At 60.4% G+C, this 230,686-nt stretch carries 192 protein-coding genes, 1 tRNA gene, 1 other RNA gene and 4 pseudogenes (1 of these 198 only partly in view); 89 read left to right on the top strand and 109 right to left on the bottom strand.

The window, feature by feature from the left end; genetic code table 11:
- Positions 1–181: 181 nt before the first annotated feature.
- The 4 genes from recR to dnaX all read right to left on the bottom strand — a co-directional run bounded on the left by recR (position 182) and on the right by dnaX (position 4,466).
- Positions 182–784: a recombination mediator RecR gene (recR, locus tag ACSSVH_RS07620; RefSeq protein WP_492634301.1), complete on the bottom strand. Its 603-nt coding sequence runs from the start codon at positions 782–784 to the stop codon at positions 182–184.
- Positions 785–842: 58 nt separating this feature from the next.
- The gene (curA, locus tag ACSSVH_RS07615; protein WP_172313183.1) at positions 843–1,868 is read right to left on the bottom strand and encodes an NADPH-dependent curcumin/dihydrocurcumin reductase; all 1,026 of its coding nucleotides are present in this window, start codon (positions 1,866–1,868) and stop codon (positions 843–845) included.
- 141 nt (positions 1,869–2,009) lie between these two features.
- Positions 2,010–2,348: a YbaB/EbfC family nucleoid-associated protein gene (locus tag ACSSVH_RS07610; protein WP_003193199.1), complete on the bottom strand. Its 339-nt coding sequence runs from the start codon at positions 2,346–2,348 to the stop codon at positions 2,010–2,012.
- A gap of 66 nt (positions 2,349–2,414) precedes the next feature.
- Positions 2,415–4,466, bottom strand: a complete 2,052-nt coding sequence (gene dnaX / locus ACSSVH_RS07605; RefSeq protein ID WP_492634300.1) for a DNA polymerase III subunit gamma/tau — start codon at positions 4,464–4,466, stop codon at positions 2,415–2,417.
- A 134-nt stretch (positions 4,467–4,600) separates the two neighbouring features.
- On the opposite strand from dnaX, the gene ACSSVH_RS07600 reads away from it, so the two are divergent.
- Positions 4,601–5,368 (top strand): substrate-binding periplasmic protein, encoded by a 768-nt coding sequence (locus ACSSVH_RS07600; RefSeq protein WP_169954216.1) that lies wholly within the window; start codon positions 4,601–4,603, stop codon positions 5,366–5,368.
- Here the strand turns inward: ACSSVH_RS07600 and ACSSVH_RS07595 are convergent.
- From ACSSVH_RS07595 to ACSSVH_RS07585, 3 genes and pseudogenes are all read right to left on the bottom strand, one after another.
- Positions 5,347–7,038, bottom strand: a complete 1,692-nt coding sequence (locus ACSSVH_RS07595) for a putative bifunctional diguanylate cyclase/phosphodiesterase (RefSeq protein WP_170043323.1) — start codon at positions 7,036–7,038, stop codon at positions 5,347–5,349. The genes ACSSVH_RS07600 and ACSSVH_RS07595 overlap by 22 nt on opposite strands.
- Before the next feature lie 18 nt (positions 7,039–7,056).
- Positions 7,057–8,124, bottom strand: coding sequence for a methyl-accepting chemotaxis protein (locus ACSSVH_RS07590; protein ID WP_432755740.1), 1,068 nt, complete (start codon positions 8,122–8,124; stop codon positions 7,057–7,059).
- 216 nt (positions 8,125–8,340) lie between these two features.
- Positions 8,341–8,622 (bottom strand): annotated as a pseudogene (locus ACSSVH_RS07585) (PAS domain-containing protein); the annotation flags it as partial.
- Positions 8,623–9,080: 458 nt separating this feature from the next.
- Between ACSSVH_RS07585 and ACSSVH_RS07580 the strand changes: the two are divergent.
- Both ACSSVH_RS07580 and ACSSVH_RS07575 read left to right on the top strand, forming a co-directional pair.
- Positions 9,081–9,395, top strand: a complete 315-nt coding sequence (locus ACSSVH_RS07580; RefSeq protein ID WP_032863355.1) for a helix-turn-helix domain-containing protein — start codon at positions 9,081–9,083, stop codon at positions 9,393–9,395.
- Between the two features lie 33 nt (positions 9,396–9,428).
- Positions 9,429–9,713 (top strand): hypothetical protein, encoded by a 285-nt coding sequence (locus ACSSVH_RS07575; RefSeq protein ID WP_492634299.1) that lies wholly within the window; start codon positions 9,429–9,431, stop codon positions 9,711–9,713.
- A 156-nt stretch (positions 9,714–9,869) separates the two neighbouring features.
- Here ACSSVH_RS07575 and ffs read toward each other — a convergent pair.
- From ffs to ACSSVH_RS07545, 6 genes are all read right to left on the bottom strand, one after another.
- Positions 9,870–9,966: signal recognition particle sRNA small type (gene ffs, locus ACSSVH_RS07570), an RNA gene on the bottom strand.
- Positions 9,967–10,174: 208 nt separating this feature from the next.
- Entirely contained in the window at positions 10,175–11,341 is a 1,167-nt protein-coding gene (locus ACSSVH_RS07565; RefSeq protein ID WP_172313186.1) for a zinc-binding metallopeptidase family protein, read from the bottom strand.
- Positions 11,342–11,427: 86 nt separating this feature from the next.
- The gene (gene ligA, locus ACSSVH_RS07560) at positions 11,428–13,785 is read right to left on the bottom strand and encodes an NAD-dependent DNA ligase LigA (RefSeq protein ID WP_492634298.1); all 2,358 of its coding nucleotides are present in this window, start codon (positions 13,783–13,785) and stop codon (positions 11,428–11,430) included.
- 88 nt (positions 13,786–13,873) lie between these two features.
- On the bottom strand, positions 13,874–14,737 hold the full coding sequence (gene zipA / locus ACSSVH_RS07555; RefSeq protein WP_170057736.1) for a cell division protein ZipA: 864 nt from the start codon (positions 14,735–14,737) through the stop codon (positions 13,874–13,876).
- A 253-nt stretch (positions 14,738–14,990) separates the two neighbouring features.
- Positions 14,991–18,479, bottom strand: a complete 3,489-nt coding sequence (gene smc / locus ACSSVH_RS07550) for a chromosome segregation protein SMC (protein ID WP_169954222.1) — start codon at positions 18,477–18,479, stop codon at positions 14,991–14,993.
- A 2-nt stretch (positions 18,480–18,481) separates the two neighbouring features.
- The gene (locus ACSSVH_RS07545; protein ID WP_169954223.1) at positions 18,482–19,141 is read right to left on the bottom strand and encodes a GntR family transcriptional regulator; all 660 of its coding nucleotides are present in this window, start codon (positions 19,139–19,141) and stop codon (positions 18,482–18,484) included.
- Between the two features lie 267 nt (positions 19,142–19,408).
- Between ACSSVH_RS07545 and xdhA the strand changes: the two genes are divergently transcribed.
- From xdhA to guaD, 4 genes are all read left to right on the top strand, one after another.
- Positions 19,409–20,857 (top strand): xanthine dehydrogenase small subunit, encoded by a 1,449-nt coding sequence (xdhA, locus tag ACSSVH_RS07540; RefSeq protein ID WP_492634297.1) that lies wholly within the window; start codon positions 19,409–19,411, stop codon positions 20,855–20,857.
- Positions 20,850–23,249 (top strand): xanthine dehydrogenase molybdopterin binding subunit, encoded by a 2,400-nt coding sequence (gene xdhB / locus ACSSVH_RS07535; protein ID WP_492634296.1) that lies wholly within the window; start codon positions 20,850–20,852, stop codon positions 23,247–23,249. The genes xdhA and xdhB overlap by 8 nt, the downstream gene beginning before the upstream one ends.
- Positions 23,250–23,364: 115 nt before the next feature.
- The gene (xdhC, locus tag ACSSVH_RS07530; protein WP_169954226.1) at positions 23,365–24,207 is read left to right on the top strand and encodes a xanthine dehydrogenase accessory protein XdhC; all 843 of its coding nucleotides are present in this window, start codon (positions 23,365–23,367) and stop codon (positions 24,205–24,207) included.
- A gap of 7 nt (positions 24,208–24,214) precedes the next feature.
- Positions 24,215–25,519, top strand: coding sequence for a guanine deaminase (gene guaD / locus ACSSVH_RS07525; RefSeq protein WP_169954227.1), 1,305 nt, complete (start codon positions 24,215–24,217; stop codon positions 25,517–25,519).
- Between the two features lie 122 nt (positions 25,520–25,641).
- Here the strand turns inward: guaD and ACSSVH_RS07520 are convergent, their stop codons facing one another.
- The gene (locus ACSSVH_RS07520) at positions 25,642–26,406 is read right to left on the bottom strand and encodes a GntR family transcriptional regulator (RefSeq protein WP_057439513.1); all 765 of its coding nucleotides are present in this window, start codon (positions 26,404–26,406) and stop codon (positions 25,642–25,644) included.
- A 220-nt stretch (positions 26,407–26,626) separates the two neighbouring features.
- Here ACSSVH_RS07520 and ACSSVH_RS07515 point away from each other — a divergent pair, with 220 nt between their 5' ends.
- Positions 26,627–27,817, top strand: a complete 1,191-nt coding sequence (locus tag ACSSVH_RS07515; protein WP_169954228.1) for a benzoate/H(+) symporter BenE family transporter — start codon at positions 26,627–26,629, stop codon at positions 27,815–27,817.
- Between the two features lie 53 nt (positions 27,818–27,870).
- On the opposite strand, the gene ACSSVH_RS07510 is transcribed toward ACSSVH_RS07515, so the two are convergent.
- Positions 27,871–28,215, bottom strand: a complete 345-nt coding sequence (locus tag ACSSVH_RS07510) for a YggL family protein (protein ID WP_492634295.1) — start codon at positions 28,213–28,215, stop codon at positions 27,871–27,873.
- Between the two features lie 237 nt (positions 28,216–28,452).
- Here ACSSVH_RS07510 and dacB point away from each other — a divergent pair, with 237 nt between their 5' ends.
- Positions 28,453–29,913 carry a D-alanyl-D-alanine carboxypeptidase/D-alanyl-D-alanine endopeptidase gene (gene dacB / locus ACSSVH_RS07505; protein WP_029298225.1) on the top strand — a complete coding sequence of 487 codons (1,461 nt, stop codon included), beginning with the start codon at positions 28,453–28,455 and terminating at the stop codon, positions 29,911–29,913.
- Positions 29,914–30,046: 133 nt separating this feature from the next.
- Here dacB and ACSSVH_RS07500 read toward each other — a convergent pair whose 3' ends face one another.
- Both ACSSVH_RS07500 and rlmKL read right to left on the bottom strand, forming a co-directional pair.
- Positions 30,047–32,446 carry a sensor domain-containing diguanylate cyclase gene (locus ACSSVH_RS07500; protein WP_169954230.1) on the bottom strand — a complete coding sequence of 800 codons (2,400 nt, stop codon included), beginning with the start codon at positions 32,444–32,446 and terminating at the stop codon, positions 30,047–30,049.
- A gap of 135 nt (positions 32,447–32,581) precedes the next feature.
- Positions 32,582–34,852, bottom strand: coding sequence for a bifunctional 23S rRNA (guanine(2069)-N(7))-methyltransferase RlmK/23S rRNA (guanine(2445)-N(2))-methyltransferase RlmL (gene rlmKL / locus ACSSVH_RS07495; RefSeq protein ID WP_492634294.1), 2,271 nt, complete (start codon positions 34,850–34,852; stop codon positions 32,582–32,584).
- 533 nt (positions 34,853–35,385) lie between these two features.
- Here rlmKL and rmf point away from each other — a divergent pair.
- On the top strand, positions 35,386–35,601 hold the full coding sequence (gene rmf / locus ACSSVH_RS07490; RefSeq protein WP_002553055.1) for a ribosome modulation factor: 216 nt from the start codon (positions 35,386–35,388) through the stop codon (positions 35,599–35,601).
- A 133-nt stretch (positions 35,602–35,734) separates the two neighbouring features.
- Here the strand turns inward: rmf and ACSSVH_RS07485 are convergent, their stop codons facing one another.
- The 4 genes from ACSSVH_RS07485 to ACSSVH_RS07470 all read right to left on the bottom strand — a co-directional run bounded on the left by ACSSVH_RS07485 (position 35,735) and on the right by ACSSVH_RS07470 (position 38,757).
- Positions 35,735–36,760: a quinone-dependent dihydroorotate dehydrogenase gene (locus tag ACSSVH_RS07485; protein WP_169954231.1), complete on the bottom strand. Its 1,026-nt coding sequence runs from the start codon at positions 36,758–36,760 to the stop codon at positions 35,735–35,737.
- A gap of 90 nt (positions 36,761–36,850) precedes the next feature.
- Complete coding sequence (locus tag ACSSVH_RS07480; RefSeq protein ID WP_432755209.1) at positions 36,851–37,315, bottom strand: transglycosylase SLT domain-containing protein; 465 nt, start codon at positions 37,313–37,315, stop codon at positions 36,851–36,853.
- The gene (locus ACSSVH_RS07475) at positions 37,312–37,695 is read right to left on the bottom strand and encodes a winged helix-turn-helix domain-containing protein (protein WP_492634701.1); all 384 of its coding nucleotides are present in this window, start codon (positions 37,693–37,695) and stop codon (positions 37,312–37,314) included. The genes ACSSVH_RS07480 and ACSSVH_RS07475 overlap by 4 nt, the downstream gene beginning before the upstream one ends.
- A 201-nt stretch (positions 37,696–37,896) precedes the next feature.
- Positions 37,897–38,757 (bottom strand): secretin N-terminal domain-containing protein, encoded by an 861-nt coding sequence (locus tag ACSSVH_RS07470; RefSeq protein WP_492634293.1) that lies wholly within the window; start codon positions 38,755–38,757, stop codon positions 37,897–37,899.
- 246 nt (positions 38,758–39,003) lie between these two features.
- Here ACSSVH_RS07470 and ACSSVH_RS07465 point away from each other — a divergent pair, with 246 nt between their 5' ends.
- The 8 genes from ACSSVH_RS07465 to cobA all read left to right on the top strand — a co-directional run bounded on the left by ACSSVH_RS07465 (position 39,004) and on the right by cobA (position 50,538).
- Positions 39,004–40,230 (top strand): CmpA/NrtA family ABC transporter substrate-binding protein, encoded by a 1,227-nt coding sequence (locus ACSSVH_RS07465; RefSeq protein ID WP_492634292.1) that lies wholly within the window; start codon positions 39,004–39,006, stop codon positions 40,228–40,230.
- A 13-nt stretch (positions 40,231–40,243) separates the two neighbouring features.
- Positions 40,244–40,819, top strand: coding sequence for an ANTAR domain-containing response regulator (locus ACSSVH_RS07460; protein ID WP_038442299.1), 576 nt, complete (start codon positions 40,244–40,246; stop codon positions 40,817–40,819).
- Between the two features lie 247 nt (positions 40,820–41,066).
- A complete protein-coding gene (locus tag ACSSVH_RS07455; RefSeq protein WP_432755206.1) occupies positions 41,067–42,278 on the top strand; it encodes a nitrate/nitrite transporter in 1,212 nt (403 codons plus the stop codon).
- Positions 42,278–43,945, top strand: coding sequence for a bifunctional protein-serine/threonine kinase/phosphatase (locus ACSSVH_RS07450; RefSeq protein ID WP_492634700.1), 1,668 nt, complete (start codon positions 42,278–42,280; stop codon positions 43,943–43,945). Before ACSSVH_RS07455 ends, ACSSVH_RS07450 begins: the two co-directional genes overlap by 1 nt.
- A gap of 368 nt (positions 43,946–44,313) precedes the next feature.
- Positions 44,314–46,767, top strand: coding sequence for a nitrite reductase large subunit NirB (nirB, locus tag ACSSVH_RS07445; RefSeq protein WP_492634291.1), 2,454 nt, complete (start codon positions 44,314–44,316; stop codon positions 46,765–46,767).
- The gene (gene nirD, locus ACSSVH_RS07440; protein WP_169954238.1) at positions 46,764–47,081 is read left to right on the top strand and encodes a nitrite reductase small subunit NirD; all 318 of its coding nucleotides are present in this window, start codon (positions 46,764–46,766) and stop codon (positions 47,079–47,081) included. Before nirB ends, nirD begins: the two co-directional genes overlap by 4 nt.
- Entirely contained in the window at positions 47,081–49,789 is a 2,709-nt protein-coding gene (locus tag ACSSVH_RS07435) for a nitrate reductase (RefSeq protein WP_170057731.1), read from the top strand. The genes nirD and ACSSVH_RS07435 overlap by 1 nt, the downstream gene beginning before the upstream one ends.
- 11 nt (positions 49,790–49,800) lie before the next feature.
- Positions 49,801–50,538 (top strand): uroporphyrinogen-III C-methyltransferase, encoded by a 738-nt coding sequence (cobA, locus tag ACSSVH_RS07430; RefSeq protein ID WP_170057730.1) that lies wholly within the window; start codon positions 49,801–49,803, stop codon positions 50,536–50,538.
- Positions 50,539–50,598: 60 nt separating this feature from the next.
- Here cobA and ACSSVH_RS07425 read toward each other — a convergent pair whose 3' ends face one another.
- The 8 genes from ACSSVH_RS07425 to ppsA all read right to left on the bottom strand — a co-directional run bounded on the left by ACSSVH_RS07425 (position 50,599) and on the right by ppsA (position 58,728).
- Complete coding sequence (locus ACSSVH_RS07425) at positions 50,599–51,579, bottom strand: OmpA family protein (RefSeq protein WP_169954241.1); 981 nt, start codon at positions 51,577–51,579, stop codon at positions 50,599–50,601.
- Between the two features lie 107 nt (positions 51,580–51,686).
- Positions 51,687–52,277, bottom strand: a complete 591-nt coding sequence (gene sigX / locus ACSSVH_RS07420; RefSeq protein WP_038442311.1) for an RNA polymerase sigma factor SigX — start codon at positions 52,275–52,277, stop codon at positions 51,687–51,689.
- 87 nt (positions 52,278–52,364) lie between these two features.
- The gene (locus tag ACSSVH_RS07415) at positions 52,365–53,189 is read right to left on the bottom strand and encodes a mechanosensitive ion channel family protein (protein ID WP_169954242.1); all 825 of its coding nucleotides are present in this window, start codon (positions 53,187–53,189) and stop codon (positions 52,365–52,367) included.
- A gap of 2 nt (positions 53,190–53,191) precedes the next feature.
- Positions 53,192–53,437, bottom strand: a complete 246-nt coding sequence (locus tag ACSSVH_RS07410; protein WP_038442312.1) for a hypothetical protein — start codon at positions 53,435–53,437, stop codon at positions 53,192–53,194.
- 85 nt (positions 53,438–53,522) lie between these two features.
- Positions 53,523–54,518 (bottom strand): zinc transporter ZntB, encoded by a 996-nt coding sequence (locus ACSSVH_RS07405; protein WP_169954243.1) that lies wholly within the window; start codon positions 54,516–54,518, stop codon positions 53,523–53,525.
- Positions 54,519–54,542: 24 nt separating this feature from the next.
- Positions 54,543–55,034, bottom strand: coding sequence for a ribonuclease E activity regulator RraA (gene rraA / locus ACSSVH_RS07400; protein ID WP_170057727.1), 492 nt, complete (start codon positions 55,032–55,034; stop codon positions 54,543–54,545).
- 229 nt (positions 55,035–55,263) lie between these two features.
- Complete coding sequence (locus ACSSVH_RS07395; RefSeq protein WP_492634290.1) at positions 55,264–56,253, bottom strand: alpha/beta fold hydrolase; 990 nt, start codon at positions 56,251–56,253, stop codon at positions 55,264–55,266.
- A gap of 99 nt (positions 56,254–56,352) precedes the next feature.
- Complete coding sequence (gene ppsA, locus ACSSVH_RS07390) at positions 56,353–58,728, bottom strand: phosphoenolpyruvate synthase (RefSeq protein ID WP_029298284.1); 2,376 nt, start codon at positions 58,726–58,728, stop codon at positions 56,353–56,355.
- 178 nt (positions 58,729–58,906) lie between these two features.
- On the opposite strand from ppsA, the gene ppsR reads away from it, so the two are divergent.
- Positions 58,907–59,725, top strand: a complete 819-nt coding sequence (ppsR, locus tag ACSSVH_RS07385; RefSeq protein ID WP_076961191.1) for a posphoenolpyruvate synthetase regulatory kinase/phosphorylase PpsR — start codon at positions 58,907–58,909, stop codon at positions 59,723–59,725.
- Positions 59,726–59,830: 105 nt separating this feature from the next.
- Here the strand turns inward: ppsR and ACSSVH_RS07380 are convergent, their stop codons facing one another.
- The gene (locus ACSSVH_RS07380) at positions 59,831–61,255 is read right to left on the bottom strand and encodes an aminotransferase-like domain-containing protein (RefSeq protein WP_170043304.1); all 1,425 of its coding nucleotides are present in this window, start codon (positions 61,253–61,255) and stop codon (positions 59,831–59,833) included.
- A 160-nt stretch (positions 61,256–61,415) separates the two neighbouring features.
- Between ACSSVH_RS07380 and ACSSVH_RS07375 the strand changes: the two genes are divergently transcribed.
- Genes ACSSVH_RS07375 through ACSSVH_RS07355 form a run of 5 tightly spaced genes read left to right on the top strand, consistent with a single transcriptional unit; the run spans position 61,416 to position 66,882 of the window.
- A complete protein-coding gene (locus ACSSVH_RS07375; RefSeq protein ID WP_169954285.1) occupies positions 61,416–62,309 on the top strand; it encodes a DMT family transporter in 894 nt (297 codons plus the stop codon).
- 26 nt (positions 62,310–62,335) lie between these two features.
- Complete coding sequence (moeB, locus tag ACSSVH_RS07370) at positions 62,336–64,195, top strand: molybdopterin-synthase adenylyltransferase MoeB (RefSeq protein WP_492634289.1); 1,860 nt, start codon at positions 62,336–62,338, stop codon at positions 64,193–64,195.
- 25 nt (positions 64,196–64,220) lie between these two features.
- Positions 64,221–65,135, top strand: a complete 915-nt coding sequence (locus ACSSVH_RS07365) for a PLP-dependent cysteine synthase family protein (protein WP_170043302.1) — start codon at positions 64,221–64,223, stop codon at positions 65,133–65,135.
- A gap of 23 nt (positions 65,136–65,158) precedes the next feature.
- Positions 65,159–66,151, top strand: a complete 993-nt coding sequence (locus ACSSVH_RS07360; protein WP_169954249.1) for a serine O-acetyltransferase — start codon at positions 65,159–65,161, stop codon at positions 66,149–66,151.
- A 2-nt stretch (positions 66,152–66,153) separates the two neighbouring features.
- The gene (locus ACSSVH_RS07355; protein ID WP_170043301.1) at positions 66,154–66,882 is read left to right on the top strand and encodes an alanyl-tRNA editing protein; all 729 of its coding nucleotides are present in this window, start codon (positions 66,154–66,156) and stop codon (positions 66,880–66,882) included.
- A 54-nt stretch (positions 66,883–66,936) separates the two neighbouring features.
- Here ACSSVH_RS07355 and ACSSVH_RS07350 read toward each other — a convergent pair whose 3' ends face one another.
- The 7 genes from ACSSVH_RS07350 to ACSSVH_RS07320 form a co-directional block, all read right to left on the bottom strand.
- Complete coding sequence (locus tag ACSSVH_RS07350; RefSeq protein ID WP_492634288.1) at positions 66,937–67,872, bottom strand: hypothetical protein; 936 nt, start codon at positions 67,870–67,872, stop codon at positions 66,937–66,939.
- 166 nt (positions 67,873–68,038) lie between these two features.
- Positions 68,039–69,523: a 2-methylcitrate dehydratase gene (gene prpD / locus ACSSVH_RS07345; RefSeq protein ID WP_492634287.1), complete on the bottom strand. Its 1,485-nt coding sequence runs from the start codon at positions 69,521–69,523 to the stop codon at positions 68,039–68,041.
- Positions 69,524–69,755: 232 nt separating this feature from the next.
- Entirely contained in the window at positions 69,756–70,946 is a 1,191-nt protein-coding gene (prpF, locus tag ACSSVH_RS07340; RefSeq protein ID WP_169954253.1) for a 2-methylaconitate cis-trans isomerase PrpF, read from the bottom strand.
- 11 nt (positions 70,947–70,957) lie between these two features.
- The gene (gene acnD, locus ACSSVH_RS07335; RefSeq protein WP_169954300.1) at positions 70,958–73,552 is read right to left on the bottom strand and encodes a Fe/S-dependent 2-methylisocitrate dehydratase AcnD; all 2,595 of its coding nucleotides are present in this window, start codon (positions 73,550–73,552) and stop codon (positions 70,958–70,960) included.
- 202 nt (positions 73,553–73,754) lie between these two features.
- Positions 73,755–74,882 carry a bifunctional 2-methylcitrate synthase/citrate synthase gene (gene prpC, locus ACSSVH_RS07330; RefSeq protein ID WP_169954255.1) on the bottom strand — a complete coding sequence of 376 codons (1,128 nt, stop codon included), beginning with the start codon at positions 74,880–74,882 and terminating at the stop codon, positions 73,755–73,757.
- Between the two features lie 41 nt (positions 74,883–74,923).
- Positions 74,924–75,817 carry a methylisocitrate lyase gene (gene prpB / locus ACSSVH_RS07325; protein WP_169954256.1) on the bottom strand — a complete coding sequence of 298 codons (894 nt, stop codon included), beginning with the start codon at positions 75,815–75,817 and terminating at the stop codon, positions 74,924–74,926.
- Entirely contained in the window at positions 75,814–76,524 is a 711-nt protein-coding gene (locus tag ACSSVH_RS07320; RefSeq protein WP_169954257.1) for a GntR family transcriptional regulator, read from the bottom strand. Before ACSSVH_RS07320 ends, prpB begins: the two co-directional genes overlap by 4 nt.
- A 272-nt stretch (positions 76,525–76,796) precedes the next feature.
- Here ACSSVH_RS07320 and rloA point away from each other — a divergent pair, with 272 nt between their 5' ends.
- The 4 genes from rloA to pabB all read left to right on the top strand — a co-directional run bounded on the left by rloA (position 76,797) and on the right by pabB (position 81,314).
- The gene (gene rloA, locus ACSSVH_RS07315; RefSeq protein ID WP_038442340.1) at positions 76,797–77,333 is read left to right on the top strand and encodes a retropepsin-like aspartic peptidase RloA; all 537 of its coding nucleotides are present in this window, start codon (positions 76,797–76,799) and stop codon (positions 77,331–77,333) included.
- Positions 77,334–77,338: 5 nt separating this feature from the next.
- The gene (gene rloB / locus ACSSVH_RS07310) at positions 77,339–78,871 is read left to right on the top strand and encodes an osmotic stress tolerance membrane protein RloB (protein ID WP_169954258.1); all 1,533 of its coding nucleotides are present in this window, start codon (positions 77,339–77,341) and stop codon (positions 78,869–78,871) included.
- On the top strand, positions 78,871–79,857 hold the full coding sequence (locus ACSSVH_RS07305) for an alpha-L-glutamate ligase-like protein (protein WP_170057719.1): 987 nt from the start codon (positions 78,871–78,873) through the stop codon (positions 79,855–79,857). The genes rloB and ACSSVH_RS07305 overlap by 1 nt, the downstream gene beginning before the upstream one ends.
- Positions 79,858–79,970: 113 nt before the next feature.
- Positions 79,971–81,314 (top strand): aminodeoxychorismate synthase component I, encoded by a 1,344-nt coding sequence (gene pabB, locus ACSSVH_RS07300; protein WP_169954260.1) that lies wholly within the window; start codon positions 79,971–79,973, stop codon positions 81,312–81,314.
- 260 nt (positions 81,315–81,574) lie between these two features.
- On the opposite strand, the gene thrH is transcribed toward pabB, so the two are convergent.
- The gene (gene thrH / locus ACSSVH_RS07295; protein WP_492634286.1) at positions 81,575–82,192 is read right to left on the bottom strand and encodes a bifunctional phosphoserine phosphatase/homoserine phosphotransferase ThrH; all 618 of its coding nucleotides are present in this window, start codon (positions 82,190–82,192) and stop codon (positions 81,575–81,577) included.
- Positions 82,193–82,346: 154 nt separating this feature from the next.
- On the opposite strand from thrH, the gene ACSSVH_RS07290 reads away from it, so the two are divergent.
- The 3 genes from ACSSVH_RS07290 to ACSSVH_RS07280 all read left to right on the top strand — a co-directional run bounded on the left by ACSSVH_RS07290 (position 82,347) and on the right by ACSSVH_RS07280 (position 85,851).
- Positions 82,347–83,081, top strand: coding sequence for a phosphoadenylyl-sulfate reductase (locus ACSSVH_RS07290; protein ID WP_169954261.1), 735 nt, complete (start codon positions 82,347–82,349; stop codon positions 83,079–83,081).
- 500 nt (positions 83,082–83,581) lie between these two features.
- Complete coding sequence (locus tag ACSSVH_RS07285) at positions 83,582–85,108, top strand: NCS1 family nucleobase:cation symporter-1 (RefSeq protein ID WP_492634285.1); 1,527 nt, start codon at positions 83,582–83,584, stop codon at positions 85,106–85,108.
- A gap of 14 nt (positions 85,109–85,122) precedes the next feature.
- Positions 85,123–85,851 carry an aspartate/glutamate racemase family protein gene (locus ACSSVH_RS07280; protein ID WP_170043295.1) on the top strand — a complete coding sequence of 243 codons (729 nt, stop codon included), beginning with the start codon at positions 85,123–85,125 and terminating at the stop codon, positions 85,849–85,851.
- A 14-nt stretch (positions 85,852–85,865) separates the two neighbouring features.
- On the opposite strand, the gene ACSSVH_RS07275 is transcribed toward ACSSVH_RS07280, so the two are convergent.
- Both ACSSVH_RS07275 and ACSSVH_RS07270 read right to left on the bottom strand, forming a co-directional pair.
- Entirely contained in the window at positions 85,866–86,339 is a 474-nt protein-coding gene (locus ACSSVH_RS07275) for an anti-virulence regulator CigR family protein (protein ID WP_492634699.1), read from the bottom strand.
- 76 nt (positions 86,340–86,415) lie between these two features.
- The gene (locus tag ACSSVH_RS07270; protein WP_492634284.1) at positions 86,416–87,339 is read right to left on the bottom strand and encodes a LysR family transcriptional regulator; all 924 of its coding nucleotides are present in this window, start codon (positions 87,337–87,339) and stop codon (positions 86,416–86,418) included.
- Between the two features lie 125 nt (positions 87,340–87,464).
- On the opposite strand from ACSSVH_RS07270, the gene ACSSVH_RS07265 reads away from it, so the two are divergent.
- Positions 87,465–88,211, top strand: a complete 747-nt coding sequence (locus tag ACSSVH_RS07265) for a 3-oxoacyl-ACP reductase family protein (protein WP_172313243.1) — start codon at positions 87,465–87,467, stop codon at positions 88,209–88,211.
- Positions 88,212–88,272: 61 nt separating this feature from the next.
- Here ACSSVH_RS07265 and ACSSVH_RS07260 read toward each other — a convergent pair whose 3' ends face one another.
- Positions 88,273–88,962: an HAD-IA family hydrolase gene (locus ACSSVH_RS07260; RefSeq protein ID WP_170043292.1), complete on the bottom strand. Its 690-nt coding sequence runs from the start codon at positions 88,960–88,962 to the stop codon at positions 88,273–88,275.
- Positions 88,963–89,077: 115 nt separating this feature from the next.
- Here ACSSVH_RS07260 and ACSSVH_RS07255 point away from each other — a divergent pair, with 115 nt between their 5' ends.
- Both ACSSVH_RS07255 and ACSSVH_RS07250 read left to right on the top strand, forming a co-directional pair.
- Positions 89,078–89,434 (top strand): DUF2784 domain-containing protein, encoded by a 357-nt coding sequence (locus ACSSVH_RS07255; RefSeq protein ID WP_169954268.1) that lies wholly within the window; start codon positions 89,078–89,080, stop codon positions 89,432–89,434.
- Between the two features lie 95 nt (positions 89,435–89,529).
- Positions 89,530–90,189, top strand: a complete 660-nt coding sequence (locus ACSSVH_RS07250; protein ID WP_262386269.1) for a M24 family metallopeptidase — start codon at positions 89,530–89,532, stop codon at positions 90,187–90,189.
- Between the two features lie 5 nt (positions 90,190–90,194).
- Here the strand turns inward: ACSSVH_RS07250 and ACSSVH_RS07245 are convergent, their stop codons facing one another.
- The 3 genes from ACSSVH_RS07245 to ACSSVH_RS07235 all read right to left on the bottom strand — a co-directional run bounded on the left by ACSSVH_RS07245 (position 90,195) and on the right by ACSSVH_RS07235 (position 93,263).
- Entirely contained in the window at positions 90,195–91,205 is a 1,011-nt protein-coding gene (locus tag ACSSVH_RS07245) for an alpha/beta hydrolase family protein (protein WP_492634283.1), read from the bottom strand.
- A 322-nt stretch (positions 91,206–91,527) separates the two neighbouring features.
- Positions 91,528–91,953, bottom strand: a complete 426-nt coding sequence (locus ACSSVH_RS07240) for a response regulator (protein ID WP_492634282.1) — start codon at positions 91,951–91,953, stop codon at positions 91,528–91,530.
- Between the two features lie 80 nt (positions 91,954–92,033).
- Positions 92,034–93,263, bottom strand: a complete 1,230-nt coding sequence (locus tag ACSSVH_RS07235; protein ID WP_432755200.1) for an EAL domain-containing response regulator — start codon at positions 93,261–93,263, stop codon at positions 92,034–92,036.
- Between the two features lie 450 nt (positions 93,264–93,713).
- On the opposite strand from ACSSVH_RS07235, the gene ACSSVH_RS07230 reads away from it, so the two are divergent.
- From ACSSVH_RS07230 to ACSSVH_RS07215, 4 genes are read left to right on the top strand one after another with little or no spacing between them, the layout of a single operon-like run.
- Positions 93,714–94,292, top strand: a complete 579-nt coding sequence (locus ACSSVH_RS07230) for a fimbrial protein (protein ID WP_169954272.1) — start codon at positions 93,714–93,716, stop codon at positions 94,290–94,292.
- 26 nt (positions 94,293–94,318) lie between these two features.
- Positions 94,319–95,038 carry a fimbrial biogenesis chaperone gene (locus ACSSVH_RS07225; protein ID WP_492634281.1) on the top strand — a complete coding sequence of 240 codons (720 nt, stop codon included), beginning with the start codon at positions 94,319–94,321 and terminating at the stop codon, positions 95,036–95,038.
- Positions 95,039–95,052: 14 nt separating this feature from the next.
- Positions 95,053–97,548, top strand: coding sequence for a fimbria/pilus outer membrane usher protein (locus ACSSVH_RS07220; protein WP_492634280.1), 2,496 nt, complete (start codon positions 95,053–95,055; stop codon positions 97,546–97,548).
- A 19-nt stretch (positions 97,549–97,567) separates the two neighbouring features.
- The gene (locus ACSSVH_RS07215; RefSeq protein ID WP_492634279.1) at positions 97,568–98,629 is read left to right on the top strand and encodes a fimbrial protein; all 1,062 of its coding nucleotides are present in this window, start codon (positions 97,568–97,570) and stop codon (positions 98,627–98,629) included.
- Positions 98,630–98,756: 127 nt separating this feature from the next.
- On the opposite strand, the gene ACSSVH_RS07210 is transcribed toward ACSSVH_RS07215, so the two are convergent.
- The 3 genes from ACSSVH_RS07210 to ACSSVH_RS07200 form a co-directional block, all read right to left on the bottom strand.
- Entirely contained in the window at positions 98,757–102,383 is a 3,627-nt protein-coding gene (locus tag ACSSVH_RS07210; RefSeq protein ID WP_492634278.1) for a transporter substrate-binding domain-containing protein, read from the bottom strand.
- Positions 102,384–102,385: 2 nt separating this feature from the next.
- Positions 102,386–103,012: a response regulator transcription factor gene (locus ACSSVH_RS07205; RefSeq protein WP_169954276.1), complete on the bottom strand. Its 627-nt coding sequence runs from the start codon at positions 103,010–103,012 to the stop codon at positions 102,386–102,388.
- A 112-nt stretch (positions 103,013–103,124) separates the two neighbouring features.
- Positions 103,125–104,357 carry an EAL domain-containing response regulator gene (locus tag ACSSVH_RS07200; protein WP_432755198.1) on the bottom strand — a complete coding sequence of 411 codons (1,233 nt, stop codon included), beginning with the start codon at positions 104,355–104,357 and terminating at the stop codon, positions 103,125–103,127.
- Positions 104,358–105,438: 1,081 nt separating this feature from the next.
- Between ACSSVH_RS07200 and ACSSVH_RS07195 the strand changes: the two genes are divergently transcribed.
- Positions 105,439–106,236: a BRO-N domain-containing protein gene (locus tag ACSSVH_RS07195; protein ID WP_492634277.1), complete on the top strand. Its 798-nt coding sequence runs from the start codon at positions 105,439–105,441 to the stop codon at positions 106,234–106,236.
- 393 nt (positions 106,237–106,629) lie between these two features.
- Here the strand turns inward: ACSSVH_RS07195 and ACSSVH_RS07190 are convergent.
- Positions 106,630–106,806: pseudogene (locus ACSSVH_RS07190) on the bottom strand (DNA adenine methylase); the annotation flags it as partial.
- Between the two features lie 111 nt (positions 106,807–106,917).
- Here ACSSVH_RS07190 and ACSSVH_RS07185 point away from each other — a divergent pair.
- Positions 106,918–107,265: a colicin E1 family microcin immunity protein gene (locus ACSSVH_RS07185; RefSeq protein WP_346647402.1), complete on the top strand. Its 348-nt coding sequence runs from the start codon at positions 106,918–106,920 to the stop codon at positions 107,263–107,265.
- 21 nt (positions 107,266–107,286) lie between these two features.
- Here the strand turns inward: ACSSVH_RS07185 and ACSSVH_RS07180 are convergent, their stop codons facing one another.
- Positions 107,287–108,627, bottom strand: a complete 1,341-nt coding sequence (locus tag ACSSVH_RS07180; RefSeq protein WP_492634276.1) for a colicin-like pore-forming protein — start codon at positions 108,625–108,627, stop codon at positions 107,287–107,289.
- A 313-nt stretch (positions 108,628–108,940) separates the two neighbouring features.
- Positions 108,941–109,189 (bottom strand): annotated as a pseudogene (locus ACSSVH_RS07175) (phage portal protein); the annotation flags it as partial.
- On the opposite strand from ACSSVH_RS07175, the pseudogene ACSSVH_RS07170 reads away from it, so the two are divergent.
- The 4 genes and pseudogenes from ACSSVH_RS07170 to ACSSVH_RS07155 form a co-directional block, all read left to right on the top strand.
- Positions 109,185–110,384: pseudogene (locus tag ACSSVH_RS07170) on the top strand (DNA cytosine methyltransferase); the annotation flags it as partial. The pseudogenes ACSSVH_RS07175 and ACSSVH_RS07170 sit on opposite strands and share 5 nt — an antisense overlap.
- Positions 110,381–110,590, top strand: a complete 210-nt coding sequence (locus ACSSVH_RS07165; protein WP_143110419.1) for a hypothetical protein — start codon at positions 110,381–110,383, stop codon at positions 110,588–110,590. The pseudogene ACSSVH_RS07170 and the gene ACSSVH_RS07165, both read left to right, overlap by 4 nt.
- Positions 110,591–110,684: 94 nt before the next feature.
- Complete coding sequence (locus ACSSVH_RS07160; protein WP_492634275.1) at positions 110,685–111,878, top strand: Arm DNA-binding domain-containing protein; 1,194 nt, start codon at positions 110,685–110,687, stop codon at positions 111,876–111,878.
- A 214-nt stretch (positions 111,879–112,092) separates the two neighbouring features.
- Positions 112,093–113,022 carry a hypothetical protein gene (locus ACSSVH_RS07155; RefSeq protein WP_492634274.1) on the top strand — a complete coding sequence of 310 codons (930 nt, stop codon included), beginning with the start codon at positions 112,093–112,095 and terminating at the stop codon, positions 113,020–113,022.
- A gap of 560 nt (positions 113,023–113,582) precedes the next feature.
- On the opposite strand, the gene ACSSVH_RS07150 is transcribed toward ACSSVH_RS07155, so the two are convergent.
- Positions 113,583–113,672 (bottom strand) — tRNA-Ser (locus ACSSVH_RS07150).
- Between the two features lie 333 nt (positions 113,673–114,005).
- Here ACSSVH_RS07150 and ACSSVH_RS07145 point away from each other — a divergent pair.
- The 3 genes from ACSSVH_RS07145 (at position 114,006) to ACSSVH_RS07135 (ending at position 116,685) form a co-directional block, all read left to right on the top strand.
- Positions 114,006–114,695 carry a crotonase/enoyl-CoA hydratase family protein gene (locus ACSSVH_RS07145; protein WP_169956995.1) on the top strand — a complete coding sequence of 230 codons (690 nt, stop codon included), beginning with the start codon at positions 114,006–114,008 and terminating at the stop codon, positions 114,693–114,695.
- Positions 114,696–114,911: 216 nt separating this feature from the next.
- Complete coding sequence (locus ACSSVH_RS07140) at positions 114,912–115,634, top strand: 1-acylglycerol-3-phosphate O-acyltransferase (protein ID WP_169956994.1); 723 nt, start codon at positions 114,912–114,914, stop codon at positions 115,632–115,634.
- A gap of 79 nt (positions 115,635–115,713) precedes the next feature.
- On the top strand, positions 115,714–116,685 hold the full coding sequence (locus ACSSVH_RS07135) for a magnesium and cobalt transport protein CorA (protein ID WP_169956993.1): 972 nt from the start codon (positions 115,714–115,716) through the stop codon (positions 116,683–116,685).
- A 24-nt stretch (positions 116,686–116,709) separates the two neighbouring features.
- Here ACSSVH_RS07135 and ACSSVH_RS07130 read toward each other — a convergent pair whose 3' ends face one another.
- The 3 genes from ACSSVH_RS07130 to ACSSVH_RS07120 form a co-directional block, all read right to left on the bottom strand.
- Entirely contained in the window at positions 116,710–117,432 is a 723-nt protein-coding gene (locus ACSSVH_RS07130) for an amidotransferase (protein WP_169956992.1), read from the bottom strand.
- A 98-nt stretch (positions 117,433–117,530) separates the two neighbouring features.
- Positions 117,531–119,675, bottom strand: coding sequence for a 3-hydroxyacyl-CoA dehydrogenase NAD-binding domain-containing protein (locus tag ACSSVH_RS07125; RefSeq protein WP_492634273.1), 2,145 nt, complete (start codon positions 119,673–119,675; stop codon positions 117,531–117,533).
- 16 nt (positions 119,676–119,691) lie between these two features.
- Positions 119,692–120,897 (bottom strand): acetyl-CoA C-acetyltransferase, encoded by a 1,206-nt coding sequence (locus tag ACSSVH_RS07120; RefSeq protein WP_169956990.1) that lies wholly within the window; start codon positions 120,895–120,897, stop codon positions 119,692–119,694.
- Between the two features lie 686 nt (positions 120,898–121,583).
- Here ACSSVH_RS07120 and ACSSVH_RS07115 point away from each other — a divergent pair.
- On the top strand, positions 121,584–122,396 hold the full coding sequence (locus ACSSVH_RS07115) for a c-type cytochrome (protein WP_492634272.1): 813 nt from the start codon (positions 121,584–121,586) through the stop codon (positions 122,394–122,396).
- On the opposite strand, the gene ACSSVH_RS07110 is transcribed toward ACSSVH_RS07115, so the two are convergent.
- The 5 genes from ACSSVH_RS07110 to ACSSVH_RS07090 form a co-directional block, all read right to left on the bottom strand.
- Complete coding sequence (locus ACSSVH_RS07110; RefSeq protein WP_172313346.1) at positions 122,393–122,932, bottom strand: C40 family peptidase; 540 nt, start codon at positions 122,930–122,932, stop codon at positions 122,393–122,395. The genes ACSSVH_RS07115 and ACSSVH_RS07110 overlap by 4 nt on opposite strands.
- Before the next feature lie 144 nt (positions 122,933–123,076).
- The gene (locus tag ACSSVH_RS07105) at positions 123,077–123,706 is read right to left on the bottom strand and encodes a C40 family peptidase (RefSeq protein WP_057438759.1); all 630 of its coding nucleotides are present in this window, start codon (positions 123,704–123,706) and stop codon (positions 123,077–123,079) included.
- A gap of 213 nt (positions 123,707–123,919) precedes the next feature.
- Positions 123,920–124,624 (bottom strand): DnaA regulatory inactivator Hda, encoded by a 705-nt coding sequence (hda, locus tag ACSSVH_RS07100; RefSeq protein ID WP_029292403.1) that lies wholly within the window; start codon positions 124,622–124,624, stop codon positions 123,920–123,922.
- 215 nt (positions 124,625–124,839) lie between these two features.
- Positions 124,840–125,913, bottom strand: a complete 1,074-nt coding sequence (locus ACSSVH_RS07095) for an AI-2E family transporter (protein WP_169956987.1) — start codon at positions 125,911–125,913, stop codon at positions 124,840–124,842.
- A gap of 43 nt (positions 125,914–125,956) precedes the next feature.
- Complete coding sequence (locus ACSSVH_RS07090; RefSeq protein ID WP_492634271.1) at positions 125,957–127,015, bottom strand: DUF2066 domain-containing protein; 1,059 nt, start codon at positions 127,013–127,015, stop codon at positions 125,957–125,959.
- A 358-nt stretch (positions 127,016–127,373) separates the two neighbouring features.
- On the opposite strand from ACSSVH_RS07090, the gene purM reads away from it, so the two are divergent.
- The 4 genes from purM (at position 127,374) to ACSSVH_RS07070 (ending at position 130,360) form a co-directional block, all read left to right on the top strand.
- On the top strand, positions 127,374–128,432 hold the full coding sequence (gene purM / locus ACSSVH_RS07085) for a phosphoribosylformylglycinamidine cyclo-ligase (protein ID WP_169956985.1): 1,059 nt from the start codon (positions 127,374–127,376) through the stop codon (positions 128,430–128,432).
- Complete coding sequence (purN, locus tag ACSSVH_RS07080) at positions 128,432–129,082, top strand: phosphoribosylglycinamide formyltransferase (RefSeq protein WP_169956984.1); 651 nt, start codon at positions 128,432–128,434, stop codon at positions 129,080–129,082. Before purM ends, purN begins: the two co-directional genes overlap by 1 nt.
- A gap of 8 nt (positions 129,083–129,090) precedes the next feature.
- On the top strand, positions 129,091–129,804 hold the full coding sequence (locus ACSSVH_RS07075) for a DUF3108 domain-containing protein (protein WP_169956983.1): 714 nt from the start codon (positions 129,091–129,093) through the stop codon (positions 129,802–129,804).
- A gap of 367 nt (positions 129,805–130,171) precedes the next feature.
- Entirely contained in the window at positions 130,172–130,360 is a 189-nt protein-coding gene (locus ACSSVH_RS07070; RefSeq protein ID WP_032857031.1) for a hypothetical protein, read from the top strand.
- Positions 130,361–130,453: 93 nt separating this feature from the next.
- Here ACSSVH_RS07070 and ACSSVH_RS07065 read toward each other — a convergent pair whose 3' ends face one another.
- The 6 genes from ACSSVH_RS07065 to ACSSVH_RS07040 all read right to left on the bottom strand — a co-directional run bounded on the left by ACSSVH_RS07065 (position 130,454) and on the right by ACSSVH_RS07040 (position 146,181).
- Positions 130,454–130,999: a DUF2058 domain-containing protein gene (locus ACSSVH_RS07065; RefSeq protein ID WP_076963006.1), complete on the bottom strand. Its 546-nt coding sequence runs from the start codon at positions 130,997–130,999 to the stop codon at positions 130,454–130,456.
- A gap of 25 nt (positions 131,000–131,024) precedes the next feature.
- Complete coding sequence (mazG, locus tag ACSSVH_RS07060; protein WP_492634270.1) at positions 131,025–131,858, bottom strand: nucleoside triphosphate pyrophosphohydrolase; 834 nt, start codon at positions 131,856–131,858, stop codon at positions 131,025–131,027.
- 166 nt (positions 131,859–132,024) lie between these two features.
- A complete protein-coding gene (gene relA, locus ACSSVH_RS07055) occupies positions 132,025–134,268 on the bottom strand; it encodes a GTP diphosphokinase (RefSeq protein ID WP_169956980.1) in 2,244 nt (747 codons plus the stop codon).
- A gap of 120 nt (positions 134,269–134,388) precedes the next feature.
- On the bottom strand, positions 134,389–135,741 hold the full coding sequence (rlmD, locus tag ACSSVH_RS07050; protein ID WP_170057705.1) for a 23S rRNA (uracil(1939)-C(5))-methyltransferase RlmD: 1,353 nt from the start codon (positions 135,739–135,741) through the stop codon (positions 134,389–134,391).
- Positions 135,741–136,643 carry a cysteine synthase CysM gene (cysM, locus tag ACSSVH_RS07045; protein ID WP_169956978.1) on the bottom strand — a complete coding sequence of 301 codons (903 nt, stop codon included), beginning with the start codon at positions 136,641–136,643 and terminating at the stop codon, positions 135,741–135,743. Before cysM ends, rlmD begins: the two co-directional genes overlap by 1 nt.
- 193 nt (positions 136,644–136,836) lie before the next feature.
- Positions 136,837–146,181, bottom strand: coding sequence for a retention module-containing protein (locus tag ACSSVH_RS07040; protein WP_492634269.1), 9,345 nt, complete (start codon positions 146,179–146,181; stop codon positions 136,837–136,839).
- Positions 146,182–146,647: 466 nt separating this feature from the next.
- On the opposite strand from ACSSVH_RS07040, the gene ACSSVH_RS07035 reads away from it, so the two are divergent.
- The 3 genes from ACSSVH_RS07035 to ACSSVH_RS07025 are packed head-to-tail and all read left to right on the top strand — an operon-like array spanning position 146,648 to position 151,554.
- Positions 146,648–148,006: a TolC family outer membrane protein gene (locus ACSSVH_RS07035; protein WP_169955621.1), complete on the top strand. Its 1,359-nt coding sequence runs from the start codon at positions 146,648–146,650 to the stop codon at positions 148,004–148,006.
- A 22-nt stretch (positions 148,007–148,028) separates the two neighbouring features.
- Positions 148,029–150,188: a type I secretion system permease/ATPase gene (locus tag ACSSVH_RS07030; protein WP_492634268.1), complete on the top strand. Its 2,160-nt coding sequence runs from the start codon at positions 148,029–148,031 to the stop codon at positions 150,186–150,188.
- Positions 150,189–150,198: 10 nt separating this feature from the next.
- On the top strand, positions 150,199–151,554 hold the full coding sequence (locus tag ACSSVH_RS07025; RefSeq protein ID WP_169955619.1) for an HlyD family type I secretion periplasmic adaptor subunit: 1,356 nt from the start codon (positions 150,199–150,201) through the stop codon (positions 151,552–151,554).
- A gap of 120 nt (positions 151,555–151,674) precedes the next feature.
- On the opposite strand, the gene ACSSVH_RS07020 is transcribed toward ACSSVH_RS07025, so the two are convergent.
- Positions 151,675–152,271, bottom strand: coding sequence for a tRNA-uridine aminocarboxypropyltransferase (locus ACSSVH_RS07020; RefSeq protein ID WP_492634267.1), 597 nt, complete (start codon positions 152,269–152,271; stop codon positions 151,675–151,677).
- Between the two features lie 2 nt (positions 152,272–152,273).
- Entirely contained in the window at positions 152,274–153,167 is an 894-nt protein-coding gene (locus ACSSVH_RS07015; protein ID WP_169955617.1) for a LysR family transcriptional regulator, read from the bottom strand.
- Between the two features lie 287 nt (positions 153,168–153,454).
- Here ACSSVH_RS07015 and speB point away from each other — a divergent pair, with 287 nt between their 5' ends.
- Both speB and ACSSVH_RS07005 read left to right on the top strand, forming a co-directional pair.
- A complete protein-coding gene (speB, locus tag ACSSVH_RS07010) occupies positions 153,455–154,405 on the top strand; it encodes an agmatinase (protein WP_170043278.1) in 951 nt (316 codons plus the stop codon).
- 53 nt (positions 154,406–154,458) lie between these two features.
- Complete coding sequence (locus tag ACSSVH_RS07005) at positions 154,459–155,841, top strand: sodium:solute symporter family protein (protein WP_170043277.1); 1,383 nt, start codon at positions 154,459–154,461, stop codon at positions 155,839–155,841.
- Between the two features lie 197 nt (positions 155,842–156,038).
- On the opposite strand, the gene ACSSVH_RS07000 is transcribed toward ACSSVH_RS07005, so the two are convergent.
- Both ACSSVH_RS07000 and ptrR read right to left on the bottom strand, forming a co-directional pair.
- The gene (locus ACSSVH_RS07000) at positions 156,039–156,161 is read right to left on the bottom strand and encodes a PA1414 family protein (RefSeq protein ID WP_003210728.1); all 123 of its coding nucleotides are present in this window, start codon (positions 156,159–156,161) and stop codon (positions 156,039–156,041) included.
- Positions 156,162–156,300: 139 nt separating this feature from the next.
- On the bottom strand, positions 156,301–157,194 hold the full coding sequence (gene ptrR, locus ACSSVH_RS06995; protein ID WP_170043276.1) for a putrescine utilization regulator PtrR: 894 nt from the start codon (positions 157,192–157,194) through the stop codon (positions 156,301–156,303).
- Positions 157,195–157,295: 101 nt separating this feature from the next.
- Here ptrR and ACSSVH_RS06990 point away from each other — a divergent pair, with 101 nt between their 5' ends.
- On the top strand, positions 157,296–158,459 hold the full coding sequence (locus ACSSVH_RS06990) for a YbfB/YjiJ family MFS transporter (protein WP_492634266.1): 1,164 nt from the start codon (positions 157,296–157,298) through the stop codon (positions 158,457–158,459).
- On the opposite strand, the gene ACSSVH_RS06985 is transcribed toward ACSSVH_RS06990, so the two are convergent.
- Both ACSSVH_RS06985 and ACSSVH_RS06980 read right to left on the bottom strand, forming a co-directional pair.
- Positions 158,449–158,856: a DUF2177 family protein gene (locus tag ACSSVH_RS06985; RefSeq protein ID WP_172313364.1), complete on the bottom strand. Its 408-nt coding sequence runs from the start codon at positions 158,854–158,856 to the stop codon at positions 158,449–158,451. The genes ACSSVH_RS06990 and ACSSVH_RS06985 overlap by 11 nt on opposite strands.
- 66 nt (positions 158,857–158,922) lie before the next feature.
- Positions 158,923–159,759 carry a CvfB family protein gene (locus ACSSVH_RS06980; RefSeq protein WP_038446825.1) on the bottom strand — a complete coding sequence of 279 codons (837 nt, stop codon included), beginning with the start codon at positions 159,757–159,759 and terminating at the stop codon, positions 158,923–158,925.
- A gap of 334 nt (positions 159,760–160,093) precedes the next feature.
- Here ACSSVH_RS06980 and ACSSVH_RS06975 point away from each other — a divergent pair, with 334 nt between their 5' ends.
- The 3 genes from ACSSVH_RS06975 (at position 160,094) to ACSSVH_RS06965 (ending at position 162,145) form a co-directional block, all read left to right on the top strand.
- Positions 160,094–160,273, top strand: coding sequence for a PFL_1563 family small protein (locus tag ACSSVH_RS06975; protein WP_007946007.1), 180 nt, complete (start codon positions 160,094–160,096; stop codon positions 160,271–160,273).
- Between the two features lie 216 nt (positions 160,274–160,489).
- Positions 160,490–161,212 carry a TorF family putative porin gene (locus ACSSVH_RS06970; protein ID WP_169955611.1) on the top strand — a complete coding sequence of 241 codons (723 nt, stop codon included), beginning with the start codon at positions 160,490–160,492 and terminating at the stop codon, positions 161,210–161,212.
- Positions 161,213–161,278: 66 nt separating this feature from the next.
- Entirely contained in the window at positions 161,279–162,145 is an 867-nt protein-coding gene (locus ACSSVH_RS06965; RefSeq protein WP_492634265.1) for a DUF6279 family lipoprotein, read from the top strand.
- Between the two features lie 15 nt (positions 162,146–162,160).
- Here ACSSVH_RS06965 and ACSSVH_RS06960 read toward each other — a convergent pair whose 3' ends face one another.
- The 3 genes from ACSSVH_RS06960 to ACSSVH_RS06950 all read right to left on the bottom strand — a co-directional run bounded on the left by ACSSVH_RS06960 (position 162,161) and on the right by ACSSVH_RS06950 (position 165,205).
- Positions 162,161–162,970, bottom strand: a complete 810-nt coding sequence (locus tag ACSSVH_RS06960; RefSeq protein ID WP_492634264.1) for a copper resistance protein B — start codon at positions 162,968–162,970, stop codon at positions 162,161–162,163.
- A gap of 10 nt (positions 162,971–162,980) precedes the next feature.
- A complete protein-coding gene (locus ACSSVH_RS06955; RefSeq protein WP_492634263.1) occupies positions 162,981–164,717 on the bottom strand; it encodes a copper resistance system multicopper oxidase in 1,737 nt (578 codons plus the stop codon).
- A gap of 98 nt (positions 164,718–164,815) precedes the next feature.
- Positions 164,816–165,205, bottom strand: a complete 390-nt coding sequence (locus tag ACSSVH_RS06950; RefSeq protein WP_169955607.1) for a transcriptional regulator — start codon at positions 165,203–165,205, stop codon at positions 164,816–164,818.
- 155 nt (positions 165,206–165,360) lie between these two features.
- Between ACSSVH_RS06950 and ACSSVH_RS06945 the strand changes: the two genes are divergently transcribed.
- Positions 165,361–165,636: a hypothetical protein gene (locus tag ACSSVH_RS06945; protein WP_170043270.1), complete on the top strand. Its 276-nt coding sequence runs from the start codon at positions 165,361–165,363 to the stop codon at positions 165,634–165,636.
- Between the two features lie 48 nt (positions 165,637–165,684).
- Here the strand turns inward: ACSSVH_RS06945 and ACSSVH_RS06940 are convergent, their stop codons facing one another.
- The gene (locus tag ACSSVH_RS06940) at positions 165,685–167,031 is read right to left on the bottom strand and encodes a DEAD/DEAH box helicase (protein ID WP_169955605.1); all 1,347 of its coding nucleotides are present in this window, start codon (positions 167,029–167,031) and stop codon (positions 165,685–165,687) included.
- Between the two features lie 193 nt (positions 167,032–167,224).
- Between ACSSVH_RS06940 and ACSSVH_RS06935 the strand changes: the two genes are divergently transcribed.
- On the top strand, positions 167,225–168,523 hold the full coding sequence (locus ACSSVH_RS06935) for a mechanosensitive ion channel family protein (RefSeq protein ID WP_169955604.1): 1,299 nt from the start codon (positions 167,225–167,227) through the stop codon (positions 168,521–168,523).
- Between the two features lie 121 nt (positions 168,524–168,644).
- On the opposite strand, the gene ACSSVH_RS06930 is transcribed toward ACSSVH_RS06935, so the two are convergent.
- The 3 genes from ACSSVH_RS06930 to ACSSVH_RS06920 form a co-directional block, all read right to left on the bottom strand.
- The gene (locus tag ACSSVH_RS06930) at positions 168,645–169,514 is read right to left on the bottom strand and encodes a carboxylate/amino acid/amine transporter (RefSeq protein ID WP_128593759.1); all 870 of its coding nucleotides are present in this window, start codon (positions 169,512–169,514) and stop codon (positions 168,645–168,647) included.
- A gap of 203 nt (positions 169,515–169,717) precedes the next feature.
- Positions 169,718–170,317, bottom strand: coding sequence for an FMN-dependent NADH-azoreductase (locus tag ACSSVH_RS06925; protein WP_169955603.1), 600 nt, complete (start codon positions 170,315–170,317; stop codon positions 169,718–169,720).
- Between the two features lie 145 nt (positions 170,318–170,462).
- A complete protein-coding gene (locus ACSSVH_RS06920; protein ID WP_169955602.1) occupies positions 170,463–170,777 on the bottom strand; it encodes a 3-phosphoglycerate kinase in 315 nt (104 codons plus the stop codon).
- Between the two features lie 49 nt (positions 170,778–170,826).
- On the opposite strand from ACSSVH_RS06920, the gene ACSSVH_RS06915 reads away from it, so the two are divergent.
- From ACSSVH_RS06915 to aqpZ, 5 genes are all read left to right on the top strand, one after another.
- Positions 170,827–171,750 (top strand): PA3225 family LysR-type transcriptional regulator, encoded by a 924-nt coding sequence (locus ACSSVH_RS06915; RefSeq protein ID WP_169955601.1) that lies wholly within the window; start codon positions 170,827–170,829, stop codon positions 171,748–171,750.
- 14 nt (positions 171,751–171,764) lie between these two features.
- A complete protein-coding gene (locus tag ACSSVH_RS06910) occupies positions 171,765–172,568 on the top strand; it encodes an alpha/beta fold hydrolase (protein WP_170043269.1) in 804 nt (267 codons plus the stop codon).
- Between the two features lie 3 nt (positions 172,569–172,571).
- A complete protein-coding gene (locus ACSSVH_RS06905; protein ID WP_492634262.1) occupies positions 172,572–173,132 on the top strand; it encodes a peptidylprolyl isomerase in 561 nt (186 codons plus the stop codon).
- Between the two features lie 80 nt (positions 173,133–173,212).
- Positions 173,213–175,045, top strand: a complete 1,833-nt coding sequence (locus ACSSVH_RS06900; RefSeq protein WP_492634261.1) for an ABC transporter ATP-binding protein — start codon at positions 173,213–173,215, stop codon at positions 175,043–175,045.
- Positions 175,046–175,212: 167 nt separating this feature from the next.
- Entirely contained in the window at positions 175,213–175,914 is a 702-nt protein-coding gene (aqpZ, locus tag ACSSVH_RS06895) for an aquaporin Z (RefSeq protein ID WP_169955597.1), read from the top strand.
- Between the two features lie 146 nt (positions 175,915–176,060).
- On the opposite strand, the gene ACSSVH_RS06890 is transcribed toward aqpZ, so the two are convergent.
- The 7 genes from ACSSVH_RS06890 to aceK form a co-directional block, all read right to left on the bottom strand.
- Entirely contained in the window at positions 176,061–177,185 is a 1,125-nt protein-coding gene (locus tag ACSSVH_RS06890) for a GNAT family N-acetyltransferase (RefSeq protein ID WP_169955596.1), read from the bottom strand.
- A gap of 165 nt (positions 177,186–177,350) precedes the next feature.
- Positions 177,351–178,685, bottom strand: coding sequence for an OprO/OprP family phosphate-selective porin (locus ACSSVH_RS06885; protein WP_169955595.1), 1,335 nt, complete (start codon positions 178,683–178,685; stop codon positions 177,351–177,353).
- Between the two features lie 335 nt (positions 178,686–179,020).
- A complete protein-coding gene (locus ACSSVH_RS06880) occupies positions 179,021–179,254 on the bottom strand; it encodes an anti-sigma factor family protein (protein ID WP_492634260.1) in 234 nt (77 codons plus the stop codon).
- On the bottom strand, positions 179,248–179,862 hold the full coding sequence (locus ACSSVH_RS06875; RefSeq protein ID WP_492634259.1) for an RNA polymerase sigma factor: 615 nt from the start codon (positions 179,860–179,862) through the stop codon (positions 179,248–179,250). Before ACSSVH_RS06875 ends, ACSSVH_RS06880 begins: the two co-directional genes overlap by 7 nt.
- Positions 179,863–179,905: 43 nt before the next feature.
- Positions 179,906–181,027 (bottom strand): beta-ketoacyl-ACP synthase III, encoded by a 1,122-nt coding sequence (locus tag ACSSVH_RS06870; RefSeq protein WP_492634258.1) that lies wholly within the window; start codon positions 181,025–181,027, stop codon positions 179,906–179,908.
- A 226-nt stretch (positions 181,028–181,253) separates the two neighbouring features.
- The gene (gene hrpA, locus ACSSVH_RS06865; protein WP_170057692.1) at positions 181,254–185,165 is read right to left on the bottom strand and encodes an ATP-dependent RNA helicase HrpA; all 3,912 of its coding nucleotides are present in this window, start codon (positions 185,163–185,165) and stop codon (positions 181,254–181,256) included.
- A 188-nt stretch (positions 185,166–185,353) separates the two neighbouring features.
- On the bottom strand, positions 185,354–187,087 hold the full coding sequence (gene aceK, locus ACSSVH_RS06860) for a bifunctional isocitrate dehydrogenase kinase/phosphatase (RefSeq protein ID WP_169955625.1): 1,734 nt from the start codon (positions 187,085–187,087) through the stop codon (positions 185,354–185,356).
- 401 nt (positions 187,088–187,488) lie between these two features.
- Between aceK and ACSSVH_RS06855 the strand changes: the two genes are divergently transcribed.
- Positions 187,489–189,114, top strand: coding sequence for a methyl-accepting chemotaxis protein (locus ACSSVH_RS06855; RefSeq protein ID WP_492634257.1), 1,626 nt, complete (start codon positions 187,489–187,491; stop codon positions 189,112–189,114).
- A gap of 71 nt (positions 189,115–189,185) precedes the next feature.
- Positions 189,186–190,082: an EamA family transporter gene (locus ACSSVH_RS06850; protein WP_170043259.1), complete on the top strand. Its 897-nt coding sequence runs from the start codon at positions 189,186–189,188 to the stop codon at positions 190,080–190,082.
- A gap of 31 nt (positions 190,083–190,113) precedes the next feature.
- On the opposite strand, the gene ACSSVH_RS06845 is transcribed toward ACSSVH_RS06850, so the two are convergent.
- Positions 190,114–190,974, bottom strand: coding sequence for a DMT family transporter (locus tag ACSSVH_RS06845; RefSeq protein ID WP_492634256.1), 861 nt, complete (start codon positions 190,972–190,974; stop codon positions 190,114–190,116).
- A 445-nt stretch (positions 190,975–191,419) separates the two neighbouring features.
- Between ACSSVH_RS06845 and ACSSVH_RS06840 the strand changes: the two genes are divergently transcribed.
- Positions 191,420–191,968 carry a hypothetical protein gene (locus ACSSVH_RS06840; RefSeq protein ID WP_492634255.1) on the top strand — a complete coding sequence of 183 codons (549 nt, stop codon included), beginning with the start codon at positions 191,420–191,422 and terminating at the stop codon, positions 191,966–191,968.
- Between the two features lie 42 nt (positions 191,969–192,010).
- Positions 192,011–192,175: a hypothetical protein gene (locus ACSSVH_RS06835; protein ID WP_172313380.1), complete on the top strand. Its 165-nt coding sequence runs from the start codon at positions 192,011–192,013 to the stop codon at positions 192,173–192,175.
- Positions 192,176–192,220: 45 nt separating this feature from the next.
- Here ACSSVH_RS06835 and ACSSVH_RS06830 read toward each other — a convergent pair whose 3' ends face one another.
- Together ACSSVH_RS06830 and cysK are read right to left on the bottom strand one after the other, a co-directional pair.
- Positions 192,221–193,159: an aspartyl/asparaginyl beta-hydroxylase domain-containing protein gene (locus tag ACSSVH_RS06830; protein ID WP_169955575.1), complete on the bottom strand. Its 939-nt coding sequence runs from the start codon at positions 193,157–193,159 to the stop codon at positions 192,221–192,223.
- A gap of 206 nt (positions 193,160–193,365) precedes the next feature.
- Positions 193,366–194,340, bottom strand: a complete 975-nt coding sequence (cysK, locus tag ACSSVH_RS06825) for a cysteine synthase A (protein WP_169955574.1) — start codon at positions 194,338–194,340, stop codon at positions 193,366–193,368.
- Positions 194,341–194,465: 125 nt separating this feature from the next.
- Between cysK and ACSSVH_RS06820 the strand changes: the two genes are divergently transcribed.
- The 3 genes from ACSSVH_RS06820 to ACSSVH_RS06810 all read left to right on the top strand — a co-directional run bounded on the left by ACSSVH_RS06820 (position 194,466) and on the right by ACSSVH_RS06810 (position 197,695).
- A complete protein-coding gene (locus tag ACSSVH_RS06820; protein WP_432755183.1) occupies positions 194,466–195,542 on the top strand; it encodes a DUF748 domain-containing protein in 1,077 nt (358 codons plus the stop codon).
- Positions 195,543–195,659: 117 nt separating this feature from the next.
- Positions 195,660–196,505, top strand: a complete 846-nt coding sequence (locus tag ACSSVH_RS06815) for an AAA family ATPase (RefSeq protein ID WP_029292347.1) — start codon at positions 195,660–195,662, stop codon at positions 196,503–196,505.
- 11 nt (positions 196,506–196,516) lie between these two features.
- Complete coding sequence (locus ACSSVH_RS06810) at positions 196,517–197,695, top strand: vWA domain-containing protein (protein ID WP_057441266.1); 1,179 nt, start codon at positions 196,517–196,519, stop codon at positions 197,693–197,695.
- 116 nt (positions 197,696–197,811) lie between these two features.
- Here the strand turns inward: ACSSVH_RS06810 and ACSSVH_RS06805 are convergent, their stop codons facing one another.
- The 3 genes from ACSSVH_RS06805 to ACSSVH_RS06795 are packed head-to-tail and all read right to left on the bottom strand — an operon-like array spanning position 197,812 to position 200,167.
- Positions 197,812–198,726 (bottom strand): 5-oxoprolinase subunit C family protein, encoded by a 915-nt coding sequence (locus tag ACSSVH_RS06805; RefSeq protein WP_492634254.1) that lies wholly within the window; start codon positions 198,724–198,726, stop codon positions 197,812–197,814.
- Positions 198,723–199,427 (bottom strand): 5-oxoprolinase subunit B family protein, encoded by a 705-nt coding sequence (locus ACSSVH_RS06800; protein ID WP_492634253.1) that lies wholly within the window; start codon positions 199,425–199,427, stop codon positions 198,723–198,725. Before ACSSVH_RS06800 ends, ACSSVH_RS06805 begins: the two co-directional genes overlap by 4 nt.
- Complete coding sequence (locus ACSSVH_RS06795; protein WP_492634252.1) at positions 199,424–200,167, bottom strand: 5-oxoprolinase subunit PxpA; 744 nt, start codon at positions 200,165–200,167, stop codon at positions 199,424–199,426. The genes ACSSVH_RS06800 and ACSSVH_RS06795 overlap by 4 nt, the downstream gene beginning before the upstream one ends.
- A 178-nt stretch (positions 200,168–200,345) precedes the next feature.
- Between ACSSVH_RS06795 and ACSSVH_RS06790 the strand changes: the two genes are divergently transcribed.
- Entirely contained in the window at positions 200,346–201,284 is a 939-nt protein-coding gene (locus tag ACSSVH_RS06790) for a LysR family transcriptional regulator (RefSeq protein WP_170043252.1), read from the top strand.
- Between the two features lie 124 nt (positions 201,285–201,408).
- Here the strand turns inward: ACSSVH_RS06790 and ACSSVH_RS06785 are convergent, their stop codons facing one another.
- The 3 genes from ACSSVH_RS06785 to ACSSVH_RS06775 are packed head-to-tail and all read right to left on the bottom strand — an operon-like array spanning position 201,409 to position 203,234.
- Complete coding sequence (locus ACSSVH_RS06785; protein WP_016971394.1) at positions 201,409–201,951, bottom strand: DUF2937 family protein; 543 nt, start codon at positions 201,949–201,951, stop codon at positions 201,409–201,411.
- 11 nt (positions 201,952–201,962) lie between these two features.
- Positions 201,963–202,739, bottom strand: a complete 777-nt coding sequence (locus ACSSVH_RS06780) for a class II glutamine amidotransferase (protein WP_029292340.1) — start codon at positions 202,737–202,739, stop codon at positions 201,963–201,965.
- A gap of 30 nt (positions 202,740–202,769) precedes the next feature.
- The gene (locus tag ACSSVH_RS06775; RefSeq protein ID WP_225923868.1) at positions 202,770–203,234 is read right to left on the bottom strand and encodes an MFS transporter; all 465 of its coding nucleotides are present in this window, start codon (positions 203,232–203,234) and stop codon (positions 202,770–202,772) included.
- Positions 203,235–203,324: 90 nt separating this feature from the next.
- Here ACSSVH_RS06775 and ACSSVH_RS06770 point away from each other — a divergent pair, with 90 nt between their 5' ends.
- A complete protein-coding gene (locus ACSSVH_RS06770) occupies positions 203,325–205,379 on the top strand; it encodes a S9 family peptidase (RefSeq protein WP_492634251.1) in 2,055 nt (684 codons plus the stop codon).
- On the opposite strand, the gene ACSSVH_RS06765 is transcribed toward ACSSVH_RS06770, so the two are convergent.
- A complete protein-coding gene (locus ACSSVH_RS06765) occupies positions 205,376–205,660 on the bottom strand; it encodes a hypothetical protein (protein ID WP_169955567.1) in 285 nt (94 codons plus the stop codon). The two genes, ACSSVH_RS06770 and ACSSVH_RS06765, sit on opposite strands and share 4 nt — an antisense overlap.
- An 81-nt stretch (positions 205,661–205,741) precedes the next feature.
- Here ACSSVH_RS06765 and ACSSVH_RS06760 point away from each other — a divergent pair, with 81 nt between their 5' ends.
- Entirely contained in the window at positions 205,742–206,428 is a 687-nt protein-coding gene (locus tag ACSSVH_RS06760; protein ID WP_169955566.1) for a spermidine synthase, read from the top strand.
- A 12-nt stretch (positions 206,429–206,440) separates the two neighbouring features.
- Here ACSSVH_RS06760 and rarD read toward each other — a convergent pair whose 3' ends face one another.
- Positions 206,441–207,325, bottom strand: coding sequence for an EamA family transporter RarD (gene rarD, locus ACSSVH_RS06755; protein ID WP_492634250.1), 885 nt, complete (start codon positions 207,323–207,325; stop codon positions 206,441–206,443).
- 622 nt (positions 207,326–207,947) lie between these two features.
- Between rarD and ACSSVH_RS06750 the strand changes: the two genes are divergently transcribed.
- The 3 genes from ACSSVH_RS06750 to ACSSVH_RS06740 all read left to right on the top strand — a co-directional run bounded on the left by ACSSVH_RS06750 (position 207,948) and on the right by ACSSVH_RS06740 (position 209,337).
- Positions 207,948–208,322, top strand: a complete 375-nt coding sequence (locus ACSSVH_RS06750; protein ID WP_038448187.1) for a YajD family HNH nuclease — start codon at positions 207,948–207,950, stop codon at positions 208,320–208,322.
- 136 nt (positions 208,323–208,458) lie between these two features.
- Positions 208,459–208,926: an RNA methyltransferase gene (locus ACSSVH_RS06745; protein WP_032863501.1), complete on the top strand. Its 468-nt coding sequence runs from the start codon at positions 208,459–208,461 to the stop codon at positions 208,924–208,926.
- Positions 208,927–208,995: 69 nt separating this feature from the next.
- Positions 208,996–209,337: a YgaP family membrane protein gene (locus tag ACSSVH_RS06740; protein ID WP_169955564.1), complete on the top strand. Its 342-nt coding sequence runs from the start codon at positions 208,996–208,998 to the stop codon at positions 209,335–209,337.
- A gap of 138 nt (positions 209,338–209,475) precedes the next feature.
- Here ACSSVH_RS06740 and ACSSVH_RS06735 read toward each other — a convergent pair whose 3' ends face one another.
- Together ACSSVH_RS06735 and ACSSVH_RS06730 are read right to left on the bottom strand one after the other, a co-directional pair.
- On the bottom strand, positions 209,476–210,708 hold the full coding sequence (locus tag ACSSVH_RS06735) for a hypothetical protein (protein ID WP_492634249.1): 1,233 nt from the start codon (positions 210,706–210,708) through the stop codon (positions 209,476–209,478).
- 12 nt (positions 210,709–210,720) lie between these two features.
- Positions 210,721–211,170 carry a YcgN family cysteine cluster protein gene (locus tag ACSSVH_RS06730; RefSeq protein WP_029292333.1) on the bottom strand — a complete coding sequence of 150 codons (450 nt, stop codon included), beginning with the start codon at positions 211,168–211,170 and terminating at the stop codon, positions 210,721–210,723.
- A 153-nt stretch (positions 211,171–211,323) separates the two neighbouring features.
- On the opposite strand from ACSSVH_RS06730, the gene ACSSVH_RS06725 reads away from it, so the two are divergent.
- Positions 211,324–211,917, top strand: a complete 594-nt coding sequence (locus ACSSVH_RS06725) for a nitroreductase family protein (protein ID WP_492634248.1) — start codon at positions 211,324–211,326, stop codon at positions 211,915–211,917.
- Positions 211,918–211,988: 71 nt separating this feature from the next.
- On the opposite strand, the gene ACSSVH_RS06720 is transcribed toward ACSSVH_RS06725, so the two are convergent.
- The 7 genes from ACSSVH_RS06720 to cynR form a co-directional block, all read right to left on the bottom strand.
- Positions 211,989–215,411, bottom strand: a complete 3,423-nt coding sequence (locus ACSSVH_RS06720) for an OspG family effector kinase (RefSeq protein ID WP_492634247.1) — start codon at positions 215,409–215,411, stop codon at positions 211,989–211,991.
- Positions 215,412–215,500: 89 nt separating this feature from the next.
- Positions 215,501–216,433: a D-2-hydroxyacid dehydrogenase gene (locus tag ACSSVH_RS06715; protein WP_169955560.1), complete on the bottom strand. Its 933-nt coding sequence runs from the start codon at positions 216,431–216,433 to the stop codon at positions 215,501–215,503.
- Positions 216,434–216,546: 113 nt separating this feature from the next.
- Positions 216,547–216,840: a YcgL domain-containing protein gene (locus tag ACSSVH_RS06710; RefSeq protein ID WP_169955559.1), complete on the bottom strand. Its 294-nt coding sequence runs from the start codon at positions 216,838–216,840 to the stop codon at positions 216,547–216,549.
- Positions 216,837–217,970: a ribonuclease D gene (gene rnd, locus ACSSVH_RS06705; protein WP_169955558.1), complete on the bottom strand. Its 1,134-nt coding sequence runs from the start codon at positions 217,968–217,970 to the stop codon at positions 216,837–216,839. The genes ACSSVH_RS06710 and rnd overlap by 4 nt, the downstream gene beginning before the upstream one ends.
- 122 nt (positions 217,971–218,092) lie before the next feature.
- Positions 218,093–218,749 carry a class I SAM-dependent methyltransferase gene (locus tag ACSSVH_RS06700; RefSeq protein WP_169955557.1) on the bottom strand — a complete coding sequence of 219 codons (657 nt, stop codon included), beginning with the start codon at positions 218,747–218,749 and terminating at the stop codon, positions 218,093–218,095.
- A gap of 98 nt (positions 218,750–218,847) precedes the next feature.
- Positions 218,848–220,221, bottom strand: coding sequence for a glutamine synthetase family protein (locus tag ACSSVH_RS06695; protein WP_170057681.1), 1,374 nt, complete (start codon positions 220,219–220,221; stop codon positions 218,848–218,850).
- Between the two features lie 285 nt (positions 220,222–220,506).
- Positions 220,507–221,418, bottom strand: coding sequence for a transcriptional regulator CynR (gene cynR / locus ACSSVH_RS06690; protein WP_169955555.1), 912 nt, complete (start codon positions 221,416–221,418; stop codon positions 220,507–220,509).
- Between the two features lie 112 nt (positions 221,419–221,530).
- Between cynR and ACSSVH_RS06685 the strand changes: the two genes are divergently transcribed.
- The 3 genes from ACSSVH_RS06685 to ACSSVH_RS06675 are packed head-to-tail and all read left to right on the top strand — an operon-like array spanning position 221,531 to position 223,568.
- On the top strand, positions 221,531–222,172 hold the full coding sequence (locus tag ACSSVH_RS06685; protein WP_057958801.1) for a carbonic anhydrase: 642 nt from the start codon (positions 221,531–221,533) through the stop codon (positions 222,170–222,172).
- Positions 222,173–222,200: 28 nt separating this feature from the next.
- Positions 222,201–222,671: a cyanase gene (gene cynS, locus ACSSVH_RS06680; protein ID WP_170057680.1), complete on the top strand. Its 471-nt coding sequence runs from the start codon at positions 222,201–222,203 to the stop codon at positions 222,669–222,671.
- A gap of 54 nt (positions 222,672–222,725) precedes the next feature.
- On the top strand, positions 222,726–223,568 hold the full coding sequence (locus tag ACSSVH_RS06675; RefSeq protein WP_169955554.1) for a cache domain-containing protein: 843 nt from the start codon (positions 222,726–222,728) through the stop codon (positions 223,566–223,568).
- 42 nt (positions 223,569–223,610) lie between these two features.
- Here the strand turns inward: ACSSVH_RS06675 and ACSSVH_RS06670 are convergent, their stop codons facing one another.
- Positions 223,611–225,128, bottom strand: a complete 1,518-nt coding sequence (locus ACSSVH_RS06670; RefSeq protein ID WP_492634246.1) for an MDR family MFS transporter — start codon at positions 225,126–225,128, stop codon at positions 223,611–223,613.
- 33 nt (positions 225,129–225,161) lie between these two features.
- Complete coding sequence (pobA, locus tag ACSSVH_RS06665; protein WP_170043244.1) at positions 225,162–226,355, bottom strand: 4-hydroxybenzoate 3-monooxygenase; 1,194 nt, start codon at positions 226,353–226,355, stop codon at positions 225,162–225,164.
- A gap of 179 nt (positions 226,356–226,534) precedes the next feature.
- Between pobA and ACSSVH_RS06660 the strand changes: the two genes are divergently transcribed.
- Positions 226,535–227,410 carry a helix-turn-helix domain-containing protein gene (locus ACSSVH_RS06660; protein WP_170043243.1) on the top strand — a complete coding sequence of 292 codons (876 nt, stop codon included), beginning with the start codon at positions 226,535–226,537 and terminating at the stop codon, positions 227,408–227,410.
- A 59-nt stretch (positions 227,411–227,469) separates the two neighbouring features.
- On the opposite strand, the gene ACSSVH_RS06655 is transcribed toward ACSSVH_RS06660, so the two are convergent.
- Complete coding sequence (locus ACSSVH_RS06655; protein WP_492634245.1) at positions 227,470–227,643, bottom strand: hypothetical protein; 174 nt, start codon at positions 227,641–227,643, stop codon at positions 227,470–227,472.
- Positions 227,644–227,742: 99 nt separating this feature from the next.
- Positions 227,743–228,648 (bottom strand): LysR family transcriptional regulator, encoded by a 906-nt coding sequence (locus tag ACSSVH_RS06650; RefSeq protein WP_172313395.1) that lies wholly within the window; start codon positions 228,646–228,648, stop codon positions 227,743–227,745.
- Positions 228,649–228,761: 113 nt separating this feature from the next.
- Here ACSSVH_RS06650 and ACSSVH_RS06645 point away from each other — a divergent pair, with 113 nt between their 5' ends.
- From ACSSVH_RS06645 to ACSSVH_RS06635, 3 genes are all read left to right on the top strand, one after another.
- Positions 228,762–229,628, top strand: a complete 867-nt coding sequence (locus ACSSVH_RS06645; protein ID WP_169955548.1) for an MBL fold metallo-hydrolase — start codon at positions 228,762–228,764, stop codon at positions 229,626–229,628.
- A 34-nt stretch (positions 229,629–229,662) separates the two neighbouring features.
- Complete coding sequence (locus ACSSVH_RS06640) at positions 229,663–230,277, top strand: NAD(P)-dependent oxidoreductase (protein WP_432755175.1); 615 nt, start codon at positions 229,663–229,665, stop codon at positions 230,275–230,277.
- A gap of 184 nt (positions 230,278–230,461) precedes the next feature.
- Positions 230,462–230,686 carry the 5' portion of a CynX/NimT family MFS transporter gene (locus ACSSVH_RS06635; protein ID WP_492634244.1) on the top strand. It continues 963 nt past the right edge of the window, so the window shows 225 of its 1,188 coding nt (coding positions 1–225); it begins with the start codon at positions 230,462–230,464; its stop codon lies beyond the right edge, outside the window.

Raw genomic sequence — 230,686 nt, 5'->3', positions numbered from 1 at the left:
ATGGAGCGAACTTACCAAGCGCTTGCTTGGTTATCAAGCCGAACGCAAATGTAATGTGCATGCTTGTGTAGGAGCTGGCTTGCCTGCGATGGTATCGCCTCGGTCCCCCTGATACACCGCAGTGCCTGCATCGCAGGCAAGCCAGCTCCTACACAAGCCAGCGTGCTACAGGGAGTTTGGCTTACAGCGCGATAGGTTTACGCCCGGCAAACGAGTGCGCCAGGGTGCCGCCGTCCACCAACTCCAGCTCACCACCCAACGGCACGCCGTGGGCGATGCGCGAGGTGATCAGGCTTTTGTTGGTCAGCAGTTGCGCGATGTAATGCGCCGTGGCTTCCCCTTCCACCGTAGGGTTGGTGGCCAGGATCACTTCGGTAAAGGTGCCCTGCTCTTCGATGCGCGCCACCAATTGCGGGATACCAATGGCTTCAGGCCCCAGGCCGTCAAGCGGCGACAGGTGGCCCTTGAGCACGAAGTAGCGCCCGCGGTAGCCGGTCTGCTCCACCGCATACACGTCCATCGGCCCTTCGACCACGCACAGCAGGGTGTCGTCGCGACGGGGGTCGGCGCATTGCGGGCACAGTTCTTCTTCGGTAAGGGTGCGGCACTGACGGCAATGGCCCACGCCTTCCATGGCCTGGCTCAAGGCCTGGGCCAGCCGCGAGCCACCGCTACGGTCACGCTCCAGCAGTTGCAGCGCCATACGCTGGGCGGTTTTCTGGCCCACGCCCGGCAAGGTGCGCAGGGCGTCGATCAGTTGACGAATCAGAGGGCTGAAGCTCATGGGGCAAAAGTCCGACAAAACAACGAGACGCGGTTTATACCCGCGCCTCGGATAAGCGTCAAATACGCACGACCAACTTGCCGAAATTGCGCCCTTCCAACAGGCCGATAAAGGCCTCGGGCGCCTGCTCAAGGCCCTCGACCACGTCTTCGCGAAACTTGACCTTGCCGTCCCGCACCCACGGCGCCATGGCGCTGATGAATTCCGGGTGGCGGTCGCCATAATCGTCGAACACGATAAAGCCCTGGATGCGCACGCGCTTGGTCAACAGGGTGCGTTGCAACGCTGGCAGCCGGTCAGGGCCGGTGGGGGCCTCATGGGCGTTGTAGCCGGCAATCAGGCCACACAGGGGGATCCGCGCCTTGGGATTGAGCAGGGGCAGTACGGCGTCGAAGACCTTGCCGCCGACGTTCTCGTAATAAATGTCCACCCCTTTGAAACAGGCCTGGGCCAGCTCATCGGCAAAATCTGCGCCTTTGTGATCGATGCAGGCGTCAAAACCCAACTCTTCCACCACGTAGCGGCATTTGTCTGCGCCGCCCGCGATGCCAACCACCCGCAGGCCCTTGAGCTTGGCCACCTGGCCAACCACCGAGCCCACCGCACCGGAGGCCGCCGCCACCACCAGGGTTTCCCCGGCCTGGGGTTGGCCAATATCCATCAGGCCCATGTAGGCCGTCATGCCGGGCATACCCAGCACACCCAGGGCCATGGATGGGCTTGGCAAGCCGTTGGGCACCGGTATCAAATTGCGGCCGTCACTGATGCTATGGCTTTGCCAGCCGGTGGCGCCGACCACCAGGTCACCCACCTCGAACTTGGGGTTGCGCGACTGTTCGATGCGGCTGACAGCGCCACCAGTCATCACCTCGCCGATTTCTACCGGGGCTGCGTAGGACGGCGCGTCACTCATGCGTCCACGCATGTAGGGGTCCAGGGACAGGAACAGGGTCTTGAGCAGGACCTGGCCGTCTGCCAGGTCGGGCAGCGCCACGCGCTCCAGGCGGAAGTTTTCCGGCACGGGCGCACCCTGCGGGCGGGATACCAGGACGATGCGCTGGTTGAGGGTCATGGCTTGGGTCATCAGCGGGGCTCCTTTATATCGGTGATTGAATTCAGCGGTATAGGGTGCAGACAGCTGTTGCAGGGCTGACGTTCGATTGTGCCCGAGACAAACAAAAATGCCAGGCGCGATGCCTGGCATTTTCAGTCTTGCGCTGGCCGGTCAGAACGGCAGCTTCATGCCCGGCGGCAGTTGCATGCCCGCGGTGACGCCGGACATTTTGTCCTGGCTGTTGGCTTCGATCTTGCGCACGGCGTCGTTGACGGCCGCGGCGAACAGGGCTTCGAGCATTTCCAGGTCGTCTTCGCCAACGCCCGGCAATACGCTTGGGTCAATGCTCACGCGCTTGATGTCGTGACGACCGGTCATCACCACGCTGACCATATCGCCACCGGCTTTACCGGTGACTTCGGCGTTGGCCAGTTCTTCCTGCATCTTGGCCATCTTTTCCTGCATCTGCTGCGCCTGCTTCATCAGGCCGGCCATGCCACCTTTCATCATGGGAATCACCTCAAAAGTACGTGGATCAATACGGCGCCGAGCCTCGGGGCACGGCGCCTGCAATTATCAGCCCGCTTCAGCCTGGGCTTCGACAGGTTCAATAGTATCGTGTCGCACCACCGCGCCAAACTGCTCCATCATCTGCTGGATCAGCGGGTCGGCCTGGATCGACTCCTCGGCCTCGCGCTGGCGGTTGAGCCGGCGACGGGTGGCGGCCTGGGCCGGGGTTTCCTGCTCGGGCTTGATCAGCTCGATGGTCACCGTCAGGGTGCGTTCGTGGAACTGGTTCAGGGCATCGTTGAGCCGGCGCTGCTGGGTCGCGTTGAACAGGGCGCTGTGGGCCGGGTCCAGGTGCAACAGCCAGTGATCGCCATCGACAGCGATCAGCGTGCAGTTGGCGGCGATGCTGCCGGTCATGCCGGAAATCGGCAATTTCGGGAACAGCTCCAGCCATTGCAGGGCCAGGCCGGTGGCCGGCATGGCGGCAGGTTCCGCCTCGGGCTCGGGCGCAGGCTCGGCGGTGTGCTCGCTGGCCAGGTCGTCCAGGTAGCTGTAGGCCGAATCCATGTCCGGCTCGATGTAATCTTCGTCCAGGGGCGGTTCGTCATCCAGGTCGATGCCTGGGGTAGCGGCGTCCACTTCGGCAATAGTCGGCTCGGGCACGGGTGCCGAGACCCATTCCGGCGCGTCGGGTACCACGCTGTCGGGGGTTGGCGTCGGCATCGGCGTCAGTTCAGGCTGCTCGCCGGTGGTTTCGAGGACAGGCTCGACGGCAGGAGCCAGCTCGACCACGGCCTCTGCCGGCTCATTCCAGGGCAGATCGACTACCGGCGCGGGCTCGGGCTCGACCATCGGCTGCGGCGCCACTACAGGCGCCACAGGCTCCACCGCGACCATGGCTGGAGCAGCGGCCACAGGTTGCGGCGCGCTTACTGGCGCAACGACCGCCGCGCCAGCCACTGGTTTGGCGGAATCAACTGTGGCCTGGCTGATCCCCACTGGCTTTAGTGGCTGTCTCGGCGCGTCGGCGGTATCCGCGGGGCGAAACGCCAGCATGCGCAGCATGACCATTTCGAAACCGCCGCGCGGGTCTGGTGCCAACGGCAGGTCGCGGCGCCCGATCAGGCCCATCTGGTAGTAGAACTGCACATCTTCGGCCGGCAGCGCCTGGGCCAGTGCCAATACGCGGTCGCGGTCGCCGTGGCCGTTGTCGACCCCCTCAGGCAGGGCCTGGGCGATAGCGACGCGGTGCAGCACATTGAGAATTTCCGAGAGCACGCCATTCCAGTCCGGCCCCTGCTCCGACAGATGGCGCACGGCTTCGAGCAGCGCCTTGGCGTCGCCTTCGATCAGCGCATGCAGCACGTCGAACACTTGGCCGTGATCGAGGGTGCCGAGCATGGCGCGCACGTCGGCGGCCATTACCTTGCCTTCACCGAAGGCAATCGCCTGGTCGGTCAGGCTCATGGCATCGCGCATCGAGCCATCGGCGGCGCGGCCCAGCAGCCACAGCGCATCGTCTTCGAACGGCACGTTCTCCACACCCAATACGTGGGTCAAATGCTCGACCACCCGCTCAGGGGTCATGTTCTTCAGGGAGAACTGCAGGCACCGCGACAAAATCGTTGCAGGAAGTTTCTGCGGATCGGTGGTGGCCAGGATGAACTTAACGTAGGGCGGCGGCTCCTCCAGGGTCTTCAACAGCGCGTTGAAGGAATGGCTGGAGAGCATGTGCACTTCGTCGATCAGGTAGACCTTGAAGCGCCCGCGGCTGGGGGCGTACTGCACGTTGTCCAGCAGTTCGCGGGTGTCCTCGACCTTGGTGCGGCTCGCGGCGTCGATTTCGATCAGGTCGACAAAGCGCCCTTCGTCGATCTCCCGGCACACCGAGCAGGTGCCGCAGGGCGTCGAGGTGATGCCGGTCTCACAGTTCAGGCACTTGGCAATGATCCGCGCAATGGTGGTCTTGCCCACCCCGCGCGTGCCGGTGAACAGGTAGGCGTGGTGCAGCCGTTGGCTGTCCAAGGCATTGATCAGAGCCTTGAGCACATGGGTCTGGCCGACCATTTCGCGGAACGAGCGCGGACGCCATTTACGTGCAAGAACCTGATAACTCATCGAAAACCGTCGCAACTGGGAAGCGGAAGCCGGTAATGCTAGCGGAGCAGGGGGGAAATTGCATCCGGCACGCTCGCCTAATCTGACTAAGCTGGTAGTGGCACGCCCTGCAAAGGGCTGATCCCGGAGAGTTTATGCGCGTAGTCCTGGGCGCTTTATGGATGATCACCACACTGAGCCTGGCGGCGCCCGCCCCGTTGCGCTTCGCCATTTCCGACAGCTGGGCCATGCCCATGGTGCAGATCGAGGGGGCCCAGCCGACCCAGGGCATTTTGTATGACTTGATGCTCAGCCTGGCAACCCAGGTCGGCCACCCGGCGCAGTTCCAGGTACTGGCCCGGGCCCGTATCGCTCCAGCCATGGAGCACGGCGAGATTGATGTGCGCTGCTACGTCGCACAAGCGTGGCTGAATAATCTGTCCGGGGACTACGTATGGAGCATTCCGTTATGGGTGCAGCGCAATGTCCTGGCCAGCGCCCATGTGCCGCCGCTGTCGGTGAATGTGGCGCAGCTGGCGGCACAGAATATCGGCACAGTGCTCAACTACAGCTACCCGACCCTCGAACCGCTGTTTGCCAAGGGCCAGCTCAAGCGCGACGACGCCCGCAGCGAAGAGCAAGTGCTGCAAAAGCTGGTGGCGGGACGCTTCAAGTACGCGGTCACCAACGAATGGACCCTGGAACGCTTCAATCAGCAGCTACCGGCAGGTCGCAAGCTGCACGTGGTGGCCGTGATTGAAGAGCAGAGCCTGGGCTGCTACGTGCGCAACGACCCAGCCCTACCCGTGCAGCGGATTTTGCGCACACTGCTGCGTATGAAAATGTCCGGGGAGATTGACGCAATCATCCTGCTCTATACCGGCGACGCTGGGCGCCTGCCTCAATCCCCGCCAGCGCCATAGTTGAGCAGATCAAACCCCGCCGCCCAGGCCGGCACCTCGGCTGCCGGCATCGGTTGGGCGAAGTAATAGCCCTGCGCCACTTCACAGCCCATGCGCAGCAGCAACTGGCCATGCTCGAGGGTTTCCAGGCCCTCGGCGATCACTTCGCGACCAAATGCCCGGGCCAGGCCGATCACCGCCTGGGTCAGCGCGAGGTCATCCTTGTCATGCAGGATGTCGCGCACAAACGACTTGTCGATCTTGATGGTCTGGGTGGGCAGGCGCTTGAGGTAGCTGAGGGACGAATAGCCCGTGCCGAAATCGTCCAGGGAAAACCGCACTCCCAGCGCCTGGCATGCCGCCAGGTGCTCGGTGACGCGCTGGATATGATCGATGGCTACCGATTCGGCGATCTCCAGGTCGAGCATGTGCGGCGCAACGTCAGGATGCTGGGCCAGCAGCTGTTGCAAGCGCTCGACAAAATCCGCGCGCTGGAAGTGTCGCGCCGCGATATTCACGCTGACCGGCCAGCAGTGCCCGGCATCTTGCCACTGGCGTATCTGCGCCAGCACCTGGTCCATCACCCACTCGCCGACATCGACGATCAGGTCGGTCTGCTCGATCAACGACAGGAAATCCTTGGGCGACACCAGCCCGCGAATCGGGTGCTGCCAGCGCAGCAATGCCTCAAAACCCACGACCTGGCCGTGGCGCAGGTTGATCTTGGGATGGAAGTGCAGGCACAACTCCCCCGCTGCCAGGGCCTGGCGAATCTGCTGCACGGTCTGGTGGGTGGCCTTGACCTCCTGCTCCAGGGACACATCAAACAGCTGGTAGCGGTTACGGCCACTTTGCTTGGCCACGTACATCGCCTGGTCGGCATGGCGCAGCAGGGTGTCGGCATCCTCGTCATCCAACGGGAACAGCGTGACGCCAATGCTGGCAAACACGTTGATCTGCGCGCCGAGGATCGAGTACGGCTCGGAAATGGCCGTGAGGATGCGCCGCAAAGCGCGGTTCAACTCCTCGGCATCGCGCACGTAGCGCAGGATCAGCACAAACTCGTCACCGGCAAGCCTTGCGACCACATCTTCGCCACGGATGATGTCGCGCAGGCGGCTGGCGACCTCCACCAGCAACAGGTCGCCAGAGGCATGGCCGTAGCCGTCGTTGACCGCCTTGAAGCCGTCCAGGTCGAGCATGCACACCGCCAGGGGGATGTGCTCGCTGCGGGAAAACTCCAAGGATTGCACGAGCAGTTCAGACAGATAGGCACGGTTGGGCAGCCCGGTCAGCACATCATGGCCGACCCGCCATTGCAGGGTCTGCAACAACTGGCGCTTTTCGCTGACATCAAAACGAATCGACACGTACTTCTGCACCTTGCCGGTCCGCTCATCGACCAGCGGCACCATGGTGCTGTCGACCCAGTACAGCGAGCCGTCCTTGGCACGGTTACAGATTTCCCCGCGCCAGACCTTACCCTCGGTGATGGTGCGCCACATCCCCTGGAAAAACCCGGCAGGATGCAACCCGGAACTGAGGATCCGGTGGTTGCGCCCCAGCAACTCGTCGCGGCTGTAGCCGGACATGCCGCAGAATTGGTCGTTTACATAGGTGATGCGGCCGGTGAGGTCTGTCTCGGAGAAAATGGCGGCGGCATCCACGGCCCTGCGGTATTTCTCATCCATGAATGAGGCTCTAGGTGGCTAGCGGTTGAACCGCTCGACCAGGGCACGCAACCCGGAAGAGATGCTTTCAAGTTCCCGGCCCCGGGTGACTGCAGCGTTGGCATTGCCCGCTGTCTTTTGTACCGTGGCCGCGACGTTATTGATCTGTTGTGAAACATCCTCTGCGACGTGGGATTGTTCCTGCGAGGCAGCAGCCATTTGCTGACTCATGCCGGTAATGCGCTCTACTGCCTGGCGAATACCTAGCAATGCCTGTTGCGCCTGCAATACCTGCTGCACGCCCTGCTCGGCCTCATGGATACCGGTGCTGGCAATTTCCACTGCTTCATCGGCGCCCGCGCGTAGATTCTGGATGATGCCCTGGATCTGCTCGGTCGACTCCCGGGTCTTGCCCGCCAGCGCCCGCACTTCATCGGCCACCACCGCAAAACCACGGCCCTGTTCACCAGCCCGCGCCGCCTCGATGGCAGCATTCAGGGCCAGCAGGTTGGTCTGGTCGGCAATCGCCTGGATCATGCTCGCCGCCACGCGGATTTCCTGGGTCTGGCCGGCCAGGTGGCCCACCGCCTGGTTGATCTGGGTAACGGTGGCCGCCAGCAGTTGGATCGCGTCGCGTGTGGTTCCGACCACCTGGCTGCCATGCCCGGCCAGGTCGTTGGCGGTACGGGCTTCGCTGGCGGTCTGCTGTACATGTGTCGCCACTTCGGCGATGGAGGCGGCCATTTCGGTCATGGCCGCGGCGGTCATATCGGTTTCGGCGCGCTGTTCCAGCAGCGCCGACTCGGTATTGCCCGACAACACGCTGGAATCGGTAGCCGCCTCGGCCATCTGTGTGGCCAGGTCGCTGAGCCGCGTGAGGGCGGTTTTCAAGCGCGCCTCTTCGCTGATCAGGATCATCTCCAATTGCGCGGCCGGACCTAGCGCATCGCTGTAGGTCATGGCGCTGATCGGGTCGGAAAAGGTGTTGGGAGTGTGCTCGACAATCTGCTTGAGCTGCTGCCCCAGACGCAGGTGCGCCCAGGCGCCCAGACCGAGAAACAGCAGCGCAGTCGTCGCCTGCGCCCAGCCGCTGGGCAGCCATTGCACCGCGCCGCCAGCCGCCACCGCCGCCAGGGCGGGCACGGCCAGGGCATTGCCGAACTGGCCCAGGCGTTGCAGCGGCGAAACCGCCGAACGCCCGGCACGCAAGCGCGCGTAGAGCGCTTCGGCACGCCGCACCTGTTCGCGCGTCGGCTTGACCCGCACCGACTCATAGCCCACCAACCGGCCGTCTTCGAGGATGGGGGTCACATAGGCGCTGACCCAATAAAAGTTGCCATTTTTGCAGCGATTCTTGACCACGCCCATCCAGCTCTGGCCGGCCTTGAGGTAGCGCCACATCAGTTCGAAGACCGCCGGCGGCATATCCGGGTGGCGTACCAGGTTGTGGGTACTGCCGATCAGCTCGGCTTGGGTGAAGCCGCTCATGGCAGCAAACTCGGCGTTGCAGTAGGTAATGTGGCTATTGATGTCCGTCGCGGAAATGAGCCGTTGCTGCTCCCCGAAAGTCTGTTCAACTGTGGTGACCGGCAAATTGACGCGCACTTTAAAGCTCCATGGACAGCATTCGATCTACCGGCCCGGGATCGGGTAGATCCGGCAGGTAGAGGGGTATTTCCAGACGGGTAAACCGTCAATCGGCTGGCTGGCCCCATTCGGCGGCCAAACCAGGTTTTGCCCAGCACCTGAGCTTCGGTTTAGCGAAGATCAACTAGGCTTTAATTCGAGCGTCTGGTGTGAAAGGCGGGGGCTGCGGGGGCGCGCAAGAGCGAGCCTGGCGCTGCGGCCAAGCAACTGTTTTGCAACTACCTTTATGAAAGAGAGGAGAAAGCAATGATTTCCCGTTTCATAAAGGTGCCCTGTGAAACGACACCGCCAAATACTTGTCCTAAACGCCGATTCTACGAATTACATCACATTTTGCAAGAAAAGGTGATGGTGCGTGCCGTTGTCTAATGCCAATATTTATCGTTAAGTTCTTGATTCTAAATGGGAATTGAGCGATGCAAATTTCAAGTTTGGGTCCAGCCATCAGACGTTATCGAAAGGTAGCGGGGCTTACTCAGGCTGAACTAGGTGAGAAAACCGGTTTTGACCCTAAAACCATCAGCCGCTTCGAAACCGGCACCTATACACCCAGCGTTGACGCTCTCTTCTTGTTTGCAGAGGCTCTGGGAGTGAAGCTGAAAGTCTTTTTTGCCGATCTGGGCGATGAGGACGAACAGCGCGCTTATCTGTTCGGTGTCATTCATAAAGCCACCCCGAAGGATCTGGGAAAGCTGATAGCGGCGGTAGACCAGGCCTTGTCCAAGCCTTAGAGCTCGTACGACATAAAAAAGAGCAGGTCGCTGATGCTGCCTGCTCTTTGCTCTTTGCCTACTGACATGATCCGACCGGACAGCGCCTCTCCTGGCAGGCGCTGGGCCACGCCTTTTGCCAATATGCTCGCGCAGCCCAAGCGGACTCGGCATCCTTTCGCGCAATTACTTCAAAATGCAAGGGACTACCATGAGCTACCTCCGCCTGCTGGCGGTGGCTGGCACATAGAACCTGCCTGCAAGATCGGCATCTTCCTGCTGGCGGCGAAGAAGCTTCTGGTGATTGACGTGGTTGTGTTGCTGGCAGGCGTGCGCTAGTTCTTCAACCGCAATAAAGGCCGATAGCCAGACACGAAAACGCCGCGAAAAAAACGCGGCGTACAGACGGCTTCGACCGCTGCGCAATAACGCACGGCAAAGTGATAATTTTTGATCAGAGGGAGAGTTGTTACGAAGGGAGCGTTATGGAGGCAACCCCACCAGCCACACCCCGGCACACAATGTTCCCGCTGTGGCTGCTGCCTTCCGGCTCTGACCAGGTTCACGGGTAATCGTTGCGGGGGGACCGATGGGGTCACCATAACGACGCTGGCCTCTCGGCAAGCCGCGCCATTGTACCGATCTCATCGGAAGTTACAACCGTTGGTGCAGGATTAAAAAGCCAAGGGGCTCAAGTACTTGCCATAGCCCTGAAGAACACCCTCTATGTGGTGTGGGAGCGGGCTTGCCCGCGATGGCGGTGGTCACGTCATCGCGGGCAAGCCCGCTTCCACACTGGATCACTGGGCTTTCAATACCTCATCCGCCCGGCCGCCCTCCTCCTGGATCACCAGGTGGATGAAATGCAGCTTGGCAATCACCGCCGGTGGCAGCACGAAGGGATAGAAATCCGGTTGCCCCATGCTGCGGGACAGTTCGTTGAGCATGCCGGCCAGTTCGATCCAGGCGTTGACGAACGACAGGAACGCCGCCCCGCCAGGGTGTTGCGGATCGTAGAGCGTGGCGAGGGGAAACGGCTGGTAGTCCAGGTCCATCTCCCGCGCGCTCATGCCAAAGCCCAGGGCGGTATCGACCGCGTCCATCATGTGCAGGTAGTGGGCCCAGGTTTCCGCCCAGTCTTCCCAAGGGTGCATGGTGGCGTAGGCGCTGACGCAGGTTTGCTGCCAGCCCGGGCGCGGGCCGTTCTGGTAGTGCTGCTCGAGAGCATCGGCATAGCTGGCACGCTCATCACCAAACACCTGGCGGAACGGCTCCAGCCAGTGGCTGCCGGCGACCAGGCGATCCCAGTAATAGTGACCGACTTCATGCCGGAAATGACCGAGCAAGGTGCGGTACGGTTCACGCATCTGCACGCGAATTTTCTCACGGTGTTCGTCGTCAGCTTCCTTGATATCCAAGGTGATCAAGCCGTTGGCGTGGCCGGTGGTGGGGGCCTTGCCTTGCAGGTCGATACCGACGAAGTCAAAGGCCAGGCCATTGGCTTCATCGACGGACTTGGGGACCACCTGCAACCCCAGGCTGATCAGTTGCGCCACCAGCCGGCGCTTGGCGGTTTCGACTTTGCGCCAGCGCTCGGGGTTTTCTGCAATCGACAGGTCGGGGATGGTGCGATTAAGGCTACACGCCACGCACAGCGGTGCGGTGCTGTAGGCCGGGATCAGCCAGTTGCAGGCAGCAGGCGTGTCGAGGTTGGCGCAGCGGCGCGAGGCGCCCGCGTCAAGATTATCGTCCTGCAGCCAGGTATTGACGACCGGCCCAGGTTGCAGGGACGACAGCCGGCTTTGCTCGGGCAGATAGCCCAGCAGCGCCGAACAGGCCAGGCATTGGCTGTTGCGAAAGAACAGAGATTGCCCGCAACGGCACTGCCACACCTTGCTATTGCGCGAAGTCCCGGCCATGAACGGTGCGGCGATGCGCGAACTGAGCTGTTCGAAGAAGCGGTACATGGCGATCTCTCCAGGGGCGTGCCCAAGACTAGATCATTTACCACGCAAGATCGTTCCCACACTCTGCGTGGGAACGATCGTCATCATCAGATGGAGATGTTGTGGCGGGTCAGAAAGGCGACAAAAGCCTCTTCATCCATGACTTTCAACCCCAGCTCACTGGCCTTGGCCAACTTCGACCCGGCGCCTGGCCCCGCGACCACGCAATAGGTTTTCGCCGACACCGAACCGGCGACCTTGGCGCCCAGGCTTTCGAGTTTTTCCTTGGCCACGTCGCGGCTCATCAACTCCAGCGAGCCGGTCAGTACCCAGGTATGGCCCGCCTCGGGCAAGCCCTCGAGGACTTTCTTCTCGCTCTGCCAGTGCATGCCAAAGTCCTTGAGCTGCTGCTCGATGGCTTGCGCACGCTGGGCATTGTCCGGATTATCAAAAAACTCGCGCACGGCCTTGGCCTGTTTCTCTGGGAGTGCCTGGCGCATATCCAGCCAATCGGCCTGGATAACGCCCTCCAGGGAGCCGAACTTGTCCGCCAGCTTCTGCGCAGCCCCCGGCCCCACGGAAGGCACGTGCAGCTTGTCGAGAAAGCCGCCCAGGGTGGTACTGGCCGCGAACTCGGCGCTCAGTTCGCCCTGGTCCTGCAATTGCAGGCCGCACTCATCCGGCGACAGTAACGCGCCAATCACCTGCTGGTTATGGCTGTCTTCAAAGAAGCTGTGGATCTCGTGCGCCACCTCCAGGCCAACATCCGGCAAGTACGTCAACACTTCGGGCAAGGCTTGCTGCACGCGCTCCAGGGACGCCAGGGAGCGCGCCAGCACCTTGGCGGTTTCCTCGCCGACATCGGGAATGCCCAGGGCGTAGATAAACCGTGCCAGGGTTGGGGTCTTGCTGTTTTCGATGGCAGCGATCAGTTTCTTGCTGGAAACATCAGCGAAGCCTTCCAGGTCGATGATCTGTTCGTACTTGAGCTTGTACAGGTCAGCCGGCGAACCGATGAGCTTTTCATCGACCAGTTGCTCGATGGTCTTGTCGCCCAGGCCGTCGATATCCATGGCCCGTCGCGAGACAAAATGGATAATCGCCTGCTTGAGCTGCGCACCACAGGCCAGCCGCCCGACACAGCGATACACCGCGCCTTCGCTGACGGTTTCCTTGCCCTTGCTACGCTTGACCAACTGCGTGCGTTCCACATGGGAGCCACACACCGGGCAGGTTTGCGGGATCTGTACGGCGCGGGCATTTTCCGGGCGGCGCTCGGCAACCACCGACACGACCTGTGGGATTACGTCCCCGGCACGGCGGATGATCACGGTGTCGCCGATCATCAAGCCCAGGCGCGCCACTTCGTCCATGTTGTGCAACGTCGCATTGGACACAGTGACGCCCGCCACCTTGACTGGCTTCAAGCGTGCTACCGGGGTCACGGCGCCGGTGCGGCCGACCTGGAACTCAACGTCCAGCAATTCGGTGAGTTCTTCCAGCGCCGGAAACTTATGAGCGATGGCCCAGCGCGGCTCGCGGGCGCGAAAGCCCAGTTCACGCTGGTAGGCAATGCTGTTGACCTTGAACACCACCCCGTCGATTTCATAGGGCAGGCTACTACGCCGCTCACCGATATCGCGGTAGTACTCCAGGCAATCCTCAATCCCCTTGGCCAGCTTCAACTCGTGGCTGATGGGCATGCCCCATTTCTGCAACTGCTGCAGGTTGCCGATATGAGTGTCGCTGATATCCGTGGTCACGCCGTAGCAGCAAAACTCCAGGGGGCGACTGGCGGTGATCTTCGAATCGAGTTGGCGCAGGCTGCCGGCGGCGGCGTTGCGCGGGTTGGCGAAGGTCTTGCCGCCGACTTCCAGTTGCGAGGCATTCAAACGCTCGAAACCGGCCTTGGACATGAACACTTCACCACGCACTTCCAGGGTCGCCGGCCAGCCTGTGCCGTGCAGTTTCAACGGGATATTGCGCACGGTGCGCACATTGACGCTGATGTCTTCGCCCGTGGTGCCGTCGCCACGGGTCGCGCCGCGTACCAACTCGCCATTCTGGTACAGCAGGCTGACCGCCAGGCCATCGAGCTTGGGTTCGCAGCTGTATTCCACCGCCGCACCACTGCCAAACAGATCGCCCACCGGCAGGTCGAGGCCCTCGGTGACCCGACGATCAAATTCCAGCATGGTGGTTTCATCAAACGCGTTGCCCAGGCTGAGCATGGGGATCTCATGGCGCACCTGGGTAAACGCCGACAACGCCGCACTACCCACCCGTTGCGTTGGTGAATCACGGGTCACCAGGTCGGGGTGCTCGGACTCCAGGGCCTTGAGCTCATGGAACAACCGGTCGTACTCGGCGTCCGGGATGCTCGGCTCGTCGAGTACGTGATAACGGTAGTTGTGCTGATCCAGTTCAGCGCGCAGTTCGAGGATGCGGGTGTGGGCGGCGGTCATGGGTGTTCTCTCATAAAGCAAAAGAGCAGCCGAAGCTGCTCTATATGTTAGTGCGCTTAATTCTACTGACAACGCTGAAGACCAATCCTCAGCGTTTCTGTGTCAGGGCGCGACGCTCGAACTCGACGATGCGCTGACGGTAGTGTTCGATGGTCTGGGCGGTCAGTACGCTGCGCTGGTCGTCCTTGAGCTCGCCGTTAAGTTCCTGGGACAGCTTGCGGGCGGCGGCCACCATGACGTCGAACGCCTGTTTCGGGTGGCGCGGGCCTGGCAGGCCGAGGAAGAAGCTCACCGCCGGGGTGCTGAACAGGTCGATATCGTCCAAATCGAAGGTGCCCGGCTTGACCGCGTTGGCCATGGAGAACAGCACTTCACCATTGCCCGCCATGCTTTCGTGACGGTGGAAAATATCCATCTCGCCAAAACGCAGGCCGCTTTCCAGGATGTTCTGCAACAGCGCCGGGCCCTTGAAGCCGGCCGCGTCGCGGCAGATCACGCTGATCACCAGCACTTCTTCAGCCGCCGGCTGATCCTTGGAGGACTCACGCGGTGCGCTCTTGGCCGGGGTTTCATCCGGAAAATCACCGTCACGGCTGCTGAAGCTCGGGCCTTCGTCGACGTCGAGGTTCAGGTCGCCCTGATGCGGCTCGGCCACGACAGCACTGCCACGCTTGCCGCGCTTGGACGACGGCTCGCGGGACTCGCGCACCGGCGCGCTCATCGACGGCAGGTCGTGTTCGTCCAGTTGCGGCTCTTTATGGGTATCCAGGACACGGGGAGGCCCCAGCAGCTCGGCGGCGCCATCGTCGTCGGGCAGATTGGACAGGTTTCGGTCCAGGCGGAATTTCAGCTTGCCCTTGCCGCCGCGCATACGGCGCCAGCCATCAAAAAGAATACCGGCTATTACAATAATGCCGATGACGATCAGCCACTCGCGCAGACCGATTTCCATGTAATCCCTTGCCTCTATAAAAAATGCTGAAAAATAAGGGGTTTAGCACCGTGCAAACCGCTTTAAAACGTGGCGCCAACTCTATGTTCTGACTGACGTTTTGCCCACGCATACGAAAAATTGACATTAAACTAGCACGACCAAAGATAACTTTACACAGTTGGCGCAAAATGTGTCGGCTAACGCAGGAATCAGGCTACAAATCATAAGCTTCAAGCCGACACTCTGGCCCCTTGAAGCTAGCAACTTGCCGCTAACTTTCCACCATCGCCATCGCCTCTTCCACATCCACCGCCACCAGTCGCGAACAGCCCGGTTCATGCATGGTCACCCCCATCAATTGATCAGCCATTTCCATGGCGATCTTGTTGTGGGTGATATAGATGAACTGCACCGTCTGGGACATCTCTTTAACCAGGCGGGCATACCGTCCAACGTTAGCGTCATCCAGCGGCGCGTCAACTTCGTCGAGCATGCAGAACGGCGCCGGGTTCAACTTGAAGATGGCAAACACCAGGGCCAATGCGGTCAGGGCCTTCTCGCCGCCGGACAACAAATGGATGGTGCTGTTCTTCTTGCCCGGAGGCCGCGCCATGATCGTTACCCCTGTATCGAGTAGATCTTCGCCCGTCAGTTCCAAGTAAGCGCTGCCACCACCGAAAACTTTTGGGAATAAGGCCTGTAAACCGCTATTAATCTGATCAAAGGTATCTTTGAAGCGGTTTCGGGTCTCTTTGTCGATCTTGCGAATGACGTTTTCCAAAGTGTCGAGGGCTTCCACCAGATCGGCGTCCTGGGCATCCAGGTAACGTTTGCGCTCGGACTGCTGCTGGTATTCGTCGATGGCCGCGAGGTTGATCGCCCCGAGTCGTTGAATACGTGCGCCAATGCGCTCAAGTTCTTCCTCGGCGTCCTTCTCGTTGGCCTGGGCGGTCAGGGTATTGAGTACGCCGTGTAGGTCGTAGCCATCTTCCAGCAACTGGTCTTGCAGGGTTTTGCGGCGCACCGTGAGGGCTTGCCACTCCATGCGCTGCTGTTCGAGCTGGCCGCGGATCAATTGCGATTGCTGCTCGGCCTGGGTCCGGCGCTTTTCTGCGTCGCGCAGTTCGCGGTCGGCGTCTTCCAGGGCGATTTGTGCGGTCTTGAGTTCTTCGTCGACGCTCATGCGTTTATCGAGCAACTCTTCGAGCTTCAAGCGCAGCTCTTCCAGCGGCGCCTCGCCCTCCTCCAGGTTGAGGCTCAGTTGCTCGCGCTTTTCCGTCAGGCGTTCGGACTGCATCTCCAGGCGCTCCAGGGCCTGGCGCGTGGAATCGTGCTGGGCGCGCAAGGAGCCCAGGCGCACGGCCAACTGGTGGGCGTGATCCTTGTGCTGGCGCGCTTCCTGGCGTACCCGGTCGAGGCGCTCGCGCAGGCTGTCACGCTGGGCCAGCAACAGTTCGCGCTGCTCGGTATCGAGGGCCATGCTGTCGAGGGCCTCCTGCAATTGCAGGCGTGCTTCGCCGACTTGTTCGTGTTCGAGGGCGCGCTGTTCGCCCATTTCGGCCACTTCTTCGTCGAGCCGGGTGCGGCGCAGGGTCAGCTGTTCGGCCTTGGCCTTGCTGGCCGAGAGTTGGGCTTTCAATTCGCCCTGCTGGCGCGCTTCGTCCTGCAACAGGCGGCGCAAGTGTTCGCGGCCGGTCTCTTGCTGGCGCTGAGTGGCGCGCAGGGTTTGCAGTTGGGTTTCCAGGGACTCAAGGGTGGCTTCGCGCTCTTCACGCTCGGCACTCAAGTTGACGATTTCCTGGCCACGGGCCAATACGCCACTTTCGGCTTCACTGGCGCGGCGCACCCGCAAAAAGTGCCGGCCTACCCAGTAGCCGTCGCGGCTGATCAGGCTTTCGCCAGAGATCAATTGGCCACGCAGCGCCAGGGCCTGTTCCAGCGAGTCCACCGGTTTGACCTGGCCCAGCCACGGCGCCAGATCAATCTGCGCCTCGACTTTATCCAACAGGCTGCCGGGCACGCGGGTGCCATCGGCTGCCGGGCTGAGCAGACGCAAGTCACCTTGTGTGAAGCCCGCCAGGTCAAAGCCGCCAAAATCGTCCACCAGCACCGCTTGCAGGTCCGCACCGAGCACGGTTTCCACAGCCAATTCCCAACCAGCTTCAACCTTCAAGCCTTCGGCCAGGCGCGGGCGCTCGGCCAGGTGCTGGTCGCGCAGCCATTCGGCGGTGCCGGTGCCTGGGTCCAATGCGGCCTGCTGCAAGGCTTCAAGGGAGGCCAGGCGCCCGTTAAGGCGCTGTAAATCGCCCTGGGCCTGCTGTTGCGCCTGGGTCGCCTGCTGCAGCTCCTGACGCAATTGCTCCAGGCGTTCCACTTGTTGTTCTTCGCTGGCCTCCAGCTCTTCCAGGGTCATTTCGCTTTCGGCCAACTGCTCGCTCAGCGCCATGATCGCCGCGTCTTCCGGAGCGGAGGCGAGCAACGCGCGCTCCTCCAGGGCCCGGCGCTGACGCTCGGCCAGGCGTTCCATACTGGTTTCCAGTTGCTGGATGCGCGACTGCTGCACCTCAGCCTGGCGCCGTGGCTCGGCGGAGCGCAGGTTGAACGCGTCCCACTGCTCCTGCCAGCCGTGCATGGTGGTTTCCGACTCTTCCAGGGCGGCGGCGGCTTCTTCGGCGGCGGCGCTGGTGATTTCCTGCTCGGGGGTGAGCATGTCCAGCTCTTCGCCGAGGGTCAGCAGCAAGGTGCGGTCGTGGCCCAGGTGGGATTCGGTTTCCAGCCGCGCCCGCTCCGCTTCCTTGAGGTCATCCTGCAACTGGCGCAGGCGCTGCTGGCCGTGCTGGATGCTCTGCTCGACCCGCGCAATATCGCCGCCCACCGAATAGAAACGGCCCTGCACCAGATTGAAGCGCTCGGACAGATCATGGTGACCGTCACGCAGGCGCTCGATGCTGGCGTCGGCATTGCGCTGCTCGGCCACCAGGGCTTCGAAGCTGATTTCCTGGGTGCCGATGATCGCTTCGCGCTGGCCCACCTGGTCATTCAAGGCCTGCCAGCGCAGGGCCGAGAGTTGTGCCTTGAGCTGGCGCTCTTCGCCTTTGTATTCCTGGTATTTCTCGGCGGCCTGGGCCTGGCGGTGCAGGCGCTCCAACTGGCGCTCCAGCTCTTCACGCAGGTCGGTCAGGCGCGCCAGGTTTTCGTGGGTGCGGCGGATGCGGTTCTCGGTCTCGCGCCGGCGCTCCTTGTACTTGGAGATGCCGGCCGCTTCCTCGATAAAGTTGCGCAAGTCCTCGGGCTTGGCTTCGATCAGCTTGGAGATCATGCCCTGCTCGATGATCGAGTAGCTGCGCGGGCCCAGGCCGGTGCCGAGGAAGATGTCGGTGATGTCGCGGCGCCGGCACTTGGTGCCATTGAGGAAGTAACTGTTCTGGCTGTCGCGCGTCACTTTGCGGCGGATGGAAATTTCTGCGTAGGCCGCGTATTCGCCCACCAGGGTGCCGTCGGAGTTGTCGAACACCAGTTCGATGCTGGCCTGGCTCACCGGCTTGCGGCTGGTGGAGCCATTGAAGATGACGTCGGTCATCGACTCGCCACGCAGGTTTTTTGCCGAGCTCTCGCCCATCACCCAGCGCACGGCGTCGATAATGTTCGACTTGCCGCAACCATTGGGCCCGACCACTGCCGCCATGTTACTGGGGAAGTTCACCGTAGTCGGGTCGACGAAGGATTTGAACCCCGCCAGTTTGATGCACTTGAGCCGCACGCTTAGGCGTCCGCCAGGGCTGCGATAACCAGGGTGCAACTGCGCTGGCCATAGGCCGACAACACTTGGCGAATCTGCGGCAAGTCACGGGCCAATACGGCAGCGAGCAGTTGCTCGAACAGCACCAGGTACTCGCTCATGGACGCCTTGCGTTGATCCAGGGCCAGGTAATAGGCGCGATTCATCGCCGGCTGCAGGTTCTCGACGGTTTCCTGCAGGTACGGGTTGTTGGCAAAGGGGTATGCGGCGCGCATGACATTGAAGCATTCCTCGACAAAGGCGCGGATGTCCTGGCGTTCGAAATTGCTCACCAGTCGTTGCTGGATCTGCACGAACGGCGCCATGTCGACCTGGGTCTGCCAGCCTTCGGCAACCGCGTTGCCCAGCAGGATGTACAGCTCGCTCATCAGCGTGCACAGGCTCTGCACCTTGTGTGCGGTGAGCTCGGTGACGTGGGCGCCACGGCGCGGCAGGATGGCGATCAGGTGCCGCCGCTCGAGGATCAGCAAGGCTTCGCGCACGGAGCCACGGCTGACATTGAGTGCCAGCGTGACTTTCTGTTCCTGGATCCGCTCCCCAGGCTTGAGATCGCCGCGAATGATGCGTTCGGCGAGGTGGTGAGCGATTTGCTCGGCGAGACTATCCGGCGCCTTGAACGTCATGTTTTCCCTTCAAAATCGTCTATCGGTACAAGGGCGGCAGTGTAGCGCAATCACTGGGCCAGCAACGCCGAATTTGGCATGAAATAAGCAGACGATAAAGCCCAGGCGCCCCTGAAAACGGCGGTTACAGGGATCTGAACCATAATCAAAGGTGTTGCAATCGCATTTTCTTGACCTTCTGGTCAGAAAATCGTTGACCGAAAAGTCAGACATGACTAGATTCGGCGCAAAGCGGTTAACAACAATAATGAGTCTGCGAGGCCTTCCGTGATCCAGTTTTTACTAAACCAGGAGCTCCGTAGCGAGCACGCCCTGGACCCGAACCTGACTGTGCTCAACTACCTGCGTGAGCACCTGGGCAAATCCGGAACCAAGGAAGGCTGCGCCAGCGGCGACTGTGGTGCCTGCACCGTGGTGGTCGGCGAGTTGCATACCGACGAGCAAGGTGCCGAGCAGATTCGCTATCGCAGCCTCAATTCGTGCCTGACGTTTGTCTCGTCCCTGCACGGCAAGCAACTGATCAGCGTCGAAGACCTCAAGCACCAGGGCCAACTGCACAGCGTGCAACAGGCGATGGTCGAGTGCCATGGCTCGCAGTGCGGTTTCTGTACGCCGGGCTTTGTGATGTCACTGTTCGCCCTGCAAAAAAACAGCGACGCCCCGGACAGCGCCAAGGCCCACGAAGCCCTGGCCGGCAACCTGTGCCGCTGCACCGGCTACCGGCCGATCCTGGCCGCCGCCGAACAGGCCTGTTGCAACAAGCCCCAAGACCAGTTCGATAGTCGCCAGGCGCAGACCATCGCCCGCCTCAAGGCCATCGCCCCGACGCAAACCGGTGAACTGAACAGCGGCGACAAACGCTGCCTGGTGCCCCTGACCGTCGCCGACCTGGCCGACCTCTACGACGCCTACCCACAGGCCCGGCTGCTGGCCGGCGGCACCGACCTGGCGCTGGAAGTGACCCAGTTCCACCGCACGCTGCCAGTGATGATCTATGTGGGCAACATCGAGGCCATGAAGCGCATCGAGACCTTTGACGACCGCCTGGAAATCGGCGCCGCCACCGCCCTCTCCGACTGCTACAGCGCGCTGCACCATGAATACCCGGACTTCGGCCACCTGCTGCACCGCTTCGCCTCCCTGCAAATCCGCAACCAGGGCACCCTCGGCGGCAATATCGGCAACGCCTCGCCCATCGGTGATTCGCCGCCGCTGCTGATCGCCCTCGGCGCGCAGATCGTGCTGTGCAAGGGCAGCGTGCGCCGCACCCTGGCCCTGGAAGACTACTTTATCGACTACCGCGTCACTGCCCGCCAGGACAGCGAGTTCATCGAAAAAATCATCGTACCCAAGGGCCACGCGCTATTTCGTGCCTACAAGGTTTCCAAGCGCCTGGACGATGACATCTCGGCGGTGTGCGCGGCGTTCAACCTGAAAATCGACAACGGGGTGATCAGCGATGCCCGCGTGGCCTTCGGCGGCATGGCCGCCACGCCCAAACGCGCGCAACACTGCGAGACGGTGCTGATCGGCGCCACCTGGAACAGTGCCACCGTGGAGAAAGCCTGCGCGGCCCTGGCCGAGGATTTCACCCCGCTGTCGGACTTTCGCGCGAGCAAGGAATACCGCCTGCTCAGCGCCCAGAACCTGCTGCGCAAATACTTCATCGAACTGCAAACGCCGCACATCGAGACTCGGGTGACCGCTTATGTCTAACCATCACGCCGTGGTAAAAACCCAAGCCGAAATGGCCGCGCTGTTTGCCCAGGACCTGACGTCCGGGGTCGGGCGCAGCGTCAAGCATGACAGCGCCGCCAAGCACGTGTCGGGCGAAGCGCAGTACATCGATGACCGCCTGGAATTCCCCAACCAGTTGCACCTGTATGCGCGCATGTCCGACCGCGCCCATGCCCGGATCCTCAGCATCGACACCGCGCCCTGCTACGCCTTCGAGGGGGTGCGCATCGTCATCACCCACGAAGACGTACCGGGCCTCAAAGACATCGGCCCGCTGATGCCCGGCGACCCGTTGCTGGCCATCGACACCGTGCAGTTCGTCGGCCAGGTGGTGCTGGCCGTCGCCGCCCGCGACCTGGAGACCGCACGCAAGGCCGCCATGGCGGCGGTGATCGAATACGAAGACCTGGAGCCGGTGCTGGATGTGGTCGAGGCCTTTCGCAACAAACATTTCGTGCTGGACAGCCACACCCACCAGCGCGGGGATTCGGCGGGCGCCCTGGCGAGCGCGAAACATCGTATCCAGGGGACCCTGCATATCGGCGGCCAGGAACACTTCTACCTGGAGACCCAGATTTCCTCGGTGATGCCCACCGAAGACGGCGGCATGATCGTCTACTGCTCCACCCAGAACCCCACCGAAGTGCAGAAACTGGTGGCCGAAGTGCTGGACGTGTCGATGAACAAAATCGTCGTGGATATGCGCCGCATGGGCGGTGGTTTTGGTGGCAAGGAAACCCAGGCGGCCAGCCCGGCATGCCTGTGTGCAGTGGTCGCGCGCCTGACCGGCCAGCCGACCAAAATGCGCCTGCCACGGGTCGAAGACATGCTGATGACCGGCAAGCGCCACCCGTTCTATATCGAATACGACGTGGGCTTTGACGACAACGGCCGCCTGCACGGGATCAATCTGGACCTGGCGGGTAACTGCGGCTGCTCGCCAGACCTGTCTAACTCGATTGTCGACCGCGCGATGTTCCACTCCGACAACTCCTATTACCTGGGCGACGCCACCGTCAACGGCCATCGCTGCAAGACCAACACCGCCTCCAACACCGCCTACCGTGGCTTCGGCGGCCCGCAAGGCATGGTCGCCATCGAGGAAGTGATGGACGCCATCGCCCGCCACCTGGCGCTGGACCCGCTGGCGGTGCGCAAGGCCAATTACTATGGCAAGACCGAGCGCAACGTCACCCACTACTACCAGACTGTCGAGCACAACATGCTCGAAGAGATGACCGCCGAGCTTGAGGCCAGCAGCCAATACGCCGAGCGCCGCGAAGCGATCCGCCTGTACAACGCCCACAGCCCGATCCTGAAAAAAGGCCTGGCGCTGACCCCGGTCAAGTTCGGTATTTCGTTTACCGCCAGCTTCCTCAACCAGGCCGGCGCCTTGATCCATATCTACACCGACGGCAGCATCCACCTGAACCACGGCGGCACCGAGATGGGCCAGGGCCTGAACATCAAAGTCGCGCAAGTGGTGGCCGAGATTTTCCAGGTGGAAATCGACCGGGTGCAGATCACCGCGACCAACACCGACAAAGTGCCCAACACCTCGCCGACCGCCGCCTCCAGCGGTGCCGACCTCAACGGCAAGGCCGCGCAGAATGCCGCCGAGACCATCAAGCAGCGCCTGGTGGAATTTGCCGCGCGCAAATACGACGTCAGCGAGGCCGATGTTGAGTTCCACAACGGCCATGTGCGGGTGCGTGAGCTGATCCTGACGTTCGAGGAGCTGATCCAGCAGGCGTATTTCGCCCAGGTGTCGCTGTCCAGTACCGGGTTCTACAAGACCCCGAAAATCTTCTACGACCGCAGCCAGGCGCGGGGTCGGCCGTTCTACTACTTCGCCTTCGGTGCGGCCTGCTGCGAAGTGATCGTCGACACCCTGACCGGCGAGTACAAAATGCTGCGCACCGACATCCTCCACGATGTGGGCGCCTCGCTGAACCCGGCCATCGATATCGGCCAGGTGGAAGGCGGTTTTATCCAGGGCATGGGCTGGCTGACCATGGAAGAGCTGGTGTGGAACAACAAGGGCAAATTGATGACCAATGGCCCGGCCAGCTACAAGATCCCGGCGGTAGCAGACATGCCCCTGGATTTGCGGGTCAATCTGGTAGAAAACCGCAAGAACCCGGAAGACACGGTGTTCCACTCCAAGGCCGTGGGTGAGCCGCCATTCATGCTCGGAATTGCCTCGTGGTGCGCGATCAAGGATGCGGTGGCGAGCCTGGGTGACTATCGCCATCAACCCAAGATCGATGCACCGGCGACCCCGGAGCGGGTGTTGTGGGGGTGTGAGCAGATGCGCCAGTTGCAGGCGGCGACGGTGGGTGAGGCAGAGACCGAGATGGCTTCGCTCTAGACCCAGGTGCTGCCATCGCGGGCGAGCCCGCTCCCACATTTGGATTGCATTCCCTTGTGGGAGCGGGCTTGCCCGCGAAGACGGCCGAACTGACAACAGAAATGTTGAGGTAGACATGAACAACTGGATCAGCGCCCTCGCCGACCTGCAACACCAGGGTGAACCCTGCGTGCTGGTGACCATCATCGAAGAACTCGGCTCCACGCCGCGCAACGCCGGTTCCAAGATGGTGATCAGTGCCGCCCGGACCTTCGACACCATCGGCGGCGGCCACCTGGAATACAAAGCGATGCAGATCGCCCGCGAGATGCTCGCCAGCGGTCAGCACAACACCCATCTGGAGCGCTTCAGCCTGGGGGCCAGCCTCGGCCAGTGCTGCGGCGGCGTGACCGTGCTGCTGTTTGAGCCCATGGGCCAGGTGCAGGCGCAGATTGCCGTATTCGGCGCCGGCCATGTCGGCCGCGCGCTGGTGCCACTGCTGGCCAGCCTGCCGTGCCGGGTGCGCTGGATCGACTCGCGGGAACAGGAATTCCCGGAGCATATCCCCCAGGGCGTGCGTAAAATCGTCAGCGAAGAGCCGGTCGATGAAATTGCCGACCTGCCGGCGGGCAGTTACTGCATCGTCATGACCCACAATCACGCGCTGGACCTGGAACTCACCGCCGCCCTGCTCAAGCGCAATGACTTTGCCTACTTCGGCCTGATCGGCTCGCAGACCAAACGCGTCAAGTTTGAACACCGCCTGCGTGAACGCGGCTTCGAGGCCGCGCAGTTACAACGCATGCGCTGCCCCATGGGCCTCACCGAGGTGAAGGGCAAATTGCCGGTGGAAATCGCCATTTCCATCGCCGGCGAGATCATCGCCACCTATAACGCCAACTTCGGCCAGCACACCGCGAGTGCCGAACCCATTGCCAAACTGCTGCCGGCCTCGCGCCGCAGCCAAGCTATCAATTGAGACGACCATGCCTTTGACTCGCAAAGCCTACCGCGCCGCCATCCTGCACAGCCTCGCCGACCCTGCCGTGGTTGGGATCGACGCCTCCTACGAGTATTTCGAAGACGGCCTGCTGGTGATCGACAACGGCCAGATCAGCGCCCTGGGGCATGCCAGCGACTTGCTGCCGACGCTGGCGGCCGATATCGAAATCACCCATTACCAGGACGCGCTGATCACCCCCGGCCTGATCGACACCCATATCCACCTGCCGCAAACCGGCATGGTCGGGGCCTACGGCGAACAACTGCTGGATTGGCTCAACACCTATACCTTCCCTTGCGAAAGCCAGTTCGCCGACAAGGCCCACGCCGAAGAAGTGGCGGATATCTTTATCAAGGAACTGCTGCGCAACGGCACCACCACCGCCCTGGTGTTCGGCAGCGTGCACCCGCAATCGGTCAACTCATTCTTTGAAGCCGCCGAGAAACTCGACCTGCGCATGATCGCCGGCAAGGTGATGATGGACCGCAATGCGCCGGACTACCTGACCGACACCGCCGAGTCCGGCTACCAGGAGAGCAAGGCGCTGATCGAGCGCTGGCACGGCAAGGGCCGTTTGCACTACGCCGTGACCCCGCGCTTCGCGCCTACCAGCACACCGGAACAGTTGACCCTCGCCGGGCAATTGCTGGGGGAATACCCGGACCTGTACATGCAGACGCACATCAGTGAAAACCTGCAGGAAGTGCAATGGGTCAAGGAGTTGTTCCCAGAGCGCAGCGGCTACCTGGACGTGTACGACCACTACAAGCTGCTGGGGGAACGTTCGGTATTCGCCCATGGCGTGCACCTGTGCGACGACGAATGCGCGCGACTGGCGCAAGCGGGTTCAGCAGTGGCGTTCTGCCCGACGTCGAACTTTTTCCTCGGCAGCGGCCTGTTCAACCTGCCGATGGCCGAGAAGCACCAGCTCAATGTGGGCCTGGGCACGGACGTGGGGGGTGGCACCAGTTTCTCGCTGCTGCAGACCCTGAACGAGGCCTACAAGGTCATGCAATTGCAGGGCGCGCGGTTGAGTCCGTTCAAATCGCTGTACCTGGCGACCCTGGGCGGTGCCAAAGCGCTGCGCCTGGAAGACAAGATCGGCACCTTGCAGCCGGGCACCGATGCCGATTTCCTGGTCCTGGACTACAACGCCACGCCACTGCTCAGCTATCGCCTGAAGCAGGCCAAGAACATTGCCGAGACGTTGTTTGTATTGATGACACTGGGGGATGATCGGGCGGTGATGCAGACGTATGCGGCGGGCAATCTGGTACACCAACGCTGACCCAAAGAACACCACAAAACCCTGTAGGAGCTGGCTTGCCAGCGATAGCATCACCGCGGTGAACAGATACACCGCGGTGCCTGCATCGCTGGCAAGCCAGCGCCTACACAGTTTGATCGGGTTTACAGCTTGATCGAGGAGCGGCCCGGCTTCTTGGTCTGCAGCAAATGCGAGAACACCGCATGCAAATCATCCGACGCGCTTTCCTCATCGAGGTTGAGCTTGCTGTCGATGTGATCCATGTGGTGCATCATCAGGTTCACCGCCAACCCCACATCCCTAGCTTCGATAGCATCGATCAACTGGGTGTGCTCGTCGTAGGAACAGTGTGAGCGGTTGCCGCTTTCATACTGGGCGATGATCAGCGAAGTCTGGGACACCAGGCTGCGTTGGAAGCTGATCAGCGGGGCATTTTTTGCCGCCTCGGCCAGCTTGAGGTGGAACTCGCCAGAGAGCCGGATACCCGCGCCACGATCGCCACGGGAGAAGCTGTCGCGCTCGTCATTGACCATCTGCCGCAACTCGGCCAACTCTTCGGTGGAGGCATGCTGCACCGCCAGTTCGGTGATAGCCCGCTCGACCAGGCGCCGGGCGAGGAATACCTGGCGGGCTTCTTCGACACTTGGGCTGGCCACGACCGCACCCCGATTGGGGCGCAACAACACCACGCCTTCATGGGCCAGGCGCGACAAGGCGCGGCGGATGATGGTGCGGCTGACGCCAAAGATCTCGCCCAGTGCTTCTTCACTCAATTTGGTACCGGGCGCCAGGCGTTGTTCGAGGATGGCCTCAAAGATATGCGCGTAGACGATATCGTCCTGGGTTCCACTGCGACCGGCCTTACCGGCTCGCGGCTGTTTCTTGAGGGGCTGCAACTGTTCGTTCATGGGCACTCGGGTCGGGAGAACGGCGGCGAATTGACGTTGACTGTAATAAGGGTATAGCGGGTCGCTGGCAAGTATCGCGTAAAAACAGCGCACATTGTACACAACCCGTTGCGCCAACACACTGTACGGCTGTTTGCGCGGCCGGCTGTATTGCAACAGTCAGTTACGTTTGAGTTTAGGCTTGATTCCACGATTTCCCAGGTACAAGGAACACCGCCCCATGACCGACGCGACCCAGGCGCCCCTGCGCCCACTGGCCGACACTTCGCCCTCGGCCATTGTCGCCGGCTTCATCGCCATGATGACCGGCTACACCAGTTCGCTGGTGCTGATGTTCCAGGCCGGCCAGGCTGCCGGCCTGACCACCGGGCAAATCTCCTCGTGGATCTGGGCGATCTCCATCGGCATGGCGGTTTGCAGCATCGGCCTGTCCCTGCGCTACCGCACGCCCATCACCATTGCCTGGTCGACCCCCGGTGCGGCGCTGCTGATTACCAGCCTGGGCGGGGTCAGCTATGGCGAGGCCATTGGCGCCTACATCACCTGCGCGGTGCTGGTGACGATCTGCGGCCTCACCGGCAGCTTTGAGAAACTGGTGAGGAAGATCCCCGCCTCGCTGGCCGCCGCGCTGCTGGCCGGGATTCTGTTCAAGATCGGCAGCGAGATTTTCGTCGCCGCGCAGCACCGCACCGCCCTGGTACTGGGCATGTTCTTTACCTACCTGATCATCAAGCGCCTGTCGCCCCGGTATGCGGTGCTGGCGGCGCTGCTGATCGGCACCGCCTTGTCCGGGCTGATGGGGCTCCTGGATTTCAGCGGGTTCAGCCTGGAAGTGGCGACGCCGGTGTGGACCACGCCGCACTTCTCCCTGGCGGCGACCATCAGCATCGGTATTCCGCTGTTCGTGGTGGCGATGACTTCGCAGAACATGCCGGGGGTCGCGGTGTTGCGCGCCGATGGCTACGATGTACCGGCCTCGCCACTGATCACCGCCACCGGCCTGGCCTCGCTGGTGCTGGCACCGTTCGGCTCCCACGGCATCAACCTGGCAGCCATCAGTGCGGCCATCTGCACCGGGCCTCACGCCCATGAAGATCGCAACAAGCGCTACACCGCCGCGGTGTGGTGCGGGATTTTCTACGGTATCGCCGGGGTATTTGGCGCAACCTTGGCGGCCTTGTTCGCCGCATTGCCCAAGGAGCTGGTGCTGTCGATCGCGGCATTGGCGTTGTTTGGCTCGATCATCAATGGCCTGAGCATCGCCATGAATGAGCCCAAGGAGCGGGAAGCCGCGCTGATTACCTTTATGGTCACGGCATCGGGGCTGACGCTGTTTTCCATCGGTTCGGCATTCTGGGGGATTGTGGCGGGGGTGTTGACGCTGGTGATTCTGAACTGGCGCAAAGCCTGACTTTAATACCCTGAAACGAAAAAGCGACCCGGGAGGGTCGCTTTTTCATGACATCAGACAGCCGGGTTGATCGGCTTTTCTGGGTGCCAGGCGTCCAGCAGTTCGCTGACTTCAACGCGGGTCAGCTCTGGGCGAGCCTTGAGCCACGCTTCGACAGCTGCACGCTGCTCAGGGGTAACCGAACCACGGGTGGCTTTGCAGACCAGACCGAAGTCGTCGCCGCCCACGTAGTCCAGGCCATTGCCATCCATCGCTTCGGTCAGGAAGGCGTCGAGGAAAGCGTCAACCGCTTTGTCGTCCAAACCTTCTTTGAAATCCAGGTTCAGTTCGAAACCCAGCTCTTGAAATTCATCAACGCACAGTTTTTTGCGCAGACGCCGGGAACGGTTAGTCGCCATTGGAACAATCCTCTTAAGTATTAACGGCCGGCACTCTACCAGTTTAAGGCGCTGATTGCCCGGCAATCCAAGACGGGTGGCACGATAGCGCGAAAAAAAACCGTGATTTGCAGCTATCGTTGAGGCACAAGTAGCTCCACCTTGGGGCATAATGCCGACACTTTCATGACCACTGGGGGATTTTCTTACATAGCCCCCGCTATATTCACCCTCCTATGCAGTAGGGTCTTACTTCTTATGATCAAATCCTTGCGTCCATTGTTACTCGCCAGTTTCCTTTTGCCCCTGGCCCTCTCTGTCACCGCCGCCCCGATCAATACCACCTTGCCACCTAAAGTCCAGGAAGCCCTGCAGAAAGCCAAGCTGCAGAACAATGCACTGTCCCTGGTGATGATTCCGCTCAATGGCCCCGGCACTGCCACGGTGTTCAACGCTGACGTCTCGGTCAACCCGGCGTCGACCATGAAGCTGGTCACCACCTACGCTGCCCTGGAAATGCTCGGCCCCAATCATCAATGGAAAACCGAGTTCTACACCGACGGCACCCTCAGCGGCGGCGTCCTGCGGGGCAACCTGTACCTCAAGGGCGGCGGCGACCCCAAGCTGAACATGGAAAAACTCTGGCTGCTGATGCGCGACCTGCGTGCCAATGGCGTACAGCAAGTCACCGGTGACCTGGTGCTGGACCGTGGCTTCTTTATCCAGCCGCAATTGCCGGAATTCAACGACGACGGCAACGATGCCAACAAACCGTTCCTGGTCAAGCCGGACGCCCTGCTGGTCAACCTCAAGGCCCTGCGTTTCGTGACCCGCAACGATTCAGGACGGGTGTTGGTGTCGGTGGAACCACCGATTGCCAGCATCCAGATCGACAATCAGGTCAAGGCCACCAACGCCAAGCAGTGCACCGGTGACGTGCGCTACAACCCGGTCACAGCCGCCGATGGCAGTGTCACCGTGACCGTCAGCGGCCAGTTGGGCGATGGCTGCAGCTCGCAGACATATCTGTCGCTGCTCGACCATGCCACCTACACCGCTGGTGCCGTGCGCGCGATCTGGAAAGAACTCGGCGGCACGATCCAGGGCCGCGACGTGCTGGCCCCAGTGCCGAAAACCGCCAAGGTCCTGGCCCGGGCGTTCTCCCCGGACCTGGCCGAGATCATCCGCGACATCAATAAATACAGTAACAACACCATGGCCCAGCAACTGTTCCTCAGCCTCGGCGCGCAATACCGCAACGATGCCGATGGCGACGACGCCAAGGCTGCGCAGCGTGTGGTGCGCCAGTGGCTGGCGAAAAAAGGCATCACCGCGCCGCACCTGGTGATGGAAAACGGCTCCGGCCTGTCCCGTGCCGAACGGGTCAGTGCCCGGGAAATGGCAACCATGTTGCAGGCTGCCTGGAGAAGCCCGTACGCGGCAGAGTTCATCAGCTCGATGCCGATTGCCGGCAGTGACGGCACCATGCGCAAGCGCTTGAAGACCACGGCCCTGCGTGGCGAAGCCCACGTCAAGACCGGCACCCTGAACACCGTGCGCGCCATTGCCGGCTTCAGCCGTGATAACAATGGCAATACTTGGGCGGTGGTGGCGATTCTCAACGATCCGAAGCCTTGGGGTGCTTCATCGGTGCTCGACCAAGTGCTGCTGGACCTGTATCGCCAGCCGAAGCTGGCAGCAGCGGCACCAGGTCTATAGATGGGGACTCAATGTGGGAGCGGGCTTGCCCGCGATAGCTGTGGGTCAGTCAGCACATTTGGCACCTGATACACCGCCATCGCGGGCAAGCCCGCTCCCACACAAGCCTGCTCCCACATTCGGTATACGGTACTCAGGCAGGCAAGCGCTGCGCCTCGACCCGATCCCGGCCCGCCTGCTTGGCCGCATACACCGCCGAATCCGCACGCAGCAACAAGCTATCCACCCCCTCATCGACCCGCCAACTGGCCACGCCGAAACTGGCCGTTACCGTGCCGACGCCGTCCATTGGTGTACTGCGCAGCACTTCCCACAACTCAACGGCCAGGCTGTAGGCCTGAACGCCATCGGTGTTCGGACACAACACCATGAACTCCTCACCGCCCAGGCGACAGAACACATCGCTGCGGCGCACACGCAGGCGGATACGCCGGCACAGCTCCTGCAGCACGCCATCCCCCGCCGCGTGCCCATGCTGGTCATTGATACGTTTGAAGTGATCGATATCCAGCATGATCACTGCCAGTGCTCCCGACGTGCGCCGCACCCGGCTCATCTCGGCCTTCAGCCGGTCCTGGAAATAGCGACGATTATGGATACCCGTCAACGAGTCGGTGATGGACAACGCCCGCAACTCTTCCTCTACCCGCTTGAGATCGGAGATATCCGACACATAGCCATGCCATAGCGTACCGCCGCCAGGTAACTCTTCCGGCGTCGCCTCGCCGCGAATCCAACGCAGGCCCCGACCTGGCAGTTGCACCCGGTACTCTTCACGCCAGTGGCTCAATTGCAGCGCTGACAGGCGGATGGAGGCGCGGATGCGCTCGGCGTCCTGAGGATGAATTCGCTCGAAGACTTGCTTGGCATCCTGTTGCAGCAACCCCGGATCGATTTCGTAGATATCGCGAATACCGTCGCTGGCGTAGATAAACCGCCAATTGTCGTTAGGCTCCAGGGTGAACTGGAAGATCCCGCCCGGCACATGGGCGCTGAGTTTTTTCAGCAACCGATCCCTCGCCGCCAGGGCCTCATAGGCGCGTTTCTGTTCGGTGACATCCAGGCAGATCGCCAGGTGCCCGACCCACAAACCATGTTCATCAAGCAAGGCTGTGGCCAGCATATTCACGGTCAACTGGCTGCCGTCCTGGCGCACCAGCGTCCACTCCCGGGCCTCATGCAGGCTGTCGGCGCCCTCCACCAGCATCGCCTGGCCGGGCATGATCCGCTTGCCGAGAGCATGGCTCAGTTGCATGGCACGGGTTTCCAGCTCCACCGCCAGGTGCAGGCTTTCGAGGGTCATGTGGCCCAGCACCTGGTCAGCCGGATAACCCAGCATTTGCTCGGCGCCGGCATTGAAGGTGCTGATCACGCCCCGCAAATCGGTGGCAATGATCGCCACCTGGGTCGCGGCGTTGAGCACACTGCGCAACTGGCCGTGGGCACCGCGCAACTCGTACTCGCGCTGGTGCAATTGCCCGGTGCGTTGCTGCACCAGCCGCACCGCCCGTTGACGCTGGCTGACCAGCACATAGAGCAAGGCACTGAGTAACAGGCTGAGCAAACAGCCCATGGTCAGGATACTGGCGACGGAGGAATGATTGGCCTGGGCGAATACCTGGCTGGGGCGCAGGCTCAGGGCGTAGACATGATCCCCAAGGGTCAGCCGGCGGATCGCTTCCAGGCCACTATCGCCCAGGGCATTGTCCGACGCATACAACACCCGCTGCTGGGTATCGGAAGTATCCACAATCTGCATCACCAGGTTGTCCCGCGCAGGTTTGGGCAGACCGTCGGCGACCAATTGGCGCATGCTGATCACCGCCATGACGAAACCGTAGGGTTCGTTGTAGGGCATTTGCGCGGTGGGCGCTCGAGTGACGGGCGCCACCAGCAACACCCCCATGGCATACGCCGGCTCGACGCCCACCAGCGACATCGGTTGGGACACGGCGATGGTGCCGGAACGGTACGCCCGCTCGACCGTCGATCGGCGCAGTGGCTGCGCCAGTAAGTCAAACCCCAAGGGTGAGCCGAGCAGGCTTTGGGTCTGGCTGTACAACACCGGCACATATTCGTCGCGCTCGCCCGCCGTCACCAAAGTCCCGGCTTCGTTCAGCTCGCGAATGGAGAACGACATGCCACGCTGGAGTGACACTTGCTGTTCAAAAGCCTGGCGCTGATCGCGAAATATCCGTGGCGCCCAGGCGTAGGCACGCGCGCGCAACAGTAGCGGCTGGGCGAACCCATCGAACTCTTCGCGGGAAACATCATGGGAGTTGACGAAAAAACGCCGCAGGCTGCCCAGGCGCTGTTCCTGGTCTTCAAAACGCTCTTCCAGGCGGCTATAGCGTTCGTTGACCAACAACTGAAAACGCTGGCGGACCTCCTGGTGATGCAGGTCGGCCGTGGCCAGCGCCAGTACGCCGGTAAGCGCCACACCCACCAGCAAGACCACCAAAGCCACCAGCCAAGCCGACGCCTGTTCGCTGATAAATCCCAGTATTTTCGGGCGGACGGCTTGCAACGGCATAGGCAAAACTCGCAACACCAGCGTGCAGGGGCGCCACTTTGGCTAAGAGAATAGTTATAGCCATCGAGCCCACTTTTGACCAGCGCAAAAAAGCCGCGAGCCCGGAAAAATCCAGGCTCGCGGCTTCAAGGTCGATCAGCGTGCGGTGATTTTCCAGGCGCGGTGGATTTTCGGGTTACGGGCGAAATCCGGATCGATGGTTTTGTCGCTGATTTCCTCGACGGCATAGCGCTCGCCCAGGTTGTCTTCCAACTGGAACTTGCGGAAGTTGTTGGAGAAATACAGCACCCCGCCCGGCGCCAAGCGGGCCATGGCCAGGTCCAACAACTGCACGTGGTCACGCTGGACGTCAAACACGCCTTCCATGCGCTTGGAGTTGGAGAAGGTTGGCGGATCGATGAAGATCAGGTCGAACTCATCACGACTGGCTTCCAGCCACGCCATCACATCACCCTGCTCCAGGCGGTTCTTGTCGGAGAAGCCATTGAGGGACAGGTTGCGACGTGCCCAGTCCAGGTAGGTTTTCGACAAATCGACGCTGGTGGTGCTGCGCGCACCGCCTTTGGCCGCGTGCACACTGGCAGTGGCGGTGTAGCAATACAGGTTGAGGAAGCGCTTGCCGGCGGCTTCTTTCTGGATGCGCATGCGCATCGGGCGGTGGTCGAGGAACAGACCGGTGTCCAGGTAATCGGTCAGGTTGACCAGCAACTTTACCCCGCCTTCGCTGACTTCCGTGAACTTGCCCTGGGCACTCTGGCGCTCGTACTGCTTGGTGCCGCTCTGGCGCTCGCGGCGCTTGACCACCACACGGCTCTTGTCGATGTTCAGCGCCTGGGGAATTGCGGCCAGGGCATCGAACATGCGCGCCGAGGCTTTTTCCGGGTCGATGGATTTGGGTGCCACGTATTCCTGGACGTGCACCCAGTCGTGGTACAGATCGATAGCCATGGAGTATTCCGGCATATCGGCGTCGTACACACGGTAGCAATCCACACCCTCGCGCTTGGCCCACTTGCCTAGCAACTTGAGGTTCTTTTGCAGGCGGTTGGCAAACATCTGCCCGCCTTCGCTCAAGCGCGCCTGCTCGACCACCGGAGCCGGTGCCGGCGCGGGTTTGATCGGGTTACCGTTCTTGTTGTACTGGCGCTCTTGCGGCTCGGTCGGGGCCTGGTCGTAAGCGGCTTGCTCACGTTCGGCCTGGCGCTGTTCCGGGGTGCGGCGCTCGCCGGTGACGAACTGGTCCGGGTTGACCTTGATCAGCAGCAGCTTGCACGGCAAGGCGCCGTTCCAGAACGAGTACTGCTTGTGGCTGCGGATACCCATGCGCTTGCCCAGGTCTGGCGCGCCGGTGAACACCGCCGCTTCCCAGCCCATGCACGCCTGGCGCAGACGCTCGCCAAGGTTCTGGTAGAGGTACAACAGGCTGGCTTCATCACCCAGGCGCTCGCCGTACGGCGGGTTGCAGATGACCAGGCCTTTCTGGTTCTGGTCCGGGCGCGGTTCGAAGGTGCCGACTTCACCCTGGTAGATCTTGATCCAGTGGCTCAGGCCGGCGCGCTCAATGTTGTTGCGCGCAGGCTGGATCAGACGCGGATCGGCTTCGTAGCCACGGATCCACAGTGGTGGCTTGTTCATGCCGATAGCCGCACGCTCGCTGGCCTCGGTGTGCAGTTTTTTCCACAAGGCCGGCACGTGGCCGAGCCAGGCGGTGAAGCCCCACTGCTCGCGATTGAGGTTGGGGGCCATGTCGGCGGCGATCATCGCGCCTTCGACCAGGAAAGTGCCGACGCCGCACATCGGGTCAGTCAACGCGCCATTTTCAGCGGCAATGCGCGGCCAGCCCGCACGAATCAGAATTGCCGCCGCGAGGTTTTCCTTCAACGGTGCCGCACCCTGCTGCAAGCGGTAACCGCGCTGGTGCAGGCTATGGCCGGACAGGTCAAGGGAGAGGATCGCTTCGCCACGGTCCAGGCGCAGGTGAATGCGCAGATCGGGGTTGATCTTGTCGATGGACGGACGTTCGCCGGTCGGGGTACGCAGCTTGTCGACAATCGCATCCTTGACCTTCAGCGCGCCGAAGTGAGTGTTGTCGATACCCGAGCCATGGCCGCTGAATTCCACCGCGAGGGTGCCATCAGGGACCATATGGTCTTGCCATTCGATATCCAGCACGCCGTGGTACAGGTCTTCGGCATCCTTCATCGGGAAGCGCTTGAGCACCAGCAACACACGGTTGGCCAAGCGCGACCAGAGGCACAAGCGGTAGGCGGTTTCCATGTCGGCCATGCCGCGCACGGCCGAGGTGTGCTCGCGTGCTTCTTCAAGGCCAAGCCCGACGGCTTCCTCGATCAGCAGGCCTTCGAGGCCCTTGGGGCAAGTGAGGAAGAGTTCGTAACGGTCCGACATGGGCATTCCAGGCTTTTCAGCAATAAGTGAACGGGCGACGCATCGCGCGTTCGGTTTTCAATCAAGCGCTTTTCTTGAAGAGCGCTCGCGTGGCACGAATGTGTGCCGTTCCACCCCGGTCTCCTGGCCTATTGGCCTTGATTGCCGGGGCAGAGAGATATTTTGTGCAACAAAAGGAAATATTCTGACCCTTCGTCGAATAATAACCGACTGCAAGCGGCGGGTATTCTCACTAAAGGATTAAACCCATCCTCTATACAGGGCACATCATAGCTGGCTTTGCCCTGTAAATGGGGCGAAAAGCCATCCCAGCTTATGGCTATAGCATCGTTATCGTTACGTGCTTATGACAAAACGATCATTGAATCCATGTGACCTATTGGTTAGAACTCAACACAGGTTAGCGCCGCAACGACGCTGACACAGAGGCTCGCCACGCCGGCAGCGAGCCACACCAACGGCAGAAAAACTCTGCCCGGCCTCGGATGAGGTCGAAGGATATCAAGACAGTCAACAAGTGAGGGAAACACCCTATGAGAAGACTTAAGCGTGATCCGTTGGAAAGAGCATTTTTACGCGGATATCAGTATGGCGTTCATGGCAAATCCCGTGAGCTTTGCCCCTTTACTCTACCGTCGGTACGCCAAGCCTGGATTAACGGCTGGCGCGAAGGACGCGGCGACAATTGGGACGGTATGACCGGCACTGCGGGGATCCACAGACTCAACGAACTTCACGCCGTCGGCTAATCAGGGCACTTAATTCCGACAACCACCTTGAAGAATGTAACGACTTAACCACGCACGCCCCATCCGGGCGGCGGGCTTCGGCCCAGGGGCTCCTTCGAGGAGCCCTTTTTTATGGGCCGGCTCCTACAGGGGCTCAGGATTTGGGGAGCGCCGCGATAGCGTCGACCGATTGGCGAATCAGCGCTGGCCCCTTGTAGATAAACCCGGAATACAACTGCACCAGGCTGGCCCCTGCGGCGATTTTCTCGGCAGCGTGCTTGCCTTCGGTGATCCCGCCCACGGCGATGATCGGCAAACGACCGGCCAGTTCGGCCGCCAGCACCTTGACGATATGGGTGCTCTGGTCACGCACTGGCGCACCGGAAAGGCCACCGGCTTCGTCACCGTAGGCCAAGCCTTCAACGCCGACACGGCTGAGGGTGGTGTTGGTCGCAATCACCGCGTCCATCCCCGAATCCACCAGAGCCTGGGCCACCAGCACGGTTTCTTCGTCGCTCATGTCCGGGGCGATCTTGATTGCCAACGGCACGCGCTTGCCGTGGCGTACCGCCAGGTCTTCCTGGCGCTGGCGGAGGGCTTCGAGCAACTGTTTGAGGGAATCGCCAAATTGCAGGCTGCGCAGGCCCGGGGTGTTGGGCGAACTGACGTTGACTGTCACATAGCTGGCGTGGGCGTAGACCTTGTCCAGGCAAGTCAGGTAGTCATCCACCGCACGCTCCACCGGGGTATCGAAGTTCTTGCCGATATTGATCCCGAGGATGCCCTTGTACTTGGCGGCCTGTACCCGGGACAACAGGTGGTCAACCCCCAGGTTGTTGAAGCCCATGCGGTTGATGATCGCCTCGGCTTCCGGCAGGCGGAAAATGCGCGGCTTGGGATTGCCCGGCTGCGGGCGCGGCGTGACGGTGCCGATCTCGACAAAACCGAACCCCAGCTGCGCGAAGCCATCGATGGCCGCGCCATTCTTGTCCAGGCCAGCCGCCAGGCCCACCGGGTTGGGAAAATCGAGCCCCATCACCGACACCGGCATCTTCGCCGGCGCCTTGCACACCAGGCCATTGAGCCCCAGGCGGCCACCCGCGCCGATCAGGTCCAGGGACAGATCGTGGGAAGTTTCCGGGGAGAGTTTGAACAACAGCTGGCGGGCCAGGGTATACATGGGCGGGCTTGACTCGGATGGCGGCAAAAGGTGGCGGCGATTATAGCCGGGGTGGCGGGTCCGTGCGAGGCATGGCACACCGCCGGTCGATCATCCATTGCGATGGGCCATCAACTCTTCATAGCGGCTCCAGATCTTCTGCGCGTAGCGCAGGCGCAACGCGTCACGCTCGGTCCCCGCCCCAGGCCCGACGTTATAGGCGCCCACGGCAGTCCAGTTGTAGCCAAACTGCTTGATGAAGCCGGCCAGGATCGAGGCCCCCACCTCGACCGACAGACAGGGCTCATCCAACAGGCGCTGCTCGGTAATGCCCTGCTTGAGCAGGCGAGGCAGATGGATGCTGTTGATTTGCATCAGGCCAATATCATAGGTGCCGTTGTTATTGCTGTAGTTCATGGCCTCGGCACGGTAGCCGGACTCCACAGCGGCAATCGCCTGCAACAGTTCCGGCTCGATATCGTATTGACGAGCGGCCTCGGCCCAGCAGTACGCCCGGGCTTCGCCTGCCCCGCCCAGGCAAAGCAACAACAGTCCCAGCCGGCAGGCGCGTTTCATGCCCGCTCGCCATACCATCCACAGGCAGGGCACGCACCTGGCGCTTTGCCCGCCGCCTGCGCCGGGCCAGGTGGCTCGATCACCCGCACCCGGCCATTGAAGCGATAACCACGGCCATACACGGTCGCGATCAGCGCCCGGTCGCCCTCCAACTGCTTGCGCAGCGCGTAGATGCACCGGGTCAGGGACTCTTCGGCGATATCGGTATGGGGCCAGACCTGCTCCAGCAGGTGGTCCTTGCTGACCAGCACGCCGGGCGTGGCCAGCAACAGGCGCAACACGTGACATTCCTTGGGTGGTAGCTGAATGTCGCGACCTTCAGTGGTCAACCTGCCATCCGCCTGCAACCTCCAATGACCAAAGGCGAGGGACGCCGCCATCAAGCCCTCAACTGCAACAACCATTCAAACCTCTGTACCTGTCTGCGGACATTCACGGCGCCCTGATTTTCCATAGCGCACCGTCTGGGAGATAGGGCGACTATAGAAACCCGCAGCCAGTTTCACGTTAGGAAAAAGCCCGCTGCTTCGAAGTTTTCCGGGAGTGTTGCGTAGGAACTTTCGAAGTCTGTACAAACCCCGCTACGGCTCGGCGATCCGCGCAAATGCACGCCGCACACGCTCGTATTGCTCGGCACTCAAGGGCGTCGAAGTGACGGAATGCGCGGGTGTGTCCAGCTCAGCCACCAGTTTTTTGATCAGCCTCAACTGCTGCTCACTGCCTTTGACCAGCAGGCTGTTGGTCTCTGGGTAGGCGATTACCACCGCGCCGGTGCCGGCCTTGCGCCCCAGCGTGGCGAGCTGTTTCTCGAGCAGCGTGGCGACACCCGGCACGGTGATGGTCTGCGAGCCCATGTCATACCGACGGTCCGAGACGTCGGCATTCTGCACCTGGACTACGCCCACTTCAGGCGGGGCCTCGCGTCGCGCCGGGCGCGGGCGATCCATCAACTGGGCCAGGCGCAGGACGTGGTCGACGTAGTTGGCGGGCCCCGACACATAAAACAATCGGGCGCCGGCCTTGCGCAGGGGGTAACGCGCCTCTTCGAGCCCCGCGCGGCGCATGACCTGGCGCAATCGGTCGACGGTCATGTAGCGCAGGGTCACCCCGGAACTCTTGGCCTCGCTGGCGTCGTAGAGATGCAGCACCTGGCCGTCGCTGTACCAGATCAGATCGTGCTGTAACGCCACGCTCTCCAGGACCGCTTGTGCATGGGCAAAATCAAAATGCCCGGTAATGCGCTTGCCCGCCGCCAGTTTGCTGACCACGATGGGCTGGCCCAGGGGCACCGCAAGCCGTCTGAAGAAGCCTTGTAGGCTTTCGTCCCACATCAGATAGGACTCGCCCATGGCCGGCAAGGCATTGAGCATCAACAGACCGCCCAGCAGCCAGCGCTGTAAAAAGCCACGACAGGTCGTTGCAGTAGATCGATCAAGGAGCACGCCGGGTTTCCTGGACGGTGTTGCGTGAAAGAGCGCCATAGTGAAAGCCCACCCGGGTGCAATCTTGATGAAAACCTGATCAACCACCACTCGCCCGGGCGCCGTGGCATGTGCCTTGCTTTGCCCTACCCAGCGCAGCCCGCGCCAACGCCGGAACGGGCTCACAGACAAAGGCGTCGTTACCTGCCGCGGCTTGCATGCCGCCTGGCATGACGACGCCTTTTTTCATACAGAAGGTAGGTTTAAATGAGTGATCAGCTCGGCAACAGCCAGGCCAACAACCCTCTGGCCTGGGTCAACGGCAGCGATGCCCCGGAAAAGAGCAGCCTCGACCTGGGCTTCATGGCCTTGAGCGATTGTGCCTCGCTGGTGGTCGCGGCGACCCAGGGGTTTGCCCAGCCCTACGGCCTGACGCTAAACCTCAAGCGCCAGTCATCCTGGGCCGGCCTGCGGGACAAGCTGGTCAGCGGCGAACTCGACGCCGCCCACAGCCTGTACGGCCTGATCTATGCGGTGCATCTGGGCATCGGCGGCGTTGCGCCGACCGACATGGCGGTGCTGATGGGCCTGAACCAGAATGGCCAGGGCATCAACCTGTCCCAGGGCCTGCAACAACAGGGCGTGACCAGTCCTGAGGCACTGGCGCGCAAGGTGCACCAAAGCCGGACAAAACTGACCTTCGCCCAGACGTTTCCTACCGGCACCCACGCCATGTGGTTGTATTACTGGCTGGCTAGCCAGGGCATTCATCCATTGCGGGATGTGGACAGTGTGGTAGTGCCGCCGCCGCAGATGGTCGCGCACCTGCAAGCCGGGCGGATCGACGGCCTGTGTGTCGGCGAACCCTGGTGCGCCAGCGCGGCGCAACAGCACCAGGGTTTTACCCTCGCCACCAGCCAGGCGATCTGGCCGGACCACCCGGAGAAAGTCCTGGGCTGCACCCAGGCGTTTGTCGAGCAGTACCCCAACACCGCCCGGGTGCTGGTGATGGCGGTCCTGGAAGCCAGCCGCTTTATCGACGACAGCATCGAAAACCGACGTTCCACCGCGCAACTGCTGAGCGCCCGGGAATACCTGGACGCCCCGCTCGACTGCATCGAGCCACGGCTGCTGGGCGCCTATGCCGACGGCCTGGGCAACCACTGGCAGGACGCGCACGCGCTGCGCTTCCATGGCGAGGGCGAGGTCAACCTGCCGTACCTGTCCGATGGCATGTGGTTCATGACCCAGTTCCGCCGCTGGGGCCTTTTGCGGGAAGACCCCGATTACCTCGCCGTGGCCCGCCAGGTGCAACAACTGGATCTCTATCGCCAGGCCGCAAGCGCCGTGGGCGTGGCGGCCATGGACACGCAGATGCGCAGCAGCCAATTGATCGACGGCAAGGTCTGGGACGGCTCGGACCCGGCCGGTTATGCCCGCAGTTTCCGCCTGCATGCCCTGGCCGACGATGTCGTCCGCCAGGCATTGCGCTGACCGGAGGCCACCCATGTTGCGAATCCTGCTGATCAATGACACCCCACGCAAAGTCGGGCGCCTCAAGAGCGCGCTGACCGAGGCCGGTTTTGAGGTAATCGACGAGTCCGGCCTGACCATCGACCTGCCGGCGCGCGTCGAAACGGTGCGCCCGGACGTGATTCTGATCGATACCGAATCACCCGGGCGCGATGTGATGGAGCAAGTGGTGCTGGTCAGCCGCGACCAGCCGCGGCCCATCGTGATGTTTACCGACGAACATGATCCCGGGGTAATGCGCCAGGCGATCAAGTCCGGGGTCAGCGCCTACATCGTCGAAGGCATCCAGGCCCAGCGCCTGCAACCGATCCTTGATGTCGCCATGGCGCGCTTCGAGAGCGACCAGGCCTTGCGCGCACAACTACTGGCCCGCGACCAGCAACTGGCGGAACGCAAGCGCATCGAGCTGGCCAAGGGCTTGCTGATGAAAATGAAGGACTGCAATGAGGAACAGGCCTACACCCTGATGCGCCGCCAGGCCATGAGCCGCCAGCAGAAGTTGATCCAGGTGGCGGAGCAGATTATTGCCATGAGTGAATTGCTAGGCTGAGCCACACAACCGCAATCGCCCAAGGTGGGAACGGGCCTGCCCGCGAGGGCAATGTCACGGTTGGCGCAAGACTTGCTAACTAAACACCACAGGTAGCCAACGGCGGTTGCCCCTCCACGACAAAGACGTCGCACATCCGGTTTGCCCAGGCGAACCCGGTGGCGGCGTTTTTTCGTTTGGATGGGGCGGCCTTCGCTGGCCGTTCCATCACCAGGCCTTCTACAAGATCCCCAATCTGAGGTGCGTGATGAAATCAAGCTTCTGGAAATCCGGGCACACCCCGACCTTGTTTGCCGCGTTCCTGTATTTCGACCTGAGTTTCATGGTCTGGTACCTATTGGGCCCGCTGGCGGTGCAGATCGCCGCCGACCTGCAACTGACCACCCAGCAACGCGGGCTGATGGTCGCCACGCCGATCCTGGCAGGGGCGATCCTGCGCTTCTTGATGGGCATGCTCGCGGACAAGCTGTCGCCCAAGACTGCCGGCCTGATCGGCCAGGTGATCGTGATTGTGGCGCTGTTCTGTGCCTGGAAACTGGGGATCCACAGTTATGAACAGGCGTTGCTGCTAGGGCTGTTCCTCGGCATGGCCGGGGCCTCGTTTGCCGTCGCCCTGCCGCTGGCCTCCCAGTGGTACCCCGCCGAACACCAGGGCAAGGCCATGGGCATCGCCGGGGCCGGCAACTCCGGCACGGTGTTCGCCGCGCTACTGGCACCGCTGATCGCCGCCGCATTTGGCTGGAGCAACGTGTTCGGCTTTGCCCTGATCCCGCTGATCCTGACTTTGATCGTGTTCGCCTGGCTGGCACGCAATGCGCCTGAGCGACCCAAAGCCAAATCCATGGCCGACTATTTCAAGGCCCTGGGCGACCGCGACAGTTGGTGGTTCATGTTCTTCTACAGCGTGACCTTCGGTGGTTTCATCGGCCTGGCCAGCGCCCTGCCCGGCTACTTCAACGACCAATACGGCCTGAGCCCGGTCACCGCCGGTTACTACACCGCCGCCTGCGTGTTCGGCGGCAGCCTGATGCGGCCCCTGGGCGGCGCCCTGGCTGACCGTTTCGGCGGGATCCGCACCCTGCTGGGCATGTACGGCGTGGCGGCCGTGTGCATCGCCGCAGTGGGCTTCAACCTACCGAGTTCCTACGCGGCACTGGCACTTTTCGTGTGCACCATGCTCGGCCTGGGTGCGGGTAACGGTGCGGTATTCCAACTGGTGCCCCAGCGCTTTCGCCGCGAGATTGGCGTGATGACCGGGCTGATCGGCATGGCCGGCGGTATCGGCGGTTTCGCCCTGGCAGCGGGCATGGGCGCGATCAAGCAAAGCACCGGCAGCTACCAGTTGGCACTGTGGCTATTCGCCAGCCTGGGCGTGCTGGCGTGGTTCGGCCTGTATGGCGTGAAGCGCCGCTGGAGGACCACCTGGGGTTCGGCGGCCGTCACCGCCGCGCGGGTCTGATGAGCCTGCAATTGAGCGTGGCCCAGGCCAGCGCCATCGGGCCACGCGCGGAAAACCAGGACGCCCTGCGCCTGGTCACGCCGGCTCCGGAACTGGCCGCCAGCAAAGGCTATCTGTGTGCTATCGCCGATGGCGTCAGCCAATGCGCCGACGGCGGCCTGGCCGCGCGCTCGACCTTGCAGGCCCTGGCCCTGGATTACTACGCCACGCCACAGACCTGGGGCGTGGCCCAGGCCCTGGAGCGGCTGTTGCTGGCACAGAATCGCTGGCTGCAGGCCAATGGCGGCGGCCAGCCGTTGCTGACCACCCTCAGCGCCCTGGTGTTTCGCGGCCAGCGCTTTACCCTGGCCCATGTTGGTGATTGCCGGGTGTATCGCTGGTTTGACGGTGAGTTGCAGCGCATCACTCAAGAGCATGTCTGGGAGCAACCCGGCATGCAGCATGTGCTCAAGCGCGCCCTGGGCCTGGACCAGCATCTGGTGGTGGATTTTCTCGACGGTGAACTGCGCCAGGGCGAATGTTTCCTGCTGCTCAGCGATGGTGTGTGGGCGACCCTCGCCGACCACAGCATCCGCGCGATCCTGCGCGAACAGGCCGACCTGGACGTGGCCGTCAATACGCTGGTCAACGCCGCGCACCTGGCAGGTAGCCAGGACAACGCCAGTGCCCTGCTGGTGCGCATCGACCGGCTCGGCGCCGCGACCCTGGGTGATGCGCTGGTGCAGTTGCAACAGTGGCCATTGCCGCCACTGTTGAAGGCCGGGCAATCCTTCGAAGGCTGGCAGGTGGAATGCCTGCGGGCACACAGTCGCCAGTCGTTGCTGTACCGGGTGCGCGATGCCCAGCAGCAACCCTGGCTGCTCAAGACCCTGCCCCCTGACCACGATGATGACCACGATGCCGCCCAGGCCCTGCTCGCGGAGGAATGGTTTCTGCGCAGGGTGGCCGGGCGGGCATTTCCTGAAGTCCATCCGGGCGGCGGGCGTCAGCATTTGTACTACGTGATGCGTGAATACAGCGGGCAAACCCTGGCGCAGCTGTTCCAGCGGCAAGGCCCGTTGCCACTGGCGCAGTGGCAATCCATTGCCGAACGCTTGCTGCGGGCAGTGGGCATGCTGCATCGCCGGCAAATCCTGCACCGCGACATCAAGCCGGAAAACCTGCTGCTGGGCGATGACGGCGAACTGCGGGTGCTGGATTTTGGCCTGGCCTATTGCCCTGGGTTGTCCGAAGACCGCGCTCACCTGTTGCCGGGCACGCCCAGCTTTATCGCGCCCGAAGCCTTCAGCGGCGAACGTCCGACCCCGCAGCAGGATTTGTACAGCGCCGGTGTGAGCCTGTATTACCTGCTCACCGGGCATTATCCCTACGGTGAGATCGAAGCTTTCCAGCGGCCCCGGTTCAACACGCCGGTCAACGCCAGCCGCTACCGGCCGGACCTGCCCGATTGGTTGCAGCAAAGCCTGGAACGCTCGGTTGCCGCGCAAGCAGATCAGCGTTACGAAACCGCCGAGGAATGGCTGCTGGTATTGGAACAGGCCGACCGCCGCGAACTGAGCCTGCGCCCGCGGCCGCTGCTGGAACGCGAACCGCTGAAGGTCTGGCAAACCCTGGCGTTGGTGTCGCTGCTGATCAATCTGCTGTTGCTGTATCTGTTATCCCTGTAGGAGCCAGCTTGCCGGCGCAAAACCCACAATCACCGTATTCATCCAGGTACCTCGCGTTATCGTTAACGTCCTTCGCCGGCAAGCCGGCTCCTACAGGAGGTCGACGCGCCAGTTGTGGGCATCGCGCCTTTAAATGGTGCGAAACAGCCTTGTGGCAGCCGCCAGAACCTCAGTAAATCCGGCTTTTCACGACTTGGCACAACCGCTGCATTAGCTCCTGCAACACCCCCACATACAGCCCACCCTTCAACGACGAAGGTGGGGCTCTCCCGAGAGAACGGGACCAGGACAAAGGCGTCCTCGCTAGGCAACTAGCGGGGCGCCTTTTTTGTTTGCGCGTGATTTGTCGAGCCACTGCGGAGAACGACATGAAGAAACTCAAACTGGTGATGATCGGCAACGGCATGGCCGGGGTTCGCACCCTTGAAGAACTGCTGAAACTGAGCACCGAGCTGTACGACATCACGGTGTTTGGTGCCGAGCCCCACACCAACTACAACCGCATCCTGCTCTCGCCGGTGCTGGCCGGCGAGCAGACGTTCGAAGAGATCGTGCTCAACGACCTGGACTGGTACCTGCAAAACAACATCAAGCTGCTGCTCAACCGCAAGGTGGTGCAGATCGACCGGGTCAAGCGCAAAGTCATCGCCGAAGACGGCACCGAGGCCGAGTACGATCGCCTGCTGATCGCCACCGGTTCGACCCCGTTTATCCTGCCGATCCCCGGCAACACCTTGGAGGGCGTGATTGGCTACCGCGACATCGCCGATACCCAGGCCATGATCGACACCGCCAAAACCCACAAGCACGCGGTGGTCATCGGCGGCGGCCTGCTGGGCCTGGAAGCCGCCAATGGCCTGATGCTGCGCGGCATGCACGTGACCGTGGTGCATATCGGCGAATGGCTGCTGGAACGCCAGCTGGACAAGACCAGCGGCCAGTTGCTGCAAACCGAACTGGAAAGCCGGGGCCTGGTGTTTCGCCTGTGCGAACAGACCCAGGCCCTGCATGACGCCGGCAATGGCCGCGTGGGCTCGGTGCAGTTCAAAAATGGCGAAGTGATTCCGGCCGACCTGGTGGTGATGGCCGCCGGTATCCGCCCCAACACCGAACTGGCGGAACGGTCTGGCATCCCGTGCAACCGTGGGATCCTGGTCAACGACACGCTGCAAACCTACGACCCGCGCATCTATGCCATCGGCGAGTGCGCCAGCCATCGTGGGATTGCCTACGGCCTGGTGGCACCGCTGTTCGAACAGGCCAAAGTGTGTGCCAACCATCTGGCGCAGTTGGGCTTCGCCACCTACAAAGGCTCGGTGACCTCGACCAAGCTCAAAGTCACCGGCATCGACCTGTTTTCTGCTGGCGACTTCATGGGCGGCGAAGGCACCGAGACCATCACTCTTTCCGACCCCATTGGCGGCGTCTATAAGAAGCTGGTGATCAAGGACGACATACTGGTCGGCGCCTGCCTGTACGGCGATACCGCCGACGGCGGTTGGTATTTCCGGCAGATCCGTGAGAACCATGGCATTGGCGAGATCCGCGATCACCTGATGTTCGGCGAAAACGCCTTGGGCGATGTAGGCCACCAAGGCCAGGACAAAGCCATGAGCATGGCCGACAGCGCCGAAGTCTGCGGCTGTAACGGGGTGTGCAAGGGCACCATCGTCAAGGCGATCCAGGAACAGGGCCTGTTCAGCGTCGATGAGGTAAAAAAACACACCAAGGCCGCCAGTTCCTGCGGCTCCTGCGCCGGGCTGGTGGAGCAGATCCTGATCAATACCGTGGGCGGCGCCGCCGACGTTAAGCCCAAAAGCGAAAAAGCCATCTGCGGTTGCAGCGACCTCAACCACGGGCAAATCCGCCAGGCCATCCGCGACCAGCACCTGCTGACCATCGCCGACACCATGGGCTACCTCAACTGGCGCACGCCCAACGGCTGCGCCACCTGCCGCCCGGCCTTGAACTACTACCTGATCTCCACCTGGCCAGGCGAAGCCAAGGACGACCCGCAATCGCGCCTGATCAACGAACGGGCCCACGCCAATATTCAGAAAGACGGCACCTACTCGGTAGTCCCACGGATGTGGGGCGGTGTGACCAATCCTTCCGAGCTGCGGCGGATTGCCGATGTGGCCGACAAATACAACGTGCCGATGGTCAAGGTCACTGGCGGCCAGCGCATCGACTTGCTGGGCATCAAGAAACAGGACCTGCCCGGGGTCTGGAAAGACCTCGATATGCCGTCCGGGCATGCCTACGGCAAATCCATCCGCACCGTGAAGACCTGTGTCGGCAGCGAGTTCTGCCGTTTCGGTACGCAGAACTCCACGCAACTGGGCATTGAGCTTGAGCATGACCTGTTCAATATGTGGTCGCCCCACAAGGTCAAGCTGGCGGTCTCCGGGTGCCCGCGCAACTGCTCGGAAGCCGGGATCAAGGACGTGGGAATAATCGGCGTCGACTCGGGGTGGGAGATGTATATCGGTGGCAATGGCGGGATCAAGACCGAGGTCGCGGAATTTTTCGTCAAGCTCAAGACCGCCGAGGAAGTGCGTGAGTACAACGGCGCTTTCCTACAGCTGTACCGCGAAGAAGCCTTCTACCTGGAGCGCACCGTGCACTACCTGCAACGGGTCGGCATGGACCACATCAAGAAGGCCGTGCTGGAAGACCCGGCGCGGCGCCAGGCCCTCAATGAGCGCCTGCAATTTTCCCTGTCGTTTGAACAGGACCCGTGGAAAGAGCGCCTGGAGCAGCCATTGCTGAAAAAGGAATTCGACACCATCGCCGTCAAACAGCTGGAGGTAGTGCTATGAACTGGCTGGATATCTGCGCCCTCGAAGAAATCAACGCCCTGGGCTCGCGCATCATCAGCGGCCCGAAAGGGGAAATCGCGATTTTTCGTACCAGTGACGACGAGGTTTTCGCCCTCGACGACCGCTGCCCGCACAAGGGCGGCCCACTGTCCCAGGGGCTGATCTATGGCAAACGCGTGGCCTGCCCGCTGCACAACTGGCAGATCGACCTGGCATCCGGCGAAGCCCAGGCCCCGGATATCGGCTGCGCCCACCATCACCACGCCCGGGTGGAAAACGGCCGGGTGATGCTGGCCCTGCGGGACGCCGGTTGATGAACCGCCAGGTCACCGCATCGACCTGCTGCTACTGCGGGGTCGGCTGCGGCGTGCTGATCGAACATGATGGCACGCAGATCCTCGGGGTCAGCGGCGATCCGGCGCACCCGGCCAACTTCGGCAAACTGTGCAGCAAGGGGTCCACCCTGCACCTGACCGGCGACCGGTCGGCGCGGGCGCTGTACCCGGAACTGCGCCTGGGCAAGGGCCTGGCCCGCAGCCGCACCGACTGGGACACGGCCCTGGAACACGCGGCCAATGTGTTCGCCGATACCATCACCGAGCATGGCCCCGACAGCGTGGCGTTCTATATCTCCGGGCAACTGTTGACCGAGGACTACTACAGTTTCAACAAACTCGCACGGGCCCTGGTGGGCACCAACAATATCGACAGCAATTCCAGGCTGTGCATGTCCTCGGCGGTGGTCGGCTACAAGCGCAGCCTGGGTGCCGATGCGCCACCGTGCAGCTATGAGGATCTGGAGGCCAGCGATTGCGTGATGATCGTCGGCAGTAACATGGCCTACGCCCACCCGGTACTGTTTCGCCGGCTGGAAGAAGCCAAGGCGCGCCGACCGGACATGAAGGTGCTGGTCATCGATCCCCGACGCACCGACACCTGCGACCTGGCGGATATGCACCTGGCGATCCTGCCGGGGACTGATGTGGCGTTGTTCCATGGGATTTTGCATCTGTTGCTGTGGGAAGACTGGATCGACCGCGACTTTATCCAGGCCCATACCGAGGGTTTGGTCGAGCTGAAACGGCTGGTGCATGACTACACGCCGCAGATGGTCACGCAATTGTGCGGGATCAGCGTCGAACAACTGCGCCAGTGTGCTGAGTGGGTCGGCACCTCGCCGAGTTTCCTGTCTTTGTGGTGCATGGGGTTGAACCAGTCCACTGCCGGCAGCGCGAAAAACAGTGCACTGATCAACCTGCACCTGGCCACCGGCACCCTTGGCCGCCCAGGTTGCGGGCCCTTTTCCCTGACCGGCCAACCGAATGCCATGGGTGGCCGGGAAACCGGCAGCCTGTCGAACCTGCTACCGGGCCATCGCGACGCCGGCAACGCCGAGCACCGCGCCCAAGTCGCCGCTTATTGGGGGGTTGAGCAACTGCCATCCAGCACCGGCTTGACCGCCATCGAACTGTTCGAGCAGGTGCAGGCCGGCAAGATCAAGGCATTGTGGATCGCCTGTACCAACCCGGCGCAATCAATGCCGGACCAGAACAGCGTGCGCCTGGCCTTGGCCGCGTGCCCGTTCGTGGTATTGCAAGAGGCCTTTCGCACTACCGAAACCGCGACCTTTGCCGACCTGTTGCTGCCGGCTGCCAGTTGGGGCGAGAAGGACGGCACGGTGACCAATTCCGAGCGGCGCATTTCCCACGTCCGCCAGGCCATCACCCCACCGGGCGAAGCGCGACCGGACTGGGCAATCACCGTGGATTTCGCCCAGCGCCTGGAACGCCGCTTGCGCCCGCAGAAAACCGGCCTGTTCACCTTCGAAAACCCGGCGCAGGTGTTTGATGAATACAAACAGCTGACTCGTGGCCAAGACCTGGACCTGTCAGGCCTCAGCCACGCGCTGCTCGACCGGATCGGCCCGCAGCAATGGCCGTTTCCCGCAGAGGCCCAGGCCGGCACGGCACGCTTGTACACCGACGGTATCTTCCCAACCGCCAATGGGCGGGCGCGGTTTGTCGCCGACCCTTATCGCGCCGCCAAGGAGCAGCGTGATGCGCGCTTTCCCCTGACCCTGATCACCGGCCGCCTGCGTGACCAATGGCACGGCATGAGCCGTACCGGCACGGCGGCGCAACTCTTCGGGCACGTCAGCGAAGCGTTGCTCAGCCTGCATCCGGACGAATTGCGTCGGCATCGTTTCAAGGAAGGCGACCTGGTCAACCTCAAGAGCCGTCGTGGCAATGTGATCGTGGCGGTGAGCAGTGATGACAGCGTGCGCCCCGGCCAGGCGTTCCTGCCGATGCATTGGGGCGATCGCTTCCTCAAGGGCGGCGTCAACGCCCTGACCCAGCCGGCGTTCGATCCACTGTCGAAACAACCGGAACTCAAGCACAGCGGCGTGCGCCTGGAAGCCGTGCAATTGCCCTGGCACTTGTTCGCGCTGATCGAGGGCGATGTGCAGCAACACTTCGAAGCCTTGCGCCCCCTGTGCGAGGGTTTTGCCTATGTCAGCCTGAGCCTGGCCGGGCGCGAACGGCCTGCCCTGCTGGTACGCGCGGCACATAGCGAGGCGCCGGACCTGCAACTGCTCAAGGCCATCGACCAACTGCTGGGCCTTAATGACGGCCCGGTCATGGCCTATGACGACCCGCGGCGCTCTATCGGCAAACGGGTAAAAATCGAGAAAGGCCGGATTACCGCGATCCGTCTGGCCGGCGAAACCCTCGCCCGTCACTGGCTGCAAAGCCTGTGGCTGGAAGGTCGGGCCGACGAGCAATTGCGCCGTTGGCTGCTGGCACCGCTGAGTGCGCCACCTGGTGGTGAAATGACCAGCAACAGAACCCTCTGCAACTGCAAGAACGTCAGTGAAAGCGCGATATGCGCCGGCATCGGCCGTGGTTTGGATCTGGATGGGCTGAAACAAGCGTTGGGCTGCGGTACGCAATGTGGCTCCTGCGTGCCCGAAATCAAACGGCTATTGGCGAGCACCTCGCAGCCAATCGCTATCAGTGTGTGAGGGCAATACCTATGAACGCAAAAGTCTGGCTGGTGGGCGCAGGCCCAGGTGATCCGGAGTTGTTGACCCTCAAGGCGGTACGGGCCCTGCACGAGGCCGATGTGGTACTGATTGATGACTTGGTCAACCCTGCAGTACTTGAGCATTGCCCCGGTACGCGGGTGATAACCGTCGGCAAGCGCGGGGGATGTCGTTCTACGCCCCAGGATTTCATTCACCGCTTGATGCTGCGTTATGCACGCCAGGGCAAATGTGTGGTGCGCCTGAAAGGCGGCGATCCGTGCATTTTTGGGCGCGGCGGCGAAGAGGCGAGTTGGCTGAGGGATCGAGGGGTGAGCGTGGAGTTGGTCAATGGCATCACGGCGGGGCTGGCGGGTGCCACAAACTGCGATATACCGCTGACGTTGCGGGGAATCAGTCGCGGCGTAACGCTTGTCACCGCCCATACCCAGGACGACAGCCGCCTCAATTGGCGGGCATTGGCCGAGGGTGGCACGACACTGGTGGTGTACATGGGTGTGGCGAAGCTTTCAGAGATTGCCCGGCACTTGCTCGAAGGGGGCATGGCCCCTGATATGCCGGTGGCGATGATCGAGAACGCCTCGCTGCCCCAGCAGCGTGAGTGCCGCAGCGCCCTGGCGCACATGCAGGAGGATGCCAAGGCGTTTGCCTTGAAGAGCCCGGCGATCCTGGTGATCGGAGCGGTAGCTGGCAACGTGGTAGAGGTCGCCTTGCAGGCCAGCGCCTGAGGCAAATGGCAGGCGAAAAAAAGCCCGGCCTAAGCCGGGCTTTTTTCTACCACTCAGTAATTACTGAGCTTGAGCTTCAACCGACGCTTCTACACGACGGTTAACAGCACGACCAGCTTCAGTTGCGTTGTCAGCAACTGGGCGGGATTCGCCGTAACCTACCGCGGTGATGCGGTTGGCTTCAACGCCATCATTGGCCAGGACTTTCTTAACAGCGTCAGCACGACGCTGGGACAGCTTCTGGTTGTAGGCGTCTGGACCGACGGAGTCAGTGTGACCAGCAACTTCTACGTTGGTAGCTGGGTACTGCTTCATGAAGTCGGCCAGGTTTTTCACGTCGCCGTAGCTGTTAGGCTTAACAACGGCCTTGTCGAAGTCGAACTTCACGTCCAGCTCAACACGAACAACCTGAGCAACCGGAGCTTCTGGCTCTGGAACTGGCTCTGGAGCTGGTGCTGGGGTAGGAGCTGGAGCAACTGCGCCAGCGTTACCGCCGAAGTTTACGCCCAGGCCGACCAGTGCGGAGTAGTCCCACTTGCCGTTGTCCAGACCGTAGTCAGCTTCAACACCGGCACGAGCGTACAGGTTGTTGGTGAAGTAGTACTTAACGCCGGTACCAACGGTAGCGAAAGTAGTCTGATCGCGACCAGTGTGGCCATCAGCACGTACGTTGCCACGGCTCTGGTGACCGAAACCACCTTCTACGTATGGACGCAGGGAGTCGACGCCAGCTTGACCGAAGTGGTACTGAGCAACGAGGCTGCCGGTATCACCTTTGATCTTCTGGTTGCCAGTACCGTCAGTCGAACGGGTGTGGTTGGTCTTGTCGTAGGACAGGTTCAAGGACAGGTCGTCGGTCAGGAAGTAACCGATGCGAGCGCCAGGATTGAAGCCGTCTTCGATGTGCTTGACGCTATCGTTGTACTGCTTCTTGTAGAACAGCTCGCCTTCAACTGCGCCTTGGCCTTGTGCCAGAACGCCGAAAGAAGTAGCGGCAATAAGAGAACCAATGGCCAAGCCCAAGGTGTTTTTCAGTTTCATCCGTTAAATCCCCATCTGGTGATTGTAAAGCAGTCCCACATACCGGGGGACAACTCGGCGACAAGTCTAACAGAACTTGCCTACACGTAAGAGATATTTGCACCGAACTAAGTTTCAGTACTGTCCGCAAATTTCTCACGCAATTTATCAAGAGCACGTTTGTAACGCATTTTTGTAGCACTCAAACCCATATGCATAATGTCAGCAATTTCCTGAAATTCCAGTTCTGCGACAAATCGTAGCACCAGAATTTCCCGGTCAATTGGATTCACATGCACCAACCAGCGATCAAGCCCGCCCTTCTCCTCGGGTGCCGGCGTCTTTTCTTCAGACGCCTCCTCAAGGGGGTCCAGGCTCAACGCGTCCATCAAGCGACGCTTTCGCCGTTCCTTACGATACTGCGTGATGCACTCGTTGTACGTGATGCTGTAGAGCCAGGTTTTGAACTTCGATTTACCCTCGAAGTTCTTCAGGCCATACAACACCTTGAGCATCACTTCCTGACAGACATCATCCGCATCACGATCGTTCCCTAAATATCTTGAACAAACGTTGAACAGAGTGCGTTGATACCTGCGCATCAATTCTTCGTACGCGCGTGTTACGTGAAACAGCTCCGTGTGCGAGCGCGCGACCAACTCCTCATCAGAGAGCTCACGGGGGTCATAGCGCGTGGACAGCGTTTGGGCTTTATTCAAAACAAGTCGTGCCGACAGTCAGGTCAATGTCCGCCACAGCCTGGATACCCAGGTTTGCGGCGGCGTACATTAGCAGGGTTTACCGGGTTAGCGGCTATTGACCTGCTGTTCCAGCAGAACCCGATTGGACAGCGACACTAGTTCGCCATCATCGGTCAGCACCGTGGTTTTCACCGTACCGATCTCTTCAATCTGCCCTTCGACCTCGCCAACACGCACGTGTTGCCCAACCTGATACAACTCACGCACATAGATTCCCGCAAGAATCTGACCGGCAATTCCCCGGCTTCCCAACCCCATGGCCAGTGCAACGGCCAGACCAACGGTAATCAAAACGATCACAATCACATGGTTGAGTAGGTCAGTCTTGACCTCCAACTGGCTGATCGCCACCGAAATACTGATGATGATTACCAGCCCCTGGGCGATTCGCCCCAGGCCGCTGGCATAGTCCAGGCCCACTCCTTCGGCAGCGCCGCGTACCAGCCCATTGGCCAGTTGCGCCAGCAAAACCCCCACCAGCAACACCAGCGCGCCGCCGAATACCTTCGGCAAATACAGCGCCAGCATGTCGAGCGTAGCTGAAACTCGCTCAAGTCCAAGTGATTGCGCCGCAGAAACCAGAAAAATCAGCAAAACAAACCAATAGACGATCTTGCCGATCAGTGTCGAGATCGGCACTTGCAGCCCTGCACGCCCCAGCAGCTTGGTCAATCCGGTGCCGGCCATCAGGCGATCGAGGCCCAGCTTGGCGAGCAATTTTGAGAGCAGGGTGTCGAGCAGCTTGGCCACGACAAAACCCAGCAGCACCAACACCAGCGCACCAAACAGGTTGGGAATGAAATTCGCCACCTTGGTCCACAACGCAGTCATTGCAGTGACCAGACTCTGCGTCCAGAGATCAAGTTCCATATTCAATCAGCCTTATCAGCAGTGCGAGCAATAGGTTTACGACGAGAAACAGGTGATACGTGGGCCGAACCATTGTTCAGGGCCATCATCAATGCCGGCACCCAGCGGCCGAGCAGACCAAACAGATCGCCCGCACCTACCTGGCGGTTGGCAGTTTTCAGTACGCGGCCCAGGCAAGCGTCGTCGTCACGGTTGGACGGCGAAGCATTAAGCATGTCACGCAGAGACTGTTCAAACGGATCGTGCATAGGGACCTCTCGCAAGTGAGTTAAAAGACGAGGGCAAAATTCGTCGGGTCACATGACCTCTCCCGCCGTTCAGGTCACGTTCAGGTCAAACCCAGCGTAAACGTCGAAACAACCACCACTGCCCAAGGGCCACCGAGACCATCAACAGGCACGCTAGCGCGAAACCATATGGGCTCTCGGAGAACGGAATTCCGCCCACGTTGATCCCCAGCAACCCTGTCAGAAAACTCATCGGCAAAAAGATCCCGGTGATGATCCCGAAGCGGTACATGGTGCGGTTCATGCGCACGCTCAAACGCCGATCCTCGGCCTCCAGCACCAGCCCCACGCGCTCCCGGCTCAGTTCCAGCTCTTCCAGGTAACGGGTCAGGCTGTTATTCAATTCATTCCAATAGTCAGCATCGTCATCGGCAAACCATGGCAGTTTTATGCGTGTCAGTTGCGCGAAAATATCGCGCTGCGGCGCCAAAAAACGCTTGAGCGCGGCGGCACGCCGACGGATCTGCAGGACACTGCCATGCTCCGGGGTATACCGTTCGTCGGTATCGAGTTTTTCTTCTTCGATATCGACAATTTCAGACAGGTCACTGACCAGATCCTGCACTTTATGGGTCAGGTACTGCGCCATGTACAGGATCAGCTCGGAAGCAGTCCTGGGGCCTTTACCATCCGCCAACTGCACCAGCAACTCATCGGTGGCGCGCAATGGCCGCAGACGCAGAGAGATGACCCGGTCAGCCGAAGCAAAGATACGCACCGACACCATGTCTTCCGGCTCGGCTCCTGGGTTGAGGTTGATCCCGCGCAGAAACAGCAGCAATTCGTCGTCCGGCAACGGCAGCAGACGCGGGCGGGTGTTCTCCTCCAGCAGCAGGTCACAGGCAAACTCGCTCAGGCCACTGGATTTGCGCAACCAGGTCTGGGTCTGGGGATGACTGCGATCCCAATGCAGCCACAGGCTTTCCTGAGGCTGCAGTTGCAGCTCGTCAAGCTCAGTCCGGGCAATTGAACGCGCACCGCCTTTACCGTCCAGCACCAGGGCATGCACCAGCCCCCACTGCGCGTTTTCTTCCTCGAACATCCTCACCCCTGTCGGCTGCTGCAGTTATTCAGGCATTTTCAAAGGGCTTGGCGAAACAATCACGCCATTATTATCGGCATAGACATATTCGCCTGGACGCAATGTCACGCCGGCAAAGGTCACGGCCCCGCCCACGTCACCCACACCCTGGCGATGACTCTTTTTAGGGTGGCTGGCCAGGGCCTGCACGCCCAGGTCGGTCTGCGCCAGTACGTCAACGTCACGCACACAACCGTAGATCACCAAGCCCTCCCAACCATTCTTTGCGGCTCGATCAGCGATCATGTCGCCCAGCAAGGCGCAACGCAGCGAACCACCACCGTCGACCACCAGCACTTTGCCAGTGCCGTCCAGCTCGGCCTGTTCCTTGACCCGGGAGTTGTCCTCAAAACACTTGACGGTCACGATCTGCCCACCGAAGGAGTCCCGGCCCCCAAAGTTGGCGAACATCGGCTCCAGCACCTGCACCAGGTCCGGGTAGGCGTCACACAGGTCGGGGGTAACGTAATGGTTCATCGAGAAACTCCTGTCGGTGAAAGAAGGTGTCGAACATCCACAGCCACATCAAGAAAACGCATCGCAACGGGCATTCTTTAAGACCTGCCGCTGCAAGGGCGACAATGATCAGACCCACCAGACTGTAACGCAATAGCCACTGCGCGACTGAATATGACCAAAATAGCTCGGTGCGTCATATCTTAGCCGTAAGCCACTTCAAGCGAAACGCCCTCTTTAGAGCCTTTTCTCAGACAGTCGCAGGCACCTGCGCCTGTGCACCCACCGGAGGTGTCAGGGGATCTTTCAGCCAGCGCTGCACCAGTGGCCATACTTCGGCCTGCGCCGCTTTGCTGACCAGCATCTCGACATGCCCGAAATCACCGCTGAACCCATGCTTGCGCCCCAGGCACAGATACTGGCGATGCTCGCTGCCCACCTGCTCAAACAGCTTGCGGCAGGCCCAGTCCGGATCCTGATGATCGCCAGCGGCGCTCACGGCCAGTAGCGGCACATCGACCTCGGCCAGGCCTTTCCACCAGTCGCGCTCGGCATCGCCGAAACGCCCGAACAAGCCATGCCAGCGCATGCTTTCCAGGGCCAGGCCGATAGGCTCGTCTTCCGGACCACGCTTGAGGCGCGAGCCGGAGAGCTGGGCAAAGCGCTTGAGGATCAAGCGTCCACCCCACTCCACCGGCGGAATCTTCAACGGCCAGTAAGTGCGGCTGACCTGGCAGCCAAACAACGCCACCGACGCCACCGCCGGCGCGCCCAGATAGTGGCCGCCCAAGGCTGCCGCCAGAGTCGTGCCACCCAACGAATGGCCGATCCAGTGCGGGATCTGCGCACTTTGCTCACGCACAAAGGCGGCAATGGCTGGCAAATCGTAACGAGCATAGTCGGCGACACGATTCTTGGCGTAGTCCTGGTTGCGCTGGGAAAGCCCGTGGCCGCGCATTTCCGGGATCCATACATCAAAGCCCTGGCGCGCCAGGTACGCCCCCAGGCCGATACCTTTGGGCGAATACCAGAAGCGCCGGTTGGAAAAGCTGCCATGCACCAGCACCACCGGTATGCCACGGCTTTGCGCGACATCGGCCAGGCCCAGGCGTGTCACCGCCAGCTCTACGGTGCTGTCGGGGCTGTTGCCAGGCTTGAGGCGATAGACATCTTCACTCAGGTCGCCACGACGCTCAGCGCTGATCAAGGCGACGGGAAACAGGTTGCTGCTGCTTTGCATAATGTTCTTGCACAAAAAAGGGCGGCGTCCGGTAGGAGTTCCGCCCTGTACAGAATGAGAAATGCCGGCCAGCCGCACTGGCTGGCCGGCAAATGGCAATTACGCCGAGGCTTGACCTTCAGCCAGGAAGAACCAGGTTTCCAGCACGGAATCGGGGTTCAGCGAGACGCTTTCGATGCCCTGTTCCATCAGCCATTTGGCCAGGTCCGGGTGATCGGAAGGGCCTTGGCCGCAGATGCCGATGTACTTGCCGGCCTTGTTACAGGCCTGGATGGCGTTGGCCAGCAGCTTCTTGACCGCAGGGTTACGCTCGTCAAACAGGTGCGCGATGATCCCGGAGTCACGGTCCAGGCCCAGGGTCAACTGGGTCAGGTCGTTGGAACCGATGGAGAATCCATCGAAGAACTCCAGGAACTCTTCGGCGAGGATGGCGTTGGAAGGCAGCTCGCACATCATGATCACGCGCAGGCCGTTTTCGCCGCGGGTCAGACCGTTCTCGGCCAGCAGGTCAACGACTTGGCTCGCTTCGCCCAGGGTACGCACGAAGGGCACCATGATCTCGACGTTGGTCAGGCCCATCTCGTTGCGCACACGCTTGAGGGCGCGGCACTCGAGCTCGAAGCAGTCACGGAATGCTTCGCTGATGTAACGCGAGGCGCCACGGAAGCCCAGCATCGGGTTTTCTTCTTCCGGCTCGTAGAGCTTGCCGCCGATCAGGTTCGCGTATTCGTTGGACTTGAAGTCGGACAGGCGCACGATGACTTTCTTCGGCCAGAAGGCCGCCGCCAGGGTGCTGATGCCTTCCACCAGCTTCTCGACGTAGAAGCCCACCGGGTCGTTGTAGCCGGCGATGCGCTTGTCGACGCTGTCCTTGATTTCCACCGGCAGGCCGTCGTAGTTCAACAGGGCCTTGGGGTGCACGCCGATCATGCGGTTGATGATGAACTCCAGGCGGGCCAGGCCCACACCGGCGTTCGGCAACTGCGCAAAGTCGAAGGCGCGGTCGGGGTTGCCGACGTTCATCATGATCTTGAACGGCAGGTCCGGCATGGCGTCGATGGAGTTTTGCTTGATATCGAAGCCCAGCTCACCTTCAAAGATGAAGCCGGTATCGCCTTCGGCGCAGGACACGGTGACGCCCTGGCCATCCTTGAGCAGTTGGGTGGCGTTGCCACAACCCACCACTGCCGGGATCCCCAGCTCACGGGCGATGATCGCCGCGTGGCAGGTACGCCCGCCACGGTTGGTGACGATGGCGCTCGCGCGCTTCATCACGGGTTCCCAGTCCGGGTCGGTCATGTCGGAGACCAGCACGTCACCTGGCTGGACCTTGTCCATCTCGGACACGTCCTTGATGATCCGCACCTTGCCCGCACCGATGCGCTGACCGATGGCACGGCCCTCTACCAGCACGGTGCCGGTTTCTTTCAACAGGTAGCGTTCCATGACATTGGCCGAGGTGCGGCTCTTCACGGTTTCCGGACGGGCCTGGACGATGTACAGCTTGCCGTCGTCGCCGTCCTTGGCCCATTCAATGTCCATCGGGCACTTGTAGTGCTTCTCGATGATCATCGCCTGCTTGGCCAATTCGCTGACTTCAGCATCGCTGAGGCAAAAGCGCGCACGCTCGGCCTTGTCGACATCAACGGTTTTCACCGAGCGACCGGCCTTGGCCTCGTCGCCGTAGATCATCTTGATGGCCTTGCTGCCCAGGTTGCGGCGCAGGATCGCCGGGCGACCGGCCTCAAGGGTGTGCTTGTGCACGTAGAACTCGTCCGGGTTGACCGCGCCTTGTACGACGGTTTCGCCCAGGCCGTAGGCGCCGGTGATGAACACCACGTCACGGAAGCCCGATTCGGTATCCAGGGTGAACATCACGCCGGCAGTACCGGTTTCCGAACGCACCATGCGCTGTACGCCGGCAGACAACGCTACCAACTTGTGGTCGAAACCCTGGTGTACACGGTAGGAAATGGCGCGGTCGTTAAACAGCGAGGCAAATACTTCCTTGGCTGCACGGATAACGTTTTCCACGCCACGGATATTCAGGAAGGTTTCCTGTTGGCCGGCGAACGAGGCGTCCGGCAAGTCTTCGGCGGTGGCCGAGGAACGCACGGCGACGGCCATGTCCGGGTTGCCGGCCGACAAGGTGGCGAAGGCTGTGCGGATTTCGGCGTTGAGCTTCTCGGGGAACTCGGCTTCCATGATCCACTGGCGGATCTGTGCGCCGGTCTTGGCCAGGGCATTGACGTCATCGACGTCCAGCGCGTCCAGGGCAGCGTGGATCTGGTCGTTGAGGCCGCTCAGTTCGAGGAAATCGCGGTATGCCTGGGCCGTGGTGGCGAAACCACCGGGCACCGAGACACCAGCGCCCGCAAGATTACTGATCATCTCGCCGAGGGATGCGTTCTTGCCCCCCACATGCTCTACATCATGGACGCCGAGCTTATCGAGGGAAACTACGTACTCTACCAAGGTGATCTCTCCACTAACTGTGTTGGAAAAGCTCAGGGCGCCGGCGGCTCAGTAGGAGCATTTACCGGCGTTTGTGGCCTGGACCTGGAAAATAAGTGAGAATGCGGCCCACTGTGGGACGGCAAAATCGCGCCTATCATATCCAAGATTCGTCATCAGCTTAAGGCCCAAGGCTCAAATGAAACGATCTGCTTTCTTTATCTCCGATGGCACCGGCATTACCGCCGAAACCCTGGGTCAGAGCCTGCTGGCGCAGTTCGAAAGCATTACCTTTGCCAAATTTACCCGGCCTTATATCGATAACGTGGATAAAGCGCGGGCCATGGTACAACAAATCAATCTGGCCGCCGAAAAAGACGGTGTGCGCCCGATCATTTTCGACACCATCGTCAATCAGGACATCCGTGAGATCCTCGCGACCTCCAATGGTTTCATGATCGACATCTTCTCGACCTTCCTAGCGCCCCTGGAACAGGAGTTGAGCGAACACTCCTCGTACTCCGTAGGCAAGTCCCATTCCATTGGCCACAACTCCAACTATATGGAGCGGATCGAGGCGGTCAACTTCGCCCTGGACAACGACGACGGCGCCCGCACCCATTACTACGACAAGGCCGACCTGATCCTGGTCGGCGTGTCGCGCTGCGGCAAGACCCCGACCTGCCTGTATATGGCCATGCAATTCGGTATCCGCGCGGCCAACTACCCGCTGACCGAGGACGACATGGAGCGCCTGCAACTGCCGGCGGTGCTGCGCACCCATCAGCACAAGCTGTTCGGCCTGACCATCGACCCGGACCGCCTGACAGCGATCCGTAATGAACGCAAGCCCAACAGCCGCTATTCGAGCTATGCCCAGTGCGAGTTCGAGGTGCGGGAAGTGGAAAATCTATTCCGTCGGGAGAACATTGCGCACATCAATTCCACGCATTTTTCGGTGGAAGAGATTTCGGCGAAGATCCTTGTGGAAAAGGGCGTCGAGCGGCGCTTCAAGTAATTTGCATTGCTTGAGCCAGCTCCCATATTTGATCGGGTTCACACGTCAAATGCGGGAGCTGCGGTGGGACAATTCGACTTGCCTGCGATCAACGATAACCCAGCCTCACAGATGAAACCGGTCCCCACCCTGCCCCAGCGCCGTGGCCAGCGCATCAAACCCTGCCCTTAGCAACTGATCATCCCCAGACGTATTGCAGATACTCGCCCGAATAAACTGCGGCACGGCCGTCTGCCCCACGGCGAAGGCCTCGGCCGTGGCGATCAGGTAATTGTTCTGCTTGAGCTCAGCCTCTATTTCCGACGCACGCCATGGCTCCGGGACTTCAATCCAGAAGTGCGGGCTATTGGGGTGCGTCCGGTATTCCAGGCCGCTCAGCAGGTCCTCGACCAACGCCTTGCGCCGGCTGATTTCGTGGATCTGCTGACGCAACAGATGCGCTGCCGTGCCGTTTTCAATCCACTGCGTGGCCAGTTCCAGGGTCACAGGGGTGGCCATCCAACAGGTTGAGCGCAGCGCTGCGGAAATACGGCTGACCAACGCCGGCGGCGCATGCACATACCCCACGCGCAAGCCCGCCGATACCGCCTTGCTCAGGCTGCTGATCAGAATCGTGCGCTCCGGGGCAAAATGACTCAGGGGCGGCGGGCGGTCCTCCACCAACACACCATGGGCCTCGTCCTCCAGGATCAGCAGGTTGTGCTCACGGCAGACCCTGGCCAGCGCCTCGCGACGGGCAACCGACAAGACTGCCGTCGTCGGATTCTGGATAGTCGGCGTGCAGTACAGGGCAGAAACCCGGTGATTACGACACACCTCCTCCAGGGCCGTCGGCAGCACACCCTCCTCGTCCATTTCCAGGCCGATCAGGCGGATGCCAAGCATCCGTGCGGCAGTGATCAGACCGGGATAGGTCAACTGCTCGGTGACGACTGTATCGCCCGCGCGCACCAACGCCATCAACGCGCACAACAAACCATGCTGGCCGCCGTTGACACAGATGACCTGCTCGGGAATCGGATGAAAATCACGCTGCACCAACCATTGCGCGCCCGCCGCGCGGTAGCGGGGCAAGCCGGCGTCCGGGGTGTAGGCACTGATGTCCTGCAGGAACTTGGCATTGGTGGCCAGGGTTTCAAAGCTCTGGGCCAGGAACGTGGTCTCCTGCCCCGGGATGTGCATATTGCGGCTCATATCGAAGTACTGGCGCGGTTCCTCGCTGACGTTGCGAAAGCCTTCGTCGCGCTGGCGCTCCATCCCACGCTTGCGCACGAATGTGCCGTCGCCCACCCGCGCCACCACTAGGCCCAGGCGTTCCAGTTCGCCGTAGGCGCGGCTGATCGTGCCGATGGTCACCCCCAGGTTGTCGGAAAGCACCCGATGAGGCGGCAGTTTGCGCCCTGGTTCGATCAAGCCCTCGAGGATGCCCCGCTCCATCACATCAGACAGGCGTTTGTACTTCACGCCCTGCCCACTGGACAGTCCCTCTCGCATAATTGACACCATGTCAATATTTGTTTTGACAGCCATCATTCGCCCTAATAGTGTGCTTTTACGGGTTCAATCACCGGGTGAAACCTCTAATTACAAGTCCAATATAGAGTTCAATTCCGGCTCAGGGAAGCAATAAACGATGCCAATGTCCGCCGTTCTCGAAAATTCCGAAAAAACCAAATCCCCCAAACAATGGCTGGCTGGCCTGATCACCAGTGTGATGTTCCTGATTGTCTGCCTGAGCTGGGGCACCACCTGGCTAGGGATCAAGATCGCCGTGGAAAGCGTGCCGCCCCTGACGTCGGCGGGCCTGCGCTTTTTGATCGCCTTCCCGCTGTTCCTGTGTTTTGCCTTCCTGCGTCGCGAGCCGATCCTGTTTCCACGGGAAAGCCGCTGGTTCTTTGTGTTCGTGACCCTTTGCTATTTCAGCGTGCCCTACTACCTGCTCAACTATGGCGAGATGCACGTCTCGTCCGGCCTCACCGCCCTGCTGTTCAGTTGCATGCCGGTGTTCATCCTGATCTTCTCCGCGCTGTTCCTGCGCGAGCGCATCTACTTTTCCCAGGTCGTGGGGATCGGCATCGGTTTCGCCAGCCTGTACATGATCATCAAGAGCCAGGGACTGCACCTTGACCATGCCGAGTTCTTTGGCGTCCTGGCCATTCTGAGCGCCGCGATCATGCATGCCTTGTGCTATGTCATTACCAAGCAAAAAGGCAGCGCCATCAGTGTGATCACCTACAACACCCTGCCCATCGGGATTGCCGGGCTGATGCTGTTCGTCGCCGGGCTGTGGTTTGAATCACCGACCTTCGAGGCCATTACCCTGCGTTCCTGGAGCGCCCTGTTCTACCTGGGCCTGGTGGCCTCGGTCGGTGGGTTTATCGTGTACTTCATGCTGCTCAAGCGCCTGAGCCCGATCATCCTGTCGTTCGTCTTCATTATTTTCCCGGTGTTCGCCGTGATCATCGGCGCCTGGTACGAAGGCCTGGAACTGTCCCGGGACCTGATGCTGTATTCGGCGATCCTGCTGGTCGGCTTTGCCATCACCAAGTTGCCGATCGAAAAGCTGCTGGCAAAACCCAATTGACCCTTTCCCCACCACGCGAGAGAAACATGGACGTCCTCCGCCAAACCGCCCTGGCACAGATCTACGCCCACGCCAGCAGCACCTACCCCGAAGAGTGCTGCGGCTTTGTCTTCGCCGACGGCAGTGTGTACCTGGGCAGCAATATCCAGAACGAGTTACACCGCAAGAACCCCGAGGCCTACCCCCGCAGCGCGGCCAACGGCTACACCTTCTCGGTGACCGACACGCTGCTGATGAACAAGGCCTTTCGCACGGATAACCCGGTGGTGGTGATCTACCACTCCCACCCGGATGTCGGTGCCTATTTCAGCGACGAGGATCAGGACAAGGCCCTCTACATGGGGGAACCGATCTACCCCGTCAGCTACCTGGTGGTGGATGTCCGCCAGGGCAAGGCCCTTGGGTCGAAGCTGTTTGCCTGGGATGGCACGCACTTCGCCCTCAACCCCTTCAACGACCTGCAAACGGAGTTGTACATGAACGCTGTCTCTTTCCCCGACATCCTGGCCCGTGTGGCCAAGTTGCCAGAATCGACCCTCGAGGGTGCCGGATCGACATTGCGCGAAGTCATTGAAGGCCTCTGTGCCCGCTACCCGCATCTGCGGGCGCACCTGTTCCACGAGAACAACGGCCGGCTAAAGGAACACTTCCTGTTCACGACCGGGGAAGAACTGATCGATCCCGACGAGCCGCTGCCCGAAAAAGCAAAAATCGAAGTGCTGCTCGCCACCTCCGGCGGCATGGACATCGAGTCCCTGAGCAACGAGGAAGTGCAGCGCTATGTGCGCCATATCACCCTGCCCGGCGTCGGCCGCGAAGGGCAACTGAACCTGAAGAAAGCCAAGGTGCTGATCATCGGTACCGGTGGCCTGGGCTCGCCCATCAGCCTGTACCTGGCCGCAGCCGGCATCGGCACCCTGGGGCTGGTGGACTTCGATGTGGTGGAAAGCAGCAACCTGCAACGCCAGGTCGTGCACGGCAACAGCACCCTGGGCCTGCCCAAGGTCGAATCCGCCAAGCGCCGGCTGCAGGACCTCAACGCCCATATCCGAATCAACACCTACGACACCGCGCTGAATGCCGACAACGCCCTGGAACTGGTCGGCGCCTACGACCTGGTGATCGATGGTACTGACAACTTCGAGACCCGCTACCAGGTCAATGATGCCTGCGTACAGTTGGGCAAGCCGTTGGTGTACGGCGCGATCTACCGCTTCGACGGCCAGATCAGCGTGTTCAACTATCAAGGCGGGCCCTGCTACCGCTGCCTGTACCCCCACGCGCCACCCGCGGAACTGGCGCCCAATTGCAGCGCCGGTGGGGTGATCGGTGTATTGCCCGGTGTGGTAGGGATGATCCAGGCCACCGAGGCGATCAAGCTGTTGATCGGCCTCGGCGAGTCCTTGTCCGGCCGGTTGATGCGCTTTGATGCCCTGGCCATGAAATTCAGTGAACTGCGTTTCAAGCGCCGCGCCGACTGCCCGTGCTGTTCCGACTTGCGTGAAGAACACCAACCCGCCGCCGTGTGTGCCGATACCCTCCGCAGCACCCAGGGCCTGGCAGAAGAGCACTACATCAAGCCCCAGGTGCTCAAGCAACTGCTGGAGCAGCGCCGCAGCGCCGATATCCTGCTGGATGTACGCGACGCCAGCGAGCTGGAGGTCTGCCAACTGCCCGGCGTGGTGCACATCCCCCTGGCCCAGCTTGACGAGCAACTCGATACCCTCAGCCGTGACAACACCCATTACCTGATCTGCTATGCCGGCAGCCGCGCCGAGCAAGCCGCCAGTACGTTGCTGGCCGCAGGCTTTGCCAACACCCGGGTGCTGCAAGGCGGCATGAAACACTGGGTACGCGACGTCGAACCCGACATGCCGTTGTACTGACCACAGGCCTTGGGGTACTTATCCGATGCTGCATAACTCCATACTCGACGCCATTGGCCAAACGCCTATCGTGCGCCTGGAACAATTCTCCGAAGACCTCGGCATCGAGGTCTTCGCCAAGCTTGAATCCCTGAACCCGGGCGGTAGCCACAAGGCACGGATTGCCCTGGGAATGATCCTCGACGCCGAGCGCCGGGGCATCCTGATTCGCGATTCGGGACAAACCATCATCGAACCCAGCGGCGGCAACACGGGCATCGGCCTGGTGATGGCCGGCAACGTGCTGGGCTACAAAGTAGTGCTGGTGATTCCCGACAACTACAGCCCCGAAAAGCAAAAGCTGCTGCGCCTGTATGGCGCCAAGGTGGTGCTGTCCGATAGCCGCCTGGGCAATAACTCCCATGGCGAAAAGTGCATGGAGTTGCAGCTGGAAAACCCCAGCTTCGTCATGCTCAACCAACAGCGCAACGGCGCCAACCCCCAGACCCACCGCGACACCACCGCCCCGGAAATCATCCGTGCCTTTGGCGAGCGCCAGGTCGACTATTTCGTCAGCGGGATAGGCACCGGGGGCCACATCACCGGGATCGGTGAAACCCTCAAGGCCACCTGGCCGCAGATCCGCGTGATGGGCGTGGAGCCCGAGGAGTGCGACCTGCTAAGTGATAGCCATGCGCCGCATCATATCCAGGGCCTGTCCATCGGCCTGATCCCGAGCATTCTCAACCTGAACGTGCTGGACGGCATGCTCAAGGTCTCGCGCCTCGATTGCCTGGAAATGATGAAACGCATCATGCGTACCGATGCCATCAGCCTGGGGCTGTCGTCGGCCGCCAATATGGTGGCCATCGCCAGGCTCGCACCGGAACTGCCCACCGACACCGTCGTCCTGACCATGGTGTACGACAGCGCCGACAGTTATCTGCCCTGCTTCGAATAACGACAATTACGGGGGTGCCTTCCATGGGAGGCTTTATCGACATGCAACAGCTGCACGATGAGCTGCTGACCCACCTCATCAAGACCCTGTCGCCGGCGCAGATGGCACAGTTGCAGCCACACCTGGCGGCGTTGATCCAGCCCGCCGCGCAGGAGGTGGCCGAGGACTTGATCGCCTATGCCTGGCGCGATCCGGCGTCCAGGGGCCGCGGCGAACTGATCCTGGAGTCCTACGCCTCATTCAAGGCCGTGCTGTATTACCGGCTGGCGCATCGGGTATGGAATCTACCCGACCAGGCCCACGGCCAGTTCTGTGCGATCGCGCTGACGTTGAGCAACCAGGGCAAGATCCTGTCCGGCGCCGAAATCCACCCCGCCGCCCGCATTGGCCGGCGCTTCGTTCTGGATCATGGCTTTGGCACGGTGGTCGGCGAGACCTGCGAGATCGGCAATGACTGCTACATCCTGTGTGGCGTGACCCTGGGCGCCCGGGGCATCGCCAACAACCCGGACGGCAAGCGTCACCCACGCCTGGGCAACAACGTGGAAGTCGGCGCGGGCGCGAGGGTGCTCGGGTATGTGCTGATTGGCGACAACGTGTTTATCAGCCCCTCCTGCGTCATCACCCAGGACGTGCCCGCGGGCACCAAGGTCAAGGTGGTCAACCAGATCCAGTTGCAGAAAAACGACGAAGCTGACGCCAGCAATTACCTCGGGGCATTTGCTCTCGACGAGCGCCTGCACGTGGTCGGCGAAGTCAACATCAGCCACCGGGTCACGGTGCTGGATGCCGACTTCCACCCACTGTCAGGCCTGGTGCTGGAACCCACGGTCAAGGAGCGTCATCACCTGCAGTTTCGCCTGCGCACGCTGCAGGCCCCCACCTACCCCCCGCGCCTGCCGCTGAACCTGAAGGTGTGCGGACCGAGGTTCGAGGTCACCCTGCTCTCCCCACCCGGGCTGAGCGCAATGGTGCGGCGCCTGCTGCAAACCAGCCCACTGATCGTTGGAGGATGAACATGTCCGTACACACCATGGAAACCTTGGCGCTGTTCGACAGCGCGCCTTACCAGAACGCCTTCAGCGCCCGAGTAATCGCCGTCAGCGAACAGGGCGTGGCCCTCGAACACACGCTGTTCTACCCCACCGGCGGTGGGCAACCCGGCGATACCGGTTACTTCACCCTGCCGGACGGCAGCCGGGTCAATGTGACCGGCACCGTACGCGACCCGGTCCTGCGCTCGATCATCTGGCACCAAGTGGAACACTGCCCCGAGTCGTTGCGTGCGGGGGTACAGGTAGATGCCGGCCTGGACTGGGAGCGTCGCTACCAACACATGAAAATGCACACCTGCCTGCATCTGTTGTGCTCGATCATCGACGCACCGGTAACCGGTTGCAGCATCAGCGCCGACAAGGGCCGCCTGGACTTCGACCTGCCGGAAATGACCCTCGACAAGGAAAGCATCACCCGCGACCTCAATGCCTTGATCGAGCAGGCCCATGGGGTCAAGTCGCTGTCGATGCCGGCCTCCGAATATTCCACCCTGCTGCAAATCACCCGCACCCAGGCCGTCGCGCCTCCGGTGATCCAGGGCGCGGTACGGGTGATAGAAATTGCCGACATCGATATCCAGCCGTGTGGCGGCACCCATGTGGTCAACACCGAGGAAATCGGTCGGGTGTTCTGCGAAAAAATCGAGAAGAAGAGCAAGCACAACCGACGGGTGATCCTGCGGTTCGAGTGAATCGGCAAGCAGCCAACAGGGAGGCCCAGCCTCCCCTTATCGACACGTTTGCCCTTACTTCGACTGGGCTTTGACCTGGGCACTCAATTGCGCTATTTGCTGTTGCAGTTGGGAAATCACCTGGGTGAACTCAGTCATCATTTGATCGATGCGAGCGCGCAATTGCTCGTTCTCGCGCATAAGATCATCAACACTGCGGGCCGACGGCGCCGTGGCTTCATCGGCCTGGGCCGATGGGGTGGCGTCCCTGGCACGGGGCGCTTGCTCAGCCGGCGCAGAGTCCGACGCGGCATTGCTGTCAGCCTTCGGGCCTGCGCTAGGAGCCTGGTTTGCGGAAGTACCGGCCCCCGTTATTTTCTGGCTCAACGCCTGGATCTGCTCTTGCAGCCTGGTAACCACCGTCGTGAACTGGGTTTGCAACCGCTCGACCGTTTCACGCAGTTGGTCATTTTCAGCAGTCAACTGCTCAAGATTACCCGGCGCTTCGGGGCCTGAAGCCGGCGTACTTTCTGCGCGGGCCGATGCTGCAGGCGCTGTTCCGTCCTGCTGCACCGCTGTGCTGTCCTGCCGAGCCGCTGGTTTTTCACCCGCGCGCTGATTGGATGGAGCGTCCTCTTTCTGCGGTTTTTGCATCGTATTGACTTGCTGAGTCAGCTCAGCCACTTGCTGCTGCAGCGCGGTGATTATCGGCGAGAACCTGGCCACCAACTGGTTAAGCTGGTCGCGCAGCTGATTGTTTTGCTGGGAAAGCTGAGCGAGCTGGGCCGGGGCGGTATTGGTCGCAGATGACGGTGAGTTGACCAAGCCCTTGTGGGTCGCAAACTGACCGCGCTGCTGTGCAGTCATAGGCTTTCGAGGGGATGCTGAATCTGCTGGAGTCTGGCCGGGAGTCTGGGTTTTGGCACTGTTTTCTGGCTGCGCGGATGCAGGCTTGGAGGGCATTTCATAGCCGTGGTAGGGCGCGTACTGCTGCTGGTTTACGCTAGTCATGGCGAACCTCTCATTTAATTCACAGGTATTGCTTGCCAGACGACCCGGTACAAAAGGTCATCTGGCTACCTGATTGGCAATTATCTGAAGACGGTTCCGAAGATGTAGGACATACGATTGGCAAAGTGTGTCGACTGCAAATCCTGCCACCTTGCAGCGGCTTTTATTACATCACCCACAGATCCACAAACCGATTCACCGGCGTCCCTTCCAGCCGTGCCTGGTCCTTGCACAGTGCAAAAATCTCAGCGCTGCGCTGCGCGGTGAAGCGTGTTGCCAGGTTGGCCTTGAACTTGTCTTCCAGCAACGGAATGCCATCCGCCCGGCGCCGACGATGGCCGATCGGGTATTCCACCGCGACCTGTTCGGTGCTCGAACCATCGGTGAAAAACACCTGTACCGCGTTGGCAATGGAACGCTTGTCAGCTTCCAGGTATTCGCGGCTGTAACGCAGGTCTTCGACGATGACCATTTTTTTGCGTAACTCATCGATGATCGGGTGCGCGGCATGGAATTCATCTTCGTACTGCTCGGCCACCAGGTTGCCAAACGCCAGGGGCACGGCGGTCATGTATTGCAGGCAGTGGTCGCGGTCAGCCGCATTAGCCAGTTGGCCGACCTTGGAAATGATGCGAATGGCCGACTCGTGGGTGGTGATCACGATGCGCTCGATTTCATGCAAGCGCTGCTTGACCTGCGGGTGCAAGGTGACGGCGGCTTCACAGGCGGTCTGGGCGTGGAATTCGGCGGGAAAGCTGATCTTGAACAGCACGTTTTCCATCACATAAGTGCCATAGGGCTGGGGCAGGCTGAACGCGCGCTTGTCCTCAGGCTTGAGGGCCAGGTCCTTGTTGGTGTGGCTGAACAGCACGTCATAAAAACCCCATTGCGGCGCGCTCAACACACCCGGGATGCCCATCTCGCCGCGCAGGGCGATATCCGCCAGGCGCACGCCACGGCTCGACGCATCCCCCGCCGCCCACGACTTGCGCGACCCGGCATTCGGCGCGTGACGGTAAGTGCGCAGCGCCTGCCCATCGACAAACGCCTGGGACAACGCCGCCAGCAGTTGCTCACGATTGGCACCCATCAACTTGGCGCAGACCGCCGTAGAGGCGACTTTGACCAGCAGCACATGGTCGAGGCCGACGCGGTTGAAGGAGTTTTCCAGGGCAATCACGCCCTGGATTTCGTGGGCCATGATCATCGCTTCCAGCACCGCGCGCACGGTCAGCGGCGCCTCGCCATGGGCCACGCGTTTTTGCGACAGGTGATCGGCAACGGCCAGGATGCCGCCGAGGTTATCCGAAGGATGGCCCCATTCGGCAGCGAGCCAGGTGTCGTTGTAATCGAGCCAACGCACGATGCAGCCGATGTCCCACGCGGCCTTGACCGGGTCCAGGCGATAGGACGTACCCGGCACCCGGGCACCGAACGGCACCACTGTGCCTTCGACAATCGGTCCCAAATGCTTGGTGCACTCAGGAAAGCGCAGGGCCAGCAGGCCGCAGCCGAGGGTGTCCATCAGGCAGTTGCGGGCGGTGTCCAGGGCGTCCCGTGAGTCGATGCGGTAGTTGAGGACGTAATCGGCGATGTCCTGCAAAACCTGGTCATAGTCGGGGCGGTTGTTCTGGTCGACGTTGGCGCTCATGGCAGTACTCCAAAATAGGTGGGGTGTGTTCCTTCCTCAGGCTCAGGGTTGGTCGTTTGTGGCAGGTCTGAATGCCTGCTCTCGTACATAAATCCAGAGGCCGCTGACGCTCCCTTGTGGGAGCGGGCTTGCCCGCGATAGCGCTGGATCAGTTGGTATCTGCGTGACTGACACGCCGCAATCGCGGGCAAGCCCGTTCCCACACAAGCCCGCTCCCACATTGGGGCCGGCTTTAGAATGCGTCGCCGGGCACGCGCACGTAGCCTTCCATCAAGACCCGCGCACTACGGCTCATGATGGCCTTCTTCACCACCCATTCGCCGTTGACCTGGCTGGCCTCTGCGCCCACGCGCAAGGTGCCGGACGGATGCCCGAAGCGCACGGCATTGCGTTCCACACCGCCCGCTGCGAGGTTGACCAGGGTCCCGGAAATCGCCGCCGCCGTGCCAATCGCCACCGCGGCCGTGCCCATCATCGCGTGGTGCAGCTTGCCCATGGACAGCGCCCGCACCAGCAGGTCCACATCGCCGGCCTTGATCGCCTTGCCACTGGAGGCCAGGTAATCCGCAGGCTTGGCCACGAACGCCAGCTTCGGTGTGTGCTGGCGCTGGGCCGCTTCGTCCAGGTGCTTGATCAGGCCCATGCGCAACGCCCCATGGGCCCGCACTGTCTCGAACATGGCCAGGGCTTTCGGATCGCTATTGATCGCGCCTTGCAGCTCGGTGCCGGTGTAGCCGAGGTCTTGCGCGTTGATAAAAATCGTCGGGATCCCCGCGTTGATCAGCGTCGCCTTGAAGGTGCCGACACCCGGCACTTGCAGGTCGTCGATCAGGTTGCCGGTGGGGAACATCGAACCGCCGCCGCCCTCTTCTTCGGCTGCCGGGTCGAGGAATTCCAGTTGCACTTCGGCCGCCGGGAAGGTCACGCCATCCAGCTCGAAGTCGCCGGTTTCCTGCACCGCGCCGTCGGTGATCGGCACATGGGCGATGATGGTCTTGCCGATATTCGCCTGCCAAACCCGCACCACGGCCACGCCGTTAGAGGGGATACGCGCAGCGTCCACCAGGCCAGCACTGATGGCGAATGCACCCACCGCTGCCGACAGGTTGCCGCAGTTGCCGCTCCAGTCGACAAAAGGCTTGTCGATGGACACCTGGCCAAACAGGTAGTCCACGTCATGCTCGGCGCGGGTGCTCTTGGCGAGGATCACGGTTTTGCTTGTGCTCGACGTGGCACCGCCCATGCCGTCGATCTGCTTGTCATAGGGGTCGGGGCTGCCGATCACCCGCAGCAGCAGGGCATCGCGCGCCGCCCCCGGGACCTGGGCCGATTCGGGCAAGTCCTTGAGGTTGAAAAACACGCCCTTGCTGGTGCCGCCACGCATGTAGGTGGCGGCGATCTTGATTTGCGCTACGTGTGTCATGGTTATCCTCTTCAGGCGGTCGCCGCCGATTCCAGGAAGTCCTGGGCAAAACGCTGCAACACGCCGCCCGCCTCGTAGATCGACACTTCTTCGGCGGTGTCCAGGCGGCAGGTCACTGGCACTTCGACACGTTCGCCATTCTTGCGGTTGATCACCAGGGTCAACTGCGCACGCGGGGTGCGCTCGCCGATTACGTCATAGGTTTCGCTGCCATCGATCTGCAGAGTCTTGCGGTCGGTGCCCGGCAAAAATTCCAGGGGCAGCACGCCCATGCCCACCAGGTTGGTGCGGTGGATGCGTTCGAAGCCTTCGGCGGCAATCGCTTCCACACCCGCCAGGCGCACGCCCTTGGCCGCCCAGTCGCGGGACGAACCCTGGCCGTAGTCGGCGCCGGCAATGATGATCAGCGGCTGCTTGCGCTCCATGTAGGTTTCGATGGCTTCCCACATCCGCGTGACCCGGCCTTCCGGTTCGATGCGCGCCAGGGAACCCTGCTTGACCTTGCCGTTTTCCTGGACCATTTCATTGAACAGCTTGGGGTTGGCAAAGGTCGCGCGCTGGGCGGTCAGGTGGTCGCCACGGTGCGTCGCATAGGAGTTGAAGTCGACTTCCGGCAAGCCCATTTTCGCCAGGTATTCGCCGGCGGCGCTGTCGAGCATGATCGCGTTGGACGGCGACAAGTGGTCAGTGGTGATGTTGTCCGGCAGCACCGCCAGCGGGCGCATGCCCTTGAGCGGACGCGCACCGGCCAGGGCGCCCTCCCAGTACGGCGGGCGACGGATGTAGGTGCTTTGCGGGCGCCAGTCGTACAGCGGGGTGACTTTCGGGCCGGTGTCTTCATGGATCGCGAACATCGGGATGTAGACCTGGCGGAACTGCTCAGGCTTGACCGATGCCTTGACCACCGCGTCGATTTCTTCGTCGCTCGGCCAGATGTCCTGCAGGCGGATTTCCTTGCCGCTCGCGTCCAGGCCCAGTACGTCTTTTTCGATATCGAAACGGATGGTGCCGGCAATCGCGTAGGCCACCACCAGCGGTGGCGACGCCAGGAACGCTTGCTTGGCGTACGGGTGGATGCGCCCGTCGAAGTTGCGGTTACCCGAGAGCACGGCGGTGGCGTACAGGTCGCGGTCGATGATTTCTTGCTGGATCACCGGGTCGAGTGCACCGGACATGCCGTTGCAGGTGGTGCAGGCGAAGGCAACGACACCAAAACCCAACTGCTCCAACTCGCTGGTCAGCCCGGCTTCGTCGAGGTACATGGCCACGGTTTTCGAACCCGGGGCCAGGGATGACTTGACCCACGGCTTGCGGGCCAGCCCCAGCTTGTTGGCATTGCGCGCCAGCAGGCCGGCGGCGATCACGTTGCGCGGGTTGCTGGTGTTGGTGCAACTGGTGATGGCAGCGATGATCACCGCGCCGTCGGGCATTTGCCCCGGCACGTCATCCCATTGCCCGGAAATGCCCTTGGCCGCCAGGTCGCTGGTAGCCACACGTGCATGCGGGTTGCTCGGGCCGGCCATATTGCGCACGACGCTGGACAGGTCGAAGCTCAGGCCACGCTCGTATTGCGCACCCTTGAGGTCATCGGCCCACAGCCCGGTGTGCCGTGCGTACTGCTCGACCAGGGCGACTTGTTCGTCTTCGCGACCGGTGAGCTTGAGGTAGGCGATGGTCTGCGCGTCGATGTAGAACATCGCCGCCGTGGCGCCGTATTCCGGGGCCATGTTGGAGATGGTGGCGCGGTCGCCCAGGGTCAGGGCCGAAGCGCCTTCACCGAAGAACTCCAGCCAGGCACCGACGACTTTCTGCTGGCGCAGGAACTCGGTCAGCGCCAGCACCATGTCGGTGGCAGTGATGCCCGGTTGCAGCTTGCCTGTCAGTTCGACGCCAACGCTTTCCGGCAGGCGCATCCACGACGCGCGGCCAAGCATCACACTCTCGGCTTCCAGGCCGCCGACGCCAATGGCGATCACGCCCAGGGCGTCGACGTGGGGGGTGTGGCTGTCGGTGCCGACGCAAGTATCCGGGAAGGCCACGCCGTCACGCACCTGGATCACCGGGGACATTTTCTCCAGGTTGATCTGGTGCATGATGCCGTTGCCCGGCGGGATCACATCGACGTTCTTGAAGGCCTTTTTGGTCCACTCGATAAAGTGGAAACGGTCTTCGTTGCGGCGGTCTTCGATGGCGCGATTTTTCTCGAAGGCCTGTGGGTCAGAACCACCGGCCTCGACCGCCAGGGAGTGGTCGACGATCAGTTGGGTCGGCACCACCGGGTTGACCTGGGCCGGGTCCCCCCCTTGCAGGGCGATGGCATCACGCAGGCCGGCGAGGTCCACCAGGGCGGTCTGGCCGAGGATGTCATGGCATACCACACGGGCCGGGAACCAGGGAAAGTCGAGGTCGCGCTTGCGTTCGATCAACTGGCTCAGGGACGCGTTGAGCGTCGCCGGGTCGCAGCGGCGCACCAGGTTTTCGGCGAGCACGCGGGAGGTGTAGGGCAGCGTGGCGTAGGCACCGGGGGTGATGGCCTCGACAGCCGCACGGGCGTCGAAGTAATCCAGGCGGCTGCCGGGGAGCGGTTTGCGAAATTCAGTGTTCATCGTCAGGACTCGGTCACGGTAGTTACAGAAGGAAGACCTGTACCGACCCAGAATTGGAATGAGGTCAAAATGTGGGAGCGGGCTTGCTCGCGAATGTGGTGTGTCATTCAACACATTCAGTGACTGTTACACCGCATTCGCGAGCAAGCCCGCTCCCACACTTCTGATTCGGTTACCAATTCGGGATTGTCGGTCTCCTCATTCAGCGACGTTCGATTGGCACGAACTTGCGCTGCTCGACGCCGATGTACTCGGCGCTTGGACGGATGATGCGGTTGTTGGCACGCTGCTCGAACACATGCGCCGCCCAGCCGGTGAGGCGCGAGCAGACGAAGATAGGCGTGAACAGCTTGGTCGGGATGCCCATGAAGTGGTACGCCGAGGCATGGTAGAAGTCGGCGTTGGGGAACAGTTTTTTCTGTTCCCACATGGTTTTGTCGATGGCTTCGGAGACCGGGAACAGCACCTTGTCGCCCACTTCATCGGCGAGTTTTTTCGACCAGCCCTTGATCACTTCATTACGCGGGTCGTTGTCTTTATAGATCGCGTGGCCAAAGCCCATGATCTTGTCCTTGCGCTCCAGCATGCCGAGGGTGCCTTTCACGGCGTCTTCGGCCGAGGAGAAACGCTCGATCATTTCCATCGCCGCTTCGTTGGCGCCGCCATGCAGCGGGCCGCGCAGCGAGCCGATGGCGGCGGTGACGCAGGAATACAAGTCGGACAGGGTCGAGGCACACACACGAGCGGTGAAAGTCGAGGCGTTGAACTCGTGCTCGGCGTACAGGATCAGCGACACGTTCATGACTTTTTCGTGCAGCGGGCTCGGCTTCTCGCCGTGCAGCAGGTGCAGGAAATGCCCACCGATGCTCGGCTCGTCGGTCACGCAGTCGATGCGCTTGCCGTCATGGCTGAAGCGGTACCAGTAGCACATGATCGCCGGGAACGCGGCCAGCAGGCGGTCGGTGACATCGCGCTGCACGCTGAAGTCTTGTTCCGGCTCGATGTTGCCGAGGAACGAGCAACCGGTGCGCATCACGTCCATCGGGTGGGCGTCGGCGGGGATGCGCTCCAGCACTTCCTTGAGCGCCTGGGGCAGGTCACGCAGCTTGCTCAGCTTGGCGCTGTAGGCCGCCAGCTCGGCCTTGCTCGGCAATTCGCCGTACAACAGCAGGTAGGCGACTTCTTCAAACTGCGCGTCGGCGGCCAGTTCACGCACGTCGTAGCCGCGATAGGTCAGGCCGGCACCGGCCTGGCCCACGGTGGACAGTGCCGTCTGCCCGGCCACCTGGCCACGCAGGCCGGCGCCACTGAGTACTTTTGCTTCAGCCATGGTTCTTCTCCAATTTTGTAGTTATCTGGGAGGCGCTGCGCTTATTTCTTGGCGGCGAACAGCGCGTCGAGCTTCTGCTCGAAGGTGTGGTAGTCAATGCGATCGTAAAGCTCCATGCGGGTTTGCATGGTGTCGATCACGTTCTGTTGGGTGCCGTCGCGACGGATCGCGGTGTAGACGTTCTCGGCGGCCTTGTTCATGGCGCGGAATGCCGACAACGGGTACAGCACGATGGAAACATCGGCAGATTTCAACTGTTCGGTGGTGTACAGCGGCGTCGCGCCGAATTCCGTGATGTTGGCCAGGATCGGCGCCTTCACACGGGAGGCGAACAGCTTGTACATCTCCAGCTCGGTGATGGCCTCGGGGAAGACCATGTCGGCGCCGGCCTCGATGCACGCGGCAGCGCGTTCCAGGGCAGACTCCAAGCCTTCCACGGCCAGGGCGTCGGTGCGCGCCATGATCACGAAGCTGTCATCGGTGCGGGCATCCACGGCAGCCTTGATGCGGTCGACCATTTCCTGCTGCGAGACGATTTCCTTATTCGGGCGATGGCCGCAGCGCTTGGCGCCCACCTGGTCTTCGATATGGATCGCGGCAGCGCCGAACTTGATCATCGACTTGACGGTACGCGCCACGTTGAACGCCGAGGAACCGAAACCGGTGTCCACGTCCACCAGCAGCGGCAGGTCGCATACGTCGGTGATCCGGCGCACGTCGGTCAGCACGTCATCCAGGCCGGTGATGCCCAGGTCCGGCACACCCAGGGAGCCCGCGGCGACACCGCCACCGGACAGGTAAATGGCCTTGAAACCGGCGCGCTTGGCCAGCAAGGCGTGGTTGGCGTTGATCGCGCCGACCACTTGCAGCGGGTGTTCGCTGGCTACCGCATCACGGAATCGCTGGCCTGGGGTGCTGTTTTTATCGGAACTCATGACTCACCTCTCGAGGGGGCGCCGTCGGGGAAGTGACGGGCGATATTGCGTTTGGAAGCGCCGATATGACGGCGCATCAACAACTCGGCCAGTTCACCGTCGCGATCGGCAATCGCGTCAAGAATGCGGTGATGCTCGGCAAATGCCTGGCGTGGACGATTGGGGGTGGCGGAGAACTGGATGCGGTACATGCGCACCAGTTGATACAGCTCGCCGCACAGCATCTGGGTCAAGGTGCGGTTACGCGCGCCCTGGATGATCCGGTAGTGAAAGTCGAAGTCGCCTTCCTGCTGGTAATAGCCCACACCGGCCTGGAACGCAGCATCGCGCTCGTGGGTGTGCAGGACCTGGCGCAGCTCCTCGATTTCTGCGTCGGTCATGCGCTCGGCGGCCAGGCGGCAGGCCATGCCTTCGAGGGATTCGCGGATTTCGTAGAGCTCCACCAGTTCCGCCTGGCTCAGGGACACCACCCGCGCGCCGACATGGGGCACGCGCACCAGCAGGCGCTGGCCTTCCAGGCGGTGGATCGCCTCGCGCAACGGGCCACGGCTGATGCCGTAGGTGCGCGCCAGCTCAGGCTCAGAGATCTTGCTGCCGGGGGCTATCTCGCCCTTGACGATGGCGGCCTGGATACGACGGAAGACGTTCTCGGACATCGTCTGGGAATCGTCCTGCCCTGCCACCGGAATTTCCAGCTGATCCAGCATGATTGTCGACACCTTTAAAAGCAATGCCGCAAAAACTAGCCAATCAGCCCCTGATAGTCAAAGAATAAATGCACATTGTCGACAATCGTCTAATAACCCGCTCTGCACGCGACAAGGCATGGCCGGCTGCCAGCGCTGGCGCCAGAAAACCTTCATGTTAGAATGCCCGCCGCATTTGCCTGACATCTCCGGATGAAAAGGCGCACGAGGGAGCTTGCGCAGCAATGCCAGTCGCCTTGAATCAAACATCGCACTGCACCGCCTCAGGATCTATGAGACTCAAGCCCTTCCCCCTATTGTTCTGCCTACTGATGTTTCCGGGCCTTGGCATCGCTGCCGAGAAGACGGTTTACGGCCTCAATGAATACGCCAAGCTGGCGGGCATTGACCTGGAAGTCGCCGCCAAGCTCGACACCGGCGCCAAGACTGCGTCCTTGAGTGCCCGGGATATCAAGCGCTTCAAGCGCAATGGTGAGTCCTGGGTCCGCTTCTACCTGGCCATAGACACCGCCCATTCGCACCCCATCGAGCGCCCCCTGGCCCGCGTCAGCAAGATCAAGCGTCGCGCCGGCGACTACGACCCCGATGAGGACAAGAACTACACCGCCCGTCCGGTGATTGCCCTAGACATCTGCATGGGCACCGCTTTACGCAGCATCGAAGTGAACTTGACTGACCGCAGCGCCTTCCAATATCCGCTGCTGATCGGCTCCGAAGCCTTGAAACGCTTTGATGCGCTGGTCGACCCCAGTCTTAAATACGCAGCGGGCAAACCTGCCTGCGCCACCGACGCTCATACCGCCGAGTAATTCCAATGCGCTCTCTTACTATGCACCTGAAGATTCTGATCGCCGTCCTGGTGGTACTGGGCATTTCGGTCACGGCCTATCAGATCTTCGTCCTCGGCATCCCGGTGACCGAAGACGCCACTGACGACCTGTGGAACATCGACGCCAAGGTCGAGTTCGTCGCCAATGCCAAGGACCCGGTCAAGGTCCAGATGTTCGTGCCGCCCCTGAGCCGCGACTTCGTCAGCCTCAATGAGAGCTTCATCTCCAATAACTATGGGGTGAGCGTCAACCGCATCGACGGCAACCGCAAGGTCACCTGGTCGGCCCGGCGCGCCAAGGGCAACCAGACCCTCTACTACCGCCTGGTGCTGACCAAGCGCTACAGCGGCGAGAAGGTCAAGGTCAAGGGCCCGACCTTCCGCGACAGCATTGCCGTGGAAGGCCCGGAAAAAATCGCCGCCGAGGCCCTGCTGGCACCGATCCGCCAGCACTCGGCCGATGTCGAGACGTTTATCAGCGAAGCCATCAAGCGCACCAACAACCTTAACGACGATAACGTCAAGCTGCTGCTGGCGGGCGATCCGTCGACGCCCCACAAGGCCAAGATCGTCGAGTTGCTGCTGTCCATCGCCCACGTGCCGGTAGAAAAAGTCCACACCATCCGCCTGGTGGCCGACCAACCGCAAACCCCGGAGCTGTGGCTGCGCAGCTTCAATGGCAACGACTGGCTGTACTTCAACCCGGAAACCGGCGAACAGGGCCTGCCCTCGGACCGCCTGCTGTGGTGGACCGGCGATGAAAACCTGATCACCGTCGATGGCGGCAAGAAAGCCGCCGTGACCTTCAGCCTGAACAACAGCGAGATGAACGCGATCCGCCTGGCCAAGCTGACGGACGAGAACACCGACGCCAACTTCCTCGAATACTCGCTCTACGGCCTGCCGCTGCAAACCCAGCAGACCTTCATGATCATGGTGATGATCCCCATTGGCGTGCTGGTGATCCTGATCCTGCGCAACCTGATCGGCCTGCAAACCCTGGGGACATTCACCCCGGTGCTGATCGCCCTGGCATTTCGCGAGACGCAGCTGGGCTTTGGCATCGTGCTGTTTACCGTGATTACGGCGCTCGGGCTGTCGCTGCGCTCGTACCTGGAGCACTTGAAGTTACAGATGCTGCCGAGGCTGTCGGTGGTGCTGACCTTCGTCGTGGTGCTGATTGCGGCCATCAGCCTGTTCAGCCACAAGCTGGGCCTGGAACGCGGCCTGTCGGTGGCGCTGTTCCCGATGGTGATCCTGACCATGACCATCGAACGCCTGTCCATCACCTGGGAAGAGCGCGGTGGCGGCCATGCGATGAAAGTCGCGATTGGCACCCTGTTCGCCGCGTCCCTGGCCCACATCATCATGAGCGTGCCGGAGCTGATCTACTTCGTGTTCACCTTCCCGGCGATCCTGTTGATCCTGGTGGGCTTCATGCTGGCCATGGGGCGCTATCGTGGCTATCGCCTGACCGAGCTGGTGCGTTTCAAGGCCTTCCTCAAGGCTGATTCGTAATGTTCGGGTTCTGGAAGACCTGGAAGGCCCTGGAGGCGCGGGGCATCATGGGCATCAACCGGCGTAATGCCGACTACGTGCTCAAGTACAACAAGCGCAGCCTGTATCCGATTGTCGATGACAAGATCATCACCAAGGAGCGGGCGATTGCGGCCGGGATCCATGTGCCAGAGATGTACGGGATCATTTCCACCGAGAAAGAAATCGACAAGCTCGACGAAATCATTGGTGGCCGTAGCGATTTCGTGATCAAGCCGGCTCAGGGCGCCGGCGGCGACGGCATCCTGGTGATCGCCGACCGCTTTGAAGGGCGCTATCGCACTGTGTCCGGCAAGATCATCAGCCATGAGGAAATCGAGCACCAGATCTCCAGCATCCTCACCGGCCTGTATTCCCTGGGCGGCCACCGTGACCGCGCACTCATCGAGTACCGCGTGGTGCCCGACCAGATCTTCAAGAGCATCAGCTACGAAGGCGTGCCGGATATCCGCATCATCGTGTTGATGGGCTACCCGGTGATGGCCATGCTGCGCTTGCCGACCCGCCAGTCCGGCGGCAAGGCCAACCTGCACCAGGGCGCGATTGGTGTCGGTGTGGACCTGGCCACCGGCCTGACCCTGCGCGGCACCTGGCTGAACAACATCATCACCAAGCACCCCGACACCACCAACGCGGTGGACGGTGTGCAACTGCCCAACTGGGACGGTTTCATGAAACTCGCCGCCGGCTGCTACGAGTTGTGCGGGCTGGGTTACATCGGCGTGGACATGGTGCTGGACCAGGAAAAAGGCCCGCTGATCCTGGAACTCAATGCCCGGCCGGGGCTGAATATCCAGATCGCCAACGATTGCGGCCTGACCTTGCGTACCCATGCGGTAGAAGCTCGCCTTGAAGAGCTGAAGGCGGCGGGCGTGACGGAAACGGCTGAAGAACGCGTGCGGTTTGCCCAGGAAATGTTTGGCCATATTCCACCGGTAGAAGGCTGAGTAACCCACCCGGCCGCGCCCCTCAACCAACAATCCCCGACATCCCCTCTAGGAGCAAATCCTACAGGGGACTACAATCCCCTCCCCCGCGCCCATGGCTGATACACCCCCGCATGTCGACCTGCTCCGTACACCCGCTGCCCTACCACGCCAACCCCGCCGAGTATTTTGCGGCGATCCGCCATGCGCCTGGCGCCGTGCTGCTGGACAGTGGCCGGCCGGCAGCCGAGCGTGGTCGTTATGACCTGCTCAGCGCCTGGCCGGAAGCAACGTTGGCGGTGTGGCCGGATGAAAGCGGTAGCGATTTCCTGGAGCGTCTGAGGGAAAACCTGACGCTGCTGGGTGACGCCAGCCTGCCCGCGCCTTATGAACTACCGTTTGCCGGCGGCTTGATCGGCTACCTGAGCTACGACTTTGGCCGCCACCTGGAACAACTCCCGCAGCAGGCAATCGATGACATCGGCCTGCCCGACGCACGTTTTGGCCTCTACTCCTGGGCGTTGATCAGCGACCACCAGGCACGCACCAGCCAATTGGTGTTCCACCCGAAACTGCCGCAAAGCGAACGGCAAAGGCTGCTGGACCTGTTCCGCCACCCTGCCGCCCACACCCCGGCCAGCTTCAAGCTGCACAGCCGAATGACCCCAGACCTGAGCGCCGCCGCCTATGAACAGGCCCTGGCGCGGATCCAGGACTATATCCAGGCGGGTGACTGTTACCAGGTCAACTTTGCCCAACGCTTTCGCGCGGCGTGCAACGGCGATCCCTGGGTCGCCTATTGCGCCTTGCGGGCCGCCTGCCCGACGCCGTTCTCGGGCTTCCAGAGCCTGCCAGATGACGGCGCGGTCGTAAGCCTGTCACCGGAACGCTTCGTGCGGATCAGCCAGCGCCAGGTGGAAACCCGCCCGATCAAGGGCACCCGCCCCCGAGGGCGAACACCCAACGAGGATGCAGCCAACGCCGCCGAACTCCTGGCCAGCCCCAAGGATCGGGCAGAGAACCTGATGATCGTCGATCTGTTGCGCAATGACCTGGGGCGCACCTGCCGCACCGGCTCGGTCAAGGTGCCGGAGCTGTTCAGCCTGGAAAGCTACCCGAATGTGCATCACCTGGTAAGCAGCGTCACGGGCGAGTTGGCTGACGACAAAGACGCCCTGGACCTGATCGCCGGCAGCTTCCCCGGCGGCTCGATTACCGGCGCACCGAAGATCCGTGCAATGCAGATCATCGACGAACTGGAACCGACCCGGCGCGGGCTGTACTGCGGCTCGCTGCTATACCTTGACGTACGCGGCGAGATGGACAGTTCCATCGCCATCCGCAGCCTGCTGGTCAAGGACGGCCAGGTCTGTTGCTGGGGTGGCGGCGGGATCGTCGCCGATTCCCAGTGGCAAGAGGAGTATCAGGAATCGATGACCAAGGTGCGGGTGTTGCTGGAGACGCTGGAAGGGCTGTAAGCGCCTATCCCAAGGAAAGAACCTGAATCAGAACCGCCGTGGACCGTACTGCAGCGCAACAATAGCGTCTGCCGTCCGTGAGGGATCACATGGCGCAACTGCTTGTTGCCCTGATCGTTTTTGTCGCTTGCGCCGTTGAAGCACAGCCCTTTTTCGAGGGCCTCATCGTGAGCAAGCCCACCTTCGACTGCGTTCCCAAAGGATAAACACGGTCGAAGGTGGGCTTGCTGGCGATGAGGCATCCAGCCCCGCTAAATCACTTACAGGCTCAACGAACGATTCGAAGCCTTGATGAACTCCCGCTTCAAGTCCTCAAAGGTATGCACCGCCGGAAATTGCGGGAACTCGCGGATCACGTTTTCCGGTGCATGGAACAGAATTCCACGGTCCGCCTCACCGAGCATGGTGGTGTCGTTGTAGGAATCGCCCGCAGCGATGACCCGGTAGTACAGGGCCTTGAAGGCCAGCACCGACTGGCGCTTGGGGTCTTTCTGGCGCAGTTGATAGCTCACCACCCGGTCATTTTCATCGGTAATCAGGCGGTGGCAAAGCAGGGTCGGAAAGCCCAGTTGACGCATCAACGGCTGGGAAAACTCATAGAAGGTGTCCGACAGGATCACCACCTGGAAGCGCTCGCGCAGCCAATCGACGAACTCGATCGCACCTTCCAGCGGCTTGAGCGTGGCAATCACTTCCTGGATATCCGACAGCTTCAAGCCGTGCTCGTCGAGAATCCGCAGGCGCTGCTTCATCAGCACGTCGTAGTCGGGAATGTCCCGGGTGGTGGCCCGCAAGGATTCAATACCGGTTTTTTCAGCGAAGGCGATCCAGATTTCCGGAACCAGCACCCCTTCCAGGTCGAGACAGGCAATTTCCACAAGACACTCCCATTTGGATTTTTTTTCAGTTGAGCGAGCAAAAGGACTGCCGAACTCTAGCGATTCGCGCTGGCCGCCGCAACGCAGAGCGGATTTTGTTAACATCCCACTCCTATAGAGCGCTCAGCGCCACTGACCTGTAGGAACCGTCCTGATGAACCAAGCCTTCGACGTCGCTGAACTCGCCGCGACCTATGCCAACAAGTCCGCCCAGGACATCCTCAAGCTGGCGTTCAGCCAGTTCGGCGATGAGCTGTGGATTTCCTTCAGCGGTGCCGAGGACGTGGTGCTGGTGGATATGGCCTGGAAACTCAACAAGAACGTCAAGGTCTTCAGCCTCGACACCGGCCGCCTGCACCCGGAGACCTACCGGTTTATCGAGCAGGTGCGGGACTTCTACAAGATCGATATCGAATTGATCTCGCCAGACCAGAGCAAGCTGGAACCCTTCGTCAAGGAAAAGGGCCTGTTCAGCTTCTACAAGGACGGCCATGGCGAATGCTGCGGCGTACGCAAGATCGAACCCCTGCGCCGCAAGCTCAGCGGCGTACGCGCCTGGGCCACCGGCCAGCGCCGCGACCAGAGCCCCGGCACTCGCAGCCAGGTGGCGGCCCTGGAAGTCGATAGCGCGTTCTCCACGCCCGAGCGCACCCTCTACAAGTTCAACCCCCTGGCACAAATGACCAGCGAAGAAATCTGGGGTTATATCCGCATGCTCGAATTGCCGTACAACAGCCTGCACGAACGCGGGTTTATCAGCATCGGCTGCGAGCCCTGCACCCGCCCGGTGCTACCGAACCAGCACGAGCGCGAAGGCCGCTGGTGGTGGGAAGAGGCAACCCAGAAGGAATGTGGGCTGCACGCGGGAAATATCATCAGCAAGGCCTGAAGCCTGGCCTGCCAAGCATGTCGCAACAAACTCGTGTGGGAGCTGGCTTGCCTGTGATCGCATCACCTCGGTGTAGTTGAATACCGGGATGATGCGATCACAGGCAAGCCAGCTCCCACATTTGTTTCCATCGACCATAAAACCTGTACACACAAACGTTACAACCAGTGCCATTTTTGTGTGCACTTTAATAATTACGCACCGAAAAGTTACACCCTGTTTTTGCCTACTTCCTACATCCTCCATTCCCACAATCCCGCAAAAAAATAAATACCTGTTCAAACGGTCAATTTATAACTGTTTAAATTCAGCCAATTATTAATAAACCCTGCAAAAACGAAATTAGCCGAACTTTTGATAGATGAAAACCTGGCACACAAGTGGCTAAGGGAGTTGAAGTCTTTGTATACAACTTCAACAACAAACCTCATACACTTTGTGTCCGCACGCTAGCCGCGCCTTACCCGCGTGCTCGCTGCAGATGCCAGGAGCTTGCCGGAATGCGTACAACTCTGCCCAACACTCTCGCACTGGATCTGCCCTCCTCCACAGCAATACCCACGGCCCCCAACGGGCCACTGGTACTCAGCCCGCGCCTGCATAACAAGGACCTGGCACCCACCAAGGCCGAAGGCCGGCGCTGGGGTGGCTATAGCATTTTTGCCCTGTGGACCAACGATGTGCACAACATCGCCAACTACTCCTTCGCCATCGGCTTGTACGCCCTGGGCCTCGGTGCCTGGCAGATTTTGTTGTCGCTGGGGATCGGCGCGGCGCTGGTGTATTTCTTTATGAACTTGTCGGGTTACATGGGCCAGAAAACCGGCGTGCCATTCCCGGTGATCAGCCGGATCAGTTTTGGCATCTATGGCGCGCAAATACCTGCGCTGATCCGGGCCGTGATCGCGATCGCCTGGTTCGGGATTCAAACCTACCTCGCATCAGTGGTGTTCCGCGTGCTGTTGGTGGCGATTCATCCAGGGTTCGCCGACTACGACCACAACTCGATCCTCGGCCTCTCCACCCTGGGCTGGGCCTGTTTTGTGATGATCTGGTTCGTGCAACTGGTGATCCTGGCCTACGGCATGGAAATGGTCCGGCGCTACGAGGGCTTTGCCGGCCCGGTGATCCTGCTGACCGTTGCGGCGCTGGCCGGCTGGATGTATTTCCAGGCAAGCGGCACTATCGCCTGGTCAATCCGCGAGCCCCTGAGCGGTGGCGAGATGTGGCGCAATATCTTTGCCGGCGGCGCCTTGTGGCTGGCGATCTACGGCACCCTGATCCTCAACTTCTGCGACTTCGCCCGCTCATCGCCCTGCCGCAAGACCATCAAGGTCGGCAACTTCTGGGGCCTGCCGGTGAACATCCTGGTGTTCGCGATCATCACCATCCTGTTGTGCGGCGGGCAGTTCCAACTCAATGGCCAGGTGATCGAAAGCCCCACCCAGATCATCGCGGCCATTCCCAACACCTTCTTCCTGGTGCTGGGCTGCCTGGCATTCCTGATCGTTACCGTGGCGGTAAACATCATGGCCAACTTCGTTGCCCCAGCCTTTGTGTTGAGCAACCTGGCGCCCAAGTATCTGAATTTCCGGCGTGCGGGGCTGATCAGCGCGTTCCTCGCGGTGCTGATCCTGCCGTGGAATCTCTACAACAGCCCGCTGGTGATTGTGTACTTCCTCTCCGGCCTGGGTGCGCTGCTGGGCCCGCTGTATGGCGTGATCATGGTGGATTACTGGCTGATCCGTAAGGGCCGGATCGACGTGCCGCAGCTGTACAGCGAGGACCCCAACGGGACGTATTACTACAGCCGCGGGGTGAACATGCGGGCGGTCGCCGCGTTTGTCCCGGCTGCGGTGATTGCCATTGTGCTGGCGCTGTTGCCGGGTTTTGCCAGTGTCTCGCCGTTCTCCTGGCTGTTTGGCGCGGGGATTGCCGGGGTGCTGTATCGCCTGATCGCCAAGCGCCAGCCGTTCTATGCCGATATCAGCGGCGAGAGCATCGCTGTCGACAACGTCAGTCATTGATCAGGGAGCATTCCATGCGCATTCTCGTCGTCAACGTCAACACCACCGAATCCATCACCCAAGCCATCGCCCAACAGGCGCGCAGCGTTGCGGCAGCGGGCACCGAAATTGTCGGCCTGACCCCGTTTTTCGGCGCCGAGTCGGTGGAAGGCAATTTTGAAAGCTACCTGGCAGCCATCGCGGTGATGGACCGGGTGATGGCCTACGACCAGCCATTCGATGCGGTCATCCAGGCCGGCTATGGCGAACATGGCCGCGAAGGCCTGCAGGAACTGTTGAACGTGCCGGTGGTGGATATCACCGATGCCGCCGCCAGCACCGCGATGTTCCTTGGCCATGCTTACTCGGTGGTCACCACGCTGGACCGCACAGTGCCGCTGATCGAAGACCGGCTCAAGCTTTCCGGGCTGTTTGAGCGCTGTGCCTCGGTGCGCGCCAGCGGTATGGCGGTGCTGGAACTGGAGGAACACCCGCTGCGGGCCATGGAGGCCATCGTGCGCCAGGCCGAGCTGGCCATCAGCGAAGACAAGGCCGAGGTGATCTGCCTGGGTTGCGGCGGCATGGCCGGGCTCGATGAGCAGATCCGCCAGCGCACCGGCGTGCCGGTGGTCGATGGCGTGACTGCAGCGGTAACCCTGGCCGAATCCTTGGTGAGGCTGGGGTTGTCGACGTCGAAGGTGCGCACCTATGGAACACCCCGGCCAAAGACCATCATCGGCTGGCCTGGCAGGTTCGCACGCTGAATCGCCGATCTCGATCAGTTCAAGACGTCATTGAGCACTTCATAAATGATCCCGGTGGCAATCGTCACCAGGATCAGGTTGGTGCCAGCCTGCTGCCATTCGTAGCCGTCGTAATGGGGCAGGCGCCCCAACAGGCGTCCATCGAGTTTCTTGGCGATTCCCGGTGGCAGGGGTTTGCCACGGGCCAGGTTTTTCTGGATGCCTGGCGGCAGGGACGAACCACCGCGCCAGTAGTCGCGGCTGTCACCAAGGATTACCCGCACACCCCCGATATCAATTTGCGGGCCGCTGTAATGGGCGCCTGCACCCTTCTTGCCACCACCCTGGACCTGATTACCCTGGCCGCCACCCTTATTGCCATGGGCACTGCCTTTGTCCTTGCCGTTGCCATTGACATTGCCATTGCCGGGATCGGCCAGCAGCGCCGGGGAGCCTGCAATCAACGCCAGGCTGGTAAATACGAGTAAAGCGCGTGATATGGACATGATCGGTCTCGACAGTCGCAAGCCCCACTGGCCCGTATCAGCTTAGAACACTAGCGGGCAGCAAGTTCAGCAGTGAGTGCTATACCGCGCTGAACCGCTGCGCCAACTGCTGCTGGGCAAACTGCTCGAGGATGAAGTCGACGAACACTCGGGTCTTGCCCGGCAGCAGTTTGTGCTCGGCGTAGTACAGGGAGATGTTGCCGTCATCGACGTACCAGTCGGGCAACACCCGCACCACGGCACCACTGTCGAGGAACGGCACGGCCATCGGCATGCTGACCAGGGCAATCCCCAGGCCTTGGGTGCAGGCGCAGCACGCGGCTTCGGAGTCGCCCATGGTCATGCGTGGCTTGAGCATCAGGGGCCGCTGTTCGCGGGCGCGGTTGGTCAGTTGCCAAGTGCGCACGCGGCCGGTTTGCGGCGAGCGAATCAGGATGCCATTGCACAAGCCCAGGTCTTCGGGAACACGCACGGGCAGGCGCTTGGCCAGGTAATCGGGCGAGGCCACCAGAATCCGGTGGGCCGGGGTCAACTTGCGTGCGACCACGCCCTGGGGTAGCTCGAACCCGCCGCCGATGGCGGCGTCGAAGCCCTGGCCGATCAGGTCGACCTGGCGATTATCAAAATGCCAATCAGGGCTGATATCGGGAAAGCGCCGCAAAAACTCCGCCAGCAACGGCACCACATAACGGTTGCCAAATACCGTCCCCATACTCACCTTGAGCGTGCCCACCGGCCGGCCTTCGGCGCTGGCCAGGTTGGCCACCGCATTCTGGATGGTGGTGAGGCTGGCGCTGACCTGCTCCAGAAACAGCTTGCCGGCTTCGGTCAATGTGAGCCGCCGGGTGCTGCGCTGGAACAGCCGCACGCCTAAACGCGCCTCAAGCTTGGCCACGCTTTTGCCGACGGCTGCCGGCGTCAGGCTCAGGTGCCGCGCCGCTTCGGCAAAGCTGCCGCCTTCGGCGCTGCGCACGAAGCATTCGATACTGCCGAAGCTCTCCATACCACCTCACTCTAAACTTTTGGTTTACACAGACTATAGCAATCACGGTCTACCGAGGGATGCCCGCGAGGTCGATACTCGGCAACAACACAAGGCATTCGCGCCTTGCCTAATTGGAGATCGACATGACCACGCAAAATCTCAGCGGCAAAGTTGCCTTGATCCAGGGCGGTTCCCGCGGTATCGGCGCCGCCATCGTCAAGCGCCTGGCCGCGCAAGGTGCAGCCGTTGCCTTTACTTACGTCAGCTCTGCCGCCAAGGCCCAGGCCCTGCAGGACAGTGTGATCAGCGATGGCGGCAAGGCCCTGGCGATTCACGCCGACAGCGCCGATGCCGTGGCCATTCGCAATGCGGTCAACGCCACGGTCGAAGCGTTCGGGCGCCTGGACATCCTGGTGAACAACGCCGGGGTGCTGGCGGTCGGCCCGCTGGAAGAGTTCAAACTGGAAGACTTTGACCAGACCCTGGCCATCAACGTGCGCAGCGTGTTTATCGCCACCCAGGAAGCGGCGCGGCACATGGGCGAAGGGGGTCGCATCATTAATATCGGCAGCACCAACGCCGAGCGCATGCCCTTTGCCGGCGGCGGCCCGTATGCCATGAGCAAGGCCGCGCTGGTGGGCTTGACCAAAGGCCTGGCGCGCGACCTGGGGCCACGGGGAATTACCATCAACAACGTGCAGCCGGGCCCGGTGGACACCGATATGAACCCGGCCAACAGTGAGTTTGCCGAGAGCCTGATTGGCTTTATGGCGGTGGGCCGTTATGGGCAGGTGGCAGAGATCGCCAGCTTTGTTGCCTACCTGGCAGGGCCGGAGGCGGGCTATATCACCGGGGCCAGCTTGACTATTGATGGTGGCTTTAGCGCCTGATTGCAGTGTGCTATCGGGCGCCATCGCCGGCCGCCGGCGCCTACGCAGGCGCCGATAGCTTTCAGCGCATCGGTGGCAGGCCGTAGGCCGCCAGGTCGAAGTCCGCGAGTTTGCGGATGATCTGGTCGGCATGAGCGTACTTGCTGTCGGCCATGGCCTCATCAGGCACGGCGATGGCCGTCATGTTCGCAGCCTTGGCTGCGGTCACGCCAAACGGTGAGTCTTCAAACACCAGGCAATCCTCGGGCGCAACGCCCAGGCGGCGGGCAGCGGTGAGGAAGATGTCTGGCGCAGGCTTGGCTGCGCCGACTTCCGGGTCGTCGGCGGTGACGATGGTGCCGAACAGGCCAAACCACTCCCGGTGCAGCGTGGTCTTGTGGCCAAACGAATTGCGCGACGAACTGGTGCCCACGGCTATGGGGATATTGTGCGCACTTAAATGCCGCACCAACGCCTCGGCGCCCGGCATGCCCAGCGCCTTGGGAAAACGCTCGCTCATCAACGGCTCACGGATGCGCAGGAACTCCTCGGGAGTGATCGGCAAGTCCAGCGCCTTGACCACATACTCGGCCAGGTCCTGGGCGCCACGGCCGATGATGTGCTGCTTGATGCCCCAGTCGTAGGTACGGCCATAGCGTTCGGCAATAATCTGCGTGACTTGGGTATAGATGCCTTCAGTGTCCAGCAACAACCCGTCCATATCGAAAATCACGGCCTTGATCGGGCCGACAGCAGTACGCGATGCGCTCATCACAAAAGATCCGTGGCAAAGGACTAAAAGGATTCAGCACAATAACGGCCCTGCCAGCCTGCAAGCAACCCATTATCCCTTAGACTGGCGCCCTAACCGTTCAAGCGACCCCGATATGCTTTTGCGCATTGCCGCCGACAGCCTGGTGCTGTTTCACCTGTGTTTTATCCTGTTTGTGCTGTTCGGTGGCCTGCTCGCCCTGCGCTGGCGCCGAGTCATCTGGCTGCACCTGCCCGCCGCCGCCTGGGGCATGGCCGTCGAGTTCTTCCACCTGCCCTGCCCCCTGACCCGCTGGGAAAACCTGTTGCGCCACCTCGCCGGGCAAGAAGGTTATGGCGCGGGTTTTATCGAGCACTACATCATTGCCCTGATCTATCCGGCGGGCCTGACACCCCAGATCCAACTGGGCCTGGGCGCCCTGGTCCTGCTGATCAATATTGCGGTGTATACGCGCCTGGCCAGGCGCTCGTAGCCTGGCTTCGTTGCATGCATGGGTATCCCGATCACTACCGCTCGCTATATAGTAAAAGATATAGCGATTAGCCAATAAAAATCGAGGATACCCCGTTGAACGCACCTTCGAAGGAAGCCGTGGGCGCCGCCTACAGCATCGACTCCATGCGCCATGCCCAAGCCATGACCTGGCGCGCCATCGAACAATTGTCCCAGCAGATCCGCCCCGGCATGCTCGAATCCCAAGCCCGGGAACTGGGCAAGCAGGTGCTTGCCGATCTGGACATGCAACGCATCTGGCACCCGCTGCTGGTGCGATTTGGCGCCAACACCCTCAAGACCTTCAAGCAACGCTCCGACGGCGACCCGGTACTGGCCGAGGACGACATCTTCTTTATCGACATGGGCGCAGTGTGGCAGGGCCATGAAGGCGACGCCGGCGCCACCTTCACCACCGGCAGCGACCCACAAATGGCCGCCTGTGCCAGCGCAGCCAAAGCGCTGTTCGAGCGGGTGCAGTTGCGTTGGAAAACCGAAAAAGTCGTCGGCCTTGAGCTCTATCGCTATGCCCAAGAACAGGCCCGGGACATGGGCTGGGAACTGAACCTAAGCATCAAGGGGCACCGCGTCAGCGACTTCCCCCATGCCATCCACCGTGGCGGCGACCTGGGGGATTTCGAACATTACCCCAATGAAGGGCTGTGGATCCTGGAGATTCAGATTGCCCACCCGAGCAAGGCTTATGGGGCGTTTTATGAGGATTTGCTGGCCTAGCCTGTTTAACGAGCCAGAAATTCAACAATCAGGGAAGTGACCTGCTGCTGGATCACCTCACGCGGGCGGGCACCTTCGCCATCGCGGCAGATCATGCCGTCGCCTGGCGAGCTTTTTTCAATCAACGCCTCCCCGCCCGGCTTGCACACGGCCATAAAACTGAAGTGAGTGGCGTCGCTGATTTCGACATAGCGCGTCGATGCCGGGGGCAGGCGCTTGGCCAAGTCAGCAGACTCCAACTCAGCGGGAAGCTCTGTTGAGGGCGCGCCCGCAGCAATCACCAACGTCGGCACCGGCAACGCCGCCAGGCTTTGATCGGTAAACCCACGCGACAGGCCCAGGTCCAGCGAAACAATGGCAGTGACCCGCTTGTCACTCAAATCCTCTGCCAACGGCGCCTGCGCGGGGTTCAACTGCTGGTAGACCGCGCAAGGGGCCAACTGCCGGTGAACCTTGCAGTCCTGGGCAAAACGCTCAGGGTCGAAACGGGCACCGGCGACTTCCAGCGCCGTCCAACCACCCAGCGAATGACCCACCACTGCAATTCGACCGGGCAGCACCTCGCCAAACTGGTTTGGCTGCGCCAGCACTGCGTCGATAGCGCGGCGGATATCCACCGGCCGCTGCCATAACTGCGCGGCGGCACGAGCGCTGCGGTCCTTACTGGTAGTGCCAGGATGATTGACCGCCGCCACGATAAAACCCCGCTGGGCCAACGCACTGGCCAACCACTCCTGATTGCCCCAACTGCCGCCGAAACCGTGGGAAAGCACCACCAACGGATGCTCACCCACCGCCGCAGGCGCATCACGCACGGCCAGGGCACTGAAAAACACCGGGTTGTCGTCGATCACCTTTGGCGTGGCGGTAATGGAGCTGGGATACCAGACCACCATCTCCAGCGGGCGCTCGTTGTTGGGGTCTGGCAAGGTGGAGGCTTGGAAGCCGACAGGGTTACTGGCAAAAACGGTGGAAGTAACGCAGGTAAGGAGCAGAGCGATTAGGGCTGCTTTCAATGGGAATCTTCCTTGATGGAATGCAATGCACGGCAGACACTGCGCGTGTGGCCACATTATTCCCATATCACTGGTTTTCATGCAGCAAAAACCACAACCCCCCGGCTTTCTCTAGGAAAACCGGGGCGATTCAAACGGCTTCGTCCGTACATTCACAGCATTCGCGGGCGATGGCGAGAGCAAAGTGCAACAGTCAATAGTTCCCTTAAAACTGGAAATCGACTGCGAGTCTGATGTTTTGTCCAGCGATGCATGGACGGCTTGATGCCGGAAATGGAAATGTCTACGAGCCCTGTTCGGTAATCGCTATAACGGTCTGAGTTCAAAGCACCCTGCGCAAACGAATACTACGTGTGGGTTGAACTTTTGGTGGGTCGATCGTGCGCATAAGGCTTCTTATCGCCCGCTCATCAGGTGTTCGCGTGAGTTTACTAATTACTTTTGATCCCGGCGCCGGGACTGTCGCCAGGTTGTCAACTGGGAGGCCGTCATAAACTAACGTATGACGAACAGCCGGACAGTTCATAAAAAAATCATCCAGGCTAAACGTTACATCTACTCCCAAAGCACTGTTTATCACCAAAAGGTCAAAGGGCTCGACGGCGTTTTCAACCATTGCCAACAATTCCGCAAATGTTTCCACGGGTGCGATTCGGTGATACCCCTGCTGATTCAGCATTTTCTCAATACTCAACCGTTGTGCAGGTTGATCGTCAACAACCAAAATTCGTAAATAGGGGGTCGGCATTCTTGATCCTTGTAAATTGCGAAAGCACGCAGTAACTGCATGCAGACAGCGATGCAGGCCTACAAACTGATGCCAACGTGTTATCGGGGTGTGAGCGAGCGCAACCTTCGCTCCTCGGGATTTGGATAACGCGATTGAAGCCAACTTTCCAGGCCGTGCTTCGTCATCGGTTTGGCAAAAAAGTAGCCCTGACCATGCACGCAGCCAAGATCCACTAATTGGTGGTGTTGTTCCTGGGTTTCGATACCCTCAGCCACCACCGTCATACCTAAGGACTCTCCTAACGCGATGGTGCTGCTGATGACAGCCCGGGAACGAGGCCCATCACCCAGTGACTGAACAAACTCACCGTCCAGCTTGATCTCGTTGAAAGGCCACTGACACAAACGTTGCAATGACGAAAAACCACTGCCGAAATCATCAATGGATAGCCGGCATCCCATCATGCGCAGCCGCACGAGATTTTCCATGCAGGTAGCTGAAGCTTCCACAAGGCCTGTTTCGGTCAGTTCGAAAGTGACGCCGGCTCCAGGCAACCTGAAACTCGCCAGGGTTGCTTTAATCCTTGTGACCAAAGCCGCATTGGAAAGCTGTGAAGGTTGCAGATTGAATGCAATGTTCAAAGGGGTTCCGTGCATCAAAAAATGCCGCTGCAACTGCAACCCTTGATCAAACTGGGCGAAAAACAACTCATCCATCAAGTTGCAACGCTCAAGAGTCGGCATAAAAACGACCGGTGAAACAACGCCACCGGTTGGGTGGTTCCAGCGCGTCAGAGCCTCGACACCTGATACCTCATTGCTCAACAGATTGATTTTGGGCTGAAAGTAAGTCTCCATCTGCGCGCATTCCATTGCACGGCGGACCTGCGCTTCATCAGCTACCAAATCGATGTTAGGGGAATCCGATGGGGTAGCCGGCTGATTCAAGTAGTTTTTCAGCAACCTGCTCAACGTATCAAACTGCAGAGGCTGCCCCAACTCCCCCAACATTCTCAATCCTAATAAAGGGATCAGTTTTGTGGCGGCTCTGCGCACGTCCTCCGCAAGCGAACTGTTGACAATGACCGACTTGACTAAACCGTTCTGTGCCGAGCACCGTAAAAAATCGAGGCTATCGAGGCCGTGCATACGTAGATCGCATAACACAACATCTACGGGCCCGACGCTTTGCAGGGTGTGTAGCGCATCCAGCGCCGAGAGAGCACTGAACACCGACTCACAGCCCAATTGCCGCAACATATTGACGGAGATTGCTCGTTGAAAAAAATTGTCGTTCAAGACCAGAACACGTAATGGTAGTACTTGCATGAATAGCTCTCCGGAATACGGTAAAACTTTAATTTTCTATACTCCTTAACTTTCGAGTGCTTTTCCCTTCCTCTAAACATGACGTACTACACGCGGGTCAAACACGTATCTTGGTGCTTTAGTACGATCTAGTTGGATTCCTTATTATCGCTATCCTTCACCGTGCAAACGCCTAGAAATCTCCCGCCACAACGTAGGAAATTTCTCACAGAAAGAAATACGGAATGACCGCTCGCGTCCGAACGTCACGAGGAAATTTCCTACAATTCAGAAGGAACGAGACTACACACACCTTCATTCCCCCCAGACAAACTATTGCCAATTCGATCTGCACCATACAACCACTACGCAACGTTAGTGCTCGTCGAAGTTGGTTTCTACTCTGCAGAGATTCACTGGTCTTGCAAGGTAAAAACCTAATACGTACCTTAACCAAGCAATGGAATTTTTATGATCAAGCACGCTTTCTCCCTGGTAGCACTGACCGCCGCACTGACCTCTGCAAATGTAATGGCTGCCGACAACGCCGCCGGTGGTGTTATTTCCTTCAGTGGCGCAATTACCGACACTACTTGTACTATTAACGGCGGTAAAAGTGCAGACTTCACCGTTGCCCTGTCGCCTATCTCTGTTAACGACGCCGGCACCACTGTTGGCCCGCTGACCAAAAACAAAAAATCGTTCTCGCTGACCTTCTCGGGTTGCACCCCAGCAGCAGGAACTGCTGGCACTCCATTGAAAATGTATTTCTCGTCCGCAGATAACATTTCCACAGACGGTAAGTTCTTGCTGAACAACACAGTCAACGAAAGTGATGCTGCTGTTGCCAAAAACGTCGGCTTCTCGTTGGCGAAACCAGGTTCCACCACACCGATCCAATTGAACGTGCCGTTCAACACGCTCATCAGCGGAGCCGGTACAACACCTGAAACACTAGTACTTGATGCGTACTACTACAAAACCAACACCGCCGCCGCCAAAGTTGGTGCCCTTAGCTCCAACCTGACCTACACCATTTCCTACTTGTAATACAACCCGTGTGCCAGGCCCATCCCATGGGCCTGGTTCAGGAAAACATCATGATAAAGCAACTAGTTTTAGCAGGGTTACTACTTGGCTCGGTGTCTGCGCAGGCCAACATTATCATCAATGGCACTCGGGTGGTTTATCCAGAAGCAAACAAAGATGTGATAGTTCAACTCATCAATAATGGGAGTGACTCATCCTTGGTACAAGCCTGGATAGATGATGGCGACATCAACTCCACGCCGGAAACAGCGAATGTTCCGTTTCTGCTATCTCCGCCGGTTGTCAAAGTTTCCGGCGATAGCGGTCAACAGCTCCGAATTACAAAAGTGGGCGCCCCACTGGTTGCGGATCGGGAGTCTGTTTTCTTTTTAAACGTGCTGGACATCCCGCCAACTCCAGAAAATTTGCAGGGTGCAAACACACTGCAACTGGCGATCAAGTCTCGCATAAAAATGTTCTATCGCCCGAGCGGACTAAAAGAGAAAGCCAGCAGCAGCGTCGAAAAAATCGAACTACAAGCGGTCGCGAAAGGTTTTAACGTGATCAATAAAAGCGCGTACTTTTTCACACTCGCCAACATTGACCAGCACGATAAAAAACACCTGCTCGTTGACTCAGTCATGGTCGCTCCTTTTTCCTCCGCATTCGTCGAGAGCAAAGAGTCCGTCAGTAAAAATACACCCTACACCATGATGTATATTGATGATTTGGGTGCCTACAAAACTAAAGCTGTAGTATCGCACTAAGGTGAAGCCCCAGAATGAAACAGCATAAACCCCTTATTAAAGCTCTCACGATGTCCTCGCTGTTTCTACTGGACAAAGCCTATGCAGAAACCTTTGATACTTCGCTTATGGCCGGTAAATCTCGCGAATCCGATCTTTCACGCTTCTATGCAAACTCCGAGATACCTGCGGGCAAACAAGATATTGATATTTATGTCAATAATACTTGGAAAGGTCGCTATTCATTAGTGTTTGGCGGCGTAAAAGACGACATCAAAATCAGCTACGAAGATAGCGCACTTCTTGGGATCAACATGGGTGGCTTGCCCGCTACGCAACCAGGCGCGGACAGTCTACAAATCAGCCAATTGGTTCAAGGCGGTTCTTTTATTTTAGATATTAGCACCCTGAGCCTGAAGCTGACTGTGCCCCAGTCTTATGTGAATCGTTCGGAAGCTGGTTATGTCGACCCGAAATTCTGGGATCATGGCGTGCCTGCATTTTTATTTGGCTACAATGCAATGCATTACAGCATACAATCGAAAAAAGGCGGCTCATCCAGCGACGAACTGTACTCTGGTCTGGATTTCGGTATCAACTTTGCTGGTTGGCAGTTCCGGGAAAATAGCTCGTTAAGAAAAAGCTCCTCGGAAAATTTAAAGTACCAAAAAAATACACGCTATCTTCAGAAGAACATTGCCTCCATCACCTCCAACTTCAAGCTCGGTGATTTTTACTCGGAAGGTGATCTCTTTGACTCGATTAGAGTTCGAGGTGTGGCGTTGACGTCCGACATCAATATGCTGCCTAACTCCAAACAGGGTTTTTCACCCATTGTGCGTGGCGTCGCACAAACCAATGCCCTGGTAAAAGTCATCCAGAACGGCAGCGTGGTTTATCAGGAGAGCGTACCGCCAGGCGCCTTTACCTTCGACAATATCCAGCCCACCGGCTCTGCTGGCGACCTGACGGTGGTGGTCCACGAGGCCGACGGTCGCGAGCAGTCGTTCAGCGTACCGTTTTCCGCCGTGCCTAATATGCTCAAGGAAGGGATCAGTAAGTACAGCCTGGTGGCCGGTAACGTAAACCAGACCAATACCGACTATAACCCTGGTTTTGTGCAGGGTACGTTCCAGTATGGGCTTAACAATCTGTTAACCGGATATACCGGCACAACCCTCAGCAATGATTACCGCGCCTACCTTGTCGGCAGCGGCTTGAACCTGCCGATCGGTGCAGTCTCTGTTGACGTGACCCAATCCAATACTCAGTTAAAAAACCAAAGCAAAAGCGGGCAAAGTGTACGGGTGTCCTACAGTAAGTTCCTGGATGTAACGGATACCAACTTTACCCTGGCGGCGTATCGATATTCTACCGAAGGCTACTACAGCTTCAGCGATGCCATTTATTCCCAAGAGGGATACCGTGAACTCGAAAGACAAATCAACGACTATCGAAACAGACTTGACGAAGATGATGCTCCGATCCTCGACTTGAATACTTGGGATGCTCTGCGAAGCGCACGCCCACGCAACACCTTCAATTTAAGTCTGAACCAGCGTTTGAAAGATAACTGGGGCACCGTGTTTTTTTCCGGAACACAACGCGACTACTGGACAAACAACACTAAAAGCCGTGAGTACCAATTTGGCTACACAAACGCTGCGGGGCAGGTTAATTACAGTATCTCTGCCAACCGCGTCAGAAACTCCAACCGTGACGAAGAGACGCGATTCTATCTCTCAATGACCATGCCCTTTGATATCGCCGGCAACAGGGTGTATCTCAACAGTGGTGCATCACTGGTGGACTCGCGCTACCAGCAAAGTAACGTTAGCGTGAGTGGCAATGCACTGGAATCAAACCGCCTGAGTTACACCGTAGCTGCCAGCAATCAAAACGGAGGGGATAACACCGCCAGCGTCAATACCTCCTACCGTAGCAATGTCACAACAGTAGGTGCCTCTTACGGTGAGTCGTCCGATTATCGGCAAACCGGCCTAGGTGCGCGAGGCAGTGTCGTGATGATTCCTGGGCATATATTGGCCTCCAATGAAATCGGCAGCACCATGATGGTAGTCGAGGCCCCCAAGGCCGAGGGCCTGATCGTCAATGGAGACCAAAGTATTGTGACCAATAAAGATGGCTTGGCGCTGATTCCGTACGCAACACCTTATCGGTTGAACTCAGTTACGTTGTCCGACAGCGGTAACAGTTCCGGCGCAGAGATCGTCGGAAACATTGCCAATGCAGTGCCCTTCGCCGGCACAGTCAACCATGTAAAATTTGAGACTGACCAACGCCAGTCTTACATCGTGCAGGCACGCAAGGCAGATGGTGGCCCTCTACCGTTTGGCGCGGAGGTATTAGATAAATCAGGCGAGTCTATCGGTTTCATCGGCCAGGCCAGCGTTCTGTATGTAAAGTCCAATGAAAAGCCAGAGTACCTTGAGGTTCGACTTAACAACGGCAGTTGCATTATTCACCGGCCTGACTTGGCCGAAACCACATCAAAAAATATCTGCCATTAATTCGAGACAATAAATTATCATGAACAGATTTTTTCTTATTTTTTTAGTAGCTGGACTATTCAGTAGCAATGGCTATGCACGTTGCTACGGTGAAACACCCACCCAATACGGAAACCCAATACTGATCGACATTTCAAATGAGTTGAGCGCAAAAAACCCTGTATTTGAGAAGACGTTTTATACCCAGTTTCCGGCAGCGTCTGTCAATTGCAATGGAAACTCAAAAATCGAAGTTTATTCCCCAATTGGCAATAAAAAATTACGCTTGGGATTTGATAAAGGGGCACGCTGGGTAGAAATGAGCATCGTTGGATCGTTCCCAGAGCAATCCATTCCGGCAGGTACTCACTCATCTGGAGAATTTAACACGCCTGTGACTCTGCGTTTTACTTTGGTGCCCCGGGGTGGTGGCGATCAGGTTGTAGCCGAAGAAGGCCAAGATACATTAAATATTAATGACGTAGCTATTGCGAGAGATACAACTAGCGGCGGTATGGGGTTTTTTGAATGGCTCGGGAAATTCCTCCGTTATGTAGGGAGTTTTTTCACCTATTGGCCAAAAGACTTCCAGGATATGTTTGCCCAGAACATAATAGTAAAATACACCCCAAGGATGACAACTTGCACCTTCAACAATGCAGGATTGATGGTAAATCTTCCTAAAATAGGCGTTGCGCAGCTGACAAAAATCCCTCAACCGGGTTATACGCCATTTACATTGAATTTCAGCTGTAACAACCTGCTGGCTAACGGCAGCACCGACCGCGCAATCGACATGTTTTTATCCAGCAATAACCTGCTTCCATCCGACAATAGCGTATTGATGGACAGCACGCCTGGCTCGGCGAAAGGCGTCGGTATAAAGGTAGCCAAACGCGACACTCCCAACGCACCGGTTGTCTTTTCCACCTCCACCTTAAACCGGGGAAGTGCCACCTCCATTTTCAGTGCCGCAGCAGGTGCTGTGGTTAATAGCAATTTCTCGGTTGGCATGGGCGCCTACTACTTCCCTTACAACCCCGCTCAACTTACCAGCGGTGAAGTCAGGGCAACTGCTACGCTGAACATCGTTTATCAGTGATCATCACCCCAGATCGATAAACGATTGACGATCAACAATGCCAACGACCCATTGATACAGCGGGGTCGTTGGCCATTCCCCAAGCTTCCGCTTCTGCGTAAACGCATCTGGTTCCCCTGACGCCTGGCTAGCCAGTACACTCCTCCAGACGCTGCGCCAATGCCTCCATTGCCTCGTGCAGAGCATCCACCGATTGGGTCAAACGCACGGCATCATGCCCGTTGCAGTCAGCTTGCAGTTGCTCGCAGCACTGGATCAGTCGATGCGCCTTGATGATACGTGCTCCCCCCTTGACTCGATGGCTCAGGTCAGACAGCCCGGTCAAGTCGTGATCACTGTAGAGCTTGAGCAGCCGTAACAAATCCTCTTCATTGCTACTGGCCAGATCCTTCAACAAGCTGTTAACCAGCGTGCGGTCACCATGAGCCAGTTGTTCGAGGCTGCTGAGGTCAATGTCGTCGGAGAGTGGTACTGACGCATCAGTGTCCCCTGCTTCCTCGAACACCGACTCCACGCCGGACAAGCGCGCAGTCAGGTCCTTCATACTGATGGGTTTGAATAGACAATCATCCATGCCCGCCTCCAGGCAACGATCCTTTTCCTCCGGTTGCGCGTTGGCGGTGAAACCCAGGATCAAGCAAGGCGCCGCGCCCGAATCAGCCTCCTCGGCGCGGATCGCCCTGGCCAGTTCGTAGCCTGTCATCACCGGCATGTTGCAGTCGGTAATCACCACATCGAAATGACCATTGCGCCAGGCACGCAAGCCGTGGGCTCCGTCCGACTCATCGGCAACCGTATGCCCCAGGTAACTCAACTGCTGCGACAACAGCAGGCGGTTGGCCGGATAATCATCAACCACCAGCACTTTTAACGGCTGGCTGAATTCGGGTAATACGGGGTCCGGCCGGATGAGCGGCAATGGCGCAAGAACCGCCAGCTCCAGTAACACCTCGGCCTCCGTGCCTTGCCCCATCACGCTACTCAAGTTCAACTCACCCTGCATCATCGAACACAGTTTACGGCTGATCGCCAGCCCCAAGCCTGAGCCTCCAGCCCCCGCATGACTGGCCTGGCTGAACGGTACAAACAGCCGCTGCTGATCGTCCTGGGAAATCCCAATGCCGGTATCGCGCACCAGCACACGAACACCCATGCTTTCGTCTGCGGCCGCACGCGTGACCTCTACACAGACCTGCACTTGCCCGACGTCCGTGAACTTGATGGCGTTACCCAGCAGGTTGGAAAGCACCTGTTTGAACCGTAGCGGGTCGATCAAGACCTCCTGGTTGGCGTCTTCATCGAATGACAGCGCAAGATTCAGTTGCTTCTGCCGGGCCAATCCCTCGAACATCCGTACCACCGACACCACCAGGTCTTTGAGTGCCGCCCGTTGCGGTGACAGCGTCAAGCGCTCGGACTCGATGCGCACCACGTCCAGAATGTCGCCGATCAGTTCCAAAAGCCCACGCGCGGCGCCCGACGCCACTTCGATGGCAAAACGGTCAAGAATGCCTTGGTCTGCCTTTTTCATGGCCAACTCCAGCATCCCCACCACTGCGTTCATCGGTGTGCGGATCTCATGACTCATGGTGGCCAGAAAGGTGGTTTTCGCCCGATTGGCCTTCTCAGCATCCTGCTTGGCGTCTTTGAGCTCCACCAGCAAACGCTCACGCTCACTGATATCGATCCAACCCGCAATGATGCCTTTGACCTCACCCGCGTTATTGCGAAACGGGAGAATCCAGTGATAAGCGGTAATCGTCTGCCCATTAAAAAACACAATCTCACGGTCGGTCAGCAGCTCCTGGCCGCCGTCCATCACCTCCAGATAGAGCTGCTCATAGGCCGCAACCTGGGCAGAATCGTCGTCCAGCGTTTGCGTTTCAGATAGGCGTTTACCAATAACTGTTTCAAGGGTGCTGCCAATCTCCTCCAGATAACGGCGATTGCACAATAACAAGCGTGTCTGGCGATCGCGTACGTAGATGGGATGAGGTAACCCATCAATAAGTACGCGCATGAACTCCATTTGTTCTTTCAATGCCTGTTCGGCCACGTCGCGCTTCTGGATCAGGCGTCGCAAATAGAGAATCCAGGCGAATGCCACCAGCAACAAGATCACAGCAATAGCAGAACCGCGGATGATTTCCGATTGATTGGCGTGCGTGCGCTTGTTATCCACCGCCACTTCACCGCGCCAGCGATTGGTCAGTTCGTCCAACTCCTTCGGGGAGATGCTGAGCATCACCTTGTCCAGGACCGAGTACAGTTCTAGCGATCCTCGATCGGTGGCAAGTGCCATCTGCGCGGGTGGAGCCCCCACGGCACCACTTACACGCAAACTGGATGGATACTGGGTAGCAATCAGATAGCGGGCATTGACCAGGGTCGTGACAGCGCCATCTGCTTTACCCTGTGCGACCATCGACAACGCTTCACCCGCCTCTCGCGCTTCAACCAAAACAATGCCCGGGTACTGCAGTTCAATGTAATTCCGGACGCCGCTGTCGTGCCTGATTGCCAAGCGTTTACCGGCCAGATCTTCCAAACGGCCAAATGCCCCATCGCCCTTACGAATACTCAATACATAAGGGTTGGTCAAATAGGACCGGGTAAAACGCAGGTCGCTGTTATCCGTATTCTGGTGAAACGCGGCAATGAAATCCACTTTGCCCTTCTTGACCAACGCCACCAGGCCATCCATCGAATCTGCACGTACCACCTCGAAGGTAAGGCCGGTACGCCGACGAATCATCGCCAACAAATCAGCGCTGATACCGCGAAAACTCCCCTGCTGATCGAAAAACGCCAGTGGAGGACTGCTCTCCAATACCCCTACCCTCAACTGCGGATGGTCTGCGAGCCAGCGCCTCTCCTTGGCGCTCAGGTCAACCGGGCCTTGGTCGCGTACGGTGATCGTATCTGCCCCCCAGCGTCGCAAGATGGTCATGCTTTCTTCGGCAGGAATCGCCGCCAACGCCCGATTGATGATTTCAAGAAGCTGACGGTCTTCAACCCGTAATGCAAAACCAATGCTGCTCACCTCCAGGCTCGCGAAGTCTGACAGGTGAACGTCGTGCAGGAAATTTCGGTTGATCAGATAATTGGAAGTAACCGCCCCTCCCAAGTACACATCAGCCTGGTCGAAAACCACAGCACTGATGGCGTCCAGATCGGTCGGGTAGATCTGCAGTTTAGCCAACGGGTAGTACGCCATGACCTCGGAAGGGGGTAGGCCATTCGCAGACATAGCCAAACGCTGCCCGCCAAGATCCTTAGGCAACTCCACGCCGGCATCACGCCGGCTAACCAACACCGGCTGATCATCGAAGTAAGACCTTGAAACTACAAGCTCGGGATCGGCCTCGTCGACATGCGTGGCGATCCCGAGCAGGTCAAACTCACCTCTTTTAAGTGCCTCTATCGCGTGTGCACGGTCGGGATAGCGTTGAACCTGGATGTCGATGTTCAACAGGTCCGAAATCAGCTCCACATAGTCAGCCGTCACCCCTTCGTAATCGTAGGTACTTGCACTCAAGCCCAAAGGCGCCGAGTCGGTGATGGCAACCCCGACTCGCACGTTTTTTTTATCGCGCAACAAACGGTTGTCGGCGTCCGACAACTTCAGGTTCAACCCGGTGAGATGGGAGCGTCCCAATAACCTCAACGGCTCGATATCGTCGTGAAAATGCACCGCCTGAACAAGAGGGCTGATACAGAGTAAAAAAAACAGAAACCCGATTGGCCGCTTCATGCTTAAAGAAGGTTGTTGCGTTTGGCAAACTCGGCAAGATAGACCACTGACTTGACGTTGAGCTTTTCAATCAGTCGGGTTTTATAGGTGCTGATGGTTTTGTTACTCAGAAGCATCGAGTCGCCAATTTCCTTGTTGCTAAAACCCCGAGCCAGTTGCTGCAAAATGGTCAGCTCACGGTCGGACAGTTGACCAATCAAGTCAGACTCACTGACCTGATTGTCACCAGCGCGCACCGAGCTGTTGGAGAGCAATGGAAAATAGCTGTAACCATCCTTTATCGCCTTGATCGCGCGAGTCAACTCCTCAAGGCTCCCCGTCTTGGAAACATAGCCCGAGGCTCCGGCTTTCATGCAGCGCATGGCATAAAAAGAAGCCTCCATGGATGTCAGCACCAGAATTTTACAGGGCAATCCAAGCGCCGAGATGCGACCGATCACCTCCAGACCATCAAGTAATGGCATGGCGATATCGAGCAGGATCAGATCGGGGACATGCTCTCGCGCTAGGCGTACAGCCTCCACACCGTTAGCCGCCTCCGCCACAATTTCAAACTGTTCGGCACCAACCAGTAACTTTACAGAGGCACGAACAAACGAATGATCATCAACGACTAACGCTTTTAACATATGAACCTCTTCGGGAGACAACAACACACCATCACCAGAACAAGACATCCCGACCTTAAGCTCTATACAAAGTAGCTTAAAACGCGCCTGGCAAAATTATGGCATCTATTTTTTATGCAACCGAGGCGCGGCATTGCAACCACACTGCAAAGTCGTCAGCACTCATGGGGACCGCCAGATGAAAACCCTGGCCAAATGAACAGCCCAGATCGACGAGGGCGTTGAGCGTATAGGCATTTTCAATGTTCTCGACAACCAGATCCATCTTCAGCGCCCTGGCCAGCGCCACGCTACTTGAAATGACCGCCCTGTTCCCCAAATCGTCAACATCCCGGACAAAGACACCGTCTAGCTTGAGTTGGTTGAAGGGCAAATGCGCCAGTTGCGTCAAAGAGGAAAAGCCAATGCCGAAGTCATCGACCGACAAACCACAGCCGGCTTGATGCAGATGCAACAAATTTTCCACAGCAGAGGCTGGCAAATCCAGCAGACCGTTTTCGGTGATCTCGAACATCAGTGCAGCACCCGGCAATTCATATTGATGCAAGCGCTGGATAACGTGTTCGACCAGGTCGCTGCTCACCAATTGAGAGGCTGTCAGGTTGAACGCTAGCCCCGTATCAAACCCTTGCTCGCGTAGCCGGCTCATGAGTTCGAGCCCTTGGTCTAGAAGCCGCTTGAACATCTCATCGAGCAGGTCATAAGCCACCACTGCCGCCAACAGATCCCGAGGCAGTAAAAGCCCGCGCTGGGGGTGATTCCAGCGCACTAGAACCTCGGCACCAAACAATCGGCCATCGTGCAGGTTGAACTTGGGTTGGTACCAGGCCTGAAACTCTCCAGCCATCAAACCCAGCAGAACCTGCTGGCGAGGGATCAACTCAATCGCTGTCAGAGTCCCCCTCAGTGCAGAGCAGTACAACGGGGTGAAATCAGACAGGATCTTTTGCAAAGCCCGCAGTTGCAGGGGCTTTTCCAACACACCGAGTAAACGGATAGAAGATAAAGTGGTCAACTTTTCGACCGAACGCCGCAATGCCAGCGGCAACTCTCCATGTATAACCAGCGCACGTACGTTACCCAGTTCGCTGGCCACGCGCAGAAACTCAAGGTTGTTAATCGAACCGTCAGCAAGGTCAAAAAAAATGATGTCGATCACTGCTTGACTGCGAATGTGATCCACTGCTTGCATTGCATTTCCGGCCGACACAACGCTCGCCACCTGCAGATTCAGCAACCCGTTGACCAACACACTGCGTTGCAACGCATGGCTTTCTATGACGAGAACACACCCCTCAACCATCTGTTTCAACCTACCCATTATTAATGGGTAGGACTTTGCCAACTAACTATCCTGCGCCCTTAGAGAAACATCCTCCCGACATGTAGGAAATTTCCCAGGGATAGCCCTAATTACCGTGCCAGAAATTAAATAATCCGTAAGGCGACCTACGGTTGGATCACCTCACTCGCACGAGCGCCGTCGACATGTCCAGTAGAACTCACGCAAGGCCTCAGGAGGCCAGCCAGCAAATGACCAAGCGACATTCATTGCCAGCTTAACCGACACGCAAAAAAACGTAGGGGGGGCGGATGGGGGAACAAAAAACATCAGACATGAAAAAGCCCCGTAAAACGGGGCTTTTTCATAACAATATGGCGGTGAAGGAGAGATTCGAAAGTACCCGCACCCGCAATCTCGCAGCCGAGGCCCCGGAATACAAGGGCTCCAGCGGTGCCAGTTGCGCAAAAGCATTCCCACGCCATTCCCATGAGCATCAGCATGCATCTCTGTACGCGTGCGCATCACACGTATAGAGGCCTGACGTCCGGGGTCTGGAGGGGGGCAAAAAAAGAGTAACATAAGTAATCTTGACCGTTTTTTACGCTCAAGCTATTGAAATTAAAGGTTTTTATGTTTCTAGCAAAAGGTAATCTTTAAGTGATATTGAAGTAATCTGATTACTCTTTATAAATGTAATTCTCAACCTTTATAAACTCCTTTAAAATCAACAGCTTGGTAAAAAATTACCTTTTCAATTACTTCTCTGTTACTCCTTTTTGTAATCTAAAAACCCACGGGATACGTGGCCTCCAGACCGTTTCTGTGGGGAGATTACTGAAGTTACTCTTTTTGAGACTCCCCCCCTCCCCCTCAACAGCAGAGCCTTTAGACGCCTTCAACAAAATACCCCCTCGGTGCAGGGTTCCTCAGGCTTTTGAGCCCCCCACAACGCCGAGCAGCCCCCCAGCCAGTGCCGCGTTGGGCTGTCCGCAGGGCCGCAGAAAAAACGACCCATTTAGCCCGCAGGCGAGGTGGGGGGACGACGGCGCGCGCCAGGTGTAGATCGAGTTGCCGATCGCAGCCAGGCTGGGCAAACTGCTTGATGCCACACTCTGAACAAGACTTCGTAAGGAACGCACCGATGAGCATGCCCATACTGTTTGAGTTTGAAGCGTTGCCGGTGCGAGTCGTGACAGAAGAGAACGGAGAGCATTGGTTTTGCGCTAAGGATATTTGCACGATTCTCGGCTACAGCAACTCAAGACAGGTGATCAGCGACAACTGCCGCGAGAAGGATGTCCGTATAACGGACACCCTAACGGAAAAAGGTAAGCAAGAGCTGCAATTCATTGATGAAGGTAACCTATACAGGCTCATCATCAGAAGCCGGAAGGAGGAGGCTCAGCAGTTCGAGTCATGGGTTTGCGACGAGGTACTTCCAGCTCTGCGCAAGACCGGCAGCTATCAACTGGAAAACCGCTCGACAGCCTCAGCGCGCATTGCTAATCACCGACTTCGATTAGTGTTAGGTAAAGAACTCCATCGCACTCGTGATCCCGCGCTGCGCACGCTTATTCACCAGCAACTGGCTGACGTGTCCAATGCATTGGGCCTACCTACCCCAGAGATCGACAGCTTAGGTCTCACCACGCCCAACGTACCGGACGTTCTTAAGACCTTCTGGGAGGCTTTGACTTTTCTCGACGGCAAAGGCGTGCACTATAACCACGCTGTTCGCTCAAATACCCTGGCCGTCAATCTACGAGAGCTAACACGCTTGCTCAGCGAGAACGGCCAATTGCTACAAATCGACACCGTCCTACGCCAAGCCATGTGGCAAAGCCGGAGTCCCCGCTGCCTGCACAAGAACCATGCTGTTCACAGTCGACTAACCGGAAGGATCATCAAATGCTGGGTGTTTGAGCGACTGGCTGAATGAGAATGGGTGCAAAAAACTCGATACATTTAGTCGTCAGGCGAGGGAGGACGACGGCGCGCGCCAGGTGCTGGAGCACATCACAGCCCAAAAATGTAGAACGTCAATTTCCTCGCCAGACCTGTGACGCATCAACGTCCCTAGGCCAAGCGCCCCCCCCAGCAGGTGCCAGCGACTACAGAGTCTTTTACACCTGAAATTCCTGTACTCACCGGAACGAACAACCAAAAATTTTGCAGGAGCGCCCTTAAAATTTTGTATCTAAGTGGTTTTTTTCATAGTGCCGAAGGGCGAAACCTCATCACTCCAGTTCAGACTTTTGCCCTGGGAAAGCCAATCTCCAGTCAGCAAAAATCCACCTCATGCGTGGCCCTTTGTCCTGGCGTAGCCGTCAGATCAGAACACCACTCCCAACGCTGCCGGCTCCCAATTCATGATCACCAGTTCTTCACTGACGTCGGCCTTTCCTTGCTGCTGATTCGCCGTGCTATACAGAAGCTCCACTATTTCAAAATGGACTCAAGCGAACACTCGCCTTATGTCAGGATTGGCGTTGATGCTGAACATGACCTTATAGGAATAAATAGAGAAAGCGGATTTTTTGTACACTAAACCGTTGTTTTTTAGTAAATTAACGGGATACTTCAATGACTTAAACTTGCAAAATCTGAGGGAGCAATAAACATGAAAAGAGATTATTATTTAAAAAACTTAATGTGGGGAATCCTATTTTTCGGCCTTTCAGTTTACAACTATGATTGGGGCTCAAGCGTAACAATAGCCCCGAAGCTAATTCTTCACCCAATTGTATCAGGGATAAATACACTTCTTTTCCCGTTTTCAAAGCGACTTATAGAAAACATAGCTCTGCATTACACAACAAAAGAATTTTGGAGCAGAGGACTACTCATGGAAACCTCAGGAAAAAATGGCGCATACGCTGTTTTTTATTTATTTTGTTTTTTCTTTGCCATCCCCCTCGGATTAATATATCTAATATTTTCCCACTTCAAAAAACAGCACTACTCATAAGGGTAGTGCTGATACACCCATTTAAATAGTTGAAAAATATTTATTCATCATTTCAACTGTAGTATCGTTAATGACTGCCCCTGTCAAAGCCATTAAAGCTCCGAACCCTAGTATCCCCAGCGGCGTTACCGCTGCGAACCCAAAGACAACCCCAACAATGGCTGTCGCAGCTAATCCAAGCCCAATAGTTTCGAGCTTTACAAAAGCTGGCTTCCAGTCACCAGACCTCATAGCCTTACTAACTTCCAGATAAACATCTTTAACATCCATTGCTTTCCCTACATATCCAAATCCTTTGCCAAACTTGGCTGCAGCCTTACCGACAGCATCAAAATCCATTGAGTCAATCTGCTTTGCTGCCGCATCCCAATCCTTAGCACTAAATTTTTTATCCAAAATACTCTTATACTTATCAAATGCTTTAAATGCCTCATCGGCACTGCGAATACTTTTCCCTTTAGCGCTCTCTGCCAACTCTTGCGCTAGCGTAGAGGCCTTATTACCAAACTTACCCGCTACCTCTTCATAAAAGCTGGCGGTGGCCTTAATAGCATCTTCATATTTAGCTTGCTCATCAGCCGCCCGTTTCGCCTCTGCCACAGCCGCAGCCTCTGCGGCGACTTTCGCGATAGCCTCAGCTGCAACACGGGCCTGCTGAGCAGCTGTAGTAGCGTCCAACACTGATTTAACCCCTGCGGCATTAGCAGTTAACGCTGCAATAGCAGTTTCAAGCAGCTTTGCCTCGTAAGCCGCTGTCAGCGACTTATGCCGCTCATAAATTATATCGTCGTCAGCGGTCACTCCTTGCCTACGGAGACGAGACATACCTTTGGCAAAATCAATAGGTGTCTTACCAATAGGGTTGCTACCATAAAATACTTCGCTTGCTTTAATCTGCTCTTGGAGATCGGCACTCTTTTGTGCGATCAGAGCATTGTGCAAAGACAGCTCATGCGTAAGTTTCTCAACTGGCGTATTACCGGAATCTGGATTGCTTGCCTTTAATTCTTCAATCTCTTCCTTTAGCAAAGTTTCCTGATTTTTTAGCACCGCTTCATACTGCTGCTTGATTTTAGACTCTTGCGCACCAAGCGGCCCCCTTACCATGCCAACCCAACGCGCACCTCCAGGGCGATTTTCAGGATCAAATCCCAATAGCTGTGTCCATTTTTCATTGTGGGCACGAAGGGAATTATCACTATCATAACCCCCACCCATTCCATACATTGAAAACTTTGGAATTTTCCCTGCGGTGATAATAGTAGGCCCGATTTCTAATGGCCCCCCAGAAGTAAATCCACCGGTTCCACCGGACGTAGGCGGAGTAATAGGCACTTTTACAAGAATGTTCTTTTCTGTCATATCGATTTCCTTTTCAACTTAACTAAAGTAAACCTGGTCAAATGTTTAAACCAGAATTTCCGGGTTTCCTTACCTGACAGTTCTCAGCATCAGTGATGTTTAAGAGGGAGAAAGCAAGGAACACAAACACTGTACATAAACACAGTTAAAAACATCAAGAAAAATATGCACTGGTGCATATTTTTCCAGATGAACGGTATTGATATACGTTTGCATTTACTGCTAAGGCGACCGTCAAAACCAGTTTTTTGACGGCTAAGGACGGGCCGCAGTTGACGCGTAGGTTTGACTCCTCGTTTGCTGCGCAAGGGGTTTAAGCCCCTGCAGGAACTGCATAGGGGTTGAAGCGAACAACCTCCTCCCCGAGCCATTCATTCACTTGCGACATACGAGCCTGAATCGGCTCCAGCTCATTGGCCGCATAGATCTGCGCCGCCTCCCTGATCGATCCAAACCCACCCGCGTTTTGCGGCACGATGCCCATCAGTTGCGGAGGAATGCGCAAGCTTGCAAGCACGTCGTCACGGGTCTGATTTTTGATCGAGTTGAATTCGTCTTTGGCCACCCGTGGCCGGCACCTGCTGGACCAAATCAACAAGCTGCTGAACCACTACGGTTATGCAGTTGCAGAAACCACTCACGACTGCGGCGTAATCGGCGGCCTGGCCCAGAGCCGCAAGCGTTTCTTGCTCGTTGCCAGGCACATCGAGAAGGTGCCGCCCTTCCTGTACGAGCCACAGAAAAAGACGCTCAAGTCTGTGGGTTCGATCCTGGACCGCATGCCAATGGCTGGCGATGTTGCCGCCGCGGGCCCAATGCACCGGGTTCCGGCGCTGCAATGGAAAACGTGGGTTCGCCTCGCCCTGGTCGAAGCTGGTAAGGACTGGCGCTGCCTGAACGATTTAGCGATCGAGGACGGCTACCTACGCGATCTGGTCATTGTTCCCCAGTTCCGTGACGGTTTCCTGGGCGTGCATGACTGGAACGAAACCGCCGGTACCGTCGCCGCACGCAGCGGCCCAACCAACGGCAAGTTTTCGGTAGCTGATCCACGGGCCAGAGCCGGCGCACTGCAATACCAGCAGTACGGTGTCCGGCGCTGGGACGAAACCAGTGGCGCGGTAATCGGCGTCAAGTCACCCGGGCAAGGGACGTTCAGCGTTGCTGACCCACGTGACCCTGGTATCGGACACGCAAAATACAACGTGGCTCAGTGGGATGGCACCTCACGCACCGTAATTTCCGGCAGCACCACAGGCCAGGGCGCTTTCGCCGTTCAGGATCCACGCCCCGGCATGAAACGCACCAAAGGCGATGCCTACCTAACTGGCGGGCATTATGGCGTTGTGGGTTGGAGCGACCAGTGTGGGGCCGTTTCAGCCAGCGCCCGCCAGGATAATGGGCGGTGGTCCGTCGCAGATCCCCGCATGCCAGAAGCCAACGAGCGGCTGACCTGCGTTATCGAAAGCCTCGACGGCACCTGGCACCGGCCGTTCACCACGCTGGAGCTGGCAGCGCTGCAAAGTCTGGTTGAACCAGAAGAATGGTTTGAGCTGGACGGCCTGAGTGATCAGGCATGGCGAGAGCGGATCGGGAACGCAGTTCCACCGGCGGCCGCCGAAGCAATCGCCCATGTGATGGGCACCACCCTGTTGCTGGCCCAAGCCGGCGAAACCTTCATGCTCAACAGCATGCCAATTTGGGTACAACCGGTCGCGATTGCCCTGAGCGTGGCAGAGCGGGAGGTCGCTCTATGAACAACGGTAAATCCTTCCCATGGAACCTCGACTTAACCGGCGTCTGCGACCAATGCGGCAGATCGCGTGCCCACGGCAACCACCAGAAATGCAGCAAAACGCGCCAGGCCCTCAACGCCAAGCGCCGTGCCGAGGAGGCTCAAGCTGGGGCCACACCGGCACCTAGAAAAAGTGCCAGCCTGTTCTGGTTACTTCGCCAGCAGTGATCGGCAACACTAAAACCGCAATACATCAGGCCCGGCGACGGGCCTTTTTTCTTGCTGTTGGTAGAGTCTTTCAATATATCGCGTGGGGACGCATATGGCAGATGGCGTAGAGGCCCGTGGCAATTCGGTACGGGTCTATTTTCGTTTCAATGGCGAGCTGTGCGGGGAGCTGGTGCCCGGCGGCAACACGCCGGCCAACCGGGAGCACGCAAAGCGCCTGGTCACGGTGATCGAGTACGAAATTCAGGCCGGCACCTTCGATTACCGCCGGCATTTTCCAGAGTCGAGCAAATTGGCCGAGAACAGTTTCGGGCATTACCTGGACCTGTGGCTGACCATCAAGAGCAACAGCGTGGCGGCGACCTCTTTCCGTGGGTACAAGAACAAAGCCGAGGTGCATGTGCGCCCGCGCTGGGGTGACATTCAGATCGATCAGATTGACCACCTGGACCTGCAAGAGTGGATTCAAGGGCCGCTGTCGAAGCGTCTGAAGAACAAGACGATCCGCGACATCATCAGCAACGTGCGCCAGGTGTTCCGGCTGTACCGCACCCGGAAGAAGGTAGCCCACGACCCAACTGAAGGGTTATTCGTGCGTCTGCCCGATCCTGAGGCACCGGACCCATTCACCAGGGCGGAAATCAAGCAGATCCTCGAAACGCACACCAACCGCACCCAGGAACTGCTGATGGTGCAGTTCATGATTTGGGCAGGGCCACGGGTGTCGGAGACCATCGCGCTGGCCTGGGAGGATGTCGATCTGAAACAGGGGACGGTGACTTTCCGGCGTTCGAAGGTGCGCGGTGCCTATCGTGTGACGAAAACCCGGCGCTCTACGCGCAAAGTGCGTTTGCTGGAACCGGCGTGGGACGCCCTGCGCAAGCTGGATGCAATCAACCACCTCAAGACCGTGGACACGGTCGACGTCGTCGAGCGAGACAACAAGACCATCCGCAAGCACAAACTGCACTTCGTGTTCCTGAACACCAAGAGCGGCTTGCCGCACGTCAGCGACTTCGTCGTGAGGGATAGGTTCTTCAAAGCGCACTTGAAAGCGGCCGGCGTTCGTTACCGCGGGCCAGGCCAGTGCCGCCACACCTACGCCAGTCAGTTGCTGACCTCGGGCGTGGCCTCGGTAGACTGGATAGCTGAACAGATGGGGCATACCAGCGCAAATATGATCCGGCAACACTACGGTATGTGGATCAACGAAGATGGCCCGGATGTCATTGGTATGTTGCAAAACGCCCTCGGCATTCATCCATCAGGTGCTGACCAAATACCTTAGTCTCGGAGTCGAGCACAGGCGATACAGTAACCCGTATTCCATGGACATGGTTTTTTTGCCACCCTAAAGAATCGATTTTTCAGAGGCTCAGCCGTCTAATGCTTTGCAATGTAGGAAAGATCTTGCCCCCAAGTTAGCTAGGTGCTTGTAGGAAAGACTGAAGAAATCTATGATGGCTACAAGCCACCAAAATTAGACAATAGAAAAAGAAAGAATGAATATGTTAGATGACATAACAACCACTATAAAAGCCCAACTATATGAACGTGTATCCAGCCCACTTTTAGGATCCTTTCTTATTTCGTGGTCCCTGATAAACTACAAGCTCATACTCATATTATTTTCATCCCTTTCAGCGCCAGATAAAATAACTTATATCGAATTCAATCTTTTCTCATCCGTTGAAGATTACGTACTTAAAGGAGTATTCCTTCCACTACTGGCAACTCTCGCAATAATTCTAATTTATCCATACCCAGCAGCAAAAATTTATGAAATATCTCGAACAAACAGAAAAAAACTCAAAGAGATCCAGCAAAAAATTGACGATGAAACGCCAATCACCAGAGATGAAGCAAGAAAAATCAGAAAATCTACAGTTCAATTTCAAATAGACTTTGAAGAACAAACAAAAAGAAAAGATAGCGAAATTGAAGTATTAAAATCAGTTATTAATCAACTGACAGAAGATTCGAAAGCAGTTATACCTAGGGAAAAAGATCTATCGGCTAAAATCCTAGAACTAGAAGCCAAAACAAACATCCAAAACAGTGAAATCTCAACCTTAACAATTGAGAATGAAAACTTCAAAAACTACATTAATTCAACGTTTTTACCTGGCTCACACCACGACACCCCTAAACCCATCGACTCAGAAAACAAGATAAGCACTGAAAATACAAATAACTACTTATCACCCGAAAAGCTAATATCAAAAATCAAAGAATACTTAAAAGACACAGGAATGTTCCAACACCAAAACGCAACAATCAGAGCAATTAATAACTATGTACTCTTGGAGTACCCATACAAAGGCAAGATTGCAAACTACAAGCTTGGCGAAATAGATCCTGCGGATTTTGCAAAATCTCTGACAACGATGATGGACACTGCGAAACTGTGTTGGAAGGAACTTTCTTTGTAGAAAATTACTATCTCTACCTCTCTAGCGTGGTCTATTTAGAAACCACAAGTCTATGTAGATGGAAGACATGGCTAAGTTAGACAGCGAAACAAGCCGGCAGCGATAGCTGCACTTCGTATTCGTCAAAGCTAAGAGCGACCAGTCACGTGGAGCAACGTTGTCACAGAGAGCGGTTCTTAAAGACTTACTAGAAAACCCTCCCGTTCGATGCCGGAAGCATTGAAAATGCTGTCGGGCCCACTTACTTAATTTTATAACTATTTCATAGGTAGTCGGACTGACTGGATCAGCTCGCAGGAGGGCCAAATCTGCGGGACCTGGATACGACAACGCGGCGGCAAGCGGATCAACAGAGACAGCCCAGACCATATCCCATGCTGCAACGGAACCTGGACATTCCGCCACCAGGTGCCGACGAACTCCATTAACAGGGGTTCGAACGCGGGGAGTCCAGCAGCCTGTATTCCCATGGATGTTCCCATATGGGTCTTTTTTGCCTCCCTGAAAACACAAAACCCCTGAAAACTTTAACGTTTTCAGGGGTTTAGTCGTTTCGAATTTGGCGGTGAAGGAGAGATTCGAACTCTCGATACAGTTTCCTGTATACACACTTTCCAGGCGTGCTCCTTAAGCCACTCGGACACTTCACCGTATCTCGTCAAACTGATTCAGTCTGTCGAGGCGCGCTAATGTAGTCGAAAGCTTTTCCGATGGCAAAGGTTTTTTTCAGAATTTTCATGCGCTTAGACGGTTATCCCATGCCGCCTCCCTCTGGCGCGGTGTGGAGGGCGGCGATTGTGCCATTCTCAAGGCGTGTCGGTATGGGGCCAAGGTGGCTGGCGAGCCCTGACGTAGCCTACTCTGGGCCGGGCGGTTGGGAAAAGTCTGACTGGCCAGTCAGTCATGGCGCTTTACCGGGGCGGCCATGCTGGGTAACGTCTGCGGCCTGGCCTTCTATTAAACGTATTACAAGGAATCGCGTCATGAGTGAGTTGATTGCCTACCACCTCGAAGACGGTATCGCGACCCTGACCTTGAGCAACGGTAAGGTCAATGCCATTTCCCCTGCCGTGGTCAGTGCGTTTAATGAAGCGCTGGACCAGGCCGAGAAGGATCGCGCGGTGGTGATTATCACCGGTACGCCGGGGATTCTGTCGGGTGGTTATGATTTGAAAGTGATGACGGCCGGCCCTAAAGAGGCGGTCAGCCTGGTGACGTCGGGCTCGACCCTGGCGCGTCGCCTGTTGTCGCACCCGTTTCCGGTGATTGTCGCGTGCCCTGGGCATGCGGTGGCAAAGGGGGCGTTCCTGTTGCTGTCGGTCGATTACCGGATTGGTGTCGAGGGGCCTTTTAGCATTGGTCTGAATGAAGTGATGATCGGCATGACCATGCACCATGCCGGGATTGAACTGGCCCGCGATCGCCTGCGTAAGTCGGCGTTTCATCGTTCGGTGATCAATGCCGAGATGTTCACCCCGCAAGACGCCTTGAGCGCCGGTTTCCTCGATAAGGTGGTGGCACCCGAAGAGCTGCAAGCCGCGGCCCTGGAAGCGGCGCGGCAGTTGAAGAAGATCAATATGAACGCCCACAAGCAAACCAAGCTGAAGGTGCGTAAAGCCCTGCTGGATCTGCTGGATAACGCGATCATTCAGGACCAGGAACATCTGGGCTGAGTCTCCCGAGACCGCATCAAACAAAGCCCGACCCTGTGTCGGGCTTTTTCTTACAGCCCGTTCTGAATCACCTTGCAACCGCTCTAGATGGCATCTGTCTCCATCTGCTGAAACATGTACTTAAACATCGCCCATCTCCTACCTCTACAGGGGTAATTGCCGAATACAGTGCACGTCCGTACACTGCGCCACCTTTTGTCCCGATGGTCCGTGTCGATGCTCTATTGTTTACGCATGTTATTGATGGGCCTGCATTTTCTGATTGCCGGTGTGCTGGGCGTGCTGCTGGGGATCTGCCGGCCGTTCAACCCGGATAACAGCCGCCTGTGCGCACGCCTGTATGCTCTGCCGGCCATGTGGATCCTGCGGCTGCGGGTCAAGCCGCAAGTGGACTCGCTGCGCAACAAGCCGAGCAGTTGCGTGATTATTGCCAACCACCAGTCCAACTATGATTTGTTCGTGTTCGGCAATGTGGTGCCCTATCGCACCGTGTGCATCGGCAAAAAAAGCCTGAAGTGGGTGCCACTGTTCGGGCAACTGTTCTGGCTGGCGGGCAATGTGTTGATTGACCGGGGCAATGCGCAGAAGGCGCGGCGGTCGATGTTGACCACCACCCATACCCTGCAACACGAAGAAACCTCGATCTGGGTGTTTCCGGAAGGCACACGCAACCTGGGTGAATCGTTGCTGCCGTTCAAGAAGGGCGCGTTCCAAATGGCGATTGCCGCCGGAGTGCCGATTGTGCCGGTGTGCGTCAGTACCTATGTGACGCAGATGAAGCTCAATCGCTGGAACAGCGGCGATATCTTGATCCGGTCATTGGCGCCGATCCCTACAGCAGGATTGACGATGGATGACATGCCCGGGCTGATGGAGAAGTGCCGGACGCAAATGGTCGAGTGCATTGAAGCCATGGATCAAGCACTGCAAAAAACCTGACGGCAAGCCGGCTCCTACAATGTGGCGTTTCAGGCTAAGCTGGCCGGTTACTGCCACTTGTGAAGAAGCGATCAGCATTATGGGTAGAGTTGTTGCGGCGGCCGTCTATAGCGCCGGTAAAAAAGTCCGGGATATCACCCTCGATGAAGGCGCCGCCTGGGCGGCCAAGCCTGATCACTTTGTATGGATCGGCCTGGAAGAGCCCGACGCCCAGGAACTGGCCAACCTGCAACGCCAGTTCAACCTGCATGAACTGGCCATCGAAGACGCCCTCGAAAAACACAGCCGGCCGAAGCTGGAAACCTTTGGCGACGCACTGTTTATCGTGACTTATTCGCCGGTGCGCCATGAAGGCAAGCTGGAGTTTATCGAGACCCATATTTTTGCCGGCAACGGCTATATCATCACCGCGCGCAACGGCCACTCGGCGTCCTACGGCTATGTACGCCAGCGCTGTGAGGCGCGGCCGCTACTGCTGGAGCACGGGGAAGATTTCGTACTCTATGCCCTGCTGGATTTTGTCACCGAAAACTACCAGCCCGTGAGTGAGGCGATTCATGCCGAGATCGATGCGCTGGAGCACAACGTGTTGTGCAACTCCCTGAACGAGCGCGATATCCAGAACCTGCACGGCCTGCGCCGCGACGTACTGCGGCTGCGCCGGCATGTGGCGCCAATGGTGGAAATCAGCGAGGAATTGCAAAAGCTGAGCTTCCCGTTTATCGACAAGAACATGCGCCCATACTTTCGCGATGTAGAGATCCACGTCACGCGGCAGATGGAAGACCTTTCGACCCTGCGCGACATCGCCAGCCAGACCATCGAGATCGGCGTGCTGCTCGAAGCCTCGCGCCAGAGCGTGGTGCAGCGCAAGTTTGCAGCCTGGGCGGCGATCCTCGCATTCCCCACGGCGGTGGCCGGGATCTATGGGATGAACTTCCAGAACATGCCGGAACTGCAATGGCACTACGGCTATTTTGCGGTGCTGGGATTTATCGCGGTGGGGTGTACGGGCCTGTGGGCCAGCTTCAAGCGCTCGGGGTGGCTGTAACCTGCCCACCCCGGCCGGCCGGGGTCAGGCGACCTGCGGCTTGTGGGCTACAAAACGCATCATCCATTCCGCCACGGTTACCCCGTGGTGGTCATGGGCAAGGCTGGCGACGCCCTGCTGGTAGATCTGTTCGCCAAGGTTGAGCTGGCGAATGTCGAGCAAGGCCCGGGAGTAATCGTGGATAAACTCCGGATGCCCCTGGAAGCACAGCACCTGATCATTGATGTGATAAGCGGCAAACGGGCAGAAATCGCTGGAAGCGATCACCGTGGCGTTTTCCGGCAAGGCGGTGACCTGGTCCTGGTGGCTGATCAATAGGGTCAGTTCTTCTACCACCGGGCTCATCCACGGCGCCTTGGCGGCCAATTGATAGTTGTGCGTGCCCACGCCCCAGCCCTGGCTCGCCCGCTCGCTCTTGCCGCCCAGCAGCAGCGCCAGTAGTTGATGGCCGAAACAGATGCCGAGCAGCTTGTCGCCCCGCTCGTAACGGTTCAGCAGGTAGGCCTTGAGGGTTTCGATCCACGGATCGGTAGCGAAGGAATCCGCCTTGCTGCCCGTGACCAGGTACGCGTCGAACACTTCGCTGTCCGCCGGGTAGTGGCCTTGCATCACGTTGTAGACGACGAATTCGGCGGCAATCGGCTGCTGCGAAAACAGGCGCTGGAACATCTGCCCGTAACCTTGATATTGATCGACCAGTTCCGGACGCAGGATATCGGTTTCCAGAATGCAGACGCGTAGCGACATAAAAAATACCTGACACGGTGATGGGAATAACGCACACCCGCCAGCCTGCCCTGAAATACCCTTTCAAGGCAAGCCCCCACCCATGACCTGTCAGGAGGTTAGAACGTTGTGCCCTGGGCGGCCTTTTCCAGCAACAAGGCTGGCGGGGTGAACCGTTCGCCGTATTGCTCGGCCAGGTAACGCGCCCGCGCCACGAAGTCGTTCAAACCGTACTGGTTGATAAACTGCAGCGCCCCGCCGGTCCACGCCGCAAAGCCGATGCCGAAGATCGAACCAATATTGGCATCGGCGGTGGACATCAACACGCCCTCCTCCACACACCGCACTGTTTCGATGGCCTGGATAAACAGCAGGCGGTCGCGCACATCCTGTGCCGAAATCTGCTGGCCGGGCTTCTCGAAGCGTGCCTTGAGTTCTGGCCACAGGTATTTCTGGCCACCGCTGGGGTATTCGTAGAAACCACCGCCCGCCGCCTTGCCCGGGCGCTTGTACTCATTGAGCAACAGGTCGATCACCGCAAACGCCGGATGCTCGGGCAGCGTCTTGCCTTCGGCGTGCAGATCCTTGGCTGTCTGCTGACGGATATGGCTCATCAGGCTGAGGGAAACTTCGTCAGAAATCGCCAGCGGACCAATCGGCATCCCGGCCTTGCGCGCTTCGGTCTCGATCATCGGCGCAGCCACGCCTTCGCCGAGCAGGGTGATGCCTTCGTTGGTGAAGGTGCCAAATACCCGCGAGGTGAAAAAGCCGCGACTGTCGTTCACCACAATCGGGGTTTTCTTGATTTGCAGTACGAAGTCAAAGCCCCGAGCCAGGGTTTCGTCGCTGGTATTGGCGCCTTTGATGATTTCCACCAGTGGCATTTTTTCCACCGGGCTGAAGAAATGCAGGCCGATAAACTTGCCTTGGTCTGGCACCGCATTCGCCAGGCCGCTGATGGGCAAGGTGGACGTATTGGAAGCAATCACCGCGTCAGCGCCTACCACGCGCTGGGCCGCCGCCGAGACCTTGGCCTTGAGGTCACGGTCTTCGAATACGGCCTCAATGATCAGGTCGCAACCGGCCAGGTCGGCATCGCTGTCTGTAGGATGGATCCGCGCCAGGGTGCTTTCCCGCTGCTCAGGCGTCAGTTGCCCACGGCTGACTTTCTTGTCCAGCAGCGCCGCCGAGTGGGCCTTGCCCTTCTCTGCCGCCGCCAGCGTCACGTCCTTGAGCACCACTTCCACTCCCGCCGATGCACTGGTGTAGGCAATCCCCGCGCCCATCATGCCGGCGCCGAGGATGCCGACCTTGCGCGTGACATACGGCGCAAACCCCGCAGGCCGTGAGCCCCCGGCGTTGATTTCGTTGAGCTGGAACCAGAAGGTGCCGATCATATTCTTCGCCACCTGGCCGGTGGTGAGCTCGGTGAAGTAGCGGGTCTCGATCAGGTGCGCGGTGTCGAAGTCCACCTGGGCGCCCTCCACGGCCGCACAGAGGATTTTCTCCGGCGCCGGGAAGCAGCCATTGGTTTTACTGCGCAGGATCGACGGCGCAATGGCGAGCATTTGCGCGACTTTTGGATTGGACGGTGTGCCACCTGGAATCTGGTGACCCTTGATATCCCAAGGCTGTTTGGCCGTCGGGTTGGCCAGGATCCAGGCCCGGGACTTGGCCAGCAGTTCATCGCGATCCGCCGCCAACTCGTCGATCAACCCGGCTTGCAGGGCCTTCTGCGCGCTGATCTTCTTGCCTTCCAGCAGGTACGGCAAGGCCTTCTCCAGACCCAGCATGCGCACCATGCGCACCACCCCGCCGCCGCCCGGCAACAGGCCGAGGGTGACTTCCGGCAAGCCGATCTGCACGGCTGGATGATCCAGCGCCACGCGGTGCTGGCACGCCAGGCATAGCTCCCAGCCACCGCCGAGGGCGGCGCCGTTGATCGCGGCCACCACCGGCTTGCCGAGGGTTTCCAGGCTGCGCAACTGCGCCTTCAGGCCCAGGACCATGTCGTAGAACGCCTTGGCATGGGGCTTGTCGACTTTGATCAGCTCATTGAGGTCACCGCCGGCAAAGAAGGTTTTTTTCGCCGAGGTGATTATGACCCCGGCAATCCCATCCTTTTCCGCATCCAGGCGTGCGACGGTGGCGGCCATGGCCTCGCGGTAGGCGGCGTTCATGGTGTTGGCACTCTGGCCGGGCATGTCGAGGGTCAGCACCACGATCTGGTCCTGGCCTTTTTCGTAACGAATGGCGTCGGTCATGACAGATTCCTTAGGCTCAGAGGCGTTCGATAATGGTGGCGATACCCATGCCGCCGCCCACACAGAGCGTGGCCAGGCCGTAGCGCTGCTGGCGCACCTCCAACTCGTCGAGCAAGGTGCCGAGGATCGCGCACCCCGTGGCCCCCAGTGGGTGGCCCATGGCAATTGAGCCACCATTGACATTGACCCGGGCGGCGTCGATGCCCATGTCCTTGATGAACTTGAGCACCACCGAGGCGAAGGCTTCGTTGACCTCGAACAGGTCGATGTCCTCGACCCGCAGGCCGGCCTTGGCCAGGGCCTTGCGGGTGGCCGGCGCGGGGCCAGTCAACATGATGGTCGGATCGGTACTGGTGACGGCGGTGGCGACGATACGCGCACGCGCTTGCAGGCCCAATTCACGGCCCCGGGCCTCGGAGCCGATCAGCATCAAGGCCGCGCCATCGACAATCCCGGAACTGTTACCCGGTGTGTGCACATGCTGGATGCGCTCGACATGGCTGTAGACCCGCAAGGCCGTGGCATCGAAGCCCATCTGCCCCATCATTTCGAAGCTCGGCTTGAGTTTGCCCAACCCTTCGAGCGTCGAGTCGCCACGGATAAATTCGTCGTGATCGAGCAGTACGATGCCGTTCTGGTCCTGCACCGGGATCAGGGATTTGTTGAAGGACCCATCTGATCTGGCCCGCGCCGCTTTCTGCTGGGAGTGCAAGGCGAAGGTGTCGACATCTTCGCGGCTGAAGCCTTCCAGGGTGGCGATCAGGTCGGCGCCAATCCCCTGGGGCGTGAAGTGGCTGTGCATATTAGTCTGCGGGTCCAGCACCCAGGCACCGCCATCGCTGCCCATGGGCACGCGGGACATGGACTCGACACCGCCGACCACCACCAGGTCCTCGAAGCCGGAACGCACCTTCATCGCCCCAAGGTTGACCGCCTCCAGGCCCGACGCACAGAAGCGGTTGACCTGCACACCGGCGACGCTGACGTCCCAGTCGGCTACCAACGCGGCCGTCTTGGCGATATCCGCGCCCTGGTCCCCGACTGGCGTGACGCAACCGAGCACGATGTCATCCACCTGGCGCGTGTCCAGGTCACTGCGCTGTTGCAGGGCGCTGAGCAAGCCGGCCAGCAGGTTCACCGGCTTGACGCTGTGCAAGGCGCCATCGGCCTTGCCTTTGCCCCGGGGCGTACGTATCGCATCAAAGATCAAAGCTTGGGTCATGACGTCCTCGAACCACTGTGCAATGGAGCTCTCAAGGGGAGAGCCGACCGTGCCCTTACCTTAAGCGCCGCCAGGGCAGATTCAATGACCGATGCGCTCATTGGCCTTGACGAGCACGCTCAGACGAACGGTAGGAGGCTGGCGAAAACCCCAGGTTAATCGTTTTAGCTGTCTAGCCAAGGGGCTGGCGCGAAGATGGCCATATGCCTCATGCGCTTTTAAAAGGATTTCAATCTAAGTTGATATGAAAGCGATCTAAGCCACGCCCGACATGGGCTCTAAGGTTGAATCAGTAAGAAGTGTATGACGCTGCTGCCGGGTCTTGCTGGAGCAGCTGTAAGAAAAATGCCATCTCGCAGGCCTAACGTAGTCAATGATGGTGCTTGCATCGGCGCATTTGACGCTCAGGAATAACAACAAAAGGCAGTCAGCCATGTTCAAACAATCGAAAGTCCGCCAGGCGGGGCTCATTCTCTTCGCCACCACACTGATTCTGATTTTGCCCAACCTGACCAAGATCATTGGTTGAGCGGGCCGATCACACCTAGACATTGCAGCCTTTGGCAGCACCGCCCGGGAAACCGCGTAGAGCGTTCCCGTGACCGGGGCTGTCTTTTTTGCGTACGGTTTCGTAGTCGATGTCCGGTATCCTGAGCCCAGACCGCCACTGCCACATGGGACTCGCCTTGAAACACATTATCGTCCTGCTGATGCTGATCCTGGCCTACCCCGCCAGCGCCGCCTCGTTGACCATCGAGCTGGATCACAGCCGCACAACCTGGCAAACCGCCGAGTTGCTCAAGCACCCGGCAGCGCAAACCGTGCAGATCGTTGATGACGTTTCCTACAAGCGCAACATGACCTATCGCGCAGTACCGCTGGCCGTACTCTTGCCGGGCGTGTTGGCGCAGAACCATGTGCAGGCGGTAGCGCTCGATGGTTTCGCCGCCGAACTGGCTGCCGCGCCGCTGCTTTCGCAAAGCGGCGCCCAGGCGTGGTTGGCGGTGGAGGATCCGGCCCAGCCATGGCCCCCGCTGGCCAAGGGCAAGCCCAGCGCCGGGCCGTTTTACCTGGTGTGGACCCAACCCCAGGCGAGCGGGATCAGCCCGGAACAATGGCCCTTCCAGATCTCGACGATCAAACAGTTGAAAACCGTTGCCGAACGCTTCCCGGCGCTACTGCCGGACCCTGCGCTGGCGGTGGACGATCCGGTCAACCAGGGGTTCGCCCTGTTCCAGAAGAACTGCCTGGCCTGCCATCGCCTAAACGGCGCGGGTGACGCGCAGGTAGGCCCGGACCTGAATCTACCCTACAGCCCCACCGAATATTTCGGCGGCGACTTTCTCAAGCGTTACATCCGTGATCCCCAGAGCCTGAGGCATTGGCCGCAAGCCAAGATGCCGGCGTTTACCGCCAGCGTGTTGCCAGAGGCCGACCTGGAGTTGCTGGTGGGCTATTTGAAGCATATGGCCACTCGCAAAACCGACGCCCCCTTCTAGGGATTACGCGCCAGATGCTCCGACGGCAATACGCGCTTGGCGCTCAGATAGGCATTCTGCCAGTAAGCCTTGGACAAGGTATCAAGCTTCACCGTACCGCCGGTTTGCGGTGCATGGACGAAACGCCCTTCACCCACATAGATGCCGGCATGGCTGACCTGCGAGCCGCCGCCCGTGGCGAAGAACAGCAAGTCACCGGTCTGCAGCGCATCTTCACGCACGTCCTGGGCCCGCATCACGATCAACTCGCGAGTGGTGCGCGGCAGGGAGATACCAGCGGCATCGCGGTAGACAAAACCAATCAGGCCACTGCAATCAAACCCCGAATCCGGAGTATTGCCGCCCCAGCGATAAGGCGTGCCGACCAGGCCCAGGGCGCGAAACAGCACATCTTCAGCCGCTGGCGAAAAGTTCTGGGTGGCGTAGTTGAAGACCGGCTTGGGCTTGACAGCCACAGGCGCAGGTGGAGGACGGCTGGCGCAGGCACTGAGCAGTGCGGCGCAAACAACAAGAATTAGGCGGGCCGAGGTCGACATGGGCAGAACAATCCTGATCTGGATGCGGCTTTCGCTGCCGAACGCTGAAAACTAGACCGCGCAAGCAAGCTTGCGCGGTCAGGTTCGCAACAATATCTCAGGATTCTAGCGGTTACGCGTCAAACTTCAAGTATCACTTTAACTTTACTTGCGAGCGGTAACGGTAGTCGGGGCCATCGCCAATGCACGCTTGGCTTCGATGAAGGTTTTGCTCCAGTAGCTGTCGCCCAGCTTATCGACCCGCACCCCACCGCTGCGGCGGCTGCTGGAGTGGATGAACTGGTCATCGCCCAGGTAGATACCGGCGTGGCTGACACGACCACGGCCATTGGTACTGAAGAAAAGCAGATCGCCAGGCTTGAGGTTGTTCCGTGCGACCAACGGTGCATCCACGTTGATCATTTCGCGGGTGGAGCGCGGCAGGTTCATGCCGGCCTCTTCACGAAACAGATAGCCGATAAAGCCACTGCAGTCGAAACCGGCTTCAGAGGTACCGCCGAAACGGTAACGGGTACCGATCAGGGACATGCCGCGTTCGAGAATGCTATCGGCCAGCAGCGGCAGCTGGTAAGGCTTGCTATCGGCGAACTGGGCCAGTTCTTTTTCGGTCGCCACCTCTTCTTCATAAACAGAAGAAGACTGTGCTGCGACGAATTTGGCTTGATGCTGTTGTTGCGGCTTTTGCTGCTCGACCACCTGCTGGGGGTGGGTGGCGCAACCAAACAACAGGGTAACGAGTGCGAGAGGCACGAGGGGTGCGAAGCGATTTAGCATGGGCACGACCGTGGCTGATATGTAAAGAAGTCGAGACTATGCCTTCTATGACATCGATTTGCAAATTCAATCGTGATCTATGTGACTTCTTGTTTGACCTATGTCATCTAAGCCCTTACACCCCATTTAAACCCTTTTGAGTGGCCATAGCGGCTCATGCGCAGGTTTTCTGGCGCCTGGAATTTGCCAGGAGCCCCGGTTTCAAAGGGCTGGCTACCAGCCGAGGGTTTCTTTGAGAAAGGGGATAGTGAGCTTGCGCTGGGCCTGCAAGGAGGCCTGGTCGAGCTGCTCGAGCAAGTCGAACAGCGCGCTCATGCTGCGGGTACCGCGGGTGAGGATGAAATGCCCGACTTCATCGGTCAGGTGCAAGCCACGGCGCGAGGCACGCAGTTGCAGGGCCCGCAGCTTGTCTTCGTCGGACAGCGGGCGCATCTGGAAGATCAGCGCCAGGGTCAGGCGCGACTTGAGGTCTGCCAGCTTGACCGGCAATTCCCGCGGCGAAGTGGACGCGGCAATCAACAGGCGCCGGCCACTGTCGCGCAGGCGGTTGAACAGATGGAACAGTGCTTCTTCCCAGTCTGCCCGGCCGGCGACCGCTTGCAGGTCGTCCAGGCACACCAGTTCGTATTGCTCAAGGTTGTCGAGGATGCCGATGCCACGGTCCAGCAGCTCGGCCAACGGCAGGTACACCGCCGGCTCACCCAACTGCTCAAAACGCAGGCAGGCGGCCTGCAACAGGTGGGTCCGCCCCACGCCGTCCTTGCCCCAGAGGTAGATCAGGCTTTCCGTCCACCCGGCGTCGGCTTCGCAGAGCCGCTCGACATAGCCGAGTGCAGCGGCATTGGCGCCTGGGTAGTAATTGATGAAGGTAGCGTCGTCACGCAGACGCACACCTAGGGGCAGCTGAATCGGTTTCATGCTGACTGAACGGTTCCAATCGAACCGTTAGTGGCCTCTGTGAAAAGTTTGCAAAGTTTATACCCGTGACGCCGGGCGCACAATGCAACAGACCACAAGCAAAATCAAAGGTTTGCGTTAACTCATTGGATTTTTTGGAGATTGTTTGACGCGATGGCTAAATGCCAAGCCCTAGAGGTAACAAACCCGGCCTTGAGCCGGGTTTGTGATCAGCCTTACAACTGAGGGTCATCGGCGCCCGTATAGACGTCCGAATCCTTGTACACATCATGCACATGGCGCACCAGCACCATGATCACCGCCGCCACCGGCAGCGCCAGGAGGATGCCGGTAAAGCCAAACAGCTCGCCGCCCGCCAGGATCGCAAAGATCACGGCCACCGGATGCAGGCCGATGCGGTCGCCCACCAGCAACGGCGTCAGCACCATGCCTTCCAGGGCCTGGCCGACCATGAACACCGCGACAATCCCCAGCATCGGGTACAAGTCGCCGCCAAACTGGAACAGGCCGGCCACCAGCGCCGCGCCAATCCCGATGACAAAGCCCATGTACGGCACAATCGCCGCCAGGCCGGCAATCATGCCGATCAACAGGCCCAGTTCCAGGCCAATCGCCATTAGCCCGCCAGCGTAGATAATCCCCAGCGCGACCATCACCAGCAACTGCCCGCGAACAAACGCACCCAGTACCTCATGGCACTCCCCGGCCAGGGACACGATGCGCTCCTCGCTATCACGGGGCAGCAGGCTGCGGATCTTGGCCATCATGATGTCCCAGTCACGCAGCAGGTAGAACGCCACCACCGGGATCAACACCAGGTTGGTCAGCCAACCGATCAGCGCCAGGCTGGAAGCCGTGGCTTGGCTGAGGATCACCCCGACGATATCGGTGGTCTGGCCCATATGCTCGCTGATCGCGGCCTTGACCTTGTCGAACTTCCAGAAGCCATCGGCCAGGCCGAGCTTGGACTGCGCCCACGGCATGGCCGTGTGTTGCAGCCAGTCGAGCATTTGCGGCGCCAATTCGTACAGGCGGATCATCTGCTTGGCCAGCATCGGCACCAGCACCAACAGCAGCGCCATGACGATCAGGGTAAACAGCGCAAATACCGCCACCACGCCCCAGGTGCGCGACAGGCCGAGTTTTTCCAGGCGATCGACCACCGGGTCGAACAGATAAGCCAGCAGCAACGCGACCAGGAACGGCGTCAGGATCGAATGCAGCAAGAACACAAAGACGCACAGCAGGACAATCCCGCCAAGCCACACCCAACGACGCGTATCCGCCATAAACCACTCCATCTGTCAGTTGCTTCTATATAAGGAAGAACATTTACCAACGAAAACGCAGCTGCGGCTCGGGCTCGGCTTGCGGCACGGGTGCCGGTGAAGCACCTTCGACCACTGGCGCCGGCACAGGTTGTGGCGCGAGCGCCTCGCCGGCCGGCACTTCCTGCAGCTTGGCCAGGCTCAACTGGCTGCGCAGTTGCTCGCTGCTGCCATTGACCCGATAGACGATCCGGTCGCCATCCACTCGCTGCAACTGCGCACCAAAGGGCTCCAGCAGGTGACCGAGGGCGGCGTAGCGTTCCAGGGTCATGCCCTGCACTTGCAGCAACTGCTCGCTCGACACCCCGGCTTTTACCGCAAACCGTGGGGCAAGCCGCTCACTGACCGCCAGCAAGACGGCATCGGCCAAGGCCGCAGTGTCGGCGCCCTGTACGGTGCCCTGCTCGGCTTTGTCACCCAGCCACAGGCGCCACTTGGCTTGCCATTGGCCCGCGTCTTCACGGGCATGCACCGCCAGCAGCGCATCGGCGCCATAACGCTCGGAGGCCGAACGCAGGGGCGCGGGATCTGCGCTCTCAAGATTAGGCGCGGTGGCAACGATCTGTTCATCGAGGTCACCCAGCGGCAGGCGCAACGGCAAGCCCCGGTGCTGGGCCGCACGGCGCAGCGGCTCGGCAGCGGCCTGGCCATCACCCACCAGGCTGCTGCCTTCGGTGGAATCGCTGAGCCACCAGCCAAGGATCGATGGCCGATTGTTACCCCACAGCGCCAGGCCGGCATCGCGCAGGGCCCGGTCGGTGCTGACCGGATCGAAATCCACTTGCAGGCTTTCCGGCGGACCGGCGTCGTAGCCGTACTGGCTGATGATCTGTTGCGGATCCTTGCGAATTGCCGCCAGGCCAGGGCCCTGGGCGGCCTTGGTGTCGCCGGCGAGGCGGATCACCAGGGTTTCCAGGGCGCGCTGGGTAGCTTGTGCGCGCTCCTCGGGCGCCTGGCTGCTGACCGGCTCCAGCACTTGATAAAGACCATTAACGGTTTCGGCATGACTGGCCAGGCTGACCAACGACAAACAGCCCACAAAAAAATATCTACTCAGACCCATGAAAAAAGATTCCCGAACGACAAAAAAGCGGCTGGAACAGGCCGCGTGAAGAAGGTTAAGCAAGGCTGTGACCACAGCGACCGGCAAAACATTCACAAGGCCCCGGTAAGTTTTCGTACTGTCATAACGATAGCGGGTTAAAGGCTATACCTTAATACAGGCGATCGCGGCGCCGATTAAGGTTTTTTTAGCACCATATGCCCCTGCCCGTCGGCCCGAGGATGGCCGCTGCCCCTCAAGCCTGATAAAATCGCGCGCCTTCGCAGACCGTCAACGGCTGGGCGTCCTGAAGTGTTCGACTTCCGTACCCCCACCGCATCGGTCGTTACCCCTGAATCCCCCCCTAAAGGCCTGGATCATGAGCAAGCAACCCTCCCTGAGCTACAAGGACGCCGGTGTAGACATCGACGCCGGTGAAGCATTGGTCGAACGCATCAAGAGCGTCGCCAAGCGCACTGCGCGCCCCGAAGTCATGGGTGGCCTGGGCGGTTTCGGCGCCCTCTGCGAGATCCCGGCCGGCTACAAGCAGCCTGTGCTGGTCTCCGGCACCGACGGCGTGGGCACCAAGCTGCGCCTGGCGCTGAACCTGAACAAGCACGACACCATCGGCATCGACCTGGTGGCCATGTGCGTCAACGACCTGGTGGTATGCGGTGCCGAGCCGCTGTTCTTCCTCGACTACTACGCCACCGGCAAACTGAACGTGGAAACCGCTGCACAAGTGGTCACCGGTATCGGCGCTGGCTGCGAACTGTCGGGTTGCTCCCTGGTCGGCGGCGAAACCGCTGAAATGCCGGGCATGTACGAAGGCGAAGACTACGACTTGGCCGGCTTCTGCGTCGGCGTCGTGGAAAAAGCCGAGATCATCGACGGCTCCAAGGTAGCTGCCGGTGACGCCCTGCTGGCCCTGCCATCGTCCGGCCCGCACTCCAACGGCTACTCGCTGATCCGCAAGATCATCGAAGTGTCCGGCGCCGACATCGAGAACACCCAGCTCGATGGCAAGCCTTTGACCGACCTGCTGATGGCCCCGACCCGCATCTACGTCAAGCCGTTGCTCAAGCTGATCAAGGACACTGGCGCAGTCAAGGCCATGGCCCACATCACCGGTGGCGGCCTGCTGGACAACATCCCGCGCGTGCTGCCAAAAGGCGCCCAGGCCATCGTCGACGTGGCCAGCTGGCAGCGCCCGGCGGTCTTCGACTGGCTGCAAGAGAAAGGCAACGTCAACGAAACCGAAATGCACCGCGTGCTGAACTGCGGCGTGGGCATGGTCATCTGCGTGGCGCAAGAACACGTGGAAAGCGCGCTGAACGTACTGCGTGAAGCCGGCGAGCAGCCATGGGTGATCGGCCAGATCGCCACCGCTGCCGAAGGCGCTGCCCAGGTTGAACTGAAGAACCTCAAGGCTCACTGATGCCAGCAACCTGTGATGTCGTGGTGCTGCTCTCCGGCACCGGCAGTAACTTGCAGGCCCTGATCGACAGCACGCGCGCCGGCGACAGCCCGGTGCGCATCGCTGCGGTGATTTCCAACCGCAGCGACGCCTACGGCCTGCAACGCGCCCAGGACGCGGGTATCGATACCCGCTCCCTGGATCACAAGGCGTTCGAAGGTCGCGAGGCCTTCGATGCAGCCTTGATCGAACTGATCGACGCCTTCAACCCCAAACTCGTGGTGCTCGCCGGCTTCATGCGCATTCTCAGCGCTGATTTCGTGCGCCATTACCAGGGGCGCCTGCTGAATATCCACCCTTCCCTGCTGCCCAAATACAAAGGGTTACACACTCACCAGCGGGCCCTTGAGGCCGGCGATACAGAGCACGGCTGCAGCGTGCACTTTGTCACCGAGGAACTCGATGGCGGGCCACTGGTCGTACAGGCAGTAGTTCCGGTAGAGTCTGCGGACTCAGCGCAGAGCCTTGCGCAACGGGTTCACACCCAGGAACACAGGATTTACCCGCTGGCGGTTCGCTGGTTTGCCGAAGGACGCTTGGTTCTCGGTGAACAGGGTGCATTGTTGGACGGCCAGTTACTTGCGGCCAGCGGCCACTTGATTCGTACCTAGGAGATTTTATGCGTCGCGCCCTGCTCTTCGCTTTTGCTCTGCTTGCCCTGCCTACCGTGCACGCGGCAGATCTTCAGCCTTTCTCCGCCAGCTATACCGCCGACTGGAAGCAGTTGCCCATGAGCGGTACTGCGGAACGCAGCCTGGAAAAAACCGCCGACGGTACCTGGAAGCTCAGCTTCAAGGCCTCGATGATGATCGCCAGCCTGACCGAAACAAGTACCTTGACCCTGGACAAGGATACTTTGCTGCCACAGTCCTACCACTTTGAACGAGGTGGGCTGGGTAAAGCCAAGAAAGCCGACCTGGACTTCGACTGGACCGCCAAGATGGTCACCGGTACCGATCGCGGCGATGCAGTGAAGATCCCGCTGAACCGTGGCATGGTCGACAAATCCACTTACCAGTTGGCCCTGCAGCATGACGTGGCCGCCGGCAAGAAAACCATGAGCTACCAGGTGGTGGATGACGGCGAAGTCGACACCTATGACTTCCGCGTGCTGGGTGCCGAGAAAGTCGACACCAAGGCCGGCAAGATCGACGCCATCAAGGTTGAACGCGTACGCGACCCGACGCAAAGCAAGCGCACCACCGTGATGTGGTTTGCCAAGGATTGGGACTACCTGCTGGTTCGCCTGCAGCAAGTCGAAACCGACGGCAAGGAATACAACATCATGCTGTTGGACGGCACGGTCAATGGCAAGGCTGTGAAAGGCATCTGATCGTTGATGGGTTGAAAGAGCCTCGCTAAATGCGGGGCTTTTTTTCGCCTGGAGTTTGTGGTGAGGCGACTGGCGCTATCTATCGCAGGCAAGCCTGCTCCCACAGGTAAGCGCATTCCAAGCTGGCTTGCCTGCGATAGCGGTGGGATGCCCGGCACACAGCCAAAGCCTCACTCAAACATGAAACTTTTGTCATAAAACCCCGCCCCCTGCGACGCAATGTCGCGGTTTACGTGGCCTGGAGCATTGTTGCGTTTGCTGCAATGAATTGTTGCTCGCAAAGTCAGTTTACTTAGCAAGCTAACAAAATATATAACAAAGGCCTGCGACGCCTTGCCGCAGATCAACCAGAGACTGGAGCAAGCAGATGACAGTAAAAGTAACGGAACGCGACGATGCCCATATGTCCCACGAGGCCCTGGCCCACGGGATTCATATCTGGGATGTGCATCAACAAGACCTGCTGGTCGGTATGTTTCACAACGAGTGCGACGCCCATAACTATAAAAACGAGCTCGAAACCCTCGAAATGAGACGCCAGGCATCTAGCTCCTGAATAACTGAAATCCCATAGCCACCCGGCCCACGCAGCCGCAGTGCCTATAAACACAAACCCCGCCTTTTGAGCGGGGTTTGTTGTTTTAACGCCTTACCACATCAGATCGTCAGGGATCTGGTAGGCGGCATACGGATCATCTTCATCCGGCACCTGGGCCTCGGTAAGGATGTTCATCTGCACGATACGCTCAGGGGCGCGCTCCTGGATTTTCAGCGCGGCCTCCCGCGGGATCACTTCGTAGCCGCCGCCGTGATGGACAATCGCCAACGAGCCGTTGCTCAGCTTGTTGCGCATCAAGGTGTTGACCGACAGGCGCTTGACCTTCTTGTCGTCCACGAAGTTGTAGTAGTCCTCGGTGGTCAACTTGGGCAGGCGCGAGGTCTCGATCAATTGCTTGACCTGCGCAGCACGGGCCTTGGCCTCGACCTTTTCCTGCTGCTGGCGGTTGAGCTCCTGGTCGCGCTTGACCTTCTCGGCCTGCGCTTCCAGGGCCAGGCGCTGCTGGGTGTCATCGGCCTGGGCCTGGCCTTTGTGAACCAGGCGCTGCTGCTTCTGCTTGTCTTTGCCGACCTGCTTGGCCTGCTTCTGATTGACCAGGCCTGCTTTGAGCAACTGGTCGCGAAGGGAAATGCTCATGGTGCTTACTCACTTAGGCAACTGCTCAACCGCAGTTGGACACATTCTTTTCCTGGCGTTTGGCTTCGCCCCATAGGGCGTCCAACTCTTCGAGGGTGCAATCTTCCATGGGACGGTGGGTGTCGCGCAATGCCTGTTCGATAAATCGGAATCGCCTTTCGAATTTGGCATTGGCACCGCGCAGGGCGGTTTCCGGGTCCACCTTGAGGTGCCGCGCCAGGTTGACCGCCGCAAACAGCAGGTCACCGACTTCATCGGCAATCGCTGCCGGGTCGTTGTCGGCCATGGCTTCGAGCACTTCATCGAGCTCTTCACGTACGTTATCCACCACCGGCAACGCCGCCGGCCAGTCGAAGCCGACCTGGCTGGCGCGCTTTTGCAATTTGGCCGCGCGGGACAGGGATGGCAAGGCGGTAGGCACATCATCGAGCAGGGACAGTTGCTGCGGGGCGTCGGATTTTTCTGCGCGCTCCTCGGCCTTGATTTGCTCCCAGCGTGCCTTGACCTGCTCTTCGTTTAGCTGAGGGATATCCAGCGGCACATACAGGTCACCGGTGGGGAACACATGGGGATGGCGGCGAATCAGCTTGCGGGTGATGCTGTCGACCACGCCGGCAAACTCGAAGCGCCCTTCTTCCCGGGCCAACTGGCTGTAATACACCACCTGGAACAACAGGTCGCCCAGCTCGCCTTGCAGATGATCAAAATCCCCGCGCTCGATGGCGTCGGCAACTTCGTAGGCTTCTTCCAGGGTGTGGGGCACGATACTGGCGTAGGTTTGCTTGATGTCCCACGGGCAACCGTATTGCGGGTCGCGCAGGCGGTTCATCAGGTGTAGCAGGTCTTCAAGTGAATACATCGTTCTCTATCCGATCAAGTGGGAAAACCACCGAGCAAATGTGGGAGCCGGGCTTGCCCGCGATGCAGGCACCTCGGTATCGGGTAGACCGAGGCGCCTGCATCGCAGGCAAGCCAGCTCCTACACAAGCCCGCTCCCACATTTCAGGCCGCACTCATCCAGCGACTCATGGCGTGCGGTTACGCCGGGTCTCGATGATGTTCGGCAACTGGGAAATACGCCCCAGCAGCCGCCCCAACGCGTCCAGCCCCGGAATCTCGATGGTCAGGGACATCAACGCAGTGTTGTCCTCCTTGTTCGAGCGGGTGTTGACCGCCAGTACGTTGATCCGCTCGTTGAGCAGCACTTGCGAGACGTCACGCAGCAACCCCGAACGGTCGTAGGCGCGGATGATGATGTCCACCGGGTAAGTGAGCACCGGCACCGGGCCCCAGCTGACCTGGATGATCCGCTCCGGCTCGCGCCCGCCCAGTTGCAACACCGAGGCACAATCCTGGCGGTGAATGCTCACCCCACGGCCCTGGGTGATGTAGCCGACGATCGCGTCGCCCGGCAACGGCTGGCAGCAGCCGGCCATCTGGGTCATCAGGTTGCCCACGCCCTGGATCTGGATATCGCCGCGCTTGCCCGGCTTGTAGCCCGTGGCCTTGCGCGGAATCAGCTCCAGTTGCTCGCTGCCGCGCTCCGGTTCCACCAACTGCTGGGCCAGGTTGACCAGTTGCGCCAGGCGCAAGTCGCCGGCGCCGAGGGCGGCGAACATATCCTCGGCAATCTTCATGTTGGCTTTTTCGGCCAACTTGTCGAAATCCACCTGGGGCAGGCCCAGGCGCCCCAGTTCGCGTTCGAGCAGGGTCTTGCCGGCGGCGACGTTCTGGTCCCGCGCCTGCAGCTTGAACCAGTGGACAATCTTCGCCCGCGCCCGCGATGTGGTGATGTAGCCCAGGTTCGGGTTCAGCCAGTCGCGGCTCGGCGTGCCGTGCTTGCTGGTGATGATCTCGACCTGTTCACCGGTCTGCAGGCTGTAGTTGAGCGGCACGATGCGCCCGTTGATCTTGGCGCCACGGCAGTTGTGGCCGATCTCGGTGTGCACGCGATAGGCGAAGTCCAGCGGCGTCGCGCCCTTGGGCAGGTCGATGGCGTGGCCGTCGGGGGTGAAGATGTAGACCCGGTCAGGCTCGATATCCACCCGCAACTGCTCGGCCAAGCCGCCGATATCGCCCAGTTCTTCGTGCCATTCGAGCACTTGGCGCAGCCAGGAGATTTTCTCTTCGTACTGGTTGGAGCCCGCCTTGACGTCGGTGCCCTTGTAGCGCCAGTGCGCGCAAACCCCCAGCTCGGCTTCCTCGTGCATGGCGTGGGTGCGGATCTGCACTTCCAGCACCTTGCCCTCGGGGCCGATCACCGCGGTGTGCAGCGAGCGGTAGCCGTTTTCCTTGGGGTTGGCGATGTAGTCGTCGAATTCCTTGGGAATATGCCGCCACAGGGTGTGGACGATGCCCAGCGCGGTGTAGCAATCGCGCATTTCCGGCACCAGCACACGCACGGCGCGCACGTCGTAGATCTGGCTGAAGGCCAGGCCCTTGCGCTGCATTTTGCGCCAGATCGAATAGATGTGCTTGGCGCGGCCGCTGATATCGGCCTCGACACCGGTGGCCTGCAACTCCGAGCGCAACTGGCCCATCACATCGCTGATAAAGCGCTCACGGTCCAGCCGCCGCTCATGCAGCAGGGTGGCGATCTGTTTGTATTGATCGGGTTCGAGGTAGCGGAAGGACAAGTCCTCCAGCTCCCACTTGATATGGCCGATCCCCAGGCGGTGGGCCAGGGGCGCGTAGATATCGAACACCTCGCGGGCGACGCGGTTGCGCTTTTCGTCATCCGCGGTTTTCACCGCACGGATCGCGCAGGTGCGTTCGGCCAGCTTGATCAGGGCGACGCGCACGTCGTCGACCATCGCCACCAGCATCTTGCGCAGGTTTTCTACCTGGCCCTGGGTGCCCAGCACCATCGACTGGCGCGGGCTGAGGCTGGCGCTGATCGCGGCCATGCGCAGCACGCCATCGATCAGCTTGGCCACCACCGCGCCGAAACGCTGGCTGACCAAGGGCAACGCGATATGCCCTTCGCGCACGCCGCGATAGAGCACCGCGGCGATCAGCGAATCCTGATCCAGCTTGAGGTCGGCGAGGATCTCGGCGATTTCAAGCCCGGTACGAAAACTGGAGGTTCCTTCGGCCCAAAGATTCTTGGCCGCATTGTCTTGCTGTTCAGCCTCGCGAGCGAACTCGCAGGCGGCTTTCAAGGCTTCACGGTCCAGTGCCGGATCGACACTGATGGCATGATCCAGCCATGCCTCGAGATTGATACTGCCGTCGGTGTTGATCGGCTGGTGTGCTCTCACCTGTACCATCTTGCTTACCTTCCCTACGACGCGCCTGTAGCGCGTCAAAATCGCTGACCCTTGTACCGCGAACTCCCTGGCAGGTCACAGGCCCTGGAGAACGCAGGCCAGTCGGACTAAGCGAGCATCCTAGCTCGCTTCAAATAACGCCATCGCCTCGACATGCGCGGTTTGCGGAAACATATCGAGGATCCCGGCACGTTTTAGCCGGTAGCCTTGCTTGACCAACTCGACAGTGTCCCGCGCCAGCGTGGCTGGATTGCAGGACACATACACCAGGCGATCAGCCCCCAGAGTGGCGAGCTTGCGCACAACCTCCAGGGCACCATCGCGGGGTGGGTCCAAGAGTACCGCACAAAAGCCTGCTTTGGCCCATTGCGCATCACTCAAAGGCTGGGACAAATCGGCCTGAAAAAACTGCACATTATGCAAATTATTGCTGCCTGCGTTGAGGGCTGCGCGGTCCACCATGGCCTGCACGCCCTCTACCGCCACCACTTCACGCACTTGGCGGGCCAGGGGCAAGGCAAAGTTTCCAAGGCCGCAGAACAGGTCCAGCACCCGTTCGTCGGAACGCGGGGCCAACCAATCCAGCGCCTGGGCCACCATCGCCTCGTTGACCCCGGCATTGACCTGCACAAAATCCCCCGGCCGGTACGCCAGCTCCAGGTCCCACTGCTCCAGACGATAGCCCAGGGCCGCCCCGGCCGCGAACGGCTGCGGCTCGCCCTCGCCATGCAGCCACAACTGGGCGTCATGGAACCCGCAGAATTCTTGCAGCACCAGCAGGTCTGCCTCCGACAGGGGCGCCATATGCCGCAGCAACACGGCAATCGACGAGCCACTGAACAGTTCCACATGCCCCAGGGCCTGAGGTTTGCTCAGGCGCCGCAACATGTTGGGCAGGCGCTGCATGATCGGTTGCAAGGCCTGTACCAGCACCGGGCAATCATCGATGGCGACGATGTCCTGGCTGGCCACGGCGCGAAAACCCACGTCCAGGCGCTTGGCCTTGGCATCCCAACGCACGGCGACCCGCGCCCGGCGGCGATAGCCGAACTCGGGGCCGCTCAACGGCGCTGCCCACTCCTGGGGCTCGACCCCGGCAACACGGGACAATTGCTCGGCGAGCATGCGCTGTTTCAGGGCAAGCTGTTCGGCATGGGGCAGGTGTTGCAGGCTGCAACCGCCACAACGGCCAGCATGCACGCACGGCGCCGGGCGGCGCAGTTCGCTGGCCTGGAACACCCGCTCGGTGCGGGCCTCGACCACTTTGCCATGGGCACCGAGCACCCGCGCCTCGACCTCTTCGCCGGCCAGGGCGCCCACCACAAACCAGGTGCGACCTTCGAAAAACACGATCCCCCGGCCATCATTGGCCAGGCGCTCGATGGTCAGGCGTTGTTTCTTGCCGACCGGGATTTGGGGCGCCCGGCTGCCGCCCGTGGGCTGGAAGCGCAGGCCTCGCTCTTGCTTGGCCATCAGTTGGGCGCGTCGAAAATGCCGGTCGACAGGTAACGGTCGCCTCGGTCACAGATGATCGCGACGATCACCGCGTTTTCCAGTTCTGCAGACAGGCGCAACATGCCGGCCACGGCGCCACCGGAGGACACGCCGCAGAAGATGCCTTCTTCACGGGCCAGGCGACGGGTGGTGTCTTCGGCTTCGCGCTGGGCCATGTCGATGATGCGATCGACGCGGGCAGCGTTGTAGATCTTGGGCAGATACTCTTCGGGCCAACGACGGATCCCCGGGATCGCCGCGCCTTCCATCGGTTGCAGGCCAACGATCTGGATCGCCGGGTTCTGCTCCTTGAGGTAGCGCGAGTTGCCCATGATGGTGCCGGTGGTGCCCATGGAGCTGACGAAATGGGTGATGGTGCCCTGGGTCTGGCGCCAGATCTCCGGGCCGGTGCTGGTGTAGTGCGCCTCGGGGTTGTCACCGTTGGCGAACTGGTCCAACACCTGGCCACGGCCTTCGGCGGCCATGCGCTCGGCAAGATCACGCGCGCCTTCCATGCCCTCTTCCGGGGTCACCAGTACCAACTCGGCGCCATAGGCGGTCATCGCCGCCTTGCGCTCGGCGCTGCCGTTGTCGGGCATGATCAGGATCATTTTGTAGCCTTTGATCGCCGCGGCCATGGCCAGGGCAATCCCGGTATTACCGGAAGTGGCTTCGATCAGGGTGTCGCCGGGCTTGATCTGCCCGCGCTGCTCGGCACGGGCGATCATCGATAGCGCCGGGCGGTCCTTGACCGAGCCCGCCGGGTTATTCCCCTCGAGCTTGAGCAGCAAGGTATTGCTGGTGTTACCCGCCATGCGCTGCAAGCGGACCAAAGGTGTGTTGCCGACGCAATCGGCGATGGTTGGGTATTGCAGGGTCATGGCGTATTCGCAATCCAGACTGCGGGGGCGCCTATCATACCGGCAAACGCTGGCGGGCCATATCACGCAAAGTATGGTGCTTATAACTCAATGCGCTAACAGCGCCAAAAACGCCTGTCGGCGATGGCGACCTATTGATCGCCATCGTCGGCAAGCCGGCTGCTGCACAGTGTTTTGCGTTGCAAGGATCCGCTCAGACCGTATCCACCTTCAACGAATGGTCATTCAACATCCCGTTGATGATCGTCGCGGTATCCGCGCCACCCGCAATCAGCCCGCCCGCGCCCGGTGTCACACCGTATTGGGTCGCCAGGTTGACCCCGGCCAGGTCGATGGTCTGGGTCGGCGTGGCACCGGCCACGGCGCTGATGTCGATGGTGGTCAACAACGTGGCCCCACTGCCCGTGACCTTGAAGTGCAGGTAGTCATCCAGGGACGCCGCCGTCGCATTCTCCCCTTGCAACAATTGCGAGAGGTCCAGCTTGTCGGTGCCCACGCCAAAGTCGGTGATGACATCGTGCCCGCTGTTGCCCGTCAGGTACTGGAACGTATCGGCACCAGGGCCACCGGTCAGGGTGTTGTTGCCCGGGCCGCCGATCAGGATGTCATCGCCACCCTCGCCCTTGAGGGTGTCATTGCCCAGCCCGCCGGAGATCAGGTTGTTGTTGCCGTTGCCAGTGAGGAAGTCATTGAAGTTGGAACCCACCAGGTTTTCCAGGGCCATCAATGTATCGGTCCCGGCCCCTCCGGTGGCTTGCGCGCTCGCCAGGCCAAGGTTGACGGTCACGCCTGCCGTGGCGTGGGCATAGCTGACCGTATCGATGCCCGCCCCGCCATCGAGCAGGTCGTTGCCGATGCCACTGAACAGCAGGTCATTGCCATTGCCGCCGTGCATCTCGTTGTTGCCGGTGCCGGCGGTGAGCACGTCGTTGCCATCGCCGCCATTGAGGATGTTGTTGCCGGGCCCGGCCATGATGATGTCATCACCGTTGGTACCGGTGAGGGTCGTACCGGCCTGGTAGCTGATGTCTACCGCGGCGCTGTCGCTGCCGCCGTGGTTATCGCTGACCGAGTAGTTGCCGTGGTACTGCGGTGTGTAGTCCTGGGCGCCGGCGTAGTTGATCTTCATGTCCAAATGGTAGTTTTCTGTGCCATTGGGGTTGCTGCCTGTTGGATTGGAGGTGTTGGTAAGGTGAATCTGATAGCTACCGTCCGCTAACGCAGTCAGCGTCGTGCCATCCGCAAGAGGGAGCTCGCCGCCACCGTTGAGCGAATAGGTCATGACGATGTTGCCGACCGGCCGGTTGTGATCCAGGCTGAGGGTCTCACCCGCCTTGAGCGTGACCGTTATGCGATCGTCGGCCGTAGCGCCGCCGACATTGCCGAGACTGCCGGTGATTAAAAGTGCTGCGGTGAGGTTCGCCGCATCACCGGCAAATGAGGTGCGTACATCCGCCAGGGTTGTGCCGTTGAACGTTCTGGCCCCCGTCCCGGTAAAGGCCGCGCCTTTGGCCACCCAGCCGGTTGGAAAACTGGTAGGGATAGCCGTCAGGGTGTCATGGTTGGCATCGCTGTCATTGGCCAGCAGCAACTCGGCAGGCACCACGATATTGCCCGACAGGATATTGGTGATCACATGGTCGTCACCGGCCACCGGCGCCACGTTGGGGTTGACCTTGACCACCAGGCTGGAACTCGCCAGGTCGCCGTCGTTGTCGCTGACGATCACCCCAAAGGTTTCGGTGACCAGCGAGCCGGTCAGCTTGGGCGGTGTGTAGCGGAACTCGCCGTTGTCCATGTCCACTATCAGCGTGCCGCCCTGGTTGGTGGTGATGGTGACGCTGTTGCTGACGGTGTCGAACGTGCCATGCCCGCCCGGCAGGTTGGCGCTCATCGAGCCCCCCGCCGCGGGGTTGTAGGTATAGGTGATGCCGTCCACCGTGAGGGATTTGACGAAGCCACCATCGGCGCCGAACGTGCCGTCCGTCAGCAGGCTGCCGGTGACTGGCGCGCCCTGTACCGTGCCGGCCAGCACTGCATCCAGGCCCGCCAGGTTGGCCACCACCACCGCATTGGTGTTGGTGTGGGTGCTGCCGTCGTACGCCACCGGGTCCAGGTAAATGCTGTTGACGCCGGCCCCCAGGCCGATGGCATAGGCCTTGATGCCGTTGGCATCGAGGAAGGCGCGCCATACACCTTCTTCAGTGGCGTCGATCCCATCACCGTATTCCGGGTTGACCACGTTGCCGGGGTTGTTCGGGTTATTGGTGTTGGACGTGGTGGGGTTACCGTCCGAGAAGAAATACGCCACGTTCTGCGCACCTTCCAGCTTGCCGGCAGTGCCGTAGGCGGTCTGCGCGGTGCCGAGGGCCGAATCGTAGTTAGTGCCGTTGAACGCGGTGAGGCCGTTGACCAAGGACTTGGCCGTGGCGACGCTGACCCACTGGCTGCTCAATTGCTGGGAGCTGTCATTGAAGGTCACGATCTGCACCTTCACATCACCCATCTCGTCATAGCGGTTGAGCAACTCGACGATGGAGGCCTTGGCCAGGTCGAGCCGCGAACCACCGGCCCCGGACGGGTCGTTCATGCTGCCGGAAATATCGATGATCAGCAGCAGGTTGGAATCCACCTCCGTGGCCGTGACCTCACGTGCGCTGGACACCACTTTGGGCACGTCATCGACGATGCTCACCACGATGCTGCTGGTGGTGGAGTTGCCCAGTTGGTCGGTGGCCTTGTAGGTGAAGGTCTCGGTCAGCACATTCGGCCCATCATTGCTGTTGGGCAAAGTCTTGGGAGCCGACGTCAGGGTGTAGGTGTAGGTGCCGTTGGGGTTGAGCAGGATCTGCCCATAGCTGCCCGTTGCGCTGCCCACCAGGCTGAAACTCAACGGGCCACTGCCGCCAGTGGCCGACCCCACCAGGGTGCCGCTGGCGGTTTCGCTGGTGGCGGTCGGGTCGCTGCCGACCACGGTGCCGGGCGCCAGGTCCTGGCCGTCGAGGTTCAAGTCCAGGGCTTTCTCGTAGACCGTGACGTCGCCGTCGACTGTCGCCACCAGGCCGCTGTCGGCCACCGTAATGGTCAAGGTCGTGGTGCTCAAGTCACCGTCGCCATCGCGCACGGTATATACGAAGGTATCCACGGCTCCCGGCGGGCTCACCGAGTTGGGGTTGCTGTGGTACACGGCATTGCCGTTCGCATCCAGGGTCAGGTAACCGAAGTTGCCGTTGATATTCACGCCCAGGCCACCACTGGCCGGGGTGCCGGTATTGCTCCCCGCCCGCACCCCGACCACCGCGCCGGCCAACGTGGGGCTATCGGCGCCGCCGACGTCATTGCCCAGCACATTGGCGCTGACCACACCGCCTTCTGCCACCGAGCGCACGTCAGGGTTGGCGGTGGGCAGGTCGTCGATGATGTTGATATCGATCGTGCCCGTGGCCGTATTGGTGTCGTAATCGCTGGCCGTGACCGTGATGTGCTCGGGCAGGCTGTTGTCGCCGCTGGCATTGGGGTGCATTTCATTGTCGAGCAGGGTGTAGCGGTAGCTGACCACCCCGGTGTTGGGGTCGTAGCCGACCACCGTAAAGTTGTTGCCCAGCAGGGTGCCTTCCGACAGCGGGAAGGTGGCTACGACGCCGTTGGTCACCACGTTCAGGCCGCCGACCGTGAGGTTCTTCAAACCGTCCAGGGCCGTCACGGTGAAGGTACCGGTCTGGGTCAGCAAGGGGGTGTTGGGGCTGGAACCATCGATCAGGTTTTTTTCAAAGACGGTCAACTCACCGCCGGTGAGGTCCAGACCGGTCAGCACCACCGGATCGTTGTTGTTATGCACCTGTAGCACCAGCTTGGCGGTGCTGGTATCGCCATCGCTGTCGTTCAACTGATAAGTGAAGGTCTCGGTGCCGTTCCCCCCACCGTGAAGGGCGACGAATTGTGGGTCGGTCTTGTCGAGGGTGTAGGTGTAGCTGCCATCGGCGAACAGTTGCAGGGTGCCGTAGGTGCCGACGATGGTATTGGGCGTGACGGGGCCGGTGGCGATGCGGTCGGCGCCTTGTACGTCGTTACCGAGAACACTGCCGCTCAGGATGAGTTGGCTTTCAGAGGCAATACCAGCGGGGTTGTCGTCGACGGCTTTGGGCACGTCGTCGACCACCTTGACGTCCAGGGAGCCATTGGCGCTGCTGTTGTTGCTGTCGGTGGCGGTCACCGTGAACGACTCGCTGATGCTATTGATGCCCGCGCCGGTTGGGTGGCTGTCAGTGCCGTTGAGGGTGTAGCTGTAGCTGATCACCCCAGTGCTGGCGTTGTAGCCGGTGATGGTCAGGGTGTTGCCAAAGCCGGTGGGTTCCGACTGCGGGAACGTCGCCGCGACGCCGTTGGTGACGACGTTGATGCCGCCCACAGTGAGGTTTTTCAGGCCGTCCAACGCCGTCACGGTGAAGGTGCCGGATTGGGTCAACGCAGGCGCGTCGATAGCACTGCCCAACGGCAGGTTCTTCTCGTAGACCGTGACTTCGCCGCCGGTGACGTCTAAGCCGGTCAACACCACCGGGTCGTCGTTGTTATGCACTTGCAGCACCAGGTTCGCGGTGCTGGTATCACCGTCGCTGTCGTTCAGTTGGTAGGTGAAGGTTTCAGTGCCACTGCCACCGCCATTCAGGGCCATGAACTGCGGGTCAGCCTTGTCCAGGGTGTAGGTGTAGCTGCCGTCGGCAAACAGTTGCAGGGTGCCGTAGGTGCCAACGATGGTGTTGGGCGTAACCGGGCCGGTGGCGATGCGGTCGGCGCCTTGTACGTCATTGCCCAGCACGCTGCCGCTCAGGGTCAGCAGGCTCTCGGAAGCGACACCCGCTGGATTGTCATCGACGGCTTTGGGTACGTCGTCGACCACATTGACGTCCAGGGAGCCATTGGCACTGCTGTTGTTGCTGTCGGTCGCAACCACCGCAAACGACTCACTGATGCTATTGGTGCCCGCTCCGGTTGGGTGGCTATCGGTGCCGTTGAGGGTGTAGCTGTAGCTGATCACCCCAGTGCTGGCGTTGTAACCGGTGATGGTCAGGGTGTTGCCGAAGCCGGTGGGTTCCGACTGCGGGAACGTCGCGGCAACACCGTTGGTGACGACGCTAATCCCGCCCACAGTAAGGTTTTTCAAGCCGTCCAATGCCGTCACCGTGAAGGTGCCGGATTGGGTCAGCGCAGGCCCGTCGATAGCACTGCCCAACGGCAGATTTTTCTCGTAGACCGTGACTTCGCCGCCGGTGACGTCGAGGCCGGTCAGCACCACCGGGTCGTCGTTGTTATGCACCTGCAACACCAGCTTGGCGGTGCTGGTATCACCGTCGCTGTCGTTCAGTTGGTAGGTGAAGGTTTCAGTGCCACTGCCACCGCCATTCAGGGCCATGAACTGCGGATCAGTCTTGTCGAGGGTGTAGGTGTAGCTGCCATCGGCGAACAGTTGCAGGGTGCCGTAGGTGCCGACGATGGTATTTGGCGTGACGGGGCCGGTAGCGATGCGGTCGGCGCCTTGTACGTCATTGCCCAGCACGCTACCGCTCAGGGTCAGCAGGCTCTCGGAGGCGATACCAGCCGGATTGTCGTCGACGGCTTTTGGCACATCGTCGACCACATTCACGTCCAGTGAACCGTTGGCGCTGCTGTTGTTGCTGTCGGTCGCAACCACCGCAAACGACTCACTGATGCTGTTAGTTCCAGCGCCGGTTGGGTGGCTATCGGTGCCGTTGAGGGTGTAGCTGTAGCTGATCACCCCAGTGCTGGCGTTGTAGCCGGTGATGGTCAGGGTGTTGCCGAAGCCGGTGGGTTCCGACTGCGGGAACGTCGCCGCGACGCCGTTGGTGACGACGTTGATGCCGCCAACGGTGAGGTTTTTCAGGCCGTCCAATGCCGTCACGGTGAAGGTGCCGGACTGGGTCAACGCAGGCCCGTCGATAGCACTGCCCAGCGGCAGGTTTTTCTCGTAGACCGTGACTTCGCCGCCGGTGACGTCTAAGCCGGTCAGCACCACCGGGTCGTCGTTGTTATGCACCTGTAGCACCAGCTTGGCGGTGCTGGTATCACCGTCGCTGTCGTTCAGTTGATAGGTGAAGGTTTCAGTGCCGCTGCCACCGCCATTCAGGGCCATGAACTGCGGGTCAGTCTTGTCGAGGGTGTAGATGTAGCTGCCATCGGCGAACAGTTGCAGGGTGCCGTAGGTGCCGACGATGGTGTTTGGCGTAACCGGGCCGGTGGCGATGCGGTCGGCGCCTTGTACGTCATTGCCCAGCACGCTGCCGCTCAGGGTCAGCAGGCTCTCGGAGGCGATACCTGCGGGGTTGTCGTCGACGGCTTTGGGCACATCGTCGACCACATTGACGTCCAGTGAACCATTGGCGCTGCTGTTGTTACTGTCAGTGGCAACCACCGCAAACGACTCACTGATGCTATTGGTGCCCGCTCCGGTTGGGTGGCTATCGGTGCCGTTGAGGGTGTAGCTGTAGCTGATCACCCCAGTGCTGGCGTTGTAGCCGGTGATGGTCAGGGTGTTGCCGAAGCCGGTGGGTTCCGACTGCGGGAACGTCGCCGCGACGCCGTTGGTGACGACGTTGATGCCGCCAACGGTGAGGTTTTTCAGGCCGTCCAATGCCGTCACGGTGAAGGTGCCGGACTGGGTCAACGCAGGCCCGTCGATAGCACTGCCCAGCGGCAGGTTTTTCTCGTAGACCGTGACTTCGCCGCCGGTGACGTCTAAGCCGGTCAGCACCACCGGGTCGTCGTTGTTATGCACCTGCAACACCAGGTTCGCGGTGCTGGTATCGCCGTCGCTGTCGTTCAGTTGGTAGGTGAAGGTTTCAGTGCCACTGCCACCGCCATTCAGGGCCATGAACTGCGGGTCAGTCTTGTCGAGGGTGTAGATGTAGCTGCCATCGGCAAACAGTTGCAGGGTGCCGTAGGTGCCAACGATGGTAGTTGGCGTAACCGGACCAGTGGCGATGCGGTCGGCGCCTTGCACGTCATTGCCCAGCACGCTGCCGCTCAGGGTCAGCAGGCTCTCGGAGGCGATACCCGCCGGATTGTCGTCGACGGCTTTTGGCACATCGTCGACCACATTGACGTCCAGGGAGCCATTGGCACTGCTGTTGTTGCTGTCGGTCGCAACCACCGCAAACGACTCACTGATGCTATTGGTGCCCGCTCCGGTTGGGTGGCTATCGGTGCCGCTGAGGGTGTAGCTGTAGCTGATCACCCCAGTGCTGGCGTTGTAACCGGTGATGGTCAGGGTGTTGCCGAAGCCGGTGGGTTCCGACTGCGGGAACGTCGCCGCGACGCCGTTGGTGACGACGTTGATGCCGCCAACGGTGAGGTTTTTCAGGCCGTCCAATGCCGTCACGGTGAAGGTGCCGGATTGGGTCAACGCAGGCCCGTCGATAGCACTGCCCAACGGCAGGTTTTTCTCGTAGACCGTGACCTCCCCGCCATTCACCTCAAGTCCCGTCAGCACCACCGGGTCGTCGTTGTTATGCACCTGCAACACCAGGTTCGCGGTGCTGGTATCACCGTCGGCATCCGTCAAGGTGTAGGTAAACGTCTCCGTCCCATTGCCGCCACCGTGCAACCCCAGGAAGTCGCTGTCGGCCGGGTTCAGCGTGTACACATAAGTGCCATTCGCCGCCAACTCCAGCGTGCCGTAGAGCCCCGTGAAGGAGCCCGGCGTCACCGGCCCGGACGCGACCCGATCAGCGCCTTGCACGTCATTGGTCAATACCGTGCCGCTCAGGGTCAGCAGGCTTTCGGAGGCCACTTGTGCATTGCTGTCATCGGCAGCTGTCGGTACATCGTCCACCACACTCACGTGCAGGGTGCCGGTGGCGGTGCTGTTGTTGGTGTCATTGGCGATAACGCTGAAGCTCTCGGTCAGCTCATTCACCCCTCCCGCCGACGGGTGCGCCTCGGTGCCGGTCAGGGTGTAGCTGTAGCTGATCACCCCGGTGGCCGGGTCAAACCCGGTGATGGTCAGGGTATTGCCCAGGCCGGTGGCGATCGATTGCGGGAAGCCGGCGGCGACACCACCGGACACCACGTTGATACCGCCCACGGACAGGTTCTGCAAACCGTCCACGGCCGATACGGTCAGGCTGCCGGTACGGGTCAGCGCGCCAGCGTCGGGGCTGCTGCCATCCACCAGGTTTTTTTCGTAGAGGGTCAGGTCAGCGCCATTCACGCTGATGCCGCCGATCACCACCGGGTCGTCGTTGTTGTGCACTTGCAGCACCAGGTTGGCGGTGCTGCTGTCGCCATCGGCGTCGGTCAGGGTGTAGGTGAAGGTTTCCGTGCCATTACCGCCGCCCTGCAGCGCGACAAAATCAGGGTCGGCGCTGTTCAACGTGTAGGTGTAGCTGCCATCGGCCGCCAGCACCAAAGTGCCATATTGACCGGTGAACGTACCGCCCGTGATCGGGCCACTGGCGACTCGGTCGGCGCCCTGGGTGTCGTTGTCCAGAACGTTGCCGCTGAGGGTCAACAGGCTTTCCGAAGCGCTGCCCTCATGGCTGTCATCCAGCGCCTTGGGCACGTCATCGACAATGGTGATATCCAGCGAGCCGGTGGCGGTGTCGTTATCGCTGTCGGTGGCCACTACCGCAAATTGCTCGCCCAGGCTGTTGGTGCCGCCACCTGACGGATGGGCCTCGTTGCCGGTCAAGGTGTAGCTGTAGCTGATCACCCCGGTGGCCGCGTTATAACCGGTGATGCTCAGGGTATTGCCCAGCCCGGTGGTGATAGTTTGCGGGAAGCTGCTGGCCACCCCGCCGCTGACCACACTGATGCCGCCCACCGTCAGGCTTTGCAGACCATCGGGCGCTGTGACGCTGAAGGTGCCGCTTTGCACCAGCGCCGCCGGGTTGCTGGCCGAGCCTTGGGCAAGATTGGCCTCGTTGAGCGTCAACTCGCCGCCCTCGACCTCCAGCCCACCCAGGCTCACCGGGTTGTCGGGAGGCACCACCACAGGCTGGCCGTTGCCGGTGTCCGGCTGGCCGGCGACCTGGAACAACGGGAACTCGGGAATCCCACCAAACCCTGCCGTAGGAAAGCCGATGACCGGCTCCACGCGCCCGGCGACTTCGGTCAACAGCACAAAGGAGTGCCCGCCGCCCAACTCACCCGCCGCCGTGCTGCCGGTTTGCCCGGCAGCCGTGGCTTCAGCGGTCTGGGTCGGGTCGTCACCGGCGGCGATGGCTTTTTGCAACTGCTGCACATCGGTCAACTGCGCCTGGCTCGGCGCAAGGTCTTCGGAGGCGTGAATCTGCGGCGCCTGGCCAGCCAGCAATTGCGGGGAAAGGCCCAGGCTGCTGTCGCGCCCCAGGGTCAGCTCATGGCCGTTGGTCAGTTGCACCGCCACCGCACCGGCCGCGCCGGTCTGCAGTTGCTCGCCGGCAAACAGTCGGTCGCCTTCGACCAGGCTTCGGCGGCTGCCATCTCCCGCCACCGCGAAGACTTCCCCAACCACCTTGCTGACAACACCGATTAACTTGGCCATGTGCTTATCTCCCTGTCCGACCCCAGTAGTCGGCACCTCGGTTACGTGCACAAGCGCAGTGGATCGGGTGGCCCGCAGGTGGCACAAAACTGATTCAAATCAGCCGCCAACCAGCGCTTTGACCCGCCTGCAGAGAGCCTTCCAAGGGAACAAGTGACAAAAAACCGTCACCCTGAAATTCCCTTTTTTCCGCTACCCCATCATCCGCTTGCACTTGCGATTGAACTTTCCAAGAGCCTCAAAACGCGCCGAAGCGCACATAACTCAAGGCTTGTGCTTTGAACAATGTCTTGCTTCGCGCAGAACGCATAAGTTTTTTTGGACATAACCATTATGAGAAATCCTTCTTAGGTCCTCCCGCAAATGTTCTTAGCTCTGTTGTTACAAGCCTGAGACGGTTTGACCCCTTAAATTCGTCAAATAAATGGCGACAGACCAGCAACATTGATACACAGGAGAGGTACCCATGCGCGTCTTTACCCCCCTCTGCAGCGCGATTCTGATCGCCATGGCCTGCACCAACACCCAAGCGATGTCGCTGACCCAAGCGATCCAAAGCACGCTGGACACTCACCCGGAACTCAATGCCAGCCGTAATAGCCGGCTGTCGGCTGATGAAGATGTGAAAGTCGCCAAGGGCGGTTTCTACCCCAGCCTCGACCTCAACGCCGCCTACGGCCGCGGTTACAGCGACAACAGCACCACCCGCGCCCGTGGCGGCAACCACCACACCGAGACCGACAACTACACCCAGTCGGAACTGCGCCTGCGCCAGATGCTGTTCGACGGTTTCAACACCTCCAACGAAGTGCAGCGCACCGGGGCGGTGGTCAACTCCCGCGCCTATTACACCCGGGGCACCGCCGAAAGCCTGGCCCTGCGCACCGTCGAGGTGTACCTGGAAGTGCTCAAGCGCCGCGACCTGCTGACACTGGCCAAGAACAACCTCCAGGCGCACCTGCGGGTCACCGACCAGATTGGCCTGCGCACCGAGCGCGGTATCGGCAGCACCGCTGACCGCGATCAGTCCACCGCCCGCCGGGCCCTGGCAGACAACAACTACCAGACCGCCCTGGTCGACCTGCAAGACGCCGAATCGAACTTCTACAGCGTGGTCGGGCGCATGCCGGACGAACTGGAAAGCCCGGCCTCGATCAAGGGCGAACTGCCCAGCGACCAACTCGGCGCCCGGCGCAGCATGCTGGAGAACAACCCCTATCTGAAATCGGCCCAGTCCGACGTGATGGCCGCCGAGAGCCAGTACGAAGTGGCCAAGTCGCCGTTCTACCCACGCTTCGATGCCGAGGCGGCGGTGGGTGCCAATAACAATGTGCAGGGCGACCTGGGCCACGACAACGAATGGCGGGTGGGCGTGGTGATGAACTACAACCTGTTCCGTGGCGGCAGCGACAAGGCCCGCCTGGCGTCGGACTCGCACAAGATCAACCAGGCCATGGACATCCGCAACAACGCCCTGCGCATGCTCAACGAGAACCTCAACCTGGCCTGGCATGCCATGGACAACGCGCGCATCCAGACCCCCACCGCCCGCGAATACGCCGAAACCACCCAGCGCGTACGCGCGGCCTACCAGGACCAGTTCGGCCTGGGCCAACGCACCCTGCTGGACCTGTTGGACAGTGAAAACGAGCTGTACAACGCCAATCGGCGCTACACCGAAGTGCGCTACACCGAAGAGTTCTCCATGTACCGCGTGCTGGCCAACATGGGCGAGTTGCTGAACAAGGAGCGCGTGGTGGTGCCGGCCGAAGCCATTGCCCAGTCGGAAGTCAGAAGCGAAGCCCACCTGCCTGACCTGAAGTAGCCAACACGTGGAGCAGATCGCCGTGAGCCAGATGGAACCGTTGAACCCGGGTGTCGACCCGCGCCAGAGCTTTGATGACCCGTTGCTCGACGGCCTGCTGATCCTGTGCAAGCTGCACGGCTGTACCGTCAGCCGCTCCAGCCTGAGCGCCGGCCTGCCCTTGGCAGAGCAACGCCTGAGCCTGGACTTGCTGCCACGGGCGGCGGCCCGGGCCAGCTTGCAGGCGCGGGTATTGCGCCGGGACTTGAAGGCCATCTCGGCGTTGAACCTGCCAGTGCTGTTGCTGCTCAAAGAAGGCCGCTGCGCGGTGCTGCGGCGCTGGGGCGAGGATGGCCAGGCGCTGATCCTGCCCAGCGAAGCCGAGGGCGGCGAACAGTGGGTCAGCCGCGAGGAGCTCGAGGCGGCCTACAGCGGCCAGGCCCTCTTCGCCCGGCCCCGGCACGAGATCGAAGACCTGCGCGCGCCGCTGGTGCCCCGGGTCGAGGCGTGGTTTCGCGACACCCTGAAGCTATCGCGCTGGCTGTACAGCGATGCGATCCTCGCCAGTTTGCTGATCAACCTGCTGGGCCTGATGGTGCCGCTGTTCGTCATGCAGACCTACGACCGCGTGGTGCCGAACCAGGCCACCTCGACCTTGTGGGTGCTGGTGATCGGCCTGCTGATCGGCACGGGCTTCGAGCTGGTGCTGCGAGTGGTACGCGCCCATCTGCTGGACACCGCCGGCAAAAAGACCGATGTGATTCTTTCCGCCACCCTGTTCGAGCGCATCACCGGCATGTCGATGAAAGCGCGCCCCGCGACCATCGGCGGTTTTGCCCAGAGCATCCATGACTTCCAGGGCCTGCGCGAATTCCTCACCGCCGTGACCCTCACCAGCCTGATCGACCTGCCTTTCGCCGTGCTGATGCTGGTGGTGATCAGCCTGCTCGGCGGCTGGCTGGTGATCATCCCGTTGTGTGCGTTCCCGCTGACCATCGGCTTTGCGATGCTGATCCAGGCGCGCCTGCGCGACACCGTGCAAAAAAGCCTGAGCCTGGGTGCCGAACGCCAGGCACTGTTGATCGAAACCCTCAGCGGCCTGGAAACCCTCAAGGCCTGCAGCGCCGAAAGCGAGCGCCAGCACCAGTGGGAAAGCACCCACGGCGCCCTCACCCGCCTCGACAGCCACGCGCGCAACCTCTCGGCGCTGGCCACCAATGGCACGCTGTTCATCCAGCAGTTTTCCGGGATGGCCACGATTGTCGCCGGGGTCTACAGCATCATCGCCGGCAGCCTCAGCGTCGGCGCGCTGGTGGCCACCTACATGCTCGGCAGCCGGGTACTGGCGCCGCTGGGGCAGATCGCCGGGTTGATCACCCGCTACCAGCAGGCGCAGTTGACCATGCGCAGCACCGACGCGCTGATGGCCCTGCCCCAGGAGCGCGACCCGCAGCAGCGCCCACTGGAACGCACGCAACTGAGCGGCGCCCTGGAAGTCAGCCAGGTCACCTTCCGCTACGCCGGGCAAAATGCCCCGGCCCTGAGCCAGGTCAGTTTCCAGCTCAAGGCCGGCGAACGCGTGGGGATTATCGGCCGCAGCGGCTCGGGCAAAAGCACCCTGGGCCGCCTGGTGATGGGCTTTTACGCGCCAGAAGAAGGCCAGTTGCTGCTCGATGGCCTCGACCTGCGCCAATTGGATGTGGCCGACCTGCGCCAGCAAGTGGGTTATGTGGCCCATGACCTGCCGCTGTTGGCCGGCAGCCTGCGCGATAACCTGACCCTGGGCGCGCGCTACATCAGCGATGCGCGGATGCTCGAAGTGGCCGAATTGACCGGTGTCAGCGAACTGGCCCGCCAGCACCCACAAGGCTTCGACCGGCCGGTGGGCGAGCGCGGGCAGTTGCTGTCCGGCGGCCAGCGCCAGGCGGTGTTGCTGGCCCGCGCGCTGCTGCTCGACCCGCCGATCCTGCTGCTGGACGAACCCACCAGCGCCATGGATAACAGCAGCGAAGAAACCCTGCGCCAGCGCCTGGAACTGTGGGTCAAGGGCAAGACGTTGCTCTTGGTCACACACCGCACCTCGATGCTCAGCCTGGTCGACCGCCTGATCGTGCTGGACAACGGCCGCATCGTTGCCGATGGTCCCAAAGAAAGTGTGATCGATGCTCTGCGCAAGGGCCGTGTCGGCTCGGCCGCCGTCTAGGAGCCCCACCATGTCAGCCACTCCCACGTCACCGGGCTATTTCAAGAGTTTTGGCAAAACCGCCGACAGCGAATTCATGCCCGAACTGGCGGGCGCTGCGCTGCAGGACTCGCCGCGCCGCTCACGGATTATCGTGTGGCTGACCGCCGGCCTGATCATCTGCGCCCTGCTATGGGCCAACTTTGCCGTACTCGATGAAGTGACCATGGGCGAAGGCAAGGCCATCCCGTCGAGCAAGGTGCAAGTGATCCAGAACCTGGAGGGCGGCATCGTCACCCAGATTTATGTGCGTGAAGGGCAGATGGTGGACAAGGGCGACAAACTGCTGCAACTGGACGACACGCGGTTCCGCTCGAACAAGGGCGAAAGCGAAGTCGACCGGTATGCCCTCACCGCCCAGGTCGAGCGCCTGTCGGCCGAGGCCGAGGGGCGGCCGTTCAAATTGTCCGATGAAGTGATCGCCAAGGCCCCGCAAGTGGCCGAAGACGAACGTTCACTGTTCGAACAACGCCAGCGCCGCTTGAGCAGCGAGCAACGGACCTTGAGTGAACAACTGCGGCAGAAAACCCAGGAACTGGCGGAGTTTCGCTCCAAGCAGGGCCAATTCAGCTCCAGCCTGGCGCTATTGCAACAAGAGATGAACATGTCGGCGCCCCTGGTGGGCACCGGTGCGGTATCACCGGTGGAAATCCTGCGCCTCAAACGTAGCGCCGTGGAGATCCGCGGTTCGCTGAACGCCACCACCCTGGCGATCCCCCGGGCGGAATCGGCGATCAATGAGATCAAGAGCAAAATCGACGAATCGGTACAGACCTTCCGCTCGGAAGCCGCCAAGGAACTCAACGAAAAACGCACCGACCTGTCAAAAATCACCGCCACGAGCATCGCCATCGATGACCGCGTCAGCCGCACCACCGTGGTCTCGCCGGTGCATGGGGTGATCAAGCAATTGAAGGTCAACACCATCGGCGGCGTCGTCCAGCCAGGCAGCGACATGGTGGAAATCGTCCCGCTGGAAGACAACCTGCTGATCGAGGCCAAGGTGCGGCCCCAGGACGTGGCGTTCTTGCATCCGGGGCAGAAGGCGATGGTCAAGTTCAGTGCCTATGACTACACCATCTACGGCGGGCTGGCGGCGAAACTGGAACTGATCGGCGCCGATACGATTACCGACGACAAGGGCAACAGCTTCTACCTGATCCAGGTGCGCACCGATAAGAACCATCTGGGTGGGGAGAAAAAACCGCTGCTGATCATCCCGGGGATGGTGGCGACGGTAGACATCATTACCGGGGAGAAAAGCGTGCTGGATTACTTGCTCAAGCCGGTGTTGAAGGCACGCACGGAGGCGATGCGCGAGCGTTAGCGGTGTTTGGGCGGGCGCCATCGCCGGCAAGCCGGCTCCAACACTGACCGCGCATGTCTTGAGCAACGCGGTCAATGTGGGAGATGGCTTGCCAGCGATGGCCCCACCTCGGTGCCCCTGCTAGTCACCCCCATGATTGCGCTGGAAAACCTCTTCCCCCATCGCCGCAATCTGCCCCTCGATCAGCGCCTCGAACGGCCGCAACAAGGGCTCGAATGACTGCGGCGCCTCCAGCACCTGCAACGCCTGCACGATCGCCTCCACCGTCGACAGCGCCCCCGGCCCCGGTGCCTTGCGCAGCCGGTAGCGGGACACGGCCCCTTCAGCCAGCGTCACCCGTGGCAACGCCGCCAGCAGCGGGTTGAGGTGCAGCAACTTGCGCGCCTTGCGCCAGGTGCCGTCGGGCACCACCAGCAGCAACGGCTGGCTGGATGGGCTGTAGGCCTGCAAAGGCTGCGCATCCTCGGCGGGAAACAGCAGCCGCGCCTGATAGCCCGGCGGGTTGAGCAAGGCCTGCAAGTCTTCGAATACTTCACCTACCACCAGTTGCGCATTCACCAGGCCCAACGCGGCCAGGCGTGCGGTGTTGAGCGCATGGTTGACCTCGCTGGGATGCTGCAACAGCAACACCCGGGTGCGGCTGTCGAGGCGCGGGATCAGTGCGCACAGGCAGTGGGTGGTTGGCCGCAGGCAGCGGGGGCATTGGGGTCTGGACATGTTCAGGCCTGATTGAGCTGTGCTTTGAGTAAATCGCGGAAGGTCTGGATCAACGGCTCGCGGCTGCGCCCACGGCGCATGATCAGCGAAAACGGCGCCTGGTAGCCAAAGGTCGCCGGCAGCAGCACCCGCAAGTCGCCCTTGTCGGCCCAGGCCTGGGCGTAGTGTTCGGGCAAATAGCCGATGTAGGCGCCGGACAGCACCAGGATCAACTGCGCCTCCATACTTTCTACGGTGGCGGCGCTGTGCTTGAAGCCGTGGCGCGCCAGTTCCGCCTGGCTCCAGTAACCGCGCCCGACCATGCGTTGCTGGGTGATCACCTGCTCCGGAATGCGCCTTTCGCTGAACAGCGGATGCCGCGAGCTGCAATAGAGCCAGTGCTGTTCGCGGTACAGCGGCATGTAGACCAAGCCGCTCATGCGGTTGGAGAAGGCGCCGATGGCGAGGTCCAGGCGATTGTCCTGCACCCCCAGTTGCAGTTCGTAGGGGCTCATGACCGATAAGTGCAGATGCACCGCCGGGTGCTCAAGGCTGTAGGCGCCGATGACTTCGGCGAATGGCAGGGCCTTGTCGCTGACCGTGGAGTCGAGCACACCCAGCTTGAGCGTGCCGCGCAGTTCGCCCTTGAGCGCCGCCGCGTATTGCTCGAAGCCCTCCAGTTCGCCCAGCAGGCGCAGGGTCTCCTGGTGAAACAACTCACCCTTGCTGGTCAGGCTGAAGCCGCCACGCCCGCGATGGCACAACACCAGGCCCAACGCGCCTTCCAGCTGGCTCATGTAGGTGCTGATGGCCGAGGTCGACAGGTTGAGCTCGTGCTGGGCACTGGCAAACCCTTGGTGGCGCACCACGCTTGCGAAGATGCGCAACAGTTTCAGGTCGGGCAAGGCGCTGGCCATGGAACCTCCAGGCAAAAAATCGGCTGACAGGCCCATTCCCTGTAGGAGCGAGCTTGCTCGCGAAAAACCTGAGAGCGCCGCGTACATTCTGAATGCCCGCGTAATCGTTAACGTTTTTCGCGAGCAAGCTCGCTCCTACAGGGAACAGGGTTTGCAACCCGGTGGAGTCTACCCCAGGCATTAGTTCAGAAAAATCTGAACTAAGTATTTCCCCACAGCGATTCTTCCCTTGTCTGGCATTTCGCAGAATCGACCCCTGATAACCACAACAACGATGAGGCCCTGCCGTGGACAAGATCTTTCACCAACCACTGGGCGGCAACGAAATGCCGCGCTTTGCCGGCATCGCCACCATGATGCGCCTGCCCCACCTGCAAACCGCCGCCGGCCTGGATGCGGCCTTTATCGGCGTGCCCCTGGACATCGGCACTTCGCTGCGCGCCGGCACCCGCTTCGGGCCGCGTGAAATCCGCGCCGAATCGGTGATGATCCGCCCCTACAACATGGCCACCGGCGCTGCGCCGTTCGACTCGCTGTCGGTGGCCGATATCGGCGATGTGGCGATCAACACCTTCAACCTGCTGGACGCCGTGCGCATCATCGAAGAGTCCTACGATGAGATCCTCAAGCACGATGTGATCCCGCTGACCCTGGGCGGCGACCATACCATCACCCTGCCGATCCTGAGGGCGATCCACAAGAAGCACGGCAAGGTCGGGCTGGTGCATATCGATGCCCACGCCGACGTCAACGACCATATGTTCGGCGAGAAAATCGCCCACGGCACCACCTTCCGCCGGGCCGTCGAAGAAGGCCTGCTCGATTGCGACCGCGTGGTGCAAATCGGCCTGCGCGCCCAGGGCTATACCGCCGAAGACTTCAACTGGAGCCGCAAACAGGGGTTTCGCGTGGTCCAGGCCGAAGAGTGCTGGCACCACTCCCTCGCGCCGTTGATGGCCGAAGTCCGGGAGAAAGTCGGCGGTGGCCCGGTGTACCTGAGCTTCGACATCGACGGCATCGACCCGGCCTGGGCGCCGGGCACCGGCACCCCGGAAATCGGCGGGCTGACCACCATCCAGGCGATCGAGATCATCCGTGGCTGCCAGGGCCTGGACCTGATTGGTTGTGACCTGGTGGAGGTTTCGCCGCCCTACGACACCACCGGCAACACCTCGTTGCTGGGCGCCAACCTGCTGTACGAAATGCTCTGCGTACTGCCGGGCGTCACGCACCGTTGATGTAGCGCGCTACCTGATCAGTCAATAAAAACAATAACTGGAGAAGCGCCACCATGGCCCTGGATCTGTTCGTCGTACTTATCTACGCCGCCGGCATGCTTGTGCTCGGCTATTTCGGCATGCGCCGGGCCAAGACCCATGAAGACTACCTGGTCGCCGGGCGCAACCTGGGGCCGACGCTGTACATGGGCACCATGGCCGCGACGGTGCTGGGCGGCGCGTCCACGGTGGGCAGCGTGCGCCTGGGCTATGTGCATGGCATTTCCGGTTTCTGGCTGTGCGCGGCGCTGGGCACAGGGATCATTGCGCTGAACCTGTTTCTGGCCAAACCCTTGCTCAAGTTGAAAATCTTCACCGTGACCCAGGTCCTGGAGCAGCGCTACAACCCCACGGCCCGCCAGGCCAGCGGCCTGATCATGCTGGCCTACGCGCTGATGCTCGCGGTGACCTCGATCCTGGGGATTGGTACCGTATTGCAAGTGATGTTCGACCTGCCGTTCTGGGCTGCCATCCTGCTGGGCGGTGGCGTGGTGCTGGTGTATTCGACCATCGGCGGCATGTGGTCGCTGACCCTGACCGATATCGTACAGTTCGTGATCAAGACCATCGGCCTGATGTTTATCCTGCTGCCGATCTGCCTGTACCGCGTAGGCGGCTGGGATGAGCTGGTGGCCAAGCTGCCGGCGGCCAGTTTCAGCTTCACCAGCATCGGCTGGGACACCATCATCACCTACTTCATGATCTACTTCTTCGGCATCCTGATCGGCCAGGACATCTGGCAACGGGTATTTACCGCCCGCGACGCAAAGGTCGCCCAGTATGCGGGGACCTTCGCCGGTTTCTACTGCATCCTCTACGGCCTGGCCTGCGCCCTGATCGGCATGGCGGCCCACGTGCTGATCCCAGACCTGGACAACGTCAACAACGCCTTCGCCGCCATCGTCAAACTGTCGTTGCCCGATGGCCTGCGCGGCCTGGTGATTGCGGCGGCCCTGGCGGCGATGATGTCCACCGCCAGCGCCGGCCTGCTCGCCGCATCCACTGTGCTTACCGAGGACCTGCTGCCGCGCCTGCGCGGCGGCAAGCAGTCGAGCCTGAACATCAACCGCCTGTTCACCCTGCTGACCGGCTGCGCCGTGCTGGCTATCGCCCTGGTAGTCAGCGATGTGATCAGCGCACTGACCCTGGCCTATAATCTGCTGGTTGGCGGCATGCTGATCCCATTGATCGGGGCGATCTACTGGAAACGTGCCACTACGGCGGGCGCGATCAGCGCCATGGCATTGGGGTTTGTCACATCCCTGGGGTTCATGATCAAGGATGGTTTGGAGGCAAACACACCGATCTACTACAGCCTGGGCGTGAGTGTGGTGAGTTTTGTGCTGGTGAGTGTGCTGTCGCGTCGGCCAGAGGTGGCCGCGGCCGACGCAGCCTGAGTGAAGCTGGCTTGAGCGGGTGCGATAAACACCAAACAAAAAATGGGAGCGGGCTTGCCCGCGATTACGGTAGGTCAGTCAAACTTTCAGTGACTGATTTAGCGTAATCGCGAGCAAGCCCACTCCCACATCGAATCTGCGGTGTTGCGTGCTCCTACAACCGCGCTCAAACCCTGTGTCTGAGCGCTTTTGCGGACTTACCTGCGACGCGGGCGGCGCTGTTCGTCATCGGTGCGGATTGGCACCGGTTGCAGCGGTGGCTCGATCAAGCCGAGTGCGACGCCGAGGTCGTGCAGCCAGTTTTGCAGTTTTTCTTTCATGGTGCCCCCTTTGAGGGTAGTGCCGAGCAGCTGGAATTCTGTGGCTGCTTCCTACAGATAGTAGTACTAAGTCCTACGCAATGCTTGCCTGAAACCGCAACGAACCATTACTGAATTGATACAAATCCTGACGGGGTGGTCAGGCAATCGCGTGCGCCTGCTGTTCTGGACGCGTCTTGCCCGCTTGCTGCAGGTCAATCCACGCGTTGAGATTAGCGCCGAGCATGCCCTTGCGCCACATCAGCCAGGTGGTGGCATGGGCAAATGGCTCGGCCAGGGGGTGGATCGATACACTGTCCTTGCCCGGCAGACTGTCGAGCATCGACTCGGACATCAACGCGACCCCGGAACCGGCGATCACGCACGCAAGCATGCCTTGATAGGACTCGATCTCGATGGCCCGGCCCATGGCCACGCGATCGTGGGAAAACCACGCCTCCAGGCGCGCCCGATAGGAACAACTGCGTCGGAAGGTGAACACCGCGCGCCCGGCCACATCCTGCGGGCCGCGTACCGGTGGGTGGTCCGCCTCGCAAATCAGCAGCAAACGTTCCTCGCACAATGGCACACCATCCAGGGTCGCCAACGCCAGCGGGCCATCCACCAATGCCGCATCCAGGCGCCCGGTGATCAGGCCCTCGAGCAGCTCGCCACTGGGCGCCGACTGCACTTGCAGGTTCACCATCGGGTAAGCCTTGTGATAGCGCGCCAGCAGTTTTGGCAAATGGATCGCGGCGGTGCTGTACATGCTGCCCAGCACAAAGTCCCCGGCCGGCTGCCCGCCCTGCACGGCGCCGTGCGCTTCATCATGCAGGGCCAACAGCCGCGTGCTGTAGTCGAGCAGCACCTTGCCCGCGGGCGACAGTTGCAGGCGCTGGCGCTCGCGCACGAACAACTCGACACCCAATTGCTCTTCCATTTGCTTGAGCCGGGTCGAAAGGTTCGACGGCACCCGGTGCAGACGCTCTGCAGCACGGGTGATGGAGCCCTCCTCGGCCACGGCCTGGAAAATACGCAATTGGCTGAACTCCACGACCATTCTCCTTAACTGAACAAGTTGCTCAGTATTATTCATTTTTACTGAACAACAATCCACCTTAACCTGGGGTCATCGCTTCTGCAGGAAGGTGCCCCATGTCTCCCCTGATCCGTTTACTCGCCAGTTTTATCGCCCTGATGATGGCCATGGGCATTGGCCGCTTCGCCCTTACCCCACAGATGCCGCACTTGCTCAGCGAAGGGCAAATCGACCTGACCGAGGCCGGGCTGATCGCCGCAGCCAACTACTTGGGCTACTTCGTGGGGGCCGTGGACTCGATGTTCGCGCGCAGTCATCACCACATACGCGGGCGGTTGCTCGGCGGGTTGTGGTTGTGTGTGCTGCTGACCCTGGCGTCGTTCTGGGCCAACGGCTTCTGGTCGCACCTGCTGCTGCGCTTTGGCACGGGCGTGGCCAGCGCCTGGGTGCTGGTGATGATTACCGGCCTGAGCCAACCCCTGGCGATTGCCGCCGGGCGCCCGCGGCTGGGCGCATTGGTGTTTGCCGGGCCGGGGCTGGGGATCCTGCTGACGGGATTGCTGGCACTGGCCTCCAACCTGCTGGGCAAGGATTCGGCGACGCTGTGGCTGGTGTATGGCGTGGTCGCTCTGGGCATGTTGCTGGTGATCCTGCCATTGCTGCCCAAGCCGCACAGGGGGGAGCTACAAAGCAGCGCCGCTGCCGGGCGCAACGCCAGCATCGCGCATCTGGGCTGGGTTTACCTGCTGTATGGCCTGGGCTACATCATTCCCGCCACCTTCCTCTCGCAAATGGCCAGCGCGCAGTTCCAGGGCGCCTGGCAGGCAGACCTGTTCTGGCCATGCTTTGGCTTGGCGGCGGCCCTGGGCGTGTTGCTGGTCAGCCTGCGCAAGCCCAACCCCGACACCACGCGCTACTGGTTGATGGCCACACTATGGCTGCAAGCGGCTGGCGTCTTCGCGTGTTTGTTGGGCAATGGCGTGGGTTTGGCCCTGGGCGTCGTGCTCTGCGGGCTGCCGTTCCTGGCGTGCATGCAACTGGTGATGCAACGCCTGCGAGAAATCGCGCCCCACGCGGCGCAACGCGGCACGGGGTTGCTGACGGCGTGCTTTGCCCTGGGCCAGTTGAGTGGGCCGTTGCTGGCCTCGTTAAGCAGTCACCTGAGCGGCGGCTTGCAACCGGCACTGATCGTTGCGGGCAGCGGCCTGATACTGGCCGGCGCATTGCTGCTTCGACCTGCCCGGGCACTGATTGATTGCCGCGCGCGGGTCAGCCGCTGACGCGCCGCGCCGCCCCGTACCCCAACGAGCAACAGGCCGCCGTGAGGCAGGTGCCCCACGCCATGTCCATCAATGCGAGGCCCGCAGACCAGCCTTGCAAGGTCGCCCAGTTGCTCAGGTCATAGGTGCCATAGGCGACCAACCCGAGCAACGCGCCCAGGCGGGCTGCCCGTTGCCAGCCACCACTAGCCAGCGCCGGCACCACCACAAAGGCTACACAGCCCAATACATAAAGGAAGTAGAACAGCGCCGCCGGCAGCCATCGCGGTTGTTCAAGCATCAGCGGCCCCAGCAAGGCCTTGTAGGTCGGCCCCATCAACACGCCAAGCCAGAGGCCATCGAGCACCAAAAAAGCCAATAACGTACCGAAGTAAGCAAACACGACTTTTTTGCCCATGGCGACAACCTACTGTAGGAGCCGGCTTGCCGGCGATAGCGACTCCTACCCAAGAGCAGCTTGCAGTCAGCTTAGTTCAATACGATCGGCATGAATCACGATCTGACCCTGCTTGTACAGCGCACCAATGGCCTTCTTGAAGTTGCCCTTGCTCACGCCAAACAAGTTGCTGATCACGGTCGGATCGCTCTTGTCGCTGACCGGCAGGCTGCCGTTGTTTTCACGCAACTTGGCGAGGATCTTCGAGTTCAGGCTGGACGCCGCTTGCTCGCCGACCGGCTGCAGGCTCAGGCTGATATTGCCATCGGCGCGGATTTCCTTGATGAAGCCCTTCTCTTCCTTGCCCGGACGCAGGAACTTGAACACTTCGTTCTTGTGGATCAGGCCCCAGTGCTTGTTGTTGATAATTGCCTTGAAGCCCATATCAGTGGCTTCGGCAACCAGCAAGTCGACTTCCTGACCCACGGTGTAGTTGGCCGGCGTCTTGTCCAGGTAACGGTCCAGGCGCGCGGTGGCGGTGATGCGCTTGGTGTGTTTGTCGAGGTAGACGTGCACCACGCAGTATTCACCGGCGGTCAGTTGGCGCTTTTCCTCGGAGTAAGGCAGCAGCAGGTCCTTGGGCAGGCCCCAGTCGAGGAACACCCCGATACTGTTGACTTCGACCACTTTCAGGCTGGCAAACTCACCCACCTGCACTTTTGGTTTTTCAGTGGTGGCGATAAGTTTGTCATCGCTGTCCAGATAAATAAAAACGTTAAGCCAGTCTTCATCTTCACTGGGAATATCTTTGGGAATATAACGATTGGGCAAGAGGATTTCGCCATCTTGCGCACCGTCCAGATACAAACCAAAGTTAGTGTGTTTAACCACTTGCAAACTGTTGTAGCGCCCGACTAAAGCCATTTCCAATACCCTCATTGCGTGGGCGGCATTCTACCCGAGTTGAAGGCGGCGGTCCCGTGTCCGGGCGCGCAACCCTGAAAAATCGCGGGTTTGCCGGGCAGTTGTGGGCAATTGCCCCGCTCGTCAGGTCAAGCCCGAGCTGTGCAGCAATGGCCAGGTGCTGTTTTTACCCATGGTTTCTATTTAAAACAGCGAGTTAGGGCCTTCGATCAAAGACCAACTTCGGGCTTTTATAATAGCGCAGCTTATTCCTGGGAGATATTTACCAAGCAATTGTCAAGCTTTTCATGTACGATGCCTGGCCAAGTTAATTTTCTACAGGTTAGTGGCCGCCATGCGCGTAAAAGCATCCAACAGCAAAGCAAAGCCAGCTCCCGCCGTTGAAACCAGCGAATCGATCAACAACCAAATCGCCGCGTTCCTCAAGTCCGGTGGCGAAATCCAGCAGATCGCCAAGGGCGTGAGCGGCCAGACTTTCGGCCCGTCCAAGCAGATCACCCTGGGTAAAAAGTAAGCGCGCAGCCGCCTACGCACCCCACCTGGTCCCTAAGCGCCTTGCCATCAAGGCGCTAGGACTAGAGCAAGCAACCTCCCCCTGACACACATTCAACTGCGCCAATCGACGAACGGGCCTCAACCCCGGACTTTCGCCGGTATGCTTGCACACCTCTAGAACGGGCGTTTGCCCGATTCCTTCGGTTACTGCTCCTCGCTTTTCATGGAGTGACGCATGCTCAAGCCCTGCATATTCCTGGTCAGCGCCCTGCTCGCCAGCCCCCTCGCCCAAGCGCAGGTTTTCCAGCGTGAACTGGGCGACTTCGACTTGAAACTGGGAACCACCCCCAGCCGCAGCATGGCCCAGGGCCTGGTCAAACCCACCGCTCCGGGCAGCAACTCGTTCCACGGCGGCCTCGACCTCACCCACGCCAGCGGCCTGTATTTCGGCCAGTTTTCACCGAGCATGGGCCTGTCGCCCGCCAGCAACCTCGAAGTCGATTCCTACATGGGCTTCAAGCGCCCGTTCGACCAGACCCTGGGCTATGAGCTGGGGATGATTCACTACAGCTACCCCAAGCTCAGCCCCCTCGACAGCCAGGAGTTCTACGGCGGCCTGAACCTGCTGGGCAATCGGTTTGGCGTGTCACTGGGCAACGACCCCGACCGGCGCGACAGCACCCTGTTTGCCGACCTGGGCGGGACCCAACCCTTCGGCATTGGCGTGAGCATGAAGTACACCACTCATCAGTTGGGCGCCCCAGCCTCGGTGGAGGGCGGCTCAATCCGCAGCTTCAGCGACTGGTCGGTGAAATTCTCGCGGCCATGGATGGGCATGGACCTGGACCTGATTTACAGCGACTCCAGCCTCAACGGCAGCGACTGCTCGGCCTACTCCGGACACAATTCGCAATGTGATGGCCTGTTGACCCTAAAGGCCGAGCGGTCGTTTTATTGATGGGCTGAACTGTCACGCCCCCGGCGGGTTCAGATGAACATCCCTGGTCTGTGCAAGGACTCGCCCATGCTGCGTCGGTTAAGAATCCTGGTGGCCTTGCTGGCCCTGAGCGTCCTGCTGGCCGGCTGCAATCGCGTGGGCCTGGCCTATCGCAATCTCGATGTGATCATCCCATGGACACTCAACGACTACCTGGACATGAACGCCGGGCAGAAAAGCTGGTTCAACGACACCCTCAAGGAACACCTGGCCTGGCACTGCACCACCCAATTGCCCGGCTACCTGGACTGGCTCGACCGCCTGCAACAGATGGTCGACAACCATCAAGTCAGCGATGCCGCCCTGCAAACCCGCACCCTCGAAGCCAAGCAGGCAATCGCCGACGTCGCCCGGCAGATTACCCCGTCAGCCATCGAGTTGCTGCGTGGGCTGGATGAGCAGCAGGTGCGCGAGATGGATCAAGCGCTGGCCAAGGACCTGCGCAAACGCCAGGACGAATACCTCAAGCCGCCCTTGGAACAGCAGATCAAGGACCGCAGCGAGCGCATGAGCGAACGCTTGAATGCCTGGCTTGGCCCGTTGAGCACCAGCCAGCAGGAGCGTGTGCGGGCCTGGTCCACCGCCCTCGGTGCGCAGAACCAGCAATGGATCGGCAACCGCGCCCATTGGCAGGCGCAGTTCATCGCAGCAGTCAATCAACGGGCCAGTAGCGATTTCCCGCGCAAGATGGAGCAACTGCTGGTGGACCGTGAAAGCCTGTGGACGGCGGACTATCGCCAGGCCTACGCCCAGACCGAAGCGGCGGCCCGCAGCCTGCTGGTGGACTTGATGGCCGAAAGCACCGTGCAGCAACGCCAGAAGCTGGTGCAGCGGATCGATAAGGTGCGCAGCGACTTCCAGGCACTCAAGTGCCTCAAGGGCAGCGCGGCCTAGGCGACTGCAGCGCCCTCAGAACCACAGGCGCACGCCCAGGACCCAGCGCACTTCGCTGCGGTCCTCGCCCTCATCCCTGGCGTATTCGGCCGTCTGGCCATAGGCGCGATTCCAGGTCACGCCGACATAAGGGGCAAACTCGCGGCGGATTTCGTAACGCAGCCGCACCCCGACCTCGGTGTCCGCAAGGCCGGAACCAATCCTTCTCTGAGGGTCGTTTTTCCCGTAGACGTTGGCCTCGGCGGTGGGCTGCAGCACCAGGCGATTGCTCAGCAAAATGTCGTAGTCGCCCTCCAGGCGCGCGGCAGTCTGGCCACCTTCACCGACAAACAGCGTGGCCTCGGCCTCGAAGTTGTACAGGGCCATGCCTTGCAGGCCCAGCGCCGCCCAACTCTGGCTGTCGCCCGGCTTGAAATCCTGGCGCATACCGGCCACTACATCCCACCAGGGGCTAATGGCGTGGCCCCATAACGCCTGGACCTCGGCCTTTTCGGTATTGCCCTTGGCGCGCTCGCCCTCGCTGCGCAGCCATAGGCGATCGATATCCCCGCCGACCCAACCCTTGGCATCCCAGCTCACGGCATGGCCATCGCCGGCCCCCTGCCATTCCAGCTGGTTGATCACAAACAGTGAGTTGATAGCGCTGTCATGCACCACATGCCCACCCGGCGCGTCGTACACCGCTGCGCGGTCGGCATCGGTCAGCAGCGGGATCGGCGTGCGGCTCTGGCTGGGCGGCGTCATGCCGTGCATCTGGCTGTGGGCCAGCGCTACGGGGGCGAATGTCGTAATCAGCAGCGCAACGCGGCGAAATAGAGGGTTCATGCTCGGCTCCTCACTCTTGCACCCGGACTTCACGGAACATGCCCATTTCCATGTGGTACAGCAGATGGCAGTGGAAGGCCCAGCGCCCCAGGGCATCGGCCGTCACCCGGTAGCTGCGGCGGGAACCTGGCGGCATATCGATGGTGTGTTTGCGCACCATAAACTGGCCGTTTTCGTCTTCCAGGTCGCTCCACATGCCATGCAGATGGATGGGGTGGGTCATCATGGTGTCGTTGACCAGCACCAGCCGCACGCGCTCGCCATAGGTCAGCCGCAGCGGCTCGGCATCGGAGAACTTCACCCCGTCGAAGGACCAGGCGAACTTCTCCATATGCCCGGTCAGGTGCAACTCGATGGTACGGCCGGGTTCGCGGCCATCGGGGTCGGCAAAGCTGCTGCGCAAGTCGGCATAGGTCAGGACCTTGCGCCCGTTGTTGCGCAGGCCCATACCCGGATCATCGAGCTTGGGTGAGGTGCTCATGGCCTGCATGTCCACCAGCGGGTTATTGGTTTCGCTGGCCGGGTGGCCTTGCATCGGCATCGCCATCCCTGCCATTGCGCCGTGGTCCATGCCGGGCATCGCACTGTGGTCCATGCCAGGCATAGCCCCCGTGGCACCGTGATCCATGCCGCCCATGCCCATGTCGTCCATGGTCAACCAGGGGCGCGGGTCCAGCGCGGGAACCGGCGCCCGCAAGCCCGGCTGGCGGCTGAGAGTGCCGCTGGCGTAGCCGGTGCGGTCCATGGATTGGGCGAACAGGGTGTAGGCCGCCTCGCTCGGTTCGACGAGCACGTCGTAGGTCTCGGCCACGGCGATGCGCAACTCGTCCACGCTGACCGGTTTTACCGGCTGGCCATCGGCAGCCACCACCGTCATCTTCAGGCCCGGAATACGCACATCGAAGTAGGTCATGGCCGAACCGTTGATCAACCGCAGACGGATCTTCTCACCGGCGCGAAACAGCCCGGTCCAGTTTTGCGCAGGTGGCTGGCCGTTCATCAAGAAGGTGTAGGTCGCGCCGCTGACATCCGCCAAGTCCGTGGGATTCATCTTCATTTGCGCCCACATCAGACGGTCGGCAGCGGTGGCCGACCAGCCCTTGTCGGCCACATCCTTGATGAAGTCGCCCACGGTGGGTTTATGGAAATTGTAGTAATCGGACTGTTTCTTCAGGGTCTTCATCAGGCTGGCGGGATCTTCATCGGTCCAGTCCGTGAGCATCACCACATAGTCGCGCTGGTAGGTGAAGGGTTCCGGCTCCCGCGGATCGATCACCAGCGGGCCATAGACCCCTTGTTGCTCCTGGAACCCGGAGTGGCTGTGATACCAGTAGGTGCCGTGCTGGTTGACCTTGAACTGGTAGACATACACCCCGCCTGGCTCGATCCCCTTGAAACTCAGGCCCGGCACGCCATCCATATTGGCCGGCAGGATAATCCCATGCCAGTGGATCGACGTCGGCTGCGCCAGGCGATTGCGCACGCGCAGGGTCACGGTATCGCCTTCACGCCAGCGCAGCAGCGGGCCCGGCAGGCTGCCGTTGATCGTCAGCGCGGTGCGCACGTGGCCGGTGATATTGACCGCAGTCTGGCCGATAGACAGCTCGAACTCGCGGCCCGCCAGCACACCAGGCTCCCCGGGGCTGGCCAGGGCCCAGACCGGTGGCCGCCACAGGCCTGCGCCGCCCAGCAGGCCGGCCGCAGCCAAGCCTTTGACGAAGGTTCGTCGAGAAGTGTTGGAGTGCATGCCGATTCCATTCCCGTCAATTGAATGACCGCAGAGTAGGGACCGGCGCCTGTCAGTTGGCTTAGCGCCAGATTACCTATTTGACAGTTTGCGCGTGCTCAGGCGATCTGCGCCTTGGAGGCCACCACCTCGAACGTCGCCGGGTCCAGCGCGTCAGCCTGCTCGTCCAGCACCTGGCGCGGATGATTGTTACCCGGGATGGAGCTGTCGATCAGCGCCAGCAGCCGCGCACCCAGCGGCGTCAAAATGAAGTTCTCACCGTTGCCGCCCTCATCCTCGGGCCGGGACTCGATAAAGCCGCGCTTGAACAACAATGCCTCGTAGTCGGCGGCAGTCTTTTTCAGCGCATCAAGGTCACCGTTGAACTCGCCGGCCGTGGCCTTCTCGGCGGCTTCCTGTTCGGCATATTTGCGCGGGGCAAAGCTGCCCTCGCCGTTTTGCACTTCATGCAATAGACGTTCGATCAGATCCCAATTGTAAGTGCTCATCCTCAATCCTCCTGCAGGCACACCGGCTGGCTGCCTTCAAAGGTTGTGACCTGTGGGTGCGGGCGCCGTTCAGCCGGGTCGACGGGCGTGATTGCACTGAACTTTTCGCCGGCCGGTGCCCTCAACCGGGTATCACCGCCAAGGAGGTCTACCCCATGAAAACCCTGATGCAACTGGCTGTCGCCGCCACCCTGTTGAGCGCCTTGCCCGCCTGGGCCTGTACCCCGGAAGAAGCCACGCAAAAACGCGAACAACTGGCCAAGGAGGTCAGCACCCTCACCCAGCAGAACCCGACCAAGGCCAAGGAAATCAACGACGAACTGCAGCAGATGGACCTGGACACCGAAAGCGCGAAGTTTCCGGACAAGTGCCAGTTGATCGAGGCGCGGCTCAAGGAGTTGAAGGAAGCGGCGGCCAAGGCGAAAAACTGAGGGCATAAAAAAACCGGACATTGTCCGGTTTTTTAGTGCGCTGGCGTATTACTCGGCAGCTGGCGCTTCTGGCTTGCGGCGCTTGAGCGGCGCCATGCCGTCCTTGCTGACCAACGACAGGTTGTCGGTCTTCGGCCGGTTGGCGATCTTGCGCTTGGTCGGCGACTTGGCGCCGGTTTTCTTCTTGTCGCCCTTGGCGTCGACCTTTTTCTTCTTCACGCCCACGGCCTTGCCCGAAGCCTTGACCTTCTTCGGCCCGGTGTAGGTGCCTTTGACTTCCTTGATGGTGCGGCGCTCGAACGACTGCTTGAGGTAGCGTTCGATGCTCGACATCAGGTTCCAGTCGCCATGGCAGATCAGCGAGATGGCCAGGCCATCGTTGCCGGCACGCCCGGTACGGCCGATACGGTGCACATACTCGTCGCCGCTGCGTGGCATATCGAAGTTGATCACCATGTCCAGGCCTTCGACGTCCAGGCCGCGCGCGGCGACGTCGGTGGCCACCAGGATCTTCACGCCGCCCTGCTTGAGGCGGTCGATGGCCAGCTTGCGGTCCTTCTGGTCCTTCTCACCGTGCAACACAAACGCCTTGTACTCCTGAGCCACCAGGCGCCCGTAGATACGGTCAGCCATGGCCCGGGTGTTGGTGAACACGATGGCCTTCTGATAGGTCTCGTTGGCCAGCAGCCAGTTGAGGATCTGCTCTTTGTGCACATTGTGGTCAGCGGTGATGATCTGCTGACGGGTAGTCGAGTTCAGGTCGCTGACGTTATTGACCTGCAGGTGCTCGGGGTTGTTCAGGACCTTGGCGACCATCTCGCGCAGGGTCGAACCGCCAGTGGTGGCGGAGAACAGCATGGTCTGCTGGCGGTTGACGCATTCTTCGACCAGGCGCTGCACATCGTCGGCAAAGCCCATGTCGAGCATGCGGTCGGCTTCGTCGAGCACCAGCACTTCGACTTCCTTGAGGTCCAGGTTGCCGGCGTTCAATTGCTCGATCATCCGCCCTGGGGTGCCGATCAGGATATCCGGGACCTTGCGCAGCATGGCGGCCTGCACCTTGAAGTCTTCGCCACCGGTGATCAGGCCGGACTTGATGAAAGTGAACTGCGAGAAGCGCTCCACTTCCTTCAAGGTCTGCTGGGCCAGTTCGCGGGTAGGCAGCAGGATCAGGGTCTTGATGCTGACGCGGACCTTGGCCGGGCCGATCAGGCGATTGAGGATTGGCAGGACGAAAGCGGCGGTCTTGCCACTCCCGGTTTGAGCCGTCACCCGCAGGTCACGCCCTTGGAGCGCGAGCGGGATGGCCGCTGCTTGCACAGGCGTAGGCTCGACAAATTTAAGCTCGGCCACGGCTTTGAGCAGGCGTTCGTGCAGGGCGAATTGGGAAAACACGGGTGCTACCTCGAAGAAATACAAAAAATCAGCTGCATAGGGTAACGGTTTCGGGCGCTCAGGCCGAGTTTCTTTACGCGAAGTGGGCCAATCAGGTGGTTTTTTGTCAGGTGATTTGTCTGCCTGCACAACTTTGCAGCACTTAAATGCTCTAATCGCCCCGTCATGTCTTACAGAAGAATCGCGTTAAACCATGGATATCAAACAGCTCTGGCTCAACGTCCAAGACCTCTGGGGTGCCTTGGACCAACACCCGCTGCTGCATTCAAGCCTGGCTTTGCTGGTGCTGTTGGTGGTGGCCCTGCTGGTCGGACGGGTGGCACGCTACCTGATCCTGCATGCCGTCAAGTTGCTCGGCCGCCAACCTGCCCTGCATTGGCTCAATGACCTGCGCCACAACAAAGTCTTCCACCGCCTGGCACAGATGACGCCGTCGCTGGTGATCCAGTTCGGCCTGCACCTGGTGCCGGAATTGAGCAAGACCAGCGCGCTGTTCATCGGCAACGTGGCGCTGGCGTTCACCATCCTGTTCCAGGTATTGGCCATGAGCGCCCTGCTCAACGCCCTGCTGGATATCTACGCCCGCACCGAACATGCCCGCACGCGCTCGATCAAGGGCTATGTGCAACTGGCGAAAATGGTGTTGTTCGTGTTTGGCGCGATCATCATCGTCGCAACCTTGATCGACCGCTCGCCGCTGTTGCTGCTGTCGGGGTTGGGTGCGATGTCGGCGGTGATCCTGTTGGTGTACAAGGACACCTTGTTGTCGTTTGTCGCCAGCGTGCAATTGACCAGCAACGACATGCTGCGAGTCGGCGACTGGATCGAAATGCCCCAGGTCGGCGCCGATGGCGACGTGGTGGACATCACCTTGCATACGGTCAAGGTGCAGAACTTCGACAAGACCATCGTCTCGATCCCTACCTGGCGCTTGATGTCCGAGTCTTTCAAGAACTGGCGCGGCATGCAGGCCTCGGGCGGGCGGCGGATCAAGCGCAGCCTGTTTATCGATGCGGCCGGCGTGCGTTTCCTGCGTGACGATGAAGAAGTGCGGATGACCCAGGTCCACCTGCTGACCGACTACATCAGCCGCAAACAGGCAGAATTGAAAGCCTGGAACGAAGCCCAGGGCCACAGCGCGCAACTGTCGGCCAACCGCCGGCGCATGACCAACCTGGGCACCTTCCGTGCCTATGCCCTGGCGTATCTGAAGAGCCATCCGGATATCCAGCCGAACATGACCTGCATGGTGCGCCAGATGCAGACCACCTCCCAGGGCGTACCGCTGGAAATCTACTGCTTCACCCGCACCACGGCGTGGGCGGATTACGAGCGGATCCAGGGAGATATTTTCGACTACCTGCTGGCGGTGCTGCCGGAGTTTGGCTTGAGCCTGTACCAGCAACCGAGTGGCAACGACCTGCGGGCCGGAGTACTGCCGGCGGTGTTGGGTGCCAGCCATTTGCCGGCACCGGAGAAGGCTACGCTCTAACCAGGCGCGAAGCAGCGCCCCTGTGGGAGCGGGCTTGCCCGCGATAGTGGTGGGTCAGTGAACACAGCTGTTACTGATCGTCCGCTATCGCGGGCAAGCCCGCTCCCACCTTTGGGAACGATCATTGCCGGCAGAGTGGCGCCGGGCGAATCCCCAACCGGCTGATCCACACTGCCGCCACAATCACCGCCCCGCCCAGGAACAACCGCCCCAGCGGCTCATGCTGATTCCAGATCAGCAGATTCAGCAGCAACCCCACCGGCACATGCAGGTTGTTCATCACCGCCAGGGTGCCGCCATTGACCAGGCACGCGCCCTTGTTCCACCAGTACAAACCCAAGGCGGTGCTGACCAGGCCAAGAAACAGCAGCACCCCCCATTGCAACGGCGCTTCGGGCAGGAAGTTGGCCTTGCCGAACAGCAGGAACGCCGGCAATACCACCGCCAACGCTCCCAAATAGAAGTAGCCAAAGCGCCGGTAGTGCGGCAGGTCGCTCGGGTGCCGCGCCACCAGGCGCCGATACAGCACTTGCCCAGCGGCGTAGGTGAAGTTGGCCAGTTGCAGCAGCAAAAAGCCCATGAAGAAGTCCGGGTTGATCTGGTCAAAACGGATCACCGCCGCCCCCGCTACCGCCACCAGCGCGGCGATCAGCGCCCAGGGGTTGAAGCGCCGGTTCAGCGCGTCTTCGATCAGGGTCACATGCAACGGCGTGAGGATGGTGAACAGCAGCACCTCCGGCACCGTCAACACGCGAAAGCTCAAATACAGGCACACGTAGGTCACGCCGAACTGCAACGCGCCGATCAGCAGCATGCCGCGCATGAACGCAGGCTCCACCGAGCGCCAGCGGGTCAGGGGGATAAACACCAACCCAGCCAGCAGCACACGCACCAGCACGGCGAAGTAGCTGTCGACATGACCGGCCAGGTATTCGCCGATCAAGCTGAAGGAAAACGCCTGGATCAGGGTGACAATCAGTAAGTAGCCCATGTGCGCCTCATATTTGAATGGGCGCGACATTAGCGTCTTTCACGGCGGGGCGAAACTCGGGGCAAAAAAAACCCGACCTCGCTAAAGCGCCAGTCGGGCAGGAGCACTCAGGAGCAACGAGCGCAAAGGGAGGTTCGATACGCGTACTTGAAGGGTTGCGTGGAGCTATAAAAACATCGCGCGATTATCTGGCGATTAACGCTTCAGGCAACTTGTGCCAGCAGGGCCTTGGCATGGTTCACGCCCTTTTCCTGGAAATCGCCACCCAGGTTCACCCCTTCGGCATGAATGAAGGTCACGTCATGGATGCCGATAAACCCCATGACCTGGCGCAGATACGGTTCCTGGTGATCGCTGCTCGCGCCGGTGTGGATGCCACCACGGGCGGTCAGCACAAAGGCGCGCTTGCCGGTCAACAGGCCCTGGGGGCCGGTGGCGGTGTACTTGAAGGTCACGCCGGCACGCAGCACATGGTCAAGCCAGGCCTTGAGGGTACTGGGGATGGCGAAGTTGTACATCGGCGCGGCCATCACCAGCACATCGGCGGCCAGCAACTCGTCGGTCAGGTGGTTGGAACGGTCCAGGGAAGCCTGCTCGTCGCTACTGCGCTGCTCGACCGGCTTCATCCAGCCACCCAGCAGGTTCGCGTCCAGGTGCGGCACCGGGTTGACAGCCAAGTCGCGCACGGTGATCTGATCGGCCGGATGGGCCGCCTGCCATTGGCTGATGAACTGTTGGGTCAACTGGCGGGAGATAGAGTCCTGCTGGCGGGCGCTGCTTTCGATGATCAGAACGTTGGACATGGCTTTGTAAGCTCCATCGGTAATTGCTGTAAGTCGATGGAGTGAAGGTTAAACAGAGCCCGTTCGATAAAAAAGCGCAAAAAACTGCTATAACCCATCTATAAAGTTGTTTATAAGCGGAGCATCGTCAGTGCTCCGCAGCACCTTACTTGGGTTCGCAGGTCAGCTTGATCCGCATCTTGATAATCGCGCGGCTGAACTTGACCGTGGTGTTGGTGCTTTTGCCGGCGGGGACCGTGACCTTGCGCACCCGCGCTGGCTCCGGGCCATTGGTAAACGCGACCGTACACGCAGCGTCATTGCTGCCAAAGTTACTGAGCTGGATGGAGCTGATATCGCCGTCCACATCGGAGGCGTTGTAATCGATGCTGACCCCTTTGATCGACTTTGACACGTCGATCGGATAGGCAAACGCGCTCAACGGCAACAATGCCAGCACTACACAACAGAATTTTCTCATTCGGCAGTCTCCAATAAGGACCGCCAGCTTAGGACAAGAGGAGCTCATCTTGAAAGCGCCCCGCGTGACCCTTGATCAATGGCGCACGTTGCAAGCCGTGGTCGACCATGGCGGCTTCGCCCAGGCGGCCGAAGTGCTGCACCGCTCGCAATCCTCGGTGAGCTACACCGTGGCCCGCATGCAAGACCAACTGGGCGTGCCCCTGTTGCGCATCGATGGGCGCAAGGCCGTACTCACCGACGCCGGCGAAGTACTGTTGCGCCGCTCCCGGCAACTGGTGAAAAACGCCAGCCAACTGGAAGACCTGGCCCACCATATGGAACAAGGCTGGGAAGCCGAAGTACGCCTGGTAGTCGATGCCGCCTACCCCAACGCCCGCCTGGTACGCGCCCTCACCGCCTTTATGCCGCAAAGCCGTGGCTGCCGTGTGCGCCTGCGCGAAGAAGTGCTGTCGGGTGTCGAGGAACTGCTGATCGAAGGCGTGGCCGACCTGGCGATCAGCGGCTTCAGCATCCCCGGCTACCTGGGCACGGAAATGAGCGACGTGGAATTTGTCGCCGTGGCCCACCCCGAACATCCGTTGCACCGGCTCAACCGCGAATTGAGCTTCCAGGACCTGGAAAGCCAGATGCAAGTGGTGATCCGCGACTCCGGTCGCCAGCAACCGCGGGACGTCGGCTGGCTCGGCGCCGAACAGCGCTGGACCGTGGGCAGCCTGGCCACCGCCGCCACCTTCGTCGGCAGCGGCCTGGGGTTTGCCTGGCTGCCCCGGCACATGATCGAGCGGGAACTCAAGGAGGGTGTGCTCAAGCAACTGCCCCTGGAGCAAGGCGCCAGCCGCCACCCGACGTTCTACCTGTACTCGAACAAGGACAAGCCCCTGGGCCCGGCCACGCAGATTCTCGTCGAACTGCTGCGCACCTTCGACACCGCACCGCTGGACGCACCCTTTGCCGCTCCACGGCAAGCCTGACACGGAGTTCACCGATGGCCTATTTCGAACATGAAGGCTGCACCCTGCATTACGAGGAATACGGCCACGGCGAGCCACTGATCCTGATCCACGGCCTGGGCTCCAGTTGCCAGGATTGGGAGCTGCAAATACCGGTATTGTCCCGGCATTACCGCCTGGTGGTGCTGGATGTGCGCGGTCACGGGCGCTCCGACAAGCCCCGGGAGCGCTACAGCATCGCCGGTTTTACCGCCGACCTGGTGGCGCTGATCGAACACCTGCAACTGCCCGCCGCCCACGTGGTAGGCCTGTCGATGGGCGGGATGATCGCCTTCCAACTGGCGGTCGACCAACCGCAGTTGCTCAAAAGCCTGTGCATCGTCAACAGCACACCCGAGGTCAAGGTGCGCAGCGCCGATGATTATTGGCAATGGGCCAAGCGCTGGAGCCTGGCGCGCGTGCTGAGCTTGAATACCATCGGCAAGGCGCTTGGCGACCGGTTGTTCCCCAAGCCCTCACAGGCCGACCTGCGGCGCAAGATGACCGAACGCTGGGCAAAAAACGACAAACGTGCTTACCTCGCCAGCTTCGATGCGATTGTGGGCTGGGGGGTGCAGGAACGACTTTCGCGGATTACCTGTCCAACCCTGGTCATCAGCGCCGACCACGACTACACCCCGGTGGCGCAAAAACAAATCTATGTAAAACTGCTGCCTGATGCGCGGTTGGTAGTGATTGCGGACTCACGTCACGCGACACCGCTGGACCAACCCGAGACCTTCAATACAACCCTGCTCGATTTTCTCAAGACCGTCCAAACCACTTCCCAGGATCACTGACCCATGCTGAAAAAAATCGCCGTTTTTGCCGGTTCTGTTCTGTTTGCTGCCAACCTGATGGCGGCGGACGCCAAGGCACCGCATGTCTTGCTGGACACCAGCTTTGGCAAAATCGAAATCGAACTGGACCCGGTCAAGGCGCCGATCTCCAGCAAGAACTTCCTGGAATACGTGAAGAGTGGTTTTTATACCAACACCATTTTTCACCGTGTGATTCCAGGCTTCATGGTCCAGGGCGGTGGCTTCACCTCGCAAATGGTCCAGAAAGACACCAAGGACCCTATCCGCAACGAAGCCAGCAACGGCCTGCATAACGTGCGTGGCAACTTGTCGATGGCCCGGACCTCCAACCCCAACTCGGCCACCAGCCAGTTCTTCATCAACGTTGCCGACAATGCCTTCCTCGACCCAGGTCGCGATGCCGGTTACGCAGTCTTCGCCAAAGTCGTCAGTGGCATGGACGTGGTGGACCAGATCGTCAACTCGCAGACCACCACCAAGCAAGGCATGCAAAACGTGCCCATCGATCCTGTGCTTATCAAGTCGGCCAAAATCATCGACTGATCGACAGGAGTTCCGCGCGCCGCCCACAAGGCCGCGCGCGTATTCAACAAGGAGAGCCCGCCCGGCGGGCGTCAGACCTAATGCTCTATCGTCGTTTTGAACAACTGATCGATATCTTCCGCGACGCTCCCAGCGCGGCACCTCCCGATAAAGTCCTGCCCTTCTACCTCTATTACCTGCGCCAGGTCTGGCCGTGCTTTGCCGCGCTGCTGGTGGTGGGCCTGATCGGCGCGCTGATCGAGGTGGCGCTGTTCAGCTACCTGAGCCGCATCATTGACCTGGCCCAGGGCACGCCGCCGGCCAATTTCTTCCAGATCCACGCCACCGAGTTGATCTGGATGGCCGTGGTCGCCCTGCTGCTGCGCCCGATCTTCGGCGCCCTGCACGACCTGCTGGTGCACCAGACCATCAGCCCCGGCATGACCAGCCTGATCCGCTGGCAGAACCACAGCTATGTGCTCAAGCAGAGCCTGAACTTCTTCCAGAACGATTTTGCCGGGCGCATTGCCCAGCGCATCATGCAGACCGGCAATTCGCTGCGTGATTCGGCCGTGGCCGCCGTCGATGCCATCTGGCACGTGGCGATCTATGCCATCAGTTCCCTGGTGCTGTTCGCCGAGGCCGACTGGCGCCTGATGATCCCGCTGGTCACCTGGATCATTGCCTACAGCCAGGCGCTGCGCTACTTCGTGCCACGGGTCAAGGAACGCTCGGTGATTTCCTCCGAGGCGCGCTCCAAATTGATGGGGCGCATCGTCGATGGCTACACCAATATCACCACCTTGAAGCTGTTCGCCCACACCCAGTCCGAGCAGGAGTACGCCAAGGAAGCGATCATCGAGCAGACCGAAAAAACCCAGCTGGCCAGCCGCGTGGTCACCAGCATGGACGTGGTCATCACGACCATGAACGGCCTGCTGATCGTCACCACCACCGGCCTGGCCCTGTGGCTGTGGACGCAATCGCTGATCTCGGTCGGCGCCATCGCCCTGGCGACCGGCCTGGTGATCCGCATCGTCAACATGTCGGGCTGGATCATGTGGGTGGTCAATGGCATTTTCGAGAACATCGGCATGGTCCAGGACGGCCTGAAAACCATCGCCCAGCCCCTGGCGGTAATCGACCGCGAGAACGCCCCGCGCCTGCGCGTGCCCCACGGCGAAGTGCGCTTCGAACAGGTGGATTTCCACTACGGCAAGAGCAGCGGCATCATCAGTGGCCTGAACCTGGTGATCAAGCCAGGGGAAAAGATCGGCCTGATCGGCCCGTCCGGTGCCGGCAAGTCGACCCTGGTCAACCTGCTGCTGCGCCTCTACGACCTGCAAGGCGGACGCATCCTGATCGACGGCCAGGACATCGCCGAAGTGGCCCAGGAAAGCCTGCGCGAACGCATCGGCATGATCACCCAGGACACCTCGCTGCTGCACCGCTCGATCCGCGACAACTTGCTGTACGGCAAACCCGATGCCACTGACCAAGAGCTCTGGGAAGCGATTCGCAAGGCGCGTGCCGATGAATTTATCCCGCTGCTGTCGGACGCCGAGGGCCGCATTGGCCTGGATGCCCATGTGGGTGAGCGCGGGGTGAAACTCTCCGGCGGGCAACGCCAGCGCATCGCAATCGCCCGGGTCCTGCTCAAGGATGCACCGATCCTGATCATGGACGAAGCCACTTCGGCCCTGGACTCGGAAGTGGAAGCGGCCATCCAGGAAAGCCTGGAAACCCTGATGCAAGGCAAGACGGTAATCGCCATCGCTCACCGCCTGTCCACGATTGCTCGAATGGACAGGTTGGTGGTCCTGGAAAAAGGCCAGATCGCCGAAAGTGGCAGCCATGCGCAATTGCTGGCACATGGCGGCCTGTACTCGCGATTGTGGCAGCACCAGACCGGAGGATTCGTGGGTATCGACTGATTCTGGACTACTAACCGCGCGATCAATTCCGAACAATTCTGACAGTTTTTTCTAACTCGCTGGCCGTGTATCACAATCCTGCTGTACTGCAATCAGGGCCCAGGGAGGGCCCTGACATCAGACTGCAGGGAAGCCTCACCGACCAGTTGATTTAGAAGGACGCGTTCATGTCTCTGTTCAAACGTTCCGTTACAGAAGGGTTAGGTACGTTTTGGCTGGTGTTGGGTGGTTGCGGGAGTGCGGTTCTGGCCGCAGCGTTCCCCGATGTCGGAATCGGCCTGCTGGGTGTCTCGCTGGCATTCGGGCTTACCGTACTGACCATGGCATTTGCCATTGGCCATATCAGCGGCTGCCACCTCAACCCGGCAGTCACCGTGGGCCTGGTGGTCGGCGGCAGGTTTTCGGCCAGGGAAATGCCAGCGTATATCGTCGCGCAAGTCATTGGCGGCGTAGTGGCAGCGGCCCTGCTGTACTTCATTGCCAGCGGCAAGCCGGGTTTTGAGCTGGCTTCGGGCCTGGCATCCAATGGCTACGGTGAACACTCGCCGGGCGGGTATTCGATGGCGGCTGGGTTTGTCACCGAACTGGTGATGACCGCGATGTTCGTGCTGATCATCCTCGGCGCCACTGACCGTCGCGCACCGGCTGGCCTGGCACCCATCGCCATTGGCCTGGGGCTGACACTGATCCACCTGATCTCCATCCCGGTCACCAACACCTCGGTCAACCCGGCCCGCAGCACCGGCCCTGCGCTGATTGTCGGCGGTTGGGCGATCCAGCAGCTGTGGCTGTTCTGGCTGGCGCCGATCCTTGGCGCAGTGATCGGTGGCATCACCTACCGTTGGTTGGGCAAAGAAGAAACCGCCTGATCCAACAGTATTGACCCACCCTGTGGGAGCGAGCTTGCTCGCGAAAAACCTGAGGGCGCCGCGTTTATCCAGAATGAACGCGGTGTACTTGAGTTCTTCGCGAGCAAGCTCGCTCCTACAGGGGAACAGGTTGAGTTCCCTGAGCGTTATTCCTGTCGATACGGCAACGCCGACCGCGCCTCCTCGGCATACGCCAGAATCCCCACCCGCTCGCGCTCCAGGAAATCCGCCACGGCGCTTTTCAAGCCTGGATGGCGCAAGTAGTGCCAGGAGTGGGTAATCACCGGCTCAAATCCACGGATCAACTTGTGCTCGCCCTGGGCCCCGGCGTCGAAACGTTGCAGGCCATTGGCAATCGCGTGGTCCATGCCTTGATAGAAGCAGGTCTCGAAATGCAGCCGGTCGAATTCGCCCAGGCAACCCCAATAGCGGCCATATAGGCTGTCGCCGCCGACCAGGCTGAACGCCATGGCCACCGGGCGCGGCCCTTGCTTGGCCAGCACCACCCGTATTGCCTGCGGCATGCGTTCGGCCAGCAGGCTGAAAAACGCTCGCGTCAGGTACGGTGACTGCCGGCGCACCGCATAGGTGTTGGCGTAGCAGGCGTAGACAAAATCCCACTGGGCCTCGCTCAGTTCATGGCCGTGCAGCCACTCGAACTCGATGCCCTGCCCCGCCACTTGTTCGCGCTCCTTGCGCATCTGCTTGCGCTTGCGCGAGCTCAAGGCGTCGAGGAAGTCCTGGAAGTCGCGATAACCACGGTTCTGCCAATGAAACTGGCAACCCAGGCGCGCAAGCCAACCGGGTTGCTGGCCCAGCGCGGCATCGGCCATGGCATCGGTGAAGTTGATGTGGGCACTGGAAAGCCCTTCGATCTCCAAGTAGCCAGGCAGGCTCTGGAGCAGCTCCAGGCCATCCGCGCCACTGGCCGTCAACAGGCGCGGCCCGCTGACCGGGCTGAAAGGCACCGCTGTCAGCAGCTTAGGGTAATAGTCGATGCCCGCGCGCGCGCAGGCGTCAGCCCAGCCATGGTCGAATACGTATTCGCCATAGGAGTGCCATTTGCGATAGCTGGGCAGCGCCGCCACCAGCCGCTCGCCCTCGTAATGCAGCAAGTGCTCCGGCTGCCAGCCAGAATGCCGGCCAAGGCTGGCACTGTCTTCCAGCGCACTGAGGAAAGCATGGCGCAGAAACGGCTGATCCTCGGGAACCAATGCGTTCCATTCATCAGGCGATACTTCGGACAGGCTATTCAAACGTTTCAACGGCATGCCATTCCCCGACGGTAAACGTTCGCTCACGATATTCAGGCCATTCTGACAGAACCTGCCACCCGCGCGGTCAGCAAAAAAAAACCCCGCCAGTTGGCGGGGTGAAAAAGAGGATCGCGCTTTAACGGATGAAGAAAGAGCGCGTTGGAGCGGTATTGCAGTTGCTTAGAACACGTACTGCACACGACCGACGATGGAGTCACCGCTGTCATCGCCATTGGCGTTGGTGATTTTGTCGGTGCTGACCTTGCTGTAGTTCACGGACAGCTTGACCGCTTCGTTGGCGTACCAGTTCACACCCAGGGTGTTCACGTTGGCCTTGGCGTCGCCGGTTTCGCGGGTAGCGCTGCTGACGACGATGTTCTTGTCGTCAACCTTGATGCTGTCGTAGCGGTAGAACACTTCCCAGGCGCCGTACTGCTTGTTCTCAGGCTTGATGGCGTCGAACTTGCCGCCGTCGAGCTTGTAGGCACGGGACTCGCCGGTCAGGGTGTAGGCCAGTTGGCCGTAGAAACCGCTGGTTTTCACGTCCTGGTAGGCATTGCTGTCAGCCTTCATCTTGCGGCTCAGGGCTTCAGCCTGTACCGAGAATGGGCCAGTGGCGAAGGCAAACTCACCACCGAACACGGTGTCGGTGTCATAGGCGCCGACTGCGGTCAGGTTGCTGGCGTTCAGGCCCACACCGCCGCCGAAGGTAGCGCGGTTGCCGTTGGAGCCAGCATCGTTGCCACCGGTCGTCGCCACGCCACGGGCGCCAAGACGCGGACGGATCCGCGAGTCGAAGGCCGCGTCGTTGAGGTCACGTGCCGCCACGTTCAAGCCGAAGTGCAGGACGTCGCCGCCTTTGTTCATCGGCGCCAACACGATACGGCCGTTGAATTGCTTCACGCCCTTGCCGTCTTCGTCGTTGATGTCTTTGGAAGCCAGGCTGGCGGAGCCGTAGAACATCTCAGCCGCAGTGCCGCTGACCTGGATGCCCATGCCGTTTTCGTGGGTGTTGACCCAGTCTGCAACCTCGTAGGCCGAGTTACGCTCCATGGCGGTGATCCACTTGGAGCTGGTAGCTTTTTCCAGGCCGAAATCCGGGTCAAAACGACCAACGCGGATAGTCACCGGCTTGAAGCCCACATAGGACATGGACGCTTCGTCGAAGTAACCGTCGTCGGAGTTACCCGAGTTGTGGGAGAAGTCGTAGTTGAGCTGGTATTTGAAATCCTTGTAGACGGTGCCACCCAGCTCCAGGAAGGCGCGACGGAAGTAAGCGGCGTCGCCCGAATCACCGTTCTTGGTGTAGAAGCCGTCAAATGTGCCGTAATCGGCTTGCAAGCGACCACCCAGCTTGAAGCTGAAGTTCTGGTCGGTAGTAGCAACCTCAAGGCCGCCCTTGGTTTTGACAACGATATCGGCGCCGTCAGTAGTGACAGTACCAGCGAAAGCCTGGGCGGTAACGGCCAGGGCCAGGGCGCTGGCCGCGAAACCGGCGAAGTGCTTACGGATCATCGAAGAATTCCCCTAATTGGTGGTCTTTTGCGTTGGAAAACACACGGGTTCTGCCCCGCTGGTGTTGGGAGGGGATCTTGGCGAGGGGATATTTCAGCCAAGTTGCTGCAAGATAAATATTTTATTACAGGGGAACTTTCTTACAACCACTTGGAATAAGCGCAACGCTACGGCCGGCGTGGGCTTGAGCGAAAAAAGTACGAGAAATGCCAAGTGAAAAAAAGGTGAAAAAAAATGACAAACCTGCAAGGTTTTTCAGCGCATAGCTTTTCGCCGACACAAAAAAGCCCGCGACGGGGACGTCGCAGGCCTTGGCAACCGCAGACAGCGTTGGGTCAGGAGTTGCGCTTGAGCTCCGAGGCCAGGCGCTCGGCCAACCCTTGCGTATCGGCCACTTCGGGTTCGGGCAGGATGCGCAACGTGGCTTGCATCAGGCGCATCTGGCGAATGAAGCGCCGGCAATTGGCGCAGAACATCAGGTGATGGCGCATACGCAGGCGCTCACCAAAGCTCAGTTGCCCATCGAGAAAATCGCTGGAACGCGCCACTTGTTCTTTGCAGGTCAACATTCGCCGGTCTCCTCGAAATGCTCCACCGTAGCGAAGACTTTAAGCCGCGCCCGGTGCAGCAGTACTCGCACATTGGAGAGCGAGATCTCCAGAAGAATACAAATCTCTTCCAGTTCCAGCCCCTGGCGCTCGCGCAGCAGCAGCACACTGCTTTGCAGCTCGGAAAGACTTAGCAACGTGTGCTCCAGACATTCACGCAGCTCGTTTTCGGTGAGCAACGCCTCGGGGGTGTCCTGGTGCCAGGCAAACGGCGCGATCAGCCAATGCTCATCGCCGGCGGCAAAACGCTCATCGCCGATGGTGCCGTGGGGCGACGGCAGGTCGTCCAGCAGCACTTCCCGTCGATTCTGCTTGTAGCGCCCCTTGGCCGAGTTGGCGGTGATGGTCAGCAGCCAGGTCTTGAGGCTGGAACGCCCTTCAAACCGGGCGAGGCTGCGCACCACCGAAAGCCATGCGTCCTGGACCACTTCGTCGGCATGGCGCTGGCCTACGATGGCGTAGGCCACCGCACGCATCGCGCTCTGGTAGGTGGTGACCAATTCCTTGTAGGCCCGCTGCTCGCCCTTGAGCAGGCGTTCAAGCAGGTGCGCGTCGTCGGCTGCTGCCATTCAAAACCTCATTGTGCAAGACGTGGCCGCAATCGCCTGGTTCCTAGCGCTTGCGCAGGATCACGCTGCCAATCGAATACCCGGCGCCAAACGAGCTGAGTACCGCCAGCGCGCCCTTGGGCAGGTCGTCCTGATAGGTGTGGAACGCGATCACCGAACCCGCCGAACTGGTGTTGGCGTAGGTATCGAGGATCACCGGTGCTTCTTCGATCTCGGCTTCACGGCCCAGCAGCTTCTTGACGATCAGGTGGTTCATGCTCAGGTTGGCCTGGTGCAACCAGAAACGCTTCACATCGGTGACGCTCAACTGGTTTTCCGAAAGGTGCTGGCCGATCAACTCGGCAACCATCGGGCAGACATCACGGAAGACTTTGCGGCCTTCCTGCACGAAAAGTTTATCTGGCGCACCAACGCCCTCTTCCGCCGCGCGGTTGAGAAAGCCAAAGTTGTTGCGGATGTTATTGGAGAACTTGGTCAGCAACTTGGTGCTGACAACGTCGAACTGGTGTTCGGAAGTGGCCAGGTCGGCACGCTCCAGAATCACCGCGGTCGCCGCATCGCCGAAGATGAAGTGGCTGTCACGGTCGCGGAAGTTCAGGTGGCCGGTGCAGATCTCCGGGTTGACCATCAGGATCGCCCGGGCCTGGCCCAACTGAATGCTGTTGCAAGCGTTCTGGATACCGAAAGTCGCCGAAGAACACGCCACGTTCATGTCAAAACCAAAACCCTGGATGCCCAGGGCTTCCTGGACTTCGATAGCAATGGCCGGATAGGCGCGTTGCAGGTTGGAGCAGGCGACGATCACCCCATCGATATCGGCGGCAGTCTTGCCGGCACGCTGCAGGGCTTGCTCGGCGGCGCCCACGGCCATCTGACAGAGAATCGACCACTCGTCGTTGGAGCGCTCGGGCAAACGCGGGGTCATGCGCTGGGGGTCAAGAATGCCTGCCTTGTCCATGACAAAGCGGCTCTTGATACCTGAGGCCTTTTCGATAAAGGCGGCGCTGGATTCGGTCAACGCCTGAACGTCGCCCTGCTCGATGGCCACGGCGTTGTCGGCATTGAACTGTTGAACGTAAGCATTGAAAGACTGCACCAGCTCTTCGTTGGAGATGCTGTTGGCCGGGGTGTACAGGCCTGTGCCGCTGATGACGACGTTATGCACGGTCGTTCCTCTAAATCTGTTCAGGCAGAAGGGATTGGTACCTTCGTACCAAACCGTAAATCGCTCTAGTCCGCCGCGCGGACATCAAACGGGGAAACGCTTTGTCCCGGCGCGTCGAGGCTGATACAGCCAATCTAGACGATCCTGGCATTTATAGCGGCGAAGTTTGCCATAAACCGGGGGGTTTGGCGCCTGTCGCGCGCGCACCCGCCCCCGGTACGCCAGGTCAAGGCTCGACCTGGCTCCACTGTTTGCTCAAGCGCTTGTCGGAAATCGGCGCCTTGGTGCCCAACTGCTGGGCAAACAACGACACCCGGTATTCCTCCAGCCACCAGCGGTAAAGCTCCAGTTGCGGGTCGCGCTTGCCTTCCTGGGTGTGCTTGTTCAGGCGCGTCTGGTACTGGCTCCACAGGCCGCTCAACTCACCGCTCCAGACCCGGTCCTTCTGCACCTGGCTGGGCAGTTTTTCCAGGCGTAGCTCGATGGCCTTGAGATAGCGCGGCAGTTCCTTGAACCACTGCGCCGGGGTTTCGCGCACAAACCCTGGATACACCAGGTTGCTCAGTTGCTGCTTGATATCGTTGAGTGCCACGACCTGGGCCAGGTCGATCTTGCCTTTGAAGCGCTTTTGCAGGCCATGCCACAGTTTCAGCACTTCCAGGGTCAGGCGCGCCAGGCGTTCGGCATGTTCGGTCCAACTGCCGCGCTTGCGCTCGGCCAGGGCGGCCAGGCCCGCGCCATCCCTGGGCAGGCTGGCCTCGCCTTCCAGCACGCAGCTGTCGAGGCTGGCCAGCAGAATGTCCTCCACCAGGGCCTCGATACGTCCCAACTCGCGGTACATCAGCCCCAGCTCTGTCAGGCCCGGCAATTTGCCGCGCAGGAATTTTGCCGGTTCGGCCAATTGCTGCATCAACAGGCGCTGCAAGGCGCGGCGATGCTGGAACTCGGCTTCGGCAGCCGTAGAGAAACGTCCTTCCTTGACCGTGCCGTTTTCTTCTACCAGCGCCGGATACACCGTCATCGACAGGCCAGCAATCTTCTGCTGGGTAGTCTCGGCAACCGCAGCGAAGACCTTGGCCTCCACCGGCTGCTGGCTTTTGGCAGTCTGCGGCACCGCCAGGGCAGCCTGGCTGGCTTCGACAAACCGCGCAGTCAACGCTGCCAGGTCGCGGCCTTCGCCGAGGAACTTACCCTGGGCATCGACCACTTCCAGGTTCATCTTCAGGTGGTTTTCCACCTGCTGCGCCGCTTCGCTCCAGGCTTCATCGCTGACCCGTACACCGGTCATGCGCAACAGTTCGCGCCCCAGCGCCTGGGGCAGCGAGCCCTGGGCAAATTCGATACGTTGCAGCGCGGCCTTGACGAAGTCCGGCACCGGCACGAAGTTCTTGCGCAGGGCCTTGGGCAGGTTGCGCACCAGGGCAATGCACTTGGCTTCGATCAGCCCGGGCACCAGCCATTCCAGACGCTCGGCGGGCAAGGCCGGCAACAGCGGCGCCGGCACGCGCAAGGTCACGCCGTCGCGCGGGTGGTTGGGTTCAAAGTGGTAACTCAAGGCCAGGGCCAGGTCGCCCAGGTGCAAGGTGTCGGGGTAATGGGCGGCGGTGACCTCGCTGGCCTCGCGGGCCAGCACGTCTTCTTCGCGCATGATCAGCAGTTGCGGGTCTTTCTGGCTGGTGATCTTGTACCAACTGTCGAAGGTCGCCGTCTGATGAATCTCCGCCGGCAGGCGCGCGTCGTAGAAGGCGTACAGGGTTTCCTCGTCGGCCAGGATATCGCGGCGCCGGGCCTTGGCTTCCAGCTCGTCCAATTGCTCCAGCAACTGCTGGTTTGCGGCCAGGCACTTGGCCCGGGATTGGATCTCGCCACGCACCAGGCCTTCGCGGATAAACAGCTCGCGGGACACCACAGGGTCCACCGGCCCGTAATGCACGGGCCGGCGCCCCACCACAATCAAACCGAACAACGTGATCTGCTCAAAGGCCACGACCTGGCCGCGCTTCTTCTCCCAATGGGGTTCGAAGTGGTTTTTCTTGATCAGGTGCCCGGCCAACGGTTCGATCCAATCGGCATCGATCTTGGCCACCATGCGCGCATACAGCTTGGTGGTTTCCACCAGTTCGGCGGTCATCAACCATTGCGGACGTTTCTTGCCGATCCCCGAGGAGGGATGAATCCAGAAGCGCCGCTGACGGGCCCCCAGGTAATCGCCGTCTTCGGTTTTCTGGCCGATCTGGCTCAACAGGCCGGACAGCACCGCCTTGTGCAGTTTCGGGAAGTCCGCCGGTTCCTTGTTGACCGTCAACTGCATATCGCGGCAGATCAGGCTCAACTGGCGATGGGAATCGCGCCACTCGCGCAGGCGCAGGTAGTTGAGGAAGTTCTTGCGACACCAGTTGCGCAGCGGGCTGGCGGTCAGTTCCTGGCGCTGCTCTTCAAAGCCGCGCCACAAATTGACCAGCCCGGCGAAGTCCGAATCGGGATCCTTCCATTGCGCGTGGGCCTGGTCGGCCGCTTGCTGGCGCTCCGGCGGGCGCTCGCGCGGGTCCTGGATCGACATGGCGCTGGCGACGATCAGCACTTCCTGCAAACTGCCAAGCTTGGCCGCTTCCAGCAACATGCGACCCATGCGCGGGTCCACCGGCAGGCGCGCCAGTTGCCGGCCCAGGGGTGTCAGTTGGCTATTGCGGTCTACTGCCGAGAGTTCCTGCAGCAGGTTGAAACCATCGCTGATGGCCTTGCCATCCGGCGGCTCGATAAACGGGAAGTCGGTGATTTCGCCCAGGCGCAGGTGCAGCATCTGCAGGATCACGGCCGCAAGGTTGGTACGCAAGATCTCCGGGTCGGTAAATTCCGGGCGCCCGATAAAATCTTCTTCGCTGTACAGGCGCACGCAAATGCCCGGCTCGACCCGGCCGCAACGGCCTTTACGCTGGTTGGCGCTGGCCTGGGAAATCGCCTCGATCGGCAGGCGCTGGACCTTGGCGCGGTAGCTGTAGCGGCTGATGCGTGCGGTGCCGCTGTCGATCACGTAGCGGATGCCCGGCACGGTCAGCGAGGTTTCCGCAACGTTGGTCGCCAGCACCACGCGCCGCCCCGGATGGGACTGGAAAATGCGCTGCTGTTCGGCCGGTGACAGGCGCGCGTACAACGGCAGGATTTCGGTGTGCTTGAGCTGGGCCTTGCGCAGCATATCGGCGGCATCGCGGATCTCGCGCTCACCGGGCAGGAACACCAGCACATCGCCAGGGCTCTTGCGCTCGCTGCGTTCAAAGGCGGCGATTTCATCGAGGGTGGCGAGGATCGCCTGGTCCACGGTCAAGTCGTCTTCGACGCGGTTGCCCTCTTCGTCCTGTTCCAGGGTCAGCGGGCGGTACCAGGTTTCCACCGGGAACGTACGCCCCGAGACCTCGACAATCGGCGCATCGTCGAAGTGCTTGGAAAAGCGCTCCAGGTCGATGGTGGCCGAGGTGATGATGACTTTGAGGTCGGGACGGCGCGGCAGCAGGGTCTTCAGGTAGCCGAGCAGGAAATCGATGTTCAGGCTGCGCTCGTGGGCTTCGTCGACGATGATCGTGTCGTAGCGTTCGAGGTAGCGATCGTTCTGGGTCTCGGCGAGCAGGATGCCGTCGGTCATCAACTTGATCAGGGTGTTGGAATCGCTCTGGTCCTCGAACCGCACCTGATAACCCACCAGCGCCCCCAGCGGCGTGGCCAACTCGTCCGCGACCCGGCTCGCCACACTGCGCGCGGCGATACGCCGGGGCTGGGTATGACCGATCAAGCCGTACTGGCCGCGACCGATTTCCAGGCAGATCTTCGGCAACTGCGTGGTTTTACCCGAGCCGGTCTCGCCCGCGATGATCAACACCTGATGCTTTTGCAGCGCGGCCTTGATCTCGTCGCGCTTGGCGGCGATGGGCAGGCTGTCGTCATAGCGAACCTGCGGCACGCTGGCCGCGCGCGCCGTGACCTGGGCACACGACGCCTGCATGCGCGCCACCCACTGCGCCAGCTTCTCCTCATCGGGTTTCTTGCGCAGCTCAAGCAACTGCCGACGCAAGCGGTGGCGGTCGGCGAGCATGGCGTGATCGAGGTTTTTCAGGAGTTGGTCGATAGCGGGCGCTTGGTCAGTCATCAGGTACTTTGAAGGTCGTCTATTTATGCACGGCCGGCAATTGTGGCAGAAAAGCGCACACAACGTTAAAGGCCGCGTAAATCACCTGTAGGGGCTGGCACGGCCGGCATCGCTGTTGGCTGGCCCAGCGCTATCGCAGCCTCGCCGGGGCTCGACAGCTCCCACAGGGTCTGGCGGTATTGATGCCCTTATTCGTTATCCAGGCCCTTGCGCCGATACGGGAACACATCAATCACCTTCCCCGCCCGAATCGCCTCTTGCAGGCCTTTCCAGTAGTCGGCGTTGTACAACTCGCCGTGCAGTTCATCGAACAGGCGCCGCTGCCCGGCGTCGGCAAACAGGAACGGCGGGAATTCCTCGGGGAACACGTCCAGCGGGCCGATGGAATACCAGGGCTCGGAGGCCATTTCGTCTTCCGGGGTGCGCGGTGCCGGGATGTGGCGAAAGTTGGCTTCGGTAAGAAAGCAGATCTCGTCATAGTCGTAGAACACCACGCGACCATGACGGGTGACGCCAAAGTTTTTCAGCAGCATGTCGCCGGGAAAGATATTCGCCGCCGCCAGTTGCTTGATGGCCAGGCCGTAGTCTTCGAGGGCTTCGCGTACCTGGGCCTCGTTGGCGTTTTCCAGGTAGAGGTTGAGCGGGGTCATGCGGCGTTCGGTCCAGCAGTGGCGAATCAGTACCGTGTCGCCTTCGACTTCGACCGTGCCGGCAGCCACTTCCAGCAGTTCGGCCAGGCATTGCGGCTCGAATTTGCTCAAGGGGAAACGGAAATCGGCGAATTCCTGGGTATCGGCCATGCGCCCGACCCGGTCGACACTCTTCACCAGGCGGTACTTCTCGATCACCGTGGCACGGTTGACGTTTTTCGACGGCGAAAAACGGTCCTTGATGATTTTGAACACCGTGTTGAAGCCCGGCAGGGTAAACACGCTCATGACCATCCCACGCACGCCCGGGGCCATGATGAACTGATCGTCAGTGCTGGCCAGGTGGTTGATCAGCGCCCGGTAGAACTCCGACTTGCCGTGTTTGTAGAAGCCGATGGAGGTGTACAGCTCGGCGATGTGCTTGCCCGGCAGGATGCGCTTGAGAAAGCCGATGAACTCTGCCGGCACCGGCACATCCACCATGAAATAGGAGCGGGTGAACGAGAAGATGATCGACACATCGGCTTCATCGGTGATCAGCGCGTCGATGCGGATGCCCTGCCCTTCGCGGTGCAGCAGCGGGATGACCAGCGGCCATTGTTCATCGCGGGTGTAGAGGCGGCCCACCAGGTACGCGCCCTTGTTGCGGTAAAGCACCGAGGAAAACAGCTCGACGTTGAGGTCCGGGTCCTTGCATACCCAGTCCGGCAGGTTCTCGCGCAGTTGTGCTTCGAGACGCTGCAGGTCGCCGGCCAGGTCGGCGTAGGGTTCGCTGAAGCGGTAGTCGCTGAAAATTTGCTCGAGCATCCCGGCCAACTGGCCCTGGGGCTTGTAGGTGCGGGTTTGCGCGGCACGGGCGCGGCGCAGGCTCGGGCGGGTGGTGTGGATGAACATGCAGCCGTCGCTGATCAGGTCGTGGCTGAACAGCCCGCAAAAGATCGAGTTGTACCAGGTCTCGGACAGTTCATCGTCAAACCGCAGGTCGATCAGGCTGATATAGGCGCTCTTGACCAGGGGCCAGGACTGGATATCCAGCAGCGCCCCCGCATCGAAAGTGGCCCGCAGGCGCGTGGTGACTTCGCCGACCTTCTCTTCATAGAGGTTGATCCGCGCCGCCGAGGCGGCTTGCGCCTCTTGCCACTGGGCCTTTTCAAAACGCTCGCGGGCGCCGTCGGTGATCTGGCGAAAGTGCTCGCGGTAATCGTCGAAGCCATCGAGGATCATCTTGGCGATGGACTGCGCGGTGTCGATGGCAGGCGTTTGCTGCGGCATGTCGTAGACCTCTGCGGGCATTCGGAAGACCTGAGATTAGCCAGAGTCCTCATGCAGGAGAAGTACATTTTTTACCGGGCGCTGGCTCTTCAAGGGGGCGACTCAAACAATTGTTTACGATTTTTTAATTCGACCACAGGGTCAATAAAACACCCATAAAGTCACCTCGCGTTGATTAATCGATTCATCTGAAGGCCACAAAACACGGGCGCTGGCACCGCGAACAGGAAGAACCCCAGGCCGGGCGGGGTTTGGCGACCTTATACGGACTTGGATCCAACGTAAGGGAAACCCCGATTACCTCAATGATGGCACTTTGCTATATAGCCCAGCGTTTTCCCTGATAACAAGGTCCTAAGACCGGCTCGGGAATCGATTTAAATCGCCCAAGGAGCATTGATATGTCATTGAGGAACATGGGAATCGGCCTGCGTGCCAGTCTGAGTTTTGCGGTATTGGCCGGCCTGCTGGTGCTGGTCGGGTTGTTTGGCCTGGGGCAGATGGCCAAGCTGCGCGAAAGCGCCGCCATCATTGAAACGGCCTGGATGCCGAGTATCGAGAACATCCACAACAGCGCCGCCAACGTCGCGGCTATCCGCCTGGAGGCGTTGCGCTTGCTGACCACCGATGAGTCGGCGGTGCGCGAGCGCAGCAAAGAGGTGATCACCAAGGAGCGCGGCTATTTGCAGGAACGCCTGGACAATCACCAGGCCCTGCTGAGCAATGACCAGGAGCGCCAGCTACTGGAGCAGCTCAAGGCCACCGCGTCGGCCTATATGACCATCGTCGACCAATTGATCCACCTGGTGGACCAGGATAACCAGATGCAGGCCCTGACCCTGCTCACCGATACGTTGACGCCCCAGGGCGTGATCCTCAACCGGAGCCTGGGCGCCTTGATCGACTTCAACCAGCAAGGCGCCCAGGATGCGGCGCAATCGGCGGCGCAGATGTACCAGAGCGCACAGTGGATCGTCGGCCTCATCATCGCGGTCGCCCTGATCGCGACGCTGCTGCTGGCCTGGCTGTTGACCCGCAGTATCACCACGCCCCTAGCGCAGGCATTGCACGCGGCACGCACGATTGCCGCCGGCGACCTGAGCCAGCCGATCCACGTGCACGGCAAGGACGAACCGGCACAGTTGCTGGGCGCCCTGGCCACCATGCAGGAACAGTTGCAGGCGACTATTCGCGGCATCAGCGAGTCCGCCCAGCAACTGGCCTCGGCAGCCGAAGAGATGAGTTCGGTGATGGAGCAAAGCACTCGCGGCCTGCAGGCGCAGAACGATGAAATCGAACAGGCCGCCACCGCCGTCACACAGATGAGCGCAGCGGTGGATGAAGTGGCGGGGAATGCGGTCTCCAGCGCCGAGGCATCCCAGGCGTCCGATGAGGACAGCAAGCACGGCCATTTCCAGATCAGCGAAACCATCAGCTCGATCCAGAGCCTGGTCAACGAGGTGCTCGACGCCTCGGGCAAGGCCGAGGGCCTGGCGCTACAGGCGCAAGACATCAGCAAGGTGCTGGAAGTGATACGCGGGATTGCCGGGCAGACCAACCTGCTGGCGCTCAATGCGGCCATTGAAGCCGCCCGCGCCGGCGAGGCCGGGCGGGGTTTTGCGGTGGTGGCCGACGAGGTTCGCTCGCTGGCGCAGCGGACCCAGGATTCCACCGAGGAAATCGAGCAGATGATCACCGGTATCCAGCAAGGCACCCAGGCCACGGTCGGCGCCCTCACCAGCAGCGCCGAGCACGCCAGCCAGACCCTGCAACGGGCCAACAGCGCCGGCAATGCCCTGGAAAAAATCACCGCTGCCATCTCGCAGATCAGCCAACGCAACCTGGTGATCGCCAGTGCCGCCGAGCAACAGGCATCGGTGGCCCGGGAGGTGGATCGCAGCCTGGTGAATATCCGCGACCTGTCGACGCAAACCGCCGCCGGTGCGACCCAGACCTCGGCCGCCAGCCAGGAGCTGTCGCGCCTGGCGGTGGACCTCAACGGCCTGGTGACGCGCTTTATTGTGTAGTTGATACGTAAAAGATTGTGTCAGGCAGGCCCCTGGGCAACACTCTCGCCCTTGTTGAAAAGGAGCTGTCCGTGAGACCTGTCGACACCCTCTACCTGCTGCTACTGGCCGCCATCTGGGGCGCGAGCTTTCTGTTCATGCGGATTATCGCGCCGCAGATCGGCACCTTGCCTACGGCGTTTTTCCGCGTTTCGATTGCCGCCGCCGGCCTGCTGGTGATCCTGGCGATGCTACGGGTGCGCTGGGATTTCCAGGGCAAGTTCAAGATCGTGTTGTTGCTGGGGGTGATCAACTCGGGGATTCCCGCGACCATGTATTCGGTGGCGGCCCAGGTCTTGCCAGCGGGTTACTCGGCGATTTTCAACGCCACCACGCCGTTGATGGGGGTGTTGATTGGCGGGCTGTTTTTCCATGAGCGGCTGACACCCTCGAAAATTGCCGGGGTGTGCCTGGGCCTGTTCGGCGTGGGCATCCTCACGCGCGCCGGGCCGGTGGCGTTTGACCTGGAATTGCTGATGGGCGCCCTCGCCTGCCTGCTGGCAACCACCTGCTACGGCTTCGCCGGTTTCCTGGCACGCCGTTGGCTGGATCAACAGGGGGGCCTGGACAGCCGACTTTCGGCACTGGGCAGCATGCTCGGCGCCACATTGTTTCTATTGCCGTGGTTTGGCTGGAGCGCCATCAGCCACCCGCCCGCCAGTTGGGGCGGCTGGAATGTGTGGCTGTCCCTACTGGGCCTGGGGCTGCTATGCACGGCATTCGCCTACATCCTGTACTTCCGTTTGCTGACCTCCATCGGGCCGGTGAAGTCGATGACCGTCACCTTCATGATTCCGCCATTCGGCGTGTTGTGGGGCGCATTGCTGCTGGACGAGCCGTTGTCCATGGCCCATCTGTATGGCGGGTTGTTGATCGCGGGGGCGCTGTGGCTGGTGCTACGGCGAGGGAAATTGATCAAAGCTGTGTAGGAGCCGGCTTTTCGGCTCCTACACAGGGATATCAAGCTTTACGGAAGACGAATACCAACCCGATGATGATCAACCCCATCCCCAGCACGCTCAGCACTGCCAGCCGATTACCGAAGATCAAGTAGTCCATCACCGCAGTGACTGCCGGCACCAGGTAGAACAGGCTGGTGACATTCACCAGGTTGCCCCGGGCAATCAGGCGGTACAGCAGCAGCGTCGCCAACAGTGACACCACCAGCCCCATCCACAGCACCGGCAGGTAAAAGCCACTGTTGTGCTCGAAAGCAAAGGGCTGGAACGGCACGAACACCGAGCACAACAACAAACCCGCCAGGTACTGCACCGGCAAGGTACCCAATGGGTTATCGGTGATGCGCTTTTGCATGATCGAGCCCAGGGTCATGCTCGCCAGCGCCAGCAAACCAAACAGCATGCCGGCCAGGGACATGCCAGCCAGACCGATGCCCTGGTACACCACCATGATCAGGCCCGCCAACCCCAACGCCAGGCCGAACACCCGGCGCCATGAACGCTGGCGCTCCATCAGCACCACGGTGAGGATCGGTTGCACGCCCATGATGGTCGCCATCACGCCGGGGGTGACCTTCAGGTCCAGGGCCAGCAGATAAAAAATCTGATAGCCCCCCAGCAACACCAGCCCGGTGGCCGCCGCGTACCACAGCGGTTTGCCCGGGCGCGGCAACCTCAGTTTGAGAATCGGCACCAGCAGCACCAAGCCCGCCAGGGCAATGGCAAAGCGGATCAACAGGAAGGCAAAGGGGGACGCATGGGCCAGGCCCAACTTGGAGAAAATCGCACCGCTGCTCCACAGCAGCACAAACAGGCTCGTCGAGGCCGCCGCGGCCACGGATTGTTTCGAAAGAACAGACATGATGAACACCTGTAGTCAGGCAAAAAGCCAACTCAGCCAAGGCTGAAATTCAGTAGGTTCGGTACAGGCAGGCAACGGGGAACAGCGGTCTGCTGATCAGCCCGAAATGCCAACGCCCGGCGGTGATACGAGTGCGTACACCGGGGTGCTACTGACAGGTGGGGGGTAATGACTGATCTGCACAGGCTGCTGATTCCCGCACGGCACGACCGCAGCGTTGACCGCTGAATCGACTACCGCTATGCGTGGGGAAGCAGGCATGGGCTGATCTTTTATGAAGGGATGAGAAAATGCAGTGAAGCATCAGGTCCGACTATAACCAGCCGCTGACACGCTTTGCAATGGCTTTGCCAAAAGGCCAGTAAGGACATGTTGAAAAACCACCTCTAGCCTTGGGAAAACCCAACGCCCTCCGCTTCAGGAGGCTCTCGACTCATGACCGCCAATGCCAAAAAAACGCGACCCCTTGCGATACCAGCTCTACCGATCAAAAGCCTTACGCCTTGTGAATGCATCGACTCAACAGTGGTACAAAAACCAGAAACACACCGACGCCCCAGGCACAGAGAACGACTTAACCCATGTCCGTTTTGAATTGATCGACAGCCATGCATTGGCTGCCTATCAGGACTGGGCAGCAGACTCTCACTTCTCATGGGACGAGGTTGCGACGTGGAAAGGCCGTGAACCGATGGCGTTCGATTTGTCCCTCTGGTACGAAGAGGAACTCTGTGGGCTGTGCTTTGCCAATCCCAATCAAAGCCGATTGCGGATCAAGGTCATCCGCCTGGAGGGAAGACCTGGAAAATCCCACCCGTTGAAAAGCCGCATAGCATCACTGACGATGATTGCCATCGACCATTACGCGAGAATCATTGGCAGCCAATGGATAGAAATTCAGGAGCCCGCACCCGGTGCTATTGCCCTCTATCAAAACCTGGGCTTTGACTTCGATTCACGGGGCAGGCTTGTGATAGCGGTAGAGAACGAATAGCATCAAAAACATGTTCAATTAATGATCAATTGTGGAGGCTGCATGGGAGAACTTATTAAAAAACCCGTCGCCCGAAAAGCGTCGTCCAAGGCCCGCCAGGAACCTAAAAACACTGTACTGACTGCCAATCAGCGCCGTTTTCTAAACGCGGCCATGGCCGGCAACGTTGAAGAACCAAGCCTTTTGGCGGGTCACCCGGAAAAATAAAAGTCATAAAAAAACCGCTCATACGAGCGGTTTTTTTTGAACCCATCAGCCAAATAACCAATACACCAACGCCACAACCACCACCGCCGCCAGCACCGGCCGCATGATGCGATAGGCTTTGGGGTGCTTGCGCTTCCACTGCTTGACCACCCCACTGAAACGATCACTGAAGCTCTTGCTCCAGGCATAGGCTTGGTTGATCCCGCCCACGCGCTCGTCATCCAGGTTCTGCGGCGCGGTTGCGCGGCCCAATTGGGCACTGACCCAGCGATTGACGCGAGTCATCAACCGGTTGCTCAGTGGCCGCTCGATGTCACAGAACAAAATCACCCGGGTCTTCTCGGTTTCGTTCTTCACCCAGTGCACGTAGGTTTCGTCGAACATCACGTCTTCGCCATCGCGCCAGGCGTAGACCTGGCCATCGACGAAAATGCGGCAGTCGTCGGAGTTGGGCGTCGACAACCCCAAGTGATACCGCAGGGAGCCGGCAAACGGGTCGCGATGGGGGTTAAGGTGGCTACCGCCCGGCAACAGCGCGAACATGGCGCCCTTGACGTTGGGAATGCTGCTGACCAGGGCCACGGTCTTGGGGCACAGCAACTCGGCCGATGGCAGCGGTTTGTCGTACCACTTGAGGTAGAAGCGCTTCCAGCCCTTCTTGAAGAACGAGCCAAACCCGGCATCGTTGTTCTTCTCGGCAGCGCGGATATAGCCTTCGTCGAACAGGTGCATGGCCTCCTCGCGGATCACCTCCCAGTTGTCCTTGAGCACATCCAGTTCCGGGAACTTGCTGCGATCCAGGTAGGGCTTGGACGGTACAGCCGAGAAGATGTACATCAACGCGTTGTACGGGGCGAACAGCGCCGAATGGTTGACGAACTGGCGCAGCACCGGCAAACGCGCCTTGCCGCGCAAATGCACGTAGAGCGTACTGCCGATAAACAGCAACAGCACCGACAGCTTGGCGGCCAAAGAAAAGGTCATGCAGCAACTCCTGGAAATAGCCTCCCGGCAGCGGGAAACCAGACATAGCAGCCGGCCATGATAAACACTCCGGGCCGGAGGAAAAACCCGCGTCATCCAACAATCCGTTTTAAGGAGCGCGCGGCGAGCAATCAATTATGCATAAGGGGCATAAAACCGGGCTGATATGGATCAACCCGATTTCCCTGGAACGGCACCTACCAGGGTCAGGCCTGGTTTTCCTGGTCGGTGAACAGATCGCTGAACAGCATGCTCGACAAGTAACGCTCGCCGGAGTCCGGCAGGATCACCACGATAGTCTTGCCCTGCATTTCCGGTTTCTCGGCCAGGCGCACCGCAACGGCCATCGCCGCGCCACAGGAGATCCCGCACAGGATGCCCTCTTCCTGCATCAAGCGCAGGGCCATGGCCTTGGATTCCTCGTCACTGGCCAACTCCACCCGGTCGACCATCGACAGGTCGAGGTTCTTCGGCACAAAACCGGCACCAATGCCCTGGATCTTGTGGGGGCTGGGCTTGATTTCTTCACCGGCCAACGCCTGGGTAATCACCGGCGAACTGATGGGCTCCACCGCCACCGAGAGGATCGGCTTGCCCGCCGTGTTCTTGATATAGCGCGACACGCCCGTGATCGTCCCACCCGTGCCGACGCCCGCCACCAGTACATCCACCGCGCCATCGGTGTCGTTCCAGATTTCCGGGCCAGTGGTTTTCTCATGGATGGCCGGGTTGGCCGGGTTGTCGAACTGCGCCGGCATGAAATAGGTCGCCGGGTCGCTGGCGAGGATTTCGCCGGCTTTCTCGATCGCGCCTTTCATGCCCTTGGCCGGCTCGGTCAGCACCAGTTCGGCGCCCAGGGCCTTGAGCACCTTGCGCCGCTCGATACTCATGGACGCAGGCATGGTCAGCAACAATTTGTAGCCACGGGCGGCGGCGACAAAGGCCAGGCCAATCCCCGTGTTGCCCGAGGTCGGTTCAACGATGGTCATGCCTGGCTTGAGTTTGCCGCTGCTTTCCGCATCCCAGATCATGCTCGCGCCAATCCGGCACTTCACCGAATACCCAGGGTTACGCCCTTCGATCTTGGCCAGGATGGTCACGCCACGGGGTGCGATACGGTTGATCTGAACCAGGGGCGTGTTACCGATGGAGTGCGCGTTGTCTGCAAAAATGCGGCTCATGGCGGGGTCCTTTAGGCAGTTTTCATGAAGGCAACAAGGGTATGCCTCGTACTCCAAGGCGTCCAGTCGAGGAACGTTGCCGCTGCCGGCGTAGTCAACCGCCTATACACAGGGAGGAAAAACCCATGAAGCGTCGCTACAGTTGGCCGATATGGACGGTCGCCGGGCTGGTGGTCGTGCTGGTGGCACTGGACATCGCACTGCCCTACCTGGTGCGCAACTACCTCAATGAAAAACTCGCCGACATGGGCGACTACCGTGGCCAAGTGACGGACGTAGACCTGGCCCTGTGGCGCGGCGCGTACCGGATCAATGGCCTGCAGATCGTCAAGGTCGACGGCAAGGTGCCCGTACCGTTCGTCAAGGCGCCGGTCATTGATCTGTCAGTGAGCTGGCATTCCTTGTGGTACGACCATGCGGTGGTGGCCCAAGTGCAATTCGTCAAGCCAGAGCTCAACTTCGTCGACGGTGGCGCCAACAAACAGGCGTCCCAGACCGGTCGTGGCACCGACTGGCGGGCGCAACTGGGCAAACTGCTGCCCATCACCCTCAACGAAGTGCGCATCGACGACGGCAAGATTGCCTTCCATAACTTCAACTCCAAACCGCCGGTCAACATCGGGGCCACCCAGGTCAACGCCAGTTTCTACAACCTGACCAATGTGGTGGACGTCGAAGGCAAGCGCGATGCGCGCTTTGACGGCAAGGCCCTGTTGCTGGGGCATGCGCCGCTGGAAGCCAGCGCGACTTTCGACCCGCTGAGCAACTTTGAAGACTTCGAGTTCCGCTTTCGCGCCCGCGACATCCAACTCAAGCGCATGAACGACTTCGCCTCGGCCTACGGCAAGTTCGACTTCAATGCCGGCACCGGCGACGTGGTAATCGAGGCCCAGGCCGAGAAAGCCCAACTGACCGGCTATATCAAGCCACTGTTGCGGGATGTGGAAGTCTTCGACTGGCAACAGGATGTGCAGAACAAGGACAAGGGGATTTTCCGCTCGATCTGGGAGGCCGTGGTCGGCGCCAGCGAAACCGTGCTGAAGAACCAGAGCAAAAACCAGTTCGCCACCCGAGTCGAGCTCAGTGGCAGCGTTCACCAGCAAAATATCAGCGCGTTCCAGGCGTTTTTGCAGATTTTGCGCAATGGTTTCGTCCAGGCGTTCAACGCCCGCTACGAACAACCCAAACCCAGCGCCGATTGAACCTGGCGTGACTGGTCATTCAGAGACTGAATAACCCGTCTGCGTTCACAGTCACCGGGGCTGCGCGCTATAGTCGCAGGCATGCTGACTACCGGCGTCATGTTCGAGGATTGAGAAATGAAGTTCGAAGGCACCCAGGCCTACGTTGCCACCGATGACCTGAAATTGGCCGTCAACGCTGCCATCACGCTGGAGCGCCCGCTGCTGGTCAAGGGCGAACCGGGTACCGGCAAGACCATGCTCGCCGAACAACTGGCCGAATCGTTCGGCGCGCGGTTGATTACCTGGCACATCAAGTCCACCACCAAGGCGCACCAGGGCCTGTATGAATACGATGCGGTCAGCCGCCTGCGCGACTCGCAGCTGGGTGTGGACAAGGTCCATGACGTGCGCAACTACCTGAAAAAAGGCAAGCTGTGGGAGGCTTTCGAGTCCGAAGAGCGGGTGATCCTGCTGATCGACGAGATCGACAAGGCCGATATCGAGTTCCCCAACGACCTGCTGCAAGAACTCGACAAGATGGAGTTCTACGTCTACGAAATCGACGAGACCATCAAGGCCAAGAAACGCCCGATCATCATCATTACCTCCAACAACGAGAAAGAGCTGCCAGACGCGTTCCTGCGTCGCTGCTTCTTCCACTACATCGCCTTCCCCGACCGCACCACCCTGCAAAAAATCGTCGACGTGCACTACCCCGACATCAAGAAAGACCTGGTCAGCGAAGCGCTGGACGTGTTCTTCGACGTGCGCAAGGTGCCAGGTCTGAAGAAAAAGCCTTCCACCTCCGAACTGGTGGACTGGCTCAAGCTGCTGATGGCCGACAATATTGGCGAGGCGGTGCTGCGCGAGCGTGATCCGACCAAGGCCATCCCGCCACTGGCCGGCGCCCTGGTGAAAAACGAGCAGGATGTGCAACTGCTTGAGCGCCTGGCGTTCATGAGCCGTCGCGGCACTCGATAAGGGCTTTTGCCATGCTGCTCAACCTGTTCAATGAAATGCGTGCAGCCAAGGTGCCGGTCTCGGTGCGTGAGCTGTTGGACTTGATCAACGCCCTGAAACAACGGGTGACCTTCGCCGACATGGACGAGTTCTACTACTTGTCCCGGGCGATCCTGGTGAAGGACGAGCGCCATTTCGACAAGTTCGACCGGGCCTTTGGGGCCTACTTCAACGGCCTGGAAAAACTCGACGATCACCTGCAGGCGCTGATTCCCGAAGACTGGCTGCGCAAGGAGTTCGAGCGTTCGCTGAGCGATGAAGAGCGCGCGCAGATCCAATCCCTGGGCGGCCTGGACAAGCTGATCGAAGAGTTCAAGAAACGCCTGGAAGAACAAAAGGAACGCCACGCCGGCGGCAACAAGTGGATCGGTACTGGCGGTACCAGCCCGTTCGGTTCCGGCGGTTTCAACCCCGAGGGCATTCGCGTGGGTGATGCCGGCAAGCGCCAGGGCAAGGCGGTCAAGGTCTGGGACCAGCGCGAGTACAAAAACCTCGATGACTCGGTGGAGCTGGGCACACGCAATATCAAGGTGGCCCTGCGCCGCCTGCGCAAATTTGCGCGCCAGGGGGCGGCCGAGGAGCTGGATATCGACGGCACTATCGACCACACCGCCCGCGACGCCGGCCTGCTGAATATTCAGATGCGCCCGGAGCGGCGCAATACGGTCAAGCTGCTGTTGCTGTTCGACATCGGCGGCTCGATGGATGCCCACGTCAAGACTTGTGAAGAGCTGTTCTCGGCCTGCAAGACCGAGTTCAAGCACCTGGAGTACTTCTACTTCCACAACTTCATTTATGAGTCGGTGTGGAAGAACAACATGCGCCGCACTTCCGAGCGCACCTCGACCCAGGACCTGCTGCACAAGTACGGCGCCGACTATAAGGTGATCTTTATCGGCGACGCGGCCATGGCACCTTACGAAATCACCCAGGCCGGTGGCAGCGTGGAGCACTGGAACGAGGAGCCGGGGTATGTGTGGATGCAGCGGTTCATGGAGAAGTACAAGAAGCTGATCTGGATTAACCCTTACCCGAAAGACACCTGGGGCTATACCTCGTCGACCAACATCGTGCGGGATTTGATTGAGGACCAGATGTATCCGTTGACCTTGCGCGGGCTTGAAGAAGGGATGCGTTTTCTCTCTAAATAGGCGGTGAATTCACCGCAGCTATCGCAGGCAAGCCAGCTCCTACAGTTGAATTGCATTCACAAATCAAAAGATGTGAACGCCGCTCAACTGTGGGAGCTGGCTTGCCTGCGATGCCTTTAGCGATTCGTAAATCGCTGCAAATAGCTCAGATGCTCGCGATGCGCCGTCTCCTGCATCACCGGCGCCAGCCTCACCTTCTCTCCCGGCAGGCACTGCGCCAGGCGCGCCAACGCCAATGGCGTCAACGCCCCCAACCGCGGATAGCCACCAATGGTCTGGCGATCATTGAGCAATACAATCGGCTGCCCATCCGGCGGTACCTGGATCGCACCCAAGGGAATGCCTTCGGAGATCAGCGACGGCCCCTGATACGCCAATGGCGTGCCCAGCAAGCGCATGCCCATGCGGTCGGCGCGGCTGTCCACGGCCCATTCGGTATTGAAGGCATCGAACAGACTCTGGCCGCTGAACTGGCCGATCTGCGCGCCGAGGATCACGTCCAGGGGCGCGGTAGCTTGCAACCGCTCAACCGGCAACTCCCGCAACTCACTGCCGGTGCCGGAATACCCCAGGGCCGCACCTTCGGCCAGGGCCCGGCCAAAACCGTCCAGCCCGCCCAGGGCTTCGCGCCCGACGCTGGCACAACTGCCCAGCACCTTGGGCGCGTCAAACCCGCCCGGCGCCGCCAGGTAAGCCCGCGCACCACGGTGTGGCTGGGTGAAGCGCAGACGCTGGCCTTTTTGCAGAATGAAACTGCGGCCAGGGCTGATGGCGCGCTCGTCGATATACGCCCCCAGGTCCGCGCCGGCCAGGGCCAGCACGCATAGTTCCTCGGCCTGCACGGTAAAACCGCCCAGGGTGATTTCCACCACCGGCGCATCCAGCGGGTTGCCCAGCAGCCAGTTGGCCCAGGACATCGACACCCAATCCAGCGCGCCGCCCTGGGTCACGCCCAGGTGCCGCACACCAAAACGCCCGGCATCCTGCAACAGGCACAGCGCGGTGCTGGCCTCGATCAACAAGCGGCTCATGCCTGGGCCTCCAGGGGCGTGTCATCGCCACCCAGCTTGATAAATTCAGCGCGGCCAATAGCTTCGAAACGCACGCTGTCGCCTGGCTGCATCAGGCTGTAGCCGTCGCGCTCGCGGTCGAACAGTTTGGCCGGGGTGCGGCCGATCAGGTTCCAGCCACCAGGAGATTCCACCGGATAGGCTGCAGTCTGGCGCTCGGCAATGCCGACGCTGCCCGGCGCCACCCGTTTGCGCGGGGTGCCCAGGCGCGGCGCGGCAAGCTGTTCTTCCACCAGGCCCATAAACGCAAACCCAGGAGCAAACCCGAGGGCGAAGACCTGATAGTGATGCTGGCTGTGGCGGCGAATCACCTCGTTGACCGCAAGCCCGCTACGCTGGGCGAGCAAGGTCAGCTCAGGGCCGACGCTCAGGTCGTACCACACCGGCAATACATGACACTGCCCACTGCCCTGGGCCTGCGGCTGCAAGTCCGTCAGGGCGTGATCGATCAGTTCCCGGGCCTGTGCCGGGCTCAGTGCCAGCAGGTCGTAATGCACCATCAGCGTCGTGTAGGAAGGCACCAGGTCCACCAGCGCCGCGCCAAACCCCTCGCGCAGCCGGCGCGTGGCAGCAAGCATCCAGGGCATGTTGTCTTCGGCGATCACGTCAAACAGGCGCACCATCAGGCAGTCAATGGCGACTACTTCAATCCGTGGCTTCATGGTGGCGTCAACGCCTGGCGAATGCGCTGCACCGCCGCTACCGAGCTGGCGTTATCGCCATGCACGCAGAGGGTGTTGGCTTGCAGCAACAGCGGGCTGCCATCGCTGGCGACCAGGTTTTGGCCACGGGCAATGGTCAAGGCCTGCTCAAGGATGACCTGCGCATCGTGATGCACCGCGCCCGGTAACTGGCGCGAGACCAGGTGCCCGGCGTTGTCGTAGGCGCGGTCGGCGAAGGCTTCGAACCACAGGGTCACGCCATATTCATCCCCCAGGGCCTGGGCGGCGCTGTTGTCACGGGTGGCCATCAGCATCAACGGCAGGCTGGCGTCGTACGCCGCCACGGCCTGGATAACTGCGCGCAGTTGCGCAGGCTTGGCCATCATGTCGTTGTACATCGCGCCATGGGGTTTGACGTAGCTGACCCGGCCACCCTGGGCCCGGCAGATACCGTCGAGCGCACCGATCTGGTAATGCAACAGGTCCTGGAGTTCCTGGGGCGCATAGGCCATGGAGCGGCGGCCGAAGCCTGCCAGGTCCTGATATGCCGGGTGCGCACCTATCTGCACGCCATGCTGCAACGCCAGGGCGACGGTCTTGCGCATGATGCTCGGGTCGCCGGCGTGGAAACCGCAGGCGATATTGGCGCAATCAATGAATGGCATGACCTCGGCATCCAGACCCATGGTCCAGGCGCCAAAACTTTCGCCGATGTCGCAGTTCAGTAGCAGGCGGCTCACACTGAAGACTCCTGTAGGCTTTATTTTTTTGTAGTGTGGGATCTTTTACCAAGATCCCGCAACGATGTTGTCCTGAGCCCCGACGACGCTTATCGTGAGACAGCCCGATTTTTGGCGCGCAGCCCCTGCTGCGTCCAACTAATAAAAACCGATCCATGCATAAGAAAAAGTTGATCCCATGAATTTGAAGTTCCTCGAAACCTTCGTCTGGGTGGCCCGGCTCAAGAGCTTCCGGCTGACCGCAGAGAAGCTGTTCACCACCCAGGCCTCGATCTCCAGCCGCATTGCAGTGCTGGAAAGCGAGCTGGGGGTGAAGCTGTTTTTGCGAGACTCGCGTGGCGTAAGCCTGACCCCGGACGGGATGAAGGTGCTCGATTATGCCGAACAGATGATGGTCACCATGCAGGGGCTCAAGCAATCGCTGGAAACCACCAGCAGCAAGGTCGGACGCATCCGCATCGGCGCAATGGACACGGTGATCCACACCTGGCTCAGCCCGTTGGTGACCGAGCTGATGGACCACTTCCCCCTGGTTGAGATCGAATTGGTCGCCGATACCGCGCTGAATCTCTGCGATCAGCTGCAAAAAGGCTTCCTCGACGTGATCCTGCAAACCGACCTGATGCGTCAGGAATCGGTGCGCAGCCTGGAACTGGCCAGCCACCCCATGGGCTGGATAGTCGCCAGCCACTCGATCTACAACCGCGACTACGCCTCCCTCGCCGAACTGGCCCAGGAACGGATTATTACCTACTCGAAAAACTCCCATCCCCACCAGGACGTGTTGAGCCTGATGCAGGCCCATGGCGTGGCGGCGCCGCGCATGAACTGCGTGAACTCGGTGTCGGCCATCACCCGCCTGCTACGCGACGGCTTCGGTATCGGCGCGTTGCCGCCGGTGCTGGTCAGCGAAGAATTGGCGCGGGGCGAGTTGCTCGTGCTGCCGATGGCGCAGCGCTTGCCGAACCTGCAGGTGGTGGTGTCGTGGCGGGTGGGGGTGGAGTTGGTGGAAGAGATTGTGGCGTTGTGCCAGAGCGTAGTGGCGCGGTATGCCGAGGAAGTGGGTGAAGAGCGCATGGTGCTCAACCAACCAAACCCGCTGAGGACACCCGATTAAACCTGTGGGAGCTGGCTTGCCTGCGATGCAAGCACCTCGGTACATAAGCTGCACCGGGGTGACGCCATCGCAGGCAAGCCAGCTCCCACACAAACCCGCTGCAACCTTGGGATTTGTGGCGTAGTTACAGGCCCTTGAGGTCCCGCTCTTCAATCGGCCGGCTCTGGCGCAAGCGCTTGCCGCCCAGCACCACCCAGTCGATCAGGCGGAACAGGCACTCCAGGCCGAACGACAGCAGCATCGCCCCACCCAGGCCCCAGCCCATGGCTTCGGGGGTCAGGAGGATCTGGTAGCTGTAGCCATTCCAGGTTTCCCGGCGGATATCCGGGTCGGCGGCCACCGCCACCTGCAAGGCGCGGATGTACCACGGCCCCTGCATGGCCTGGAATTGCTTGTCCAACGCCACCTGGCGATCGAGCAAAGTGCCGAGGCTGTTGGCATCGCTGCGGAACACCGGGTCATCGCTGGCACGGTAATGCGCCACCAATGCTTGCAAATCGCCATTGAAGAACTGCTGGGCCGTGCTTTCAAAACCGCGCAAACCGGTCTGGGCTTCGATCAGGTGGGCCTCGACCCGCTTGGCGTAGTCGTTGATAAACCCCGGGACTTGCACCCCGACCAACAAACCGATGGCAAACAACACCAGGCGCAGATAGCTGAGCAACATAATCGACGTCCTTATGCGGTTGTGCCCTGGCGCACGCATTCGCCGCGCCGCCACAGGCTCCACTGGCCCGGTTCGTAGCGGGTCCAGGTCTCGTTTTCGGTCAAGGGTTCGGTGGCAATCACCGTCACCACATCGTTTGGCGTGGTTTCAGCCTGAAAATCGACGATCACGTCGACATCTTTCAACCGTGCAGGGCCAAACGGCGCACGGCGGGTGATCTGCGCCAGCTTGGTCGAGCAGTAGCAGAACAACCAATCACCATCACTGAGCAGGCAGTTGAACACGCCCTTGCTGCGGTATTCGGCGCAGGCCGCGATCAGGTCCGGCAGCACTTGCTCGATATCCACCGGTTCTGGAAACGCCTCGCGGATGCGGTTGAGCAGGTCGCAGAACGCCGCTTCGCTGTCGGTATCGCCCACCGGGCGGTAGAACGTGGCCTGGGGCGTGAAGTCGGCGAGTTGGCCATTATGGGCGAAACACCAGTTGCGCCCCCACAGTTCGCGCACGAACGGATGGGTGTTGGACAGGCTCACCTTGCCGACGTTGGCTTGGCGGATATGACCAATCACCACTTCACTTTTGATCGGATAACGCTGCACCAGCAGGGCCACTTCCGACTCGCTGCTGGCCGCCGGGTCCTGGAACAGCCGCAGGCCACGGCCCTCATAGAAGGCAATGCCCCAGCCATCGCGGTGTGGCCCGGTGCGCCCACCGCGCTGCATCAGCCCGGTGAAGCTGAACACAATATCGGTCGGTACGTTGGCACTCATGCCCAATAATTCACACATGCCAGGACTCTCGATGCAGGGCTTACAACGTTAAAGACGCGGCTCGACCCGCATACCACTGACCGGGGCCGGCGCACGGCCATAGGGCTCGTCGTCCTCAGGCTCGGCCGCGACCGCTGCCGCAGCGGCGGCCTTCTGCTCACGCCGGGCCTTGGCGGCACGCTCGATGGGCCAGCGAATCAGCACAAAGACCAGGTACAGGCCAAAGGCGATCATGGCGTACATCAGCAAATCGGACACCGCCCGCCAGGCGTTATTGCCCACTTTGAGCAACAGATCCAGGGCGGTGATGGCCACGGCCGGGGCGAATTGCTCCTTGACCGGGTCGACAATGGTCGGGCTCAACAGCAGCACTGCCATCAGCAACCGCAGCGGTTCGCGCAGCCAGCGCCAGATCCAGCGGGTCAGGCGAAACCACACCAGCAGGCAGCCCAAAGCGGCGAAGGCGTAGAGGCCCCAAGCGGTCAGATAGTCGTTCTCGGTCATGGTGTCCATGGCAAGGTAGGCAAACAGGCCCGTATGATAACGGCTTTTGAGTGCCACGGCTGCAATGCCGTCGGCCCGCCACCAGACAGAGAGTGATCCATGCCTTCATCGACCCACGCCGCTGCCGCCCCGATTGCCCGCCAGGACTCAGGCCAGGACCCGTATGCCTGGTTGCAGGAACGCGACAACAGCGAGGTGCTCGACTACCTCAAGGCCGAAAATGCCTGGCAAGAGGCGCAGCTTGAGGACCAGAAAGCGTTGCGCGAAAGCCTGTTCCAGGAGATCAAGGGCCGTATCCTCGAGACCGACCTGTCACTGCCCTCGCCCTGGGGCCCGTACCTGTATTACACGCGCACCACCGCCGGTGACGAATACGCGCGCCATTACCGCTGCCCGCGCCCGGCCGACGACAGCCAGCAGATCGATGAAAACGCCGAAGAACTGCTGCTGGACCCAAATGTGCTGGCCAATGGCGGCTTTTTCTCCCTCGGCGCCTTCAGCATCAGCCCGGACCACAAGCGCCTGGCCTACAGCCTGGATACCAATGGCGAAGAGATCTACACCCTGTACGTGAAGGAATTGTCTTCGGGCAAGGTCAGTGAACTGGCCTTCGAAGGCTGCGATGGCAGCATGACCTGGGCCAACGACAGCCTGACGCTGTTCTTCGGTGAACTGGACGACACCCATCGCCCGCACAAGCTGTATCGCTACCGCCTGGACGGTACCGCTGCCGAAGAAGTGTTCCACGAGCCCGACGGCCGCTTCTTCCTGCATTGCTACCGCTCCAGTTCCGAGCGCCAATTGCTGCTGTCCCTGGGCAGCAAGACCACCAGTGAAATCTGGGCCCTGGACGCCGAGCAGCCGCAACAGGCGTTTGCCTGCCTGGCGCCACGGGTTGAAGGCCATGAATACGATGTCGATCACGGCAAGCTGGACGACCAATGGACCTGGTTTATCCGCAGCAACCGCGATGGCATCAACTTTGCGCTATTCCAGGCGGCCGACACCGGCGGCGTGCCCACCGAAGACCAGTGGCACAACCTGATTGCCCACGATGACGCGGTGATGCTCGATGGCGTGACGCTCAATGCCCGGGCCATGACCCTGAGCCTGCGCATTGGCGGCCTGCCGGTGATCGACGTGCACCCACAAGGCCTGCCGGCTTATCGCGTGGAACTGCCGGACGCGGCCTACAGCCTGTATGTGCAAAACAGCCTGGAATTCGACAGCGACAAAATCCGCCTGCGCTATGAAGCACTCAATCGTCCGGCCCAGGTCCGCCAATTGGAGCTGGCCAGCGGCGCGCAGCACGTGCTCAAGCAAACCCCGGTACTGGGCGTGTTCAATGCCGACGATTATGTCAGCCAGCGGCTGTGGGCTACCTCTGCCGATGGCACCCAGGTGCCGATCAGCCTGGTGGTCAAGCGTGACCAGGTGGGCCAGCCGACGCCACTGTACCTGTACGGCTACGGCGCCTACGGCTCGAGCCTCGACCCGTGGTTTTCCCATGCGCGCCTGAGCCTGCTGGACCGCGGCGTGGCGTTTGCCATTGCCCATGTGCGCGGGGGCGGCGAATTGGGCGAAGCCTGGTACCGCGCCGGCAAGCAGGAGCACAAGCAAAACACTTTCAGCGATTTTATTGCCTGCGCCGAACACTTGATCGCCGAGGGCCTGACCACCTCCAAGCATCTGGCCATCAGCGGCGGCAGCGCCGGCGGGCTGTTGATCGGTGCCGTGCTCAACCAGCGCCCGGATCTGTTCCAGGCAGCCATTGCCGAAGTGCCCTTTGTCGATGTGCTCAACACCATGCTCGACCCCGACCTGCCACTGACCGTCACCGAATATGACGAATGGGGCAACCCTCAGGAACCCGAAGTGTACGAGCGGATCAAGGCCTATGCGCCGTACGAAAATGTCAGCGCCCAAGCCTACCCGGCGATGCTGGTGATCGCCGGCTATAACGACAGCCGCGTGCAGTACTGGGAAGCCGCCAAGTGGGTGGCCAAGCTGCGCGCCACCAAGACCGACGACAACCTGCTGCTGCTCAAGACCGAACTGGGCGCCGGCCATGGCGGCATGAGCGGGCGTTACCAGGGCTTGCGTGACGTGGCCCTGGAATACGCCTTTGTGTTCAAGGCCCTGGGGCTGGTTTAAGAACCCGCCGCCTTGGGCTTGCTGTCGTTTTGCTGCAAGCCGGGCAAGGTCTGGTCCTTGGGCGGCTTGGGCATTTCAATCGGCGGCAACAACGGCGCCCCGCTACCTTGTGGCTTGGGCGCCGTTGGCGGCGTGACTTGCGGATAGGGGGTCGGCGTGGCAGTGCCCGGCGCCCCCGTGGTGGTCGCCGGCGTGTTCGGCACGGGTTGCAACTGCTGGGCATGTGCGGCACCCAATGTGAGCACACTCCCTACAATGACCGCTAGAATGCTGCACTTCATCGATGGCTCCATGGCCTGACTGTTAACCAGTCCCAAGGCTACTCCCAACCGCGCAAGAATGCCCTTCCCAATGAGATTTCCATGAAACGTTTCGTGCTGCTCGACACCACCCCGATCCCCGATAACGGCGGCGCCCTGTGCCTGTTCGAGTACGGCGAGGATTTTGTGATCAAGATCCAGGGCGGTGACGGCGGGCAATTGATGAACACGCGCATGCACGGCTCCGAAGATGCCCTGGCCGAAATCCCCTGCCGCAAGGTCGCCGGCCGCCCTGGTTCACGGGTATTGATTGGCGGCCTGGGCATGGGGTTCACCCTGGCCTCGGCGCTCAAGCACCTGGGCAAGACGGCCGAAGTGGTGGTGGCTGAATTGGTACCGGGCGTCGTGGAGTGGAATCGCGGCCCGCTCGGGGAAAAATCCGGCAACCCGCTGCTGGACCCGCGCACGGTAATCCGCCTGGAAGACGTGGCCAAGGTGCTGCAAGCCGAGCCCCAGGGCTTTGATGCAATCATGCTCGACGTCGACAACGGCCCCGAAGGCCTGACGCAGAAAGCCAACAGCTGGCTGTACTCCGCCGGTGGCCTCAGCGCCTGCGCCAAGGCCCTGCGCCCCAAGGGCGTGCTGGCCGTGTGGTCGGCCAGCGCCGACAAGCAGTTCAGCGACAAACTGCGCAAGGCCGGCTTCAAGGCCGAGGAAGTGCAAGTGTTTGCCCATGGCAACAAGGGCACCCGGCATACCATCTGGATTGCCGAGAAACTCAAGGGCTGAACGGCGCGCCGCTCAGATCGAGCGACGCAGTCGACTCAGGTGCCGCAAGCCTTCCAGTACCAACACCACCACCGCCAGCCAGATGGGCAGGTAGGTCATCCACTGGCCCGGCTTGAGGCTGTCGCCCAGCATCAACGACACCGCCACCAGCAACACCGGCTCAGCGTAACTGAGCAGGCCGAACAGGCTGAAGGGCAACAGGCGGCTGGCCAGGATGTAGCAATAGCCTGCCGCCGCGCTGACCAGGCCCATCACTGGCACCAGCCAGTACAACGCCGGGCGCTGCGCCAGCGTTTCGCCAATGGGTTGGCCGCCGAGGATGAACCACAGCGCCACGGGGATCATCAGCATCATGTCCAGCCACAATCCGCCCAGGTTGTCGGTGCCACAGCGCCGGCGCAGGACGAAATACAGCGGGTAACCAACACACACCACCAGGGTGATCCAGGAAAACCCGCCCGTGCGGTACAACTCATTGCCCACGCCCACTGCGGCCAACACGGCGGCAATCTTTTGCAGATGGGAAAGGCGTTCGCCATAGACGATACGCCCGGTGATAACCATGGTCAGCGGCAACAGGAAGTAACCCAGGGAAACGTCCAGGCCATGGCCGTTGAGCGGCGCCCACATGAAGATCCACAACTGCACACCCACCAACGCGCTGGTCAGCACCACGCAAGGCAACAACCCCGGCTTGTCGCGCAAGCGCTGGTAGATCAGCGGCACCCATTTCCAATCCCCGGACAGGCACAGCAGCAGCGTCATGAAGGGCAACGAAATAAGGATTCGCCAGCCAAATATCTGCTGGCCGTCCAAAGGCTCAAGAAGAGAAGTAAAGAAATACAGCACACCAAACAGCAAGGACGCGGAAACCGCCAGAACAACACCTTTAGACACAACAGCCTCTACAACAAATTGCATGTATTGAATTGAAGCTGGCAGTTGAATGTAAGCGAGACGAACATCAAAACTTATTAACGCGCACCACAAACTTACAACTCACACAGAATAGAATTCCAGAGTCATGAATTTATAAGCACAGGGTAACTCGTCGATTTTTTATTATTGGCAAGACGCTGATCAAACTCTTCAACCAACCCGACTTCGGTGATTGGCAGCAGTACGCTCTGCACGAGCGCCTCTGATTTGAAACGCCACAACGCCAGCCGCGGGGGCTGATATCGTGATGGGAAAACCCGATTGCACGGGAAACTAACGGTCGCCAGGCAAGACCTGGCTTATTGAGAACCTGACACCACCACACAACAGCGGCAGTGGGCCAAGAGACGCCACATTAAAGAACTTGGTAAAGTTAGTCCAACACTTTCTCAGCTAAAACTAACGTTGGCCTTATTTAACTTCCCAACGGTATTCAAACACAGCGTTGGCCAGCCATTGTTAGTGTGCCCCAAGCCGCCCAATCGCCGCCCGGCGCCCGGACTGAAAAAGCCAAGGGCTTATTGCCCCGCGAGCAGCTAGAATCAACGCCATCCGTGATCCACTAAAAACAGGAGCCAAGATGAGCTCAAGCAACCCGCCCTCCCACACCGCCAAGCTGGACCGTATCCTCGCCGATGCCCAGCGCGACCGGGAAATGGGCTACCGCGACAAAGCCCTGAAAATGTACCCCCACGTATGTGGCCGCTGCGCCCGTGAATTTGCCGGCAAGCGCCTCAGCGAGCTGACCGTGCACCACCGCAACCACAACCATGACGACAATCCCCAGGACGGTTCCAACTGGGAGTTGCTGTGCCTGTACTGCCACGACAACGAACACTCGCGGTACACCGATCAGCAGTATTTCGGCGAAGGTTCCACCAGCAGCCCGACCATTGCCAAGGCCACGCACAACCCGTTTGCGGCGTTGGCGGGGTTGATGAAGAAGGACGACTGACGGTCGTCGCTGAACGTTACGACGTCATCGCGGCGATGCGGCGCGATGACAATCACCCAAACACGCCATTTCTATAGCGACCGCTGCTCGAGCAATCCCCGTATAATTGCGGTTTTTCTCGAAGGCACCCTCTCCCGTGGGCAATAAACGCTACAGCTGCATCGGTCTGTACAACCCCAAATCCCCCGAAAACGTCGGTTCGGTCATGCGCGCCGCCGGCTGCTATGGCGTGGCTTCGGTGTTCTACACCGGTAAACGCTATGAGCGGGCCCGGGACTTTATTACCGATACCAAGAAGGTCCACCACGATATCCCGCTGATCGGTATCGACGACCTGAAAAAGATCCTGCCCCTGGGCTGCATCCCGGTCGCCGTCGAGCTGGTGGACGGCGCCCGCCCGCTGCCCGAATACACCCACCCGGATCGCGCGCTGTATATCTTCGGCCCCGAAGACGGCTCCCTCGACAAAGAGATCCGCGACTGGTGCGAAGACGTGATCTACATCCCGACCACCGGTTGCATGAACCTCGCGGCCACGGTCAACGTGGTGCTCTACGATCGCCTGGCCAAGGGCAATAACACCCGTTCGGGCCCCAAGTACTGATTTGGCGGGAACATCCACGAACTGCCGGCAGTCAGTTGCATATCAATGGCCCTTTGTTGGAGACAGACCATGAGCGACAGCAAAACCCTCAACCCTGTAATTGAATCGACGCCGTTCCAAACCCAGCCGACCCAGAATGTCCAAGGCTGGGAGCGCATTGGCTCCTTGGCCGGTGGCGTGGTGATGATGGGCAAGGGCATTCGCCGGGGCGGCTTCTTTGGCCTGATCCAAGTGGCGATTGGCGGTGTGGCCTTGGCACGCGGGATCAGCGGGCATAGCTCGGCCAAGTCGCTGCTGGAAAAAAGCCGCCAGGATATGAACAGCGTACGCACAAAAATCGAACGCGCCGGCGAAGAACTGAAAAACCTCAAGACCCGCGCGCAAGTGGCTGCCGAAAAAACCACCCCGTGACGCAACTTGTGTGGGAGCTGGCTTGCCTGCGATGCGGGCGGCTCGGTCTTTTAGTCAGACCGAGGTGATGCTATCGCAGGCAAGCCAGCTCCCACACAAACCCAGTGCCTACACAAGCTGTGTTTGCACCATTGAGTTTCAGCGCAGCAGTTTGCTGTCGAGCACCACCGAGGATTCGCCAATCACGCTTTCGGCCAACTGCACAAACTCCCTGGTCGTGATGCTGTCCAGGCGCATCAGCGCCTGCGTCAGGTCATCCAGGGAACGCTTGTTGTGGGTTTTCAGGCGGATTTCGCGATCCAGTTCCTGCAACACCACCACCGCCCGCGCCACCGTGGCGCCGCTGACGTGCTCGCCGCGCAAGGTCGTCACACCCTTGCCGTCCTTGCTCAAGCGCGCCTGTACTGCCTCATAACGCTCGTCGCTGATGCCACCCGCGCGGCGTAGCAGTTCAATGGAGTAATACTCGGCAAGCCCTTCGCTGATCCAATCGCTGCCCTGATGGTCGTTGAACCGGCCGATGGCCTGCACCACTTCGCGAATCAACGGGCTACTGCCGTTTTCGCTGACCAGCGGCGTGCGGCTATTGAGGTACACCGAATCGCGCCCGGAAAACGCGCCACGGCGCATCGGATCACTGGCCCCCACGACCAGCAGTTTGGCCGGATGCCGGGGAAACGCTGCTTGCACCTGGGGCCAAACGAATGTCAGCAACGTCAACACGTCCATGCGGCGCATGGCCTGGCCCTTGGGCGAGGTCACGGTGATTTCAGTTTCGCCCAGGCGTACCCGGCGGCTGCCCAGGTTACCGGCGAGCATCCAGCCCGTAGGCCGGTCGAACAGACGGGACACGTTGTCGATACGGAACTTGTGCTTGCCGATCCGCGGCCAGGGGGTCTCGACGCTTTTCCATCCTGGCGGTAGCTCGAAGGTCAGCCGCGACACCAACTCCACGCCGTCCTGCTGGTCAAGCCGGGCCGCAGGCACCAGGTCTTCACCACGAAACAACGCCCAGCTGGGGGTCATGCGCGATTCATAGATGCCGGGCTTGCGCGCATGGCTCAGGCGCACGCGGTAGGTCAGGCTGGCCTTGTCCGCGCCCGGCTGCCACAGGCCACGCCGGGCGCCCGTATCGGGCGTGACCTGCCACTGGCCGTCGGCCTTGAAGTCGCTGTAGTCACCTTCGCGCCCCAGGTCGAAGTTCAGGCTGCGCACCGCCGAGCCCTCGGACAGGCTCAGGCGCACCTCGGCCTGATCGCTCTGGGGTAATAGTTTGACGTGATAGTCGAGGTCGACTTTTTTCGCCGACCATGCCGACGTGCTCAACCCCAGCAACAGCAGGCTTGCCGCCAGCCTGGCTTGGACCGTCATACGCTCTCCTTTTCAGCCTGCGCGAAAAATCAGGTAATCCTCCCAATCGTCCTCGGGCACGCTGCCTTCGCTGAGCATGCGGCCGGACTGGGAAATGCGTTCGTGGTGCACGGCGTCGCGATCACCGCAGACCAGGTGGTGCCATAGCGGCAAGTCCTTGCGCTCACTGACCAGGCGATAGCCACAGGTCGGCGGCAGCCATTTGAACTGATCGGCCTGGCCCGGCGTGAGCTGGATGCAATCGGGCACCGAGTCCCGACGGTTAGGGTAGTCGGTGCACTGGCAGGTTTTCAGGTCCAGCAATTTGCAGGCGATGCGCGTGTAATAGACGCTGTTGTCGTCTTCATCTTCAAGCTTTTGCAGGCAGCACAGGCCACAGCCGTCGCACAGCGACTCCCATTCCTCCTGGTCGAGGTGCTCAAGGGTTTTGCGTATCCAGAAAGGTTCGACTTTGGCGGCCATGGCTCTACATCAGTATCGGTAGGTGAAAAGGCCGCCAGTCTAGTGCCCAAGCCCCCTGGGGCCAAGCGCTTACGACTGCCGGTAGGGCAAGACTTGTCAGGCGCGCGGCGGCGCAGTAGCTTTGAGGGCCGTTTTTTTCACCAGGATCCGCTTATGAGCACTGAGCCACGCGTTGCCGATTACCCGATCCACCCGCAGTTCACCGAGCGTTGGTCGCCGCGTGCGTTTACCGGGGAAAGCATTCCGGAGGAAACCCTGCTGAGCTTCTTCGAAGCTGCGCGCTGGGCGCCTTCGGCCTACAACTCGCAGCCTTGGCGGTTTCTCTATGCCCGTCGCGATACACCGCACTGGCAGCGTTACCTGGGCCTGCTCAATGAATTCAACCGTGGCTGGGCGCAACATGCCTCCGCACTGGTGATCGTGGTGTCGAAAACCACTTTCGCAGTGCCCGGCGCCAGCGAAGAAACCCCGGCGCTGTGGCACACCTTTGACACCGGCTCGGCCTGGGGCCACCTGGCGCTGCAAGCCAGCATCGGCGGCTGGCATACCCACGGCATGGCCGGCTTCGACCAGGAGCTGACCCGCAAGGAACTGAAGATCCCCGAGGGTTATGCGCTGCATGCGGCAGTTGCGGTGGGCAAGCTGGGGGACAAGGCGACCCTGGCGGACTACCTACAGGCCCGGGAAGCCCCAAGCCCCCGCCGGCCGTTGAGCGAGTTGGTATCTGCTGGTGACTTCAAGCTCTAAGCCCCCGGCTGCATAGGCCATCGCCTGGCGTATGCAGCTTGTTGAAAGCGCCAAGGTGCAGATCAAGACGCTCAGGCAAGCAGGCGCGCAAAGGCCTGGCGCAGCGCCTCCCTTTGACGTACATACGCGGCCATCACCACCGGCACCATGAACTCCAACGGCTGGGAATCCATATCCACCGGGTAGACCTTCTGGTCTTTCGCCGAGTACATAAAGTTCTTCAGCTGCAGATCATTGTGATAGATATCCTTCGCTTCCATTTGCGCCAGGGCATCATCCAGCAAGGACCGTGCTTGCGGCGGCAAACTCCCTCTCTCAAAATGACTGAGCGCCACCCCATCAAGCTTGCGCATCTTTATGTATTTAAAGCCGTCCTCAATGATCCCTCTTGCAAAACCATCGCCATAATATTTATTCAGCGACATCACCTCCATGTTGAGGTAATTAGCCGAAGGTTGCAGTGAAGTAGGCCCAAGATCCTTGTAGACACTTTTGCCATCGCGGCTGGCGTAAATCACACCCTCGCCACCGGCCGCGATTTCCGGCCCCAGATCGTCCGCGACTGACACAGACCCCGCCCCGCGCAGCGTCAGCCGCCGCCATTGATCGCCCTGGACATGCTCGACCAGCAACGGCGTTTGCCGGCCATTGTGATAGATCCGTGCCTGGACAGTGCCGTCCTCGGCACGACTGACTTGCCGGACTTCGTACACCGCCGTCTGACCGGCACTGTCGATGTGGCGGATATGAGACAGATGGCCATCAGCGGCGAGATAAACCCCCTGGCTGTTGCGCGAAAGCCCGGCGATTCGCGAGGGCGCAACGCTGTACTCGGCAAACATCCGATTGCCCAGCTCGCTACCCGGGGCGATACGCGCCATGGCCAGTGCGCCGTCCACGGCCGTGGTTTGGGCAACAAACCCTTCAAGGGGGCTACCATAGGGCCGTATCCTGTCAACATCGAAGGCATACCATTTACCGTTGCGCAGCACCGCGCCGCCTTCGATACGCCTTCCTGCAACTATGTAGGTGCCTGTTGCCGCAACACCAGACTCCTTGCTGACCGCCTTCAATAGGTCATAGCTGCCGCTGCTCCCCCTGAGCTTGTTAACCGCCTGGATACCTTTGGACAATCCTTTACCGGCCAGTTGCGCACCGCCCACGGCCAAGTCGCCCAATCCTCCCAGGGGGTTAAACGCGCCAATCGTGGCCACACCGATTATCTTCGTCCCCCGTAATACCTTGGTCACCCCGGAGACAGCAGCGCCGCCCAACCGCCCCAGTTTCCCCGCCACTGCCGCGCCGGCAGTCAGGAAGCCAAAGATGTCCAGCGCCAGGTCCACAGCCCCCTCGCCGTAGTTGCCCTGCTGAAAATTGACAATCGCCGAGCGCAACGGAATAAGGTTGAGCACAAACTCTTTAACCGCCCTGGCTGTGCCCTTCTGCTCGTCCAGCGTGGTCTGCCCCCTGGCATGTTCCTTTATCTGCGGGTCATCCAGATCAAGGTGCTCAACGAATACATCGGCAATGTATTGAGTACGCGCCGTCGCAAAGCTATCAAGCAACCCGTTACCCCGTGGGGTTCTTTCATTTCCCTGCTGAGGGGCACCCTTAGGGCTGAAGACTTTGGTCTCGTACACGACATTGGCATTTCTTGAACTACGCTGCGCCGCCCGCCAGAGATCCACGGGCCGAATAACCCCTTGGGCAAAGTTGATTTCATAGGCTGCTGGAGGCTTTCCCTCGCGCTCAACTTTCAGCAGCAGTTCCTGGCCTTTGGGGTGCTGGGTTCTGTCGGTAAAGCCTAGGCCCAAGGTGTGGGATAGATTCTGATAGAAGGTCAGCTTTCCATACTCAAGGTTCTCCCGATCGACCACCGGCAACTGCGCGACCAGATGCTTGATGGTGATGCCGATAGCTGCCTTTTTATTTTTTATCGTGTCATCGAACGGCTGGTTGAACGCCTCGGTGGTGCCAAATCGGTGATTGGCGTTCAACTCGGCCAGGGGGATGCGGCTGTCTGCGCAATCAAATACGGCGGGCGAAGGTAGGTCCATCATGGCGATATCCAGCAGCGAATGGCGCCCAAGCAAGTAGGTTGCTGGCGTTCCAGGACCACCTCGCGGATGGCCTGTAGTACTGATCAGTTTCTCTTCAAACAACCCGCCCAGGTCGCCAAATCGTCGCTTGAGTTCGGCCAGCGCCAACTCTTTTCGACTGGGAATCGCCTTATCCAATGCCTGGCTGGCGCTGATCATTTGCCGCTGGCGGCTGTTGAAGGTGTCTTTGAGTATGTTCAGTTCCTGGTCGCTGTAGCCCTCATCATCCCGGCGCTCCAGCAGTCCATTGGCAACCCCCCAGTCCAGCAGGGCGGCCTTCTGCGCCCGCCAGGTGACGCCCGGATCAGCCAGGCCCGCACTCTCGGCCTGTTGCATGACCTGCACAAAGGTCATGTTCGGTACCTTGCCCGGCGATTGAGCTTCTATCGTGCGCGCCGCAACCGCCAGGTTTACCCAGGCCGAGCTGCCATAGGTGACACTGGCGGGGATGTCCTTGATCAGGAACTCGGGGGCCATCCTGGCCAACAACAGATAGGCGCCTACCCCAGCCATCTCCGGGCGGGTCCTGCCACTGGCGCTCAGGTGCGTGCGCAACCCGTCGACCACCACTGAAGCGGGTTTACCCCAGTGCCGAGCGCTTGCGAGGTCAAAACCCGCCACCTTGGTGCGATGTGGCGCGGTGATGGATTCGGGATCCATCTGCACAGCAATGGCAGCCAGCAAATAGTCGTTGATACTGCGGTCGGTAGCGACTGCGTCCATTTGCTGTTGCAGGTACTGTCCCAGCCGCTGCCCTGGCGCGCAACTGATCAGGGATTGCAGGGCCTCGATGGGGTTGCTGCGTACCTGCAGGTCGACGGGCTGCTGATCGTTCAGGTAATCCAGCACCCCCTTATTACCGAGCCGGTCCAGAGCCAGCGCGCCCAGCCTGCGTTGCTCATCAGGACTGATAGGCACCGGCCACGATAAGCCGCCGCCAAGATCGCCAAGTGGGTGCTCCAGGGCTTTTTGAGTGACCGCATCGGCGAGGCTGGCAAGGTGAAAATGGCTGGTGGGCTGGAAAAATCCAAGGTGCCGGATAAAAGTCGTCAGGGTGATGCTGCTACCGGTATCCAGCGGATAGGACGACCCAGGGTCTATGCCCATCGGGGTACTGCCCAGCGCCGCCAGCACAGCTTGCGGCGTGGCATCTACGCCCAGGCGCGTGGCGACCTCGAAGAGCTTTTGCCCCAGGACCTTCAGGTTTTCTCTGTCGGCCAGGGCAGCCTGCAGGCCAGACTTGGGTTTGGCCTGTGTCGGGGTGACCGGGCCACCAGCGGCGCCAGTTGCCGGCAAAGGGTCAGGCTGCGCAAGCCTGGCGCCTTCAGCGACACGGTCAGTCAAAGACGCGGGAAACAGAGGTGTTTGCGGGGGGATAGCACGCAGATCGAACATTGAGAGGCCTCCCTGATTAAGGTCAGCGAGCCTCCCACGATACCGTCAGCGATAAAATCAGATGCGGGCTACGCAGCCTGTGGGGGAGTTCAATATCCGCGCTCGAAACTCACCTCGCCACGCAGCGAATCCTTGGCCTGGTATGCCCCAAGGTTCTCGACAAACAGCGCCACCATGCGTCGCGGGCAGGTCGGCGCCGAGCTGTGGCCCGTCAGCAACAAGCCCCAGGCAGTCCAGAACGGATGGCGCTGGGGCAAAGGCTCCTGGCGACACACGTCGATGACCGCACCGGCCAGGTGCCCTTCTTTCAGGGCCTCGACCAGATCGGCATCCACCACCGCCACGCCCCGGCCGACGTTGATGAACAAGCCGGTCGGCTTGAACTGCTTGAACAGCGCCGCATCGTACAGGTCGTGGGTGTTCGGCGTGTTGGGCAGCAGGTTGACCACATAGTCCACCTCGCCCACCAGCCGGCCCAGTTGATCCGGCCCGGCCACCTCGAGAAACGGGGCCTGCTCCCGGGCTTGGCTGGCAACGCCGTATAACTCCACGCCAAAGGGCAGCAGGAACTGCGCGACGCTCTGGCCGATATCGCCGGTGCCGACGATCAGTACCTTGCGCCCCGCCAGGCTCTGGCCCATGCGGTTGTCCCACTTGCGCTCGACCTGGCTGACCAGGCGCGCCAGCACCTCGCGCTCGTGGCCGAGCATGTAGGTGAGCACGTACTCGGCCATCACCTGGCCAAAAATGCCGACGGCACGGGTCAGTCGATAATCCCGTGGCAAGCCATCGGCCAGCAGCGGCGTGATACCGGCCCAGGTCGATTGCAGCCATTGCGGGTGATGGCCCTGGCGCAGCAGGGTTGCCAGCAGGTCCGGCTGGCCCAGCCACACCGGGCAATCGGCGGCCAGGCGTGACAGTTCAGCCGAGTCGCCGCTGGTCAGGACTTCAATATCCGGCGCCGCTTCGCGCAGCAGTCGGGCGTACAGCGGGTGGTCCTGTTCTGCTATCAGAACGCGCATGGTTCAAACCTTTCAAAAACAGTGCAGGCGACCACCGGCAGCAGACTGACTGCTGGGCTCGGGGCTCGCCAGGTCATTCGATTCAAACGTGTCCCGAACGGGACACGGGTCGATCACATCGGGTCGTTACGGCGCAGCAGTTCTTCGGGCAGGTGTTCGATGTACTCATCGTCCGGCGGTGGCATCTGCAGGTGGTAGCCCTGCTTTTGCAGGTTGGCCAGGACTGCCACGATATCTTCCTGCTGCAGCTTGCGTTCCGCCGTCAGCACCAGGTTGAAAGCGTGTACCGGCTTGCCGAACACGGTCAGCAGGCCTTCGGGCACGCGCTCCAGGGCATCGCTCTTGAGCACGTAGAGGTACATGCCGGCGCGTTTCGGGCTGCGGTAGATGGAACAAATATGTTTCAAGGCTGTTCTCCGGCAGTGGCCAGGCTGTCCAGCAGCGCCTGGCCCATCAACTCGCGGCGCCAGCCACGCAGCGAGTCAGGCAATTGGTAAGGCCCATCGGGGTAGCCACTCTTGACCAGCGCCTCGAGGGTTTTCTTGCGCAGCATCAGCTCCGGGGCCATGTCCAGGCGTTCGGCGAAGGTTTGGCCCAGGGCGCGCAGTTGCTTGATCAGCACCGCGGCATCCACCGGCAACGGCTCAGGCACGGCCGGCGGCCATTGGTCCATCGGCACACTGGCGGCACGTTTGATCAGGCCCAGCAGAAACTCGCCGTCCTGGCGCACGGTGCGCGGGTGCATGTCTTCGATTTTGCCCAGGGCCGCGAGGTTATCCGGCTGCGACTTGGCCAGGGGCCATAGCGAGTGTTCACGCAGGATACGGTTGCGTGGCAGGTCGCGGGCGCGGGCTTGCTGTTCGCGCCAGGCGCACAGCTCGCGCAGCACAGCGAGTTGGGCACGGGACAGTTTCCAGGCCAGCTTGGCGTCGCGGTAGACCTCATAGGGGTCGATTTCCCGACGCAGGTTGGCCACCAGTTCCGCGCCATCTTCCAGGATCCAGGCGTATTTTTCGTCGGACAGGCGCGGGCGCAGCCGTGTGTAGACTTGCGCCAGGTGCACCGCGTCTTCGGCGGCGTAGCTGACCTGGGTCTCGGACAATGGCCGCTGCAGCCAATCCGAACGGGTCTCGCCCTTGGGCAGTTCGATGTCGAGCACAGCTTGCACCAGGCGCGAGTAGCCCATGGAGAAGCCGAGGTTCAGGTAGGCAGCTGCCAGTTGGGTGTCGAACAGCGGCGCCGGCAGACTGCCGGTCAGGCGCAGCAACACTTCCAGGTCTTCACTGCAGGCGTGTACCACCTTGATCACCGCTGGGTTTTCCAGCAGCGCGGCCAGGGGTTGCCAATTATCGATGGTCAGGGGATCGATCAGATAAGCGCGTACACCATCGCCGATCTGGATCAGCCCGGCGATGGGATAGAAGGTATCGACCCGCATGAATTCGGTGTCGAGGGCGACGAATGGCAACTGCTGCCATTCGGCGCAATGCTGGCCGAGGCTATCGTTGTCGCAGATCCAGTGAATATCGATGGCCACACGGCTCTCCCTTGAAGAATGGCGCGCAGTATATATCGCCAGAGGGACTTTCGAGCACCCGCAGTGTGCCAGCCATCATGAAAACTCTGACAGGAGACGAAGAATTGCCCGACAGCTGAGGGTTATCCTCGTTTGCGCAGCACATAAACCCGCCACAAGGTCGAGCCGGGCATGAACTCTTGCTGATTGAGCACCGTGAACCCCGCCTGGCGGAACTCCGCTTCCACCTCGACACGATGGGACAGCAAGGCTTGCCCCGTGCCTGGCGGGTGGAGCTCACGATGGCGGCTGTCGCTGTCCACCGAGACAATCACCGTGTCGCGGCTGACCCGGTGAAACTCGCGCAACAGCGCCAGGCGTGCGTCGGCCGTGGGGACGTGGCGAAACAGTTCCAGGCAGAAAATGCAGTCCACCGCGTTGGCCGACAGGCCGATGGAAAAGGCCGAGCCCTGGAACGTCTTGATCCGGCGCAAAAATGCCGCGCCGTGATGGCTCTGGGCATGATCGAGCATGGCCTGGGATGGGTCCGAGGCGAGGATCACACGGTTGCTGTGTTCGGCCAGCACCGGCCAGAAGCGCCCCGCCCCACAGGCCAGGTCCAGCAGCAGCCCGGGCTCCCCCGCGACTTTCAGGGCCTGGCGCACCAGGCGCTCATCGCGCCATAACCATAGGCGCCGCCGTAAAGTCGGGGGGCGCGGGTCGCCGCAGACCCGAGCGTGGTCACGATCACAGCGCGCGGCGAATTCAGCCTCGATGGACGATGGGGGTTGCGACGACATCACGGGACTCATGTAGATGAACCGGTCTCTACGGACACTGGACCCTCAGCTTATCCACCCGCTCGTGAAAAAAAGGTCGAAAGCGTCGCGCTTCATCATCACGCCTGGTGCAGGTACCAGCGCCAGTCCTGCTCGCCCACCTCGCCCATGAACTGCCGATACTCAGCCCGCTTGACCGCCAGGTACACGCCGAGAAACTCCTGGCCGAATGCTTCACGTGCCCAGGTCGAGCCTTCCAATGCACGCAAGGTGGTCAGCCAGTCGGTGGGCAGCAGCTCCTTGGCCTGGGCATAACCATTGCCCGTGACTGGCGCGCCGGGATCGCGCTGCTCACGAATGCCACGGTGGATCCCCGCGAGGATTGCCGCCGCCGCCAGGTACGGGTTGGCATCGGCGCCGCAGATGCGGTGTTCGATATGCCGCGAAAACGCCGGGCCGCCGGGCACACGCAGGCTCACGGTGCGGTTGTCGACCCCCCAGGTGGCCGCCAGCGGCGCATAGCTGTTGCTCTGGAAGCGTCGGTACGAGTTGGCGTTGGGGCAGAACAACAGCAAGGAGTCGAGCAAAGTACTGAGCATCCCGCCCACCGCCTGGCGCAGCAGCGGCGTACCATCGGGCGCCTCGCTGGCAAACAGGTTGTTACCGTCGGCGTCCGCCAGGCTGACGTGCATGTGCATGCCGGTGCCGGCCAGGTCGTCGAACGGCTTGGCCATGAAACAGGCCGTCATCCCGTGCTTGTGGGCCACGCCCTTGACCAGGCGCTTGTAACGCACCGCCTCGTCCATCGCTTGCAACGCATCGCTGCGGTGTTCGAGGGTGATCTCCACCTGGCCCGGCGCGTATTCGGAGATCGCCGTGCGCGCGGGAATGCCTTGCAGCTTGCAAGCGCTATACAAGTCGGCCAGAAACGGCTCGATCTGCTCCAGCTCGCGCAGGCCATAGACCTGGGTCGAGCGCGGGCGACCGCCGTCCATATCCCGCGCCGGTTGCGGGCGGCCATTGCTGTCGGGCTTCTGGTCCAGCAGGTAGAACTCCAGCTCCGCCGCCATCACCGGGTAATAACCATCGGCCTTGAGCCCGTCGATGACCTTGGCCAGCAAGTGCCGGGGATCAGCCACCGTCGCCGGCAGGCCCTCCACCGGGTGCATGCTGACCTGCACCGCCGCAGTGGGAATCAACCGCCACGGCATGCGCTGCAAACTGCCGCTGATCGGGTAGGCGCGGCAGTCGATATCCCCTACCTCCCACACCAGGCCGGAGTTTTCCACGTCGTCGCCATTGAGGGTCAGGCCCAGGATGGTACTGGGCAGCGGGCGGCCACTGGCGTAGACCGCCAGCAGTTCATCACGGTGCAGCAACTTGCCGCGAGGCACGCCGTTGCTGTCGAGGATGAACAGTTCGAACATCTCGATATCGGGGTTTTGGTCAAGAAACGATTGGGCTTCGTGCAGGCTGGCAAAGACGGTACTCATGGCAACTCTCTTACGTATGCGTCAGGCAGGCGCGCACGACGGCGCACCCGTGAGGGGGCAATCAGCGTAAGGGAGCGGTATCCGGCGGGCGGGCGTGGCGGCAGTGCCACAGCGCCCAAAAGGCCAGTTCAGAAGGCAATACATCAACGCCCAGCCGACACACCGGGCGGCTGGGCGTTGATGCGCCAGGCGAGGCCTCGGGGTGAGTGTCGGGGGAACCGTCCATGCAGGGATCACAGTGAAGAGATAAGCGCCAGCGTCACACGCTGGGTTACGCCCTTAAATTCAGTCTTGGTGGAGTTCACTTTCAGGATGACTAAACATTCGCCACCCACTCACCACATCGACAAACGCCCGGCATGCAGCACTGCGATAAGCGCCCTTGCGACTGAGCAGGGCCACCGTGCGCTGCGGCAACGGCGGGCGCAGTTGCACCGCGTGCAAGCCCTGCTGGGCCATGGCCACCTCGCGGGGCAGGATCGTCGCCAGTTGGGTATGGCGAATAATTTCAATCACCGCACTGATCGAATTGGCCTGCATGGCAATCTGCGGCGTTATCTCCAGCGTCCGGCAATAGTCATCAATGTAACGTCGCGTCGCAAATCCGCTGTTCAACAGCACCAGGGGTTGCTGCTTGAAGTCAGCCAGCTTGAGCCACTGTTTGCGCTTCAAGGTTGGATGACTGGCGCTGGCCACTACGCTCAACTCCTCGACAAACACCCCTTGGCATTCGATGTCTGGCATGTGCTCGCCGCTGAAGCCAATGCCGATATCCAGCAAATCCTCGGTCAGCGCGCGCTCAAGACGGTCCTGGGGCATTTCCTCGACGCTGACGGTGATCCCCGGATACTGCTGATAAAACTGGGCCAGTAGCGGCCCGATCAGGTACGCGGTGAACGTCGGGGTCATGGCCAAGCGTAAATTGCCACGGCTCAGGTCCTGCACGTCATGCATGGCCCGGGTGCCCGCCTGCAGATCCTGCAGCGCCAGGCGGGCAAACCGCACATAGGCCTGGCCCGCGTCGGTCAGGTTGACACTGCGCCCGGAACGATCCAGCAGCGGTGCCCCCAGGTTCTCTTCGAGTTGCTTGATCTGTTGCGACAATGTCGGCTGCGACACATGCAACGCTTCGGCAGCCCGCGTGAAGTTACGGTGCTCGGCGACGGCCAGCAGGTAGCGGATATGGCGTAGCAGCATGCAAAACACTCCAACTATAGGCATTACTTATAGAAACTATAATAATCCGGTCTTGGACGCTATAACCAAAAACTTCCATCCTTGCCCCATTAGCGACGCAAGGAGAAACACCATGCAGCATCTCATCGACGGCTTGCGCAAGTTCCAGAGCGAAGCCTTCAGCCAGCGCAGTGACCTGTTCAAGCAACTGGCAACCACGCAACACCCCAGCACGCTGTTTATTTCCTGCTCCGACAGCCGTGTAGTCCCGGAGCTGTTGACCCAGCAGGAACCAGGCGATCTGTTTGTGATCCGCAATGCCGGCAATATCGTGCCGTCCTACGGCCCGGAGCCGGGCGGGGTCTCGGCCACGGTCGAATATGCGGTGGCCGTGCTGGGGGTCAGCGATATCGTGATTTGCGGCCACTCCGACTGCGGCGCCATGACGGCCATTTCCACCTGCAAATGCCTGGATCACTTGCCCGCCGTGGCCAACTGGCTGCGCCATGCCGAGTCGGCCAAGGTGATCAACGCCGCACGTACCCATGCCTCGGATGCAGAGCGACTGAGCGCCCTGGTGCGGGAAAACGTGGTCGCACAATTGGCCAACCTCAAGACTCATCCCAGCGTCGCCCTGGCGCTGGAACAGGGCCGGCTGAGTCTGCATGGCTGGGTCTACGATATCGAAAGCGGCTGCATCAACGCCCTGGATGGCCGCACCGCTCGCTTTGTATCCCTGCTGGACAATCCACAGACCCGCGCACACGCCGCCTGAACCTTATTTAACCGAAGAGGAAGTCATCATGCTGCAATCCCAATTGTCCCAAACCCCACGCCTGGCCCTGGCCGACACCGTGATTGATATCAAGGCCCGCAAAAACCTGTCCTGGCAGGACCTCAGCGACGGCACCGGCCTGAGCCTGGCGTTCGTCACCGCAGCCCTGCTCGGGCAACACCCGCTGCCCAAGGACGCAGCCGATGTGGTGTGCGCCAAACTGGGCCTGGACGCGAACGCCAGCCGTCTGCTGCAAAGCGTGCCTCTGCGCGGCAGCATCCCCGGTGGCATTCCGACGGATCCGACCGTGTACCGTTTCTATGAAATGCTGCAGGTCTATGGTTCAACCCTCAAAGCCCTGGTCCACGAGCAGTTTGGCGATGGCATCATCAGCGCCATCAACTTCAAGCTGGACATCAAAAAGGTCGAAGACCCGGACGGCGGCTCCCGCGCGGTCATTACCCTGGACGGAAAATACCTGCCGACCCAGCCGTTCTAATCCCCGGGCAACCGTCTACGCTCTTGGGACATTCACAAGAACGAGGGACGGGTAATGAAGGGAATGCTCCGCGCCACCTGGCTGCTGCTGTTGCTGGGTTTCAGCCAGGCCCAGGCCGCAACCGCCCATGAACAGGACGCCCAGGCCGCCAAGGCGCTGCTGGAGAAGGCCCTGGCTTATTACCACGACAACGGTGACAAGGCCTTCGCCGCCTTCAGCCGCCAGGGCGAGTTTGTCGACAAGGACCGCTATGTGTTCGTGGTCGATACCAAGGGCGTACTGCTGGCCAGTGGTGGCCCATCTTCGGCGCTGATCGGTCGCGACGTGTCCGAAGTGCTCGGGCCGGACCTGCGCCAGTCGTTCAAGGACGCGCTGAAGATCCCGGAAGGCAATGGCATCCAACAGGCCGAATACCGCTGGCAGAACTGGAACGACGGCAAGGTGGAACGCAAGCATGTGTTCTACCAGCGTATCGGCCAGCGCATCCTGGCCGTCGGCTATTACCTACCCCGGGCTACGCCCGAGCAGGCCAAGGCCCTGCGGGACAAGGCAGTCAGGGAGCTGGAGAAAAACGAAGCCGGCACGTTGAAGGCAATCAATGCGCTGCAAGGCGGCTTTTTGCAGGACGACTTGTATGTGTTTGTGGTCGACCTGGATACCGGGCGCTATGTGGCCCACGGCACCAACCTGCGCCTGATCAACACCGACTTCGCCAAGATCAAGGACCCGGACGGCAAGCCCGTGGGTGAACCGATCCTGGCACTGATGAAGGAGCAGGGTCAGGGAGAATATGAATACCGCTGGAAAAACCCGGTGACCGGCAAGGTGGAAAACAAGCATGCCTATCTGCGCAAGAGCGGGCATTTTCTGGTAGCGGTGGGTTACTACAGCCCGTAAGCGCGCAACTGCACGCCTTGTAAGAGCAAGCCGGCGCCTACGCTAGCGCGCCTTGTCTTCGCGCCCGCGCAACAGCTGGTTGGGCATCGCAATCGCCGCTGCCAGCCCCAGCAGCGACACCGCCGCGCTGATCATCAACAAATGCCGGAAGGTCCTCAACAGCTCCCCACGCAAGGCGTCCTGCGCCGGGCCGGGAGCCGCGTTGAGGCCATCGAGCAGCACGTTGCCAGAGCTGCCTTCGGCCATCATCGAGCCACTGGCCAGGTGGGCAAAACTCGAGTCCTGTAACAACGCCAGCAGCAAGGCCGACATGCACGCCACGCCGACCGCGCCCCCCAGGGAGCGAAACAGGTTGGTGGTGCTGGTAGCGACACCGATGTCGTGTTGCGCCACCGAGTTTTGCGTGCCCACCAGGGAAGTCGGGAACTGCATGCCCGAGGCAATGCCGCTGAGCACCATGAACAAGCTACTGAGGATCAGTGACTGGGGTGCGCTGAAGGCCATGCCGAGGATGGCAATCGGCGTGAGCAGCGCACCGGCAAGGATCATCGGTTTATAGCGACCGGTGACTGAGGTCATGCGCCCGGCAAAGAACGCACCCATGGGCAAGCCTATCGCCAGCGGCAGCAGATGCAAGGCAGCGCTGTCGGCACCGGCCCCCGTGACGCTCTGGTAGCGCAGGGGCATCAGCACGATCAGCGAGATGGCCTGGAAGCTGGTGAAGAAAATCGTACACCAGCACAACACCGCGCTGCGGTTGGCGAACAGGTGCATGGGCAACAACGGCTCCCGCGCCCGGCGCTCATGCCAGACAAACACCGTCAACGCCACCAGCGCACAGCCCAGCAGGCCCAGTACTTGATCATCGCGCCAATGATGGCCCTGGCCGATTTCAGTGATGCCCAGCAACAGCGCGGTCAGGCCGATGATCATCAGCACCGTGCCAAGGTAATCGATGATCGGCTTGCGCTGTGGCACCGGCAGCCCCACCAGCGTGCGATGGGCCACCCACCAGGCGCCCGCGCCCAATGGCAGGTTGATCAAAAATACCCAGCGCCACGACAGGTACTCGGTCATATAGCCGCCCAACACCGGCCCGGCCACGCTGGCAACGGCGTACATGCTGCTGAAGTAACCCTGGTAACGCCCACGCTCGCGGGGCGGAATGATGTCGCCGATGATCGCCTGGCTCACCGAAATCATCCCGCCCGCACCGATGCCCTGGAGGATCCGCGCCAGCACCAACTGCTCCATGCTTTGCGCCATGCCACAAAACAGCGAGGCCACGGTGAACAGGCCCATGCCGATCAACATCATCGGCCGCCGCCCATACAGGTCACCAAGCTTGCCGTAGATCGGCACCGCCACGGTCATCGCCACCATGTAGCCGGAGATGACCCAGGCCAGCAGGTTGACGTCGTTGAACTGGGCGGAAATGGCCGGCATCGACACGGCGACGATGGTCTGGTCCAGCGCACCGAGGAAAATCGCCAACATCAGGGCGGCAAGGACACTGCGTACAGAGGGTGTGGATTGGGTCACGACAGAACCTGCAGGCAAGCGGCAATGCCCGCCATGTTACTCGATAGCCGGCTATTCGATAGCCTCGTAAGGAAGCCCGACGTAATTTTCTGCAATGGTTGCGCGTCCAGCCTGCGACTCGACAAAGTACTCCAGCTCGCTCTGGGCAATCCGTTGGCTGAAGCCATCCGCCTCGGGAAACTGGTGCAGCATCGAGGTCATCCACCAGGAAAACCGCTCGGCCTTCCAGATCCGCCGCAAACAGATCTGGGAGTATTTCTCCAGCAGCTCCACGCGCCCTTCCCGGTACACCTTGCACAAGAGGGTGAACAGGGTGCTCACATCACTGGCCGCCAGGTTCAAGCCCTTGGCGCCGGTGGGCGGCACGATATGGGCGGCGTCCCCCAGCAGGAACAGGCGCCCGTACTGCATCGGCTCCACCACGAAACTGCGCAGCGGCGCGATGCTCTTTTCAATCGACGGCCCGGTCACCAGGCTGGCCGCCAGATCCGCCGGCAAGCGCTCCTTGAGTTCGGCCCAGAAGCGCTGGTCGGGCCATGCATCAAGCGACTCCTCGGCCGGCACCTGCAGGTAATAGCGACTGCGGCTGGGCGAACGCATGCTGCACAGGGCAAAGCCACGCGAATGCTTGGCGTACACCAGTTCGCCGTGGACCGGCGGGGTGTCGGCAAGGATGCCCAACCAGCCGAACGGGTAGACCCGCTCGAAGGTCTTGAGCACATCGGCGGGGATCGACTGGCGCGACACGCCATGGAAGCCGTCGCAACCGGCGATGTAGTCGCAGTCCAGGCGCACCTGCTGGCCTTGATGCTCGAAGGTCAGCCAGGGCCGCTCGCCCTTGAGGTCGTGGGGCTGAACATTGCGCGCTTCATACAGGGTGATCGCGCCGGCGTGCTCGCGGGCGGCCATCAGGTCGCGGGTGACTTCGGTCTGGCCGTAGATCATCACAGTCTTGCCGCCGGTCAGGGTCTTCAGGTCGATGTGGTGCAAGCGGCCATTGAGGGCCAGCTCGAAGCCTTCATGCACCAGGCCCTCGGCGTCCATCCGCTGGCTGACACCCGCCTGGCGCAACAGGTCGACCATGCCTTGCTCCAACACTCCGGCGCGAATTCGCCCAAGAACGTAGTCCGGGGCCTGGCGCTCAACAATCAGGGTTTCAATCCCCGCGTTATGCAGCAATTGGCCGAGCAGCAGCCCCGAAGGACCGGCGCCGATGATGGCGACTTGAGTTTTTAGGGTTTTCATTATTTTTATGGCCCGCCGGCTTCCCCCGAACGTTATCGGTGAAAGCGTTGTCATTGGTTTTGGTACTGGCATTTTTCCCTTGAGTGAGCCCCACAAGAAGGTGAAAACTGAGCCAAAGCCTGCGCTTTTCGCCAATCGGGGCGATTACCGAACCACTGTCCTGAGTATCGGATAAAAACATGACCAAAAATGCCAGTCCCGCGATTCCAGTGTTCAAACTCTACGGAGAAAGCCAGCAGTGGCCGACTCCGGATTTGCTGCATTGCGAGACCATCTCCCGGCGCAGCCGCGAGTACCAGTGGGAGATCCAGCCCCACCGGCATGCGGACCTGTGCCAATTGCTCTATGTGTACAAGGGCCAGGCGCAATTGGAGATCGAGGGCCAGCGCACGACGCTGACCGAATCGACCCTGCAAGTGCTGCCGCCGCTGTGTGTGCACGGGTTTCGGTTTGCCGAGGATGTAGAGGGGTTTGTGGTGACACTGGCCGCGCCGCTGGTGGCGCACCTGCAGGGCCAGTTGGGCTCGGCGGTAGACGGCTTGAGCGCCCTGGGCAGCTACCCGGCGGGCCAGGACAGTGACTACCTCAATAGCCTGTTCACCCGCTTGCAGAATGAATACACCGACGACTTCCCGGCCCGGGACATGATGATGCACGCGCTGGTCAGCGTGCTGCTGGTGTGGATCAGCCGCCAGGCCATCCAGCGCCGCCATCCACGGGCACCTCGGGGCCGCGAGTACTTCCGGCACTTCACCCAGTTGGTGGAGCAGCACTACCGCGAACACCCGAAGATCGAAGACCTGGCGCACAAGCTGGGGATCTCGGTGTCGCACCTCAACGGCACCTGCCGCGAGCTGGGCGGGCAGCCGGCGTTGCAGATCATGCACGACCGCCAACTGCTGGAGGCCAAGCGTCTGTTGACCTACACGAGCATGACCATTAATGAAATGTCTGACGTACTGGGGTTTTCTGACCCGACGAACTTTTCTCGATTGTTTCGCAGGCGCGTAGGATTTTCACCCAAGGCATTTCGCGAACAACTGAACGCGGACTGACCGACCACCCACGCACTGTTGCAGGAGCCAGCAAGCCGGCTGCTGCAACAGGTTGCGTGTCAGCGCAGTGCGCTCAGGGTCGCCGAGTAGGTGCATTGCCCATGGTTGCAGGCAGAAGCCATGCCGGGTTGCAGGCGGGTCTGTTCGGCGCGGTAGGCCGCGGTGCCATAGAGGGCCGTGGCAAAGGCGCAGAGGGCAAAAATCGTCAGGTACTTTCTGGTTTTGATCGTCATGGCATCAACCTCCGGACAGATCAAGAAGGTGCTGTATTGAGCATAGGCCAGCCAGGGCCAGTTGCCAGTATTGACGGGTATTCAGACGCCTTATAGGGCTTACAGCCCCACGTCCCATTGCGGCTCTGGCGGGAACCTCAAGACCAGGAAATCCAGAAGGCTGCGCAATGCCTGGGGCATGTGCTTGCGCGAGGCATACACCGCATACATGTTCATCTGCCGCGGTTCGGCATGGGGCAGCAGGCGGATCAACTGGCCGCTGCGGATGTAGTCGCCGGCCTGATAGGTCGGCAACATCGCCACCCCTGCCCCGGCCAGGGTCAGCCGCAGCAAGGTGCTGGCTTCATTGGCGCTGATATTGCCATGCACCGGCACCGACACGGGCTCAGCGTTCTCCTCGAAGTGCCACAGGCTCTTGCCGAAGTAGGAATGGGTCAGGCAGTTGTGCTCCGCCAACTCTTCTACCCGCTGGGGCTGCGGGTGTTCCAGCAGATAGGCCGGTGACGCGCAGATCACCGAGCGGCACACGGTCAACTGACGCGCAATCAGATTGGGATCCAGGTCGTTGCTGGTGCGGATCGCCAGGTCGATGCGCTCATCCACCAGGTTTACCGTGCGGTCGAGCATTTGCAGGTCAATGCTGACCAGCGGATAACGCTTGACGTACTCGGCAATGGCCTCGGCCAACTGCGCCTGGCCAAACGAGGTGCTGACGCTCAGGCGCACCAGGCCGCGAGGGGCGTCGTCCGGTTCGCTGACGGCGGCCTGCATGTCGTAGGACAGTTCCAGCATCTGCCGGCAACGCGGCAGGGTCTCGCTGCCGGCGGCGGTCAGGCTGAGCTTGCGCGTAGTGCGGTGCATCAGGCGCGCGCCCACCCAGTCTTCCAGCTCCGCCAGATAGCGCGACACCACTGGGCGCGACAGGTCCAGATGATCGGCGGCGGCCGATTGGCTGCCCAGGTCGACCACGGTGACAAACACCCGCATTGCTTGAAGACGATCCATGATTTGCCCGGTTTTAGAAACAAACTATGTCCAAGCATCGCATTTTTTGCTGCGTTCAGTGCAACTAAGCTCTGTCCATCGCCTGCCAAGGCATCCCTGACCTGGACTTGAACATGCTCACTACCCTCAAGCGCTTTGTACTGGCCACTACCGTTCTTGGCTTTGCCGCCCACGCCGTCGCCGCCGACCTGACCCTCGAGGTGTATAACCCAGGTGAATCGGCGATCTTCCCCGTCAGTTCGGTGCTGGTCAGCGGCGAGAAAGACGCGATCCTGGTAGACGCGCAGTTCGGCAAAAGCCAGGCCGAACAACTGGTGCAGAGGATCCGCGCCAGCGGCAAACAGCTGACCACCATTTACATCAGCCATGGCGACCCGGATTACTACTTCGGCCTCGACACCCTGGCCAGCGCTTTCCCACAGGCCAAGATCGTCGCGCCACAACCGGTGGTCGAGCATATCAAGGCCACCGTTGCCGGAAAGATTGAATATTGGGGCCCGAAAATGGGCGCCGATAAACCCGCCAAGACCCTCATTCCCCAAGTCCTCGACGGCCATAGCCTGACGCTCGAAGGGCAATCGCTGGAAGTCATCGGCCTGGACGGCCCGCAGCCGGACCGCAGCTTTGTGTGGATCCCGTCGATCAAGGCCGTGGTCGGCGGCGTGGTGGTCTCGCAGAACATCCACCTTTGGATGGCCGACACCCAGGGCGCACAGTCCCATGCCGATTGGTTGGGCACCCTGCAACGTATCGAAAAACTCAAGCCGGTCACCGTGGTTCCCGGCCACTACTTGGGCACGCCTTCGGTCAAAGCTGTCGCCTTTACGGCCGACTACATCAAGGCTTTCGATGTAGAAACCGCCAAGGCCAAGGATTCCTCGACCCTGATCGCAGCCATGAAAAAACGCTACCCGAACCTGGCCGATGAAAGCTCCCTGGAGCTGAGCGCCAAAGTCGCCAAGGGCGAAATGAAGTGGTGATTTGATCCAACCCTTACCCACACTGGAGAACGTCATGAGCAAGATTGCAATCATTGGTGCCACCGGCCGTGCCGGTAGCCAACTGCTGGAAGAAGCCCTGCGTCGCGGCCACACCGTCACGGCCATTGCCCGTAACACCGGCGCGATCGCCGCGCGTCCCGGCCTGACCGTCAAACAGGTGGACGCACTGGACGCCCAAGCCCTGCAACAGGCCATCAGCGGCAGCGACGTGGTGATCAGCGCCGCGCACTTCGCCACCCTGCCTGCGCCTGCGGTGATCGGGCCGGTAAAACAGGCCGGCGTGAAGCGCCTGCTGGTAGTGGGCGGTGCGGGTTCGCTGCTACTGCCGGGTGGCGGGCGGGTCATCGACAGCGAAGGTTTCCCTGCCGAATACAAGGCCGAGGCCAGTGCTGGCGCAGCGTTCCTCGACACCTTGCGCCAGGAAAAGGAGCTGGACTGGACGTTCCTTTCGCCCTCGGCAGAGTTTGTCGAGACCGAGCGCACCGGTAAGTTCCGCCTGGGCCAAGATGACCTGTTGGTGAGCAGCGAGAACCGCAGTTGGATCAGCTTTGCCGACTTCGCCATTGCCTTGATCGACGAAGTGGAAACACCCAAGCATTCGCGCCAGCGTTTCACCGTGGGCTACTAAGCCCACAACCCTGTAGGAGCCGGCTTGCCGGCGATGGCGGCGATGGCGGCTTATCTGACAGACCACTATCGCCGGCAAACCGGCTCCTACAGATGTAGTTTTTCAATAGCTCCTGCGACTTTCTGATTTGCCGCCGGGCCCGCGCGGTCGCCTAATGGCGACCTTGTCCGCTCAAGGCCCGCCCATGGAAAACGTCCACGCAAAACCCACTACCGCCCTCTGGCTGATGATCAGCGTCGTGCTGGTGGCCCTCAATCTGCGTCCGTCCATGGCGGCGGTCGGCCCTTTGTTATCGTCGATCCGCGGCGATGTGCCGCTGAGTTTCAGCACTGCTTCGTTACTGACCATGTTGCCGGTGATGGCGATGGGCTTGGCGATGTTCTTCGGCATGGGCCTGGGCAAACGCTTT

It is taken from the genome of Pseudomonas sp. HC1(2025) (assembly GCF_058742075.1).
Note: the sequence above shows the minus strand (reverse complement) of the source record. Positions and strands in the feature narration are given on the sequence as shown.

What these genes read in the sequence shown, in the direction of transcription:
- prpF (WP_169954253.1), bottom strand. Translation starts at nt 70,946, where the DNA reads ATGACACACGTAGCGCAAATCAAGATCGCCGCCACCTACATGCGTGGC.
- xdhB (WP_492634296.1), top strand. Translation starts at nt 20,850, where the DNA reads ATGTCTAACCATCACGCCGTGGTAAAAACCCAAGCCGAAATGGCCGCG.
- ligA (WP_492634298.1), bottom strand. Translation starts at nt 13,785, where the DNA reads ATGACCGCCGCCCACACCCGCATCCTCGAACTGCGCGCTGAACTGGAT.
- ACSSVH_RS06980 (WP_038446825.1), bottom strand. Translation starts at nt 159,759, where the DNA reads ATGGCTTTAGTCGGGCGCTACAACAGTTTGCAAGTGGTTAAACACACT.
- ACSSVH_RS06990 (WP_492634266.1), top strand. Translation starts at nt 157,296, where the DNA reads ATGTCTCCCCTGATCCGTTTACTCGCCAGTTTTATCGCCCTGATGATG.
- ACSSVH_RS07360 (WP_169954249.1), top strand. Translation starts at nt 65,159, where the DNA reads ATGGGAGGCTTTATCGACATGCAACAGCTGCACGATGAGCTGCTGACC.
- acnD (WP_169954300.1), bottom strand. Translation starts at nt 73,552, where the DNA reads ATGAACACTGAATTTCGCAAACCGCTCCCCGGCAGCCGCCTGGATTAC.
- ACSSVH_RS07205 (WP_169954276.1), bottom strand. Translation starts at nt 103,012, where the DNA reads ATGTTAAAAGCGTTAGTCGTTGATGATCATTCGTTTGTTCGTGCCTCT.
- ACSSVH_RS07075 (WP_169956983.1), top strand. Translation starts at nt 129,091, where the DNA reads ATGCGTCGCGCCCTGCTCTTCGCTTTTGCTCTGCTTGCCCTGCCTACC.
- dacB (WP_029298225.1), top strand. Translation starts at nt 28,453, where the DNA reads ATGATCAAATCCTTGCGTCCATTGTTACTCGCCAGTTTCCTTTTGCCC.
- ACSSVH_RS07355 (WP_170043301.1), top strand. Translation starts at nt 66,154, where the DNA reads ATGTCCGTACACACCATGGAAACCTTGGCGCTGTTCGACAGCGCGCCT.
- ACSSVH_RS07210 (WP_492634278.1), bottom strand. Translation starts at nt 102,383, where the DNA reads ATGAAGCGGCCAATCGGGTTTCTGTTTTTTTTACTCTGTATCAGCCCT.
- nirD (WP_169954238.1), top strand. Translation starts at nt 46,764, where the DNA reads ATGAACTGGCTGGATATCTGCGCCCTCGAAGAAATCAACGCCCTGGGC.
- ACSSVH_RS06835 (WP_172313380.1), top strand. Translation starts at nt 192,011, where the DNA reads ATGGGAGAACTTATTAAAAAACCCGTCGCCCGAAAAGCGTCGTCCAAG.
- ACSSVH_RS07510 (WP_492634295.1), bottom strand. Translation starts at nt 28,215, where the DNA reads ATGGCGACTAACCGTTCCCGGCGTCTGCGCAAAAAACTGTGCGTTGAT.
- ACSSVH_RS06655 (WP_492634245.1), bottom strand. Translation starts at nt 227,643, where the DNA reads ATGACGATCAAAACCAGAAAGTACCTGACGATTTTTGCCCTCTGCGCC.
- ACSSVH_RS06955 (WP_492634263.1), bottom strand. Translation starts at nt 164,717, where the DNA reads ATGCACTCCAACACTTCTCGACGAACCTTCGTCAAAGGCTTGGCTGCG.
- ACSSVH_RS07020 (WP_492634267.1), bottom strand. Translation starts at nt 152,271, where the DNA reads ATGTCCAGACCCCAATGCCCCCGCTGCCTGCGGCCAACCACCCACTGC.
- cobA (WP_170057730.1), top strand. Translation starts at nt 49,801, where the DNA reads ATGAACGCAAAAGTCTGGCTGGTGGGCGCAGGCCCAGGTGATCCGGAG.
- ACSSVH_RS07145 (WP_169956995.1), top strand. Translation starts at nt 114,006, where the DNA reads ATGAGTGAGTTGATTGCCTACCACCTCGAAGACGGTATCGCGACCCTG.
- cysK (WP_169955574.1), bottom strand. Translation starts at nt 194,340, where the DNA reads ATGAGCCGCATTTTTGCAGACAACGCGCACTCCATCGGTAACACGCCC.
- ACSSVH_RS07425 (WP_169954241.1), bottom strand. Translation starts at nt 51,579, where the DNA reads ATGAAACTGAAAAACACCTTGGGCTTGGCCATTGGTTCTCTTATTGCC.
- ACSSVH_RS07235 (WP_432755200.1), bottom strand. Translation starts at nt 93,263, where the DNA reads ATGCAAGTACTACCATTACGTGTTCTGGTCTTGAACGACAATTTTTTT.
- ACSSVH_RS06985 (WP_172313364.1), bottom strand. Translation starts at nt 158,856, where the DNA reads ATGGGCAAAAAAGTCGTGTTTGCTTACTTCGGTACGTTATTGGCTTTT.
- ACSSVH_RS07185 (WP_346647402.1), top strand. Translation starts at nt 106,918, where the DNA reads ATGAAAAGAGATTATTATTTAAAAAACTTAATGTGGGGAATCCTATTT.
- ACSSVH_RS07195 (WP_492634277.1), top strand. Translation starts at nt 105,439, where the DNA reads ATGAGCATGCCCATACTGTTTGAGTTTGAAGCGTTGCCGGTGCGAGTC.
- ACSSVH_RS07090 (WP_492634271.1), bottom strand. Translation starts at nt 127,015, where the DNA reads ATGGGTCTGAGTAGATATTTTTTTGTGGGCTGTTTGTCGTTGGTCAGC.
- ACSSVH_RS07500 (WP_169954230.1), bottom strand. Translation starts at nt 32,446, where the DNA reads ATGCCGTTGCAAGCCGTCCGCCCGAAAATACTGGGATTTATCAGCGAA.
- ACSSVH_RS06820 (WP_432755183.1), top strand. Translation starts at nt 194,466, where the DNA reads ATGAAGCGTCGCTACAGTTGGCCGATATGGACGGTCGCCGGGCTGGTG.
- ACSSVH_RS07520 (WP_057439513.1), bottom strand. Translation starts at nt 26,406, where the DNA reads ATGAACGAACAGTTGCAGCCCCTCAAGAAACAGCCGCGAGCCGGTAAG.
- ACSSVH_RS07000 (WP_003210728.1), bottom strand. Translation starts at nt 156,161, where the DNA reads ATGAAAGAAAAACTGCAAAACTGGCTGCACGACCTCGGCGTCGCACTC.
- ACSSVH_RS07065 (WP_076963006.1), bottom strand. Translation starts at nt 130,999, where the DNA reads ATGAGCATTTCCCTTCGCGACCAGTTGCTCAAAGCAGGCCTGGTCAAT.
- ACSSVH_RS06965 (WP_492634265.1), top strand. Translation starts at nt 161,279, where the DNA reads ATGCTGCGTCGGTTAAGAATCCTGGTGGCCTTGCTGGCCCTGAGCGTC.
- ACSSVH_RS07415 (WP_169954242.1), bottom strand. Translation starts at nt 53,189, where the DNA reads ATGGAACTTGATCTCTGGACGCAGAGTCTGGTCACTGCAATGACTGCG.
- hrpA (WP_170057692.1), bottom strand. Translation starts at nt 185,165, where the DNA reads ATGACTGACCAAGCGCCCGCTATCGACCAACTCCTGAAAAACCTCGAT.
- ACSSVH_RS07180 (WP_492634276.1), bottom strand. Translation starts at nt 108,627, where the DNA reads ATGACAGAAAAGAACATTCTTGTAAAAGTGCCTATTACTCCGCCTACG.
- cynR (WP_169955555.1), bottom strand. Translation starts at nt 221,418, where the DNA reads ATGCTGCTACGCCATATCCGCTACCTGCTGGCCGTCGCCGAGCACCGT.
- ACSSVH_RS07350 (WP_492634288.1), bottom strand. Translation starts at nt 67,872, where the DNA reads ATGACTAGCGTAAACCAGCAGCAGTACGCGCCCTACCACGGCTATGAA.
- ACSSVH_RS06910 (WP_170043269.1), top strand. Translation starts at nt 171,765, where the DNA reads ATGGCCTATTTCGAACATGAAGGCTGCACCCTGCATTACGAGGAATAC.
- ACSSVH_RS06960 (WP_492634264.1), bottom strand. Translation starts at nt 162,970, where the DNA reads ATGAACCCTCTATTTCGCCGCGTTGCGCTGCTGATTACGACATTCGCC.
- rraA (WP_170057727.1), bottom strand. Translation starts at nt 55,034, where the DNA reads ATGAACCATTACGTTACCCCCGACCTGTGTGACGCCTACCCGGACCTG.
- ACSSVH_RS06730 (WP_029292333.1), bottom strand. Translation starts at nt 211,170, where the DNA reads ATGGCCGCCAAAGTCGAACCTTTCTGGATACGCAAAACCCTTGAGCAC.
- ACSSVH_RS06925 (WP_169955603.1), bottom strand. Translation starts at nt 170,317, where the DNA reads ATGTCCAACGTTCTGATCATCGAAAGCAGCGCCCGCCAGCAGGACTCT.
- ppsR (WP_076961191.1), top strand. Translation starts at nt 58,907, where the DNA reads ATGAAACGATCTGCTTTCTTTATCTCCGATGGCACCGGCATTACCGCC.
- ACSSVH_RS06740 (WP_169955564.1), top strand. Translation starts at nt 208,996, where the DNA reads ATGAGCGACAGCAAAACCCTCAACCCTGTAATTGAATCGACGCCGTTC.
- guaD (WP_169954227.1), top strand. Translation starts at nt 24,215, where the DNA reads ATGCCTTTGACTCGCAAAGCCTACCGCGCCGCCATCCTGCACAGCCTC.
- ACSSVH_RS07130 (WP_169956992.1), bottom strand. Translation starts at nt 117,432, where the DNA reads ATGTCGCTACGCGTCTGCATTCTGGAAACCGATATCCTGCGTCCGGAA.
- ACSSVH_RS06675 (WP_169955554.1), top strand. Translation starts at nt 222,726, where the DNA reads ATGAAGGGAATGCTCCGCGCCACCTGGCTGCTGCTGTTGCTGGGTTTC.
- ACSSVH_RS07600 (WP_169954216.1), top strand. Translation starts at nt 4,601, where the DNA reads ATGCGCGTAGTCCTGGGCGCTTTATGGATGATCACCACACTGAGCCTG.
- ACSSVH_RS06920 (WP_169955602.1), bottom strand. Translation starts at nt 170,777, where the DNA reads ATGAGAAAATTCTGTTGTGTAGTGCTGGCATTGTTGCCGTTGAGCGCG.
- ACSSVH_RS07230 (WP_169954272.1), top strand. Translation starts at nt 93,714, where the DNA reads ATGATCAAGCACGCTTTCTCCCTGGTAGCACTGACCGCCGCACTGACC.
- ACSSVH_RS07095 (WP_169956987.1), bottom strand. Translation starts at nt 125,913, where the DNA reads ATGGCGGATACGCGTCGTTGGGTGTGGCTTGGCGGGATTGTCCTGCTG.
- ACSSVH_RS07160 (WP_492634275.1), top strand. Translation starts at nt 110,685, where the DNA reads ATGGCAGATGGCGTAGAGGCCCGTGGCAATTCGGTACGGGTCTATTTT.
- ACSSVH_RS06770 (WP_492634251.1), top strand. Translation starts at nt 203,325, where the DNA reads ATGCCTTCATCGACCCACGCCGCTGCCGCCCCGATTGCCCGCCAGGAC.
- ACSSVH_RS07240 (WP_492634282.1), bottom strand. Translation starts at nt 91,953, where the DNA reads ATGCCGACCCCCTATTTACGAATTTTGGTTGTTGACGATCAACCTGCA.
- ACSSVH_RS06785 (WP_016971394.1), bottom strand. Translation starts at nt 201,951, where the DNA reads ATGTTGCTCAGCTATCTGCGCCTGGTGTTGTTTGCCATCGGTTTGTTG.
- zipA (WP_170057736.1), bottom strand. Translation starts at nt 14,737, where the DNA reads ATGGAAATCGGTCTGCGCGAGTGGCTGATCGTCATCGGCATTATTGTA.
- ACSSVH_RS07410 (WP_038442312.1), bottom strand. Translation starts at nt 53,437, where the DNA reads ATGCACGATCCGTTTGAACAGTCTCTGCGTGACATGCTTAATGCTTCG.
- ACSSVH_RS07380 (WP_170043304.1), bottom strand. Translation starts at nt 61,255, where the DNA reads ATGGCTGTCAAAACAAATATTGACATGGTGTCAATTATGCGAGAGGGA.
- ACSSVH_RS07035 (WP_169955621.1), top strand. Translation starts at nt 146,648, where the DNA reads ATGCGCGTCTTTACCCCCCTCTGCAGCGCGATTCTGATCGCCATGGCC.
- ACSSVH_RS06815 (WP_029292347.1), top strand. Translation starts at nt 195,660, where the DNA reads ATGAAGTTCGAAGGCACCCAGGCCTACGTTGCCACCGATGACCTGAAA.
- ACSSVH_RS06885 (WP_169955595.1), bottom strand. Translation starts at nt 178,685, where the DNA reads ATGATCCGTAAGCACTTCGCCGGTTTCGCGGCCAGCGCCCTGGCCCTG.
- ACSSVH_RS06905 (WP_492634262.1), top strand. Translation starts at nt 172,572, where the DNA reads ATGCTGAAAAAAATCGCCGTTTTTGCCGGTTCTGTTCTGTTTGCTGCC.
- ACSSVH_RS07545 (WP_169954223.1), bottom strand. Translation starts at nt 19,141, where the DNA reads ATGACGTTCAAGGCGCCGGATAGTCTCGCCGAGCAAATCGCTCACCAC.
- ACSSVH_RS07215 (WP_492634279.1), top strand. Translation starts at nt 97,568, where the DNA reads ATGAACAGATTTTTTCTTATTTTTTTAGTAGCTGGACTATTCAGTAGC.
- ACSSVH_RS07515 (WP_169954228.1), top strand. Translation starts at nt 26,627, where the DNA reads ATGACCGACGCGACCCAGGCGCCCCTGCGCCCACTGGCCGACACTTCG.
- ACSSVH_RS07405 (WP_169954243.1), bottom strand. Translation starts at nt 54,518, where the DNA reads ATGTTCGAGGAAGAAAACGCGCAGTGGGGGCTGGTGCATGCCCTGGTG.
- recR (WP_492634301.1), bottom strand. Translation starts at nt 784, where the DNA reads ATGAGCTTCAGCCCTCTGATTCGTCAACTGATCGACGCCCTGCGCACC.
- ACSSVH_RS07120 (WP_169956990.1), bottom strand. Translation starts at nt 120,897, where the DNA reads ATGACCCAAGCTTTGATCTTTGATGCGATACGTACGCCCCGGGGCAAA.
- ACSSVH_RS07280 (WP_170043295.1), top strand. Translation starts at nt 85,123, where the DNA reads ATGCGCATTCTCGTCGTCAACGTCAACACCACCGAATCCATCACCCAA.
- relA (WP_169956980.1), bottom strand. Translation starts at nt 134,268, where the DNA reads ATGGTACAGGTGAGAGCACACCAGCCGATCAACACCGACGGCAGTATC.
- ACSSVH_RS07435 (WP_170057731.1), top strand. Translation starts at nt 47,081, where the DNA reads ATGAACCGCCAGGTCACCGCATCGACCTGCTGCTACTGCGGGGTCGGC.
- ACSSVH_RS06875 (WP_492634259.1), bottom strand. Translation starts at nt 179,862, where the DNA reads ATGGCAGCAGCCGACGACGCGCACCTGCTTGAACGCCTGCTCAAGGGC.
- purN (WP_169956984.1), top strand. Translation starts at nt 128,432, where the DNA reads ATGCCAGCAACCTGTGATGTCGTGGTGCTGCTCTCCGGCACCGGCAGT.
- ACSSVH_RS06830 (WP_169955575.1), bottom strand. Translation starts at nt 193,159, where the DNA reads ATGACCTTTTCTTTGGCCGCCAAGCTGTCGGTGCTGTTGCTGTTTATC.
- ACSSVH_RS06715 (WP_169955560.1), bottom strand. Translation starts at nt 216,433, where the DNA reads ATGCGCGTTCTGATAGCAGAACAGGACCACCCGCTGTACGCCCGACTG.
- ACSSVH_RS06775 (WP_225923868.1), bottom strand. Translation starts at nt 203,234, where the DNA reads ATGGACACCATGACCGAGAACGACTATCTGACCGCTTGGGGCCTCTAC.
- rlmD (WP_170057705.1), bottom strand. Translation starts at nt 135,741, where the DNA reads ATGGCCAAGCAAGAGCGAGGCCTGCGCTTCCAGCCCACGGGCGGCAGC.
- ACSSVH_RS07110 (WP_172313346.1), bottom strand. Translation starts at nt 122,932, where the DNA reads ATGTCGACCTCGGCCCGCCTAATTCTTGTTGTTTGCGCCGCACTGCTC.
- ACSSVH_RS06645 (WP_169955548.1), top strand. Translation starts at nt 228,762, where the DNA reads ATGCTCACTACCCTCAAGCGCTTTGTACTGGCCACTACCGTTCTTGGC.
- ACSSVH_RS06685 (WP_057958801.1), top strand. Translation starts at nt 221,531, where the DNA reads ATGCAGCATCTCATCGACGGCTTGCGCAAGTTCCAGAGCGAAGCCTTC.
- ACSSVH_RS06760 (WP_169955566.1), top strand. Translation starts at nt 205,742, where the DNA reads ATGAAACGTTTCGTGCTGCTCGACACCACCCCGATCCCCGATAACGGC.
- ACSSVH_RS07220 (WP_492634280.1), top strand. Translation starts at nt 95,053, where the DNA reads ATGAAACAGCATAAACCCCTTATTAAAGCTCTCACGATGTCCTCGCTG.
- ACSSVH_RS07040 (WP_492634269.1), bottom strand. Translation starts at nt 146,181, where the DNA reads ATGGCCAAGTTAATCGGTGTTGTCAGCAAGGTGGTTGGGGAAGTCTTC.
- ACSSVH_RS07270 (WP_492634284.1), bottom strand. Translation starts at nt 87,339, where the DNA reads ATGGAGAGCTTCGGCAGTATCGAATGCTTCGTGCGCAGCGCCGAAGGC.
- ACSSVH_RS07320 (WP_169954257.1), bottom strand. Translation starts at nt 76,524, where the DNA reads ATGCTGGATCAGCTGGAAATTCCGGTGGCAGGGCAGGACGATTCCCAG.
- ACSSVH_RS06700 (WP_169955557.1), bottom strand. Translation starts at nt 218,749, where the DNA reads ATGTCGTCGCAACCCCCATCGTCCATCGAGGCTGAATTCGCCGCGCGC.
- ACSSVH_RS07285 (WP_492634285.1), top strand. Translation starts at nt 83,582, where the DNA reads ATGCGTACAACTCTGCCCAACACTCTCGCACTGGATCTGCCCTCCTCC.
- ACSSVH_RS07305 (WP_170057719.1), top strand. Translation starts at nt 78,871, where the DNA reads ATGTTCGGGTTCTGGAAGACCTGGAAGGCCCTGGAGGCGCGGGGCATC.
- cynS (WP_170057680.1), top strand. Translation starts at nt 222,201, where the DNA reads ATGCTGCAATCCCAATTGTCCCAAACCCCACGCCTGGCCCTGGCCGAC.
- ACSSVH_RS06855 (WP_492634257.1), top strand. Translation starts at nt 187,489, where the DNA reads ATGTCATTGAGGAACATGGGAATCGGCCTGCGTGCCAGTCTGAGTTTT.
- ACSSVH_RS07365 (WP_170043302.1), top strand. Translation starts at nt 64,221, where the DNA reads ATGCTGCATAACTCCATACTCGACGCCATTGGCCAAACGCCTATCGTG.
- prpB (WP_169954256.1), bottom strand. Translation starts at nt 75,817, where the DNA reads ATGAGTTCCGATAAAAACAGCACCCCAGGCCAGCGATTCCGTGATGCG.
- ACSSVH_RS07610 (WP_003193199.1), bottom strand. Translation starts at nt 2,348, where the DNA reads ATGATGAAAGGTGGCATGGCCGGCCTGATGAAGCAGGCGCAGCAGATG.
- ACSSVH_RS07105 (WP_057438759.1), bottom strand. Translation starts at nt 123,706, where the DNA reads ATGCTAAATCGCTTCGCACCCCTCGTGCCTCTCGCACTCGTTACCCTG.
- ACSSVH_RS07395 (WP_492634290.1), bottom strand. Translation starts at nt 56,253, where the DNA reads ATGCAAAGCAGCAGCAACCTGTTTCCCGTCGCCTTGATCAGCGCTGAG.
- ACSSVH_RS06945 (WP_170043270.1), top strand. Translation starts at nt 165,361, where the DNA reads ATGAAAACCCTGATGCAACTGGCTGTCGCCGCCACCCTGTTGAGCGCC.
- ACSSVH_RS06930 (WP_128593759.1), bottom strand. Translation starts at nt 169,514, where the DNA reads ATGGGCTACTTACTGATTGTCACCCTGATCCAGGCGTTTTCCTTCAGC.
- mazG (WP_492634270.1), bottom strand. Translation starts at nt 131,858, where the DNA reads ATGTATTCACTTGAAGACCTGCTACACCTGATGAACCGCCTGCGCGAC.
- ACSSVH_RS06845 (WP_492634256.1), bottom strand. Translation starts at nt 190,974, where the DNA reads ATGTCTGTTCTTTCGAAACAATCCGTGGCCGCGGCGGCCTCGACGAGC.
- ACSSVH_RS06735 (WP_492634249.1), bottom strand. Translation starts at nt 210,708, where the DNA reads ATGACGGTCCAAGCCAGGCTGGCGGCAAGCCTGCTGTTGCTGGGGTTG.
- ACSSVH_RS07140 (WP_169956994.1), top strand. Translation starts at nt 114,912, where the DNA reads ATGCTCTATTGTTTACGCATGTTATTGATGGGCCTGCATTTTCTGATT.
- ACSSVH_RS07135 (WP_169956993.1), top strand. Translation starts at nt 115,714, where the DNA reads ATGGGTAGAGTTGTTGCGGCGGCCGTCTATAGCGCCGGTAAAAAAGTC.
- ACSSVH_RS07450 (WP_492634700.1), top strand. Translation starts at nt 42,278, where the DNA reads ATGAGCCTGCAATTGAGCGTGGCCCAGGCCAGCGCCATCGGGCCACGC.
- ACSSVH_RS07460 (WP_038442299.1), top strand. Translation starts at nt 40,244, where the DNA reads ATGTTGCGAATCCTGCTGATCAATGACACCCCACGCAAAGTCGGGCGC.
- ACSSVH_RS07480 (WP_432755209.1), bottom strand. Translation starts at nt 37,315, where the DNA reads ATGAAACGCGCCTGCCGGCTGGGACTGTTGTTGCTTTGCCTGGGCGGG.
- xdhC (WP_169954226.1), top strand. Translation starts at nt 23,365, where the DNA reads ATGAACAACTGGATCAGCGCCCTCGCCGACCTGCAACACCAGGGTGAA.
- ACSSVH_RS07025 (WP_169955619.1), top strand. Translation starts at nt 150,199, where the DNA reads ATGTCAGCCACTCCCACGTCACCGGGCTATTTCAAGAGTTTTGGCAAA.
- ACSSVH_RS06660 (WP_170043243.1), top strand. Translation starts at nt 226,535, where the DNA reads ATGACCAAAAATGCCAGTCCCGCGATTCCAGTGTTCAAACTCTACGGA.
- ACSSVH_RS06900 (WP_492634261.1), top strand. Translation starts at nt 173,213, where the DNA reads ATGCTCTATCGTCGTTTTGAACAACTGATCGATATCTTCCGCGACGCT.
- ACSSVH_RS07255 (WP_169954268.1), top strand. Translation starts at nt 89,078, where the DNA reads ATGCTTTTGCGCATTGCCGCCGACAGCCTGGTGCTGTTTCACCTGTGT.
- prpC (WP_169954255.1), bottom strand. Translation starts at nt 74,882, where the DNA reads ATGGCTGAAGCAAAAGTACTCAGTGGCGCCGGCCTGCGTGGCCAGGTG.
- pobA (WP_170043244.1), bottom strand. Translation starts at nt 226,355, where the DNA reads ATGAAAACCCTAAAAACTCAAGTCGCCATCATCGGCGCCGGTCCTTCG.
- ACSSVH_RS07465 (WP_492634292.1), top strand. Translation starts at nt 39,004, where the DNA reads ATGAGTGATCAGCTCGGCAACAGCCAGGCCAACAACCCTCTGGCCTGG.
- ACSSVH_RS06765 (WP_169955567.1), bottom strand. Translation starts at nt 205,660, where the DNA reads ATGAAGTGCAGCATTCTAGCGGTCATTGTAGGGAGTGTGCTCACATTG.
- ACSSVH_RS07070 (WP_032857031.1), top strand. Translation starts at nt 130,172, where the DNA reads ATGACAGTAAAAGTAACGGAACGCGACGATGCCCATATGTCCCACGAG.
- ACSSVH_RS07575 (WP_492634299.1), top strand. Translation starts at nt 9,429, where the DNA reads ATGCTGCCTGCTCTTTGCTCTTTGCCTACTGACATGATCCGACCGGAC.
- prpD (WP_492634287.1), bottom strand. Translation starts at nt 69,523, where the DNA reads ATGAGCGCCAACGTCGACCAGAACAACCGCCCCGACTATGACCAGGTT.
- curA (WP_172313183.1), bottom strand. Translation starts at nt 1,868, where the DNA reads ATGACCCAAGCCATGACCCTCAACCAGCGCATCGTCCTGGTATCCCGC.
- ACSSVH_RS06695 (WP_170057681.1), bottom strand. Translation starts at nt 220,221, where the DNA reads ATGAGTACCGTCTTTGCCAGCCTGCACGAAGCCCAATCGTTTCTTGAC.
- ACSSVH_RS06780 (WP_029292340.1), bottom strand. Translation starts at nt 202,739, where the DNA reads ATGTGTGAATTATTGGGCATGAGTGCCAACGTACCGACCGATATTGTG.
- rloB (WP_169954258.1), top strand. Translation starts at nt 77,339, where the DNA reads ATGCGCTCTCTTACTATGCACCTGAAGATTCTGATCGCCGTCCTGGTG.
- ACSSVH_RS06805 (WP_492634254.1), bottom strand. Translation starts at nt 198,726, where the DNA reads ATGAGCCGCTTGTTGATCGAGGCCAGCACCGCGCTGTGCCTGTTGCAG.
- ACSSVH_RS06800 (WP_492634253.1), bottom strand. Translation starts at nt 199,427, where the DNA reads ATGAAGCCACGGATTGAAGTAGTCGCCATTGACTGCCTGATGGTGCGC.
- ACSSVH_RS07595 (WP_170043323.1), bottom strand. Translation starts at nt 7,038, where the DNA reads ATGGATGAGAAATACCGCAGGGCCGTGGATGCCGCCGCCATTTTCTCC.
- rloA (WP_038442340.1), top strand. Translation starts at nt 76,797, where the DNA reads ATGAGACTCAAGCCCTTCCCCCTATTGTTCTGCCTACTGATGTTTCCG.
- rlmKL (WP_492634294.1), bottom strand. Translation starts at nt 34,852, where the DNA reads ATGTCGGACCGTTACGAACTCTTCCTCACTTGCCCCAAGGGCCTCGAA.
- ACSSVH_RS07155 (WP_492634274.1), top strand. Translation starts at nt 112,093, where the DNA reads ATGAATATGTTAGATGACATAACAACCACTATAAAAGCCCAACTATAT.
- moeB (WP_492634289.1), top strand. Translation starts at nt 62,336, where the DNA reads ATGGACGTCCTCCGCCAAACCGCCCTGGCACAGATCTACGCCCACGCC.
- ACSSVH_RS06750 (WP_038448187.1), top strand. Translation starts at nt 207,948, where the DNA reads ATGAGCTCAAGCAACCCGCCCTCCCACACCGCCAAGCTGGACCGTATC.
- nirB (WP_492634291.1), top strand. Translation starts at nt 44,314, where the DNA reads ATGAAGAAACTCAAACTGGTGATGATCGGCAACGGCATGGCCGGGGTT.
- ACSSVH_RS07565 (WP_172313186.1), bottom strand. Translation starts at nt 11,341, where the DNA reads ATGTACCGCTTCTTCGAACAGCTCAGTTCGCGCATCGCCGCACCGTTC.
- ACSSVH_RS07005 (WP_170043277.1), top strand. Translation starts at nt 154,459, where the DNA reads ATGGCCCTGGATCTGTTCGTCGTACTTATCTACGCCGCCGGCATGCTT.
- ACSSVH_RS07580 (WP_032863355.1), top strand. Translation starts at nt 9,081, where the DNA reads ATGCAAATTTCAAGTTTGGGTCCAGCCATCAGACGTTATCGAAAGGTA.
- ACSSVH_RS06720 (WP_492634247.1), bottom strand. Translation starts at nt 215,411, where the DNA reads ATGTTCGATCTGCGTGCTATCCCCCCGCAAACACCTCTGTTTCCCGCG.
- ACSSVH_RS06725 (WP_492634248.1), top strand. Translation starts at nt 211,324, where the DNA reads ATGAGCACTGAGCCACGCGTTGCCGATTACCCGATCCACCCGCAGTTC.
- ACSSVH_RS06840 (WP_492634255.1), top strand. Translation starts at nt 191,420, where the DNA reads ATGCCAAAAAAACGCGACCCCTTGCGATACCAGCTCTACCGATCAAAA.
- ACSSVH_RS06790 (WP_170043252.1), top strand. Translation starts at nt 200,346, where the DNA reads ATGAATTTGAAGTTCCTCGAAACCTTCGTCTGGGTGGCCCGGCTCAAG.
- ACSSVH_RS06975 (WP_007946007.1), top strand. Translation starts at nt 160,094, where the DNA reads ATGCGCGTAAAAGCATCCAACAGCAAAGCAAAGCCAGCTCCCGCCGTT.
- ACSSVH_RS07015 (WP_169955617.1), bottom strand. Translation starts at nt 153,167, where the DNA reads ATGGCCAGCGCCTTGCCCGACCTGAAACTGTTGCGCATCTTCGCAAGC.
- ACSSVH_RS06650 (WP_172313395.1), bottom strand. Translation starts at nt 228,648, where the DNA reads ATGGATCGTCTTCAAGCAATGCGGGTGTTTGTCACCGTGGTCGACCTG.
- ACSSVH_RS07475 (WP_492634701.1), bottom strand. Translation starts at nt 37,695, where the DNA reads ATGGCGGCGTCCCTCGCCTTTGGTCATTGGAGGTTGCAGGCGGATGGC.
- ACSSVH_RS06935 (WP_169955604.1), top strand. Translation starts at nt 167,225, where the DNA reads ATGGATATCAAACAGCTCTGGCTCAACGTCCAAGACCTCTGGGGTGCC.
- ACSSVH_RS07485 (WP_169954231.1), bottom strand. Translation starts at nt 36,760, where the DNA reads ATGTATACCCTGGCCCGCCAGCTGTTGTTCAAACTCTCCCCGGAAACT.
- ACSSVH_RS06970 (WP_169955611.1), top strand. Translation starts at nt 160,490, where the DNA reads ATGCTCAAGCCCTGCATATTCCTGGTCAGCGCCCTGCTCGCCAGCCCC.
- ACSSVH_RS06880 (WP_492634260.1), bottom strand. Translation starts at nt 179,254, where the DNA reads ATGTTGACCTGCAAAGAACAAGTGGCGCGTTCCAGCGATTTTCTCGAT.
- aceK (WP_169955625.1), bottom strand. Translation starts at nt 187,087, where the DNA reads ATGCCGCAGCAAACGCCTGCCATCGACACCGCGCAGTCCATCGCCAAG.
- ACSSVH_RS06810 (WP_057441266.1), top strand. Translation starts at nt 196,517, where the DNA reads ATGCTGCTCAACCTGTTCAATGAAATGCGTGCAGCCAAGGTGCCGGTC.
- ACSSVH_RS06640 (WP_432755175.1), top strand. Translation starts at nt 229,663, where the DNA reads ATGAGCAAGATTGCAATCATTGGTGCCACCGGCCGTGCCGGTAGCCAA.
- ACSSVH_RS07455 (WP_432755206.1), top strand. Translation starts at nt 41,067, where the DNA reads ATGAAATCAAGCTTCTGGAAATCCGGGCACACCCCGACCTTGTTTGCC.
- ACSSVH_RS07290 (WP_169954261.1), top strand. Translation starts at nt 82,347, where the DNA reads ATGAACCAAGCCTTCGACGTCGCTGAACTCGCCGCGACCTATGCCAAC.
- ACSSVH_RS07260 (WP_170043292.1), bottom strand. Translation starts at nt 88,962, where the DNA reads ATGAGCGCATCGCGTACTGCTGTCGGCCCGATCAAGGCCGTGATTTTC.
- ACSSVH_RS06890 (WP_169955596.1), bottom strand. Translation starts at nt 177,185, where the DNA reads ATGCCGTTGAAACGTTTGAATAGCCTGTCCGAAGTATCGCCTGATGAA.
- ACSSVH_RS07225 (WP_492634281.1), top strand. Translation starts at nt 94,319, where the DNA reads ATGGGCCTGGTTCAGGAAAACATCATGATAAAGCAACTAGTTTTAGCA.
- cysM (WP_169956978.1), bottom strand. Translation starts at nt 136,643, where the DNA reads ATGACCCTGCAATACCCAACCATCGCCGATTGCGTCGGCAACACACCT.
- ACSSVH_RS07125 (WP_492634273.1), bottom strand. Translation starts at nt 119,675, where the DNA reads ATGACCGACGCCATTCGTTACGAAAAAGGCCAGGACCAGATCGTGGTG.
- pabB (WP_169954260.1), top strand. Translation starts at nt 79,971, where the DNA reads ATGTCGACCTGCTCCGTACACCCGCTGCCCTACCACGCCAACCCCGCC.
- rmf (WP_002553055.1), top strand. Translation starts at nt 35,386, where the DNA reads ATGAGAAGACTTAAGCGTGATCCGTTGGAAAGAGCATTTTTACGCGGA.
- ACSSVH_RS06950 (WP_169955607.1), bottom strand. Translation starts at nt 165,205, where the DNA reads ATGAGCACTTACAATTGGGATCTGATCGAACGTCTATTGCATGAAGTG.
- purM (WP_169956985.1), top strand. Translation starts at nt 127,374, where the DNA reads ATGAGCAAGCAACCCTCCCTGAGCTACAAGGACGCCGGTGTAGACATC.
- ACSSVH_RS07165 (WP_143110419.1), top strand. Translation starts at nt 110,381, where the DNA reads ATGAACAACGGTAAATCCTTCCCATGGAACCTCGACTTAACCGGCGTC.
- hda (WP_029292403.1), bottom strand. Translation starts at nt 124,624, where the DNA reads ATGAAACCGATTCAGCTGCCCCTAGGTGTGCGTCTGCGTGACGACGCT.
- ACSSVH_RS07265 (WP_172313243.1), top strand. Translation starts at nt 87,465, where the DNA reads ATGACCACGCAAAATCTCAGCGGCAAAGTTGCCTTGATCCAGGGCGGT.
- aqpZ (WP_169955597.1), top strand. Translation starts at nt 175,213, where the DNA reads ATGTCTCTGTTCAAACGTTCCGTTACAGAAGGGTTAGGTACGTTTTGG.
- dnaX (WP_492634300.1), bottom strand. Translation starts at nt 4,466, where the DNA reads ATGAGTTATCAGGTTCTTGCACGTAAATGGCGTCCGCGCTCGTTCCGC.